General features: G+C 60.1%; 219 protein-coding genes, 1 tRNA gene, 1 other RNA gene, 3 pseudogenes and 4 other annotated features (2 of these 228 running past the window's edge). Of the genes and pseudogenes, 123 read left to right on the plus strand and 101 right to left on the minus strand.

Translation table 11 applies throughout. The features are described 5' to 3' along the window. The 3 genes in view from ACZ5RT_RS01120 to dbpA are tightly spaced (at most 33 nt apart) and all read left to right on the plus strand, a layout consistent with a single transcriptional unit that may run on beyond the window. Nucleotides 1–884, plus strand: partial view of a cation diffusion facilitator family transporter gene (locus ACZ5RT_RS01120; protein ID WP_422171194.1) — the 3' portion only. 43 nt of this gene lie to the left of the window's left edge; 884 of the gene's 927 nt are visible here — the last part of the coding sequence; its start codon lies beyond the left edge, outside the window; the stop codon is at nt 882–884. After that, the gene (gene dtd, locus ACZ5RT_RS01125; RefSeq protein ID WP_422171196.1) at nt 881–1,324 is read left to right on the plus strand and encodes a D-aminoacyl-tRNA deacylase; all 444 of its coding nucleotides are present in this window, start codon (nt 881–883) and stop codon (nt 1,322–1,324) included. The genes ACZ5RT_RS01120 and dtd overlap by 4 nt, the downstream gene beginning before the upstream one ends. Before the next feature lie 33 nt (nt 1,325–1,357). Then, nucleotides 1,358–2,767 carry an ATP-dependent RNA helicase DbpA gene (dbpA, locus tag ACZ5RT_RS01130; RefSeq protein WP_464453250.1) on the plus strand — a complete coding sequence of 470 codons (1,410 nt, stop codon included), beginning with the start codon at nt 1,358–1,360 and terminating at the stop codon, nt 2,765–2,767. 221 nt (nt 2,768–2,988) lie between these two features. Here the strand turns inward: dbpA and ybeY are convergent, their stop codons facing one another. Together ybeY and ACZ5RT_RS01140 are read right to left on the minus strand one after the other, a co-directional pair. After that, nucleotides 2,989–3,444 (minus strand): rRNA maturation RNase YbeY, encoded by a 456-nt coding sequence (gene ybeY / locus ACZ5RT_RS01135; RefSeq protein WP_464453251.1) that lies wholly within the window; start codon nt 3,442–3,444, stop codon nt 2,989–2,991. Nucleotides 3,445–3,463: 19 nt separating this feature from the next. Then, nucleotides 3,464–4,444, minus strand: coding sequence for a PhoH family protein (locus ACZ5RT_RS01140; RefSeq protein WP_291928152.1), 981 nt, complete (start codon nt 4,442–4,444; stop codon nt 3,464–3,466). Between the two features lie 85 nt (nt 4,445–4,529). Between ACZ5RT_RS01140 and ruvA the strand changes: the two genes are divergently transcribed. Together ruvA and ruvB are read left to right on the plus strand one after the other, a co-directional pair. Then, nucleotides 4,530–5,105, plus strand: a complete 576-nt coding sequence (gene ruvA / locus ACZ5RT_RS01145; protein ID WP_291928149.1) for a Holliday junction branch migration protein RuvA — start codon at nt 4,530–4,532, stop codon at nt 5,103–5,105. Nucleotides 5,106–5,119: 14 nt separating this feature from the next. Next, nucleotides 5,120–6,172 carry a Holliday junction branch migration DNA helicase RuvB gene (gene ruvB, locus ACZ5RT_RS01150; RefSeq protein WP_291928146.1) on the plus strand — a complete coding sequence of 351 codons (1,053 nt, stop codon included), beginning with the start codon at nt 5,120–5,122 and terminating at the stop codon, nt 6,170–6,172. A gap of 140 nt (nt 6,173–6,312) precedes the next feature. On the opposite strand, the gene ACZ5RT_RS01155 is transcribed toward ruvB, so the two are convergent. The 6 genes from ACZ5RT_RS01155 to ACZ5RT_RS01180 are packed head-to-tail and all read right to left on the minus strand — an operon-like array spanning nt 6,313 to nt 10,088. After that, the gene (locus tag ACZ5RT_RS01155) at nt 6,313–6,957 is read right to left on the minus strand and encodes a histidine phosphatase family protein (protein WP_464453252.1); all 645 of its coding nucleotides are present in this window, start codon (nt 6,955–6,957) and stop codon (nt 6,313–6,315) included. Nucleotides 6,958–6,971: 14 nt separating this feature from the next. Continuing rightward, entirely contained in the window at nt 6,972–7,601 is a 630-nt protein-coding gene (locus ACZ5RT_RS01160; RefSeq protein WP_464453253.1) for a DUF4136 domain-containing protein, read from the minus strand. Nucleotides 7,602–7,619: 18 nt separating this feature from the next. Beyond that, entirely contained in the window at nt 7,620–8,549 is a 930-nt protein-coding gene (ttcA, locus tag ACZ5RT_RS01165; protein ID WP_291928136.1) for a tRNA 2-thiocytidine(32) synthetase TtcA, read from the minus strand. Nucleotides 8,550–8,554: 5 nt separating this feature from the next. Continuing rightward, a complete protein-coding gene (locus ACZ5RT_RS01170) occupies nt 8,555–8,926 on the minus strand; it encodes a dihydroneopterin aldolase (RefSeq protein WP_191818099.1) in 372 nt (123 codons plus the stop codon). Next, nucleotides 8,923–9,318, minus strand: coding sequence for a dihydroneopterin aldolase (locus tag ACZ5RT_RS01175; RefSeq protein ID WP_464453254.1), 396 nt, complete (start codon nt 9,316–9,318; stop codon nt 8,923–8,925). Before ACZ5RT_RS01175 ends, ACZ5RT_RS01170 begins: the two co-directional genes overlap by 4 nt. Beyond that, nucleotides 9,315–10,088 carry an SDR family oxidoreductase gene (locus tag ACZ5RT_RS01180; protein WP_464453255.1) on the minus strand — a complete coding sequence of 258 codons (774 nt, stop codon included), beginning with the start codon at nt 10,086–10,088 and terminating at the stop codon, nt 9,315–9,317. The genes ACZ5RT_RS01175 and ACZ5RT_RS01180 overlap by 4 nt, the downstream gene beginning before the upstream one ends. Nucleotides 10,089–10,314: 226 nt before the next feature. Here ACZ5RT_RS01180 and ACZ5RT_RS01185 point away from each other — a divergent pair, with 226 nt between their 5' ends. The 5 genes from ACZ5RT_RS01185 to trxC all read left to right on the plus strand — a co-directional run bounded on the left by ACZ5RT_RS01185 (nt 10,315) and on the right by trxC (nt 13,045). Beyond that, on the plus strand, nt 10,315–11,418 hold the full coding sequence (locus ACZ5RT_RS01185; RefSeq protein ID WP_464453256.1) for a class I SAM-dependent methyltransferase: 1,104 nt from the start codon (nt 10,315–10,317) through the stop codon (nt 11,416–11,418). An 18-nt stretch (nt 11,419–11,436) separates the two neighbouring features. Beyond that, nucleotides 11,437–11,631 carry a DUF2905 domain-containing protein gene (locus ACZ5RT_RS01190; protein WP_416559560.1) on the plus strand — a complete coding sequence of 65 codons (195 nt, stop codon included), beginning with the start codon at nt 11,437–11,439 and terminating at the stop codon, nt 11,629–11,631. A 382-nt stretch (nt 11,632–12,013) separates the two neighbouring features. After that, nucleotides 12,014–12,229, plus strand: coding sequence for a hypothetical protein (locus ACZ5RT_RS01195; RefSeq protein WP_233249603.1), 216 nt, complete (start codon nt 12,014–12,016; stop codon nt 12,227–12,229). A 14-nt stretch (nt 12,230–12,243) separates the two neighbouring features. After that, nucleotides 12,244–12,504 carry a translation initiation factor IF-1 gene (gene infA / locus ACZ5RT_RS01200; RefSeq protein ID WP_108428547.1) on the plus strand — a complete coding sequence of 87 codons (261 nt, stop codon included), beginning with the start codon at nt 12,244–12,246 and terminating at the stop codon, nt 12,502–12,504. 94 nt (nt 12,505–12,598) lie between these two features. Beyond that, on the plus strand, nt 12,599–13,045 hold the full coding sequence (trxC, locus tag ACZ5RT_RS01205) for a thioredoxin TrxC (RefSeq protein ID WP_108428548.1): 447 nt from the start codon (nt 12,599–12,601) through the stop codon (nt 13,043–13,045). A 130-nt stretch (nt 13,046–13,175) separates the two neighbouring features. On the opposite strand, the gene ACZ5RT_RS01210 is transcribed toward trxC, so the two are convergent. From ACZ5RT_RS01210 to ACZ5RT_RS01230, 5 genes are all read right to left on the minus strand, one after another. After that, nucleotides 13,176–14,429 (minus strand): multifunctional CCA addition/repair protein, encoded by a 1,254-nt coding sequence (locus tag ACZ5RT_RS01210; RefSeq protein ID WP_464453257.1) that lies wholly within the window; start codon nt 14,427–14,429, stop codon nt 13,176–13,178. An 8-nt stretch (nt 14,430–14,437) separates the two neighbouring features. Then, nucleotides 14,438–15,121, minus strand: coding sequence for a glutathione S-transferase family protein (locus ACZ5RT_RS01215; protein WP_464453258.1), 684 nt, complete (start codon nt 15,119–15,121; stop codon nt 14,438–14,440). A gap of 215 nt (nt 15,122–15,336) precedes the next feature. After that, nucleotides 15,337–16,296: a complex I NDUFA9 subunit family protein gene (locus ACZ5RT_RS01220; protein WP_464453259.1), complete on the minus strand. Its 960-nt coding sequence runs from the start codon at nt 16,294–16,296 to the stop codon at nt 15,337–15,339. Then, nucleotides 16,293–17,381, minus strand: a complete 1,089-nt coding sequence (locus tag ACZ5RT_RS01225) for a M14 family metallopeptidase (RefSeq protein WP_464453260.1) — start codon at nt 17,379–17,381, stop codon at nt 16,293–16,295. Before ACZ5RT_RS01225 ends, ACZ5RT_RS01220 begins: the two co-directional genes overlap by 4 nt. Before the next feature lie 11 nt (nt 17,382–17,392). Further along, nucleotides 17,393–18,604, minus strand: a complete 1,212-nt coding sequence (locus tag ACZ5RT_RS01230) for a M20 aminoacylase family protein (RefSeq protein ID WP_464453261.1) — start codon at nt 18,602–18,604, stop codon at nt 17,393–17,395. A gap of 139 nt (nt 18,605–18,743) precedes the next feature. Between ACZ5RT_RS01230 and ACZ5RT_RS01235 the strand changes: the two genes are divergently transcribed. Continuing rightward, on the plus strand, nt 18,744–20,846 hold the full coding sequence (locus ACZ5RT_RS01235; RefSeq protein WP_464453262.1) for a molybdopterin-containing oxidoreductase family protein: 2,103 nt from the start codon (nt 18,744–18,746) through the stop codon (nt 20,844–20,846). Then, nucleotides 20,839–21,135, plus strand: coding sequence for a polyhydroxyalkanoic acid system family protein (locus tag ACZ5RT_RS01240; RefSeq protein WP_108428555.1), 297 nt, complete (start codon nt 20,839–20,841; stop codon nt 21,133–21,135). The genes ACZ5RT_RS01235 and ACZ5RT_RS01240 overlap by 8 nt, the downstream gene beginning before the upstream one ends. Before the next feature lie 292 nt (nt 21,136–21,427). Here the strand turns inward: ACZ5RT_RS01240 and ACZ5RT_RS01245 are convergent, their stop codons facing one another. Next, the gene (locus tag ACZ5RT_RS01245) at nt 21,428–23,416 is read right to left on the minus strand and encodes a lytic transglycosylase domain-containing protein (RefSeq protein WP_291928097.1); all 1,989 of its coding nucleotides are present in this window, start codon (nt 23,414–23,416) and stop codon (nt 21,428–21,430) included. A gap of 9 nt (nt 23,417–23,425) precedes the next feature. On the opposite strand from ACZ5RT_RS01245, the gene ACZ5RT_RS01250 reads away from it, so the two are divergent. The 3 genes from ACZ5RT_RS01250 to ACZ5RT_RS01260 all read left to right on the plus strand — a co-directional run bounded on the left by ACZ5RT_RS01250 (nt 23,426) and on the right by ACZ5RT_RS01260 (nt 25,865). Then, nucleotides 23,426–24,010 carry a 5-formyltetrahydrofolate cyclo-ligase gene (locus ACZ5RT_RS01250; RefSeq protein ID WP_090044859.1) on the plus strand — a complete coding sequence of 195 codons (585 nt, stop codon included), beginning with the start codon at nt 23,426–23,428 and terminating at the stop codon, nt 24,008–24,010. An 18-nt stretch (nt 24,011–24,028) separates the two neighbouring features. Further along, nucleotides 24,029–24,658 (plus strand): TetR/AcrR family transcriptional regulator, encoded by a 630-nt coding sequence (locus ACZ5RT_RS01255; protein WP_464453263.1) that lies wholly within the window; start codon nt 24,029–24,031, stop codon nt 24,656–24,658. Nucleotides 24,659–24,863: 205 nt separating this feature from the next. After that, a complete protein-coding gene (locus ACZ5RT_RS01260; protein WP_464453264.1) occupies nt 24,864–25,865 on the plus strand; it encodes an MBL fold metallo-hydrolase in 1,002 nt (333 codons plus the stop codon). Nucleotides 25,866–25,902: 37 nt separating this feature from the next. On the opposite strand, the gene ACZ5RT_RS01265 is transcribed toward ACZ5RT_RS01260, so the two are convergent. Together ACZ5RT_RS01265 and ACZ5RT_RS01270 are read right to left on the minus strand one after the other, a co-directional pair. Next, entirely contained in the window at nt 25,903–26,754 is an 852-nt protein-coding gene (locus ACZ5RT_RS01265; RefSeq protein WP_464453265.1) for a DUF6279 family lipoprotein, read from the minus strand. Beyond that, nucleotides 26,751–27,317 (minus strand): proprotein convertase P-domain-containing protein, encoded by a 567-nt coding sequence (locus tag ACZ5RT_RS01270; RefSeq protein WP_464453266.1) that lies wholly within the window; start codon nt 27,315–27,317, stop codon nt 26,751–26,753. Before ACZ5RT_RS01270 ends, ACZ5RT_RS01265 begins: the two co-directional genes overlap by 4 nt. A 135-nt stretch (nt 27,318–27,452) precedes the next feature. Here ACZ5RT_RS01270 and glmU point away from each other — a divergent pair, with 135 nt between their 5' ends. Further along, complete coding sequence (glmU, locus tag ACZ5RT_RS01275; RefSeq protein ID WP_424380600.1) at nt 27,453–28,862, plus strand: bifunctional UDP-N-acetylglucosamine diphosphorylase/glucosamine-1-phosphate N-acetyltransferase GlmU; 1,410 nt, start codon at nt 27,453–27,455, stop codon at nt 28,860–28,862. Between the two features lie 164 nt (nt 28,863–29,026). Here glmU and ACZ5RT_RS01280 read toward each other — a convergent pair whose 3' ends face one another. Further along, on the minus strand, nt 29,027–29,524 hold the full coding sequence (locus tag ACZ5RT_RS01280) for an Lrp/AsnC family transcriptional regulator (protein WP_291928079.1): 498 nt from the start codon (nt 29,522–29,524) through the stop codon (nt 29,027–29,029). A gap of 137 nt (nt 29,525–29,661) precedes the next feature. Between ACZ5RT_RS01280 and glmS the strand changes: the two genes are divergently transcribed. Then, nucleotides 29,662–31,524, plus strand: a complete 1,863-nt coding sequence (glmS, locus tag ACZ5RT_RS01285; protein ID WP_464453267.1) for a glutamine--fructose-6-phosphate transaminase (isomerizing) — start codon at nt 29,662–29,664, stop codon at nt 31,522–31,524. An 88-nt stretch (nt 31,525–31,612) separates the two neighbouring features. Here glmS and ACZ5RT_RS01290 read toward each other — a convergent pair. From ACZ5RT_RS01290 to ACZ5RT_RS01315, 6 genes are all read right to left on the minus strand, one after another. After that, nucleotides 31,613–32,850, minus strand: a protein-coding gene (locus ACZ5RT_RS01290; RefSeq protein ID WP_464453268.1) for an IS3 family transposase whose coding sequence is annotated in 2 segments (ribosomal slippage) — nt 31,613–32,559 and nt 32,559–32,850 — 1,239 coding nt in all. Because the reading frame shifts where the segments join, the coding sequence is not laid out codon by codon here. Further along, nucleotides 32,453–32,569 (minus strand) — a sequence feature (AL1L pseudoknot). Its footprint overlaps the gene before it by 117 nt. 57 nt (nt 32,851–32,907) lie before the next feature. Next, nucleotides 32,908–33,912 (minus strand): helix-turn-helix transcriptional regulator, encoded by a 1,005-nt coding sequence (locus tag ACZ5RT_RS01295; protein ID WP_464453269.1) that lies wholly within the window; start codon nt 33,910–33,912, stop codon nt 32,908–32,910. A gap of 105 nt (nt 33,913–34,017) precedes the next feature. Further along, nucleotides 34,018–34,314 (minus strand): WCX domain-containing protein, encoded by a 297-nt coding sequence (locus ACZ5RT_RS01300; RefSeq protein ID WP_464454168.1) that lies wholly within the window; start codon nt 34,312–34,314, stop codon nt 34,018–34,020. Beyond that, on the minus strand, nt 34,314–34,973 hold the full coding sequence (locus tag ACZ5RT_RS01305) for a hypothetical protein (protein ID WP_464453270.1): 660 nt from the start codon (nt 34,971–34,973) through the stop codon (nt 34,314–34,316). Before ACZ5RT_RS01305 ends, ACZ5RT_RS01300 begins: the two co-directional genes overlap by 1 nt. Before the next feature lie 109 nt (nt 34,974–35,082). Beyond that, nucleotides 35,083–36,555 carry an IS5 family transposase gene (locus ACZ5RT_RS01310; protein ID WP_464453271.1) on the minus strand — a complete coding sequence of 491 codons (1,473 nt, stop codon included), beginning with the start codon at nt 36,553–36,555 and terminating at the stop codon, nt 35,083–35,085. 158 nt (nt 36,556–36,713) lie between these two features. Further along, nucleotides 36,714–37,763: a hypothetical protein gene (locus ACZ5RT_RS01315; RefSeq protein WP_464453272.1), complete on the minus strand. Its 1,050-nt coding sequence runs from the start codon at nt 37,761–37,763 to the stop codon at nt 36,714–36,716. 102 nt (nt 37,764–37,865) lie between these two features. Here ACZ5RT_RS01315 and ACZ5RT_RS01320 point away from each other — a divergent pair, with 102 nt between their 5' ends. The 5 genes from ACZ5RT_RS01320 (at nt 37,866) to ACZ5RT_RS01340 (ending at nt 44,502) form a co-directional block, all read left to right on the plus strand. Continuing rightward, nucleotides 37,866–38,651, plus strand: a complete 786-nt coding sequence (locus tag ACZ5RT_RS01320; RefSeq protein ID WP_464453273.1) for a tetratricopeptide repeat protein — start codon at nt 37,866–37,868, stop codon at nt 38,649–38,651. 136 nt (nt 38,652–38,787) lie between these two features. Then, nucleotides 38,788–41,061 (plus strand): AAA family ATPase, encoded by a 2,274-nt coding sequence (locus ACZ5RT_RS01325; RefSeq protein ID WP_464453274.1) that lies wholly within the window; start codon nt 38,788–38,790, stop codon nt 41,059–41,061. A gap of 40 nt (nt 41,062–41,101) precedes the next feature. After that, entirely contained in the window at nt 41,102–43,240 is a 2,139-nt protein-coding gene (locus ACZ5RT_RS01330) for a DUF2779 domain-containing protein (protein WP_464453275.1), read from the plus strand. Nucleotides 43,241–43,258: 18 nt separating this feature from the next. Beyond that, the gene (locus ACZ5RT_RS01335; RefSeq protein ID WP_464453276.1) at nt 43,259–43,660 is read left to right on the plus strand and encodes a hypothetical protein; all 402 of its coding nucleotides are present in this window, start codon (nt 43,259–43,261) and stop codon (nt 43,658–43,660) included. After that, nucleotides 43,657–44,502, plus strand: coding sequence for a hypothetical protein (locus ACZ5RT_RS01340; RefSeq protein ID WP_464453277.1), 846 nt, complete (start codon nt 43,657–43,659; stop codon nt 44,500–44,502). Before ACZ5RT_RS01335 ends, ACZ5RT_RS01340 begins: the two co-directional genes overlap by 4 nt. On the opposite strand, the gene ACZ5RT_RS01345 is transcribed toward ACZ5RT_RS01340, so the two are convergent. The 4 genes from ACZ5RT_RS01345 to ACZ5RT_RS01360 all read right to left on the minus strand — a co-directional run bounded on the left by ACZ5RT_RS01345 (nt 44,481) and on the right by ACZ5RT_RS01360 (nt 48,673). Next, the gene (locus ACZ5RT_RS01345) at nt 44,481–45,893 is read right to left on the minus strand and encodes a DUF2130 domain-containing protein (protein ID WP_464453278.1); all 1,413 of its coding nucleotides are present in this window, start codon (nt 45,891–45,893) and stop codon (nt 44,481–44,483) included. The genes ACZ5RT_RS01340 and ACZ5RT_RS01345 overlap by 22 nt on opposite strands. Before the next feature lie 38 nt (nt 45,894–45,931). Further along, a complete protein-coding gene (locus tag ACZ5RT_RS01350; RefSeq protein ID WP_464453279.1) occupies nt 45,932–46,705 on the minus strand; it encodes a hypothetical protein in 774 nt (257 codons plus the stop codon). 64 nt (nt 46,706–46,769) lie between these two features. Beyond that, nucleotides 46,770–48,007, minus strand: a protein-coding gene (locus ACZ5RT_RS01355) for an IS3 family transposase (protein ID WP_464453268.1) whose coding sequence is annotated in 2 segments (ribosomal slippage) — nt 46,770–47,716 and nt 47,716–48,007 — 1,239 coding nt in all. Because the reading frame shifts where the segments join, the coding sequence is not laid out codon by codon here. After that, nucleotides 47,610–47,726 (minus strand) — a sequence feature (AL1L pseudoknot). (Overlaps the previous gene by 117 nt.) Before the next feature lie 147 nt (nt 48,008–48,154). Continuing rightward, nucleotides 48,155–48,673, minus strand: coding sequence for a transposase (locus ACZ5RT_RS01360; protein WP_464453280.1), 519 nt, complete (start codon nt 48,671–48,673; stop codon nt 48,155–48,157). Between the two features lie 253 nt (nt 48,674–48,926). On the opposite strand from ACZ5RT_RS01360, the gene ACZ5RT_RS01365 reads away from it, so the two are divergent. After that, nucleotides 48,927–49,382 (plus strand): SET domain-containing protein, encoded by a 456-nt coding sequence (locus ACZ5RT_RS01365; protein ID WP_422172389.1) that lies wholly within the window; start codon nt 48,927–48,929, stop codon nt 49,380–49,382. A 66-nt stretch (nt 49,383–49,448) separates the two neighbouring features. On the opposite strand, the gene ACZ5RT_RS01370 is transcribed toward ACZ5RT_RS01365, so the two are convergent. Both ACZ5RT_RS01370 and ACZ5RT_RS01375 read right to left on the minus strand, forming a co-directional pair. Beyond that, nucleotides 49,449–49,775 carry a hypothetical protein gene (locus ACZ5RT_RS01370; RefSeq protein WP_464453281.1) on the minus strand — a complete coding sequence of 109 codons (327 nt, stop codon included), beginning with the start codon at nt 49,773–49,775 and terminating at the stop codon, nt 49,449–49,451. A 94-nt stretch (nt 49,776–49,869) separates the two neighbouring features. After that, a complete protein-coding gene (locus ACZ5RT_RS01375; protein ID WP_291925097.1) occupies nt 49,870–50,124 on the minus strand; it encodes a VF530 family protein in 255 nt (84 codons plus the stop codon). 124 nt (nt 50,125–50,248) lie between these two features. Between ACZ5RT_RS01375 and ACZ5RT_RS01380 the strand changes: the two genes are divergently transcribed. Beyond that, the gene (locus ACZ5RT_RS01380; RefSeq protein ID WP_464453282.1) at nt 50,249–51,790 is read left to right on the plus strand and encodes an AAA family ATPase; all 1,542 of its coding nucleotides are present in this window, start codon (nt 50,249–50,251) and stop codon (nt 51,788–51,790) included. Nucleotides 51,791–51,862: 72 nt separating this feature from the next. On the opposite strand, the gene cadR is transcribed toward ACZ5RT_RS01380, so the two are convergent. Next, on the minus strand, nt 51,863–52,327 hold the full coding sequence (gene cadR, locus ACZ5RT_RS01385; RefSeq protein WP_464454169.1) for a Cd(II)/Pb(II)-responsive transcriptional regulator: 465 nt from the start codon (nt 52,325–52,327) through the stop codon (nt 51,863–51,865). 6 nt (nt 52,328–52,333) lie between these two features. Here cadR and ACZ5RT_RS01390 point away from each other — a divergent pair. From ACZ5RT_RS01390 to ACZ5RT_RS01425, 8 genes and pseudogenes are all read left to right on the plus strand, one after another. Beyond that, nucleotides 52,334–53,571 (plus strand): IS3 family transposase gene (locus ACZ5RT_RS01390; protein ID WP_464452786.1). Its coding sequence is split into 2 segments (ribosomal slippage): nt 52,334–52,625 and nt 52,625–53,571, totalling 1,239 coding nucleotides; the frame shifts between segments, so codons are not numbered across the junction. Then, nucleotides 52,615–52,731: a sequence feature (AL1L pseudoknot), on the plus strand. Its footprint overlaps the gene before it by 117 nt. Nucleotides 53,572–53,600: 29 nt before the next feature. Next, the gene (locus tag ACZ5RT_RS01395) at nt 53,601–54,188 is read left to right on the plus strand and encodes a Mu transposase domain-containing protein (RefSeq protein ID WP_464454170.1); all 588 of its coding nucleotides are present in this window, start codon (nt 53,601–53,603) and stop codon (nt 54,186–54,188) included. Further along, complete coding sequence (gene istB / locus ACZ5RT_RS01400) at nt 54,185–54,937, plus strand: IS21-like element helper ATPase IstB (RefSeq protein ID WP_464453003.1); 753 nt, start codon at nt 54,185–54,187, stop codon at nt 54,935–54,937. The genes ACZ5RT_RS01395 and istB overlap by 4 nt, the downstream gene beginning before the upstream one ends. Nucleotides 54,938–55,103: 166 nt before the next feature. Next, nucleotides 55,104–55,217 (plus strand): annotated as a pseudogene (locus ACZ5RT_RS01405) (Lon-insertion domain-containing protein); the annotation flags it as partial. A gap of 87 nt (nt 55,218–55,304) precedes the next feature. Then, nucleotides 55,305–56,045: a S16 family serine protease gene (locus tag ACZ5RT_RS01410; RefSeq protein ID WP_464454171.1), complete on the plus strand. Its 741-nt coding sequence runs from the start codon at nt 55,305–55,307 to the stop codon at nt 56,043–56,045. Between the two features lie 225 nt (nt 56,046–56,270). Next, nucleotides 56,271–56,906 carry a response regulator transcription factor gene (locus ACZ5RT_RS01415; RefSeq protein WP_291925101.1) on the plus strand — a complete coding sequence of 212 codons (636 nt, stop codon included), beginning with the start codon at nt 56,271–56,273 and terminating at the stop codon, nt 56,904–56,906. Nucleotides 56,907–57,026: 120 nt separating this feature from the next. Further along, on the plus strand, nt 57,027–57,233 hold the full coding sequence (locus ACZ5RT_RS01420) for a hypothetical protein (RefSeq protein ID WP_464453283.1): 207 nt from the start codon (nt 57,027–57,029) through the stop codon (nt 57,231–57,233). 189 nt (nt 57,234–57,422) lie between these two features. Beyond that, nucleotides 57,423–58,067, plus strand: a complete 645-nt coding sequence (locus ACZ5RT_RS01425) for a LuxR C-terminal-related transcriptional regulator (RefSeq protein ID WP_464453284.1) — start codon at nt 57,423–57,425, stop codon at nt 58,065–58,067. Nucleotides 58,068–58,093: 26 nt separating this feature from the next. Here the strand turns inward: ACZ5RT_RS01425 and ACZ5RT_RS01430 are convergent, their stop codons facing one another. Continuing rightward, on the minus strand, nt 58,094–58,690 hold the full coding sequence (locus tag ACZ5RT_RS01430; RefSeq protein WP_464453285.1) for a Crp/Fnr family transcriptional regulator: 597 nt from the start codon (nt 58,688–58,690) through the stop codon (nt 58,094–58,096). A gap of 224 nt (nt 58,691–58,914) precedes the next feature. Next, a complete protein-coding gene (locus ACZ5RT_RS01435; protein ID WP_464453286.1) occupies nt 58,915–59,595 on the minus strand; it encodes a Crp/Fnr family transcriptional regulator in 681 nt (226 codons plus the stop codon). 197 nt (nt 59,596–59,792) lie between these two features. Here ACZ5RT_RS01435 and ACZ5RT_RS01440 point away from each other — a divergent pair, with 197 nt between their 5' ends. Then, a complete protein-coding gene (locus tag ACZ5RT_RS01440; protein WP_464453287.1) occupies nt 59,793–60,473 on the plus strand; it encodes a cyclic nucleotide-binding domain-containing protein in 681 nt (226 codons plus the stop codon). A 2-nt stretch (nt 60,474–60,475) separates the two neighbouring features. Here the strand turns inward: ACZ5RT_RS01440 and ACZ5RT_RS01445 are convergent, their stop codons facing one another. Together ACZ5RT_RS01445 and cysK are read right to left on the minus strand one after the other, a co-directional pair. After that, the gene (locus ACZ5RT_RS01445) at nt 60,476–62,311 is read right to left on the minus strand and encodes an NAD(P)/FAD-dependent oxidoreductase (RefSeq protein WP_464453288.1); all 1,836 of its coding nucleotides are present in this window, start codon (nt 62,309–62,311) and stop codon (nt 60,476–60,478) included. Nucleotides 62,312–62,367: 56 nt separating this feature from the next. Next, a complete protein-coding gene (gene cysK / locus ACZ5RT_RS01450; protein ID WP_464453289.1) occupies nt 62,368–63,285 on the minus strand; it encodes a cysteine synthase A in 918 nt (305 codons plus the stop codon). A 155-nt stretch (nt 63,286–63,440) separates the two neighbouring features. Here cysK and rnpB point away from each other — a divergent pair. Continuing rightward, nucleotides 63,441–63,760: RNase P RNA component class A (gene rnpB / locus ACZ5RT_RS01455), an RNA gene on the plus strand. 57 nt (nt 63,761–63,817) lie between these two features. On the opposite strand, the gene ACZ5RT_RS01460 is transcribed toward rnpB, so the two are convergent. The 3 genes from ACZ5RT_RS01460 to ACZ5RT_RS01470 all read right to left on the minus strand — a co-directional run bounded on the left by ACZ5RT_RS01460 (nt 63,818) and on the right by ACZ5RT_RS01470 (nt 66,856). Further along, nucleotides 63,818–64,339, minus strand: coding sequence for an Rrf2 family transcriptional regulator (locus ACZ5RT_RS01460; RefSeq protein ID WP_108427122.1), 522 nt, complete (start codon nt 64,337–64,339; stop codon nt 63,818–63,820). Between the two features lie 166 nt (nt 64,340–64,505). Then, nucleotides 64,506–65,201, minus strand: coding sequence for a S4 domain-containing protein (locus tag ACZ5RT_RS01465; protein ID WP_464453290.1), 696 nt, complete (start codon nt 65,199–65,201; stop codon nt 64,506–64,508). A gap of 8 nt (nt 65,202–65,209) precedes the next feature. Then, nucleotides 65,210–66,856 (minus strand): MBL fold metallo-hydrolase, encoded by a 1,647-nt coding sequence (locus ACZ5RT_RS01470; RefSeq protein ID WP_464453291.1) that lies wholly within the window; start codon nt 66,854–66,856, stop codon nt 65,210–65,212. Between the two features lie 61 nt (nt 66,857–66,917). Between ACZ5RT_RS01470 and dapF the strand changes: the two genes are divergently transcribed. From dapF to rodA, 27 genes are all read left to right on the plus strand, one after another. Further along, nucleotides 66,918–67,787, plus strand: coding sequence for a diaminopimelate epimerase (dapF, locus tag ACZ5RT_RS01475; RefSeq protein WP_464453292.1), 870 nt, complete (start codon nt 66,918–66,920; stop codon nt 67,785–67,787). Between the two features lie 24 nt (nt 67,788–67,811). Then, on the plus strand, nt 67,812–68,498 hold the full coding sequence (locus tag ACZ5RT_RS01480) for a DUF484 family protein (RefSeq protein ID WP_464453293.1): 687 nt from the start codon (nt 67,812–67,814) through the stop codon (nt 68,496–68,498). Between the two features lie 3 nt (nt 68,499–68,501). Continuing rightward, entirely contained in the window at nt 68,502–69,473 is a 972-nt protein-coding gene (locus ACZ5RT_RS01485; RefSeq protein ID WP_464453294.1) for a tyrosine recombinase XerC, read from the plus strand. Between the two features lie 119 nt (nt 69,474–69,592). Continuing rightward, nucleotides 69,593–70,702, plus strand: a complete 1,110-nt coding sequence (locus tag ACZ5RT_RS01490; RefSeq protein WP_464453295.1) for a CobW family GTP-binding protein — start codon at nt 69,593–69,595, stop codon at nt 70,700–70,702. A gap of 545 nt (nt 70,703–71,247) precedes the next feature. After that, nucleotides 71,248–72,078, plus strand: a complete 831-nt coding sequence (gene dksA, locus ACZ5RT_RS01495) for an RNA polymerase-binding protein DksA (protein ID WP_422172404.1) — start codon at nt 71,248–71,250, stop codon at nt 72,076–72,078. 352 nt (nt 72,079–72,430) lie between these two features. Continuing rightward, on the plus strand, nt 72,431–72,859 hold the full coding sequence (gene mraZ, locus ACZ5RT_RS01500) for a division/cell wall cluster transcriptional repressor MraZ (RefSeq protein ID WP_108351518.1): 429 nt from the start codon (nt 72,431–72,433) through the stop codon (nt 72,857–72,859). Nucleotides 72,860–72,864: 5 nt separating this feature from the next. Further along, nucleotides 72,865–73,794 carry a 16S rRNA (cytosine(1402)-N(4))-methyltransferase RsmH gene (rsmH, locus tag ACZ5RT_RS01505; protein WP_291929790.1) on the plus strand — a complete coding sequence of 310 codons (930 nt, stop codon included), beginning with the start codon at nt 72,865–72,867 and terminating at the stop codon, nt 73,792–73,794. Beyond that, on the plus strand, nt 73,791–74,081 hold the full coding sequence (ftsL, locus tag ACZ5RT_RS01510; protein ID WP_291929792.1) for a cell division protein FtsL: 291 nt from the start codon (nt 73,791–73,793) through the stop codon (nt 74,079–74,081). Before rsmH ends, ftsL begins: the two co-directional genes overlap by 4 nt. Further along, nucleotides 74,078–75,811 (plus strand): peptidoglycan D,D-transpeptidase FtsI family protein, encoded by a 1,734-nt coding sequence (locus tag ACZ5RT_RS01515; protein WP_108427112.1) that lies wholly within the window; start codon nt 74,078–74,080, stop codon nt 75,809–75,811. Before ftsL ends, ACZ5RT_RS01515 begins: the two co-directional genes overlap by 4 nt. Next, the gene (locus ACZ5RT_RS01520) at nt 75,811–77,343 is read left to right on the plus strand and encodes a UDP-N-acetylmuramoyl-L-alanyl-D-glutamate--2,6-diaminopimelate ligase (RefSeq protein ID WP_464453296.1); all 1,533 of its coding nucleotides are present in this window, start codon (nt 75,811–75,813) and stop codon (nt 77,341–77,343) included. The genes ACZ5RT_RS01515 and ACZ5RT_RS01520 overlap by 1 nt, the downstream gene beginning before the upstream one ends. Beyond that, on the plus strand, nt 77,340–78,794 hold the full coding sequence (locus tag ACZ5RT_RS01525) for a UDP-N-acetylmuramoyl-tripeptide--D-alanyl-D-alanine ligase (protein ID WP_464453297.1): 1,455 nt from the start codon (nt 77,340–77,342) through the stop codon (nt 78,792–78,794). The genes ACZ5RT_RS01520 and ACZ5RT_RS01525 overlap by 4 nt, the downstream gene beginning before the upstream one ends. Next, nucleotides 78,784–79,962: a phospho-N-acetylmuramoyl-pentapeptide-transferase gene (gene mraY, locus ACZ5RT_RS01530; protein ID WP_464453298.1), complete on the plus strand. Its 1,179-nt coding sequence runs from the start codon at nt 78,784–78,786 to the stop codon at nt 79,960–79,962. The genes ACZ5RT_RS01525 and mraY overlap by 11 nt, the downstream gene beginning before the upstream one ends. A 3-nt stretch (nt 79,963–79,965) precedes the next feature. Next, the gene (murD, locus tag ACZ5RT_RS01535; RefSeq protein WP_464453299.1) at nt 79,966–81,720 is read left to right on the plus strand and encodes a UDP-N-acetylmuramoyl-L-alanine--D-glutamate ligase; all 1,755 of its coding nucleotides are present in this window, start codon (nt 79,966–79,968) and stop codon (nt 81,718–81,720) included. A gap of 56 nt (nt 81,721–81,776) precedes the next feature. Further along, nucleotides 81,777–83,018: a putative lipid II flippase FtsW gene (gene ftsW / locus ACZ5RT_RS01540; RefSeq protein ID WP_291929821.1), complete on the plus strand. Its 1,242-nt coding sequence runs from the start codon at nt 81,777–81,779 to the stop codon at nt 83,016–83,018. Beyond that, on the plus strand, nt 83,015–84,079 hold the full coding sequence (murG, locus tag ACZ5RT_RS01545) for an undecaprenyldiphospho-muramoylpentapeptide beta-N-acetylglucosaminyltransferase (RefSeq protein ID WP_464453300.1): 1,065 nt from the start codon (nt 83,015–83,017) through the stop codon (nt 84,077–84,079). Before ftsW ends, murG begins: the two co-directional genes overlap by 4 nt. Then, the gene (gene murC, locus ACZ5RT_RS01550) at nt 84,076–85,485 is read left to right on the plus strand and encodes a UDP-N-acetylmuramate--L-alanine ligase (RefSeq protein ID WP_108427106.1); all 1,410 of its coding nucleotides are present in this window, start codon (nt 84,076–84,078) and stop codon (nt 85,483–85,485) included. Before murG ends, murC begins: the two co-directional genes overlap by 4 nt. Continuing rightward, the gene (locus tag ACZ5RT_RS01555) at nt 85,482–86,495 is read left to right on the plus strand and encodes a D-alanine--D-alanine ligase (protein ID WP_464453301.1); all 1,014 of its coding nucleotides are present in this window, start codon (nt 85,482–85,484) and stop codon (nt 86,493–86,495) included. The genes murC and ACZ5RT_RS01555 overlap by 4 nt, the downstream gene beginning before the upstream one ends. Next, the gene (locus ACZ5RT_RS01560; protein ID WP_291929805.1) at nt 86,492–87,280 is read left to right on the plus strand and encodes a cell division protein FtsQ/DivIB; all 789 of its coding nucleotides are present in this window, start codon (nt 86,492–86,494) and stop codon (nt 87,278–87,280) included. Before ACZ5RT_RS01555 ends, ACZ5RT_RS01560 begins: the two co-directional genes overlap by 4 nt. A gap of 40 nt (nt 87,281–87,320) precedes the next feature. After that, the gene (ftsA, locus tag ACZ5RT_RS01565) at nt 87,321–88,550 is read left to right on the plus strand and encodes a cell division protein FtsA (protein ID WP_090044934.1); all 1,230 of its coding nucleotides are present in this window, start codon (nt 87,321–87,323) and stop codon (nt 88,548–88,550) included. A 133-nt stretch (nt 88,551–88,683) separates the two neighbouring features. After that, complete coding sequence (gene ftsZ / locus ACZ5RT_RS01570) at nt 88,684–89,898, plus strand: cell division protein FtsZ (protein ID WP_291929809.1); 1,215 nt, start codon at nt 88,684–88,686, stop codon at nt 89,896–89,898. Nucleotides 89,899–90,147: 249 nt separating this feature from the next. Next, entirely contained in the window at nt 90,148–91,071 is a 924-nt protein-coding gene (lpxC, locus tag ACZ5RT_RS01575) for a UDP-3-O-acyl-N-acetylglucosamine deacetylase (protein WP_464453302.1), read from the plus strand. Then, nucleotides 91,071–91,658: a YqiA/YcfP family alpha/beta fold hydrolase gene (locus ACZ5RT_RS01580; RefSeq protein ID WP_422170552.1), complete on the plus strand. Its 588-nt coding sequence runs from the start codon at nt 91,071–91,073 to the stop codon at nt 91,656–91,658. The genes lpxC and ACZ5RT_RS01580 overlap by 1 nt, the downstream gene beginning before the upstream one ends. Nucleotides 91,659–91,702: 44 nt before the next feature. Further along, entirely contained in the window at nt 91,703–93,757 is a 2,055-nt protein-coding gene (locus ACZ5RT_RS01585) for a ribonuclease catalytic domain-containing protein (RefSeq protein WP_291929815.1), read from the plus strand. A gap of 28 nt (nt 93,758–93,785) precedes the next feature. Next, nucleotides 93,786–94,670 (plus strand): energy transducer TonB, encoded by an 885-nt coding sequence (locus tag ACZ5RT_RS01590; protein ID WP_464453303.1) that lies wholly within the window; start codon nt 93,786–93,788, stop codon nt 94,668–94,670. Between the two features lie 42 nt (nt 94,671–94,712). Next, nucleotides 94,713–95,447, plus strand: a complete 735-nt coding sequence (gene mtgA, locus ACZ5RT_RS01595) for a monofunctional biosynthetic peptidoglycan transglycosylase (protein ID WP_108427099.1) — start codon at nt 94,713–94,715, stop codon at nt 95,445–95,447. Nucleotides 95,448–95,476: 29 nt separating this feature from the next. Then, the gene (gene ruvC, locus ACZ5RT_RS01600) at nt 95,477–96,025 is read left to right on the plus strand and encodes a crossover junction endodeoxyribonuclease RuvC (protein WP_108427171.1); all 549 of its coding nucleotides are present in this window, start codon (nt 95,477–95,479) and stop codon (nt 96,023–96,025) included. A gap of 59 nt (nt 96,026–96,084) precedes the next feature. Further along, entirely contained in the window at nt 96,085–97,239 is a 1,155-nt protein-coding gene (rodA, locus tag ACZ5RT_RS01605; protein ID WP_108427098.1) for a rod shape-determining protein RodA, read from the plus strand. A 43-nt stretch (nt 97,240–97,282) separates the two neighbouring features. Here rodA and ACZ5RT_RS01610 read toward each other — a convergent pair whose 3' ends face one another. Continuing rightward, a complete protein-coding gene (locus ACZ5RT_RS01610) occupies nt 97,283–97,612 on the minus strand; it encodes a c-type cytochrome (protein ID WP_464453304.1) in 330 nt (109 codons plus the stop codon). Between the two features lie 166 nt (nt 97,613–97,778). On the opposite strand from ACZ5RT_RS01610, the gene tldD reads away from it, so the two are divergent. After that, nucleotides 97,779–99,239 carry a metalloprotease TldD gene (gene tldD / locus ACZ5RT_RS01615; protein WP_464453305.1) on the plus strand — a complete coding sequence of 487 codons (1,461 nt, stop codon included), beginning with the start codon at nt 97,779–97,781 and terminating at the stop codon, nt 99,237–99,239. 239 nt (nt 99,240–99,478) lie between these two features. After that, nucleotides 99,479–100,600 carry a 3-deoxy-7-phosphoheptulonate synthase gene (locus ACZ5RT_RS01620; protein WP_422170561.1) on the plus strand — a complete coding sequence of 374 codons (1,122 nt, stop codon included), beginning with the start codon at nt 99,479–99,481 and terminating at the stop codon, nt 100,598–100,600. 211 nt (nt 100,601–100,811) lie between these two features. Here the strand turns inward: ACZ5RT_RS01620 and mpl are convergent, their stop codons facing one another. After that, nucleotides 100,812–102,182: a UDP-N-acetylmuramate:L-alanyl-gamma-D-glutamyl-meso-diaminopimelate ligase gene (gene mpl, locus ACZ5RT_RS01625; RefSeq protein ID WP_464453306.1), complete on the minus strand. Its 1,371-nt coding sequence runs from the start codon at nt 102,180–102,182 to the stop codon at nt 100,812–100,814. Nucleotides 102,183–102,253: 71 nt separating this feature from the next. Between mpl and ACZ5RT_RS01630 the strand changes: the two genes are divergently transcribed. The 6 genes from ACZ5RT_RS01630 (at nt 102,254) to ACZ5RT_RS01655 (ending at nt 107,150) form a co-directional block, all read left to right on the plus strand. Next, nucleotides 102,254–102,838 (plus strand): hypothetical protein, encoded by a 585-nt coding sequence (locus ACZ5RT_RS01630; protein WP_422170565.1) that lies wholly within the window; start codon nt 102,254–102,256, stop codon nt 102,836–102,838. Further along, on the plus strand, nt 102,835–103,395 hold the full coding sequence (locus ACZ5RT_RS01635) for a TlpA family protein disulfide reductase (protein ID WP_291924236.1): 561 nt from the start codon (nt 102,835–102,837) through the stop codon (nt 103,393–103,395). Before ACZ5RT_RS01630 ends, ACZ5RT_RS01635 begins: the two co-directional genes overlap by 4 nt. A gap of 161 nt (nt 103,396–103,556) precedes the next feature. Next, nucleotides 103,557–104,006: an acetyl-CoA carboxylase biotin carboxyl carrier protein gene (gene accB, locus ACZ5RT_RS01640; RefSeq protein WP_108427091.1), complete on the plus strand. Its 450-nt coding sequence runs from the start codon at nt 103,557–103,559 to the stop codon at nt 104,004–104,006. Between the two features lie 14 nt (nt 104,007–104,020). Continuing rightward, nucleotides 104,021–105,370 carry an acetyl-CoA carboxylase biotin carboxylase subunit gene (gene accC, locus ACZ5RT_RS01645; protein ID WP_108427090.1) on the plus strand — a complete coding sequence of 450 codons (1,350 nt, stop codon included), beginning with the start codon at nt 104,021–104,023 and terminating at the stop codon, nt 105,368–105,370. Nucleotides 105,371–105,376: 6 nt separating this feature from the next. Next, nucleotides 105,377–106,273 carry a 50S ribosomal protein L11 methyltransferase gene (gene prmA / locus ACZ5RT_RS01650; protein ID WP_291924231.1) on the plus strand — a complete coding sequence of 299 codons (897 nt, stop codon included), beginning with the start codon at nt 105,377–105,379 and terminating at the stop codon, nt 106,271–106,273. A 40-nt stretch (nt 106,274–106,313) separates the two neighbouring features. Further along, entirely contained in the window at nt 106,314–107,150 is an 837-nt protein-coding gene (locus tag ACZ5RT_RS01655; protein WP_464453307.1) for a DUF3426 domain-containing protein, read from the plus strand. Nucleotides 107,151–107,260: 110 nt separating this feature from the next. Here ACZ5RT_RS01655 and ACZ5RT_RS01660 read toward each other — a convergent pair whose 3' ends face one another. The 3 genes from ACZ5RT_RS01660 to ACZ5RT_RS01670 all read right to left on the minus strand — a co-directional run bounded on the left by ACZ5RT_RS01660 (nt 107,261) and on the right by ACZ5RT_RS01670 (nt 112,114). Beyond that, nucleotides 107,261–107,773, minus strand: a complete 513-nt coding sequence (locus tag ACZ5RT_RS01660) for a histone H1-like DNA-binding protein (RefSeq protein ID WP_291924243.1) — start codon at nt 107,771–107,773, stop codon at nt 107,261–107,263. Between the two features lie 192 nt (nt 107,774–107,965). Then, nucleotides 107,966–109,093: a ribonucleotide-diphosphate reductase subunit beta gene (locus ACZ5RT_RS01665; RefSeq protein WP_464453308.1), complete on the minus strand. Its 1,128-nt coding sequence runs from the start codon at nt 109,091–109,093 to the stop codon at nt 107,966–107,968. A 141-nt stretch (nt 109,094–109,234) separates the two neighbouring features. Next, the gene (locus tag ACZ5RT_RS01670; RefSeq protein WP_464454172.1) at nt 109,235–112,114 is read right to left on the minus strand and encodes a ribonucleoside-diphosphate reductase subunit alpha; all 2,880 of its coding nucleotides are present in this window, start codon (nt 112,112–112,114) and stop codon (nt 109,235–109,237) included. A gap of 40 nt (nt 112,115–112,154) precedes the next feature. On the opposite strand from ACZ5RT_RS01670, the gene ACZ5RT_RS01675 reads away from it, so the two are divergent. Then, nucleotides 112,155–112,460, plus strand: coding sequence for a hypothetical protein (locus ACZ5RT_RS01675; protein ID WP_291927138.1), 306 nt, complete (start codon nt 112,155–112,157; stop codon nt 112,458–112,460). A 120-nt stretch (nt 112,461–112,580) separates the two neighbouring features. On the opposite strand, the gene ampD is transcribed toward ACZ5RT_RS01675, so the two are convergent. From ampD to ACZ5RT_RS01690, 3 genes are read right to left on the minus strand one after another with little or no spacing between them, the layout of a single operon-like run. Then, nucleotides 112,581–113,168 (minus strand): 1,6-anhydro-N-acetylmuramyl-L-alanine amidase AmpD, encoded by a 588-nt coding sequence (gene ampD / locus ACZ5RT_RS01680; RefSeq protein WP_108427168.1) that lies wholly within the window; start codon nt 113,166–113,168, stop codon nt 112,581–112,583. Nucleotides 113,169–113,181: 13 nt separating this feature from the next. Next, nucleotides 113,182–113,418 (minus strand): PP0621 family protein, encoded by a 237-nt coding sequence (locus ACZ5RT_RS01685; RefSeq protein WP_108427086.1) that lies wholly within the window; start codon nt 113,416–113,418, stop codon nt 113,182–113,184. Next, nucleotides 113,415–114,191, minus strand: a complete 777-nt coding sequence (locus tag ACZ5RT_RS01690) for a cytochrome C assembly family protein (RefSeq protein WP_369907580.1) — start codon at nt 114,189–114,191, stop codon at nt 113,415–113,417. The genes ACZ5RT_RS01685 and ACZ5RT_RS01690 overlap by 4 nt, the downstream gene beginning before the upstream one ends. A gap of 104 nt (nt 114,192–114,295) precedes the next feature. Here ACZ5RT_RS01690 and ffh point away from each other — a divergent pair, with 104 nt between their 5' ends. Together ffh and ACZ5RT_RS01700 are read left to right on the plus strand one after the other, a co-directional pair. Then, entirely contained in the window at nt 114,296–115,681 is a 1,386-nt protein-coding gene (gene ffh, locus ACZ5RT_RS01695; protein ID WP_291927148.1) for a signal recognition particle protein, read from the plus strand. Between the two features lie 20 nt (nt 115,682–115,701). Beyond that, nucleotides 115,702–116,106 carry a gamma-glutamylcyclotransferase family protein gene (locus tag ACZ5RT_RS01700; RefSeq protein ID WP_464453309.1) on the plus strand — a complete coding sequence of 135 codons (405 nt, stop codon included), beginning with the start codon at nt 115,702–115,704 and terminating at the stop codon, nt 116,104–116,106. 93 nt (nt 116,107–116,199) lie between these two features. Here ACZ5RT_RS01700 and miaB read toward each other — a convergent pair whose 3' ends face one another. The 7 genes from miaB to ACZ5RT_RS01735 all read right to left on the minus strand — a co-directional run bounded on the left by miaB (nt 116,200) and on the right by ACZ5RT_RS01735 (nt 124,322). Further along, complete coding sequence (gene miaB / locus ACZ5RT_RS01705) at nt 116,200–117,537, minus strand: tRNA (N6-isopentenyl adenosine(37)-C2)-methylthiotransferase MiaB (protein WP_464453310.1); 1,338 nt, start codon at nt 117,535–117,537, stop codon at nt 116,200–116,202. 138 nt (nt 117,538–117,675) lie between these two features. Beyond that, nucleotides 117,676–118,320, minus strand: a complete 645-nt coding sequence (locus ACZ5RT_RS01710) for a hypothetical protein (protein ID WP_464453311.1) — start codon at nt 118,318–118,320, stop codon at nt 117,676–117,678. Between the two features lie 8 nt (nt 118,321–118,328). After that, entirely contained in the window at nt 118,329–119,057 is a 729-nt protein-coding gene (locus tag ACZ5RT_RS01715; RefSeq protein WP_464453312.1) for an RNA polymerase sigma factor, read from the minus strand. An 82-nt stretch (nt 119,058–119,139) separates the two neighbouring features. Continuing rightward, a complete protein-coding gene (locus ACZ5RT_RS01720; protein WP_464453313.1) occupies nt 119,140–119,580 on the minus strand; it encodes a hypothetical protein in 441 nt (146 codons plus the stop codon). A 7-nt stretch (nt 119,581–119,587) separates the two neighbouring features. Next, nucleotides 119,588–122,884: a CHAT domain-containing protein gene (locus tag ACZ5RT_RS01725; protein WP_464453314.1), complete on the minus strand. Its 3,297-nt coding sequence runs from the start codon at nt 122,882–122,884 to the stop codon at nt 119,588–119,590. Between the two features lie 72 nt (nt 122,885–122,956). Further along, a complete protein-coding gene (locus tag ACZ5RT_RS01730) occupies nt 122,957–123,679 on the minus strand; it encodes a hypothetical protein (protein ID WP_464453315.1) in 723 nt (240 codons plus the stop codon). Nucleotides 123,680–123,746: 67 nt separating this feature from the next. Beyond that, on the minus strand, nt 123,747–124,322 hold the full coding sequence (locus ACZ5RT_RS01735; protein ID WP_464453316.1) for a thermonuclease family protein: 576 nt from the start codon (nt 124,320–124,322) through the stop codon (nt 123,747–123,749). 368 nt (nt 124,323–124,690) lie between these two features. Between ACZ5RT_RS01735 and ACZ5RT_RS01740 the strand changes: the two genes are divergently transcribed. The 5 genes from ACZ5RT_RS01740 to ACZ5RT_RS01760 are packed head-to-tail and all read left to right on the plus strand — an operon-like array spanning nt 124,691 to nt 127,408. After that, nucleotides 124,691–125,089: a hypothetical protein gene (locus ACZ5RT_RS01740; protein WP_464453317.1), complete on the plus strand. Its 399-nt coding sequence runs from the start codon at nt 124,691–124,693 to the stop codon at nt 125,087–125,089. A 23-nt stretch (nt 125,090–125,112) separates the two neighbouring features. Next, nucleotides 125,113–126,039 (plus strand): DUF4407 domain-containing protein, encoded by a 927-nt coding sequence (locus ACZ5RT_RS01745; RefSeq protein WP_464453318.1) that lies wholly within the window; start codon nt 125,113–125,115, stop codon nt 126,037–126,039. A gap of 13 nt (nt 126,040–126,052) precedes the next feature. Continuing rightward, on the plus strand, nt 126,053–126,544 hold the full coding sequence (locus ACZ5RT_RS01750) for a hypothetical protein (RefSeq protein ID WP_464453319.1): 492 nt from the start codon (nt 126,053–126,055) through the stop codon (nt 126,542–126,544). After that, nucleotides 126,541–127,113, plus strand: a complete 573-nt coding sequence (locus ACZ5RT_RS01755; protein ID WP_464453320.1) for a hypothetical protein — start codon at nt 126,541–126,543, stop codon at nt 127,111–127,113. Before ACZ5RT_RS01750 ends, ACZ5RT_RS01755 begins: the two co-directional genes overlap by 4 nt. After that, nucleotides 127,103–127,408, plus strand: a complete 306-nt coding sequence (locus ACZ5RT_RS01760; RefSeq protein ID WP_464453321.1) for a hypothetical protein — start codon at nt 127,103–127,105, stop codon at nt 127,406–127,408. Before ACZ5RT_RS01755 ends, ACZ5RT_RS01760 begins: the two co-directional genes overlap by 11 nt. 189 nt (nt 127,409–127,597) lie before the next feature. Here ACZ5RT_RS01760 and ACZ5RT_RS01765 read toward each other — a convergent pair whose 3' ends face one another. After that, complete coding sequence (locus tag ACZ5RT_RS01765) at nt 127,598–128,128, minus strand: DUF2889 domain-containing protein (protein ID WP_464453322.1); 531 nt, start codon at nt 128,126–128,128, stop codon at nt 127,598–127,600. Nucleotides 128,129–128,236: 108 nt separating this feature from the next. On the opposite strand from ACZ5RT_RS01765, the gene ACZ5RT_RS01770 reads away from it, so the two are divergent. Continuing rightward, nucleotides 128,237–129,808 carry an acyl-CoA synthetase gene (locus ACZ5RT_RS01770; protein WP_464453323.1) on the plus strand — a complete coding sequence of 524 codons (1,572 nt, stop codon included), beginning with the start codon at nt 128,237–128,239 and terminating at the stop codon, nt 129,806–129,808. Between the two features lie 35 nt (nt 129,809–129,843). Next, the gene (locus ACZ5RT_RS01775) at nt 129,844–130,374 is read left to right on the plus strand and encodes a GNAT family N-acetyltransferase (protein ID WP_422170579.1); all 531 of its coding nucleotides are present in this window, start codon (nt 129,844–129,846) and stop codon (nt 130,372–130,374) included. Here the strand turns inward: ACZ5RT_RS01775 and ACZ5RT_RS01780 are convergent. Further along, complete coding sequence (locus tag ACZ5RT_RS01780; RefSeq protein WP_291927163.1) at nt 130,326–131,036, minus strand: hypothetical protein; 711 nt, start codon at nt 131,034–131,036, stop codon at nt 130,326–130,328. The genes ACZ5RT_RS01775 and ACZ5RT_RS01780 overlap by 49 nt on opposite strands. Continuing rightward, nucleotides 131,033–131,875 carry a 2-keto-4-pentenoate hydratase gene (locus ACZ5RT_RS01785; protein WP_464453324.1) on the minus strand — a complete coding sequence of 281 codons (843 nt, stop codon included), beginning with the start codon at nt 131,873–131,875 and terminating at the stop codon, nt 131,033–131,035. Before ACZ5RT_RS01785 ends, ACZ5RT_RS01780 begins: the two co-directional genes overlap by 4 nt. Nucleotides 131,876–131,990: 115 nt before the next feature. Here ACZ5RT_RS01785 and ACZ5RT_RS01790 point away from each other — a divergent pair. Continuing rightward, a tRNA-Met gene (locus ACZ5RT_RS01790) sits at nt 131,991–132,067 on the plus strand. 48 nt (nt 132,068–132,115) lie between these two features. On the opposite strand, the gene ACZ5RT_RS01795 is transcribed toward ACZ5RT_RS01790, so the two are convergent. Then, nucleotides 132,116–132,343: a hypothetical protein gene (locus tag ACZ5RT_RS01795; RefSeq protein ID WP_464453325.1), complete on the minus strand. Its 228-nt coding sequence runs from the start codon at nt 132,341–132,343 to the stop codon at nt 132,116–132,118. 152 nt (nt 132,344–132,495) lie between these two features. Beyond that, nucleotides 132,496–133,275, minus strand: coding sequence for an enoyl-CoA hydratase (locus ACZ5RT_RS01800; protein ID WP_108427078.1), 780 nt, complete (start codon nt 133,273–133,275; stop codon nt 132,496–132,498). A gap of 147 nt (nt 133,276–133,422) precedes the next feature. On the opposite strand from ACZ5RT_RS01800, the gene ACZ5RT_RS01805 reads away from it, so the two are divergent. The 3 genes from ACZ5RT_RS01805 to paaK all read left to right on the plus strand — a co-directional run bounded on the left by ACZ5RT_RS01805 (nt 133,423) and on the right by paaK (nt 136,070). Continuing rightward, nucleotides 133,423–134,223, plus strand: coding sequence for an enoyl-CoA hydratase-related protein (locus ACZ5RT_RS01805; RefSeq protein ID WP_464453326.1), 801 nt, complete (start codon nt 133,423–133,425; stop codon nt 134,221–134,223). Then, nucleotides 134,223–134,654 (plus strand): hydroxyphenylacetyl-CoA thioesterase PaaI, encoded by a 432-nt coding sequence (paaI, locus tag ACZ5RT_RS01810; RefSeq protein WP_291927176.1) that lies wholly within the window; start codon nt 134,223–134,225, stop codon nt 134,652–134,654. The genes ACZ5RT_RS01805 and paaI overlap by 1 nt, the downstream gene beginning before the upstream one ends. Nucleotides 134,655–134,765: 111 nt before the next feature. Further along, nucleotides 134,766–136,070, plus strand: coding sequence for a phenylacetate--CoA ligase PaaK (gene paaK / locus ACZ5RT_RS01815; RefSeq protein ID WP_291927180.1), 1,305 nt, complete (start codon nt 134,766–134,768; stop codon nt 136,068–136,070). Here the strand turns inward: paaK and ACZ5RT_RS01820 are convergent, their stop codons facing one another. From ACZ5RT_RS01820 to ACZ5RT_RS01835, 4 genes are read right to left on the minus strand one after another with little or no spacing between them, the layout of a single operon-like run. Further along, the gene (locus ACZ5RT_RS01820) at nt 136,071–137,828 is read right to left on the minus strand and encodes a M61 family metallopeptidase (protein ID WP_464453327.1); all 1,758 of its coding nucleotides are present in this window, start codon (nt 137,826–137,828) and stop codon (nt 136,071–136,073) included. Nucleotides 137,829–137,840: 12 nt separating this feature from the next. Continuing rightward, nucleotides 137,841–138,296 (minus strand): DUF3429 domain-containing protein, encoded by a 456-nt coding sequence (locus ACZ5RT_RS01825; protein WP_464453328.1) that lies wholly within the window; start codon nt 138,294–138,296, stop codon nt 137,841–137,843. Beyond that, nucleotides 138,293–139,009 carry a DsbC family protein gene (locus tag ACZ5RT_RS01830; protein ID WP_464453329.1) on the minus strand — a complete coding sequence of 239 codons (717 nt, stop codon included), beginning with the start codon at nt 139,007–139,009 and terminating at the stop codon, nt 138,293–138,295. The genes ACZ5RT_RS01825 and ACZ5RT_RS01830 overlap by 4 nt, the downstream gene beginning before the upstream one ends. A gap of 40 nt (nt 139,010–139,049) precedes the next feature. Then, nucleotides 139,050–140,225 carry an FAD-dependent monooxygenase gene (locus ACZ5RT_RS01835; protein ID WP_464453330.1) on the minus strand — a complete coding sequence of 392 codons (1,176 nt, stop codon included), beginning with the start codon at nt 140,223–140,225 and terminating at the stop codon, nt 139,050–139,052. 196 nt (nt 140,226–140,421) lie between these two features. Here ACZ5RT_RS01835 and ychF point away from each other — a divergent pair, with 196 nt between their 5' ends. Then, entirely contained in the window at nt 140,422–141,513 is a 1,092-nt protein-coding gene (gene ychF / locus ACZ5RT_RS01840) for a redox-regulated ATPase YchF (protein ID WP_291927193.1), read from the plus strand. A 66-nt stretch (nt 141,514–141,579) separates the two neighbouring features. On the opposite strand, the gene ACZ5RT_RS01845 is transcribed toward ychF, so the two are convergent. Beyond that, a complete protein-coding gene (locus ACZ5RT_RS01845; protein ID WP_424375237.1) occupies nt 141,580–142,527 on the minus strand; it encodes an alpha/beta fold hydrolase in 948 nt (315 codons plus the stop codon). A gap of 2 nt (nt 142,528–142,529) precedes the next feature. Next, nucleotides 142,530–143,003, minus strand: a complete 474-nt coding sequence (locus ACZ5RT_RS01850; RefSeq protein WP_108427069.1) for a YqaA family protein — start codon at nt 143,001–143,003, stop codon at nt 142,530–142,532. 169 nt (nt 143,004–143,172) lie between these two features. Here ACZ5RT_RS01850 and dusB point away from each other — a divergent pair, with 169 nt between their 5' ends. From dusB to ACZ5RT_RS01870, 4 genes are all read left to right on the plus strand, one after another. Then, entirely contained in the window at nt 143,173–144,219 is a 1,047-nt protein-coding gene (gene dusB / locus ACZ5RT_RS01855; RefSeq protein WP_464453331.1) for a tRNA dihydrouridine synthase DusB, read from the plus strand. Further along, nucleotides 144,216–144,455 (plus strand): Fis family transcriptional regulator, encoded by a 240-nt coding sequence (locus ACZ5RT_RS01860; RefSeq protein ID WP_108427067.1) that lies wholly within the window; start codon nt 144,216–144,218, stop codon nt 144,453–144,455. The genes dusB and ACZ5RT_RS01860 overlap by 4 nt, the downstream gene beginning before the upstream one ends. Nucleotides 144,456–144,554: 99 nt before the next feature. Next, complete coding sequence (gene purH / locus ACZ5RT_RS01865) at nt 144,555–146,141, plus strand: bifunctional phosphoribosylaminoimidazolecarboxamide formyltransferase/IMP cyclohydrolase (protein WP_464453332.1); 1,587 nt, start codon at nt 144,555–144,557, stop codon at nt 146,139–146,141. Nucleotides 146,142–146,313: 172 nt separating this feature from the next. Next, nucleotides 146,314–147,567 carry a DEAD/DEAH box helicase gene (locus ACZ5RT_RS01870; protein ID WP_464453333.1) on the plus strand — a complete coding sequence of 418 codons (1,254 nt, stop codon included), beginning with the start codon at nt 146,314–146,316 and terminating at the stop codon, nt 147,565–147,567. A 159-nt stretch (nt 147,568–147,726) separates the two neighbouring features. Here ACZ5RT_RS01870 and ACZ5RT_RS01875 read toward each other — a convergent pair whose 3' ends face one another. Beyond that, nucleotides 147,727–148,062, minus strand: a complete 336-nt coding sequence (locus tag ACZ5RT_RS01875; protein WP_464453334.1) for a DUF6172 family protein — start codon at nt 148,060–148,062, stop codon at nt 147,727–147,729. A 138-nt stretch (nt 148,063–148,200) separates the two neighbouring features. Here ACZ5RT_RS01875 and ACZ5RT_RS01880 point away from each other — a divergent pair, with 138 nt between their 5' ends. Beyond that, nucleotides 148,201–148,485: a hypothetical protein gene (locus ACZ5RT_RS01880; protein ID WP_464453335.1), complete on the plus strand. Its 285-nt coding sequence runs from the start codon at nt 148,201–148,203 to the stop codon at nt 148,483–148,485. Continuing rightward, the gene (locus ACZ5RT_RS01885; RefSeq protein WP_464453336.1) at nt 148,451–148,954 is read left to right on the plus strand and encodes a TA system VapC family ribonuclease toxin; all 504 of its coding nucleotides are present in this window, start codon (nt 148,451–148,453) and stop codon (nt 148,952–148,954) included. Before ACZ5RT_RS01880 ends, ACZ5RT_RS01885 begins: the two co-directional genes overlap by 35 nt. Before the next feature lie 6 nt (nt 148,955–148,960). Here ACZ5RT_RS01885 and hemL read toward each other — a convergent pair whose 3' ends face one another. Next, a complete protein-coding gene (gene hemL, locus ACZ5RT_RS01890; protein WP_464453337.1) occupies nt 148,961–150,256 on the minus strand; it encodes a glutamate-1-semialdehyde 2,1-aminomutase in 1,296 nt (431 codons plus the stop codon). Nucleotides 150,257–150,273: 17 nt separating this feature from the next. Beyond that, nucleotides 150,274–151,218 (minus strand): bifunctional hydroxymethylpyrimidine kinase/phosphomethylpyrimidine kinase, encoded by a 945-nt coding sequence (gene thiD, locus ACZ5RT_RS01895; RefSeq protein ID WP_464453338.1) that lies wholly within the window; start codon nt 151,216–151,218, stop codon nt 150,274–150,276. 102 nt (nt 151,219–151,320) lie between these two features. On the opposite strand from thiD, the gene ACZ5RT_RS01900 reads away from it, so the two are divergent. Continuing rightward, nucleotides 151,321–151,491, plus strand: a complete 171-nt coding sequence (locus ACZ5RT_RS01900; RefSeq protein WP_090045047.1) for a rubredoxin — start codon at nt 151,321–151,323, stop codon at nt 151,489–151,491. On the opposite strand, the gene ACZ5RT_RS01905 is transcribed toward ACZ5RT_RS01900, so the two are convergent. Next, on the minus strand, nt 151,492–152,967 hold the full coding sequence (locus ACZ5RT_RS01905; protein ID WP_464453339.1) for a cryptochrome/photolyase family protein: 1,476 nt from the start codon (nt 152,965–152,967) through the stop codon (nt 151,492–151,494). 74 nt (nt 152,968–153,041) lie between these two features. Here ACZ5RT_RS01905 and ACZ5RT_RS01910 point away from each other — a divergent pair, with 74 nt between their 5' ends. From ACZ5RT_RS01910 to ACZ5RT_RS01940, 7 genes are all read left to right on the plus strand, one after another. Continuing rightward, a complete protein-coding gene (locus tag ACZ5RT_RS01910; RefSeq protein WP_108427058.1) occupies nt 153,042–153,644 on the plus strand; it encodes a YqgE/AlgH family protein in 603 nt (200 codons plus the stop codon). Beyond that, entirely contained in the window at nt 153,641–154,057 is a 417-nt protein-coding gene (gene ruvX, locus ACZ5RT_RS01915; RefSeq protein ID WP_291929709.1) for a Holliday junction resolvase RuvX, read from the plus strand. The genes ACZ5RT_RS01910 and ruvX overlap by 4 nt, the downstream gene beginning before the upstream one ends. Then, nucleotides 154,054–154,554, plus strand: a complete 501-nt coding sequence (pyrR, locus tag ACZ5RT_RS01920; protein WP_291929707.1) for a bifunctional pyr operon transcriptional regulator/uracil phosphoribosyltransferase PyrR — start codon at nt 154,054–154,056, stop codon at nt 154,552–154,554. Before ruvX ends, pyrR begins: the two co-directional genes overlap by 4 nt. Nucleotides 154,555–154,570: 16 nt before the next feature. Continuing rightward, nucleotides 154,571–155,536 carry an aspartate carbamoyltransferase catalytic subunit gene (locus tag ACZ5RT_RS01925; protein WP_108427055.1) on the plus strand — a complete coding sequence of 322 codons (966 nt, stop codon included), beginning with the start codon at nt 154,571–154,573 and terminating at the stop codon, nt 155,534–155,536. Nucleotides 155,537–155,547: 11 nt separating this feature from the next. Then, nucleotides 155,548–156,840 (plus strand): dihydroorotase, encoded by a 1,293-nt coding sequence (locus ACZ5RT_RS01930; RefSeq protein WP_464453340.1) that lies wholly within the window; start codon nt 155,548–155,550, stop codon nt 156,838–156,840. A 108-nt stretch (nt 156,841–156,948) separates the two neighbouring features. Continuing rightward, complete coding sequence (locus ACZ5RT_RS01935) at nt 156,949–157,692, plus strand: lysophospholipid acyltransferase family protein (RefSeq protein ID WP_291929703.1); 744 nt, start codon at nt 156,949–156,951, stop codon at nt 157,690–157,692. 43 nt (nt 157,693–157,735) lie between these two features. Further along, nucleotides 157,736–158,071 (plus strand): hypothetical protein, encoded by a 336-nt coding sequence (locus ACZ5RT_RS01940; RefSeq protein ID WP_146179620.1) that lies wholly within the window; start codon nt 157,736–157,738, stop codon nt 158,069–158,071. Between the two features lie 64 nt (nt 158,072–158,135). On the opposite strand, the gene ACZ5RT_RS01945 is transcribed toward ACZ5RT_RS01940, so the two are convergent. Together ACZ5RT_RS01945 and ACZ5RT_RS01950 are read right to left on the minus strand one after the other, a co-directional pair. Continuing rightward, complete coding sequence (locus tag ACZ5RT_RS01945; RefSeq protein ID WP_422172033.1) at nt 158,136–158,537, minus strand: surface-adhesin E family protein; 402 nt, start codon at nt 158,535–158,537, stop codon at nt 158,136–158,138. Nucleotides 158,538–158,552: 15 nt separating this feature from the next. Next, entirely contained in the window at nt 158,553–159,536 is a 984-nt protein-coding gene (locus ACZ5RT_RS01950) for a polyprenyl synthetase family protein (protein ID WP_291929696.1), read from the minus strand. A gap of 218 nt (nt 159,537–159,754) precedes the next feature. On the opposite strand from ACZ5RT_RS01950, the gene rplU reads away from it, so the two are divergent. The 4 genes from rplU to proB all read left to right on the plus strand — a co-directional run bounded on the left by rplU (nt 159,755) and on the right by proB (nt 162,758). Beyond that, nucleotides 159,755–160,066: a 50S ribosomal protein L21 gene (gene rplU / locus ACZ5RT_RS01955; RefSeq protein ID WP_090141645.1), complete on the plus strand. Its 312-nt coding sequence runs from the start codon at nt 159,755–159,757 to the stop codon at nt 160,064–160,066. Between the two features lie 12 nt (nt 160,067–160,078). Beyond that, on the plus strand, nt 160,079–160,339 hold the full coding sequence (rpmA, locus tag ACZ5RT_RS01960; protein WP_019430604.1) for a 50S ribosomal protein L27: 261 nt from the start codon (nt 160,079–160,081) through the stop codon (nt 160,337–160,339). 103 nt (nt 160,340–160,442) lie between these two features. Beyond that, a complete protein-coding gene (gene cgtA, locus ACZ5RT_RS01965; protein ID WP_291926202.1) occupies nt 160,443–161,567 on the plus strand; it encodes an Obg family GTPase CgtA in 1,125 nt (374 codons plus the stop codon). 54 nt (nt 161,568–161,621) lie between these two features. After that, nucleotides 161,622–162,758: a glutamate 5-kinase gene (gene proB / locus ACZ5RT_RS01970; protein ID WP_291926205.1), complete on the plus strand. Its 1,137-nt coding sequence runs from the start codon at nt 161,622–161,624 to the stop codon at nt 162,756–162,758. Nucleotides 162,759–162,794: 36 nt separating this feature from the next. On the opposite strand, the gene ACZ5RT_RS01975 is transcribed toward proB, so the two are convergent. Beyond that, a complete protein-coding gene (locus tag ACZ5RT_RS01975; protein WP_108427047.1) occupies nt 162,795–163,412 on the minus strand; it encodes an RNA pyrophosphohydrolase in 618 nt (205 codons plus the stop codon). A 100-nt stretch (nt 163,413–163,512) separates the two neighbouring features. Between ACZ5RT_RS01975 and ACZ5RT_RS01980 the strand changes: the two genes are divergently transcribed. After that, nucleotides 163,513–165,258: a proline--tRNA ligase gene (locus tag ACZ5RT_RS01980; protein WP_464453341.1), complete on the plus strand. Its 1,746-nt coding sequence runs from the start codon at nt 163,513–163,515 to the stop codon at nt 165,256–165,258. A gap of 90 nt (nt 165,259–165,348) precedes the next feature. After that, entirely contained in the window at nt 165,349–165,936 is a 588-nt protein-coding gene (locus ACZ5RT_RS01985) for a lytic transglycosylase domain-containing protein (protein WP_464453342.1), read from the plus strand. Here the strand turns inward: ACZ5RT_RS01985 and ACZ5RT_RS01990 are convergent, their stop codons facing one another. Beyond that, a complete protein-coding gene (locus tag ACZ5RT_RS01990) occupies nt 165,937–166,371 on the minus strand; it encodes a DUF1841 family protein (protein ID WP_291926430.1) in 435 nt (144 codons plus the stop codon). 138 nt (nt 166,372–166,509) lie between these two features. Here ACZ5RT_RS01990 and pcaF point away from each other — a divergent pair, with 138 nt between their 5' ends. After that, nucleotides 166,510–167,712 (plus strand): 3-oxoadipyl-CoA thiolase, encoded by a 1,203-nt coding sequence (gene pcaF / locus ACZ5RT_RS01995; RefSeq protein ID WP_464453343.1) that lies wholly within the window; start codon nt 166,510–166,512, stop codon nt 167,710–167,712. Nucleotides 167,713–167,727: 15 nt separating this feature from the next. Here the strand turns inward: pcaF and ACZ5RT_RS02000 are convergent, their stop codons facing one another. Next, complete coding sequence (locus ACZ5RT_RS02000) at nt 167,728–168,129, minus strand: AtuA-related protein (RefSeq protein ID WP_291926217.1); 402 nt, start codon at nt 168,127–168,129, stop codon at nt 167,728–167,730. Further along, complete coding sequence (locus ACZ5RT_RS02005) at nt 168,126–169,517, minus strand: acyclic terpene utilization AtuA family protein (RefSeq protein WP_464453344.1); 1,392 nt, start codon at nt 169,515–169,517, stop codon at nt 168,126–168,128. Before ACZ5RT_RS02005 ends, ACZ5RT_RS02000 begins: the two co-directional genes overlap by 4 nt. A 178-nt stretch (nt 169,518–169,695) precedes the next feature. Here ACZ5RT_RS02005 and ACZ5RT_RS02010 point away from each other — a divergent pair, with 178 nt between their 5' ends. Genes ACZ5RT_RS02010 through ACZ5RT_RS02035 form a run of 6 tightly spaced genes read left to right on the plus strand, consistent with a single transcriptional unit; the run spans nt 169,696 to nt 176,368 of the window. Next, complete coding sequence (locus ACZ5RT_RS02010; RefSeq protein ID WP_108427041.1) at nt 169,696–170,571, plus strand: branched-chain amino acid ABC transporter permease; 876 nt, start codon at nt 169,696–169,698, stop codon at nt 170,569–170,571. A gap of 9 nt (nt 170,572–170,580) precedes the next feature. Further along, nucleotides 170,581–171,657 (plus strand): branched-chain amino acid ABC transporter permease, encoded by a 1,077-nt coding sequence (locus ACZ5RT_RS02015; RefSeq protein WP_464453345.1) that lies wholly within the window; start codon nt 170,581–170,583, stop codon nt 171,655–171,657. After that, on the plus strand, nt 171,654–172,487 hold the full coding sequence (locus ACZ5RT_RS02020) for an ABC transporter ATP-binding protein (RefSeq protein WP_422169707.1): 834 nt from the start codon (nt 171,654–171,656) through the stop codon (nt 172,485–172,487). Before ACZ5RT_RS02015 ends, ACZ5RT_RS02020 begins: the two co-directional genes overlap by 4 nt. Continuing rightward, the gene (locus ACZ5RT_RS02025; RefSeq protein ID WP_464453346.1) at nt 172,484–173,302 is read left to right on the plus strand and encodes an ABC transporter ATP-binding protein; all 819 of its coding nucleotides are present in this window, start codon (nt 172,484–172,486) and stop codon (nt 173,300–173,302) included. Before ACZ5RT_RS02020 ends, ACZ5RT_RS02025 begins: the two co-directional genes overlap by 4 nt. A 3-nt stretch (nt 173,303–173,305) precedes the next feature. Next, entirely contained in the window at nt 173,306–175,162 is a 1,857-nt protein-coding gene (locus ACZ5RT_RS02030) for an AMP-dependent synthetase/ligase (protein ID WP_464453347.1), read from the plus strand. A 36-nt stretch (nt 175,163–175,198) separates the two neighbouring features. Continuing rightward, complete coding sequence (locus ACZ5RT_RS02035; RefSeq protein ID WP_464453348.1) at nt 175,199–176,368, plus strand: ABC transporter substrate-binding protein; 1,170 nt, start codon at nt 175,199–175,201, stop codon at nt 176,366–176,368. Between the two features lie 89 nt (nt 176,369–176,457). Here the strand turns inward: ACZ5RT_RS02035 and ACZ5RT_RS02040 are convergent, their stop codons facing one another. Then, nucleotides 176,458–176,979, minus strand: a complete 522-nt coding sequence (locus ACZ5RT_RS02040) for a DUF2062 domain-containing protein (RefSeq protein WP_464453349.1) — start codon at nt 176,977–176,979, stop codon at nt 176,458–176,460. Nucleotides 176,980–177,205: 226 nt separating this feature from the next. Here ACZ5RT_RS02040 and ACZ5RT_RS02045 point away from each other — a divergent pair, with 226 nt between their 5' ends. Continuing rightward, entirely contained in the window at nt 177,206–178,153 is a 948-nt protein-coding gene (locus tag ACZ5RT_RS02045; RefSeq protein WP_422169704.1) for a TerC family protein, read from the plus strand. A gap of 71 nt (nt 178,154–178,224) precedes the next feature. On the opposite strand, the gene ACZ5RT_RS02050 is transcribed toward ACZ5RT_RS02045, so the two are convergent. Next, nucleotides 178,225–179,118 (minus strand): LysR family transcriptional regulator, encoded by an 894-nt coding sequence (locus ACZ5RT_RS02050; protein ID WP_464453350.1) that lies wholly within the window; start codon nt 179,116–179,118, stop codon nt 178,225–178,227. Nucleotides 179,119–179,329: 211 nt separating this feature from the next. Between ACZ5RT_RS02050 and ACZ5RT_RS02055 the strand changes: the two genes are divergently transcribed. Beyond that, complete coding sequence (locus ACZ5RT_RS02055; protein WP_422169702.1) at nt 179,330–179,617, plus strand: TFIIB-type zinc ribbon-containing protein; 288 nt, start codon at nt 179,330–179,332, stop codon at nt 179,615–179,617. A 75-nt stretch (nt 179,618–179,692) separates the two neighbouring features. Here the strand turns inward: ACZ5RT_RS02055 and ACZ5RT_RS02060 are convergent, their stop codons facing one another. From ACZ5RT_RS02060 to ACZ5RT_RS02095, 8 genes are all read right to left on the minus strand, one after another. Continuing rightward, complete coding sequence (locus ACZ5RT_RS02060; protein ID WP_464453351.1) at nt 179,693–180,862, minus strand: acyl-CoA dehydrogenase family protein; 1,170 nt, start codon at nt 180,860–180,862, stop codon at nt 179,693–179,695. After that, nucleotides 180,859–182,829 (minus strand): ATP-binding protein, encoded by a 1,971-nt coding sequence (locus ACZ5RT_RS02065; protein WP_464453352.1) that lies wholly within the window; start codon nt 182,827–182,829, stop codon nt 180,859–180,861. Before ACZ5RT_RS02065 ends, ACZ5RT_RS02060 begins: the two co-directional genes overlap by 4 nt. Further along, complete coding sequence (locus ACZ5RT_RS02070) at nt 182,826–183,632, minus strand: enoyl-CoA hydratase/isomerase family protein (protein ID WP_464453353.1); 807 nt, start codon at nt 183,630–183,632, stop codon at nt 182,826–182,828. Before ACZ5RT_RS02070 ends, ACZ5RT_RS02065 begins: the two co-directional genes overlap by 4 nt. Further along, nucleotides 183,629–184,801 carry an acyl-CoA dehydrogenase family protein gene (locus ACZ5RT_RS02075; protein WP_422169699.1) on the minus strand — a complete coding sequence of 391 codons (1,173 nt, stop codon included), beginning with the start codon at nt 184,799–184,801 and terminating at the stop codon, nt 183,629–183,631. Before ACZ5RT_RS02075 ends, ACZ5RT_RS02070 begins: the two co-directional genes overlap by 4 nt. Before the next feature lie 239 nt (nt 184,802–185,040). Then, nucleotides 185,041–186,651 carry an acyl-CoA carboxylase subunit beta gene (locus tag ACZ5RT_RS02080; protein WP_464453354.1) on the minus strand — a complete coding sequence of 537 codons (1,611 nt, stop codon included), beginning with the start codon at nt 186,649–186,651 and terminating at the stop codon, nt 185,041–185,043. Further along, nucleotides 186,648–187,541, minus strand: coding sequence for an SDR family oxidoreductase (locus ACZ5RT_RS02085; protein WP_464453355.1), 894 nt, complete (start codon nt 187,539–187,541; stop codon nt 186,648–186,650). The genes ACZ5RT_RS02080 and ACZ5RT_RS02085 overlap by 4 nt, the downstream gene beginning before the upstream one ends. Next, nucleotides 187,538–188,212 (minus strand): TetR/AcrR family transcriptional regulator, encoded by a 675-nt coding sequence (locus ACZ5RT_RS02090; protein WP_464453356.1) that lies wholly within the window; start codon nt 188,210–188,212, stop codon nt 187,538–187,540. Before ACZ5RT_RS02090 ends, ACZ5RT_RS02085 begins: the two co-directional genes overlap by 4 nt. Before the next feature lie 194 nt (nt 188,213–188,406). Then, nucleotides 188,407–189,570, minus strand: coding sequence for an acyl-CoA dehydrogenase family protein (locus tag ACZ5RT_RS02095; protein WP_464453357.1), 1,164 nt, complete (start codon nt 189,568–189,570; stop codon nt 188,407–188,409). Nucleotides 189,571–189,691: 121 nt separating this feature from the next. Here ACZ5RT_RS02095 and ACZ5RT_RS02100 point away from each other — a divergent pair, with 121 nt between their 5' ends. Together ACZ5RT_RS02100 and ACZ5RT_RS02105 are read left to right on the plus strand one after the other, a co-directional pair. Continuing rightward, a complete protein-coding gene (locus ACZ5RT_RS02100; protein ID WP_464453358.1) occupies nt 189,692–190,897 on the plus strand; it encodes an acetyl-CoA C-acetyltransferase in 1,206 nt (401 codons plus the stop codon). Between the two features lie 22 nt (nt 190,898–190,919). Next, the gene (locus tag ACZ5RT_RS02105; protein WP_464454174.1) at nt 190,920–193,085 is read left to right on the plus strand and encodes a 3-hydroxyacyl-CoA dehydrogenase NAD-binding domain-containing protein; all 2,166 of its coding nucleotides are present in this window, start codon (nt 190,920–190,922) and stop codon (nt 193,083–193,085) included. A gap of 66 nt (nt 193,086–193,151) precedes the next feature. On the opposite strand, the pseudogene hsdR reads toward ACZ5RT_RS02105, so the two are convergent. Then, nucleotides 193,152–194,984, minus strand: a pseudogene (gene hsdR, locus ACZ5RT_RS02110) (EcoAI/FtnUII family type I restriction enzme subunit R); the annotation flags it as partial. Between the two features lie 126 nt (nt 194,985–195,110). On the opposite strand from hsdR, the gene ACZ5RT_RS02115 reads away from it, so the two are divergent. Next, nucleotides 195,111–196,583 carry an IS5 family transposase gene (locus ACZ5RT_RS02115; RefSeq protein ID WP_464453271.1) on the plus strand — a complete coding sequence of 491 codons (1,473 nt, stop codon included), beginning with the start codon at nt 195,111–195,113 and terminating at the stop codon, nt 196,581–196,583. A gap of 17 nt (nt 196,584–196,600) precedes the next feature. On the opposite strand, the pseudogene ACZ5RT_RS02120 reads toward ACZ5RT_RS02115, so the two are convergent. The 17 genes and pseudogenes from ACZ5RT_RS02120 to ACZ5RT_RS02200 all read right to left on the minus strand — a co-directional run. Next, nucleotides 196,601–197,110, minus strand: a pseudogene (locus ACZ5RT_RS02120) (type I restriction endonuclease subunit R); the annotation flags it as partial. Beyond that, a complete protein-coding gene (locus tag ACZ5RT_RS02125; RefSeq protein ID WP_464453359.1) occupies nt 197,107–197,574 on the minus strand; it encodes a hypothetical protein in 468 nt (155 codons plus the stop codon). The pseudogene ACZ5RT_RS02120 and the gene ACZ5RT_RS02125, both read right to left, overlap by 4 nt. After that, nucleotides 197,543–198,142 (minus strand): nucleotidyltransferase domain-containing protein, encoded by a 600-nt coding sequence (locus tag ACZ5RT_RS02130; protein WP_464453360.1) that lies wholly within the window; start codon nt 198,140–198,142, stop codon nt 197,543–197,545. Before ACZ5RT_RS02130 ends, ACZ5RT_RS02125 begins: the two co-directional genes overlap by 32 nt. A 132-nt stretch (nt 198,143–198,274) precedes the next feature. Beyond that, nucleotides 198,275–200,071, minus strand: coding sequence for a GmrSD restriction endonuclease domain-containing protein (locus tag ACZ5RT_RS02135; RefSeq protein ID WP_464453361.1), 1,797 nt, complete (start codon nt 200,069–200,071; stop codon nt 198,275–198,277). 76 nt (nt 200,072–200,147) lie between these two features. Then, entirely contained in the window at nt 200,148–201,791 is a 1,644-nt protein-coding gene (locus ACZ5RT_RS02140; RefSeq protein ID WP_464453362.1) for an RNA-directed DNA polymerase, read from the minus strand. Between the two features lie 9 nt (nt 201,792–201,800). Beyond that, a complete protein-coding gene (locus tag ACZ5RT_RS02145) occupies nt 201,801–202,355 on the minus strand; it encodes a restriction endonuclease subunit S (RefSeq protein ID WP_464453363.1) in 555 nt (184 codons plus the stop codon). Nucleotides 202,356–202,611: 256 nt separating this feature from the next. Then, nucleotides 202,612–203,849 (minus strand): IS3 family transposase gene (locus ACZ5RT_RS02150; RefSeq protein ID WP_464452786.1). Its coding sequence is split into 2 segments (ribosomal slippage): nt 202,612–203,558 and nt 203,558–203,849, totalling 1,239 coding nucleotides; the frame shifts between segments, so codons are not numbered across the junction. Next, nucleotides 203,452–203,568 (minus strand) — a sequence feature (AL1L pseudoknot). Its footprint overlaps the gene before it by 117 nt. Nucleotides 203,850–203,879: 30 nt before the next feature. After that, nucleotides 203,880–204,323: a restriction endonuclease subunit S gene (locus ACZ5RT_RS02155; protein WP_464453364.1), complete on the minus strand. Its 444-nt coding sequence runs from the start codon at nt 204,321–204,323 to the stop codon at nt 203,880–203,882. Next, on the minus strand, nt 204,320–205,774 hold the full coding sequence (locus ACZ5RT_RS02160; RefSeq protein ID WP_464453365.1) for a class I SAM-dependent DNA methyltransferase: 1,455 nt from the start codon (nt 205,772–205,774) through the stop codon (nt 204,320–204,322). The genes ACZ5RT_RS02155 and ACZ5RT_RS02160 overlap by 4 nt, the downstream gene beginning before the upstream one ends. Before the next feature lie 83 nt (nt 205,775–205,857). Continuing rightward, on the minus strand, nt 205,858–207,186 hold the full coding sequence (locus ACZ5RT_RS02165) for a type II toxin-antitoxin system HipA family toxin (protein ID WP_464453366.1): 1,329 nt from the start codon (nt 207,184–207,186) through the stop codon (nt 205,858–205,860). Between the two features lies 1 nt (nt 207,187). Further along, a complete protein-coding gene (locus ACZ5RT_RS02170; RefSeq protein WP_416559416.1) occupies nt 207,188–207,457 on the minus strand; it encodes a helix-turn-helix domain-containing protein in 270 nt (89 codons plus the stop codon). A gap of 74 nt (nt 207,458–207,531) precedes the next feature. After that, a complete protein-coding gene (locus ACZ5RT_RS02175; protein ID WP_464453367.1) occupies nt 207,532–208,494 on the minus strand; it encodes a DMT family transporter in 963 nt (320 codons plus the stop codon). Nucleotides 208,495–208,534: 40 nt separating this feature from the next. Beyond that, entirely contained in the window at nt 208,535–209,173 is a 639-nt protein-coding gene (locus ACZ5RT_RS02180) for a trimeric intracellular cation channel family protein (RefSeq protein ID WP_464453368.1), read from the minus strand. 11 nt (nt 209,174–209,184) lie between these two features. Beyond that, a complete protein-coding gene (locus ACZ5RT_RS02185) occupies nt 209,185–210,504 on the minus strand; it encodes a DASH family cryptochrome (RefSeq protein ID WP_464453369.1) in 1,320 nt (439 codons plus the stop codon). Nucleotides 210,505–210,507: 3 nt separating this feature from the next. Next, nucleotides 210,508–212,112 carry a cryptochrome/deoxyribodipyrimidine photo-lyase family protein gene (locus ACZ5RT_RS02190; RefSeq protein ID WP_464453370.1) on the minus strand — a complete coding sequence of 535 codons (1,605 nt, stop codon included), beginning with the start codon at nt 212,110–212,112 and terminating at the stop codon, nt 210,508–210,510. Next, nucleotides 212,109–212,648, minus strand: coding sequence for a hypothetical protein (locus ACZ5RT_RS02195; RefSeq protein WP_422172494.1), 540 nt, complete (start codon nt 212,646–212,648; stop codon nt 212,109–212,111). Before ACZ5RT_RS02195 ends, ACZ5RT_RS02190 begins: the two co-directional genes overlap by 4 nt. A 24-nt stretch (nt 212,649–212,672) precedes the next feature. Further along, the gene (locus ACZ5RT_RS02200; protein WP_464453371.1) at nt 212,673–213,671 is read right to left on the minus strand and encodes a MerR family transcriptional regulator; all 999 of its coding nucleotides are present in this window, start codon (nt 213,669–213,671) and stop codon (nt 212,673–212,675) included. Nucleotides 213,672–213,795: 124 nt separating this feature from the next. On the opposite strand from ACZ5RT_RS02200, the gene ACZ5RT_RS02205 reads away from it, so the two are divergent. The 7 genes from ACZ5RT_RS02205 to ppk1 form a co-directional block, all read left to right on the plus strand. Further along, complete coding sequence (locus ACZ5RT_RS02205) at nt 213,796–214,290, plus strand: RrF2 family transcriptional regulator (protein ID WP_108427014.1); 495 nt, start codon at nt 213,796–213,798, stop codon at nt 214,288–214,290. Nucleotides 214,291–214,407: 117 nt separating this feature from the next. Further along, nucleotides 214,408–216,132, plus strand: a complete 1,725-nt coding sequence (locus ACZ5RT_RS02210) for a PHA/PHB synthase family protein (protein ID WP_464453372.1) — start codon at nt 214,408–214,410, stop codon at nt 216,130–216,132. 13 nt (nt 216,133–216,145) lie between these two features. Continuing rightward, on the plus strand, nt 216,146–216,382 hold the full coding sequence (locus tag ACZ5RT_RS02215) for a DUF2789 family protein (protein WP_291926308.1): 237 nt from the start codon (nt 216,146–216,148) through the stop codon (nt 216,380–216,382). 117 nt (nt 216,383–216,499) lie between these two features. Further along, nucleotides 216,500–217,345, plus strand: a complete 846-nt coding sequence (locus ACZ5RT_RS02220) for a GNAT family N-acetyltransferase (protein WP_464453373.1) — start codon at nt 216,500–216,502, stop codon at nt 217,343–217,345. A gap of 29 nt (nt 217,346–217,374) precedes the next feature. Beyond that, nucleotides 217,375–218,262 carry a UDP-2,3-diacylglucosamine diphosphatase gene (locus ACZ5RT_RS02225; RefSeq protein WP_464454176.1) on the plus strand — a complete coding sequence of 296 codons (888 nt, stop codon included), beginning with the start codon at nt 217,375–217,377 and terminating at the stop codon, nt 218,260–218,262. Next, entirely contained in the window at nt 218,259–219,305 is a 1,047-nt protein-coding gene (locus tag ACZ5RT_RS02230) for a glycosyltransferase family 4 protein (RefSeq protein WP_464453374.1), read from the plus strand. The genes ACZ5RT_RS02225 and ACZ5RT_RS02230 overlap by 4 nt, the downstream gene beginning before the upstream one ends. Before the next feature lie 70 nt (nt 219,306–219,375). After that, a protein-coding gene (gene ppk1, locus ACZ5RT_RS02235) for a polyphosphate kinase 1 (protein WP_464453375.1) crosses the window boundary here: on the plus strand, nt 219,376–220,709 show its 5' portion. It continues 751 nt past the right edge of the window; only the first 1,334 of its 2,085 coding nucleotides appear in the window; the start codon lies at nt 219,376–219,378; the stop codon falls past the right edge of the window.

Genomic DNA, 220,709 nt, shown 5'->3' on the forward strand with positions numbered 1-220,709 from the left:
GGGCTTCGGTGATGGTGGCGCTGGTCACCATCGCGCTCAAAACCGGGGCCTGGTGGCTGACCGATTCGGTGGGCTTGCTGTCGGACGCCATGGAGTCGCTGGTCAACCTGGCCAGCGCGGTATTCGGCCTGATGATGGTCACCATTGCCGCACGGCCCGCCGACGATGACCACCCTTATGGCCACCACAAGGCCGAGTATTTTTCCTCCGGCTTTGAAGGCATCCTGATTCTGGTGGCGGCCTTGGGCATCATCTGGGTGGCCCTTGGGCGCTTGTTCGATCCTCAACCCATCGAACAGGTTGGCTGGGGCCTGGCCTTGTCGGTGGGCAGCTCGGCCCTGAACGGTTTTCTGGCCTGGCTGATGTTTCGCGCCGCCCGGCAGCACCGCTCGCTGGCGCTGGAAGCCGATGCCCGGCACCTGGTGACCGATGTGTGGACATCGGCCGGGGTGGTGGTGGGCATTGCCTTGGTCAGCGCCACGGGCTGGCTGTGGCTGGATGCCGTGGTCGCCATCGGGGTGGCGCTCAACATTTTGAAAGAAGGCTGGAGCCTGGTCTGGCGGTCTTCGCAGGGGCTGATGGACGAGGCGCTGGAGCCTGAAGTGTTGGCCGATGTACAGAAGGTGCTGGCCGGGTTCGCGCACCAGCGCGGCGAGACCGAGATCATCCGTTTTGACCACCTGAACACCCGCAAGGCCGGGCAACGCCGTTTTGTGGATGTGCACATGCACATGCCCGCCAGCTGGACGCTGGGCCGGGCTGCCGCCTTGCGCGCCAGTGTGGAGCAGGCGCTGATGAGCGAGGTGCCCGGTTTGAGGGCCACCATCCAGCTCTTGCCCAGCGATGTGGAAGCGCACTTTGATGATGCCCGGGATTTGAAATGATCTCGCTGCTGCAACGGGTGAGTGAGGCCAGTGTCCGGGTCGATGGGGCGGTGATCGGCCAGATCAATGCAGGCTTGCTGGTGCTGCTGTGCGCCGAAAAAGGCGACACCGAAGCCTTGGCCGACAAGATGCTGGCGAAAATTTTGAAGCTGCGCATCTTCAGCGACGAGGCGGGCAAGATGAATCGGAGCGTGCAGGACGTGGGCGGTGGTTTGCTGGTGGTCAGCCAGTTCACCCTGGCCGCCGATGTCGCAGGGGGCAACCGCCCGAGCTTCACCCAGGCGGCTGCGCCCGAAGACGGTCGACGTTTGTATGAGCACTTTGTGGCGCAGGCCAGAGCTGCGCACCCGGTCGTGCAAACGGGCCAGTTTGCGGCCGACATGAAGGTGTCCTTGGTGAACGACGGCCCCATCACCATCCCGATGCGCATGAGCGCTTGAGTGCCGACAGGGATCGCCGCCGATAATCGGCGCATGACTGCAAAACCCCAAGACGCGACATCCGCGCGCTTCGACCAGCTTCAGCTGGCACCCGCCACCCTTCAAAACCTTGAACAACTGGGCTACACCCAGATGACGCCCATCCAGGCGGCCAGCTTGCCGCTGACCCTGGCCGGGCAAGACCTGATCGCCCAGGCCAGCACAGGCAGCGGCAAAACCGCCGCCTTTGGTCTGCCCTTGATCGAGCGTTTGCAAACGGCGGGCTCGCCCAGCGCGGCCATTCAGGCCGTGGTGCTGTGCCCTACCCGCGAGTTGGCCGACCAGGTCACGCAGGAAATCAGGCGTCTGGCCCGCGCCCGCCAGAACGTGAAAGTTGTCACTTTGTGCGGCGGCGTGGCTTTGAGAGGCCAGACGCTGAGTCTGGAGCACGGCGCCGATGTGGTGGTGGGCACGCCCGGCCGCATCCTGGACCACCTGGAGCGCGGTTCTTTGAGCTTGGCGGGTGTGAACACGCTGGTGCTGGACGAGGCCGACCGCATGCTGGACATGGGCTTTTTCGACGACATTGCCAAGGTGGTGCGCCAGTGCGCCAAAGACCGCCAGACCCTGCTGTTTTCGGCCACTTACCCCGAAGGCATTGCCAAGCTGGCGGCGCAATTCATGCGTTCGCCGCAGACCGTGAAAGTGGAGGCGCAACACAGCGCACACAAAATTCGCCAGGTGTTTTATGAAGTGAGCGAGACCCAGCGGCTGGACGCCGTGTCCCGCTTGCTGGCACATTTCCGCCCCGAGCGCACGCTCGCGTTTTGCAACACCAAGCAGCAGTGTCGCGATTTGGTGGCGGTGCTGCAGGCCCAGGGCTACAGCGCGTTGGCGCTGTTTGGCGAACTGGAGCAGCGCGAACGCGACCAGGTGCTGGTGCAGTTTGCCAACCGCAGCTGCTCGGTGCTGGTGGCCACCGACGTGGCTTCACGCGGGCTGGATGTGGAGGGCCTGGAAGCCGTGATCAACGTGGACGTGACGCCCGACCCGGAAATCCACATCCACCGCATTGGCCGCACGGGCCGTGGCGACGCCGAAGGCCTGGCGCTCACGCTCGCCAGCATGGACGAGATGGGCGCTATCGGCAAGATCGAGGTGATGCAAGGCCGCGAGTCCAAATGGGAGCCGCTGTCAGGTCTGACGCCTGCCGCAGGCGGACCGCTGCAGCCCCCCATGCGCACGCTGCAGATCGTCGGTGGCCGCAAGGAAAAAATCCGCGCGGGTGACGTGATGGGTGCGCTGGCGGGAGAGTGCGGCTTGACCCGCGAGCAGGTCGGCAAGATCAACGTCAACGAGTTTTCGACCTATGTGGCGGTGCAGGCCGACTTGGCCAAAAAGGTCGAGGCGCAGTTGTCACGCGGCAAGATCAAGGGCAAGAGCGTGAAGGTTCGCTTGCTTTGATTGTTTTTTTGAGAGCGGTGAATGGGGCGATGCGGCGGTCACCTCATGACGGGGTACCGAAAATCGGTGCCCGCCGCATCGTCCCATTCACCTTGGTGGGCATTCAAAAAATCAAGAGTGGTTCACGCGCACAACGGTGTCGGTTTGGGTAGGGCCGGGTGACGATTTTCGGTACCCCGTCATGAGGAACCCGGCCCTGCCCAAACCGACACCTCACCCAGTCACCGATAAGGATTCTTGATCCCCAACTCGGCCAGGATGTCAATTTCGTAGGCCTCCATCTCTTCGGCATCGGCCTCGCTGGTCTCATGGTCCCAGCCCTGGGCATGCAAAGTGCCGTGCACCAGCAAATGCGCGTAATGCGCCGCCAGCGTCTTGCCTTGCTCCTTGGCCTCGCGCGCGACCACTGGGGCGCACAGCACCAAGTCGGCCATCACCACCGGTTCTTGCGCATAGTCGAACGTCAGCACATTGGTGGCGTAGTCCTTCTTGCGGTAACTCTTGTTCAGCTCGCGGCCTTCTTCTTCACCCACGATGCGCACCGTGATTTCGGCGTCATCGGTCAGAGCATGGCGAATGGCGCGGGCCACCGCGTGGCGGGGCAGGGCGGCGCGGTGGCGGGCTTTGTGAGGGAACTCGCCAAATTGCAGGGACAGTTGGAGTTGTTGGAGGGCCATGGGATGAGATTTGGTGGTGTCAATCGTCGGTGGGCAAAGGCTTGCGGCGGGTGGTGACACCGGCACGCATGGCGGCGCTGCCTTGTGCGTCGTACGCGTCCACAATGCGGGCCACCAGGGGGTGGCGCACCACGTCGGCACTCGAAAACCGCGTGAAGGCGATGCCCTTGACGCGCTTCAAAACCCGCTCGGCGTCGATCAGACCGCTCAACTGGCCCTTGGGCAAGTCGATCTGGCTCACATCGCCCGTGACCACGGCTTTGGCGCCAAAGCCGATGCGGGTCAGGAACATCTTCATTTGCTCGGTGCTGGTGTTCTGCGCTTCGTCCAGGATCACGAAGGCGTTGTTCAGCGTGCGCCCGCGCATGAAGGCCAGCGGCGCGATTTCGATCGCGTTGCGCTCAAAGGCTTTTTGCACTTTGTCGTAGCCCATCAGGTCGTACAGCGCGTCGTAAAGCGGGCGCAAATACGGATCGACTTTTTGTGACAGGTCGCCCGGCAAAAAGCCCAGTCGCTCGCCCGCTTCCACCGCCGGGCGCGTGAGCACAATGCGCTGCACGCTGGCGCGCTCCAGCGCGTCCACCGCGCAGGCCACGGCCAGGTAGGTCTTGCCCGTGCCTGCAGGGCCGATGCCGAAGGTGATGTCGTGTGTGGCGATGCTTTCCAGATACGCCGCCTGCACCGGGGTGCGGGCCTTCAGGTCGGCGCGGCGGGTTTGCAAGGCGGGCAGGTCGGCTTCCTCGCCCCCGCTGTCGCCCACCAGCATGAGCTGCACCATGTCGGGCGCAATCGGGCGGTCGGCGCGTTCGTAGATCGCTTGCAAAATCTCCATCGCCCGCAGGGCCACGGCCTTGGGGCCGTCCACCTTGAACTGTTCATGGCGGTGCGCGATGCTCACCTGCAGGCCTGCTTCGATGGTGCGCAGGTGCGCGTCCATGGGGCCGCACAGGTGCGACAGGCGGGTGTTGTTGTGCGGCGTGAAGGTGTGTCTGACGATCAAGTTGATAATCCTGAATGGGCGCGGTGACGAGTGGTCAAAAACCGTGCATTTTCCCCCATGATAGGCATTTGAAGGCACCCTCTCCATGATTGGCAAACTCACTGGCATCCTGAGCGACAAGAACCCCCCCGAGGTGGTGGTGGACTGCCACGGCGTGGGCTATGAGGTCAATGTGCCGATGAGCACTTTCTACAATTTGCCCGCCACGGGCGAAAAAGTCAGTCTGGTCACGCACTTTGTGGTCCGCGAAGACGCGCAAATCCTGTACGGCTTTGCCACCTTGAGCGAGCGCGAGGCCTTTCGCCAGCTCATCAAAATCTCCGGCGTCGGCCCTCGCACCGCTTTGAGTGTGCTGTCGGGCATGAGCGTGACCGACTTGGCGCAGGCCATCACCACGCAAGAGGTCGGGCGCTTGGTCAAGGTGCCCGGCATCGGCAAGAAAACCGCAGAGCGTCTTTTGCTGGAGCTCAAAGGCAAACTCGGTGGCGACATCGGGGGCCTGTTTGCGGTGAATACCCCCGACGCGCAAAGCGATATCCAGCAGGCCTTGCTGGCGCTGGGCTACAGCGACAAGGAGGCCGCCGCGGCCCTCAAGAGCTTGCCCGTGGACGTGGGTGTGAGCGAAGGCATCAAGCTGGCGCTCAAAGCCCTGAACAAATGAAAATGAACTGAGCCATGAGCATCCGCACCGACGATTTCGCCCCCCAACCCGAGCCTCGGGTCATTTCGGCGGCCCCCGTGTCGCACCAGGAAGAAGCGATCGAGCGGGCCTTGCGCCCCAAGCTGCTTGACGAATATGTCGGGCAGGTCAAGGTGCGTGAGCAGCTGGAGATTTTCATCAGCGCGGCCAAGATGCGCGAAGAGCCGCTGGACCATGTGCTGCTGTTTGGCCCGCCTGGCTTGGGCAAGACCACGCTGAGCCACATCATCGCAGCCGAGCTGGGCGTGAACCTGCGCCAGACCAGCGGCCCGGTGCTCGAAAAACCCAAAGATTTGGCGGCGTTGCTGACCAATCTGGAGCGCAACGATGTGCTCTTCATCGACGAGATCCACCGCCTCTCGCCTGTGGTCGAAGAAATTTTGTACCCCGCGCTGGAGGACTACCAGATCGACATCATGATCGGCGAGGGCCCGGCGGCCCGCAGCATCAAGCTCGACCTGCAGCCCTTCACGCTGGTGGGCGCGACCACCCGGGCGGGCATGCTCACCAACCCTTTGCGCGACCGCTTTGGCATCGTGTCGCGCTTGGAGTTCTACACGCCCGAAGAGCTGACCCGCATCGTGACCCGGAGTGCCGGTTTGCTCAAGGCGCCGATTGAACCGGAAGGTTCGTTCGAGATTGCCCGCCGCTCACGCGGCACGCCGCGCATTGCCAACCGCCTGCTGCGCCGGGTACGTGACTATGCCGATGTGAAGGGCGACGGCACCATCCACAAAGGCATCGCGCAAAAAGCCCTGGTCATGCTGGACGTGGACCCGGAAGGCTTCGACCTGATGGACCGCAAGTTGCTTGAAGCGGTAATTCACCGCTTCGACGGCGGTCCGGTGGGTCTGGACAACATTGCGGCCAGCATTGGCGAGGAGCGCGACACGATCGAAGACGTGATCGAGCCGTATTTGATTCAGCAAGGCTATTTGCAGCGCACCCCGCGCGGGCGCATGGCCACGCTGGCGGCTTTCAGGCATTTGGGTGTGACGCCGCCCAAGTCGTTTGGCGAACGGATTTAAAGACCGAAGCTGTTGTGTCTTTGTGGGAGCGAGCCCCGGCTCGCGAATCGCCGTTGAGCGAGAGCCCTCATTCGGCCGCAGGGGCGGCCTCCCACAGCGTCAAGAGGTTTGCATGTTGGTGGGTGTGAGCCCTCGCCAATTCAGGCGGTCGTCTCGTCCTTGCCCAGCGCTTCCAGGTGCGAGGTGTCCCCCCAGCCCACCAGCGACAGGCCTTGCGGTGTCCACAGCAGCCGGTTTACAGCCGTGTTGGTCAGTTGCCAGGTGCGCGGCGCTTGCAGGTCCAGCCGGGTAGCAGCGCGGTACAGGATGTCCAGCACGCCGCCGTGCGCGACCATCACGATTTGCTGGCCGGGGTGCTGGGCTGCCAGCTCATCCACGGTGGTCACAATCCGTTCGCGCAAGGCGATCAAGGACTCACCGCCGTCTGGTGGCGTCCAGTCGGGCGTGCGCTTGCGCCAGTGCCAGGCGTGTTCGGGCAGTTCGACTTCGATCTCGGCAAAGGTGCGGCCTTGAAACGCGCCGAAATGGCGTTCGCGCAGGCCGGTGTGCGTTTTCACGGTTTGGCCAAGCCGCTGCGCAATCGCCAAGGCGGTGGTGTGGGCGCGCGAGAGGTCACTCGCGTAAATCGCATCGATGGCATCCCTTTGCACCAGGGCCTGCGCCAAATGCTGGGCCTGGCGCAGGCCTTCGTCATTCAGCGGGATGTCCAGATGGCCTTGCAGGCGGGTGTCGACGTTCCAGGCGGTCTCTCCATGGCGAATGGCCAGAATGCGGGTCGGTTCCATGCGGTCCTTGGGTCTCAGCGCGGCAGCTCGATGTTGACCCGACGCGGGCCAAGCGGTGGATGGGGGAAATTGGCCAGCGCGGCCTGGAACAGGGTGGCAAAAATCGGCACGCTGTCGCTCCAAGGTCCGGTGTGGCTGGCGCGGGTTTCATAGACCACCTGACCTGATTTCAGGTCACGCATGATGAGGCTGACCTCGCGGCGGTAATGCGTGGGTGGCGGAAAGCGCATGCCCACACCCAGGCCGATGTGCGAGCCAAAGCCCGATCCGATGGCCACGCTGCCGTAAGGCGACCAGCCCGGCCCGATCGGGCGGCCCCAGGGGTCGGCCAGGTACTGCGTGCCGCTGAAGCCCACCATCACGCTCAGGCTGGCTGCAGCGTCGTCGCGCACCAGGCCCACGGCGGTCATGGCGGCCTGAGCTTGTTGTTCAGCCAGTCCGGCCTCGGGGTTGTTGACTTGGGAGGGCAGGCGTTCAAAACGGTATTTGGCGCCTTGCAAACTCATGCCCGGCGGCACCGCCGCCACGGACACCACATCGCTGTCGATCAGGCGCATGGAGGCGCAGCCCGTCAACCCGGTCAAAGCCAAGGCGGCCAAGGCCATCGAAAACCACCGTGTGAGCTGACGAGTTGCTGTGCGCATGCGCTGTCCCCTTGAGGTTCACATCGAGATGACCTGAATGCCCGGCAAAGACGGCTCTTTGAACTCTTCCTCGTCAAATGCCTTGTCGCCTTCATCCGATTCGATGCCAGTGATCTTCAGGTCCTTGAAGCCGTGCAGTTTGGGGTCCATCAAATGCGAAGGCACCACATTTTGCAAAGCTGCAAACATGTTTTCAATCCGGCCAGGGTACTTTTTTTGCCACTCGCGCAGCATGTTGCCCACCTGCAGGCGTTGCAGGTTTTCCTGGCTGCCACACAGGGTGCACGGGATGATGGGGAACTGTCGGTGCTCTGCCCAACGGATCAAGTCGGACTCGGCCACATAGGCCAGTGGGCGGATCACCATGAACTCGCCGTTGTCGCTGACCAGCTTCGGGGGCATGCCCTTGAGCTTGCCGCCAAAGAACATGTTCAAAAAGAAGGTCTGCAGCATGTCGTCGCGGTGGTGACCCAGCGCCAGCTTGTTGCATTTGAGCTCACGCGCCACGCGGTACAAAATGCCCCGGCGCAGCCGCGAGCACAGGCTGCACATGGTCTTGCCTTCGGGGATCTTGTCCTTCACGATCGAGTAGGTGTCTTGTGTCTCGATGTGGAACTCCACCCCCAGTTCTTTCAGGTAAGCGGGCAGGATGTGGTCCGGGAAACCCGGCTGCTTTTGGTCCAGGTTGACCGCCACCAGCTCAAAATCGACCGGGGCGCGGGCCTTCATCTTGAGCAGGATGTCCAGCATGCCGTAGCTGTCTTTGCCGCCCGACATGCAGACCATGATGCGGTCGCCCGCCTCGATCAGGTTGAAGTCGGAAATCGCCTGGCCCATCTGGCGGCACAGGCGTTTTTCAAGCTTGTGGGTTTCGCGTTCGATCTTGGCGGCTTTGGCGGCGTCGGCCGCTTCGGCATCGACCCAGGTGTTTTCAGTTGCTGTGTTCATGGGGTTCACCACTGTCCGGTTTCCATGCGAATGGCCACTTCGCAGTCTTCAAAAATTTCAAGTTTGGCAATCTTGACGCGCACACCCAACACGCCCGGCAGTTGCATCAGGCGGTTCGAGAGCTTGCCGATCAGGGTTTCGAGCAGGTTGATGTGCTCGGCGGTGCATTCGTCGATGATGATCTTGCGCACCTTGCGGTAGTCCAGCACGGCGTTGATGTCATCGTCGCTGGGCAGCAGGGGTTGCGTGCCCAGGTTGAGCTCGGCATCGACCTGGATCGGCTGGGGGTCGGTTTTTTCATGTTCGAGGATGCCCAGGTTGGCGTCAAAGCGCAAACCGGTCAGCTCCAGGGTTTGGTGTCCTGCGGGTGTTTTCATGGCGCGGGTTTGATCTGGAAAATTTCAACCCCAACCGCTTCGCAGTCCGGGTACACATCGGGTTTGCAGCTCGACAGGCGCACCGCCTGCACCTGAGGGTGATCGATCAGCTCGCGCATCAGGTCGTCGCACAAAGTCTCTTGCAGCACGATGTGGCCCTGGGCCACACGTCGGGCAATCACCTCGCGGATGAAGTCGTAGTCCACCACCTCGGCCAGATCGTCTTGCTTGGGGGTGGACGCGCTGTAAGGCACGAACAGCTCCACATTAAAAACAATGCGCTGGGGGCCGAGCTTTTCGAAGTCGTGTGCGCCGATGCGCACGTCCACCGTGTGGTTGCGCAAAAACAGGCGGCGGCAGTTCAGCGCCAAATCGGTCATCAGGTCGCTCATGCAGCACCTTTCGGCTCGGCGAGGAACATCACATCGCGCTCCAGCGGCACCAGATGCTGCCCGTTGTCCACGCACACCGTGGTGCCGGTGATGCAGGGGTTTTGTGCCAAGAAAAGGCAGGTCGCCGCCACCTGCGCCGGGTCGATGGGCTCGCGCAGCAGATTTACCCGGCTGGCGCGGTCAAAGTTCTCTTGCGTTTGCGGGCCGCTCAAAAACATCAGGCCCGGGGCCACGCCGCACACCCGCAAAGGGGCCAGCGCTTGGGCCTGCAAGGCCACGGCACGCTCCAGCGCCAGTTTGGAGACGGTGTACGAAAAATAATCCGGGTTCAGGTTGAACACCTTCTGGTCCAGGATGTGGACCACGCTGCGCTGGCCGGGCAGGGCGTTTGGCGCGGCTTGCCGGGCCATCAGCGAAGCCAGCAGCATGGGCGCGATCAAATTCACTTCGAGTTGCTGGCGCGCACCGGGCAGGTCCATTTGGGTGCCTTCGTCCGGCTCGAAGAGCGAGGCGTTGTTCACCAGGCAATCCAGCGGCCCATGGCTTTGCGTGATGTGCGCCACCATGCGTTCGACGTCGGTGCTTTGTGCCAGGTCGGCCTGCACCAGTTCAACGTGCGCCCCTTGTGAGCGCAGCGCGGCCTGCAAGGCCTGCGCCGCCGTTGCTGAGCGTTGGTAATGGCACCACACGCGCCAACCCGCCGCCGCAAATTGGCGGACGATCTCGGCGCCCAGGCGGTGAGCGCCTCCGGTGACCAGAACTTCTTTCATGAATGTGAGCTGCTTGTGGTTCGAGCGATGATGGTCTGTCAGGAAGGGGTGGTTATGGAAGTTTGTCACCCCGGATTTGATCTGGGGTCCATGCTGGCCAACCACGGATGCCGGATCAAGTCCGGCATGACAGCCTTACAAGGAAACCATCAATTATCGGCCAAGCCATGAATTCGTCTCTCTGTGCTCTGGCAAACCCCTGCACGCCTTCGGCGACAATCGCCGCGTGACCTCGCCCAATCTCCAGTCCCCCGCCGAGCTGACCCAGCGCATCCACCACGCCCTCGCCCAAGCGGGCGGCTGGCTGGGTTTTGACCGTTTCATGGCCATGGCCCTGTACGAGCCAGGCCTGGGCTACTACACCAACGCCCTGCAAAAGTTTGGCGCCATGCCGTCTTCGGGCAGCGATTTCGTGACCGCGCCGGGCATGTCGCCCCTGTTTGGGCAGACTCTGGCGGTGCAGGTGGGTCAGGCATTGAGCGCCACGGGCACGGATGAAGTCTGGGAATTCGGCGCAGGCACCGGAGCCCTGGCCTTGCAGTTGCTGGACAGTCTGGGTGACGCCGTGAAGCGTTACACCATCATCGATTTGTCAGGCACGTTGCGCGCCCGCCAGGCCGACACCTTGCTGCAACACGCGGGCAAAGTGCGCTGGTTAGACGCCTGGCCCGAGGCCATCGAGGGCGTGGTGGTGGGTAACGAGGTGCTGGACGCCATGCCGGTGCAGCTGCTGCAGCGCACGCAGGGCGTGTGGCACGAGCGCGGGGTGGTCAGTTCTGGCGAAGATTTCGCTTGGCAAGACCGCATCACCGACTTGCGCCCGCCCATCGAGATCGAAGGCGAGCACGATTACCTGACCGAAATCCACCCTCAGGCCGAGGCCTTTGTGGCCAGCCTGGCCGAGCGGCTGCTGGCCGGGCGGGGCGGGGCGGCGTTTTTCCTCGACTATGGCTTTCCCGAGGGCGAGTACTTCCATCCCCAGCGCCACATGGGCACCGTCATGTGCCACCAGCTGCACCAGGCCGACGACAACCCCCTGGTGGCGGTGGGCCAAAAAGACATCACGGCCCATGTCAACTTCACCGGGGTGGCGCTGGCGGGGCAAAACGCCGGGTTGGAGGTTCTGGGTTACACCAGCCAAGCCTGGTTTTTGCTGAACCTGGGATTGGCTGAGCGCATGGCCGCCGCCAGCTTGGCCGAGCGCAGCCAGGCCCAGCGCCTGGTCAACGAGCACGAAATGGGCGAGTTGTTCAAGGTGATCGGGTTTTCCACCGTCACCGACTGGTCGGCCCAGGGCTTTGCCCGGGGCGACCGCTCGCACCGCCTGTAACCGGCACCGAGGCAAACGATGCTGCGCTGGCTCATTGTGGTGTTTCTGGCCCTGATCATTTTCAGCGGCCTGCAAAAATGGCTGCAAAAACTCGGCTTTGGCCGCCTGCCCGGAGACTTCCGCTTTCGCCTGTTCGGGCGCGAGTTTTTCATCCCCATCACCAGCACCTTGCTGCTGAGCATGGTGGCGGCCGGGATCGCGCGCTGGTTGTGAGCGGCAAGACCTGCCCAAGCAGGTCAGGCCCGGACGTGTTACAGTCCAGCACGCCATTGGCGACTTATGCCCATCTCGCTCTAGCCGAGCCGATAGCGCATCCCGGCAGAGGGATGCCAGTCTTGTCCTCCACTGTGCACATCGCCCGCCATGCTTTTCCAAGCTGGGCCCAGACGATTTTTTTGCTTCCTTTTTGACGCACCTCTGCACGGTGCTGTTGTTGGGCAGGCCTTCCGGGCTGTTCATGGGGGCGCTTTTTTGGCAGCAGGACATGCCAAGACCCGTGCCGCCGCACAGCCCCCCAAGAGGGCCGAAAAAAGCGGTTCGACCCCCTTCGTTAAAATACATGACCATTTCATATTGTTCACACCAACCCATCTCCATGGGAAAATTCCGAATTCAGCCGTGCGCCAGGGCTTTGCCCAATGGCGCATTTGGCGCACAAGTGTCCGTGGCCAGTGGCCGCGGCAGCGCCAGCACCGACCGCGTGATGCGGTTTGTGCCCGAATTCGCTACACCGGCCGCCGCCAGCCAATACGCCCTCGATGAAGGCAAGTTGTGGGTGGAGCGCCAGACGACGAAACCGATCCTGCTTTGAGAAAGACGTTTTAAATGGCTAAAGAAGAACTGATTGAACTGATGGGCGTGGTCAACGAGGTGTTGCCCGACACCCGTTTTCGCGTGACCCTGGACAACGGCCACCAACTGATTGCTTATTCGGCCGGCAAGATGCGCAAAAACCACATCCGCATTTTGGCGGGTGACCGTGTGACGCTCGAACTCTCGCCTTATGACCTGAGCAAAGGCCGTATCAGCTTCCGTCACCTGGCTGGCCGTGCCCCTATGGCACCTCGTCGCCCCCCAACACGCTGACCCGCGTTGGTTCTTTGCGTTGACCTGAGTCAACGCGCAAGGCTCTTGAATCGCCGAGCATGATCCCCACGTGAATTGCAACACAGGGGAATCCATGACCGCTTCTGCAGACGCCTTGCACATTGTTTGTCCGCACTGCCACACCACCAACCGAGTGCGTGTGGCCGATCTGCACAACGCCCCCGATTGCGGACAATGCCACCAAGCCCTTTTTGACGGTCACCCACTGGCGCTGGAAGGTGCCAGTTTTGACAAGCACATTGGCCGCAGCCATGTGCCGGTGCTGGTCGATTTTTGGGCCCCCTGGTGCGGTCCGTGCCGCATGATGGCCCCGGCTTACGAACAGGCCGCTGGCCTGTTGGAGCCCCAGGTGCGGGTGGCCAAACTCAACACCGAAGAAGCGCAGGCCATCGCCGCCCGCTTCAACATCCGCAGCATCCCCACACTGGCCTTGTTTGTCGGCGGCAAAGAAGTCGCCCGTCAGGCGGGTGCGTTTCGCACCGCGCAAGACATTGCCGACTGGACGCGTTCGCACCTTTGAGTGCAGACGGGTGGTTCAGCGATTCCTCCAGCTGAGGTGTTGACTTTGTGGGAGGCTGCCCCTGCAGCCGAATGCCTGCACAGCCATCACACGCATTCGCGAGCAGGGGCTCGCTCCTACAAAGACAGCCTTACAGCGATGCCAGCGCGATGGCTTGGATTCGGGCTTTGGCAATTTGCTCACCAATCTTGGGGCCTTTGAGGCCTTGGGCTGCCGCTGCCTGGGCAATGGGCGCGGTTTCGACGGAGAGCGCGGCCTGTTGGGCTTTCAACAAGCGGTCGGCTTGGGGGTAAGCCGCATCGTCAAACCCCAGCCGTCCTCGTGCATCGCATTCGCATGCCTGCAGCACCCGCGCAAAGCGCTCGGGCTGGCGAATGGCGTCACAACGCTCCAGCAAGCGCATCAGGGCCTCCGGCCCCAGCTCGGCGCTGCGGTGGATGTTGCCGTGCTCACGTGCCACCACCTCGGCCAGTTCTTTGCAATCGGTGGGCACGCGCAGGCGCTCGCACACCTTTTGCAAGAGTTTGACGCTGCGCCCTTCGTGACCAATGTGGCGGGGCAGCACGTCGGCGGGTGTCGTGCCTTTGCCCAGGTCGTGCATCAGGCAGGCCACGCGTACGGGCAGCGGCATGTTCAGGCGGGCGCTCATGTCCATCACCAACATCATGTGCACGCCCGTGTCGATTTCGGGGTGGTATTCCGGGCGCTGGGGCACACCCCACAGGCGGTCCAGTTCAGGCAGCAAGACTTTCAGTGCGCCACATTCGCGCAACACCGCGAACATGCGCGAGGGCTTGGGGGCCATCAGGCCTTTGGCCAGTTCCTGCCAGACACGCTCGGGCACCAGGTGGTCGACTTCGCCGTCTTCGACCATCTGGCGCATCAAGGCCAGGGTGTCGCCCGCCACAGAAAAGTCAGCAAAGCGCGCCGCAAAACGTGCCAGCCGCAGGATGCGCACCGGGTCTTCGGCAAAGGCCTCGGTGACATGCCGCAGCACCTTGGATTGCAGGTCGCGCTGACCGCCGTAGGGGTCGACGATCTGACCTGTCCAGGTGGAGGGGGCTTGGTGGGCCATCGCCTCGGGCACGGCCATGGCGTTCACCGTGAGGTCGCGCCGGGCCAGGTCTTCTTCGAGTGTGACGTCGGGCGCGGCCTGCACCGCAAAGCCTTTGTAGCCCCGCGCTGTCTTGCGCTCGGTGCGGGCCAGGGCGTATTCCTCGCGGGTCTGTGGGTGCAAAAACACCGGGAAGTCCTTGCCCACAGGCACAAAGCCTTGTGCAGTCATGGCTTCGGGCGTGCTGCCCACCACCACCCAGTCGCGGTCGTTGACGCGCTGGCCCATCAAGGCATCGCGCACCGCACCGCCGACGACAAAAACACCCATGGCGGCTTTCAGCGGTGGAGCCGGAAAGGCTCTTCAAAGTCGATGAAGTCCTGCTCGGCCAGTGCCTCGTCGATCCAGGCCTTCACGCCGGGCAGGGCGCACACGCGGTCCATGTAGGCCTGCACATCGGCAGGCACGGGCAGGGCATAGGTTTTCAGGCGCATGACCACCGGGGCAAAGTAGGCGTCGGCCACGGTGAAGGGGCCAAACAGCATGGGGCCACCGTGTTCCTGCAGCAGGCCGCTCCACAGGCTGCAGATGCGGTTCAGGTCGGCGCGCACGGCGGGTTTGTCGCGCAGGGCCAAAGCGCCGATCTCGGGCAGGTGTGCTTCGATGTTCATGGGACAGGCGCTGCGCAGGCCGACAAAGCCGCTGTGCATCTCTGCGCAGATGCTGCGCGCGCGTGCCCGGGCGGCACGGTCTGTCGGCCACAGCTGCTTTTCAGGGAACTGCTCGGCCACGTATTCGGCAATCGCCAGGGTGTCCCACACGGCCAGGCCATCGTGCACCAGCACGGGCACCTTGCCCACCGGGTTCACGTCTTTGAGCATGGCCTTGAATTGGGAATCGGGCGCGAAGCTGTCAAAGCGGACATAGACCTCTTCAAAGTCAATGCCCGCTTGGCGCAGCAACACCCAGGGGCGCATGGACCAGGACGAGTAGTTCTTGTTGGCGATGTAGAGCTGGATCATGTTTTATCTCCCGTGGCAGAAAGGAGATGTTAACGGGACTGGGTTGGGGGTCTCAAAGGCATGGCTCACCGCACTTAAACGCTTTGCAAACCTTCGAGCGGTTTTGATATTCGGCCGCAGGGGCGACCTCCCACAGAGACCACAAGCGGGAGCCTCCTATAAGGACCACAAGCGGCCCTCTTCGTGGGAGCGAGCCCCTGCTCGCGAATGCTGGTTCAGCGTCCGGCGCGTTCCCGCCAAGTATTCAAGCGACTGCGTGGCCCGCGGTGGCCCAGATAGCTGGGCGCTACACCTGCTGCAGATGCTGCGCTGATACCCAAGTCGGAAAGACCCGGCAGCTGGCCCGTGGCCACGTTGTCTACCTTCATCGAAGCCAGGTTGTCCCGGCTCATCAGCGGCTCGCCGGGTGCCATTTCCATGGCCGCAGCTTGCAGCCAGCCCACCCACATCGGCAAACCGACAACCGGCCGACCCCGGCCATGGTTCACGCCCGCCCACTGGCCAGCCTTTTTGACCAGCTCGCCCAGCGTCAACACATCCGGGCCGCACAGCTCGTAAGTCTGGCCAATGGTGTCCGGTTTTTGCAGACAGACCGCCACGGCCCGCGCCACATCAGCCACCCACACGGGCTGAAAACGTGTGCCGCTGCCTGCCAAGGGCATGAAGGGGGCCACGGCCTGCAGATCGGCAAACAGGTTGAGGAATTTGTCTTCGGCACCAAAAATCACACTGGGGCGCAAGATCGTCAGCTGCAGCCCCGCGTTGTGCAAGACCGTCTCGCCCCGCGCCTTGCTGCGCTGGTACATCGAAGGGCCTTGCGGGTCGGCGCCCAGGGCGCTGACATGCACCAGCCGTTGCACGCCCGCTTTTTTCATGGCGCTGGCGATTTTGCCGGGCAACTGAACATGCACCTGTTCGAAGCGCTTTTCGTTGCCATGCAGCACGGCCACCAGGTTCACCACCGCGTCGTGACCGGGCATCAGCCGGGCCAGATCGGCGTCCTGGTGAACAGAGGCTTCGATCACCGTAAGACCGGGCAGGCTTTGCACGCTGGCCGCATTCACGGCGCGGCGGGTCGGCACCGTGATCTGCCAGCCCAGGCGGTTCAGTTGCTCACACACATGGCGACCGACAAAGCCGCTGCCACCCAGCACCAGAACGCGCGGGGTGCTCATGGCGTGTCCAAACCCGTGACAGCCTGGTGCATCGCTTCCATCGCTTGATCAACGATCTGGGTGCGCCATTCGTCGGTGTCGACGTAAAACGCGTCCATCAGGTCTTGTTTGATCTGCTTTTTCAAGGCCTCGGGGGCTTCGGGGTGCCCTTGCAACCAGTGGTCACCGCGCAAGGCGTACAGCACCTTGTCCGGTGGCTGTGTGCCGTATTCCAGGGCGATGCCGGTGTATTGGGCTTGCCTGCATTCCTGGTAGGCCGCCATCCACATCAGTCCCGTCAGCATGGGTGAGCTGGAGGAGCCGTCATAAATCGAGGTGATGCCTTGGCCCCACCACGCTTTGGCACGCTGGTAGGCCGCTGCATCGTCGGCGCAGGCAAAAATGCGCTCGCCAACGCCACTGGGGCCCAGGCCTGTGTGCAGATCGATCCAGGCCAGTTTTTGGCAAGACTGACCGTATTTTTGCAGCACCGAGCGCAAAGTGAGGTTGCTCCAGGTCGGTGCTTTCCCGCCAAAGAACAGACCTTCAGGAAACTCATGCTGCCCTTTGGAGATGGCAGCCTGATAGGCCTTCATGCCGCGTTCGGCAATGTACTGGGCGGTGGCTGCCGCGTTGGCCGCGTCGGGTGGCCAGACTTCGGGCAGGAGCAAGGGCTGGATTTCCCGGTAGGCCGGGTTGTCGGGCAGAGGCTTGGAGAAGTCCTGGAAGTTGCGGTTGATGTCCACGTTTTCGTGGGTCACGCGCCGCACATGCGAGAAGCCATGGGGGTTGAGCGCATGGATGTAGAGCACAGCAACACCCCGTGCACGGGCCGCTTCACGCCAAGCGCGGTTTTTCAGGGCATGGATCTGCACGCCGGAGCCGCAGTAGCCTTCCACGCCGTGGCAGGCACTGCCGATGACCAGCAGCGCTTTGGCATCGGGCGCACCGTCGAGCACCACGTCCATGGCCAGGGTTTCGCCATCGCGCCCAGGCAAAGGGTGAATGTTGGAATCCACCTGCAGGCCAGCGCTTTGGGCGGCGCTCAGGAACTTCTCACGCGCTTGGGCGTAGCTTTTGGAAAAGCCGCTTTGGAGGTCGTTCATGAGGGATTCGCTCAAGCAGTTTGTGTGGGTTGAGCCAGCCACTGCGTGGCCAATTCCACCCAATACGTACCGCCCAGCGGGATCAGGTCGTCGTTGAAGTCGTAGCTCGGGTTGTGCAGCGTGCAGGGTCCGCCGCCGTGGCCCATTTCGCGGTGCGCGCCATCGCCGTTGCTGATGAACACATAAGCGCCCGGCTTGGCCTGCAGCATGTACGAGAAGTCTTCCGCGCCCATGGTGGGCTCCTGGTGCAGCACTTGATCGGCCCCCACGATGCCGGTCATGACCTGGCGGGCAAAGTCGGCCTCGGCGGCGCTGTTGATGGTGGGCGGGTAGTTGCGCTCAAACTCGAACTCGCATTGCGCGTCAAAAGCGGCGCAGATCGACTCGGCCACCTGCTTCATGCGGGACTCGATCAGGTCGAGCACCTCGATGCTGAAGGTGCGCACGGTGCCCTGCAGTTCGCAAAAATCGGGCACCACGTTGGTGGCTTCGCCCGCGTGGATCATGGTGACCGAAATCACGCCCGCGTCCACGGGCTTTTTGTTGCGGGTGATGATGGTCTGGAAACCCTGCACCATTTGGCAGGCCACAGGCACCGGGTCGATGCCGTTGTGCGGCAGCGCGGCGTGGCTGCCCTTGCCGCGGATGGTGATCTTGAACTCGTTGCTCGACGCCATCACCGGGCCTGCGCTGACAGCAAAGGTGCCCACCGGGGCGCCGGGCCAGTTGTGCATGCCGAACACGGCCTGCATGGGGAACTTGTCGAACAGGCCGTCCTTGATCATCTCGCGGGCACCGCCGCCGCCTTCTTCGGCGGGTTGGAAAATCAAATACACCGTGCCGTCAAAGTCGCGGTGTTTGGAGAAATGCTTGGCGGCTGCCAACAGCATGGCCGTGTGTCCGTCGTGGCCGCAGGCGTGCATCTTGCCCTGATGTTTGCTGGCGTGGGCGAAGGTGTTGAACTCCTGCATCGGCAAGGCATCGATGTCGGCGCGCAGACCAATGCCGCGACCGCAAGCGCCGCCGTCACGCCCGTGCACGATGCCGACCACGCCGGTGGTGCCCATGCCGCGATGAATGGGGATGCCCCAGTCGGTCAGCTGCTTGGCCACCACGTCGGCGGTGCGCACTTCCTGAAAGCACAGCTCGGGGTGGGCGTGGATGTCTTTGCGAATGGCCGCGATGCTGGCCGCGTCGGTGAGGATGGAGTCGATGATTTTCATAGGTACAGTCTAGCCACACTTGAGGGGGATTGCCAACACCCCTGTGCACATGGGGGACAAGCTTGTCCCCCGGCACCTTGCGGGTTTGGGCCACAATCAGACCGAATCTTCGCCCCTAGCCCCACCGCAGATCCAGCCCATGACCGACACCCTTTTGGCCCCCCGGACCGTGCGCGGCGCTTGCCCGCACGACTGCCCCGACACCTGCGCCCTGCTGACCACCGTGGAGAATGGCCGTGCCGTCAAGGTGCAGGGCAACCCGGCGCACGCGCCCACCGACGGCGTGCTGTGCACCAAGGTTTCCAGGTACACCGAGCGCACTTACCACCCCGAGCGTTTGCTGCAGCCCCTGCGCCGGGTCGGCCCCAAGGGCTCGGGCCAGTTTGAGCCCGTGGGCTGGGACGAGGCTTTGGACGCGATCGCCGCCCGCCTGAAAACCATCGCCGCTCGCGACCCGCAGGCCATCTTGCCTTACAGCTACGCGGGCACCATGGGCCTGGTGCAAAGCGAGTCGATCGCGGCGCGGTTTTTCCACCAGCTGGGTGCATCGCTGCTGGACCGCACGATTTGCGCCTCGGCCGGGGCCGAAGCGCTGACCCAGACCCTGGGCAACAAAGTGGGCATGAAGAACGAGTTTTTTGCCGAATCCAAGCTCATCGTCATTTGGGGCAGCAACTCGATTGGCAGCAACCTGCATTTTTGGCGCATCGCCCAGGCGGCCAAGCGCAATGGGGCCAAGCTGGTGTGCATCGACCCCCGGCGCAGCGAAACGGCCGAAAAATGCCACGAACACATCGCCTTGCGCCCCGGCACCGACGCCGCGCTGGCGTTATCCCTCATGCATGAGCTGATCGTGCATGGCTGGCTCGATCAGGACTACATCGACCGCTACACCCTGGGCTGGGACGCTTTGAAGGCCCGGGCCCTGCAATGGTCACCCGAGCGGGCGGCCGAGGTGTGTGGTGTGCCGGTGGAGCAAATTCGCCAACTGGCCCGCGACTGGGGCACGACCCAACCCGCGGCCATTCGTTTGAACTACGGCATGCAGCGGGTGCGCGGGGGCGGCAATGCGGTGCGGGCGATTGCGTGTTTGCCTGCGCTCACCGGGGCCTGGCGGCACCGCGCGGGCGGGGTCTTGCTCAGCAGCTCGGGGCATTTCCCGGTGCGGCGGGCGGCTTTGCAGCGGCCCGATTTGTTGGGCGACAGACGCCCGCGCACCATCAACATGGCCACCATTGGCGACGATTTGCTTCGCCCGGCATCGCCCGAATTTGGCCCGAAAATTGAAGCCTTGATCGTCTACAACAGCAACCCGGTGGCTGTGGCCCCCGAGTCGGGCAAGGTGGTGCAGGGCTTTGGCCGCGAAGACCTGTTCACCGTGGTGCTGGAGCATTTCCAGACCGACACCGCCGACTACGCCGACTTCATCTTGCCCGCCACCACGCAGCTGGAGCATTGGGACATTCACACCAGCTACGGCCACACCGACGTGCTGCTCAACCGCCCGGCGATTGCCCCTGTGGGCGGTGCACGCACCAACACCGACATCTTCCGGGCGCTGGCTGCGCGCATGGGTTTTGACGACCCGTGTTTTGCCGAGAGCGACGAAAGCCTCTGCCGCAGCGCCATCGGTGATGCGCAGGATTTTGAGCAACTGCTGGCACACGGCTTTGCCTCTTTGCCCGTGCCCGATGCGCCGTTTGCGCAGGGTGGTTTTCCCACGCCCTCGGGCCGCTGCGAATTTTTCAGCCAACGCCTGGCCGACCAGGGCCTGGATGGCCTGCCCGATCACCTGCCCAACTACGAGCTGGCCGCACCGGGCGGCCGCTACCCGCTGGCCATGATTTCACCGCCTGCGCGCAACTTTTTGAACTCGACCTTTGTCAACGTACAAAGCCTGCGCGACATCGAAGCCGAGCCGGTGCTGGAGATGCATCCGCAAGACGCCGCGGCGCGAGGCATTGTGGACGGGGTCGTGGTGCGTGTCTTCAATGACCGGGGCACTTACCACTGCAAGGCGCGGGTGAACCAGCGTGCACGGCCGGGTGTGGTCAACGGCTTGGGCATCTGGTGGCGCAAGCTGGGCCTGAACGGCACCAACGTCAACGAGCTGACCAGTCAGCACCTGACCGATCTGGGCCGAGCACCCGTGTTTTACGACTGCTTGGTGGAGGTGGCTTTGGACACCGCATTCGCCGCCCAAGGCGCGAACCCCCAAGCCCAGGAAACGCACCATGCCTGAACTGAAGATCGAACGCGAACACACCCTGGGCCTGGCGGGTGCACGCGCCGTGGCCGACCGCTGGCGCGAGCAGGCCGAGCAAGACTGGGGCATGGCCTGCGTGTCTGAGCCTGGTGAGGCACAAGACCGCATGCGCTTTGAGCGCAGTGGGGTGAGTGGCGAGTTGAGGGTGAGCGACACCCGTTTTGACCTGCAGCTGAAACTGGGTTTTTTGTTGGGCGCCTACAGCGGCAAGATCGAAGCAAAAATCCGGGCCAATCTGGATGAGTTGTTAGGGCCCGAGGCCTGAGTTCGGATTCCACCTTTTTGGGTCGTGCCCAGCTTGATTGGATTCTCATGGCGATCGGAGGCTGGACTCTCGATCGAGGACGACAAACTCCCCTTGTCATACCCGTGCAGGCGGGTGTCCATGTCAGCCGAAGGCATGGACCCCCGATCAAGTCGGGGGTGACGAGAGAGGAGTGATGAGACAGGAGCTTGTGCCTCCATTTGTCATGCCCGGCTTGACCGGGTATCCATCGCCATCGCAGGCATGGACCCTCGATCGATTCGAGGGCGACACATCAAGTGCCGGCGCTCTTTCAGGGCAAATCCTTGTTCACCTCGGCCATGGGGGAGTTGCGCGGTCCCACTTGGCCCAGGCGCGCCTTGAGCGACTGCGGTTGGCGCGTCAGGATGGCGGCGTAGTTGGTGGTGTTGGACAGCACTTTCTTCACGTAATCGCGCGTTTCCTGGAACGGGATGTTTTCGGCCCAGATGGCGGCTTCGAGCACCGGGCCGTTGCGCCAATTGCGTGGGCGGCTGGGGCCTGCGTTGTAGGCGGCCGTGGCCATGGGCATGGAGCCCTCAAAGTCGTCCAGCACCAGTTTCAGGTAACCCGTGCCAATGGCCACGTTCACCTCCCGGTCGGTGATCTGGTCCGGGGTGAAATTGTTCAAGCCTATTTTCTTGGCGGTCCATTTGGCGGTGGCGGGCATGACCTGCATCAGGCCAGACGCGCCCACATGCGAGCGGGCGTCCATGATGAAACGGCTTTCCTGTCGTATCAGGCCGTACACATAGGCCGGGTCGAGTTGGATCTCGCCCGCGCGGCGCACCACGATCTCGCGCAGCGGCATGGGAAAGCGTTGGTCAAAGTCGATCACGTCCTTGGTCCGGTCGCTGGTGTTGATGCAGCGGTCCCAGACCTGGCGTTGGCAAGCCAGGTCGGCAGCGGCCAGCAGTTCGCGGTCGTTCATGCCGCCGGGCGTGTGCAAGTTGGTGCTGTAGTTCCACTCGCGGTTGCCTTCGGGGCGCAGACCGATCTGGATGGCGTACAGGGCGCGTTGCAGACCGGGGTTGGTGAGGGCGGCGGCTTTTTCCTGGGGCGTCAGCGCCATGGGGCGTTCAGGCGCGGTGATGGGCTGGCCCAGGTCTTCCAGTGCCAGTTGTTCGTAAAAGCCCTTCACACTGGCGATGCTGCGCAGCAGGCCTTGCGCCTCTTGCCGTTGGGCCGTGTCCTGCGCGGTGGCCATCAGGGCGCGGGCTCGCCAGTAAACCCAGGCGGGGTCTTTTTGCGATTCCGGGCTCATGGCCTGGGTGGCCGAGAGCACCTGACGCCACTGGCCCTGGCGCAAGGCGGCGCGCACTTTCCAACTCAGCAAATCGTCGTTCAGATCACTGTCTTTTTGCACTTTGGCAAAGTGGCTGGCGGCGTTGTCCTGCAGTTTTTGGGCGGCTTGTTTGCCGATCACGCCCCAGGTCCAGTTGCGCTCCTCTTGGCTCAGCTGGAGAGCCCAGCGCCTGTTCAGCAGATCGGCTGCTTCGTCCGGGTCTTTGGCAGCCAGCCGGATCAGGGCCAGCACCGCCAGCTCTTTGCGATTGCGGGTGATGGCGATGATGCGTTTGTCCAGGTATTTTGCCGGATCGGCGTGAATCAGGGCCACTTGTTCCGACAGGCGGGGGGCTTCGATGTCCACGGCCGCTTGTGCTGCGCGGGGGCGGTTCGCGTCCATGGCGATGCGCGCCTTGCGCCACAGATCCAGACCGTTGATTTGTTTGCCCGAGTGCAAGTGGTCGGCCACGTAGGTGCAGCCGTCGTCGGCCTCGCGCAGGCTGTACCACAGGCGCTTGGCTTCCTCGGCCACATCGGCTTTGCTGTTCATGGCTTCGGTGGCCAGAGCGTAGCAGCGCAATTCACGGTCATCGCGCATGCGGTAGCGCGGGTATTCGGCGGTGAAGGTGGCCCAGTCGCGGCGTTTGCCCAGCTGCAGCAACCAGTCGTTGCGCAGGCGGTCTTCGTAGTAGCTGCCCGCGTAGGTGTTCAAAAAACTGCGGATTTCAGACTCGGGCGCGGTGTCCAGGCGCACGCGCATGTCCCAATACGCCGCCAGGGGCTCCAGCACATGGCCACGGGCCTGAGGCAGCAGCGCGGCCAAGCGGTTTTTGTCGCCTTTTCTGAAGGCCTGGTGCATCTCCAGGATGACTTCGTCACCCTTGTTGGGGGCCTGGACTTGGGCCTGGGCGTGGGGGCTCCAAAGGCCTGTCGCGGCCAGTGCACAAACCAGTGTCAGAATCTGAGTGAATTTCATGGGTCGATTATGGACAAAGCCGAAGCAAAACGCGCCTTGAGAAAAGCCTTGATTGAAGAAAGGTTGAATCTGCCGGACCGCCTGGCCCGGGCCGAAGCCTTGCAGCGCGTCATGCGCATCTGGCTGTTTGACCGCCCGGACACCGTGATCGGCGCTTATTGGCCCATCAAGGGCGAGTTCGACCCTTTACCGGTGCTGCATCGCTGGAAGGAAGACGGTGAGTTGAACGGCGAGCCCCAGCGCCGCCGCATCGGCCTGCCTGTGGTCAACAAGTTGCACAAAACCCTGACTTTCCACACCTGGTACCCCGGCTGTGCGATGGAAGAAGACGCCTACGGCATCCCCAAACCCAAAGACACCGAAGTCATCGTCCCTACTTTGCTGTTTGTGCCGTGCGTGGGCTATGGCACGGGCGGTTACCGCTTGGGTTACGGCGGCGGCTTTTACGACCGAACCCTGGCCACCCTGCAGCCCAAGCCCTTTACCGTCGGTTTGGGTTTCACCCACGGCTTTGTGGACGACCTGGAACCCGAAGACCACGACCAGCCGCTGGATGCCATCCTGAACGACAACGGCGTGGTCTGGCCGGTTTGAGCGAGCAGCAGTAAAACCATGGCCCGACCCAAATCAGCAACCCACGACATCAAGCGCGACGCGATCCTCGACATCGCCGCGCAATGCTTTGCGCAGCGCAGCTACCCTGCGGCCAGCATGAACGAGATCGCCACCGCCTGCGGCACCTCCAAGGCGCGGCTGTACCACTATTACGAGAGCAAGGAAGCAATCCTGTTTGACTTGCTGGATCGGCACACCCAGCGTTTGCTGGCGCTGATTGCGCAGACCGAGGCGATTGCACAGCGAAAAAATCTGGACGAGCGCGCCACGCTGCATGAGCTGGTGCGGGCGTTTTTGCAGGAATACGAAACCTCGGCAACCCGGCACGCGGCCTTGCTCAATGACACGCAGTTTTTGAGCGATGTCCCCGACGCGGCCTTGCCCTCCGGCACCGTCTCGCCGCGCGAGTTGATTCTGAACCGCCAGCGTGACATCGTCGCGGCCATGACCCGTTTCATGAAACGGGCCTACCCCGGTCGGCTCACCCCGACCAACCAGACGGCGTTGACCATGATGCTGCTGGGCATGATCAACTGGACCTTCACCTGGCTGCGCCCGGGCGGACCGATCAGCTATGCGGCTTTTGCCGAAGAGGTCATTGCCATGCTGGAAAAGGGTCTGGGCTGAGTTTCATGCCATCTTTTGGGGGGACTTCCATGTGGGAGCGAGCCCCTGCTCGCTAATATTGGCCGGAGCCCGTTCACGCATTCGGCCGCAGGGGTGGCCTCCCACAAGACAGCTCTTTGCAAAGACATTGATGATTGAAATTTACCAATGCGTAACGCATTTCGTTTAGGTAAAATCAGTCCATTCATTGACCGGAGAAATTTCCATGTCCAACGCCCCTACAAAAGCCTTCGCCAGCCAAGCCGATCTGGAGGAGAAGAAGATCACTTTCGAGCAACTCAGCCAGCACTGCTGGGCCTATACCGCCGAGGGTGACCCCAATTCGGGCGTGATCATTGGTGACCGCTTCATCATGGTCAGCGACGCCACCGCCACCCCGGCCATGGCGCAAGACCTGATCAAAAAAATCCGTACTGTCAGCGACCTGCCCATCAAATATGTGCTGCTGACCCATTACCACGCGGTGCGCGTGCTGGGCGCCTACGCCTACGCCGCCGAAGGCGCGACCGAGATCATCGCCAGCGAAGGCACGCTGGACCTGATCAAGGAGCGCGGTGCGCAGGACATGAAGAGCGAGATGGAGCGCTTTCCGCGCCTGTTCCGTGGGGCCGACAGCGTGCCCGGCCTGACCTGGCCCACCATGGTGGTCGGCGGTGGCAATCCCACAAAAGGCGAAGTCCCCGGCAAGCTCAGCATCAACCTGGGCGGCGTGGTGGTGCAGATCTGGCATCCAGGTCCTGGCCACACCCGCGGCGACACGATCGCCTGGGTGGAAGAAGAAAAAGTGCTGTTCAGTGGTGACCTGGTCGAGTACGAAGCCGGGGTCTACACGGGCGACGCCCAGCTCGAAGAGTGGCCCGCCACGCTGGAAGCCTTGCGCGCCCTGAAGGCCGAGTTCATTGTGCCCGGCCGCGGCGAAGCGATGAAGGGCAACGCCAACGTCAACAAGGCGCTGGACTACACCAAGCGCTGGGTCGAAACGCTTTACAAGGCGGGCAAGGAAGCCGTGGCCGCCAAGATGGACCTGAAAGCCGCCATGGCCCATACCCGCAAGGCCATGGACCCCGTCTTCGGTCATGTGTTCATTTACGAGCACTGCCTGCCGTTCGACGTGACCCGGGCTTATGACGAAGCCAGCGGCATCAAGAATCCCCGTATCTGGACGGCTGAGCGCGACATGGAGATGTGGAAGGCGCTGCAAAGCTGACGGAGCGCAGGCAGTCGCGGCAAATTGGGGCAGCGCCTCAAGGCAGGATCAGGTCGCGCAAGTCGCGTTCGTAGGCACGGACGCGGCGTACCGCACGCTGGCGCTGTTCAGCACTGGTGGTGTTGTGCAGCTGGGTCAAGTTGTTGCAGGCCTGCTGAGACATGGCCTGCATCAAGGCCGCACCTGCAGCGTCTGGAGGCTTGAGCCAGCGCTGCCACACGCTCCACAACTCGGCTTCGACCTGGGCCACGGGCATCTGGCCTTGTGACACCCGCTGCAGCGTGGCCAGCAGATCCTTTTGGCGTCGCTGGCGGTCCTGGCGACCCCATTCGGCGGTCCACGGTGACTGTGCCAGATGGGCCTTGATCAAGGCGGTTTGCTCAGCCTGGAGTCCGCCATAAAAATCCTTGTAACGGTTCACCACCCGTTCCACCCGACGCTCCATGCGTGCCTGTTCATCGCCGCGCAGCCAGTCTTTTTCCCATTCTTCGTTCTTGCTGTCCCACTGTCGCGCCAGGTGGCTGAGTTGGCGTGGACCCAGCATCATGGCCACCGGGGCAGCTTGACGCACCGCCTCGCGCATCAGACGGTCAAGCCGGGTTTGCACTTCGGCAAAGGCGCTGCACACCTGGGTGCTCTCCACGGTCCCTTGGCTCCACTGGGCCGATCGATTCAAGAAGTCGGCATAACTGGTCAACTCTTCGCGGCGGTGCCATTGGTGCAGTTGCTCCAGCGCCTCTTTGGCGCGCAAGGACTGTTCGCTGTTGAATGAGATCGCGCTGTCCAGCCACCAATACGACAGCGTGGGAAGCTGTTGGTAGCCCAGCTTGATGGCGCTGCAGCCTTGTAAGGCGAGAAAGGCCAGCAGTGCAAGGAGGTAGCGGGTCATTCCAGGCCTTCAACTTTCATGGACCAGCCGACCAAGTAGCCTGCTTGGTTGGATATTGAATTGGTATCTGTCACGCCGACAGTCCAATTGCGGTCCGCGCTGTTGGGCAGTGGTAAGTCCGTGATGGGCAAAGGAATGCTGAACGTCTTGCCTGAAATGAGGCATGTTTCACCCGGCTGGGCTTTTTGCAAGTCGAGCGCTACGGTGGTGCTGTTGGGCATGCGCAGCTGCGCGGTGAGTTCTGAAATTTGAGGGTGGTCAATGCACAAACTGACGCTGGCAGACTGGATGGTTTGTACCGCGCAGGTGTTGAATTGCCGGGGCACCGATTCGGTCAGCGAGTTGTTGATGGTGTACCCGCCACCGCTGCCATTGGCGTATTGGAGCGGCAGCTCGCAAACGGCAGTTTTCGACGTGGGGGGGGACGTTTCTGGTCCACCGCCGCTGCCTCCACCCCCGCAAGCTGCCAGAAAACAGGTCGTCGCGAAGAGGGGCGCCAGCCAGAAAGGTGATCGCATGCAAGACTCCGAAATGTATGAGCTTGTATCGGCTTTGGCGGCCAATACCCTCAGACATTGTCCACCCAAGGCCAAACCCGTGACTTGACCGGGCTCAAGTGGCAGGGAGTGGGTTTCAGTCTGGCGATAATCTTGGAGTGCGCCGCGCCCCGAACCCGGCCCCGCTTTTGAAAGATTTCCATGAGTTTGAATACCCCGTTTCCCATCGATGTCGTCGTGATGGCCGCTGGCAAAGGCACCCGCATGAAAAGCCGCTTGCCCAAAGTGCTCCAGCGGCTGGCGGGTGTGCCGCTGGTGCAGCATGTGCTGAACACGGCTGCGCTCTTGGATGCCCGTTCGGCCGTGGTCATCACCGGGCACGGCGCTGACCAGGTGGAGCCCGTGTTGCTGGCCCCGGGCCAAGCCCTGGCGGTGCAGTGCGTGCGCCAAGAGCCGCAGCTGGGCACAGGCCACGCTGTGCAGCAGGCCGTGCCCGTGCTGGCCGACGATGGTGTGGTGGTGATCTTGTCGGGCGATGTGCCTTTGACCCAGGCGGGCACCCTGCAGGCGTTGATTGCCCAATGTGGTGGCGACCAGCTGGCGCTGCTCACCATCGATTTTGCTGACCCCACAGGTTACGGCCGCATTGTCCGAAAGGGTGAAGCCGTGCAAGCCATCGTCGAGCACAAAGACGCGACCGATGCGCAGCGCCAGATCCAGGAGGTCTACAGCGGCATCATGGCCGTGCCCGCCAAGCTGCTCAAAGGCTGGCTGGGCCGCATTGACAACCAGAACGCCCAGGGTGAGTACTACCTGACCGACGTGGTCAAGCTGGCCGTGGCCGATGGCGTGCCTGTGGTGGCGCACAAGATCGCCGACCCGCTGCAGGTGGCCGGCATCAACAGCCCGGTGCAACTGGCCGAGCTGGAGCGTGCCCACCAGCTGCGCCAGGCGCATCGCCTGATGGAACAAGGCGTGCGCCTGAAAGACCCCGCCCGCTTTGATCTGCGCGGTCAGCTCGATTGCGCGCAAGACGTCGAGATCGATGTGAATTGCGTTTTTGAAGGCCGTGTGTCCTTGGGCGAAGGCGTGAAGATCGGCGCGAACTGCGTGATTGCCAACTGCACCATCGCAGCGGGCGCGGTGATTCACCCTTTCACCCACATCGACGGCGAAAAATTGGGCGTGAGCGTGGGCGAGGGCGCCTTGATCGGCCCGTTTGCCCGCTTGCGCCCCGGCGCGCAGCTGGGGGCTGAAGTGCACATCGGCAACTTTGTCGAGGTGAAAAATTCCACCCTGGCCCAGGGTGCCAAAGCCAACCACCTGGCCTATTTGGGTGACGCCACCGTGGGCGAGCGGGTGAACTACGGCGCGGGCAGCATCACGGCCAACTACGACGGTGCCAACAAGCACCGCACGGTGATCGAGGCCGATGTCCACATTGGCAGCAACTGCGTGCTGGTGGCCCCGGTGACGATTGGGGCAGGCGGCACGGTGGGCGGCGGCTCCACCATCACCAAGAGCACCGAACCCGGTTCGCTGAGCGTGGCGCGCGGCAAGCAGATCAGCATTGCCAACTGGGCGCGCCCCACCAAAAAGCCCAAAGCCTGAAGCTGTTCAAGGGGGTGGGGTCGCAGCTTGACCGGTTTTTTGTGGGAGGCTGCCCCTGCGGCCGAAGGGTTGTTTGGCTTGAACGCCTGAAGCGTCCCGCAAACATTCGCGAGCAGGGGCTCGCTCCCACGAAGCCCGACTCGTGGATGGCTGTGAACGGATTTTTAAACAACAGGCGGTTTCGTCAGCGGCCAGGTCGTCGTGAACTTGGCCCGTTTGGTCGCAAAAAACGCCTTCACATTGCGCACATTCGCATCCTGCGTGAAGAGCACCTGGCTGATGGCGAGGTAATGCGGCATGTCGCGCGCCTGCACCACCAGCATGAAGTCCGGCCCGGGGGACACGCGCCAGCACTGCTGCACCGCATCGTGCGCCACGGCCCGGACTTCAAAGGCGTCCAGGTGTTCGCTGCCCTGCTGGTCCAAAGACACTTCGACCAAGGCTGTCAGCCCGTGGCCGAGCGTGGCGGCGAGCCGGTCGGTGCTGAGCACGGCCACTTGCCGCTCGACCCAGCCGCCCTCGACCAAGCGTTTGACGCGGCGCAGGCAGGTGGGCGGCGAGACATTGACTTTTTCGGCCAGCGCCACATTGCTCAGGCTGGCGTCGCGCTGCAGGCTGTCGAGCAGTTGCAAGTCGATGGCGTCGAGTTCGTTAGATTCCATTTATTAAATTTTAATGAAATTAAATTCCACTTCAATAGTTTTGTGAAATAAAAAACCGTAAATAAAGAAATATTGATCTGATATTTTTGTTGGCCGTGCCTACCATCGCTGCCATTCCCCCAATTGAGGAGTCTTTCATGTGTGGCATCGTCGGCGCCGTTTCTTCCCGCAACATCGTTCCTGTACTCGTTCAGGGCCTGCAACGTCTCGAATACCGGGGCTATGACTCCTGCGGCGTGGCCGTGCACGCGGCCAGCCTGTGCGGCGGCACGGGCGGGCTGCAGCGCGCCCGCAGCACCTCGCGTGTGGCCGAGCTGATGGACCAGGTGAGCGCCGACCACATCGAAGGCGGCACCGGCATCGCCCACACCCGTTGGGCCACGCACGGCGCGCCCGCCGTGCACAACGCACACCCGCATTTCAGCCATGGCACAGGCGCGGCCGACGCCAAACCCGGCAAGGTTGCGCTGGTGCACAACGGCATCATCGAGAACCACGAAGAACTGCGCGCCGCTCTGCAGGCCAAGGGCTATGTCTTTGCCAGCCAGACCGACACAGAGGTCATCGCCCATTTGGTCGACAGCGTGTACGACGGTGACTTGTTTGAAGCCGTCAAAACCGCCATTCGCCAACTGCACGGTGCGTATGCGATTGCGGTCTTCCACAAAGACGAACCGCAGCGCGTGATCGGTGCGCGTGCCGGTTCGCCTTTGATTTTGGGCGTGGGCCAAGGCGAGACTTTCCTCGCCAGCGACGCGATGGCGCTGGCGGGCGTGACCGACCAGATCGTTTACCTGGAAGAGGGCGATGTGGTCGACATCCAGCTGGGCAAATACTGGGTGGTGGACCGCGACCACAAGGCCGTGACCCGCACCGTGAAAACCGTGCACGCCCACAGCGGCGCGGCCGAGCTGGGCCCCTACCGCCACTACATGCAAAAGGAAATCTTCGAGCAGCCGCGCGCCATTGCCGACACCCTCGAAGGCGTCGAAGGCATCACGCCCGAGCTGTTCGGCGACGGCGCGTACAGCACCTTCAAGGCCATCGACAATGTGTTGATCTTGGCCTGCGGCACCAGCTACTACAGCGGCTGTGTGGCCAAGTACTGGATCGAGGCCATCGCCAAAGTGCCTTGCCAGGTCGAGATCGCCAGCGAATACCGCTACCGCGAATCGGTGCCTAACCCCAACACGTTGATCGTCACCATCACCCAAAGCGGCGAGACCGCCGACACCCTGGCCGCGCTGCGCCACGCGCAAAGCTTGGGCATGACGCACACGCTCACCATCTGCAACGTGTCCACCAGCGCCATGGTGCGCGAGTGCAAACACGCTTATGTGACCCGCGCCGGGGCGGAGATCGGTGTGGCCTCCACCAAGGCCTTCACCACGCAGTTGGCCGGTTTGTTTTTGCTCACGCTGGCTTTGGCCCAGACCAAAGGCCGCTTGTCAGAGGCCGAGGAAGCCGAGCACATCAAAGCCATGCGCCACCTGCCCGCCGCGCTGCAAGCCGTGCTGGCGCTGGAGCCCCAAATCATCGCCTGGGCCGAAGAGTTCGCCAGCAAAGAAAACGCGCTGTTTTTGGGCCGAGGCACGCACTACCCCATCGCGCTGGAAGGTGCTCTCAAACTCAAAGAGATCACCTACATCCACGCCGAAGCCTATGCGGCGGGTGAACTCAAACACGGCCCGCTGGCCTTGGTCACCAGCGCCATGCCCGTGGTCACCGTGGCCCCCAACGACCAGCTGCTGGAAAAGCTGAAAAGCAACATGCAAGAGGTGCGCGCCCGCGGCGGTGTGCTGTATGTGCTGGCCGACGGCGACACGAAGATCGAAAGCAGCGAAGGCGTCAATGTGATCCGCATGCCTGAGCACTATGGCGTGTTGTCACCGATCTTGCATGTGGTGCCGCTGCAGTTGCTCAGCTATCACACGGCGTGTGCGCGGGGGACGGATGTGGACAAGCCGAGGAATCTGGCGAAGTCGGTCACGGTGGAGTAATTCCGTTCGGGGGTATTTCTGAAGGTGGTTTTCTCGTCCGCTTTCAGATGGTGCTGAATCGCCCCGGGTTTCGTGGAGGCCAGTTGGTTTAAGTCGAGACCTCTGTCTCGTTCTTGCCGGCTAGCTGCCGGTAGTAGTTCTCCTCAGCTTCAGCCGGTGGAATATATCCAATCGAGCTGAGCAGTCGGTGGTGGTTGAACCAAGCCACCCATTCCAGGGTCGCCAGCTCCAGTGCCTCCTTGGTTTTCCAAGGCGCACAGCGGTGGATCAATTCGGCCTTGTACAGCCCATTGATCGTCTCGGCCAAGGCGTTGTCGTAGCTGTCGCCACGGCTGCCCACCGAGGGCTCTATCCCAGCTTGGGCCAGGCGTTCGGTGTAGAGAATGGAAACGTATTGAGACCCTCTGTCCGAGTGATGTATCAATGCACCTGAGCGCTCAGGCTGCCTGTCGAACAAGGCTTGCTCCAGCGCATCCAAAACAAAGTCAGTGCGCATGGAGCTGCTGACTCGCCAGCCCACGATGCGCCGGGCAAACACGTCAATCACAAAGGCCACGTATTGCCAGCCCTGCCAGGTGCTGACGTAGGTGAAGTCCGACACCCACAGCTGGTTGGGCCGATCGGCCTTGAATTGACGGTTGACCCGGTCCAACGGGCAGGGAGCTGCTTTGTCCGGGACCGTCGTGCGGATGACCTTGCCCCTGCGCACACCCTGCAACCCCATGCGTTTCATGAGCCGCTCGACCGTGCAGAGGGCCACTTCTGTGCCTTCTCTGTTCATTTGATGCCAGACCTTGTCTGCGCCGTAGACCTGCATATTGGCCTGCCACACTGCTTGTATCTGGGGCATCAGCGTTTCATCACGTTTGGCCCGGGCACAGCGCAGTTCGGGCTTGCGTTTAAGGGCGGCATGGCACCTGTAGCCAGACGGGGCAATTTGCAGCACTTTGCAAATCGGCTCGACCCCGTAGGTGGCACGATGTTTATCTACAAAGGCTCTCAGGACTTGAGTCGGCGGTCGAGCTCCGCCTGGGCAAAAAAAGCGCTCGCCAGCTTGAGGATCTCGTTGGCTTTGCGCAGCTCTTTGACTTCACGCTCAAGGTCTTTGATGCGGGCTCGCTCGTCAGAGCTGAGGCCATCGCGCATGCCTGCATCAACTTCGTGCTGGCGAACCCAGTCGTTGAGGGTTTGCGGCACACACCCGATCTTGGGGGCAATTGATTCAATGGTGGCCCAAAGAGATGGGTACTCGCCGCGGTGTTCGAGCACCATGCGGACAGCGCGTTCGCGCATTTCGGGTGAAAAACGGTTTGATTTCTTGCTCATGGCTCCATCTTCTCAAAGTGTGGAGCCTCCTCAAAATCCGGGGCGATTCACAGACGATTATTTGTACATGGCAGCAGACTTTGCCAAATCTGATTTCAATCGAGCAACCAGGAATTCGGGTTTGAGGGCCTGAACATGAAAAGCCATGCTGAGAAGCCAACGCACCAGTTCTTCGGTGATGTGCATGTCCACTGTTAGAACGTAACTCCCGTCGGCCGCGTCCTCGTGCTTCTGTCCTGGGGCCAATGGGGTTTCCTTGATCCACTGTGATTGAGCGTCAATTTTGAGCACAACCTTTTCGAGTCTCCCATAAGCGTCAGCCGGGAAAACCGGATGACCTATCCCCTTGGCCAAGAACATCTTCAAGTCCCAGCCGTCGGGTTTTTCTAGGTAACCTGTGACTGCTACTGCAGCACGAATGCGCGCTAACAAGAAGCGATCCGCATTTTTTTGGCCCTGTTTCTTGGCTACCAAATATGTGCGAACACCTTGCTGTACCAGTGCCAAGGGGCTGACAACGCATTCCTCTTCTCTTTGTGTGGCAGCATGGATGTAGCGTATGCGCAGCATCTCTTCATGCAACAAGGCGCTTTGGACCGTTTGTTTAATCGACTCGTCCACCTCGGGCTGGCAAAAGGGGAGTACTGCCGGAAGCACTTCAATTTTGGCCAACCATTTATGACCTTCATCTGCAGACACATGCACTCCGCCTCTGGAGGCTATGACGGCATCCACCGCTGTCTGTTGAGCTGCCTCAAAAAATGGTGACAGAGCGCGATGCGCTTGCTTTGGGAGCAAATCAGTTCCGAATTTGCTCAACAAGCCAAAGGCCATCATTTGCTCTTGGCTCATGGGCATGAGCATCATGGGAGCTTCTGCTTTGAGTCGGTAGTAATGCTCTTTTTGTTTCCCGTTCTGATTCTCTTTTTGTTTTTGGATGTCGAGGCTGTTGGGATAAATCTTGGCAATCGAGTCCAGATTGTTTTTGATTTTTTTGCGCATGCTCTCGATGGTGCTGGCTTTGCCCCAATGACCACGTAAAGCATTGGCCAGATCAGACATGGTGACGGGTTTTTGTGGCTCCCTAGGCAGCTTCTTCAGAAGCTCCAGCTGAAATTTACTCATTCCCATTCGAAATCCCTAGGATTACAGATCGACGCAACGATCTTACACAAGTCTGTACTTACTCAGAGCTTTGAGTAAATCATGACGAACTTTTTCCCGAAGGTTTGGAGGGTGAAGTACTTCGACCCTTGAGCCCAGGCTCTGTATCCAGTGCAAAAGATCGGGCGAGACGACTATGGACACATCTAACCATATTTCCTCATTGACTATGGTTATTCGCTGATCGACCCCAAGAGGTGAAGTTTGCAATTCATTTGCAAGTTCTGAATCGACGCTTAACCGAAGAAGAGTTGTCAAATGCTCTTCAGTCATCATGACGGGATTTGTCTGAGCTGGCATCAAGGGGCAACTTTCAAAAATTTCAGGGAGCGGACGATGGCTTGTCGTTCCTTTTCCTGATCTGGTGTCAGAGCGGCAGTGTCAACCATGATGTATCTTTGGCTGTTGCTGATCAGCCCCCAGAAGCAGACTCCACCAGCTGCATGAAACCCGGTTTGTTCATCTTCGACGCTACACAAGATGTTCGAGGCGAAACCCGTCCATTGGTTTGTAACAATTCGTTCAGCCGGTGGGTTGTTGAAACGACCGAAGGTGACGCGGTATCCCTGAGAGTCTTTTTCAAATATGGCGTGTTTCTGGTTTGCCGATGTGAAGTCTCCTTGACCAACAGTGATGTGAATCAGATACCCGTCATCTCGTGAAAGAGTTCGGCCATTGAGTGCGCGGTAGGCTTGTAGATTCAATGGCCGCTTGTGGACATGATCTCGTAAGGCAGCGATATCCGTCAAAAATAATTCCCTGCCTTGTTGCGAAACTTTGTAGTGCGCAGGGTGCTCGAACTGGATACCCAACTCTGGTGATTGGTACAACACCCATCGTGTTTGCGAAGCCTTTTTTTTGATCGCGGTATCCCCAGCACTCACCTTCAAATAGTTGTTGTAGGCGTATGAATACTGCGCGAACAGCATTGCAGCGATAGCGATTAAATGTTTTATCACGATCTTCTCAGATTAAATTTGAATGCATTTACAGGGCATCGTGGTGTTAACTTCATACACGTCAGATGCCCATGATTTAATTTCATTAGTCGTCCCTGCAAAATTCATTTCAAGCCAGCGCCCAGCGTTGATCTGAGTTTTGCAGTCGGTTGAGGCCGAAGATTTCTGCCAATTTCTCAAACAAACCCGCTAAACCGCTCACCTGCAACAGACACAACAAAAGGCCCAGGCCTTTCTTGACGATCATCCGCAGCAGCCAGCGGATGTTGTAGCCCGCCGCGCACAGCACCGCGTGCAGCGCATCACCCTCTGAGCCCTTGAGGTGGCAGCGATCCATGCGGTGGTCGGCCTTGAGGTGCCCGATGATCGGCTCGATGGCTTGGCGTCTTTTGAGCAGCCTGCGCTCTTCATCTGTGAGCCGCTTGTCCTTGCCACGGTGTTTGATCTCGATGTCCGGGTTGTCCTTGTCCACCCCCCGGTAGCCCAAGTCTGCGTACACCACCTCGGGCTTGACGCCCAAGCCCTGCATCAAGATGGCGCTTTGCTCGATCTGCTCATGCATGGTGTGCCCGTCATACGGGTTACCGGGAAAGCTCCTGGCACCCACGATCAGATTGCCCTTGAGCGTCATGGCCAGGCCCACCTTCACACCAAATTCGTACGGGTTGCGGCTCTTTCCCTTGCTGATGCACTCCACCTCGGGTGCATGCCAGCTGTAGAGCTTGGCGCGGTTGTCCACTGCCTTGCGGCTGCCGGTCTGCGTGACCAAGCGTTTGGCCTTGCCCAAGGTCTGGCCCAAGGTGTCTTGTATGGCTTGGCTGAGCGTGGTCATCTTGCGAGCCACCTCGCGCTGCAGCCTGCCAACGATGGTGCGTTGGCGTTTGATGACTTTGCGCATGCGTTTGAATTGACGCGCATGGGCGTAGCGCCCAGCCTTGTAGCCCAGCAGTTGCCCTTCTTTGGCGTAGGTTTGCTTGAGCTCGATGCCATTGGCTTTGGCCGCCTCCACCACCTTGGACCTGGCGGTCTCCAGCAGCTTGCTGTCTGTGGGGTGAGCCACGGCTTTTTCTTGCACCGTGGAGTCCACGATCACGCGCGTCAACTCTTTCTTGGCGATCAGCTTGAGCGTGACGGCCACCTCCATGGTGCGGGCCAGCAGCTCTTCCACACCTTCTTCGCCAAGGGCTTTACGGAAGCGCCCCAGTTGTGTCGGGTCGCACGGCCATTGGTGCTCGAAATACTCATTGCCAGAAAAGTATTGCCAAGTGGGGGTCTCGCCCCAACGCTGAATCACGTCTTCATCGCTCTCGTTGAACGCATGCTTGAGGTACAGCAGCGCCACCATCAGACGGGTGGGCAAACGAGGACGGCCAGCATTGGAGACGCCGCCACCGGCAACGGCCGAGACCGGGCCAAACAAATCCAAATCTTCGATCTTCTTGCCAGCCTTGACCTGGCGTGCCCAACGATGGGCGAGGGAAGCTTCGATTTCTTGCCAAGGCATGCGGTTGGCCAGTACCGCAAGCGGGTGACGCAAATCGATCATCTGGTCCAGGCGGTTGCGGAAAAAGTCATCGGTCATGGCGCTGATTTCAAAAACTCCCAGAAAACAGCCTCCATTGGATATCTATTTGAGAGTTCTGACCATCCGGATTCACCCCAGATCACAAGCATTCATGCGGGTTGCAGGGGTTTTGCAGGGACGACTCATTAGGTAGTCGGGGTGATGTTCAGCATGGGTCATTCAAAGAGTTCCTTCAATGCCTGAAAGCTGATGAACTCAAAATCCAGAATGCCTGCTTCATTTTTCCCGATGACGTAAGCATTGCTGGGAGCGTCAAAAGCCTGCTCGATCCTGTCTGCTGATTTGAGACGTTTGAGAGGAAGTTGTTTGAACTCACCAAGTTCGACTTGTTCCCTATGAATGGCTTGTTCGTCCGGAACTTGACCGATATGCAGACCTTTGCTTCCGCATGCCAACAACAAGAAGCTCCCACAGTACTTCATGCTGCTAATGGTGTTAAAAAATGGTTCCCTTGAAGTTTCGGAGGCATCCAAATCGTCATCAAAGAGCAATGAGTCTCCTGTGATGGACAAATCGCCATTGATCTTGCTCCATGACCAGTTGGCAATTTCCATGAGTGTTTTTTTACTTAACAAGCTTACGCAATAGTGACCATTGCCGTGGTTAATGCCTGTTGAATACAAAGCGTAAGTGTGATCACCCCCGGCGCAGACATGGACCTTTTCATAGGTCGTGTGCGATTTGAGAGGTATGACAATTGGCCGAGCCGTATTAAAGGGCTGAGTCAGGTCATAAACAAGAATCCATTTGGGAATTCTCATGTTGTCAACCGCGACAAGCTTGCTGCCGTTAACAAACAGCGCATCGACTGATTTCCCCCTTGCACGCACTTCCTGCGGAAGTTGGATGGCAATCCAACTCCTATCATCTCGAGGACTTCGAATCCACAGTGCTTCACCATCCTGGGAATGTCCTCCTACTACCAATTCACCTTGCTGGATCAAGATGTCATTGGCAAGAGCCCTTTTAGGCAAAGTCAAAGGTGGTTTGAGTGTTTGTATCCAAGGCGCTTGGTCAAGTATCTTGTAGTGGCCAATCCTTTTCTGGCCTTGGTCTATGTTGCCAAATTCAGTTCCGTCCTCTGATAACCGCCAGATTGCATCGGCAGTGCCTGGTGCAATCGCCAATGGTGTCACCACTTCCCCATTGGCAGTGCATAACCACATCCCTCCGGCATACGGTAAAAAAACATAATGGTTCGTCATGTCATCTCCTCGGTAGAACGGTAATTTTTCACATCTTCGCGACATTTTTCGTCGTGATCCTGTGCGACATTTAAAACTCCGATCAACACTGAAAGGATTGATATGCCTGCACAGCAAAGCGCATTGACTTTCACACAAGAGCTGTTGGCGCTCCTAGAGTGGAACTCATTTGAAATTGAAGTCAGTCTTCTCGATGACGATTTGCCGCAACCAAATCGGATTCTTTCGAAGGATGCGCGTCATGCGCTGCAAGTTGAGATGGGCAAGGTCAAAGAGTGTTGCGAGCAAAAACAATATCCTTGGGCAGTAGAAGCACAAACGAACGCTCTCAAAATTCTTGAAGAGCATCTTGGCGTGCTGAACATTCAAACTCTGGAATGCTTGCGAGACATCGGTAATCTGTATTTTTTGGACCGAAAATTTGAAGAGGCCCAGAGCTTCTTTAGGAGAGCATGGCGTATCGCCGCCAGTGTGTTGCCCCGTAAGCATGAATTTTTGCTGTCAGTGGAGAAGATGCACGGAAATTGCGTGACTGAAATTGAAAAATCTCAGCACGTGGTCAACCTCAGCCAGTGCATGGCAAAAATCATATCGACCTCCCATGAGCCAGAAAAAGGCTTGCGGGCAATCCCCAGTGTCCAAAAGCAATCGGATCTGCAGGTAGCGCTTAAGAAGGCACAAAAACATCTAGATTTGGCGCAATATGGCAAAGCAGAGTGTCTTCTGCGTATGAGTGCCCGATACTTGGCAGGAGCGAAGAAGTCATCGGATCTCACTCAGCTCAAGTTTGTTTATGAGCTATGGGCCAGCGCACTCGCAGGTCTCGGTCTATCGGACTCAGCTCACAAAACGCGGTCTCTCGCACAAGCAATCGAAGCCCGAAGTTAACAGTGTTTCATACGTCAGCTTCCGATTCGAAGGCATGGGGTTGACACAGCCCATCCGCGTCTGACCATAAAAGCTGAAGCGACAAATTTTTTCGCGATACACACGTAAAGTTGTATCCCACAACGAAGGAGTGTCTATGAGTTTGGATGATGTAAACGACGCTGTCAGCACCAAGGAGCCTATGTCAGATTTGGACCACTTGATTGACGAAGCATTCATGGATTCACCCAAACCACGACGTGCACGCAAAAGTAAATCAGGCGGGGTCAAGATCGATCTAGCCCTCAGCGAAGAGCTTAAAAGCGAAGTCATGGCTGAACTGGCCGAATCGAGTACGGAATACGCCATGTGGTTGCGTGTATTGATGCTGCGGGTGCTCATCCGGACACCAGCCTTGGGACGATTGAAGGGGCGTGTGAGCTACAACTTGACCCGAACCTGTGAATTCCTCGGTTTTAAAAACTTTGAAAAATTTACGGAAGACCGCAGTTTGGCCGAAATTCGCGACGAATTGGCGCTGGTATTGAACCGCTGGGAAAAGCAAGTTGGCACAGCATGTCGTTTTCCTTCGCTACTTCAGGAAAACCTCACGGCCCTGGCCGCCATCATCGACCTCAATGACTTGGAAAAAGACATTTTGGGCTTGGCTGTGCTCGTCCATGCCGAAAGCACATTCGAGGGCTGCTGTGAAATTCTCGGTTCAGAGCTTGCGGGGTTCAGTATCGAGCGAATTCTGGCTCCGATGCTGGCACAAAAGCCAGAAGCTGTGGCCCGATGCCTTCAGCGTTCAGAAAAGCTGGCAAGCTCGGGCTTGCTCACAATTGACCTTGGTGGGCGCTATCAACTGCGTCAGTTGATGGACCTGATGACGGTCACCTTTGCAGCCCGCATGCTGGTGCCACAGACCGACATCCGCAAAATCGTGGAGGGATTCGTTCGCCCGATGTCGCCATCTGACTTGTCGGTGCAGGACTATGGCCATGTTCAAACCAACCTCGACATTTGTAAGACGCTTCTGCAAAAGGCCGCCGAACAGCGCATGGTTGGTGTCAACATCCTGATTTACGGCAAGCCTGGCTCCGGCAAAACGGAGTTGTCGCGCCTGATTGCCAGCGAATTGAAGTTGCAATTGATGGAAATCAGCCCAAGCAACTTGGCGGGTGCTCCCGTGGTGCCTATCCGTCGTGTGCGTAACTACCGCATCGCTCAAGCTTTCTTCAAGAATAACCCTGCCATCGTGCTTTTTGACGAGTGCGAGGAGGTTCTCAATCACGTTCAGAGTGTCGATCGTGGAGATGATGAGGCTACTGTGCCGCGCAAATCGTTCATCAACAAGATTTTGGAGACCAATGAGGTTCCGACCATCTGGATCGCCAATTCGATTCAGCGTTTCGATGAGGCTTATCTGCGACGCTTTAGCGTGTGCTTTGAAATGCCCATTCCCACGCAATCGCAGCGGGAAAAAATGCTGGCCAAAGCAGTCGCAGGGGTAGTGAGTGCAAAGGCACAAGTCGCCATTGCGCGCCACAAAGATGCCACGCCAGCCATGTTGATGCAGACAGCCAAGGTGATCCAGGCCATCGCTTCTGACCGCACGGCAGGTGAACGTGATGAATTGGCGATCCATTTGATGAACAACACGTTAAAAGCTCAGAGTAAATCGCAAATTACAACTCGCAGTGACCTGGGTCTTGCTGGCGATGGCTTTGAGCCTGGATGGGTCAATAGCGAAGTCGATCTTCTGGCATTGCGTGAATCGCTTGTCGACTCACGTACTGGCCGCATTTGCCTGTACGGCCCTCCTGGAACAGGAAAAACCGCATTTGGAAAATGGTTGGCGCAAGAAATGGACGTACCCCATCTGGTTTTGAAGGCGTCTGAAATTCTGAGCGCCTATTTGGGTGAGACAGAACAAAACATGGCCCGAGCGTTTGACATGGCGACCCAACAAAAAGCGGTGCTTCAGTTCGACGAGGTGGACTCCTTCTTGCAAGATCGCCAAAAAGCGTCCAAGCAATGGGAAGTCACTCAGGTCAATGAAATGCTCACGCAGATGGAGAACTTTCAAGGGGTGTTCATTGCATCGACTAATTTGTTTCAGAACCTCGATGAGGCGAGCCTGCGTCGATTCGACATGGCCATCAAGTTCGATTTCATGAAAACCGAGGCTGCATGGCATATGTTTATAAAAACTTGCAGTATTCTAGGGATTGACGGTGTTGAGCCTCAACTAAAAATCCGTCTGGCGCGTCTTGCCCAGTTGACACCCGGTGATTTTGAGCAAGTGGTCCGCCGAGCTCGATTGTTGCGGCCTCAATGCGCCAGTGAGGTATTGCGGCACCTGGAAAGTGTATTGGCACTTAAAAAGAACAGCGTAACTCGCGCCATGGGATTTCTCGCTGCAGCCTGAACAGCATCAATATTGAACGAATGAGTGAAGAAAGGTTTCCATGAATACGACAGCCAAAAAACGCTACCTGACGAAATCCCGCTTCAAGATGGCGCTCGAGTGCCCCACCAAGCTGTACTACTCCGTAGAGTCGAACGGCTATTTTGACAAAAACAAGGACAACGATTTCCTGCAAGCCTTGGCCGATGGTGGCAATCAGGTGGGGGAATTAGCCAAGTTCAAGTACCACCCCAACCCAGTGGGGGATGCCATCACGGTGGAAACTCTTGAGTACGAAGCAGCAGTGACGCAAACGAATGCCAAGTTGAGTCTGCCTGGGCGTGTGGTTATCGCTGAGGCAGCGCTGCTTCATGCTCCGTATTTCGTGCGCGTGGACATCTTGATTCGCGACCAAGAAGCAAAAACCATCGACATCATCGAGGTCAAGTCCAAAAGTGTTTCGGACAATCTTGTGGCTGCACGATTCAAGAACAGCACGAACGAGTACGCATCCAGCTGGTTGCCTTACCTGTACGACGTGACCTTTCAAGCTGAAGTGGCGCGCTTGTGTTTCCCGGACTACCAAATCCGGTCGAAACTTTTGCTGCTCGATGCTGCAAAGCCTTGCGACAAGGACGGGTTGCACCAGCTTTTCCAGATTGTTCAAGAGCGAGATCTACAAACTGGCCGCTCGCGTGTTCAGATCAGAACACCGCCGCACCTGACAGAAAAGGACATTGGCAGCCTTGATTTTTTACGTGAGGTGAATGTCACTGACATCGTGGCGGACTTGCGCCGTTCGCCCATCAACAATGCGGCTCATGTGCCCGAGGTACATCGACAAAATCTGAGCACTTTCATGAAATGGGCTGGTGATCTTCAAATGCAGGGGATACGAGCCTTTCATGGCATTTCCAAGACCTGCCGGAGTTGCCAATTTCGTGCACCTGCCGGCGATGCTTTGCGCAGCGGAGTGCATGAATGCTGGAAATCCGCATTGGGCCAAGGTTTGGTTCAAGGCGGACGCGATCTCACGGATCGCACCATACCGTTGTCTATGGATCTATGGGGTGGTGCGTCGGGTTCCAAAAGCTTTGCGGATGAGGTTCTCAAAAAAGGTAGGGCATTCTTGGCTGATATTCAAGAAGATGACATTCGCCCCAATAAGGCATATGAAGGTCGTGGGATGTCTCCACTTGAACGTCGCATGGCACAAATAAGAGCAGCAGGCGGGCAAGGACCAAATTACTTGATTGATGAAGACAGATTGAGTGAGATGGACCGTTGGGAGTGGCCTTTGCACATGATTGACTTCGAGACTTCTGCGCCCGCATTGCCATTTTTCAAGGGCATGCGTCCGTACCAAACTTTGGCATTTCAATTCAGTCACCACATCATGGAGAAGATGGAGGACGGAAAAATCCGAATCCGCCATGCCAACCAGTGGATTTCGACGCAGGCTGAATACTTCCCAAGCATCGAGTTTGTCCGTCAACTGCGCAAGGCTTTGATGCCCTCGGGCCAACTGCAAGGCACTGTTTTTAGGTATCACAACCATGAAAATACTGTGCTGCGTAGTCTGATCAAAACGATCAAGGAGGCGAATGAAGATATGGCCCCCGATGCGGAAGACTTAGTCGCATTCATAAACCTCATCACCAAATCAACGCGTGAGGAAACGAAAATTTACGGCTCTTTTGAAGGTGAAAAGGCGATGGTCGATTTGCACCGTCTGATTCAAGAAGGCTACTATTCAGCAAAAGCTGGAGGCAGCATATCGCTCAAGTTTATGTTGCCAGCCATCTTGCATGATGCCCCAGGTATTGCGGACCTCTACCGTAAACCTGGTGTCTATGGAGTGGGCTTACCTATACAAAGTTTGAATTTTCAGGGTGCTCAAGGGCATGTTTGGCTTCAAGCAGAAAAGAGTAACGATCCTTATAAGACGCTTCCAGGCATTTTTGGTCCAGAACACAACGACTTGAATGAGATGCTGTTGCGCTTGGCTGGAGATGATGAAGATGAAGGTTCAATCAATCAAGGTGGTTTGGCGATGACCGCCTACAACTACACCCAATTCAACTGCTTGAGTGCGGCAGAGCGTCTAAGTATTGAACAGGCGCTGTTGCGTTACTGCGAACTCGACACACTGGCGATGGTGATGCTGGTTCAAGGATTGATGTATCTGCGTGCCGACTAATTGACAAAGGAGATGACTGTGACACATGAAGAATTTGTTGCCCTTTTGCCCGACAACCAAAGGCAGTTCTCATCAGAACTGATTCACGAGTTGTCCAAAATCCCGGAAATTTCGGTCTATCACACGGATACCAATGCAGGTGATTTGCGCGTGAGAGTTGGCAATGATGGACGTGTTCTTTTCACCATGTACTGGCAGTCTCGTAACGAGGCTTACTTTTGCCGCTGTTTTGTCGAAACGCAGTACCTTGCAGCTCAAGATGGCCTTTTTGACATCAGTCTTGAGCCTGAATACCAACAACAAATTTCATCCTTCAAATTTAAACCCAACTATGTCAACACCATTTCGGTCTTGACAGGCCTGATACAGGAAACAGTCAAGAGATACCATTTTCTGAACCAACACAAAGCAACTCAATGACTTCCAAAGTTTTGGTGCGAAATGTAGCCAAGGCGTTTGTCCTCACTTGTTACTTACACGATCTGCGCAAAGCGATTGGCGAGCAAGCCTACATGACAAGTTTTGTCAGAAGTGAGCATGGACCGGGAACGGGGTTCTTTGGCGTTGGCAACACCGGTAGCAACGATTGCCTGAAAGAGACGCTTCGCGGCATCACCGATGGGCTGGATCTCCGATTCAACACTTTCAAACGGATCCCTTACGTCAGTGCCAGTTGTCTGAACCTCGCAGTTCGCAGCAAAGAAGTTCACCGCATAGAACACACTCTTGAAATTAGCGCGCAATATCATGATCTCGAGCGTCGGTTTATTCTTGAAGGGCAGGCATTCACGCCCAATTCGCTTGGACGTTGGTTCATTGAAAATCAGATTGTTTGTCTTATTGAAAAAGCTGAGCAGACAGGTAAATATTCGCCAGAGATGCCATTCGCCAAATACTCATCAGCCATTTTTTATCGTGGAAAGGACGTCAGTTCCCTGTCCCATAGTGCAATCCGGGAGATCAATCTAGAGGAATTTTCCGAAGAACTTGCGCTGGTTGAAAAATATGATTTCGATCAGGCTGTATCTGAAACCAAAGCCAAATTGATTCAACCCAGAGTAAAACACCGGCTACCACCGCTTGAACTTGCAATAGCGCTAGCAAATGATGAAATGAACTTGTTGCAGCAGCATTACGTTGCAAAAATTTCCTACGTAACTAACCCAGGCAATAGGTACTACAACAAAGACCACGCCGATCGTTGGATTGCGTGGTCAACTTCACGTGCAAGTCAATCGATTCAGGAATCGCCAGAATTCTGATCTGGCTTATCTAGGTTTGCGAATTTCGCTGCCATCGTGGGATTGCCCCTGGTCAGCTTCTTGATCGTCAGATCCTCTGCTTTATCGTTGGCCAAGCGAAGATTGTTGGCTGACTTGTAGAGGGCATCTTTGGTTTTTTCGAGATCCTTGATTGCATCGTCGATGCGCTTAATGGCTTCTTCAAAACCTTCTGATGCCAATCGCCAGTTGCGTCCAAACGCAGTTTTGAATTCATCGAGTTGCGATTCAAAGCGGGTGATGTCAACGTTTTGTGCCTTGACCAAAGCCAACTCGGATTTGTAGGCTAGAGACTTCATTGAGGCATTTCGCAGCAGGGTGATGATGGGGATGAAAAACTGAGGTCGAACCACGTACATCTTGGGGTAGCGATGGAACACATCCACGATGCCCGCGTTGTACAGATCGTTTTCTGGCTCCAACAATGAGACCAGGACAGCGTATTCACAATTTTTCTCGGTGCGGTCCTTGTCCAGTTCCTTCAGAAAGTCCTCGTTTTTCTTCTTGCTGCTTGTCTCGTCACTTTCGTTTTTCATCTCGAACATGATGGAGACAATTTCTAAGCCCGATGGATCAAAGTCGCGAAAGATGAAATCGCCCTTGCTGCCGTTGCGGGCATCGTTGTCTTTCTCGAAGTAAGCGTTCGGAAACCCTGTTGCTCGAATGCGATTGAACTCAATCTCGCAGTGCTGCTCAAGTGATTCCCCGACCATCTTGGTCGATAGTCGGGCTTTCATGTCTCGCAACCGTTCTATAGTTTCTTCCCGGTCCTTGATCTGGGTTTCGTATTTTTCTGTCAGCGATTTTTCGACCAAATGCTTTTCAAGCTCGATTCGCTGCAACCCGCTTCGGAGTTCATCGCGCTCTTTTTCAACAAGCCCGACTGCTTCTGAGATGGCCAAGCGCTGCTCAATGCCTATGGTGGACAGTTGAGCTTTGAGTGCCTGGATTTCCGCCTCTTTGTTCGCTGATACCTTTTGCAACTCGGTAGCCATCTTGGCCTCAGCCAGGCTGATCGCGGCCTGTTGATCGTGCTTGATTTGCTGGATTTCATTGGCCAAGGCGTCACGCTCGCGTTCCAACGTGCTCAGGGCTTGTGTCACGGCCAATTGTCGTTCAAGCCCCATGGCTTCAAGTTTTGACTGCAATTCATGGATTTGATTGTCTTTGGCAGTGGCTGCTTTTTGGAGATCGGCGGCCGCCTTGGCTTCGGCAAGCGCCAAAGCTGATCGTTTTTCTTTCTCGGCCAATTCCAATCGCTCATGCAATTGCTTTTCAAAATCACCGTCTCTGACTTGCTTGAGGATGTCTGCATACCCCGCTTCGTCAATTTTGAAAGCTTTATTGCAGTGCGGGCAGATGATTTCATGCATGCATATTTCCTTGTAAATTAACTATGCTGATTTGGGAGTCACGCAGACCTATGTGCTTTTGCATCATTTCCAATCCCAAACAAGGTCACTGCGAATCTCTTTTCTTCGTCGCGTTTCAAGGGACCTTGGATCTTGAGGCTGTAATGACGTGACCACGGCTCATGAAGGGATGGTTCTTGATCGGCAGCATGCTCCCACAGCAATTGCTGAGGTAAGCCTCTCGGTGATCGCTCCATGACCTCCATGAGTGCCAGTTCAAATGCGCTATAGTTTCCGCCAAAGGCGAGCCCAGGGCGAACAAAAGCCAAGATTTGGGGAAGGCAGGCGTTTGATAGGTACAGCGCTGCATAGCTAGCAACGCCTTCGGCTCGCACATGCAGCAAGCTGAACCGCTCGGGGCCGAATGAATCAGTTCGATCCGAATCACGCTCAAAGACAGACCAAATCGCAAAAGCGTTTTCAGGACCCGCTTTGTTGATTTTCATGGCCATTGCGTATTCTTGTTGAGACAAGCTCTTGGGCAGTTCAATGTTGTACCCGTTGGGCGTTAACTCTTGCTGTTTCACGTGTCTTTGAGCGACGATATGGTATCCATACACCGGTTGCTCAGACAAAGCCCTCAGGTAGCTCTCTTGTGTCCATGACAAGTCAACATAGACAAATGAGTTGACGCCGAGTGACCAGTTGCGAATGGGTGTGCCATCGATGCCTGAACCTGGATAATAAAGTGAGCCTTCGAGAATTTCGCTAAGCGGAAAAGGTTGTTGCTCGATATTGCTTGCGTTGATTTCGCTCAGTAATTGAACTTGCATACGTGCTTCCAATCGTTGTTTTGATTTGAATGAATCGCCCCGGGTTTCGTGGAGGCCAGTTGGTTTAAGTCGAGACCTCTGTCTCGTTCTTGCCGGCTAGCTGCCGGTAGTAGTTCTCCTCAGCTTCAGCCGGTGGAATATATCCAATCGAGCTGAGCAGTCGGTGGTGGTTGAACCAAGCCACCCATTCCAGGGTCGCCAGCTCCAGTGCCTCCTTGGTTTTCCAAGGCGCACAGCGGTGGATCAATTCGGCCTTGTACAGCCCATTGATCGTCTCGGCCAAGGCGTTGTCGTAGCTGTCGCCACGGCTGCCCACCGAGGGCTCTATCCCAGCTTGGGCCAGGCGTTCGGTGTAGAGAATGGAAACGTATTGAGACCCTCTGTCCGAGTGATGTATCAATGCACCTGAGCGCTCAGGCTGCCTGTCGAACAAGGCTTGCTCCAGCGCATCCAAAACAAAGTCAGTGCGCATGGAGCTGCTGACTCGCCAGCCCACGATGCGCCGGGCAAACACGTCAATCACAAAGGCCACGTATTGCCAGCCCTGCCAGGTGCTGACGTAGGTGAAGTCCGACACCCACAGCTGGTTGGGCCGATCGGCCTTGAATTGACGGTTGACCCGGTCCAACGGGCAGGGAGCTGCTTTGTCCGGGACCGTCGTGCGGATGACCTTGCCCCTGCGCACACCCTGCAACCCCATGCGTTTCATGAGCCGCTCGACCGTGCAGAGGGCCACTTCTGTGCCTTCTCTGTTCATTTGATGCCAGACCTTGTCTGCGCCGTAGACCTGCATATTGGCCTGCCACACTGCTTGTATCTGGGGCATCAGCGTTTCATCACGTTTGGCCCGGGCACAGCGCAGTTCGGGCTTGCGTTTAAGGGCGGCATGGCACCTGTAGCCAGACGGGGCAATTTGCAGCACTTTGCAAATCGGCTCGACCCCGTAGGTGGCACGATGTTTATCTACAAAGGCTCTCAGGACTTGAGTCGGCGGTCGAGCTCCGCCTGGGCAAAAAAAGCGCTCGCCAGCTTGAGGATCTCGTTGGCTTTGCGCAGCTCTTTGACTTCACGCTCAAGGTCTTTGATGCGGGCTCGCTCGTCAGAGCTGAGGCCATCGCGCATGCCTGCATCAACTTCGTGCTGGCGAACCCAGTCGTTGAGGGTTTGCGGCACACACCCGATCTTGGGGGCAATTGATTCAATGGTGGCCCAAAGAGATGGGTACTCGCCGCGGTGTTCGAGCACCATGCGGACAGCGCGTTCGCGCATTTCGGGTGAAAAACGGTTTGATTTCTTGCTCATGGCTCCATCTTCTCAAAGTGTGGAGCCTCCTCAAAATCCGGGGCGATTCAAGCTTGGCAGCGTGGCACTGGTAATAGAACGTACTACGTGCCAAGCCTGCTATCCGCAGTAGGTCCGCCAATTTATATTGTTGCCTCAATCCGGCAATCAGACGCGCTTTGTCGGCGCAGCTGATCTCTTGGACCGGATCAAGGCTTGCAATTTTTTTAAGTACGCCACCTCCGCGCGTAGTCGTTCGTTCTCTTCGCGCAAGACCTGCGCCGAATCGGTGATGACCGTGCTTGGCGGCACTAGGCTGCGTCGCTCATTCTTCATACTGGAGTGCTCTTGCTCCCAGATCCCGAAGGCCTGCACGCCGCCTTCATCAAGTTTGCGTCGCCAGGTCACGACTTGGTTGGGATTACGGATGTCATAGATCGCCGCGACCTGCCGGCTCGAAAGCTGCTCACGGTCCTGATGGGACAGCACTTGCAGCTTGAACTGCGCACTGTACTTGCTGCGCTTGGGTCGTAGCCCGTCAATGCCGTGCAGGCGGAAGTGGCTCACCCAGGTGCGGATCTTCTCCTCAGGCACCGACCACTGCCGCGCCAGCAGCTTCGCTCCGCCGTCCCCGTTCAAAAAGCTCTTGACCACCTTGAGCTTGAACTCGGTTTGGTACTTCCTCATGAAACCCCTTTAAGTTTGTCCAACTTCTGGGGGTCAGTTCAAATCCGGGGCGATTCACCTTGAGTCCACATACATGTGTTTGTGTCAATAAAACGTTGTTCTTTTGTGTTGCCTGCTAAACAACTCGTTCGGTTCAGACGCCTTTACGAAAAGTTTCACCATAGTGTTGTTAGTTGGTTCAAACTTTTTATAACTGATGTAATTCACGCCCGTCGATAAAATTTACTCCTATATCTATGGCCAATTTTTACCCATGACCTCCAGCCTCGACAGCCCGATTTGGGTGCATTCTTCTGCCGTACACGGCCAAGGCGTGTTCGCCACGCGCCATATCGCTGCAGGCGAGACGGTCATCGAGTACGTGGGCGAGGTCATCACCATGGCCGAGGCGATCGCTCGCCACCCGCACGACGTGGCCAACCCCGACCACACGTTTTATTTCCATCTGGACGATGGCAGGGTGATCGATGCACTCGCGCACGGCAACGCGTCCAAGTGGATCAACCATTCGTGCCGACCCAACTGTGTGCCCGATGAGGTACAGGGGCGCATCTTCATCCAGACGCGCAGGCCCGTGTTCAAGGGGGAAGAGTTGACCTTTGACTATGGGCTGTTCAGCGACGAGCCCATGAGCGAAGCCCTGAAGGCCCGCTATGCCTGCCGCTGTGGGGCCAAGAAGTGCCGGGGCACGATGCTGGCCTCGCGCTGACAGACGCCGGGCGTCAGGCGGCTTGTCGCTTGGCGGGGTGTTCAGGCCCCGCGTGATGGTCAGATCTCAATGGTCGCGCGGGCGCATCAGCCAGCTCACCAGCGTGGCCGCCAACGCGCCCACCCCGACGGCAATGAACACGGATTTGAAGGGTGCCTGCTGGATGCAGTGTTCGGCCGTGGAGGTGGCTTGCTGCGTTTTTTGCGCCAACAAATGACGGGTTTGAATCGCCGTGTCACGGCTGTGCTGTGCCATGTCGCTGATGCTGTCCGAGAGCCGTTCGACCAAACGCTCGAAGGCAGGTTTGGCTTCGTGTGCGGCCTCTTGCACAGAGGCCGAAACGCCTGCAGCGGCGGTGGCCATTTTGTCGATGGGGCTTTGAGGGTCGGTCATGTGCGCTCGCTTTCTGGGTGAGTGAAGAACAGGGCTTCACCATAAAAGCGGCCAACGCGTTTGTCTGTGGTCTGCCGCACCCGTCTCAGGGCGCTCACATTTCCTGGCGTTTGATCTCGCGCAGCATGAAGAGGTAAAGGCTCTCAACCTTGTCCCGAGCCCAGGGCGTCTTGCGCAGAAATTTCAGGCTGGAGCCCACACTGGGCTCATGGGTGAAGCAGCGGATCGGGATGCGCACCCCCAGATCGGCCCAGCCGTAATGGTCGGCCAATCGGGTGACGATGGTCTCCAGGGTCAGACCATGCAGCGGGTTACGTGGTTGGGGGTTGTCGTGGGCAGAGCTGGGCATGACCCGATTGTCTCCTGATTTGGGCAGGGTGCTGCAGCGCACAGAAGGCGGTGCATCGGCCGCCTAGATTGGGCAAGGCTCAGCGCAGCCGTTTTGGCTGCGGGTCGCTCACGGAGAACTTTTCATGCACCCTGCTACGTCGGGGCCGACAGGTCCCTGGGCCGAGTTGACCACTGATCAGCTGCGCAAAACGGTCGATGCGGCCACGCTCGGTTTTGCGGACACTTCCGAGTTGCTGCACAAGCCCTTGCCATGGATAGGGCAGGAGCGTGCCCAACAAGCGGCCGAATTCGGCATGGCCATGACCGAGGCCGATTACAACCTGTTTGTCTTGGGTGAGGTGGGCAGTGGCCGTACCACACTGCTGTGCCAGTTGATGCATGCACAGGCTGAGCACCGTCCCGTCCCGCCGGACCTGTGTTACCTGCACAACTTTGACGAGCCGGGCCGGCCCAGGGCCTTGCGCCTGAAGGCGGGGCAGGGGCGTGTGTTGCGCCAGAGCATGCTGGAGCTGGCCAAGCGGCTGCAAAGCGAAGTGCCCAAGCGTTTGGCCCAAGACGATTACAAGGCCGAGAGCAAACGGATCGAGGCCACCTACAAAAGCGAAGAAGACCGAGGCTACCTGGCCCTGAGCGCCTATGCCGAGGCCCACCACTTTGCCTTGATGCGCGATCAGGGGCACATGGTGTTCACTTTGAAAGACGCGCAAGGAGAACCCGTGACGGCGGGCAAGGCCCTGACCTTGAGCCGGGAGCAACGTGCCCAGATCGATGAAAGCGAAGAGGCGCTGCGCGCAGAGATCAGCCGCTATCTGGAGAAAACGCGGGCGTTGGAGCGCGTGATGAACGAGGGCCTGTCGGCTTTGCGCAGACAGACCCTCAAACCCATGCTGGTGCACGAGATGCAGTCGATCTCCCATGCGTTGGGGCAGCCCGTGACCGACAAGGTCAAGCTGGCTGCGTTTCTCGAACAGGTCCAGCAATGTGTGCTGGACAACGTGGAATTGTTCGAACCCAGTGAAGAGGAGGATGTGCGGCTGGAGGCTCTGGCGTCTGTTTTGAGCCTGTTTCGTGTGAATGTGGTGGTGGACAACCATGGGTTGCAGGGCGCGCCCGTTTTGGTGGAGGACAACCCCTTGTTCAGGATGTTGTTTGGCAGCATCGAATACGCCGCAGACGAAGGCGAGCTGGTCACGGATTTTTCGCGTATCCGCGCAGGCAGCTTGCTCAAGGCGCATGGCGGGTTTTTGATGCTGCACCTGCGGGATTTGCTGGCCGACCCCCACGTCTGGGAAAAGCTGCGCCGGTTCATGCGCAATGGCCGCCTGCAGATCGAGGAGCCCGGCATGATGTACGCGCCCATGGCTGCCGAGTCCCTGGATCCCGAGGCGGTGGCGGTGGATGTGAAGCTGGTGCTGGTGGCTTCGGTGGACGAGTACTACGCGGTGCAGGAAGCGGACCCTGAGTTTGCAAGGCGTTTTCGCTGCAAGGTGGACTTTGCCGAAAGCTTTGCAGCGACCGCCGCATCGGCCGAGGCCACGGCCATTTTTGTGGGGCACACCTGCCACAAACGGCAGTTGCCGCATTTTTCAGCGCAAGCCGTGGCGGCTTTGATCGAAGAGACACACCGCGAAGCCGATGACCAGCATCGGTGCGTATTCCAGTGATGTTGACCAATCAGTCCAGCAACGTGACCAGCGCGTCCAGTTGTATTGACCAATTAATGTCCATCTCAGACATTACAAGCTTTTTGAGTGCAATCCACCAATGTGCCCTGAAACGCTTTTTGATTTCAAAGTTGCTTGGCGTGGATGTGCAGATAACTCAGCAAGAATGCCGCATTGGTTTGTTGCCCGCGCTTCCATACAAGTTTCGCGTAATTCTTTGAGTTGGCGCTCAAGTGTTCGCAACTCTTTTATCCTTGACGCAACGTGCGCCATGTGTGTATCGATCAGTTCATTCACACCATCGCAGTCACCTTGCTGTGCGTCCTTGAAAGCCAGTAAGGTTCGAATTTCGTTCAGTGTCATATCCAGACTTCTGCAGTTCCGGATAAAAGACAGACGAGCCGCATGTTCGGGGCCATAAATTCGATAGTTGCCTTCAGATCGCAGCGGTGAAGGTAGCAACCCTTCTCGCTCGTAATACCGAATCGTTTCCTGAATCGCCCCGGATTTTGAGGAGGCTCCACACTTTGAGAAGATGGAGCCATGAGCAAGAAATCAAACCGTTTTTCACCCGAAATGCGCGAACGCGCTGTCCGCATGGTGCTCGAACACCGCGGCGAGTACCCATCTCTTTGGGCCACCATTGAATCAATTGCCCCCAAGATCGGGTGTGTGCCGCAAACCCTCAACGACTGGGTTCGCCAGCACGAAGTTGATGCAGGCATGCGCGATGGCCTCAGCTCTGACGAGCGAGCCCGCATCAAAGACCTTGAGCGTGAAGTCAAAGAGCTGCGCAAAGCCAACGAGATCCTCAAGCTGGCGAGCGCTTTTTTTGCCCAGGCGGAGCTCGACCGCCGACTCAAGTCCTGAGAGCCTTTGTAGATAAACATCGTGCCACCTACGGGGTCGAGCCGATTTGCAAAGTGCTGCAAATTGCCCCCTCTGGTTACAGATGCCATGCTGCCCGCCAACGCAAACCCGAACTGCTTTGCGCCCGAGCCAAACGCGATGAAGCCCTGATGCCAAAGATCCAAGCCGTCTGGCAGGCCAATATGCAGGTCTATGGGGCCGACAAGGTCTGGCACCAGATGAATCGTGAAGGAACTGAGGTGGCGCGTTGTACGGTCGAGCGGCTCATGAAACGCATGGGATTGCAGGGTGTGCGCAGGGGCAAGGTCATCCGCACGACGGTCCCGGACAAAGCAGCACCTTGCCCCCTAGACAGAGTCAATCGCCAGTTCAAAGCCGATCGGCCCAACCAGCTGTGGGTGTCAGACTTCACCTACGTCAGCACCTGGCAGGGCTGGCAATATGTGGCCTTTGTGATTGACGTGTTTGCCCGGCGCATCGTGGGCTGGCGGGTGAGCAGCTCCATGCGCACGGACTTTGTGCTCGATGCGCTGGAGCAAGCGCTGTTTGACAGGCAACCCGAGCGCTCGGATGCCTTGATACATCACTCGGACAGGGGGTCTCAATACGTTTCCATTCTCTACACCGAACGCCTGGCCCAAGCTGGGATAGAGCCCTCGGTGGGCAGCCGTGGCGACAGCTACGACAACGCCCTGGCCGAGACGATCAATGGGCTGTACAAGGCCGAATTGATCCACCGCCGTGCACCCTGGAAAACCAAGGAGGCACTGGAACTGGCGACCCTGGAATGGGTGGCTTGGTTCAACCACCACCGACTGCTCAGCTCGATTGGGTATATTCCACCGGCTGAAGCTGAGGAGAACTACTACCGGCAGCTAGCCGGCAAGAACGAGACCGAGGTCTCAACTTAAACCAACTGGCCTCCACGAAAACCGGGGCGATTCAGCCTGGTACGGCATTCGAATTGAGTGATTGGCGCTATGGCGTCAGAGTGCAGGACGACTATCACATCGAACACCAACGGCGGTTCTATTCAGTCCCGCATACGCTGGCACGGGAAAGCGTTGACCTCAGGTTCACCGCTACTGTCATTGAGGTATTCCATCGAGGTCGAAGGATTGCGCTTCATCCATTGATTTCGCTTGAAGGTGACGCCAGCACGATGCCCGAGCATCGCCCTGTCATACATAGTCGCGTACTGGATGCCGAGCCTCGGGCTTTGTTGGCGTGGGCCATGAGTGTTGGCGACAACGTGGAGTTGATGATTCGGCATCAACTTGAAAACCGAAGCGACATCACGAACGGCGTCAAAGCCGCACGGCGAATGCGCGACCTTGCAAGGGACTACGGAGATGCTCGATTTGAAGAGGTCTGTGCCTACGCCATGCCTTTGAACATCACCTCACTCCGCAGCATCACATCCATCCTCAAAGAGGATGCAGACAAACGTTTTTATGTCGCGCAAACACCAAAAGTCAAAGTCATCGGTGAATTGCGCGGTCCTAGTTATTTTGGAGAATCAGTATGAGCAGCACACAGCAAACCATTACCCGCCTTCGTGAACTCAAGCTCGTTCCAATGGCCGATGCTTATGACATGCAGCTTCAGCAACCTAAATTGCATGATGTCAGTTTTGATGATCGCTTTGCCATGCTTGTTGACTATGAGGCGTCCGAGCGTGAGGCCCGAAAGTTGAAACGCCTAATTAGGGGTGCAGGTATGCCCGAAGCAGCGTCTTTTGAGGATGTTGAGTACAAAGTCAACCGTGGCCTAGACAAGGCACAGTTGGCTTCTCTAGCAAGCTGTGACTGGATACGCCGTCAACAGAACTTGATCATTCAAGGGGCAACAGGTGTTGGCAAGACTTGGCTTGCGTGTGCCTTTGGCCAACAGGCATGCAGGTTGAAAATGCCAGTTCTGTTTTACCGAGCCAGCGATCTGTACGGAACCATCAACCAATCACTGTTAGATGGTTCATTGCCTGCACTGAAGTTGTCATTGAGCAAACCAAGTTTGCTGATACTTGATGATCTGGGTTTGGGAGAAATGAACCAACATGCGTCGCAGTTCTTGTTAGATGTGATTGATCGCCGAATGCGAACTGGATCATTGCTCATCACAACGCAGTACCCAACCGACCAATGGCACGGATTCTTCCCTGACCCTACTGTGGCTGATGCCATCTTGGACCGCGTGGTGCATCAATCCCATCGGCTGTCTCCAAAGGGCGAGTCCATGCGCAAAACAATGGCTCGCAAAAAAATGCAATCTAGTTAATTGAAGGATAGACAGACTGGCTTTGTCAGTCTGTCTATCTGGTCAAGACCGCAACACTTTTAAACTTTGGTCACGTGGCTGGACTGAGTGGTCAGTTCCGACTGGAAATGGTGGTCACTAAGAATTGGCGCGGGTGGTCAATTAGGAGTGGAATACGCAGCATCGGCAAAGCGCCATCTTTGCGCGGCTGGAGGCCTTGGTGATCGAGAGTGCGGCGCGGGCCAGGCAGAAGGGCAAAGCCACGGTGGCGCTGGCCGATGTGCAGGGCGCCAAACAGGCCCGGCTTCACCGACACAACTACCCCGAGCAACGCTTGCAGGAAACCCTGCTCGATGGCGAACGCTTGCTGCGGGTCAGCGGTGAGCAGGTGGCGCAGGTCAATGGCCTCACGGTGGTGGACCTGGGGGACTACCGCTTCGGGTTTCCGGTGCGGGTGACGGCTTGCACCTATGCCGGAGAAGAAGGCTTGCTCAACATCGAACGTGAGGTGGAGCTGTCAGGCCCGATCCACGACAAAGGCGTGCTGATTTTGCACAGCTATTTGTCAGCGCTGTTTGCCCACCTGGCGCCTTTGGCCATGAATGCGGCGGTGGTGTTTGAGCAGGAATACAGCGGTGTCGAAGGCGATTCGGCCTCGTGTGCCGAGTTCTACGCTTTGCTGTCGAGCTTGTCGGGTATGCCGCTCAAGCAAGGCATCGCCGTGACGGGCGCAGTCAATCAGCACGGTGAGCTGCTGCCCGTGGGCGGCATCAACGAAAAGATTGAAGGCTTCTTTCGCAGCTGTGAAAACCTGGGCCTGGATGGTCATCAAGGTGTGTTGATGCCCCGGCGGAACTGCCGGCATTTGATGCTGGACGCACGTGTGGTCGAGGCGGTGGCTGCCGGGCGTTTCCACATCCATGTGGCCGATACGGCCGCCGAGGGCATGGTGCTTTTGACGGGTGTGAAGTTTGGCACCTTGGGGGTGGGGGGCTACGAGGCCGACAGCGTGTTGGGGCGTGCGCAAAAAACATTGCAACGCTTTCGCCATGCGTGCGAACACCTGGGCAACAAGCCGACGCTCAAGCCGAACCACTTGCGACACCTCAAGCACAGCGTTTTGCGCTGAGCTTGCAGGGATGGGGTGCGGGCGCATGTGCGGGTATGCCTTTGAAATATGCCGATGGTGTTACCGGTTTTCGTGGGCTTACTGGTTTGGATGTAGCGCGGCTCACCAATTCTGAGGATCGCACGGCAAGCCGCTGTTGCCTATTCTGATGGCAGCGATCAGGTCATGATTTTGGGAGGTCGACACGGACCTTGGGCCTGAGAAAAATTGAAAAGGACCTCATTCATGTGCATCGATCTTGTGCTGGCCGATCCGTATCCTGTGATGCTGGAGGGGCTCACCCATGTCTTCCAGGATTCCTCCGACTTTTCAGTCAAGTCCTGCGTCCGCAACGGGGATGAGGCCTTGCAGGCCTTGCAACAGTTTCAGCCCCACATTCTGGTGATGGACTTGTCCTTGTCGCAAAGAAATGGCCTGGCTTTGCTCGAAGAAATCAAGGCGCAGAACTTGCGCACACGCCCAGTGGTGTTCACGGGCGCACCGATTGGCGAGGTCATGCGGGCGCTGGATCTGGACGTGCCGGGCTTGGTGTCGAAAGAAAAATCACGCCACATTTTGACCCGTTGCATCAAGTCGGTGCACGAGGGGGGCAAGTGGCTGGACCGTGACCTGTCGGTCAAGACCATGTCGCTTTTGCTGGAGCAGCAAAAGAAAAAAGCGAATGCCTCACAGCTGTTGACGCCACGTGAATTGACGGTGGCGCGCATGGTCACCGAGGGCTGGCCCAATAAAAAAATCGCCAGCAAGCTGTTCATCAGCGAAGGCACGGCCAAGCTGCACTTGCACCACATTTACCAAAAGCTCAACTGTCCAGGTCGCATGTCTTTGCAGCGCCATATGCAAGAGCATGGCTTGCTTTGAGCGTCTGTACTTTTTGAAATGGATGGAGAAGGAAATCACATGGGCCAGGAAAATTAAATCCTCGAAAAAGCATATGCAGAGCACATCGGGGAGCATTACAAGCGCGCTTCGGAAGAGCTGTTGCACGCCTACCAGCGCAACAAGGAGGCGGGTCGGCACCACGAGGCTGGGGCTTTCAAGGCCGCGCTGCACCATGCCAAGCTGTCCAAGCACCACGCCTTCAATGCCCACGAGCAGCTCAAGGAGGTGCTGGTGATTCACGAAAAAATGAGAGCCACGGATGCGTCGGCATTGCCAACGTCATTGCGTGGTGATTTGCTTCAGTGATGATGCAGTCCACAAAATTTATTGAATTTATTCTTGATATGTGCAGCACCGCACAGTCACGGCGTTGCGCCATGCCTAGACTGTCTCAACAGCCGCCAACGATGCGGCTGTGAAGCAGAGGGGAGCCAAAAATTAAAAAAATGTTTTGGTCATTGACGGGCTTAGCCGCCCCCATCTGGAGTTGTTGATATGTCAATTCGAGTCCTGCTTTCTTCCAAGCACAAGGTGGTGTCTGAAGGTATCGCCGCTGTGTTGCGCACACACCATGACATGGATGTTGTGGGGGTGTCGGACAATGGAGAGCACACCCACGCCCTGTGTGATGAGGTGGACCCCGATGTGGTGTTGATTGGCATGCAAGCCAATGACGCACGGGACCTGAAGTTGATGCACCAGATTGCTCACCACCAACCTTCCAAGAACATGGTGGCGTTTTCAAGCGATACCGATCGCCATTCGATCATCGAAATTCTGGATGCGGGTGCCAAAGCCTATGTGTCCACCACCAGCAGCATGGACGAGTTGATGTCTGCGATCCGTGCGGCAGCGGTTGGGCGGGTCTATCTGTGTCAGGCTGCAGCCTCAGAGATGATGGAGAGCGTGCGCAAGGCCCGTTCTGGCGACATCACCGTCAAAGGCCATTTGGGTGGGCGTGAAGAACAGGTGCTGCGTTTGATCGCCGACGGTTTTTCTTCCAAGGAAATCGCCCGCAATTTGCAAATTGCCCCCAGCACGGTCGAGGTGCACCGACGCAACATCATGCGCAAGATCGGTTTGCACAAGGTGGCCGATCTCACGCGCTACGCCATCCGCAATCAGATGGTGTCGGTCTAGCCTTCAGGCCGATGGCTCACCGCCTTTTAGGGGGTGAGCAATCGGCGCTCTTCGTCGCGGATGACGCTGTGGCATTCGCAGGCCCGTTCTGCCAGTGCCGCCCGGTTCAGCACCATGATGCGGCCGCGGCTGTAGCTGAGGATGCCGTCGTTCATCAGGCGCTTGGCCGCCTGGGTCACACCTTCACGCCGCACCCCCAACAGATTGGCCATCGATTCATGCGTGAGTCCGATGCTGTCGTCGTCTTGCCGGTCCAGCATGAGCAGCAGCATGCTGCACAGTTGTCGCTCCAGGGTATGGTGCCGGTGGCACACAGCGCCTTGCGACATTTGCGCGATCAAGGTTTGCGTGTAACGCAAGAAAAGCTGTTGTACCGGGTTGCCTTGGTTGAAGCTGCCCAGCACCACGCTGAGCCTCAGGCGCAGAGCGGTGCCTGCTTTTTGGACCACCGCACGGTTGCGTGTGTGCGCCGCGCCCATCAGCAGGTAAACGCCGATGACCCCTTCCTTGCCCGTCATGGCGACTTGCGTGGCATCGCCGTTTTCCAGAAGGCGAATCCAGGAGACGATGGCGGTGAGCGGAAAGTGCAAATGACTCACGATGCGGCCAGGTTCGTGGAGCACCTGCCCCTGCTTCAAATCAACCCACTCCAAATGCGGTGACCACTCCTTGAAAATATCCGACGGTAATAAATCGATAATTTTATTTAATTTGTAAATAATTTGCATAAATTTCATTTTTTACAATCGATGCCCATGAAATTTAGCAAATATCCGGAGAATTTCTGTACGGCACCGAACACAACTATCCCTAATCAGGGATTTAATTTCTGTAACCTTGATCCACGTCAGACGTGCGTTGAAAGCATGGCCTGTTGGGGGGGGGCACATTCGCGCAAACCGGCCATGTCCAGGATGTTGACCACGCCTCTTTGGTAATCGATCAAACCCTTGGTTTTGAGATCACCGGCAGCCAAAGTGATGCTGACGCGTCGAACACCGAGCATCTGCGCCAGGTGCTCGTGGGTCAGAGGCAAGCGGTCGTTTTGTGCGCGTTCGGCAGACAACACCAGCCAATGGGCCAATCGGGTGCCGATGTCATCGAACTGGACAGAGGCCGACATCGTTGCCACATGCTCGGCCAGTTGCCACAGGTATTGAGAAATCACCCACAGCATGCCGGGCCGCTGGTGCAGCAGCATGGCCAGATCATGGCTGTTGGCCGCCCAGGCGCTGCCACCGGTTTGGACCCGGCAGCGCAAATGGCCGGGTGCCGGGCTCAGCACCGAGCCCAGGCCAATGGCCCCCTCTGATCCGACCAAGCCCACAGCCAGTGTGTGGTGCGCAGGGCTTTCGACCAGCAGTGCGACCGAGGCACCGGTTAAAAAATAGATTTTTGAATGGCCGTCTGCACAGGGCAGGCCCAGTGACTGACCTGCTTTGAGTGCCACCGGTTGGCAAATGCTTTGCACCCGGTTCTGATCTTCCCTGGCCAGTTGAAAGATGAGTCCGTTGGTCGAGAGCGTCACTGAAAATTACCCGGTTGCACGGTGGTCAAAAGACGTTGCAGTTTGGAAAAAAAGCCAGCGAAAGGTGGGAATTTTTGAAGGATCGCAAAGTATATGCGGCGCTTTCGTCGAGTGGATCACAGTGCAGATGGCTTGTGTGTTCGACAAAGAACATAAAATCAAAGTTGTGCCCAACAGGGCGTTTGGAGCGCATCCATTTGTCCACAGAAAACATTGAAAACTCCACCCTGGCCCTGATGCTGGCCAGTGGCGCCAGGGTCGGCAATGTGAACAGTGCGCTCGTGCATTTGCAGGCCGGCCCCCTGGTTCGGGAGGCCGGAGATGCTGGTGTCTGGGCTTATTTCCCGGTGGATGCGCTCATTGGCCTGGTGCCGGTGCATTCAGCAGCGGCTGCCGTGGCCTTGGTGGGGCGGCATGGTTGTATCGTCTTGCCCGATGCGGCGGCGGCGTCTGTGCAGGCGCATGTCGTATCGCCGGGGCGGGCGTACCGCCTCGACTGGGTGGTGGTGAACGAAGACCCGGACCGTTTTGCGCCTTGGCTGTGGCATGCCGCCGCCGCCGCACAAAGCCTGATCGGCCAAATGGCCCAGTGGTCATTTTGTGCGCAACACCACAGCCCATCGCAGCACCTGGCCAGTTGGCTGCTGTATGGCTTGGCCCAATCGCCCAAGGCCGAGTTGACCATCCGTTTGCAGGGCTTGCCGCCGGGCATTCGGCAGCTGCTGGCCGAATCGGTCCTGGCTGTGCCAGAGGCCGTGGCTTCACCCGCTTATGTTTTGGATGGCGACGTTTTGCGGATCACCGACCCAGAGCAGCTGGCGGCAGGGGCATGCTCGTGTCACGCACGCATGGCCCATTCGAAGCTTGCCCAGCCCTGAGTTCAGGCTTGTGCGCTGGGGCTCCATCCGGCGGTGATGTCCCGCGCCAATGACTCGGCCACCTTGATGCCGTCTACACCTGCCGACAAAATGCCGCCCGCATAACTCGCGCCTTCGCCTGCCGGGTAAAGGCCGCGGGTGTTGGTGCTCTGGTGGTCGTCACCTCGCGGAATGCGCAGGGGCGACGAGGTGCGCGTTTCCACCCCGGTCATCACCGCGTCCGCCATGTCGTAGCCCTTGATTTTTCGGCCGAACACCGGCAGCGCTTCGCGCATGGCGGCCACCGCATAGTCGGGCAGCACGGTGGCCAGGTCGGTCAGCTTCACGCCGGGTTTGTAAGACGGCAACACGCTGCCCCAGGTGCTGGAGGGGCGCTTTGCCAGAAAGTCGCCGACCAGCTGGCCGGGGGCTTCGTAGTTGCTGCCGCCCACTTCAAAGGCGCGGGTTTCGAGTTGGCGCTGCAACACGATGCCGGACAGGGGGTGCGCTTGGGGAGGTTGTTGCGCCGCCAAAGCTTGCGCTTCCTGTGCGAGCTGGGTGCCGTCTTGCTCGCCAAAGGCGGCCTGCCAGGCGGCAGTGTCCAGCGGGTAATCGGGCGGGTCGATGGCCACCACCATGCCCGCATTGGCATTGCGTTCGTTGCGCGAGTACTGGCTCATGCCGTTGGTCACCACGCGGCCCGGCTCGCTGGTGGCGGCCACCACGGTGCCGCCGGGGCACATGCAAAAGCTGTAGACGGCACGCCCGTTTTGCGCGTGGTGCACCAGTTTGTAATCGGCCGCGCCCAGCAAGGGGTGGCCTGCATGGCGGCCCCAGCGGGCCTGGTCGATCACGCTTTGCGGGTGCTCGATGCGCACACCAATGGAAAACGCCTTGGCCTGCATGGCCACGCCACGGCGGTGCAGCATGACAAAGGTGTCGCGCGAACTGTGGCCCAGCGCCATGACGGCGTGGCGCGTGTGCAGGGTGTGGCTCTGGCCCGTACGCAGGTCTTCTACCTGCAGCCCGGTGAGCTGCTGGCCCCCGGCGACGGGCGAAAGCAGCACATCGCTCACGCGCTGCTCAAAGCGGATCTCGCCGCCCAACGCGATGATCTGCTCGCGGATGTGTTCCACCACCTTGACCAGCTTGAAGGTGCCGATGTGCGGGTGTGCGGCGTACAGGATGTCGGCAGGTGCGCCTGCATGGACGAATTCATCAATGACCTTGCGGCCCAGGTGGCGCGGGTCCTTGATCTGGCTGTAGAGCTTGCCGTCAGAGAAGGTGCCCGCACCGCCTTCGCCAAACTGCACATTGCTCTCAGGGTTGAGGACCTTTTTGCGCCACAGGCCCCAGGTGTCCTTGGTGCGTTCACGCACGGGCTTGCCACGTTCCAGCACGATGGGCTTGAAACCCATTTGCGCCAGCGCCAGGGCAGCGAACATGCCGCACGGCCCAAAGCCCACCACCACCGGGCGCTCGCCGGGCGTTGCACCAAAATTGGCGGAGGCCTGGCAGGGCGGGTGCCAGGTCATGTCGGGGGTGGGCTGGATGTGGGGATGCTTGTCAAACTGGTGCAGCAGCGCTGTCTCGGTCTGTGCATCGTTGAGCGCCAGGTCCACGATGTAGACCGCGCGCAGATCGGCCTTGCGGGCATCGAAGCTGCGTTTGAAAACGTTCAGTGTGGCGATGTCGGCAGTGCGGATGCCCAGCGCTTGCGCAGCCATTTGGCGCAGGGCGGCTATGGGGTGCGGCGTGGGCAGGCGGTCTTCGTCGGTTTCGGACGGCGCGTCGGCCGCGCGGCGCGTCTCGACCGGCAGGGCCGAGAGGGGGAGTTTGAGTTCTGAAATCCGGATCATGGCAACCTCTGTGGCTTGTGGTTATCAAGCAAGAAGCGGTGATTATCGCCGTGCGATCAGGTGGGCAAGAACCCTTCGACCGACAAATAGCGCTCGCCCGTGTCGTAGTTGAAGCCCAATACGGTGGCCCCGGCGGGCAGTTCGGGCAGTTTTTGGGCAATGGCGGCCAAAGTGGCACCCGAGGAAATGCCGACCAGCATGCCTTCCTCGCGGGCCGAGCGGCGGGCGTATTCGCGGGCGACTTCGGCATCGACCTGGATCACGTCGTCCAGCAATGAGGTGTCGAGGTTTTGGGGGATGAAGCCCGCGCCAATGCCTTGAATCGGGTGGGGCGATGGGGTGCCACCTGAGATGACGGGTGAAGCCGCAGGCTCGACCGCGAACACCTTGAGATGGGGAAACTTGGCCTTGAGCACGCGGGCCACGCCCGTCAGGTGCCCGCCTGTGCCCACGCCGGTGATGAGGGCGTCGATGCCATCGGGGAAGTCGGCCAGAATTTCCTGCGCGGTGGTGCGCACGTGCACGTCGATGTTGGCCGGGTTTTCAAATTGCTGCGGCATCCAGGCACCGGGCGTGCTGGCCACCAGTTCCTGGGCGCGGGCAATCGCCCCCTTCATGCCTTTTTCGCGCGGTGTCAGGTCAAAGCTGGCCCCATAGGCCAGCATCAGCCGACGGCGCTCAACGCTCATGCTGTCGGGCATGACCAGCACCAGCTTGTAGCCTTTGACGGCGGCCACCATGGCCAGGCCAATGCCGGTGTTGCCCGAGGTGGGCTCGACGATGGTGCCGCCGGGCTTCAAGGCCCCCGACTTTTCGGCGGCTTCGACCATGGCCAGCGCGATGCGGTCCTTGACCGAGCCGCCCGGGTTGCTGCGTTCGGATTTGATCCAGACATTTGCGCCCGTGCCAAACAGGCGCTGGATGCGCACATGGGGCGTGTGGCCGATCGTGTCGAGGATGGTGTGGGCTTTCATGAGGGATTCCTGTCTCGGTGGTGTGTGGGCGCCGCGCCCTCGCGGCGAATGTGGGCAAACTGAAAAGGCATTATCGCGAGGAGGGCGTCGCGCCCACAAAAATTCAGTGTCCCATTTCGCCATGTGCGCAAGCCCACAGGCGATAATCGCTCGGTGAAGCTCGCCAGACCGTCGCTGGTGCAATCTCCGAAAGGAGGCACTGGAGGAACGTCCGGACTGCACAGGACAGCGTAGGAGGCAACGCCTCTCCACCGTGAGGTGAGGATCAGAGCAACAGAGACGAGCCGATTGAGTTCGGGTGAAACGGGCAATCTCTACGCGCAGCAATACCAAGTAGGCCAGCGTTGATGTGGTTCCGCAGAGCTGGCGGGTAGGTAGCATCGAGCCGGGTGGGCGACCCTCGGCCCAGAGTAATGGCGGTCACGCAGCGGGCAACCGTTGCGCACAGAATCCGGCTTATCGGCGAGCTTCACACTTTTTCAACCCATGAAAAAACCCGCCGAAGCGGGTTTTTGTTGTTGCATGTTCAGGTTTAGCCGCGTGAAGGCATCAAGGTGCCCGCCAGCGCAAACACCGAGTTGGGGGCGGTGATCTTCAAGGTGCTTTTGGGCTTGGCAAACACACCGCGCTTGACGGCGGGCGCAGGCGCTGGCTCGACGGTGACGCCTTTGGTGCGCTGCTCGGCCACCAGCTGTCGCAGGCTGATCGACTGCAGATGCGTCAACATTTTTTCGTTCAGGCTGGCCCACAGCTCGCTGTTCATCCAGCTGCCGTCGGCTGCGGTTTCGTCATCGGAAGGGGCGTCCACGGCACCCACGATGTCGGCCATGGTGATCTTTTCGGCGCTGCGCGACAGCGAATAACCGCCGCCCGGGCCACGCGTGCTCTCCACCAGGCCTTGCTGGCGCAGCTTGCTGAACAGCTGTTCCAGATAGGACAGCGAAATTTGGTGGCGCACGCTGATGGCGGCCAGCGACACAGGGCCGCGGTCTTCGCGCAGGGCGACATCGATCATGGCGGTGACGGCAAATCGGCTCTTGGTGCTCAAACGCATGGTGTGCTCCTTTCTGCGTTGGACAAACCCTCATGGGCATTGCCCGGGTCATGACTGCATGGTTTGCAGTGGTGACTGAACGGTCATTTTCTCAGACTCATGACACAGTTGGGCATTACCCGTTCCATTTCAAGGGTAAATCCTGTGTATTTTTGTCGGAAATCAACTAGAAGCGCTCGTGGCCAGCCAGTTGCCGCCATTGGCCGGGCTCCAGCGGGGCCAGGCTCAAACGGCCCACCCGCTGGCGGCGCAGGTCTTGCAGCGGGCATTGTTCGTCCAGCCAGCGGCCCAAGGCCAGAGCGTCGATGTCTTTGCCCGCGATGCGCAGCACCGTGAGTTGCTCGGTCTGGCGGTTGATGCTGGCGCGGATGCCCGGGCCGTTCAGGGCTTTGATCAGGCCGTCTGGCACTTCGCCGCCCACGGTGGCCATCCATTCCTGCTCCATCGGGCTGCGGCGGTCTTCCAGGTGGCGCAGCACGCCCAGATCGTCCGAAAAAATGCACAGCCCGCTGGCGGGTTTGGCCAAGGGCAGGGGCATCTGCATTTTGGCCAGGCGCTCGGGCCCCCACAGGCCGGGCTGGGGGGCTTTCAGGCCCACGGTGTCCTGCAGCCAGGCCAGGTTGGCCACCCGGTGCGCGGGCTTGAACAGCACCAGGGTCAACGGGGCCAGTGCGGCCATGGACACCAGGCGGTTGACTTGAACGATTTGCTCCTCGCGCACACGCCGGGCCGGGTCGGTCACGACTTTGCCCGCCACCTGCACACCACCGGCCACGATCAGGGCTTCGGCTTCGCGGCGCGAGCAGTTTTGCTCGGCGGCCACGCGTTTGGCCAGGCGGATGCCTTCTTCAGAGGGGATCATCAAATCTTTCAGGACAGGGTTTGTTCGCGGATGTGGTCCACATGCGCTTGCAGCGAGCGGGCGGCCACGGGCCAGAGGCGGGGCGGCACGTCGTCGTAGGCTTTTTCCACCCACTCTTGCAGGCTGCCTTGGGGCAGGGCCTGCATGGCGGCGGCGATTTTGGCCTCGCGCTTCAAGCGATGCGCCTTCAGATGCGTGATGGCCTGGTGGGCAAAGCCCAGCACATGGCCGTGCGCGGGCAGGATGAATTCGATGCCCCCGGCCTCGCAAGCGGCGGCCAGTTTGTCCAGCGAGTCGAGGTAGTCGCCCATGTGGCCATCGGGCGGGTCGATCACGGTGGTGCTGCCGTTGAGCACATGGTCGCCCGAGAACAGCAGGCCGTCTTCTTCGAGCACCAGGCACAGGTGGTTGGCCGCGTGGCCGGGGGTGTGCACCACGCGCAGGGTGTGGGTGATCTCGCCTTGGACGCCGATGCTTTGCAGCACCAGTTTTTCGCCATCGACCAGTTCGCGCTCGGGGGTGAAGCGGCTGTTGGCGCGGGCGGTGGGCTTGGAGGCCAGGCCCAGGATGGGCGGTTTGTTCGTGCACAGAGCTTGCAGCGGGGCTGCGCCGGGCGAATGGTCCGGGTGCGAGTGGGTGCACACAATGGCTTTGATTTGCCCGCCTGCGGCACGCCACAGGCGCTGCAGGTGCTCGTCGTCGGCCGGGCCCGGGTCAATCGCGATGTAGCCGGTGTCCGGGTCACCTACCAAATAACTGTTGGTGCCGGGGCCAGTCATCACGCCGGGGTTGGGGGCGGTGAGGCGCTGCACGTTCTTCAGCAACGGGACAGGCTGGTCGGTTTGCCAGTCCAGGTGGTGGTGGATTTGCCCGTCGGGTGTGACCAGGGCCAGCTCGCCAAAGGGGGCTTCGTGCTCCATGTAACGCGCTTCGTTGCCCGCCAGCCAGCCGGCACGGGGGCAGCTGGTCCACAGCGGTTCGTCATTGACGGCGCAGGCTTGCAGCACCTCGTCCACGTTGGCAAAGGCTTTGAGGCGCTCCAGCGTGCGGATGGTCGGGTAGACCATGAAGAAATCGCCCGCTTCGTGGCGGCTCAGCGCGTCAGCCGGGCGCACCCAGACCGGCTCGAACTGCTCGGACTCGTCGGCCACCGGGGTTTGGCCTTCGGGCATGCGGGCCACCAAAAAAGGCACGTCAAAGCGCCGCGGCAGGTCGCGGTCGGTGATCCAGTGGGCCAGCACAAAGACCTGCTCAGCGGCCAGCGTCAGGCCTCGGGCCTGGCATTGGGCGGCAAAAGGGCCTTGTCGGTCGATGGCGGCGATGTCGTCGTGGTTGGCCCAGCGCCCGTCGGCATGGCGGGCGAACAAGACGCCCAGCTCTTCAAAGCTCTCGCGGATGGCCGCAATCGCTTGCGTCAGGTGCAGGTCGCTTTGCTTGGGGCGGCGTTGCGCCAGGCTGTGCGCCTGGGCATCGGCGGCGTCGATGCCGCCACCCGGGAACACATAGGCGCCGGGTGCAAAACTGGCCGTCATCGAGCGGCGGGTCATCAGCACTTCGATGCCTTGCGGCCCGTCGCGCAGCAGCAGCACGGTGGCGGCGGGGCGCAGGGGGGCGGGTTCACGTTGGGGGTAGAGGAGTTGGGAGGTGCGTGCCATGCCCCATTATCGGGGGACTGGAGGCCTGTTCCGGTGTGGGCCAAAGGTGATAATCGCGGCCATGCACATCCGCTTTACCAAGATGCAAGGGGCCGGCAACGACTTTGTCGTGCTCGACGAGACGCAAGGCCGCCTGGGCCTGAGCGCGGCCCAGTACCGTTTTTTGGCCGACCGCCACTTTGGCGTGGGGGCCGACCAGATCCTGACGGTGCGGCCCTCGCCCGCGCCCGGGCTGGACTTTGAATACCTGATCCACAACGCCGATGGCGGTGAGGTGGAGCATTGCGGCAACGGGGCCCGCTGCTTTGTGCGCTATGTGCGCGACAAGGGCCTGACCGACAAAAGCACCGTGCGTGTCAAGGTGCAGCAGGGCGAGATCGAGCTGCGCATGAACCCCGATGGCCGTGTCACGGTGGACATGGGGGCGCCTATCTTTGATTGGGAACGTGTGCCCTTCAACCCCATCGGGCTCATCAGTGACCAGGTCAATGGTTGGCCGGTGTTCGATTTGGCGCTGGGCGAGCTGGGCATTGCCCGGGTGGGCGTGGTGTCCATGGGCAACCCGCACGCGGTGCAGCGTGTGGACGATGTGGACACCTTTCCGGTGCTGGCCCAGGGGCCGCTGATTGAAAAGCACCCGGCTTTCCCTAAACGCGTGAACGCGGGTTTCATGCAGGTCGTCTCGCGCAGCCAGATCAAGCTGCGCGTGTACGAGCGCGGCGCGGGCGAGACCCTGGCCTGCGGCACGGGCGCTTGTGCGGCGGTGGTCGCGGGTATTCGCCAGGGTTGGCTGGACGCGCGTGTGGATGTGCAGACCCATGGCGGCATGCTGACCATTGAATGGGCTGGTCAGGCCGACAGCCCGGTGCTGATGACCGGCCCGGCCACCTCTGTTTTTGAGGGCAGCATCGATGTGCCTGACTCGCTTTGACCTTTTGAATTTCTGGAGCCCCGCATGACCACGCCTGAACCCATGAGCCCGATCACCGAAGACGACATCGCCGATTATTTGGTGAACACGCCGGACTTTTTCGAGCGCCACGCCTCGCTCCTGGCCACGGTGCAGCTGACGCACCCCCAAAGCCACCGCACGGTGGGCCTGCAAGAGCGCCAGGCGCAAATGCTGCGCGACAAGATCAAGGGCCTGGAGCACCGCATCATGGACATGATCCGGCACGGCAACGAAAACATGATCCTCACCGACAAGCTGCACCGCTGGTCGTGTGAGTTGTTGGTGACGCCGCAGGACCAGCTGGCCGCGTCGGCGGTGGACAACATCCGTGAACTGTTTCAGGTGCCGCAAGTGGCTTTGCGCTTGTGGTCGCTGCAGGGCGCGCATGCGCAGGCGGCTTATGCCCAGGGCGTGACCGAGGCGGTGCAGACGCTGGCCAGCTCGCTCGACCGGCCTTATGTCGGGCCGAACTCGGGTTACGAGGCCGTGCAGTGGCTGGACGAGCCCACCCAGGCCGCTTCTTTGGCGCTGCTCGCCTTGCGTGCGGCACCGGGGCAGTCTGCTTTTGGCTTGCTGGTGCTGGCCTCGCCCGACGCCCAGCGCTTCAACAGCCAGATGGGCACCGACCTGCTCGAGCGCCTGGCCGAGCTGGCAGGGGCGGCTTTGTCGGTCTTGCGCCAGCAGGATTGAGCTGTGTCGGACGCGGCCACCGACCCGCTGGTGTCCCGTTACCTGGACCATGTGCGCTTTGAAAAGCGCCTGGCCGAGCGCACCTGTACGCTGTACCAATTGGATTTGACACGCCTGGCCCAGATGGCGGCGGCCTCCCAGGTGCCCTTGCTGCAGGTGCAAAGCGGCCATGTGCGCCGCTGGGTGGCGCAGATGCACAGCGCCGGGCGCAGCGGGCGCGGCATTGCGCTCATCTTGTCGGGCTGGCGCGGCTTTTACACCTGGTTGGGGCGTGAGGGCCTGGTGGCGCACAACCCGGTGGCCGATGTGCGGGCCCCGCGTGTGGCCAAGCCCTTGCCCAAAGCGTTGGGGGTGGACGAAGCGGTGCAGCTGGCCGAGCACGAAGAGGACAACGACGACCCCTGGCTGGAAGCGCGAGACGCGGCCATGGTGGAGCTGCTGTACGGCTGCGGCCTGAGGATTGCCGAGCTGACCGGCTTGGACGTGGTGGCCAGCGCCGAAGCCGCCCGTGCCGGGCGCGGCTGGATCGACTTGCCCAATGCCGAGGTGCAGGTGCAGGGCAAAGGCAGCAAGCGCCGCACCGTGCCCTTGGGGCGTGCGGCCATCGAGGCGCTGACCCACTGGCTGGCTGTGCGGCCGCAGTTGCCGGGCATGCTGACACAAGCCACCAAAGGGGCGTCCGCTTTGGCGCTGGCGCTGTTTCCCGGACGGCACGGCACGCGCCTGACACCACGCGGCGTGGCCCAGCGCCTCAAGCGCCGCAGCCTGCTGGCGGGCCTGGCCACCCCGGTGCACCCGCACATGCTGCGCCATTCTTTTGCCAGCCATGTGCTGCAGTCCAGCGGCGACTTGCGGGCGGTGCAAGAATTGTTGGGCCACGCCAACATCAGCACCACCCAGGTCTACACGCGGCTGGATTTTCAGCACCTGGCCAAAACCTACGACGCCGCCCACCCCCGCGCCAAGCGCAAATGAAGTCTCACCCGGGCCGCTCAGCTGCGGTGTAAGGCCATGCCCGGTGCGCAGGCGCGGCGCTTGAATTCGTCGCTACACTCCCCAACTCCTGTTTTCTTGACTTGAAGTGGAACCGCGCCATGTCCCTGATCCCCACCACCATCCTGACCGGCTTTTTGGGCTCGGGCAAAACCACCCTGCTCAAGCGCGTGCTGACCGAGGCCCACGGCCAAAAGATTGCCGTGATCGAGAACGAGTTTGGCGAAGAGAACATCGACAACGACATCCTGGTCTCGAACACCGATGAGCAGATCATCCAGATGAGCAACGGCTGTATTTGCTGCACCATCCGCGAAGACCTGCGCGTGACCCTGCAGCTGCTGGCCGCCAAGCGCCGCAAAGGCTTGCTCAGCTTTGACCGCATCGTCATCGAGACCACGGGCCTGGCCGACCCCGGCCCGGTGGCGCAGACTTTTTTCATGGACGACGAGATCGCCGAGACGTTTTTGCTCGACTCCATCTTGACCCTGGTGGACGCCAAACACGCGGCCCAGCAGCTCAACGACCGCCAGGAGGCTCGCCGTCAGGTGGGCTTTGCGGACCAGATCTTCATCAGCAAGGCCGATCTGGTCTCGCCCCAGGAGCTGGACGCCCTGCAGCACCGCCTGAAACACATGAACCCCCGCGCCCCACAAAAAGTGGTGCATTTTGGTGAGGTGGCTTTGTCCGAGGTGTTCGACCTCAAGGGCTTCAACCTGAACGCCAAACTGGACATCGACCCGGATTTCCTGAAAGACGATGCCCATGACCATGTGCATGGTGAGCATTGCGACCACCCGTCCCACCAACATGATCACGACCATGAACATGACCATGAACACGGTGAACACTGCGACCACCCATCGCACCAGCATGACCATGCGCACGGCCACGGGCACCACCATCACCACGACGATGACGTCAAAAGCTTTGTGTTCCGCTCGGACAAAGCCTTTGATCCGGCCAAGCTGGAGGATTTTCTGGGGGCCATTGTCAACATTTATGGCCCGCGCATGCTGCGCTACAAAGGCGTGTTGAACATGCGCGGCACCGAGCGCAAGGTGATTTTCCAGGGCGTGCACCAGCTCATGGGCAGCGATTTGGGCCCGATGTGGGCCGATGGCGAAGCCAAAACGAGCAAGATGGTATTCATTGGCATCGATTTGCCCAAGGACATCTTGCTGCAGGGCCTGGAGCAGTGTTTGGTCTGAGCCAGCTCGTGGCCACCGGTCGGTCTGATGGACCACAGACTTGAACTTGTCTTTAATCGGCTGCGCTGCATTTTTTGATCGTTCTTATCGCTACAATCGCCCGCCTGAAGCCCCCCCTTTCCGGGCGGGTTGGTGAACCCCATAAGGTCTATAACAAGGGTTTGGAATGCAAATGAACAGGTTTTTCAATCGGTTGCTGCAGTGTGGCAAGAGGTTTGGGCCTGCCCTTTCACACGGCTAGGAGACAAGACGTGAAGACCGCGAATAAAAAAGTGGCCACCCGAGTGACCGCCAGCGCCGCCAAGGCGGCACCGGCCAAAAAATCAGTGCCCGCCAAGAAGACCACGCCCGCCAAAAAAGCAGCACCGACCAAAAAGGCCGCACCCGCCAAAAAACCAGTGCCGGTGAAAAAATCGGCCCCCGCCAAATCGGCCAGCCCTGTGAAATCCAAACCCAAAGCTGCAGCGCCTCTGGCCCAGAAGGGCAAAACGGTGGCGGCACCTGCCAAGACTGTGAAGGCGGCCAAACCCGCTGCGACGGCCAAAGTGGCTGCAGCCAAGACCCCTGCCAAAGCGGCTCCCCCCACACGCGCCGCAGCTTCCAAGCCAAGTCCGGCCCCCAAGGCCCCAGTGGCTGCGAAGCCGGCTCCCTCCAAGATGATTTCTGTACCTGAAGCGAAACCTATGACTGTTAAAAAAGTGGCGACACCGACTCCTGAGGTCGCCCAAGCTGCCGCACCGTCTGCTGTGCCTGCAGCGGCTGCTGCCCCCGATCAATTGGTGCGTGCCACCCGGCCTTCTGCCCGTTTGGCGCAGATCACGGTGCCGTCCTTGCCACAGGCGGTGGCCTCCACGGCCGCCAAAGCCAGTTTCATGCCCAGCGCCCCTGTGGCAGCGGTCGCTGCGCCTTTTGCCCCCATCAAGAAAGACCCCAAGCTGGCCAACAACTGGCAGAGCAAACCGGTGGAAGCCTTGAGCGATGCCGAAATTCTGGCCATGCCCGACGACGAGTACATGAACAGCGTGCAGATGGCGTATTTCCGTCGCAAGCTGACCCTCCTGAAGCAGGACATCCTGAACAGCGCCGGGGCCACGACCGAGCATTTGCGCGAAGACACCGTGGTGGTGCCCGATCCGGCCGACCGTGCCACGATCGAAGAAGAGCACGCCTTGGAGCTGCGCACCCGGGACCGCGAGCGCAAGCTGCTCAAGAAAATCGAACAGTCGATTGGCTTGATCGATGCGGGCGAATACGGCTACTGCGATGAGACGGGTGAACCCATCGGTGTGGGCCGTCTGTTGGCCCGTCCGACCGCCACCCTGTCGCTGGAAGCCCAGCAGCGGCGCGAATTGAAGCAAAAGATGTTTGGTGACTGAAGCGACAGGTTCTCTGTCCATGGCACGAAAAAGCCCCTGACCAGGGGCTTTTTCATGTCTGCAGCGGCGCAGGCCGTGCTGGAAACCGTTCATCGGGTTTTCATGCATTTGTTATTTTTGATTTTTTAAAATCCTTCACAGGTTACTTTCATTGCCACTTGTAAGTGCCTAATCTACAAAGAAATTCTGCTTCCGTCTGGCTTCAAATTCAGCGCTAAGCCATTGATTTCATTGAAAAAAATCGATCTACACCTGTTGAGTTGCACCGAATTCCTGATACAGTGCAAAAAAGTGCAATTAAGTGGGGAAAAGTGTCTCCGCTGGCGCGTTTCAACTGGAAAAGGTCGTTGCCGTGTTTCAAGGGGCTTCATCGCTGAGTCTGGATGCCAAAGGGCGGTTGTCTGTACCGACCCGGCACCGTGACGTCCTGAGCGCGACAGCCCAAGGCCAGCTGACCATCACCAAGCACCCGCACGGCTGCCTGATGGTGTTTCCCCGTCCCGAGTGGGAAAAGTTCCGCGAGCGCATTGCCCAGCTCCCCATGTCCGCCCAGTGGTGGAAACGCATCTTTTTGGGCAACGCCATGGATGTGGAGATGGACGGCACCGGGCGCGTGCTGATCTCGCCCGAGCTGCGTCAAGCTGCGGGCATTTCCAAGGACACCATGCTGCTGGGCATGGGCAACCACTTCGAGCTGTGGGACAAAACCACTTACGACGCGCAGGAAGCGCAGGCCATGCAGGGCGAGATGCCCGATGTGTTCAAGGATTTTTCGTTCTGAACGCGATGACCGAAGCTGCACTGACCCACACCACCGTGCTCCTGAACGAGGCCGTGGACGAATTGCTCCAGGCCTCTGCAGGTGCTGACGGCAATTATGTGGACGCCACCTTTGGCCGCGGTGGGCACTCGCGCTTGATTCTTTCCCGTCTCTCGGCCCAAGGCCGTTTGCAGGCCTTTGACAAAGACCCGGAGGCCATTGCCGAAGCTGGGCGCATGGCAGACAGCCGGTTTTCGATCCGGCACGAAGGCTTTTCGCACCTGGGTGAGCTGCCGCCCGGCAGCGTCGATGGTGTGCTGATGGACCTGGGCATCAGCTCCCCCCAGATTGACAGCCCCGAGAGGGGTTTTTCTTTTCGTTTTGAGGGCCCGCTCGACATGCGCATGGACACCACGCGCGGCGAGAGCGTGGCCGATTGGCTGGCAACGGCCACGGTGGATCAAATCACGGAGGTGATACGTGACTATGGCGAAGAACGGTTTGCTTTTCAGATTGCAAAGGCGCTTGTGGCTCGCCGACAAGAGCGGGGCCCAATTTCAACCACCACCGATCTGGCCCAGCTCGTGGCTGACACGGTCAAAACCCGCGAGCCGGGTCAGAACCCTGCAACGCGGACATTTCAGGCTTTTCGGATTTTCATCAACGCCGAGCTTGAAGAGCTCGAACAGGCGCTAGAAGCCAGCTTGAAGGTGTTGTCGCCCGGTGGGCGTTTGGTGGTCATCAGTTTCCATTCGCTGGAAGACCGCATCGTCAAGCAATTCATCGCCAAGCACTCCAAAGAAGTGGTGGACCGCCGGGTGCCATTTGCCGCCCCCGTGAAAATGCGCCTGAAGGCCTGTGGCCGTGTGCGGCCCAGCGAGGCCGAGGTGCGCGGCAACCCACGCTCGCGCAGCGCCATCATGCGCATGGCCGAACGCACCGAGGTGCCCGCATGACCCGCCTGAGCATCTTGCTGCTGATGGCTGTGCTGGCCAGCGCGCTGGTGTTGGTGCACAGCCAGTACGAGACACGCCGATTGTTCATGGCGCTGGAGTCGGCCAAAAAAGAGGCCAAGCGTCTGGAAGTGGACCACGACCGCCTGCAGGTGGAGCGCCGCGCACAGGCCACGCCTTTGCGGGTAGAGCAAATTGCGCGTCAGCAATTGCAAATGCGCGCGGCTTCACCGGCCATCACCCAATACGTCTCCACCCAGGGTGCCGCAGCACAGGAGGCTCGCCCATGAGCCGCAGCGTCCAGCTGTCGTCGAGCCCCTTGCTCGCCAGCAAGACCCCGGTCTGGCGCAGCAAATTGATTGTGGCGGCCATTGCGCTGGGCTTCACGGGCTTGATCGCGCGTGCGGCCTATGTGCAGGTGTTTGCCAACGACTTTTTCTTGCGCCAAGGCGAAGTTCGTTTTGCCCGGACGCTGACCTTGCCCGCCAACCGGGGGCGCGTGCTCGACCGCAACGGCATGCTGCTGGCGTCGAGCGTGCCCGCGCCCAGCATTTGGGCCAACCCGGAAGACATCGAGCGCGATCCAGCCAAGTTGCGCGAGCTGGCACGCTTGCTGGACATGAGCCCCGCCGAGCTGGACAAGAAACTCAAGGACGACGAAAAGACCTTTGTCTGGTTGCGCAGGCAGCTCGACGAGCCGGTTGTCAAGCAGATCCTGGCGCTGGGCATCAAGGGTGTGTACGACATCAAGGAGTACAAGCGTTTGTACCCCGAGGGTGAAGCGGCGGCCCACATCGTGGGCTTCACCAATGTGGAAGACCAGGGCCAGGAAGGCGTGGAGCTGGTGTTCCAGAAGCAGCTGTCCGGCAAGCCCGGTTCGCGCCGTGTCATCAAGGACCGTCTGGGCCGGGTGGTCGAAGACGTGGGCGAGACGGTGCCCCCTGTCGATGGCGAGGACCTGCAGCTGAGCATTGACAGCAAAGTCCAGTTTTTCGCTTACCAGAAGCTGCGCGAAGCGGTGCTGGAGCACAAAGCCAAAGCCGGCAGTGTGGTGGTGCTCGACGCCCAGTCGGGCGAGGTCCTGGCCTTGGCCAATTACCCCAGTTATTCGCCCGACAAGCGCGTCAACCTGAGCGGTGAGCAGTTGCGCAACCGCGCCTTGACCGACACCTTCGAGCCCGGCTCGACCATGAAGCCGTTTGCGGTGGCCTTGGCGCTGGAAAAAGGGCTGGTCAAGCCGGAGACCCCGATCCAGACCGCGCCCGGTCGCATCACCATCACCGGCTCGACCATCACCGATGCCCACCCGCATGGCGTGCTCAGCGTCAATGAGGTGATCCAGAAGTCGAGCAACGTGGGCACCGTGAAGTTGGCCATGCAGATGCAGCCCCGCGAGATGTGGGAGATGTTTGCCCAGGTCGGTTTTGGACAAAAACCGCAGCTGCCGTTTCCGGGGGTGGTCAGCGGGCGTTTGCGCCCTTACAAAACCTGGCGGCCGATCGAGCAGGCCACCATGAGTTACGGCTACGGCATTTCAGGCAGCCTGTTCCAGGTGGCCAGGGCCTACACCGTGTTCGCCCGCGACGGTGAGGTGGTGCCTGCCACCTTGATGAAGGCCGAGCAACAGGTCACGGGCGTGCGCGTCATCAGCGCAGACAACGCCAAAGCGATGCGCAAGATGCTGCAGATGGCCGCAGGCCCCGGCGGTACGGCGCAAAAAGCCCAGACCATGGGTTACTCCGTTGGCGGCAAGACCGGTACGGCGCACAAACAAGAGGGCAAGGGTTACGCGGGCAAAAAATACCGCGGCTTCTTTGTCGGCATGGCCCCCATTGAGGCGCCCCGCATCGTGGTGGCGGTGATGATCGATGAGCCCAGCAACGGCCGCTACTACGGTGGCGATGTGGCTGCGCCTGTGTTCAGCCAGACGGTGCAGCAAACGCTGCGCCTGATGGGGGTGCAGCCCGACATGGCGGTCAAACCCCAAATTGTGGCCAAGTCGGTCGAGGAGTCGTTCTGATGCAGATGCTGCACAACGCCCCCGAAGCGGCCCGCTGGTTGCGCACGCATGTGACGGGCGAGCTGCGCACCGACAGCCGCTTGGTGCAGGCGGGCGACGGCTTCATCGCTTGGCCGGGCGCCGCCACCGATGGACGGCGTTACCTCGCTGCAGCGCTGGCACAAGGGGCCACAGCCTGCCTGATGGAGGCGCAGGACCATGCGCCTTGGCTACAGGGCCTGCAGACCGAGGCTGTGCCCAAGCTGGCCAGCATGACAGGGCTCAAGGCGCAAACGGGGCTGGTGGCGGACGCCTATTACGAACACCCCAGCCAGGCCTTGAAGGTGCTGGCGGTCACGGGCACCAACGGCAAAACATCCACAGCCTGGTGGCTGGCGCAGGCGCTGTCTTCGCCTGTGCTGCAGCAAGCCTGCGGGCTGGTGGGCACTCTGGGCGTGGGCCGCTTGCCGCACCTGGTGTCCACGGGCATGACCACGCCCGACCCGGTGCTGCTGCAGCGGCAATTCAGGCAGTTTGTGGATGAGGGCGTCACGCATTGCGCCATCGAAGCCTCCTCCATTGGCCTGGCCGAGCACCGCCTGGATGGCACATGCATCCGCGTGGCCGTGTTCACCAATTTCACACAGGACCACCTGGACTACCACGGTGACATGGCCCGCTATTGGTCGGCCAAGGCCGCTTTGTTTGACTGGCCTGGCCTGCAGTCGGCCGTCGTCAACATCGATGACGCGCAAGGCGCTGTGCTGGCCCAGCAGTTGCAAGGTGGCCCGCTCGATGTCTGGACCTGTTCGCGCCGTGGCCCGGCACGTCTGCAAGCGCGGGCCTTGCCCAGCGGCCAAGGCTTGGCTTTTGAGGTGATCGAGGGCCATGCCGTGCACACCCTGCGCACGGGTTTGATCGGCGACTACAACATGGACAACCTGCTGGGCGTGATCGCCAGTTTGCGGGCCCTGGGTTTCGATTTGGCGCAAGCGGTGCAAGCCTGTGCGCAGCTGACGGCAGTGCCCGGTCGCATGGAGCGCGTGCGGGGTGATGCGCCTGGCGCAGCGGATGAACGGTCGTGGCCACTGGTGGTGGTGGACTATGCCCACACGCCCGATGCCATCACCCAGGCGCTGAGCGCACTGCGTTCGCAAGCCCAGGCCCGTGGAGGGCGCCTGTGGTGTTTGCTGGGCTGCGGCGGTGACCGCGATGCCCTCAAGCGCCCCTTGATGGCCGCGGCGGCCGAAGCGGCGGCCGACCATGTGGTGCTGACCAGCGACAACCCCCGCAGTGAATCGCCCGAGGCGATTGTGGCCGCCATGGTCAAAGGGTTGAAGCGCCCGCAGTCGGCCCGGATTGAATTGGACCGCGCTCTGGCCATTGCCCAGGCGGTGGCGCAAGCGCAGGCGCAAGACGTGGTGCTGGTGGCAGGCAAAGGCCACGAAAGCGAACAAGAGATCATGGGCGTGCGCCACCCGTTTTCGGATGTGGCCCAGGCCCGCATGGCTTTGCAGCAACGCGCTGCACAGCCGCAAGGGGCGGCCGCATGAACGCCGTGAACAGCGCCATGCATCTGAAGCTGACGCAGGCCCTTGGTTGGCTGAGCCACGCACGCGGCGTGGGTGTGCAGGACGTGGTGGTCGACCGGGTGCACACCGACAGCCGCAGCCTGCAAGCGGGCGATTTGTTTGTGGCCTTGCGCGGCGAGCGTTTTGATGGCAACCAGTTCATCGCCCAGGCCAAGGCACAGGGTGCCGTGGCGGTGGTGTGCGAGGCCTCTGGCGAAGCCCAGGCGCTGGCGCACGGCTTGCCAGCGCTGGTGGTGCCCGATGCGCGCATCGCTTTGGGCGAGTTGGCGGCGGGCTGGCGAGCACAGTTCAGCTTGCCGTTGATCGCCGTGACCGGCAGCAACGGCAAAACCACCGTGACGCAAATGATCGCGTCCATCTTGCGTGCCCATGCCGGGGACGACGCTTTGTCCACCCAGGGCAACCTGAACAACGACATTGGCGTGCCCTTGACCCTGTTCAATTTGCGTGCCCACCACCGCATCGCCGTGGTCGAGTTGGGCATGAACCACCCCGGCGAGATCGCCTACCTGTCTCAATTGGCCCGGCCCACTGTGGCTTTGGTGAACAACGCGCAGCGCGAGCACCAGGAGTTCATGGGCACGGTCGAAGCCGTGGCCCATGAAAACGGTGCGGTGCTGCAGGCCCTGCCGCCCGAAGGCGTGGCCGTGTTCCCAGCCGATGATGCCTACACCCCGATCTGGCAGGGCTTGTCGGATGGGCGCTTGCAGCGCGGTTTTGCCATGGCGTCTACCTCAGACACCGATGTGCGGGCCGCTGTGGTGGTCTGGCAGTCGGGCGCCTGGCAGTTCACCCTCAAGACCCCCGAGGGCACCGCGCCCGTGCGTTTGCACATTGCCGGTCGTCACAACGTCAAAAACGCTTTGGCGGCGAGCGCCTGCGCCTTGGCTGCAGGCGTGCCTTTGGCCGCCGTGGTCCAGGGCCTGGTGGCTTTTGAGCCGGTCAAGGGGCGCTCGCGTGCGCTGCTGCTGCACAGCGGGGGTGCGGACATCACCGTGATCGACGACAGCTACAACGCCAACCCCGATTCGGTGCGTGCTGCGATTGACGTGTTGGCCGAGCTGCCTGCGCCGCGTTTGCTGGTGCTGGGCGACATGGGTGAAGTGGGCAACCAAGGCCCCGAGTTCCATGCCGAGGTGGGCGCCTATGCGGCCGAGCGCGGCATCGAGGCGCTCTACACCCTGGGTGACTTGTGCGTGCACAGCGCGCAGGCTTTTGGTGCGGCCCGGCACTTCGCAGACATCGACAGTTTGCTGGGTGTGGTGACAGGGCAGCTGGGTGAATTCCACAGCGTGGTGGTCAAAGGTTCGCGCTTCATGAAGATGGAGCGCGTGGTCCAGGCGCTGCTGTCGCGCAGCGAAGACCAGCACACCCACAACAACGATAAAAAAGAGGAGCCCCATGCTGCTTAGCCTGGCCCAATGGTTGCAAACCTTGTCCCCGGAGTGGGGCTTTTTGCGTGTGTTCCAGTACATCACCTTCCGCGCGGTGATGGCCGCCATGACGGCGCTCTTGATCGGCCTGGCCGCAGGCCCCTGGGTCATCCGCCGCCTGACCTCGCTCAAGATCGGCCAGCCGATCCGTGGCTACGGCATGGAATCGCACCTGTCCAAAAGCGGCACACCCACCATGGGCGGCGTGCTGATTTTGTTGTCGATTGCCGTGTCGACGGTGCTCTGGTTTGACTTGTCCAACCGCTTCGTGTGGATCGTGCTGATCGTGACCTTGGGCTTTGGCGCGATTGGTTGGGTCGACGATTGGCGCAAGGTGGTCAACAAAGACCCCGAAGGCATGCGTTCGCGCGAAAAGTATTTCTGGCAATCGGTCATCGGCTTGGTGGCTGCCTTGTACCTGGTGTTCAGCATTTCCGAAGTCTCCAACCTGCGCGTGCTGGACCTGGTCGGGAAATGGGTGATGTCGGGTTTTGACGTGAACCTCCCCCCCAAGGCCGGCTTGCAGGTGCCGTTTTTCAAGGAAATCAATTACCCGCTGGGCGTGCTGGGCTTTGTGGTCCTGACCTATCTGGTCATCGTCGGGGCCAGCAATGCGGTCAATCTGACCGACGGTTTGGACGGTCTGGCCATCATGCCGGTGGTCATGGTGGGCTCGGCACTGGGCGTGTTCGCCTATGTGACGGGCAGCTCGGTGTACTCCAAGTACCTGTTCTTCCCGCACATCCCGGGTTCGGGCGAGTTGTTGATTTTCTGCGCAGCCATGGCGGGGGCTGGCTTGGCCTTTTTGTGGTTCAACACGCATCCAGCCCAGGTGTTCATGGGTGACGTGGGGGCGCTGGCGCTGGGCGCGGCGCTGGGCACCATTGCCGTGATCGTGCGCCAGGAGATCGTGCTGGCCATCATGGGCGGCATCTTCGTGGTCGAGGCCTTGTCGGTCATGGCGCAGGTCACGTACTTCAAGTACACCAAGAAAAAATACGGCGAGGGTCGGCGCATCCTGAAGATGGCGCCCTTGCACCACCATTTTGAAAAGAGCGGCTGGAAGGAAACGCAAGTCGTGGTGCGTTTCTGGATCATCACCATGCTGCTGTGTCTGGTCGGCTTGTCGACCCTGAAGCTGAGGTAAGCCATGCAGCTCCAAGGCCAACACGTTCTGATTCTCGGTTTGGGTGCTTCGGGCCTGGCGATGGCCCGCTGGTGCGCGCATGCCGGGGCGGACGTCACCGTGGCCGACACCCGTGACACGCCGCCCCAGTTGGCCGCTTTGCAGGCCGAGTGGCCTGCGGTGCGCTTTGTGTCCGGGCCATTTGTGGCCAGTCTGGTCGAAGGCACTTCGGTGCGTGCGGTGTTCCGCAGCCCGGGTCTCGCGCCTGAAGTGGTGGCCCCGGTGGTGGACGCGGCCCGTGCCATGGGCTTGTGGCAAGGTGGTGAGCTGAGCTTGTTTGCCGCTGGCTTGCAGGATTTGAAAGCGCGCTTTGGCTACGCCCCGCAGGTGCTGGCCATCACGGGCACCAATGGCAAGACCACGGTCACATCGCTCACCGGGCAGTTGGTGGCGCGTGCGGGCAAAACCGTGAAAGTGGCGGGCAACATCGGCCCCACGCTGCTGGACACCTTGACCGAAGCCATGGCCCAAGCGCAAGCGCAGGTTGAGCAAGAAGCAGCCGAGCGCGCCGCCGCCGAGCTTGAGAAGGCAGATGCGGTCGGTGAGCCGCCAACGGTGACAGCAGCCCAGGAGGCGGTCATCCCCGCACCACAGCAGGATGAGTCGACCAGCGAGCTGGCCGATACAGACGAAACGCTGGACCCCCTGGAGGGCGAGCGCGAAGCGGAATTGCCGCTGCCCGTTCCTCCTGCCGTGCAGGACCCCATGGCCCAGGCGCTGCCTCAGGTGTGGGTGCTGGAGCTGTCGAGCTTCCAGCTCGACAGCAGCGAGGGCTTTGAGCCGACCGCTGCGACGGTGCTGAACGTTTCGCAAGACCACCTGGACTGGCACGGCAGCATGGCCGCCTATGCCGCCGCCAAAGCCCGGATTTTTGGCGCTCAAGGTCTGATGGTGCTCAACCGCGAAGACGCGCAGGTCATGGCCATGCGGCCCGAGCCTGTGCGCGTGAAGTTGCAAAAGCCTGTCGAGCGCGCTTGTGTGCTGTTTGGCGGCGACATGCCTCAGCGCCCAGGCGACTTTGGCATCGAAGTCACGCATGGCATGACGTGGTTGGTGCGCGCCTTGGAAGCCGATGAAACACGACGCCGCCGCAAGGACGCGGCCGAAGAGTTGCACATCCAGCGGCTGATGCCCGCCGACGCCTTGCGCATTCGCGGCCGCCACAACGCGGTCAATGCGCTCGCTGCCCTGGCGCTGGCCAGCAGCGCCGGTTGCGCCTTGGGCCCCATGTTGTATGGCCTGCGCGAATACCGGGGCGAGCCCCATCGGGTGGAGCCGGTCGCCATCGTGGGCGAGGTGGAGTATTTTGACGACAGCAAGGGCACCAATGTGGGGGCCACCGTGGCCGCCTTGCAAGGCTTGGGCGCAGATCGCCGCGTGGTGGTCATTTTGGGGGGCGATGGCAAAGGCCAGGACTTCACGCCCTTGGCCGATCCCGTGTCGCGTTTTGCCCGAGGGGTGGTCTTGATCGGCCGCGATGCGCCTGTCATCCGCGAAGCGCTGCAAGGCACGGACGTGCCGCTGCACGATGCCGCTGACATGCATGCCGCCGTGGCCCAGGCCGCAGCCATCGCCCGCAGTGGCGACGCGGTTTTGATGTCGCCCGCTTGTGCCAGCTTTGACATGTTTGACAACTACGGCCACCGCGCCGAGGTGTTTGTTCAGGCCGTGGCCGGTTTGGCCGAAGCGGCGGGTGTGGCCATGGAGGGCGGGCTGTGAGCGAAGCGCTGTCATTCCCGCAACGCCTGCAGGCAGGCCTGGCCCATTGGGGGCAGGTGCTCACAGGCCGTGCATCGCGTGGACAGGCTGCGGGCACACAGGGTTTGCCTGTCAATCTGGGCAGCTACGATTTCGCCCGCAACAGCGCAGGTTCAGCCCACCGCTTGCAGAGCGTGGACCAGGCGCTCGTCTGGGTGGTGGTCGCCTTGCTCATGTGGGGCATGGTCATGGTGTATTCGGCGTCGATCGCCATGCCGGACAACCCCCGTTTTTCGCGCTACACACAAACCCATTTTTTGACGCGGCATCTGATCTCCATGGTGGTGGGCAGTGTCATGGCCTTGCTGGCCTTCCAGGTGCCCACCGAGACCTGGGAAAAAGTGGCCAGGCCTTTGTTCGTGGTGTCTCTGGTGTTGCTGGCGCTGGTGTTGATCCCTTTCATCGGCAAGGGCGTCAACGGTGCGCGGCGCTGGATTTCCTTTGGCATCATGAATTTCCAGCCCTCCGAATTGGCCAAATTCGCGACCATCATTTATGCGGCCGATTACATGGTGCGCAAGATGGAGGTGAAAGAGCGCTTCTTCCGTGCGGTCTTGCCCATGGGTGCAGCGGTGGCCTTGGCCGGGGTGTTTTTGCTGGCCGAGCCTGACATGGGCGCCTTCATGGTGATCGCCATCATCGCCATGGGCATCCTGTTCCTGGGCGGTGTCAATGCCCGCATGTTCTTCCTGATTTTTGCGGTGCTGGTGGGCGCGTTTGTTGTGATGATTGCCGCATCGCCTTGGCGCCGTGACCGCATCTTTGCTTATCTGGACCCTTTCAGCGCTGAGCACGCTTTGGGCAAGGGCTACCAGCTCTCGCATTCCCTGATCGCCATCGGCCGGGGTGAGGTGTGGGGCGTGGGTTTGGGTGGCAGCGTGGAAAAACTGCACTGGTTGCCCGAAGCCCACACCGACTTTTTGCTGGCCGTGATCGGTGAAGAGTTTGGTTTGGTGGGCGTGTCTTTGGTCATCGTGATGTTTCTGTGGCTCAGCCGCCGCATCATGGTGATTGGCCGTCAGGCCATCGCCCTCGACAAGGTGTTCTCCGGTCTGGTGGCCCAGGGTGTGGGGATCTGGATCGGTTTTCAGGCCTTCATCAACATGGGTGTGAATTTGGGCGCTTTGCCCACCAAGGGCCTGACACTGCCTTTGATGAGCTACGGCGGTTCGGCCATCATGATGAACCTGATCGCCATCGCGGTGGTGCTGCGCATCGACGCCGAAAACAAACAGATGATGCGCGGAGGCCGGGCATGACGCAAAAATGCGCACTGGTCATGGCGGGTGGCACGGGGGGGCACATCTTCCCGGGTCTGGCCGTGGCAGAAGCCCTGCGCGAGGCGGGTTGGCGCGTGCACTGGTTGGGCGCACCGGACAGCATGGAAAGCCAGCTGGTGCCGCCGCGTGGCTTCGCCTTTGAAACGGTGGCCTTTGGCGGTGTGCGCGGCAAAGGTCTCGCAACATTGGCCTTCTTGCCACTCAAGCTGCTGCGCGCTTTTTGGCAAAGCTTGCAGGTGGTGCGCCGGGTCCAGCCCGATGTGGTGCTGGGCCTGGGCGGTTACATCACGTTCCCCGGCGGCATGATGGCCAGCTTGTGGGGCAAGCCTTTGGTGCTGCACGAACAAAATTCGGTAGCGGGCCTGGCCAACAAGGTGCTGGCGCAAGTGGCCGACCGGGTGTTCACCGCCTTCCCCGGCGTTTTCAAAACCGGGCAATGGGTGGGCAACCCCTTGCGCCAAGGCTTCACCCAACAAGCCTCGCCAGCCGAGCGTTTTGCCGGGCGAACAGGCCCTTTGCGTGTGCTGGTGGTGGGTGGCAGCCTGGGGGCCAAGGCCCTGAACGACATCGTGCCGCAGGCCTTGGCTTTGATGCCAGAGGCCTCACGCCCGCAAGTCATCCACCAAAGCGGTGCCAAACAAATCGAAGCCTTGCGGGCCAACTACGCGGCCGCAGGCGTGCAGGCCGAGTTGACGCCTTTCATCGACGACACCGCCACCGCCTTTGCGCAAGCCGATCTGGTGATCTGCCGCGCAGGCGCGAGCACCGTGACCGAATTGGCGGCGGTGGGCGTGGCCGCCTTGTTTGTGCCCTTCCCGTTTGCGGTCGACGACCACCAGACCACCAATGCGCAGTTCTTGGTGGCGCACGGTGGCGGCTGGCTGGTGCCCCAGGCCGAGCTGACCGCGCAGAACCTGGCCGAGCGCCTGACGGCCTTGAGCCGCGACACATTGCAAGACGTGGCACAAAAAGCCCACGCACAGAAAAAAACAAATGCGACCAGGGAGGTTGTGATGGCTTGTGAGGAGTTGGCGGCATGAAACACGCCATCCGAAAAATTCATTTCATCGGCGTGGGCGGCTCGGGCATGAGCGGCATTGCCGAGGTGTTGCTCAATCTGGGCTACCAGATTTCCGGCTCCGATTTGTCCGACAGCGCCACGCTGCGTCGCCTGGCGGCTTTGGGCATTGCCACGCATGTGGGGCATTCGGCCGACAACGTCCAAGACGCCGATGCGGTGGTCACTTCCACCGCCGTCAAAGCCGACAACCCAGAGGTGCTGGCCGCGCGCGAGCGCCACATCCCCATCGTGCCGCGCGCTGTCATGCTGGCCGAGCTGATGCGCATGAAGCAGGGCGTCGCCATTGCCGGCACACACGGCAAAACCACCACCACCAGCCTGGTGGCCAGTGTGTTGGCCGAGGCCGGGCTGGACCCGACCTTTGTGATTGGCGGACGCCTCAACAGCGCAGGGGCGAACGCCAAGCTGGGCACGGGCGACTACATCGTGGTCGAGGCCGACGAGTCCGACGCCTCCTTCCTGAACCTGTTGCCTGTGATGGCGGTGGTCACCAACATTGACGCCGACCACATGGAGACCTACGGTCACGACCTGGCCCGTTTGAAAGCCGCGTTCGTGGAGTTTTTGCACCGCATGCCTTTTTACGGCACGGCGATTGTTTGTGTGGACGATCCGGGTGTGCAGTCCATCGTGCAGGACATTGCCCGGCCTGTCACCAGCTATGGCCTGAGCGAAGGTGCCCAAGTGCGGGCCGTGGATGTGCGGGCGGTGCAGGGGCAGATGCATTTCACAGTGCAGCGGCGCAATGGCGTGACCTTGCCCGATTTGCCCCTGGTGCTGAATTTGCCGGGCTTGCACAACGTGCTCAACGCCTTGGCGGCTGTGGCCGTCGCGGTGGAGTTGGGTGTGGATGATGCGGCTGTGCAGCGGGCGTTGGCCAATTTCAAGGGTGTGGGACGCCGTTTTCAGCGCTATGGCGAGGTGCGCGTGCCCGGAGGCGCTGGGCGCTTCACGGTCATCGACGATTACGGGCACCACCCGGTCGAGATGGCGGCCACGCTGGCGGCCGCCCGTGGGGCGTTCCCGGGTCGCCGGCTGGTGTTGGCGTTCCAGCCCCACCGCTACAGCCGCACGCGTGATTGCTTTGAAGACTTTGTGAAAGTCATTGGCCAAGGCTGCGACAGCGTGCTGCTGTCCGAGGTGTACGCCGCAGGCGAAGCCCCCATCGTGGCCGCCGATGGCCGTTCGCTGGCCCGCGCCTTGCGTGTGGCGGGCAAGGTCGAGCCGGTTTTTGTCGATGCGATTGCCGACATGCCACAAGCCGTGCTCAGCAACGCCCGTGACGGCGATGTGGTGATTTGCATGGGCGCTGGCTCCATCGGGGCCGTGCCTGCCCAAGTGGTCGAGTTGGGAGGTGCCGCATGACTGCATGGCGCAACGTCGAAGGTGCGAAGGCCCCCTTGGGGAGCGTGGGGGCCATGTCTTTGGGCAAGGTGGCCGTGCTCATGGGCGGTCGATCGGCCGAACGCGAAGTGTCCTTGATGTCGGGTCAGGGCGTGCTGAACGCCTTGCGCGCATCGGGCGTGGATGCCCACGCGTTCGATCCGGCCGAGCGGGAATTGAGCGAACTCAAGCGCGAAGGTTTTTCGCGTTGCTTCATTGCCCTGCATGGCCGTTATGGCGAAGACGGCACGGTGCAGGGTGCTTTGGAGTTGCTGGGCATCCCCTACACCGGCTCGGGGGTGATTGCGTCCAGCATCGCCATGGACAAGACCATGACCAAACGCGTCTGGTTGGCCGAAGGCCTGCCCACCCCGGCCTATGTGCTGGTGCGGCGGGATCAGCTGGGCAGTGTGTCAATGGAGACGCTGATCCAGACCTTGGGCTTGCCGATGATCGTCAAGCCTGCCCGAGAAGGCTCTTCGATCGGGGTGACCAAGGTCACGCAGGCCCAGGACCTGCCTGCTGCGCTGGCCGCGGCCGCGCAGTGCGACGCCGACATCCTGTGCGAACAATGCATTGTGGGTGACGAAGTCACTTGCCCGGTGCTGGGCCCTGCCGAGGCCGCCAAGGCACTGCCAGTGATCCGCATCGTGGCCCCCGAGGGCAATTACGACTACCAGAACAAGTATTTCACCGACGACACCCAGTACCTGGTGCCCAGTGGCCTGCCTGCTGCAGAAGAGGCCGCCATCGAGGCCCTGGTGGTCAAGGCCTACCAGGTCCTGGGTTGCCGGGGCTGGGGACGCCTGGATGTGATGATCGATGCGACCACGCGCCAGCCCTACCTGCTGGAAATCAACACCTCGCCCGGCATGACCGGTCACTCGCTGGTGCCCATGTCGGCCAAAGCCGCAGGCATTCCTTACGAGGCGCTGTGCTGCCAGTTGTTGGCCGCTGCCACGCTGGACCACGTGCAGGAGGTGCGCGGGTGAAAACGACGATGGCCTTGCCGCTGGACATCCGCCTCATGAACATGGCTGCAGCCTTGCTGACAGCGGTGTTCGTGCTGCTGGTGCTGGGCGGTGGGGCCTGGTGGCTGCTGCGGCATCCGGCGTTTGCGATCCAGGCGATCACGGTGCAAGGCGAGGTCACGCGCAACAACGCGGTGACCTTGCGGGCCAATGTCGTGCCGCAGCTCAGTGGCAATTTTTTCACCATGGATCTGAAGCGCACACGCGACGCCTTCGAGGCCGTGCCCTGGGTTCGGGAGGCCGTGGTGCACCGTGATTTCCCCAATCGCCTGAAAGCGGTGTTGAAGGAGCACGAACCCATGGCGCTGTGGGGCGATGACAGCGCCAACAAGATGGTGAACCAGCAAAGCCGCGTGTTCGAGGCCAACATCGAAGAGGTGGATGTGGAAAACCTGCCACGCCTCAAAGGCCCGGATGCGCAGTCGCAGACCGTGGTGCAGATGTACCGCCTTTTGTTGCCGATGTTCGAGGCGATGGACATGGGCATTGAGCAGTTGGAGTTGACCCCCCGGGGCAGCTGGCGTGTGGTGACCGACAGCGGTGCGCTGCTGGAGCTGGGGCGGGGCACAGAGGCGGAGATCACCGCCCAGCTGAAAGTGTTTTTCAGGACGCTGTCGCAAGTGACGGCCCGCTATGGCCGCACGCCGACCGCATTGGCCGGGGCGGATTTGCGTCACAAGGATGGCTATGCCTTGCGCCTGCGGGGTGTGACCACGCTGGAAGCAGACGGCAAGAAAAAGCTTTGACGGGTCAAGACACAAGAATGAAACGGAAACGGTGATTCAAATGGCAAAAGAGTACAAAGATCTGGTGGTGGGCTTGGATATCGGCACTTCCAAAGTGATGGCGGTGGTGGCCGAGGTGATGCCCGATGGCGAACTCAAGATCGCGGGTTTGGGCATTGCGCCGGGCAATGGCCTCAAGCGCGGCGTGGTGGTCAACATCGACGCCACGGTGCAAAGCATCCAGCAGGCCCTCAAAGAGGCCGAGTTGATGGCCGATTGCAAGATCACCCGCGTCAATGTGGGCATCACGGGCAGCCACATCCGTGGCATCAACTCCAGCGGCATGGTGGCGATCAAGGACAAGGAAGTCACGCAAGCCGATGTCGCCCGCGTGATGGAAACCGCCCGCGCGATCAACATTTCGACCGACCAGCGCTTGTTGCTGGTGGCGCCACAGGAGTTTGTGATCGACGGCCAGGAAGTCAAAGAGCCGATTGGCATGAGCGGCATGCGCCTGGAAGCCAAGGTGCACATCGTGACCGGGGCGCAAAGTGCCGCCGAGAACATCATCAAGTGCGTGCGCCGCTGCGGCCTGGAGGTGGATCAGCTGTTGCTCAACCCCCAGTCGTCCAGCCTGGCTGTGCTGTCCGAAGACGAGCGTGAGCTGGGTGTGGTGTGCGTGGACATTGGTGCAGGCACCACCGATGTGGCGATTTTTGCGAACGGCTCGATCCGCCACACCGCCGTGATCCCGATTGCCGGTGACCTGATCACCAGCGACATTGCCATGGCTTTGCGCACGCCAACCAAGGACGCCGAGGACATCAAGGTTGAAAGTGGTTACGCCAAGCAACTGCTGGCCGACCCCGATGCACAAGTCGAGGTGCCGGGTCTGGGCGACCGGGGGCCGCGCATGCTCAGCCGCCAGGCTTTGGCGGGTGTGATCGAGCCGCGCATCGAAGAAATTTTCTCGCTGGTGCACCAAGTCATCCGCGAGTCGGGCTACGAAGAGGTGTTGTCGTCGGGCATTGTGCTGACGGGCGGCAGCGCCGTCATGCCCGGCATGGTCGAGCTGGGCGAGGACATCTTCCTCAAGCCCGTCCGTCGTGGCCTGCCCAAATATGCAGGTGGCCTGGCCGACATGGTCAGCCAGCCCCGCGCCGCCACCGTGATGGGCCTCTTGGAAGAAGCCCGCCTGGCTCGCCTGCGGGGCTACAAGGTCACCCAAAAGAAGAGTTCGGTGAACAACGCTTTTGGCCGCTTCAAGGACTTCATTGTGGGGAACTTCTGATGAACTGGAAAAAGAGATTTCTGGCCAGAAGCAGCCCGCCGGTTTCGCGACCGTGTCGATGTTGACACCTTGACCCACCCCAGCATTCACAAAAAAATTTTCGGCAACTGCAAACAAATTTAGGAGTAGCACCATGACCATTGAAATGATCCAAACCGAAGAGTTCAACCAAGGCACCCAGATCAAAGTGATCGGGGTTGGCGGTGGCGGCGGCAACGCTGTGGAGCACATGATCGAGCGCCAGGTCCAGGGCGTTGAATTCGTGTGCGCCAACACCGATGCGCAGGCCTTGGCCCGCAGCGCGGCCCACCGTTTCATTCAGCTCGGTCAGACTGGTCTGGGCGCGGGCAGCAAGCCTGAAAAAGGCCGCGAAGCCGCTGAAAGCGCCGAAGCCGATATCCGCGCCGCCATCGAGGGCGCGCACATGTTGTTCATCACCGCCGGCATGGGCGGTGGCACAGGCACAGGCGCTGCGCCTGTGATTGCCCGCATCGCCAAAGAGATGGGCATCCTGACGGTGGGTGTGGTGACCAAGCCGTTTGAATTTGAAGGCGGTCGCCGCATGGCGAATGCCGACGTGGGCATGCAGGAACTCGAAGCCAATGTGGATTCGCTGATCGTGGTGCTGAACGAAAAGCTGCTGGAATTGCCTGGCGGTGAAGACATGACGCAAGACGAGGCTTTTGCCCACGCCAACGATGTGTTGAAAAACGCTGTGGGCGGCATTGCCGAGATCATCAATGTGCCCGGCCATGTGAACGTCGACTTTGAAGACGTGCGCACCGTGATGGGTGAGCCCGGCAAGGCCATGATGGGCACCGCCGCCGCCAGCGGCCCTGACCGCGCCCGCATCGCGGCCGAGCAGGCCGTGGCCTGCCCGCTGCTCGAAGGTGTGGACCTGTCGGGTGCCAAGGGTGTGCTGGTGCTGATCAGCGCCGCCAAGGGCTCGCTCAAGCTGTCCGAGTCCAAGCAGGCGATGAACACCATCCGTGCTTACGCCTCCGAAAACGCCCATGTGATCTACGGCACGGCCTATGACGAAAGCCTGGGCGACGAGATCCGCGTGACCGTGGTGGCCACCGGTTTGTCCAAGGCCGGTGCCCGCCGCACAGCCCCACCTCTGCAAGTGCTGCGCACCGGCACCGACAACGTGCCTTTCACCGTGGGTGGGCAAGACTCGGTGGCCGCCTCGGGCAATGCCGCTGCGCCTTTGGCCAACAGTGGTTTGAATGTGCCCGCCTACTGGCGCAGCAACCGTACCCATGCAGCGGCCCGTGTGGACGGCATGGCCAATGCGGGCATGGACGACATCGAAATCCCCGCGTTCCTGCGCAAGCAAGCAGACTGATCGCTTGATCTGAGTTTCATTTTTGGTGCTTTGGGGCCAGACGGGCGCTTGCCTGTCTGGCCCCTTTTTGCGTGCACGTTCAGCGATAACGCCCTGTGGCACAGCCCGGGGCTGTCGGGCTCGTCGTCGCTTCGCGCCTCAATTTCGCCCGCCAGCCCCGGACCGTGCCACAGGGCTAGTGGTTCATCAAGCCTTCAATGCCTATTCCCGGCCTGCACCCCCGCATCTCTCGCCAACTAAAATAGGGCCATGCTCTCTCAACGCACCCTCAAAACCTTGACCAAAGCCGTCGGCGTGGGTTTGCACAGCGGTCAGCGTGTCGAGCTGACCTTGCGCCCCGCAGCGCCGGACACCGGCATCGTGTTCCGCCGGATCGATTTGCCCGAGCCGGTGGACATCCCGGTGAACGCCGAGGCGGTGACCGACACCCGGCTGGCCTCCACCATTTCGGTTGGACAAGCCAAGGTCCTGACTGTCGAGCACCTGATGTCGGCGTGCGCAGGCTTGGGCATTGACAACCTGTATGTGGACATCACGGCCGAAGAGGTCCCGATCCTCGATGGTTCGGCGTCTTCGTTTGTCTTTTTGTTGCAAAGCGCCGGTGTCGTGGAGCAGCCTGACCCGAAACGGTTTGTGCGTGTGCTCGAAACCGTGGAAGTGTCGGAAGGCGAGGGCGAGAACATCAAGTGGGCGCGTCTGGAGCCCTACCACGGCTACAAACTGACCTTTGAGATCGATTTCAGGCACCCTGCCGTGGATTCGACCGGGCAGCAGGTGGTGTTTGACATGTCGGACGGCGTTTATGCCCGTGACATTGCCCGCGCCCGCACCTTTGGCTTCACCAAGGATGTGGAAATGCTGCGTGCCAACGGTTTGGCGCTGGGCGGCGGCTTGGACAATGCCATCGTGATGGACGACTACAAGGTGCTCAACTCGGATGGCTTGCGCTATGACGACGAGTTCGTCAAGCACAAGATCCTCGACGCCATGGGCGATTTGTACATTCTGGGCAAGCCCCTGCTGGCCGCCTACAGCGCGTTTCGGTCGGGGCATGCGATGAACAACCGCCTGCTGCGCGAACTGTTGTCACGCCCGAGCGCTTACGAGGTGGTGACCTTTGACAAAGCGCTTGAAGCGCCCCGGGGCTTTGCGGCCCTGCAGCCTGCCTGGTGATGCCGCGCACCAGCCACCTGCTGTACTTGCACGGTTTTCGGTCTTCACCGCAATCCTTCAAGGCCCGAACCCTGGCGGCCCTGGTGCAAAACCAGCACCCTGGTGTGACCTGGTGGTGCCCACAGTTGCCTGCTTCGCCTCGTCAGGCCATGGACGACATCGGGACCGGGGTGTCGGCTTGGCCCCGGGACAGCATGGCGGTGGTCGGTTCTTCCTTGGGCGGTTTTTATGCCGCCTGCCTGTCGCAACAGCTGGGCTGCCCTGCGGTGCTGCTGAACCCGGCGGTGGAGCCGGCACGGGACCTGGAGGGTTACATCGGCGAGCATCCGGCCTGGCATGACCCCGCGCAAAAGGTTTTTTTCGAAATGGCCCATGTGCAGGAGCTGCGGGCCTTGCAGGCGCAGCCCCCACAGGCCACCCCACGCACATTGGCGGTGATCGCCAAGGGGGACGAGGTGCTGGACTGGCGGGAAATGCTGGCCCGCCATGGGGCAGGCCAGGTGCGCCTGATCGAGGGCAGCGACCACGCCCTGAGCGATTTCGAGCTGTACTTGCCCGAAATCCTCGATTTTCTTCGCCTGGCCTGAGGGCGTGCCCCCAAGCGGGTGGTGCCACGTGGGAAAATCACCCGATGTACGCATTATTTGAAGAAGCCGGCAAATTCATGGCCGGACGCATCCTGTCCGAGGCCGAGGCCTCTGCGCAGGTGGAACTCGACTCCGGCAAGCGGGTCAAAGTCAAGGCGGCGCAAATGCTGCTCAAGTTTGAAAAACCAAGCCCCGCCAGCTTGCTGAGCGAAGCGGCGGCCCTGAGCCAAACCATCGAGCTGGAGCTGGCTTACGAATTCGCCTCCGACGAGGAGTTCGGTTTTGCCGACCTGGCCCGCGACTATTTCAGCGACGGGGCCAGCACCGTGCAGCAGGTGGCGGCATTGCTGCGCCTGCACGAAGCGCCGCACTATTTCCGCCGGGGCGGCAAAGGCCGCTACCGCAAAGCGCCGGCCGAGATCGTGCAGCAAGCCTTGCTCGCCATTGAAAAAAAGAAGCAGGTTCAGGCGCAGATCGAGGCCTGGTCGGCCGAGCTGGTGGCCGGCGTGTGCCCCGCACCGATCCGCGAGCAGCTGTACAAGATCCTGTTCCGCCCGGACAAGAACACGCCCGAGTACAAAGCGGTGGTCGAAGCCAGCAAAGCCAGCCAGACCGCGCCACTGGACTTGTTGCAAAAGGCCGGGGCCATCGCGTCGGCCTGGGACTTTCATTGGCAGCGCTTTTTGTTCGACCTGTTCCCCAAGGGCACCGGTTTCCCGGCGTTGCAAGCGCCGGCCATCACCGACGAGTTGCCCTTGGCGCCGGTCCAGGCCTTTTCGATCGACGACTCGCACACCACCGAGATCGACGACGCCCTGTCCTTGCAAGGCTTGGGCACGGGCACGGTCACTGTGGGCATCCACATCGCGGCACCGGGCCTGGCCTTGACGCCCGGCAGCCCGATCGACCAGTTGGGCCGTCAGCGTCTGTCCACCGTCTACATGCCCGGCTACAAAATCACCATGCTGCCCGACAGCGTGGTGCAGACCTACACCCTGACCGAAGGCCGTGACTGCCCGGCCGTGTCTCTGTATGTGACCTTCAGCGAAGACACGCTGGAGGTGCAAAGCACCGAAACCCGTCTGGAGCGGGTGCCGATCCTGGTCAACCTGCGGCATGACCAGCTGGATGACCGCATCACCCGTGAATGGCTGGAAGGTGAAGACCAGAGCGACCACACCGATGTGCCGGTGAGCCGGGCGACGTTGGGCTTTTTCTGGCGGTTGGCGCAGACCCTCAAGGCGCGGCGCGAAGTGGTGCGTGGCAAACCCGAGAGCTTCAACCGCCCCGATTACAGCTTCAAGCTCGATCGCCCCCACAACGACACGCCGCCCACAGGCGAAGAGACGGTGTTGATCGGCACCCGCAAGCGCGGTGCGCCGCTGGATTTGATGGTGGCCGAGGCCATGATTTTGGCCAACAGTACCTGGGGTCAGTGGCTGGCCCAGCTGGGCGTGCCTGGCATTTACCGCAGCCAGGCCAGCATGGCCCCCGGCGTCAAGGTGCGCATGGGCACCAAGGCGCTGCCCCATGCGGGCATCGGCGTTCCCAGCTATGCCTGGAGCACCTCGCCCCTGCGCCGCTACACCGATCTGGTCAACCAGTGGCAGATCATTGCGTGCGCCAAGCACGGGGCCACGGCTGCATTGGCCGCACCCTTCAAGCCCAAAGACGCCGAGTTGTTTTCCATCATCAGCGGTTTCGATGCGGCCTACAGCGCCTACAACAGCGTGCAGTCCAGCATGGAGCGCTACTGGACGCTGCGCCATGTGCAGCAGCAAGGCATCGATGAACTCGAAGCCAGTCTGGTCAAGGAAATGGGCGGTGGTGCCTGGCTGGTGCGGGCCGACACCTTGCCCTTGATGTTCAGCGTCATGGGTGCCCAAGGCTTGATGCGAGGCGCCCGTGTGCGCGTCAAATTGGGCGCCGTGGATTTGATGGCGCTGGACGTGGGCGGCACGGTGGTGGCGCATCTGGACGCGCCTTTGGCGGCAGAGGGTCAGGAAGTCGACGAAGCAGAAGAGGACGAGGCCATGGCGGCTGGCCCGCTCACCATTGCCGTCGATTTGAACGACAGCACCCAAAGCGATGGGGCCTGAAAGCGCTCAGCTCAGTTTGGCCGGGCCGGTGACCTGGCTCCAACAGGCGTTTCACCGCCACACCCTGTGGTGGACTTTGGGTGTTTCGCTGTTGTTGCATGCGGCCTTGATCGCCTGGCGCTTTGCCGATCCGCACAGCTTCAACCGGGTTTTTGAAGACACCGCCTTGGAGGTGGTGCTCGTGAATGCCCGCAGCGACAAGGCGCCCGAGCGCGCCCAGGCCATGGCCCAGGTGAACTTGGCGGGAGGTGGGCAAGGTGCGGTAGAAGCACGCGCCAGCTCGCCTTTGCCGCCTTCTTTGCTGGACGAATCGGGCACCGACATCGGGGCCATGCAGCGGCAGATTGAAGCCCTCCAGCGTCAGCAAACGCGCTTGCTCACCCAGCTGCAGCAGGCGTTGCTGGCCCAGGCGCCAGACCCCTCCGGTGAAACGGCCCAGGCACCCGAGCGGCAGGCCCAACAAGAGCGACAGCGCCAGCTGACCCGAGAATTGGCCCAAATCGAGCAACAGGTGCAAAGAACGCAAGGCGGCCCTCGCAAGCGTTTCATCAGCCCCGCTACCCGTGAAGCGGTGTACGCCCTCTATTACGACAAGCTGCGGCGCACCATCGAGACGCGCGGCACGCTCAATTTCCCGCAGGTGGGGGGGCAAAAGCTCTATGGCCAGTTGACCATGGTGATCACCGTGGATGCCCGGGGCCGTCTGGTGCAGACCGAGGTGGCGAAGACTTCAGGCCAGCCTTTGCTGGACCAGCGGGCGGTGGCGATTGTGCGCAGTGCCGCCCCTTTTGACGTGTTCAGCGCTAACATGCGGCGGCAGGCCGATCAGATCGTGGTGGTCACGCGTTTTCAGTTTTCCAAAGAGGGCACGCTGGACATGCGCATGTTGACGCCGGATACCCCACCGCGCTGAGTGGCCTGGCGATCTCATGATCCCTGAAGACAAAGGATATTGATGCGTGCTTTTGGTCGTTGGTGTGGGCTGGTCTTGTTGGCGGGCCTGGGTTTGCAGCTTTTTTTTGCGCTGCGCATCGCCAGCATGGGTGTGCTGGCGCCGGAATCCACCAGTTTTGAGCGTTCGCAAATCTGGCAGATCGTGACGCGGCAGGGGCGCTTGCCCTGGCGGCAGGAATGGGTGGATCGCCAACGCATTGCCACCAGCTTGCAACGTGCGGTGATCGCTTCGGAAGACACGGTATTTGCCCAGCATGGCGGGGTCTGGTGGGAGTCTCTGGAGAAGGCCTGGGAGAAAAACGCCAAGGCCAAAGCCCAGGCCGAGCTGCGGGCCCAGCGTCGCCCCGACGCCAAGACGCCCCCGGTCAAAATTGTGGGCGGCTCGACCATCACCCAGCAGCTGGCGAAAAACCTCTTTCTGTCTGGCGAGCGCACCTTGCTGCGCAAAGGCCAGGAAATGCTGATCACCCTCACGCTGGAGGCTTTCTTGTCCAAACAGCGCATTCTGGAGATTTACCTCAACAGCGTGGAGTGGGGCGAGGGTGTCTTTGGTGCCGAGGCTGCGGCGCAGCATTACTTCAGGAAGAGTGCGGCCCGTCTGAACGACTGGGAAGCGGCGCGTCTGGCGGTCATGTTGCCCCGCCCCCGGTATTTCGAGCAAAGGGCGCAATCGGCCTACCTGGCCAGCCGGGCTGAAACCATCATGGCCCGCATGGGTGCCGTGGAGCTGCCATGAGCACTTTGACCACGGCCGCGCCGCAAACCGTGCGCATCCTGGGCATTGACCCGGGTTTGCAAACCACCGGCTTCGGGGTGGTGGACATGACCGGTGCCCGCCTGCAGTACGTGGCCAGCGGGGTGATCGAGACGACGCGGGGTGACATGGGCAATTTGCCTGCCCGGCTGAAGGTGATTTACGACGGCGTGCGTGAAATCCATGCCCGCTACCAGCCGGATGTGGCCTCGGTCGAGATCGTTTTTGTGAACGTCAACCCCCAGGCGACCTTGTTGCTGGGCCAGGCGCGGGGGTGCTGTGTCACGGCTTTGGTGTCGTGCGATTTGCAGGTGGCCGAATACACCGCCTTGCAGATGAAGCAATCGGTCACCGGCCATGGGCGGGCCGCCAAGTCGCAGGTTCAGGAAATGGTCAAACGCTTGCTGCAGTTGCCCGTGGTGCCGCGCCAGGATGCGGCAGATGCTTTGGGCATGGCAATCACGCATGCACACGCCAGCCCGTCCATGAACAAGCTGGCCGCCCAAGGGGTGCTCAACCGCAAAACCCACGGCATGTTCCGCAGCGGACGCAGCCATTGACCGGGGGCTTGGCCCGCCCGGACCTCTCTGGGTCGCGTTGGCCTGAGATAATCGCGCCCATGGGTTCAGTGATTCAAAAACCGACGCTGTGGCAGCGCCTGAAGTATTTGCTCAAGGGCTTTGACGGCCCTTTGGCTTTTGCGGTGTTCATGCTTGCCTGCGCCGGATTGCTGATCATGTTTTCATCGGGCTATGACCACGGCACCCGTTTTGTGGACCATGGCCGCAACATGCTGCTGGCGGGCTTCATCATGTTCGTGGTGGCCCAGATGCCTCCCCAAAAACTCATGGCCTGGGCAGTGCCCATCTACACCGTGGGCGTGATTTTGCTGGTGGCGGTGGCCATTTTTGGCATCACCAAAAAAGGTGCCCGGCGCTGGATCAATCTGGGCGTGGTGATCCAGCCCAGCGAGATTTTGAAGATTGCTTTGCCTTTGATGCTGGCGGCCTGGTTTCAAAAGCGCGAAGGCCAACTCCGGCCCTTTGACTTTGCGGTGGCTTTGCTGATTTTGGGCGTCCCGGTCGGCTTGATCATGAAGCAGCCTGATCTGGGCACTTCTTTGCTGGTTTTGGCTGCAGGTCTGGCGGTGATCTTCTTTGCCGGACTCAAGTGGCGCTGGATTTTGCCGCCGATGGTGCTGGGCCTCGTGGGCATGGTGGTCCTGGTGATCATGGAGCCCACCTTGTGTGCCGACGGCGTGGACTGGCGAGTGCTGCACGAATACCAGCGCCAGCGCGTGTGCACCTTGCTCGATCCGGCACGGGACCCGTTGGGCAAGGGTTTTCACATCATCCAGGGCATGATCGCCATCGGCTCCGGCGGCTTCTGGGGCAAAGGCTTCATGCAGGGCACCCAAACCCACCTGGAATTCATCCCCGAGCGCACCACCGATTTCATTTTTGCCGCCTATGGCGAAGAGTTCGGCTTTGTGGGGGGCTTGTTCCTGATTTTCTGGTTCTTCTTTCTGGTTTACCGGGCGCTGGTCATCGCGGCCGAGGCCCCCACACTGTTCAGCCGTTTGCTGGCCGGCAGCATGGCCATGATCTTCTTCACTTATGCCTTTGTGAACATGGGCATGGTCAGCGGCATCTTGCCGGTGGTGGGGGTGCCGCTGCCCTTCATCAGTTATGGCGGCACCGCCATGGTCACCTTGGGCCTGGCGCTGGGCATCCTCATGTCGATTGCCAAAGCCAAACAGCTGGTGCAAACCTGACGCAGTCCCCGCCTCGCCTGTGCTGGGTTGTGGAGCCCGCTGGCTATTGGCGCATGATCCAGACGAAGATTTGTTGGGCTTCTGCCTCGCTGACCATGGGGCGTTCCCAGGCGTCGGGCATGTGGGTGCTGTCGCTCCAATGCTGACCTCCGCCTTCCCGGGTGCCGTTGCGGATGGTAGCGATCAGCATTTTTTCGGCCACCGGGTTGCCATTCCAGCGGTAAGCAATGCGTTTGAATGAGGGGCCGATGAGGTTTTTGTCGACCGCATGGCATTGCAGACATTGCTTTTCCTGCACCAATGCATCGTTGGCCATAGCAGGGACGCTGGCGCACAGTGCAAGCGTGAGGGCGAAAACGGGGCTGGGGGTCATGAGGATCTCCTGGGGTGGTGAAAGGCAGGCCAAACTTAGCAAGTGCGCTCCGGACTCGTCTGTGTGCTGCTTCTCAATTTCAAAGCCGATGCTGTCCGATGCGGAGGGGTTGCCCGGCGAAGGAGCATGCCGGCAAGGGGTTTGATCAGTCCCTACAATGGCTCCCATGATTTCACGCGAACCCACCATCGAACGTCTGGCCACCGCCCGCTCCCTCTTGCTGGAGCCTTTTGGCCTGGACGAAACCCATTTGAGCCGCGCTTTGGCCGCCATCCAGGCGCACCAGGTGGACGACGCCGACTTGTATTTCCAGTACACCCGCTCCGAAGGCTGGAGCCTGGAAGAGGGCATTGTCAAAACCGGCAGCTTCAGCATCGACCAGGGGGTGGGCGTGCGGGCCGTGTCGGGCGAGAAAACCGCCTTTGCCTACTCGGACGACATCTCCGAAGCCTCCTTGATGGACGCGGCCATGACGGTGCGCACCATCGCGCAGGCCACGCAAAACAAACGCATCAAGGTGCCGACGCGCAAGGTCTCGGCCAGCCGCTCGCTCTACCCCTCGCTCGACCCCATGTCCACGCTGGACAGCACCGCCAAGGTGAACCTGCTCGGCCGCGTGGAAAAAATCGCCCGAGCCAAGGACCCGCGCGTGGTGCAGGTCATGGCCGGTTTGGCCACCGAATACGACGTGGTCATGGTGGCCCGCGCCGACGGCACGCTGGCTGCCGATGTGCGCCCTTTGATTCGCCTGTCGGTCACGGTGATCGCCGAGCAAAACGGCCGCCGCGAAGTGGGCAGCAGTGGCGGCGGTGGCCGCTTCGGACTGGCTTATTTTGACGATGGCATGGTGGAAAGCTATGTGCAGGAAGCGGTGTCGGCCGCGCTCATCAACCTCGAAGCGCGCCCCGCGCCTGCGGGCGAGATGACGGTGGTGCTGGGCAATGGCTGGCCTGGTGTGCTGCTGCACGAGGCCGTGGGCCATGGCCTGGAGGGTGACTTCAACCGCAAGGGCTCGAGCGCCTTCAGCGGCCGAATCGGCCAGCGCGTGGCGGCCAAAGGCGTGACGGTGCTGGACGACGGCACCATCTCTGACCGCCGCGGCTCTTTGAACGTGGACGACGAAGGCCACGCCACCCAGAAGAACGTGCTGATCGAAGACGGCATCCTGCGCGGCTATATCCAGGATTCGATGAACGCCCGCCTGATGGGTGTCAAGCCCACGGGCAATGGTCGGCGCGAAAGCTACGCCCATGTGCCCATGCCGCGCATGACCAACACCTACATGTTGGGCGGCGACAAGAGCCCCGAAGAAATCGTGTCCAGCATCAAAAAGGGCTTGTACGCCACCAACTTCGCGGGCGGCCAGGTGGACATCACCAGCGGCAAGTTCGTGTTCTCGGCCAGCCAGGCTTACTGGGTGGAAAACGGCAAGATCCAATACCCTGTCAAGGGCGCGACCCTGATCGGCAGCGGTCCCGAGTCGCTCAAGAAGATCAGCATGATCGGCAACGACATGAAGCTCGACTCGGGCGTGGGCACCTGCGGCAAGGAAGGCCAAAGCGTGCCGGTGGGTGTGGGGCAGCCGACCTTGCGCATCGACGGCCTGACGGTGGGGGGCACGGCCTGAACTTGAAAAAACAGGCCTTCGGGTTTGTCCCCGGGCCGGCCTGTCAGGAACTGTCATCCAACTGTGCTACATTGAATCCCATGTCTTCGCGCATCGCTTTTTACTTTTTTTACTTTTGGTTCTCAGTCCCCGGCGGACGAGAGGCGAGCGCATAAGCACCCGAACATCTCGACACACACCGCCGGAGCCCCAAAGCCCGGCGGTTTTTTTTTCACCATTTTTCAATTCAGGAGTCCACGATGAACGCCAAAACCGCAGCCCCCGAGAGCTGGTATCCCAATGCCGCAGACCGCACCGGCCAGACCGACGACGAACGCATCAAGGACATCACCGTGCTCCCGCCTCCAGAACATTTGATCCGCTTCTTCCCGATCGCCGGCACGGCGACCGAAGCCCTGATCGCCAAAACCCGCAAAGCCATCCAGAACATCGTGCACGGCCAGGACGACCGCCTGCTGGTCATCATCGGCCCCTGCTCCATCCACGATCCGGCCGCAGCCCTGGACTACGCCCGCCGCTTGAAGCCCCTGCGCGAGAAGTACGCCGACACACTGGAAATCGTGATGCGCGTGTACTTCGAAAAGCCCCGCACCACTGTGGGCTGGAAGGGCCTGATCAACGATCCCTACCTGGACGAAAGCTACCGCATCGACGAAGGCCTGCGCATCGCACGCCAGCTGCTGATCGAGATCAACCGCCAGGGCCTGCCCGCAGGCAGCGAGTTTTTGGATGTGATCTCGCCACAGTACATCGGCGACCTGATCAGCTGGGGGGCCATCGGTGCTCGCACCACCGAGAGCCAGGTGCACCGCGAGCTGGCTTCGGGCCTGTCGGCGCCCATCGGCTTCAAGAACGGGACGGACGGCAACATCAAGATCGCGACCGACGCGATCCAGGCCGCAGCCCGTGGTCACCACTTCCTGTCGGTGCACAAAAACGGCCAGGTCGCCATCGTGCAGACCCAGGGCAACCAGGACTGCCATGTGATTTTGCGCGGCGGTAAAGCGCCGAACTATGACGCCGACAGCGTGGCCGCCGCATGCAAGGAACTGGAAGCCGCCAAGTTGCCCGCCACCTTGATGGTGGACTGCAGCCACGCCAACAGCAGCAAAAAGCACGAACGTCAGATCGATGTGGCCAAAGACATCGCCGCCCAGATCAGCGGTGGTTCACGCCAGGTTTTTGGCGTCATGGTCGAGAGCCATCTGAAAGACGGCGCCCAGAAGTTCACCCCCGGTAAGGACGACGTGACGAAGCTGGCTTATGGCCAGAGCATCACCGACGCCTGCATCGGGTGGGACGACAGCGAAGGCGTGTTGCAGGTGCTCTCAGACGCGGTGAAGGCGCGTCGGGCTGTTTGATATTCAGGCGCGGCATTTGAACACCTTGTGGGAGGCCGCCCCTGCGGCCGAATGCGGGCATCGCCTTGGCGCATGGATTCGCGAGCAGGGGCTCGCTCCCACGAAACTCCGGAAGCTGCATCTCTGTGGGAGGTCGCCCCTGCGGCCGAATGCGTGATCTGGCTCTGGCCCATATTCGCGAGCAGGGGCTCGCTCTCACACAAAGACAGTGTCAGCGCCTTGCCAGCGCTTCCAGCAATTTGGCATGAATCCCGCCAAAGCCGCCATTGCTCATGCACAGCAGGTGGTCGCCGGGCTGCACTTGCGCCAGCACTTGCGCAATCACCTCGTCTATGTTGGCGCCCACTTGTGCTTTGGTGCCCATGGGTTCCAGCGCGGCTGCGGCGTCCCAGCCCAGTCCGCCCGAGTGGCAAAAGGCCAGATCGGCTTCTTCGAGGCTCCAGGGCAGCTGGGCTTTCATGGTGCCGAGCTTCATGGTGTTGCTGCGGGGCTCGAAGATGGCGAGGATGCGGGCATCACCCACCTGTCGGCGCAGGCCGTTGACGGTGGTGCGGATCGCGGTGGGGTGGTGGGCGAAGTCGTCGTAGACGGTGACACCGTTCACTGTGCCGCGCACTTCCATGCGGCGTTTGACATTCTCAAAAGTGGCCAGTGCTTGCGCCGCCACCGCCGGGCTCACGCCCACATGCTCGGCAGCCGCTATGGATGCCAGCGCGTTGAGCTGGTTGTGCACACCGCCAATGGCCCACTGCACCTCGGCCACAGGCTGGCCGGCCTGCAGCACCTTGAACTGCGAAGGCTCGCCTTCGGCCACAAAGTCGCTGACGGCCGAGCCGAAGGTCCGCACTTCGCTCCAGCAGCCTTGACCCAGCACCCGGGTCAGACTTTCTTCCAGGCCATTGACCACCACGCGTCCAGTGCCGGGCACGGTGCGCACCAGGTGGTGGAACTGGCGCTCAATCGCGGCCAGATCGTCAAAGATGTCGGCGTGGTCGAATTCCAGGTTGTTCAGGATGGCGGTGCGCGGGCGGTAGTGCACGAACTTGCTGCGCTTGTCGAAGAAGGCGGTGTCGTATTCGTCCGCTTCGATCACGAAGTACTTGCCTCCTCCGAGCCGGGCCGAGACGCCGAAGTTGAGCGGCACGCCACCCACCAAAAAGCCAGGCTGCAGACCAGCCTGCTCCAGCACCCAGGCCAGCATCGATGTGGTGGTGGTCTTGCCGTGGGTGCCCGCGACAGCCAGCACATGCTTGCCCTGCAGCACATGCTCGGACAGCCACTGGGGGCCGCTGGTGTAGGGCGTCCCGGCTTCCAGAATCGCTTCCATCAACGGGAATTTGGGGCTGCCGTCGGCCAGGCGGGCGCGGCTGACCACGTTGCCCACCACGTACATGTCGGGCTGCAAGGCCATTTGGTCGGCGTCAAAGCCTTCGATCAGCTCGATGCCCAGGGCGCGCAGCTGGTCGCTCATGGGGGGGTAAACACCGGCATCGCAGCCGGTGACCCGGTGTCCTGCCTCGCGGGCCAGCGCGGCCAAGCCGCCCATGAAGGTGCCACAAATGCCCAATATATGTATATGCATGCCCGGATTTTAGGGGGCCATCGGGCGCAGTCCGGGCTGCGAGCCGTTCGGGCCGGTCACAATCGGTGCCCATGAACGATGTTGCCCTTGAAATTGCCGCCACCGCCGCCCGTTTGGTGGTGGAAGAGGGCCTGGCCTTTGGTCCGGCCAAGCACCGCGCCCTGAAAGAGCTGGGCCTGCCCGCCCGCACCGCCTTGCCGACCAACGATGTGGTCGAGGCCGAGGTGCGCGACTACATCGCCCTGTTCTGCGCCGACACCCAGCCCGGCGAGTTGCTGGCTTTGCGCGAATTGGCGCGGGTCTGGATGCGGCGGCTGGCCGAATTTCGCCCGCATTTGGGCGGTGCGGTTTGGCAAGGTTGGGCCACACGCCTGTGCGATGTGGATCTGGCCTTGTTTTGTGACGACCCGAAATCGGCCGAAATCGCCTTGATCAACCAGAACCAGCGCTACGAGACGCAAACGGTGCGCGGTCTGCACGGCGACGATGTGGAGGTGCTGAGCTTGCACAGTTTTTGTGAAGCCTTGAACGAAGATGTGGGCGTGCACCTGCGCATTTACGACCTGAACGATTTGCGCGGGGCCTTGTTGCCCGATGCGCAAGGCCGCTCGCCCCGGGGGGATTTGGCGGCTTTGGAGCGCTTGCTGGCGGCATGAAAGACAATCTGGCCATGGACCAACAAAGCGCAGGCGCTTCGCGCCGAAATCTGATTCTGGGTGCCGGGGCGGCGGCTGCCGTGGCCGGTGTAGGTGTGGCTTTGTGGCGTTTTCAGCCGCAAGCCGTCACGGCCGCGGCCAGTCACCCGGTCTGGACGCAGCAGTTCGACACCCCGTCGGGAGAGGGTTTGGCCATGGCCGCCTTCCAGGGCAAGCCCTTGTTGCTGAACTTCTGGGCCACCTGGTGCCCCCCTTGTGTCGATGAACTGCCCATGATCGATGCCTTCTGGCGTGAAAATGCGGCGAAAAATCACCAAGTGGTGGCTTTGGCCATCGACCAGCCGAGTGCGGTGCGGCGTTTTCTGGCGCGTCAGCCTTTGGGATTCCCGGTCGGTTTGGCCGGTTTGGCGGGGACGGAGCTGGCCAAGTCGCTGGGCAATGCAGCGGGCGGCTTGCCTTTTACGGTTTTTTTCAAGGCAGATGGCAGCATTTGGCGGCAAAAAATGGGGCAATTGACGGCAGATGACCTTGTGCAATGGCGTGGTGTTGGCGCCTGAAATCCCCCGATCCTGGGCGGGTTGAGGTTTGGCCGTCTGTTTCGCCAGGTCATGGCTTTTAATTCGTTCCAATTCTGACCAGAAAAGACGATTTCGAGGGTTTTTACTGAAATTTGGTGTAAATTCGATCCATTACGTGTGCTTACAGCAATGGAGGATCTATGGATTTGCGCAAACTGAAAACACTGATTGACCTGGTGTCCGACTCGAACGTGTCGGAGCTGGAAATCACCGAAGCCGAGGGCAAGGTGCGCATCGTCAAGAGCATGGGCGTGGCCGCGCCGGTCGTGATGCAAGCTGCGCCGGTCGCTGCCGCTCCCGTTGTGGCTGCACCCGTCGCAGCCGTGGAGGCTCCCGCGCCTGCAGCGGCACCTGCCGGTCATGCAGTCAAGTCACCCATGGTGGGCACGTTCTACCGCGCGTCCAGCCCGGGCGCAGCGCCCTTCATCCAGATTGGTTCGGTGGTCAAAGAGGGCGACACCCTGTGCATCATCGAAGCCATGAAGATCCTCAACGAGATCGAATCCGACAAGTCCGGCACCGTCACGCAGATCCTGTGTGAAAACGGCCAGGCCGTGGAATACGGTCAGCCTTTGTTCATCATCGAATAAGCCACGGGGATTTCATGTTCAAGAAAATCCTGGTCGCCAACCGAGGCGAAATCGCCTTGCGCATCCAGCGCGCTTGTCGCGAATTGGGCGTCAAGGCGGTGATGGTCTATTCCGAGGCCGACAAAGAAGCCAAATACGTGAAGTTGGCCGAAGAAGCGGTCTGCATTGGCCCAGCGGCCTCGCCGCTGAGTTACCTCAACATGCCCGCCATCATTTCGGCCGCCGAAGTGACGGACGCCGAGGCGATCCACCCCGGTTACGGCTTTTTGAGCGAGAACGCCGACTTCGCCGAGCGCGTCGAGAAAAGCGGTTTCCAGTTCATTGGCCCCACCCCCGAATCGATCCGCATCATGGGCGACAAGGTGTCGGCCAAGCAAGCCATGATCCGTGCCGGTGTGCCTTGCGTGCCCGGCTCGGAAGGTGAATTGCCCGACGATCCGGTCCAGATCCGCCGCATTGCCAAATCGGTGGGTTACCCGGTGATCATCAAGGCCGCAGGCGGTGGTGGTGGTCGCGGCATGCGTGTGGTGCACACCGAAGCAGCGCTGATCAACGCGGTGCAGATGACCAAGGCCGAGGCTGGGGCTGCTTTTGGCAATCCGGCGGTCTATATGGAGAAGTTCCTGCAGAACCCGCGCCACATCGAAATCCAGATCCTGGCCGACAAACACAAGAACGCGGTTTATTTGGGTGAGCGCGATTGCTCCATGCAGCGCCGTCACCAGAAGGTGATCGAAGAAGCGCCAGCGCCAGGCATTCCGCGCAAGCTGATCGAGAAGATCGGCGAGCGTTGTGTGGCGGCCTGCAAGAAGATCAACTACCGCGGTGCGGGCACTTTCGAATTTTTGTACGAAAACGGCGAGTTCTATTTCATCGAGATGAACACCCGGGTGCAGGTCGAGCACCCGGTGACCGAGTGGATCACGGGTGTGGACATCGTCAAAACCCAAATCATGGTCGCTGCGGGCGAAAAGCTACCGTTTACCCAGCGTCAGATCGAGATTCGGGGCCATGCCATCGAGTGCCGCATCAATGCCGAAGACCCGTTCAAGTTCACGCCTTCGCCGGGTCGTGTGACGTCCTGGCACATGCCCGGTGGGCCGGGCGTGCGGGTGGACTCGCACGTCTACAACAACTACTTTGTGCCCCCGAACTACGATTCGATGATCGGCAAATTGATCGTTCACGGCGACACGCGCGAGCAGGCTTTGGCCCGCATGCAGACCGCCTTGAATGAGACGGTGATCGAAGGCATCAGCACCAACATCCCGCTGCACCGCGAGCTGATGGTGGACGCCAAGTTCATGCAAGGCGGCACCAACATCCATTACCTCGAACACTGGCTGAGCCAGCACAAGCGCTGAAACCGTATGTTTGAACTGAGCCTCTTGTGCCCGGAAGACCGGGTCGATGTCCTGAGCGATGCACTCGATGCGCTCGATGCCTTGAGTGTGTCGGTGGAGGATGCTGATGCCCAGACGCCTGCAGAGCAGGCCCTGTTTGGCGAACCCGGCATGCCACCACCCAAAGACGGCTGGCAGCGTTCGCGCATGGTGGCTTTGTTTGCGCAAGAGGCCCAAGCGCAAGAGGCGGTTCATCTGCTGTCTGCGCAAGACTTTTTTGAAGGCTGCCGCATTCTGGGCGTGCAGGCGGTGGCCGATCAGGACTGGGTCCGATTGACCCAATCGCAGTTTGCACCGGTGGAAGTCACCCCTGATTTCTGGATCGTGCCGACGTGGCACGAGCCGCCTGCACAGGCCAGGCAGATCATTCGGCTCGACCCCGGTTTGGCTTTCGGCACAGGCACCCACCCGACCACCCGCATGTGTTTGCGCTGGATCGCGCAGCACGGCGTGCAGGGTCAGCGCGTGCTCGATTACGGCTGCGGCTCCGGCATTTTGGCGATCGGTGCGGCCAAATACGGTGCATCCGAGATCGATGCGGTGGACATTGACGAAGCGGCCGTGACGTCCACGGTCCTGAACGCCGAAGCCAACGGCGTGAGCCTGGTGGCCGGTTTGCCTGACAAGGCCCAGGGCCGGTACCAGACGGTTTTGGCCAATATCCTGGCCACACCGCTCAAGGTATTGGCGCCGCTGTTGTGCTCTTATGTGGCGCCATCGGGTGCTTTGGTGCTGGCGGGCATTCTGGAGCGTCAGGCCGACGAGTTGAAGGCCGCTTACGCACCCTGGATTCAGCTGGAGGTGGCCGACAGCGAAGATGGCTGGATCCTCATGACGGCGACATCGCCTGCCATGGCGTCTTGATCTGAGCCGTGCCGATGCGGGCCATGATGACGGGCATTGCATGAGCTGGATCACCCGTTGCCCGGCCTGCAGCACGACCTACAAGGTGGTGCCCGATCAACTCAAAATCGCCCAAGGTTGGCTGCGCTGTGGCCAATGCCAGCAGGCGTTTGACAGCACAGGCCTGGTCGTCAACTGGCCTGATGCCCATCCTGATGCGCTGGATCTGGCTTTGCAGCCAGCCGGGCAGCGGGTGCGCATTGACGACTTCCTCAAACAGGAAGACCGATCGCCTTCGACGCCGGTCGTGACCGCGGTGGCCGCTTTTGAAGAGGCGCTCTCGACCTTCAAGCCGCAAGCGCTCTCGCCTCCGCAGGACAAGGCCCGACCTGACGCTGCGCAGGCGCTTGTTCAGTCCGATGCGCAAGTTGGTAAGCGCCCACCACGGTCCTGGCTGACGGGTGTGGCGGGTGTTCTTTTGTTGCTCGCGCTGGGACTGCAGTGGCTCTGGATCGAGCGGCATGTGCTGGTCAGCATGGATCCTGCGCTTGGACAGGGGCTGACTGCGGTGTGTCAAAGGGTGGGGTGCGAAATTTTGCCCTTGCAAATTCGCGATGGGGTGCTCATCGAGAGTTCCAGCCTGACACCACATGACGGTGGTTTTCAGCTCCGTTGGTCGGTGCGCAACGTCACGGCGCAGGCCTTGCAGATGCCCGCACTGGAGCTGACCTTGCTGGATGCGCAGGACAAAGCCCTGGTGCGACGGGTGTTGCAGGTCACTCAACAGGGGGCGCCCAGTTTTCTGACGCCTGGCCAAACCTGGGATGGGCAGTTGCATCTGGTGCCCGAAGCCGACCTCGTGCCAGCGGGGTACAGGTTGTTCAGTTTTTACCCCTGAGTCCGGCAGTCTGAGCGCGTTGGCTTGAATGGCTGCTGCGGCTCGGCCGTAAAAAAGCCCAACACTGTTGCCAGTATTGGGCTTTGCGCTACGAGCGTCTAACGTTCGAATCAGGGCTTGGCGGCCGAAGGAAACGGCCATGCAGCTTGAGGATTCAGCGTTGTCTGTGCAGCGGGGGCAGCGGGTGCTTTAGATGCCTTCTTTGCAGCAGGCTTTTTAGCAGCTTTCTTCACAGCAGGCTTTTTGGCCGCTGGCTTTTTGGCAGCAGTTTTCTTGGCGGCTGCTTTTTTAGCTGGAGCGGCTTTTTTGGCTGCTGGCTTTTTAGCGGCTGCTTTCTTAGGAGCGGCTTTTTTAGCTGGAGCGGCTTTTTTGGCTGCTGGCTTTTTGGCGGCTACTTTCTTAGGCGCTGCTTTTTTAGCTGGAGCGGCTTTTTTGGCTGCTGGCTTTTTAGCGGCTACTTTTTTAGCAGCTGGCTTTTTGGCTGCAACAGCTTTTTTGGCTGGAGCGGCTTTTTTAGCTGCTGGCTTTTTAGCGGCTACTTTTTTAGCTGCTGGTTTCTTGGCCGCGACGGCCTTCTTTGCGGGAGCAGCTTTTTTTGCTGCTGCTTTTTTTGCAGTTGCCATGATTTTCTCCTTGATCAAGTTGAGAACTCAACGGAAAGGGAACGCTTGGTGCTTGTTGGATTGCACAAAGCGATCCATGGCGCTGAGGAAACCCCCAACACCATGAACGCGGGAAAGCCACAGCACCCAACACCCGAAGGCGTTGCGAACTGTGGCTTGAAGAGGGGGGACATGGAGGGGGTGTTCAGAAGATCAGTCCCAGGACAAGGCCCCGCCGGATTGGTATTCAATGACCCGGGTTTCAAAGAAGTTGCGTTCTTTTTTCAGGTCGATCATCTCGCTCATCCAGGGGAAGGGGTTCTCTTCGTTGGGGAAGAGGGCCTCCAGACCGATCTGGGTGGCGCGGCGGTTGGCGATGTAACGCAAATAGCCTTTGAACATGGACGCGTTCATGCCCAGCACGCCGCGTGGCATGGTGTCTTCGGCGTAACGGTATTCCAGCTCGACCGCTTTGAGGAAGAGTTCCTTGATCTCGGCCTTGAATTCGGCTGTCCACAGCTGTGGGTTTTCAAGTTTAACGGTGTTGATCAGGTCAATGCCGAAGTTGCAGTGCATCGACTCGTCGCGCAGGATGTACTGGTACTGCTCGGCGGCACCGGTCATCTTGTTTTGACGACCCAAGGCCAGGATTTGCGTGAAGCCCACGTAGAAGAACAGGCCTTCCATCAGGCAGGCGAACACGATCAAGGACTTGAGCAGGGTCTGGTCGGTTTCGAGGGTGCCGGTCTTGAAGTGGGGATCCATGATCACGTTGATGAACGGGATCAGGAACTCGTCCTTGTCACGGATGGATTTGACTTCGTTGTAGGCGTTGAAGATTTCCGATTCGTCCAGGCCCAGCGACTCCACGATGTACTGGTAAGCGTGGGTGTGGATGGCCTCTTCAAAAGCCTGACGCAGCAGGAACTGGCGGCATTCGGGGGCTGTGATGTGGCGGTAAGTGCCCAGCGTGATGTTGTTGGCGGCCAGCGAATCGGCGGTCACGAAGAAGCCGAGGTTGCGCTTGACGATGCGGCGCTCGTCTTCGGTCAGACCGTTGGGGTCCTTCCACAAGGCGATGTCGCGGTTCATGTTCACTTCCTGCGGCATCCAGTGGTTGGCGCAGGTGGCCAGGTATTTTTCCCAAGCCCATTTGTATTTGAAAGGCACCAGCTGGTTGACGTCGGTCTGACCGTTGATGACGCGTTTGTCGGCCGCAGTCATGCGGCGAAGGCTGGGGGCTGGGGATGCAGCGGCAGACGCTGTGCCTGCATCAGCGCCGGGAAAAGAGGGCATCGCAGTTGGCGATGCAGGTTTGACTTGTTCGTCCCAGGACAACATAAAAAATTCCAGTTCTCAAATTATGAAAGCAAGCGCACGAAATTCAAAGAAGCGATTCACTTTTTCGATGTGCGTCACCGTGAAGTGTTGTTCAATTGCATCGCACTTGGCTTGTCACAGCAAAGTGCAATGCTTTTCAAATCACTGGCAAGCTTCGCAACCGGGATCGTCGATGGCGCAAAATTTGACATCGGTGGCAGGTGACGTGTTCATTTGCACTTGCGCGGCAGCTGCAGCGGCATCCACGGCGCTCATGCCCGAGCTGGGCGCACCCGAAGACACGGCGTTGTGCGAACCGGCTTTCACGGTGGATTTCTCGACCTGTGTGGCGCTCGATGTGCGCAGGTAGTAAGTGGTCTTCAGGCCACGCAACCAAGCCAGTTTGTAGGTGTCGTCCAGCTTCTTGCCCGATGCGCCCGCCATGTAGATGTTGAGTGATTGGGCTTGGTCGATCCATTTCTGGCGGCGTGCAGCAGCCTCGACCAGCCAGGTGGTTTCGACTTCAAAGGCGGTGGCGTACAGCGCCTTGATGTCTTGTGGCACGCGGTCGATCGGACGCAGTGAACCGTCGAAGTGCTTCAGGTCCATGACCATCACGTCATCCCACAGGCCCAGGCGCTTGAGGTCACGCACCAGATAGCCGTTGATCACGGTGAATTCACCCGAGAGGTTGGACTTGACCGACAGGTTGCCAAAGCAAGGCTCGATCGAGGCATCCACGCCAATGATGTTGGAGATCGTGGCGGTGGGGGCGATGGCGACGCAGTTGGAGTTGCGCATGCCGTCTTGTGCAATCTTCTGGCGCAGCGAGTCCCAATCCAGCGTGGACGAGCGGTCCACTTCGACATAACCACCACGCTCGCGCTCCAGCAGTTTCAGCGTGTCCAGAGGCAAGATGCCCTGGTCCCACAAGGAGCCCTTGTAAGTGGCGTACTGGCCACGCTCTTTGGCCAGCTCGGTCGAGGCCCAGTAAGCGTAATAGCAGATGGCCTCCATGGACTGGTCAGCGAACTCGACAGCGGCTTGAGATGCGTAGGGAATGCGCATTTCATACAGCGAGTCCTGGAAACCCATCAGACCCAGGCCGACAGGGCGGTGGCGCATGTTGGAATCACGGGCTTTCTTGACGGCGTAGTAGTTGATGTCGATCACGTTGTCCAGCATGCGCATGGCGATCGTGATGGTTTTCTTCAGTTTCTCGTGGTCAATGACTTTGCCGTTGGCGCTGTCCTTGAGGTGGCGCGACAGATTGACCGAGCCCAGGTTGCACACAGCGGTTTCGGTGTCGCTGGTGTTGAGGGTGATCTCTGTGCACAGGTTGGACGAATGCACCACGCCAACGTGTTGCTGGGGCGAGCGCACGTTGCAGGGGTCCTTGAAAGTGATCCAGGGGTGGCCGGTTTCGAACAGCATGGAGAGCATCTTGCGCCACAAGTCGGTCGCGGGGACGGTCTTGCTGGGCTTGATTTCGCCACGAGCGGCTTTTTGTTCGTAGGCCACGTAGGCTTTTTCGAAGGCCAGACCGAAGAGGTCGTGCAGATCAGGCACATCGGAAGGCGAGAACAGGGTCCAGTTGCCTTTTTCCATCACGCGGCGCATGAACAGGTCGGGGATCCAGTTGGCCGTGTTCATGTCGTGCGTACGGCGGCGGTCGTCGCCGGTGTTCTTGCGCAGTTCCAGGAACTCTTCAATGTCCAGGTGCCAGGTTTCCAGGTAGGTGCAGACCGCGCCCTTGCGCTTGCCGCCCTGGTTCACGGCCACAGCCGTGTCGTTGACCACTTTCAGGAAAGGCACCACGCCTTGCGATTCGCCGTTGGTGCCCTTGATGTGCGAGCCCATGGCCCGCACGCGGGTCCAGTCGTTGCCCAGACCGCCCGCAAACTTGGACAGCAAAGCGTTCTCTTTGATCGATTCGTAAATGCCGTCCAGGTCGTCGGGCACGGTGGTCAGGTAGCAGCTCGACAGCTGCGAGCGCAAAGTACCGCTGTTGAACAGGGTGGGCGTGGACGACATGAAGTCGAACGACGACAGGATTTCGTAGAACTCGATGGCGCGTGCTTCGCGGTTGATTTCGTTGAGCGACAGGCCCATCGCCACCCGCATGAAGAACGCCTGGGGCATTTCAATGCGGGTCTTGCGCACGTGCAGGAAGTAGCGGTCGTACAGGGTTTGCAAGCCCAGGTAATCGAACTGCAGGTCGCGCTCGGGTTTGAGGGCGGCGGCCAGTTGTTTCAGGTCGAACTGCAGCAGTTTTTCATCCAACAGGTCGTTGTCCACGCCTTTTTTGATGAATTGGGGGAAGTAGTTGATGTACTCCTCGGCCATTTGGTCCTGGGTCACTTCCTTGCCCAGGATTTCCTTGGCGATGGTGTGCATGAGCAAGCGGGCCGTGACGTAGGTGTAGTCCGGGTCTTTCTCAATCAGGGTGCGCGATGCGAGGATGGACGCCTTGTAAACCTCTTCCATGGGCACGCCGTCGTAGAGGTTGCGCATGGTCTCGGCCACGATGGGGTCGGGGCTCACGTCCTTGCCCAAACCTGCGCAGGCGTTGACCATCAGGGATTTGAGGTAATCCAGATCCAGGGCGACGCGTTGGCCGCCATCGATCACGTGCAGACGGGGTTCGGCAGGCGTGGGGGCCACTTGCTGGTGCTGTTGTGCACGCTCTTGGGTGCGACGCTCGCGGTACAACACGTAAGCGCGTGCCACTTCGTGGTTGCTGCTGCGCATCAGGCCCAACTCCACCTGGTCTTGCACATCTTCAATGTGGAAGGTGCCGCCGCCGGGGCGTGAGCGGACCAAAGCGCGAACCACGTTCTGGGTCAATTCTTCGACCACTTCGCGCACGCTGGCGGACGCTGCGCCCTGGGTGCCGTGAACGGCCAAAAACGCTTTCATCAGCGCCACAGCGATCTTGTTGGGCTCGAAGGGCACCACGGCACCATTGCGGCGAATGATCTGGTAATGGGCCAGTGCCTGCAAGCTCGGGACGCTGCTTTGCCCAGCTTCGGGCTGGCGCATCAGGGTGGGCGATGGGGAGGCGATGTTCAGGTCTGTTTGCATGGTCATTTCTTTGAATTTTGTGGGTCTTGGGGTACTGGGCAAGGCGTTTGAACAGGCGTCTTGTTTAATTGTGAGAATTTGTAAGGGACACTATATCTGGTGTCTGGCATCTGCACAAGCCACTACAGGTAGTGTACCGGTCTGTTTTGCCGGTCTGCTCGACAGGGGGCAAATAAATCCAGGTTTCAGCCTTGGAATCGTGGCCTTTCACTTGCTGAAAAAAGGCCCGGGAAGGCTTGGTTTTTGGGGTTTTCGGATGGCCGATTCAGGCCCGATGCGGCCTGCCGAGCATTTTTTGTTTTGAAGGCCTTGATTGGTGAGGCACGCATGATCGCGTTGGCCCTGCGATCTCGAAACATCGGTCACCTTGCTGCGCAAGCAAGGGCAGTGAAAATATTTTTGGCCCGTCAGGGATCGAGTCAGATCAGGGAAAAACCTGAGGCGGAAAATCCAACAGTTGTTTCAACCGTGGCCATTCAAAACCCGGTCCCGGGTCCAGTTTTCGGCCTGGTGCGATGTGTTCATGACCAGCCACATGCGCGATGGGGTAGTGATGCCGGATCTCCCGGCACAGATCGGCCAGTTGCTGGTACTGCGCGTCTTCGAAGGTGTCGCCTTCCAGGCCTTCCAGCTCAATGCCGATGGAGTCGTCGTTGCAGTTGGGCCGCCCCCTGTATTGGGACTGTCCGGCATGCCATGCGCGCTCATCGCAGCTCACAAACTGCCACAGTGAGCCATCACGGCGTATGTAAAAGTGCGATGAGACTTCCAGCCCTCGGATGCTTTGAAAGTAGGGGTGTGCGTCCCAATCGAGTTGGTTGGTGAACAAGCGCTGCACGGCATCGCCACCATATTGTCCGGGGGGCAGGCTGATGGAGTGGAGCACGATCAGGTCAATGCAGGCCCCTGCAGGGCGTGGTCCGAAGTTGGGCGAGACCAGCCGTTGCGCTTGTGGGTGCCAGCCTTGTTGCCAATGGGCAGGCGAGGTGTGGTCTGAAGCAGGCACCCGCATCAACGCCGTGACTTCAGCTGGGGTTGCGGTCTTGCGCTGCAGTCCGGTGCTCGGTGCTGCAGTAAAGCCCTTTTTGGCCGGAGACTGCTTCTTCCTGGGGCAAGTGGATGCCGCAATGGGCGCAGCTGACCATTTCAGAGGGGCTTTTCGCTTCAGACGCAGGGGGTGCTTGGGTTCGGCCTGCCGCCTTGGTGCGCTTGATCGCCCAGATGACCAACAAAACCACCAGCAACAAAAAGAGGTATTTCATCCCATGCGCCCCAGCAGGACTTCCATGACAAACCGTGAGCCCGCATACGACAGGAGCAACAAACCCGCGCCGATGTAAAGCACCCGCACAGCCCGGCGGCCTCGCCAGCCCCATTGGCTGCGGCCTGTCAGCAAGACGGCAAAGGTCAGCCAGGACAGCAAGGCGAAAATGGTTTTGTGGTCCCAGCGCCAGTGGCCTTGTCCTTGGCCATAAAGCGCATCACCAAACAACACGCCAGCGACCAAGGTGGCGGTCAACAAAACGAAGCCGGCCAGCACAAATCGGAAGGTGAGGCGTTCGAGCGTCAGCAGTGGCACACCACTGCTGGCGTCGTGGGCTTGCCGAATGTCGCGTTCGGCGCGGGTCATCATCCAGGCATGCACTACGGCGGCGCCAAACATGCCGTAAGCAGACAAACCCAAAGCCCAATGCAAGGGCAGCCAGGCCGAAGCTTGCGCTGACAGCGGAGTGCCCGGGAAAAACCAGGCCAGCACGACGGCGATGGTCCCCAGAATGCCCATGGCCCAGCGGGCCTTGAATTTGGGGAAAAACTGGCTCTCTAATATATAAGCGCTCACCACGAGCCAGGCGGTCACCGAAATCGCTGGTGCAAAGCCGAAGTGGACAGGGCCGACCAGCAAGCTCAACAGCGCCACGGCATGCGCGGCCCAGGCGAGCCAAAGCAAGCGACGCGCATGCGTGGGAGACAGGCGCTCACCCGCCAAGGCTGGCAGGCCATAGGCCAGCGCCGCCAGCACGGTGGCAGGCAGCATCCAAAATGGGGGACTCGCTAAAATCATGACACCGAGTTTAGCCTTTCAGGCGCTGCCACTGGGGTGGAGCCAACAGGCTGGACCGGAAATTTCTGGATATCCCCATGGCCTCCGCCCTGACCGACAAACTCTCACGCCTCGTCAAGACCCTCAGCGGGCAGGCCCGCATCACCGAATCGAACGTGGCCGACATGCTGCGCGAGGTGCGCATGGCCCTGCTCGAAGCCGATGTGGCTTTGCCGGTGGTGCGCGACTTCATCGCCCGTGTGAAGGAAAAAGCCCTGGGCCAGGAGGTCATGGGCTCACTCAAGCCTGGCCAGGCCTTGGTGGGTGTGGTCAACCGCGAGCTGGCCGCCACCATGGGCGAGGGTGTGTCGGACATCAATCTGGCGGCGCAGCCCCCTGCGGTGATTTTGATGGCCGGTTTGCAAGGTGCCGGTAAAACCACCACCACCGCCAAGCTGGCCAAGCACCTGATTGAAAAGCGCAAAAAGAAAGTGCTGACTGTCTCGGGCGACGTTTACCGGCCTGCGGCCATCGAACAGCTCAAGACCGTGACGGCGCAGGCCGGGGCCGAGTGGTTCCCCAGCACGCCCGACCAAAAGCCGATCGACATCGCCCGCGCCGCCATCGACTACGCCCGCAAGCACTTCTTTGACGTGCTGCTGGTCGACACCGCCGGTCGCCTGGCGATTGACGAAGCCCTGATGGCCGAGATCAAGGCGCTGCACGCTGAACTCAAGCCTGTGGAAACTCTGTTCGTGGTCGACGCCATGCAGGGTCAGGATGCGGCCAACACCGCCAAAGCGTTCAGTGACGCCCTGCCGCTCACGGGCATTGTGCTCACCAAACTGGATGGTGATTCACGCGGCGGTGCTGCTTTGTCGGTGCGCCAGATCACGGGTGTGCCGATCAAGTTTGCCGGTACGAGCGAGAAAATCGATGGCCTGGAAGTGTTTGACGCTGAGCGCCATGCAGGCCGGGTGCTGGGCATGGGCGACATTGTGGCGCTGGTCGAGCAGGTCACTGCCGGTGTGGACATGGAAGCCGCGCAAAAGCTGGCCGCCAAGGTCAAGAGCGGCGGTGGTTTTGACCTGAACGACTTTTTGGCCCAGATCCAGCAGATGAAACAAATGGGTGGTTTGTCGAGCCTGATGGACAAGTTGCCCAGCCAATTGACGGCCAAGGCCGGGTCCATGGACATGGACAAGGTCGAGAAAGACATCGGCCGCAAGCAGGGCATCATCCACAGCATGACGCCGCTGGAGCGGAAAAAGCCCGAGCTGATCAAGGCGACCCGCAAGCGCCGCATTGCAGCCGGTGCCGGTGTTCAGGTGCAGGACGTCAACCGCATGCTCAAGGAGTTTGAGCAGATGCAGGACATGATGAAAAAAATGTCCGGCGGCGGCATGATGAAGATGATGAAACGCATGGGCGCCATGAAAGGCATGATGGGCGGCGGCGGGGGCTTTCCCGGCATGCCGCGTTGACCCGCGTGAATGGCCAACCGATGCACCGACTTTTCATTTACGGCACGCTCATGCCCGGTCTTCGGCTTGAAGCTGAAATGCACGGGGCCCGTTTTGTGGGCCCTGCCCAAGTGCCTGGCCGCTTGGTCGATGTGGGGCGTTTTCCTGGCTTGCTGCTGGACTTGTCCACGGGTGATGGCCAGGTCACAGGTGAAATTTATGAAGTGGATGACGCTCACCTGGCCCGGCTGGATGTGGTGGAGGGCATGGTCCGCGGTGACCGCAGTGCATCTCAATACTGGCGCGAAACTGTGACCGTGCTCAGCGGCCCGCTGCAAGGCCAGCCTGTGCAGACCTATGTGTACAACCGCCCGGTGGATGCTTGCGCCCCCATCCCGCACGGCGACTACCGACGCTACATCCGCCAGGTCGGCCGCGAGTCTTGAGTCTCAGGGATTTTTGTAGGAGTGAGCCCCTGCTCGCGAATGTCTGCAGAGGCTCAACACACATTCGGCCGCAGGGGCAGCCTCCCACCAACTTCAGTCCTTGATCACCAACTCGCCGCGCAGCGAGTGCGACAGGCCTTGGGTGATGCGCACATTCGCCATCTGACCGATCAGGCGGTCCATGTTCGGGCCGCCGGGGAAGTTGACCACCCGGTTGCACTCGGTGCGGCCAGCCATCTCGGTCGCGTCCTTGCGTGAAGGGCGCTCGACCAGAATGCGCTGCACCGTGCCCACGCGGCTTTCGCCAATGCGCTGCACGTTCTCCTCGATGGTCGCTTGCAGGTGGTGCAGTCGGCGCAGCTTGACTTCGTGCGGGGTGTCGTCGTGCAGGTTGGCTGCAGGCGTGCCGGGGCGGGGGCTGAAGATGAAGCTGAAACTCGTGTCAAAACCCACATCGGTGATCAGCTTCATCATCTTGTTGAAGTCGTCCTCGGTCTCACCAGGGAAGCCCACGATGAAATCGCTGCTGAGCGACATGTCGGGCCGGATCGCCCGCAGCTTGCGGATCGTGCTCTTGTATTCCATGGCGGTGTAACCGCGCTTCATCGCCATCAAGATGCGGTCCGAACCGTGCTGCACCGGCAAGTGCAGGTGGCTCACCAGTTTGGGAATCTTCTCGTAAGCGTCGATCAGGCGCTGCGTGAACTCATTCGGGTGGCTGGTCACGTAGCGGATGCGCTCGATGCCTGGCATGTCGGCCACGTATTCGAGCAGCAGCGCAAAGTCAGCAATGTCTGAGGTGCCGCCCATCTTGCCCCGGTAAGCGTTCACGTTTTGGCCCAGCAGCGTGATCTCTTTCACGCCCTGCGCGGCCAAGCCCGCCACCTCGACCAACACATCGTCAAACGGCCGTGACACCTCTTCCCCCCGGGTGTAGGGCACCACGCAGTAGCTGCAGTATTTGCTGCAACCTTCCATGATCGACACAAAGGCGGTGGCGCCTTCCACCTTGGCGGGCGGCAGGTGGTCGAACTTTTCAATCTCGGGGAAGCTGATGTCGACTTGCGGGCGCTGCTTGCGCTCGCGCTCGGCCAGCATCTCGGGCAGGCGGTGCAGGGTCTGCGGGCCAAACACCACATCCACATAAGGCGCACGCTTGATGATCTCGGCACCTTCCTGGCTGGCCACGCAGCCACCCACGCCGATCAGCACGCCCTTGGCTTTGAGGTGCTGCACCCGGCCCAGATCGCTGAACACTTTCTCTTGTGCCTTCTCGCGCACCGAGCAGGTGTTGAACAAAATCAGATCGGCCTCGTCCACGTCCTGCGTGGGCTCATAGCCCTGGGCCGCGCCCAGCACATCGGCCATCTTGTCCGAGTCGTACTCGTTCATCTGGCAACCAAATGTTTTGATGAAGACCTTCTTGCTCATGCGGCCTCCAGGGAATCAACGGAGGTGATGAAGTCAAGGCAAAGCAAAGCATGCCCGCGAAGGGCCAGAGTGCAGCGGTTCATGGTGTAGATCCAGAGGCTGTTGAGGGGAAGCGCTGGGCGCGCTGGGGAGGAAGGATTATGGCTTCTTCTGCGGCGCTGTGATCGTCAAAGTCACGAATCCTTCGACCTCGGCGGGCTCAATTCTTTGAGTGTTGAGATATTCCAAGGCAACAGCGCTTGATTTGAACCTCAACTGAAATTGACCATCCGGACCGTTAATGACCTTTGTCTCTGCACCTACAGACCTCAATCCGGCCTGTAACTCTTCAGCGCGAGCCTTTGGATTTGAAACGATCAAGACAGTGCCTCCGCTACGGAACACATCATGCATGCGAGAGGCATCTTGTCCCTGTTGCAGGGTATTCATTTGCAGAGCAACGCCGATCACCAAGACCGCTGTAGCTGCTACACCCCATGCAAGGGTGTTGTGAGTGCTCATGACTCTTGCGGCCAATTGCCCCTTGGCGCGCCCCCATTGCATGACACCGCTCCAGGAACTCTGCTTTCCGGTCAAACCTTCTTGCCGCAAACGAAATAGCAATTGTTGATATTGAATCTCATCAACATGAGGCACCATTGCATCCAGCCTAGCTTTCCTCTTTTGCAAAGCATGCCGCAATGCACTGGCTTGAGTATTCGTAATCGGATCGGCTGACGCGTCTGGTCTGCCGGCCAATGAGTCTAGCCATTGCGCATCTTCTCTATCGATTTCTGATGTCATAACGGCCTTTAAGTAGGGAGAAGTTCATTGCAATGAGCAATGAATGGTTGGATCTTCTTTTTGCATTGCGACAAATATTCTTTCGTGGCTGCAACAGTCCGACCTATCAGCTGCCCGATTTCTTCTATGCTGCTTCCGTCCATCTGCATCATCAGGACATAAGAGCGCTCTGGCTCTTGTTTGCTGAAAGCATCAAGCCCTTCGGAGACGCACTGTTCAGCTGACCTCTCATCAACAAAAGCCTCAAAGCCGGGAGATGCTTCAGTTTTTTCGATATGCTGCCATTCGGCATCGCTCACGGAAGTCGTCAGCCGGCGTCGCTCATTGGTGACAGGTTTGCCTGCATATTGGAAAGTTGTGACCTGCAAACCATTACGCTCTTCTGTGCTGCCATTCATACGTATCTCGGCGACAGAGGATGCCTTGCTTTCGACCAGTTCATTTTCATAAGCTGACGGCTGCAAATTTGCCCCTTTTCGTTGGTGGTCAATCAGACAATTTCGAGCAACCTGCCACATCCAGGCTTTGGCAGTCCCACTGCCACCAAAGGATTCAGAATTACGGACAATTTTGACAAGCGTTTCCTGAAGCACATCCTTTGCATCCTCACCCGACACCCCTTGATGCACAAAAAAACGCAGCATGGGTTGAGCCATGGTTTGGTAGAGGGCTTTAACACCAGCGTCCAGGGCCTTTCCGCCTGCACGAATCAACGTGATGATTTCTTCTTCAGTCATTTTGATGCCAGAGCTTATTTCGTCCTGAATTATTCACCACAGCCCCTTTCATCACTTCATAGACGTGAGTTTAAGGAAAAGGTCAGGAGATCCTGACTTTTTTCAGGTTGGTACGTCTATGCCATTGAAGGTGATTAACTGAACAACGGCTGGCACTCGCCACCTTCCTATGCCAGCGAAGGAAAAGATCATGCATATCTCTTATACCCAGCACGCGGCGACTCGTTCCCAGCAAAGAGGCATCCCCCCGCTTGTCAGCACTTGGTTGCTGGACTACGGTGAAGAAATCTACGACGGTCATGGCGGTATTGTCCGCTGCTTCACGCCTTATAGCATTCGAGTGATGGAGCGAGAAATTGGCCGAGCTCCCCTCAAAAGAATGTCTGAATTCTTGCGGTGCTACTTGGTACAAAGCTCCAGCGATGGCGCTGTTATCACGGTTGGCAAGCGGCACCAGAAAAAGCACATCTGGCGTCATTGAAAACAGAGTTGTAAATTGAGGTTGGAATGTCGTGAACAGCATTTCGACCTCATTTCCAGTTGCCCATCAAGATGAACGGCGCCCAATAAAACGGGTGAGCGTATTTGGGTTGAGAAAGCAGTGAAATCTGCGCTTGCCGAAGAGCCTCAATTTTGGTCAGGCTTTTATCCTGACGCTGTTTGTACATGTCTGCCATCAGCGTAGCCGTACTTTGATCGGCTACTGGCCAAAGGGTGGCCAACACTGCCTTTGCGCCTTGTTGTTGAGCAATGACCCCAAAGCCCTCAATCTCACGGCCTTGTGCATCGCGCCCTCCACCCAGTCCCGTGTCACATGCGGACAAGGTCAGTAGGTCTACATTGTCGAATCTATAGTTCTGGGTCCGGATTTCCCCCAAGGTGAGTTGCTGCCCATCACCTAGCAGTAGAAATGAATTGATTTCAGTGCCAGGGCTGAACTGAAAATGACTGGCCACATGCAGTAGCTGGAATTTGCGTTGACTCACTTCCTTGAAGCGTGCTGCATTAAAGGCTTCATCCAGATAGACTTCACCCGGCAGCACACCTGTAGCACCTGTTTTGACAATGCTGCTCATTTCAGACTTGACCGCTGGCAGTGCAGAAAACGAGCCCACTGCTCGGGTCAAACCTAAGCCAGCAGCTTGCCATTGGGGTGTGACAGCGTCGCGCAGCTTGTTTTTAGTCACACTGGTGTACATGGGCATATTCCAGCGTTGCAACAGATGTTGCTTGCCGTCATGGAGAGCCGCAAACGGTAAGTAGCGCAAGGGGCCATCCAAAGACAGCATGATGTTTTTCGCGCCCGCTTGCTCGAAATCTTTTTCTACGGGAGCCAGCAGCAGTTGGTAGAGCGCTTGCGCAGCAGGCAGAGTGTTGACCTTAGGGTCGCGCAACATGCGGCGAAATTCATTTATTTGGCGGTTCAACTCTTTGGCCTTGATCGGAGTGGTTCGCGCCAGTTGGACGCCAGAGGTTGTGAGCAGCATCCCAACCTTCTCCTCGGTCACGTAGTATTGCAGCAGCACGGTGTCGTTGCCCAAACCCTTGAGCAGTGCTTGTGTCTCACGCAATGCTTGCTGACTGGTCTCAAGCACCTCTACCGCGCGGGCAGGCCCTTGTTTGGCAAATGAATCATGCAACTCGCTCAAGAAGGACTCAAACGCCTTGCGTGCCACGACCAAATCATTTTTCAGATTCTGTTGCCGTTGTTTTTGCTCACTCGTCAGCCCAAGCTTGGATTGTTTTTGCAGGGCCTGTTCTTCCGCACCGAGTGCGGCAAGCTGGTCTGCAATCTGCCGGTATCGGTTGACCCAAGCCTGTTCGGTCGTGTTGTACCCAATTCGGCTGTTGCGTGGATCTGCACTACTGCTGCGACCAACGAAATCAAACTGTTCGCTCTCTTTGAGCATGTCCAGAATCAATTGGGCTTCTGCCAGACGTCCTAGGTCCGTCAATACAGATGCAAGTTCCTTGTATACGGAGGAGACCAATTGACTGTAGCTGTCCAACTCTGTTGCCCCGATCTTTGAAACGAGCTTGCGCTGGTTTTGAAAAATATTTACAGCAATTTTAAAAAATGTGACGCCAATCTCTGGTTCTGAATTTTTTAAGTGAATGTAAGCTAGGTTGCTCAACGTTTTTCCAGTTATCTCATGGTTCTGACCATAAACTTTTACATAAATTTCGAGCGCATTATTTTGATATTCAATTGCACTTTCATATTGAGATAATTGAATATAAGTTTGAGCCAGATTGTTAAGTGCGGTTGCTGTGCTTGGATGCTCAGTGCCCAATGTCGTCTTACGAATATTTAACACACGCTTATGGAGCTCAAGTGCCTTTTCGTAATCTCCTAATGATGTATAGATCGTAGCTAGCGAGCTAAGACTTATCGATGTGTCCGGATTTTCTGGTCCAAGCAATTTTTGATCAATAGCCAAAGCACGTTCCGCTAGTGTCAACGCTAAGTCACTGCGATCAAGTTCAAGTAGTGTGCCAGCCAAGTTTCGTAAGCTAGTCGCCGTCTGAGGATGCATCTCTCCAAGCAATTTCTCGTTGACAGCCAAGGCACGCTCCTCCAATGGCAATGCTTTTTCAAATTGACCAAGCTTGGAGTATGTGGCAGCCAAATTACTCAAACTTCTGGCAGTGCTGGGATGTTGCTGGCCAAAATTTTTTTCGTTAATAGTGTGAGCGCGGAGCTGTAATGCTATTGCTTTGTCATATTGTCCTAGCGCAGAGTATGTTTCTGCTAGATTGCCTAAGCTAATAGCGGTATTTGGATGCTCCCGACCATATTTTTTTTCATCAGTAGCCAGTATGCGATGTTGTAGTGTTAGAGCGTGCTCGTATTGAGCAAGACTGCTATAGGTGCCAGCGAGATGCCCTAAAACTGTAATTGTATAGGGATGCTCTGGCCCGAAATTTTTCTCATAAATATCTGCGGCACGCTGTTGTAATTGCAGTGCCTTGGTATATTGAGAGAGGTTGGCGTATGTTGAAGCGAGTTGGCTCAGACTGTTTGCTATCCTTGGGTGCTCAAGGCCAAAGTTTTTCTCATAGATAGTCAGAACTTTTTCTTGTAAAAAAAGTGCCTCTGAATATTTTGCAAAACTGTTATAGATGGATGCCAGTCTACCCATGTTCATTGCAGTGCTTGGATGGTCGGAGCCGAGTTGCTTCTCGAGAATTACCAAGGAACGTATATATAACTGCAGTGCTTTTTCAGGCTGATCGATTTTATCATGCGTATCTGCGAGATTGATCAAACTTAATGCTGTGTAAAGTTCTATTGCGTTAGAGCGCTCGGAGTCTTGGATTTTTTCCAAAATCTCAAGTGCATGCTGCTGCAAAGGTAAGGCTTTTTCGTGCTGATTTAGATCACGGTGAACCTCTGCTAAATTATTCAAACTTTGCGCTGTATCTGGATGTGAGCCAATAAGTCGCACGAAACCCTTGGATGCTCTTTCCAGTAAGGGAAGTGCTTGTTCTAAATCAGAGTTCTGGCGGTATGTATCTCCCAAGTAAAAGGCAGCGGTTTCAGTGATGATGTGATCATTGCCAAATTGGCTACGGGCTTTTTCAAACAAAATTTTCCATGCTTTTTTGGACTCATTTAAGTTGCCACTTTTCCATGAATATTGTCCAGCAAGAAATGCTTTCTCGAATTTTGGATGCCTGTTAAGAGCGTCACGCAAAATCTTTGGATCTTCATTTTCAGCAGCATAGATACTTTGTGTGTAAAAGAGAAGGACCAAAACAGGCGCAAGCATCATCAACGCCAGCCATGCGTAGGTTCTGTGCTTTAAGGTTTTTGAATTAATCATAAAATAAATAATTTTTATTTAATGCTATTTTTACTTTTATCATAATATTTTATTTTATTTAATAAATAGAGATCAAAGATCATCAATTGATATTGATGTTCGTGTTCTGAATTCATAGTATTCGAAATTTGCGAAATATCTGGGAATATTGAAAAAATCAAATGTTTTTTTGGTTAACTGTTCTTTTGATTCTCTTGCTATGACGGCATCATTCAAGTAATTATTTGCGAAATTTAGGAGCCCCAAATTTTCCAAATGCAGTTTTACCTCGGCACAAGTTCTTGGCTCCGCCAGTACCAGTTTGAGCAACATCCAATATATGGCAGCAGCTTGCCTTTGGGCCGCCTTATCCTGACAGAGCTGGAGATCTTGTAGCAATAGATGTCTTAGCTGTTCATGCCAGTATTCCCGACGTTCGGGTCTTTTATTGAGTTCTTCCGGAATGATGAAAAGGTGCTCTAGCGCATTGTCCAAGTTCGTCATGGCTGCACGTGTAACCGAGTCCCAAGGGTGGTTTTCTGGTTCAGCCAATCGCGGTACCTTATTGATTAACAGTCTTCGTGCATGTAGCACCTCGTGAACAACTCCACCATCGGGGAAATAGCCTGTTGTTGGTGCGCAAATAGTGATGCTGTTTGGAGTCACGTCGCAGCATAGCGTTCCTTTGCGGTCATGACCACGCTCGTTTCGTTTTGGGTCCTCAATCACGGCAATTTTGATCTTTGTTGTGCATTCAGTGGATAAAACGAAATCACGTACGTCTGGGCTGAGTTTTTCAAGATACTTCTGGTCCATGTAGCTGGCTCCTGTCCTTACTGAAATGAGAATGCATCAATAATTTCTAAGTTCAAGCCTTTGAAATTCATCCTCGCTGAGAAGTGCAATTCCAAGAATGGTTTTTCTCGTGCTTATCCGGAAACATTCGATATTTTCTCCAAAGCCAAGGTGGTATGGGTTTTTCCTGTTGCCACAGCCCAAGGCCTTCTGTTCGGGCAACCAGTTCAGACTGGGCATAGTTCGCAGCCTGATTTCGGGGCTGTTCGTGCGCATAGCGTTTGTAGTGCCAAGCCATCCCAACTTGCACCATGGTCAGGTTGATGTCTTGAGTGCCGAGCAATAGCGTTGCAACTGTGCGTCCATAGCGATCCTGCTTTTGCGTTACGGCGACCACTTCGTTGTTCAACACCAGGCCAGCGAGGTAGGCCTGTGCCGTATGGCCGTATGGCATGCGGGATTCGGGCGCGTCTATCCCTGCCAGCCGTATTTTGATGCGGGTGTTGTCTGTACCCTCTAGGGTGACGGTGTCGCCATCCGTCACTCTTACGATCCGGCCGTGCAATTCTTTAGGTGGTACTTGGGCTGCTGATGTGACGCATGCCAGCAGCATGGTCATGACCAAGGTCATTGCTGCAGCAAGCAGCCGACGGTAAATCTTCATGGGGGGCTCCGTACAGCGGCAAAAGTGCAACCTGAGCCATAGACGAACCTGATTTCAAAAGGTCAGGACGATGGTAATCCTGACCTTTTCCAGGCCGGTGCGTCTATAGGGTGTAGACACCTTTTCAACCCACAGGACGCTTCATGAACTTGCGAAAAATGCTTTTTTGGAACACATCACCCGCTGCCATAGCAGATGATCCGGTGACAACGCCTGCTTTGGCTCCAGCCCAAGTAGCTGATGCCTTGAGTAATGTGATTCAGTTGCCGCCGCGCAGCCCACTGGATCAGCCTGTGGGTCTGGAGCCTGCAGAAACAAAGACGGCTTCATCGGAACCAGTTTCCAATGCGTCCCAACCTGCGGGGCTGATGGATACCCCTGAATTGAAAGCCTTCTTTGCTGAGAATTTTTTCGGACTGGGGCGTCACAACGGTTCCACTTACCGCACGCAAGAGGCGCTGGCACAAGGCAAACAGGGCATGGTGTCCCGTTTTCAGAACACCGTGACCGCCTTGATCGAGCAGCGGCAAGCCAAGATTGACCGACTTCGGAACATGCAGCTGCAGACAGAGGGCGTGTGCGCAACCACCACGGCACAACTGGATCTGGCCCGAAGCCGCCTTGAGCGAGATATGGCTGTCCTGCGTGACCAGATCGCTCAAGCTGAAATTGGCAAGGGTTGGGTACTGGAAGCGCTGAACCGTTACCAGATCGGTTTTGGCAAAGGTCTGCGCGAAGCCATTGACTTTGAACTGCTTGGCAACTGAACAACTGTTAACGAGAGACCAACATGACCATTTCCAACTACCTTTGCCATGTCGTGGGTGAACAACCGGCGCGTGCAGCACGTTTCCATCCATCAACTTTACGTCGAACCAAGGCTTTTGCCATCGCCATCCACATTCCTGTGGTGATGTGGGCCGTGACCGGTTTTGTCATCGCATCGCAGATTTTTAAACTGGATGATTTCAAATCCGGCGCTATAGCCTGCTTCTGTGCTGGGCTCATCTATTTGGTAGAGCGGCTGGTCTTGGCGACGCCCAAAGTTTGGTTTGTTAACTTGGCGCGTGTATTGATCGGATTTGTGATTGCTGTACTGGGTGCTTCTACCGTAGACCTCGTTATTTTTGACAGAGAGGTGACGCAGCAACTTTTGAAGACCGGAGAGGATCGTCTGCGAGCAGAGCACGACAGTCTGATCAATGTTCAGAGGCAATTACTTGAACAAAAAAAGGCAGACTGGGCTAAGGCTCAGGATGCGGCCAATTGCGAGGCTAACGGCACATGCGGCAGCATGCTGAGAAGCGTGGGCCCTGTTTACAGAGAACTCGCACGTCAAGCTCGGCAATCACGCGCAGATTACCTGGCCGCGCAGACGCAGCTAGGGTTTTTGAACGAGAAAAAAGAAGTGGCTATCGAGCAGTATCGAACTGCCCCCCAGGTCGTTGACAAGGCTGGTTTGCTGGCCAGGGTTGAGGCCTTACATGAATACACGCAGAACAACACCGCAGCATTTGTGGCGTGGATCCTGTTCTTTGCTCTGGTTCTTTTCTTTGAGTTGATGGTGGTTTTTTCCAAACTTGTTTTTGGAGAAACTGTGGATGACGAACTTGATCGAATCCGCGAAAACATCAGTCAGCAAAAAGCTCGGGACTATATGCAGGCCATGACATCGCCCGTGATGGAAGCCCGCAAGTTGATTGACGCCAGCTATTGATACGAAAGCAAATATGACAGCACAATTCTCTGAGCGTTTGATTTTTGAGGGGCAGCAGGTAGCCTTGTTGTCCAACCCTTTGAATGACTACTTTGCATTGGGTGGCAGTGATCCCGGGTTTGAGTCCACTTCTACCGCGCTTTGGCGTGGGTACATAGGGACGTGGGAAATTCTGAACGACCGGCTGTACCTGGTCGGGTTGAGAGGCACCTTGAAGTCTGGAGATGAGGCCAGCATGGAGAGTGTTTTTCCGGGGTTCACCGATAGGGTGTTTGCACATTGGTTTTCGGGGCGTCTGCGAATACCGCAGGGAAAACGCCTTGAATATGTTCACATGGGTTACGCAAGCACCTACGAGCGTGATGTGTTGCTGACCTTACAAAACGGCGTGGTTGTAGCCAAAGAAGTTCGGGTCAATGGGAAAGCTGAAGACGATGCTCCAGAGGGTTACAGCATAGGCGCTATGACAACCTGGCCAGCACGCAAGGCTGGGGGTAAAGAATGATTTGGCTGTGGATTTATTTGGCCGCGGGAGTGGTGTTTTTGGCTGTGATGTACGGCACCAACTTTCGTGAGAGCCAAGAAAACAAGACCAGTCAGTTACTGGAAAGTATGCGCGGACCATTGAGTACCAAAGACTTGTTGCTGGAAAAGGTGATTGCTCCCGCTTTGGCCATCATGTTGGTTGTGCTAGCTTGGCCTGCTGTTTTAGTCTATGCCATCAAAGCCAGGCGCGATGAAAAGCTGGAGAAAAAGCGCAGGGAAGATGCTGTGTTCCGCGTCAGATCCAAGGATCTTTTGAGACAGACCAGCGTGCCTGAGGTCGAAGCCGTTGCTCACATTCTTGACCCTATGGGGGCTGTACCCAACCTGCCATTCGGGCACTTGCACGGTGTGTGGCAAGCGTTTTTGCATCAACGCCCGCCAGGAGCGGCGTTGTGGAATTTTTCTTGTGACCATACCAGTGCGTGGGGCAATGTCACTGTCAAAGAAGGGTATGTCTGGGTGCTTGGTGATGAGCGAGCCCCATGGATGCTGACCCGAGAAATTTCAAAGTATCGAGATGATGATTGATGCCAAAAAAGATGCTACAGCTGAAGAATTATTTTGGGCCTCGTTGAAAGCTGAACTGGAAAATTTTCCCCCTGGGAAAAGAGAACATTTTTTATATGCAATTCGCTCGTTGTTCGATTGTTATAGGTCGGAAAAAGATCAGGCTATCGTTTTAATCTCAGAAGGCATGGCAGACACACAACGAACCAGTTTGATTGCCATCAATGCCAATGAGTTTGAAGTCGAAAATCTTATCGAAACGCTTTGTGTTTTTCGTCAAATAGGCGCGAAGGGAAATAACAGTTTTGTAAATTAAAACCAGTTCAGCGTGCTATTGGAATTTCAATACCTAAAGAATGTGATCCAGGTGGTCGTGTAGTTGCAGCGGATCGCGGCTCATAAAGGATGGGCCTCTGCGACCACGCCTTATCGGAGCATCTTTGGCCGGGCGCTCGGCATCAGCACATCTACGGGTACACCGAGCAAGTGATGTCATCCTTTTTAATCAATAACCCTCAACCCCCTTCGGCTTGAAAAACATCGGATACGCCCTTTGCACCGTCGGGCTGTCATAGGCCCAGCTGTGGCATTGGCCCAGGAAATAGGGCGCTTGGGTCATTTCGGGGTGGGGCTGGCCTGCCAGTTCGCGGCGCTGCCATTGGCCTGAAGGCAAGGTCTGATAGGCGGCCGTGGCCATGTTGAACAGCATTTCGCGCAGGTGGGTGCAGCCTTCGGTGCCGCCCACATGTTGGTTGATGACCTTGCGCCAGCCCGGGCCCATGGCGCAGCCGATGAGCTTGTGCATGTTGTGTGGCGCGCCGGTGCATTCGGCGTGCGGGATGTCGTCCATGGAGGTGGCGATGTCCTGGATCGCCATTTTGTTGTCGAGGGTGACGCGGATTTTCAGGTTGTGGATCGGCTCATCGCCGGGGAAAAGCCGTTCGTTGGGCACCTGGAAGCCGAAGGTCTTGACGTCGGTCAGTTGGGCTTCGATGTCCCACAGGCCATCTTCACGGTCAAAGCCTTGGTACACCACGGTGCGCGTATGTGACAGTTTTCGGGGGGAGGGTGGTGGAAGTGCCAATGGAATTCTCGCAAGTCTGATGTTCAATCTTCCGATCATATCGATGCAGGAGCCCTGAACATGTCGCACGCAGTCCAAACCGCCATCCACCCCGCCGTTCGCCGTCAGACCATTGCCGATGCCTTGCGCCGCACCGCGATCCGCTTGCCCGCCAAAACCGGCATCGTGTGCGGCACCACCACCTGGACCTATGCCGAGTTCGACGCGCTGGTCACGCGCTTGGCCGCAGGCCTGGCCCGCATCGGCGTGGCCGAGGGCGACAAGGTGGCGGTGCTGGCGCGCAATTCGCACGGTTTTGCGGCGCTGCGCTTTGCGTTGGCCCGTCGTGGCGCGGTCATGGTGCCGATCAACTTCATGCTCAAGGCCGAAGAGGTGGCTTACATCTTGCGTCACGCAGGTGCCAAGACGCTGGCGACCGACAGTGGCCTGGCCGAGCTCGCGCAGGCCGCTTCCAAGCTCGACACACAGGTGGAGCAGTTCATCTGGCTGCCGTCCGAAGACCCGAGCCAGCCCGTGGCGGGCATGCACAGCTTTGATGTGCTGGCCGCTTGCACCGACCCCTTGCCCGATTTGCGCCTGGGCAGCTACGACGTGGCGCAGATCGTCTACACCAGCGGCACCGAGTCTTCGCCCAAAGGTGCGCAGCTCACGCACGACGCGGTGATGTGGCAATACGTCAGCTGCGTGATCGACGCCGAAATCGCCGAGGCCGACGTGGCCCTGCATGCGCTGCCGCTGTACCACTGCGCGCAACTCGATGTGTTCTTTGGCCCGGCCATTTACATGGGCAGCACCAACGTCATCACGTCCAAACCCACGCCCGACAACCTGCTGCCGATGCTCGAAAAGTTTGGCATCACCAGCTTCTTTGCGCCGCCCACGGTGTGGATCGCGCTGCTGCGCTCGCCGCTGATGGATGCGGGCAAGCTCGTTAAATTGGCCAAGGGCTACTACGGCGCGTCGATCATGCCGGTCGAGGTGCTGAAAGAGCTGGCCTCGCGCCTGCCCAATGTCCGGCTGTGGAACCTGTACGGCCAGACCGAAATCGCGCCCCTGGCGACCATGCTCGGCCCAGACGACCAGCTGCGCAAACCGGGTTCGTGTGGCAAAGCCGTGCGCAACGTCGAAACGCGTGTAGTCAACGACGACATGCAGGACGTGGCCGTGGGCGAAGTGGGCGAGATCGTGCACCGCTCACCGCATTTGATGCTCGGCTATTTTCACGACGACGAGCGCACCCAAGCTTCGTTCGAGGGCGACTGGTTCCACAGCGGCGATCTGGGCGTCATCGACGAGGAGGGTTACATCACGGTGGTGGATCGCAAGAAGGACATGATCAAGTCCGGTGGCGAAAACGTGGCCAGCCGCGAGGTGGAGGAGATGATTTACCGCCTGCCGCAAGTGAGCGAAGTCGCGGTGATTGGTCTGCCCGATCCCAAGTGGGTGGAAGCGGTGACGGCGGTGATCGTGGTCAAGGCTGGGCAGGCGCTGGACGAAGCCGCAGTGATCGCGCACTGTGCCCAGCACATGGCCGGTTTCAAGTGTCCCAAGCGCGTGGTTTTTACCGACGCCTTGCCCAAAAATCCGAGCGGCAAACTGCTCAAGCGCGACTTGCGGGTGCACTACGCGTGATGCAGCGCCTACAGCATCTTTGCCACGAAACCAATATGAATGCCCCCATTGTCTTGCGCAACTTGCAAGTCGGTGACATCGGCTGGCTGGCGCATCGGCAGGGCATTTTGTATGCGCAGGAATACGGCTGGGATGGCACGTTCGAGGCCTTGGTGGCCGAGATTGGGGCGCAGTTCGTCAAGAACTTTGACTCCGCATGGGAGAACGCCTGGATCGCCGAATGCGAAGGCCGCGTGGTGGGTTCGGTGTTTTTGGTCAAGGTGTCCGAGCAGGAAGCCAAGCTGCGTTTGCTCTACGTGGAGCCGGTGGCACGCGGCGCAGGGCTGGGGCGGCGCTTGACCCATGAGTGCATCGCGTTTGCCAAAGCCAAGGGGTACTCCAAGCTCACCTTGTGGACCAACGACATCCTGCATGCGGCGTGCCGCATATACCAGGAGGCGGGCTTTGTGTTGGTGTCTGAAGAGCGCCACCACTCTTTTGGTGCCGATCTGGTGGGGCAGTACTGGTCTCTTGACCTTCAGGGTGGAGTTGCCGGGCACCAGCCCATTTCAAGCCAATGTGCATAGCCTGGCTTGAATGGCCATGCGGTGTACTGCACCGGTGTGCCTTGCGGTAATACTTGCTCGGTCAGGTGGTCCAGCCAAGGACTGATGGCACCGATTTGCTGCAACCAAGCTTGTCCTTCTGGCGTCTCCATGGCCAAGCCGGCCGTACTCTGGTGTGCCACGGGCAAAGCGATGCCCTGCACAGCTGGCCCGGACATGCGGTCGTGCACGCTGCCCCAAGCCACGGGTTTCAGGGTGTGCCGCAGTTTGCGTAAGCGGCGATCCACGGCATCCAGCGTTTCGTGGGTGAAGCGCAATTGCCCCAGCACGTTGTCAAACCAGAAGAATGCTTCGGGCATGGCATGAACGGCATCATGCAGCTGAGCCAAGCCATCGCCGGTGTGCAGGTGCAAGGCCGTGCCTTGGCGCTTCAGTTCTCGTTCATGCCGCCAGCGGAACAAAGGTGCGGCCAAAGGATCAATGTCCCAAGCGTATATCGCGTCAAATTGCGCCAACCAGGACGTCGGCAACATCCAGCCTGCACTGGCACCGATCAGCACCAACTGTTTGCGCGGCATGGTTTGCGCCAAGAGCCACGCTTCGATTTGTGCTGACGTGGATGCCCAGCGCTTTTGTGATCGCCATGCGCGCCAATGCCAGTGCCATCCGCCTGTCAGGTTCATGTTGGCACTTCAGTTGGTGCTTCCGAGGCGAATGTCATCTGCACATGGCCGAGCAGGCCGTAATCAGCGCTCACCCTGTCGCCCGGCTCCAAGGCCAGGGGCACCATGCAGGTTCCGGTGGTGACCACCTGGCCCTTTTGCAAGGTGAGGCCCAAAGCCGACAGTTGGTTGACCAGCCAGGTCAAGGCGATCCGAGGATCGCCCAGCACATTGGCCCCGGTGCCTTCACGGGTGTAACGAAGGCGTTCGCCATGGTCAACGCGCGCTTGCACGGTGTGATGGCTCAAATCGAGTTCGCGCCAAGCATCGGGGGCTGCCGGGCCCAATACAAAATGCCGTGCGCAGGCGTTGTCGGCCAACAATTGGGCTTCGCCCGCTTCGGTGAACGGGGCCAATCGGGAGTCGGGTATTTCAATGGCCGGGTGCAGCGAGGCCACGGCGGCCATGACTTGCTTCATGCCGTAGGGGGTGTTTTGCGGTGGCAAGTCTTGCGCCATTGAAAATGCAAATTCAGGTTCCGCCACCCGCATCCGGTTGCCCGCGGAGGGCACCGTGGCACCGTTGTCAAACACTTGGCCCGAGAGCAAGCGCCCGGCCAGCGGACCGCTCACATGGATATGGCTTTGTCCGTTGGCACTGGTGGCCGCGATCTTCCATCCCACGACGGTGCGGCCGGATACGGCGGGCAGTTGTGCCTGCACTGCATAGCCTTGCGCCATGGTCAAGGGCCTGCATTCTTCGGGCAGGGCTTTCAGAACCTGACCCGACTGCCAGTGCGACCAAACTGTTTGCGCGGCTTGGGTGATGGCTGGGGCGTTGAAGTTTTTGGGGATGATCATGTGTCGATTGTTACGCCGACTTGTGCGGGCGGGATGAATTTTTGTGTATAATTTTTGGCTTGATGGCGTCAGTCATCTGCTTTCAAGCAGTTTGTTTCAAAGCAACCCGTTACCCGGAGATATAGCTCAGTTGGTTAGAGCGCAGCATTCATAATGCTGATGTCGGTGGTTCAAGTCCACCTATCTCCACCAAATTCAAAGCCCACAGTCTTGCGACTGTGGGCTTTTTGGTTTGGGCGTTCAAGCGAAAACGTCCACCGCTTCTCCCAGACCATCCCAACTCATTGTTTTGCGTTGGCGGCCCACACGGCTGTTTTTGCCGGCTTTCCCGCCTTTGTCTGACGAAGACACCCGGCTGCGTCCAGTCACGGCTTCAGGCGCTGCGCGTTTTTCCACGCGGTCGATCGGGTTGATGACAGGGGCCATGGGGCGCAGGGTCTGACCGATAGAGATAGGGCTGATTCGCATGGGGAACTTTCAGGAATGCTTGAGGGATACATCGGCACGAAAACCTGAAAGTGAAGTGCAAGTTGGCAAGAGCCTGAGGCCGCTGGTGTCGTGGCCATGAAAAAGCCCGCCATGCAGGCATGGCGGGCCAAGTTGTTGAAAGCCAGAGGGTTTCAGCCGTTCACAAAGTGGGGTGCCCGTTTGTTCAAAAAGGCGTCCATGCCTTCTTTTTGGTCGGCGGTGGCAAACAGGCCATGGAACAGGCGGCGCTCAAACATCACGCCGTCGCTCAGACCGCTTTCAAAGGCGCGGTTGACACTTTCCTTGGCGGCCATGGTGGCCAGCTGGCCGTAGCCGCATATCATCAAGGCTGCGCCCAGTGTTTCGTCCATCAATTTGTCCAGCGGCACCACGCGGCTGACCAGGCCACCGCGCTCGGCCTCGGCGGCGTCCATCATGCGGCCTGTGAGCACCAGGTCCATGGCCTTGGATTTGCCCATGGCGCGGGGCAGGCGCTGCGTTCCGCCTGCACCAGGAATGATGCCGATCTTGATTTCGGGCTGACCAAACTTGGCGTTGTCGGCGGCGATGATGAAGTCGCACATCATGGCCAGTTCGCACCCGCCACCGAGTGCAAAACCGGCCACGGCCGCGATCACGGGTTTGCGGATGCTGCGGATGGTTTCCCAGTTGCGCGTGATGAAGTCGTTTTTGTAAACCTCGTGGAAGTTGTATTTGGCCATCGCAGAGATGTCGGCGCCTGCGGCAAAGGCTTTTTCGCTGCCGGTGATGACCATGCAGCCAATGGCTTCATCGGCGTCAAAAGCTTTCAGGGCCGCGCCCAGCTCGTCCATGAGCGGGCCGTTCAGGGCGTTCAGCGCCTTGGGGCGGTTGAGGGTGATGATGCCGACTTTGCCGCCTTCGGTGCGGACTTCGATGTTTTCGTAGCTCAAGAACTTCTCCAAAAAATGTGGATTGACCGGTTCACTATACCCAAGGGGGCTGAGCGCTGGCTGTCAACTCTGGCACTGGTATCCGGGAAAACATTAACCAACCGCACGGTCGGTTAATGGTACATTCAGGGGTTCAGGAGACATCACATGACCGAATCCACCCCATCGGTGTTGTACGAAGTGCGAGGCGCCGTGGCGCTGGTCACCCTCAACCGCCCGCAAGCCCTCAACAGTTTCACCCGCGAAATGCACCAGGCCCTGTGGGCTGCCCTGGACCAGGCCGAGGCCAATCCGGCCGTGCGTGCCCTGGTGCTGACCGGTGCAGGCCGTGGCTTTTGCGCCGGGCTGGATTTGTCAGAGCTCGATTTCACGCCAGGTCCCGGCTTGCTGGAGCGCGCCGATCCCGGTCCAGTGATCAACGATGCCTTCAACCCCACCACGCGCCGCCTGCAGTCGTTGCGCATGCCGGTGATCTGTGCCGTCAACGGCGTGGCTGCCGGTGCAGGGGCTTCGGTGGCCATGGCCTGCGACATCGCGATTGCGGCACCCTCGGCCAGTTTTGTGCAGGCTTTCAGCAAGATCGGCCTGATCCCGGACGCCGGTGGCAGCTGGCTCTTGGTCGAGCGCCTGGGCCTGCCCCGTGCCATGGCGCTGGCCATGACCGGCGACAAGCTGACGGCCGACAAGGCCAAGGAGTGGGGCCTGATCTGGGACGTGGCCGAAGACTGCGTGGCTGCCGCACTGGCGCTGGCCGACAAGCTGGCCGTGATGCCGACCAAGGCTTTGGTGGCCACCCGCCATTTGCTGCGCGATGCGGGTACCCGCTCGCTGGACGCCCACCTGAACGTCGAGCGCGACACGCAATCGGCCTTGGGCAAGACGCACGACTACATGGAAGGCGTGAACGCCTTTTTGCAAAAACGCGCACCGCAATTCAAAGGCGAATGATGAACGACCCCAATGCCTTGGCCCGTTTGGTCGGTGAGACCATGTTCGCGGTGGATGTGGCGTCCAAAGACACCATGGGCATGGAGCTGCTGGCCTGCGAGCCCGGCCGCGCCGTGATGCGCATGGTGGTGAAACCACTGCACCTGAACGGCCACCAGATCTGCCATGGCGGTTTCATCTTCACCTTGGCCGATTCGACCTTTGCCTTCGCCTGCAACAGCTACAACAAGAACGCGGTCGCCGCGGGTTGCAGCATTGAATTTCTGAAGCCCGGCAAGCTGGGCGACGTGCTGACTTGCGAGGGCGTGGAGCAAACGCTGAGCGGCCGTCACGGCATCTACGACATGAAAGTCACCAACCAGCATGGCGAAGTGATCGCCATGTTCCGTGGCAAAAGCGCCCAAATTCCGGGCACTGTGGTGCCAGAGTGAGTCCTTGTCACGCCCGCGTGTTGGTTTGTCATTCCCGCGCAGGCGGGAATCCATGCTTGCCAGCGCCTCGAACATGCAGACCATCCCTTGTTTTTGAATCCGGAGTCACACATGACTGAAAAAGCTTTCCCCCTGGAGCCGATTGAAAAGGCCAGCATCGACGAGCTGCGCAGCCTGCAGCTCAAGCGCCTGCAGCAGACCCTGCAGCACGCCTATGCCAACTCGCCCGTGTACCGCGCCAAGTTCGATGCCGCAGGTGTGCATCCGGACGACTGCAAAACGCTGGCCGACATCGCCAAGTTCCCCTTCACCACCAAGACCGACCTGCGCGACAGCTACCCGTTTGGCATGTTCGCCGTGCCCCGCGAAAACTGCGCCCGCATCCACGCTTCCAGCGGCACCACCGGCAAGCCCACGGTGGTGGGTTACACCCTCAAAGACATCGACACCTGGTCTAACGTGGTGGCCCGCAGCATCCGTGCGGGTGGCGCCAAGCCTGGCGACATGGTGCACGTGAGCTACGGCTATGGCCTGTTCACCGGTGGCATGGGCGCGCATTACGGTGCCGAAAAACTCGGCCTCACGGTCGTGCCCTTTGGCGGCGGCCAGACCGAGCGCCAGGTGCAGCTGATTCAGGATTTCAAGTCCAGCATCATCATGGTCACGCCCAGCTACATGCTGGCGATTGCCGACGAATTCGAGCGCCAAGGCATCGACCCCAAGACCAGCTCGCTGCGCATCGGCATCTTTGGCGCCGAGCCCTGGACCAACGACATGCGTGCCGCGATCGAAAAGCGCATGGCCATCGACGCGGTAGACATTTATGGCCTGTCTGAAGTGATGGGTCCGGGTGTGGCCAGCGAGTGCATCGAGACCAAGGACGGCCCGACCATCTGGGAAGACCATTTCTACCCCGAGATCATCAACCCCGACACAGGTGAGCCTGTGGCCGATGGCGAGATGGGCGAACTGGTCTTCACCAGCCTGACCAAGGAAGCGCTGCCCATCATCCGCTACCGCACGCGTGACCTCACGCGTCTGTTGCCGGGTACGGCCCGCCCGAGCATGCGTCGCATGGAAAAAATCACCGGCCGCAGCGACGACATGATGATCATCCGGGGCGTGAACGTGTTCCCGAGTCAGATCGAAGAGCTGATCTTGAAGCGTCCCGAACTGGCCCCGCATTACCAGTGCGTGTTGACCCGTGAAGGCCCGATGGACGATTTGAAGGTCGTCATCGAGACCAAACCCGGCGTGTCACCCGACAGCATTGAAGCCCGCGCTGCCGCCAAGATGCTGCAGCACGAGATCAAGGTGTTCATCGGCTCCAGTGTGGCGATCGAGCTCAAGGCCGAAGGCGGCGTCGAGCGCAGCCAGGGCAAGGCCAAACGCGTGGTGGATTTGCGAAAGAAGTGATCAGACCGAGGGCCAGCCTAGGGTGCGGTCGGTTGGCGCCGACAGTTTCCAGCCGCTGGCCTGTGCTGGCACTTTCAGGAGCAGGCGCAGCAGGCGTTTGTCGCGTGAGACCAGCGCCATCAGTTTCTGTTCGCGCCCCAGCAGGGCGGGCAGGTCGTCGAGTTTGTGCAGGCGCCAGCTGCCGCCTTGTCCTTTGGCCCCCACCTCCAGCCCCAGCCATTCGTCGCCAGCGGCCAGCCCCGCCGTTTCGGCGGCACTCCCGCGCAGCACGCCCTTGATCTGCACGCTGCCACCGGCTTCGCTCACACGCAGACCGAGGCGTTGGGCCATGGTCGACGTTTCGGCATCCAGGACGACGCCTTGTGCGGTCAGCAGCTCGCGCAGGGGCAAGTCGGTGGTGCTGTGCACCCAGGCCTGAATTTCTGCCTGCCAGCTGCGGCCCGTGTAGGCCTGCAGCTCGTCCAGCAGGTCTTGTTCGCGCATGGGCCCGGCCTTGCAGCGCTTCCAGAGGCCGCGCATCACGGCATCCAGCGTCTGGCCTTCTTTGCGCAGCGCCAGGTCCAAGCACAGGGCCACGAGCGCGCCCTTGGTGTAGTAGCTCACGGTGGCGTTGGGCGTGTTCTCGTCCTGGCGGTAGTACTTGACCCAGGCGTCAAAGCTGGCCTGCGCCACCGTCTGCACGTGGCGGCCCGGGGTTTGTTGCACCTGGGCGATGGTTTTGCCCAGCAGCTTGAGGTAGGTGGTGTCGTCGATGAGGCCTGCGCGGCGCAGCAGGATGTCGTCGTAATAGCTGGTGAAGCCCTCGAAAAACCACAGCAACTGGGTGTAGTTTTCCTGGCTGTAGTCGTAGCGGGCCAAGGCATCGGGGCGCAGCTGTTTCACGTTCCAGGTGTGGAAGTACTCGTGGCTGATCAGGCCCAGCAGCGTGGTGTAGCCCTCGTGGGTGCGGGGTGGGGTCTGGCGCGGGAGGTCGCTGCGGTTGCAGATCAGCGCGGTGCTGTTACGGTGCTCCAGCCCGCCATAACCGTCGTGCACGGCATTGAGCATGAACAGGTAGTTCTTGTGTGGCGCTTTATGGCCTGCGGCCTTGCCCGCTCCATGCCAGAACCGGATGGCCGCTTCGCAGATTTTTTGCGTGTCGGCCAGCAGGCGGTCACCGTCAAAGGAGGGCAGGGCACCGGCCACCACAAAGCGGTGGGGGATGCCACAGGCTGTGAAGCTGCCGCTCCAGAACGTGCCCAGCTCTACAGGGCAGTCCACCAGCTCGTCGTAGTGGGCGGCCTGGTAAAGGCCAAAGCCTTTTTTGTCGGTTTTGACAGGCGCCAAGCCCGTGGCGGCCTGCCAGTCGGGCTGGGTTTTGACGCTTTGTAACTGCAGCTGGTGCGGCGCATGTTCTTGCCCATGCACCCGCAGGCACAAGCAGGTGCCATTGAAAAAACCGCGCTGGCTGTCCAGCCAGGCAGTGCGCACCGAGTGGTCAAAGGCATAGACCTCGTAGCTCAGCACCAGGGGCTGCCCGCTCTTGCAAGCCATGGCCCAGCTGCACTTGTCTTGCTGGGTGATGGGCACGCTGCGGCGGCCCTGTTTGGCGCTCAGGTTTTGCAGGTTTTTGGAAAACTCGCGGACCAGATAGCTGCCCGGAATCCAGACCGGCAGCGACACGGTTTGCTGCGCCGCAGGTTCAGGCACCGTCAAGGTCACCCGAAACAGATGGGCATGCAGGTCGGCGGCTTCAACGGTGTAGTGGATGGCGGTCATGCGTGTGAATGGTCAGGTTGCGCCCGCCGCCAAAAAGCAGCTCAGGCTGGCCACGGTGGTCAGCTGCAGGCGCATGGGCAGCCAGGGGGCCAGTCCCGCGGCAGGCCAGGTGCGGCGGTCCATCAGGTAGCAGCCGATCAGCACAAAGCCCAGCAGGGGCAAACCGGCAAAGGCGGGCATCATCACGCCCACCCAGGCGAGCAGCGAAGGCACGACCCCCCAGGTGAAGTGGATGCGCGGCGCGTTAGGAGTGATCAGGGCATTGCGAAAGCCCACACCCCAATGGATGCCCCCCAAAAACGACACGATCACCGCGCCATAGCCTTGCATGGACAGCGCCACATACGGGTGCAGGTCGGGGCCGACCAGCCACAGGCACAGAGCCAGGAACACAAAGGGGATCAGTCCGGCATAGCCCAGGCGACGGATCAGCCGCCAGGTCGGGTCTTCGATCAGTGGTGGGGTCATTTGAGGTCAGCCAGCATTTTTTCGACTTGGGCCATGGGCACCGCGCCGGGCACGCGGGTGCCATCGGCGAACAGCAGCATGGGCGTGCCCGTGATCCGGTTCTTTTTGCCAAATTCGACAACGGTGTCCACGGCGGATGCATCGCAGTTGGCTGTAGGAGGCGTGGTGCCGTTGATCATCCAGTCGTTCCAGACTTTGGCCTTGTCTTTGGCGCACCAGATGTTGCGCGACTTGGTCTTCGAGTCTTCGCCCAGGATGGGGTAGAGGAAGTGGTGAATGGTCACGTTGTCCAGTTTTTGCAGGTCTTTTTCAAAGCGCTTGCAGTAGCCGCAGTTGGGGTCGGCAAACACGGCGAGCTTGCGTTTGCCGTTGCCGCGCACCTGGGTGAAGGCACTTTTCATCGGCAACTGGTCAAAGGCAATCGCCGACAGTTTCTCCATGCGTTCTTCGGTCAGGTTGCGCTTTTGCTTGACGTCAATCAGGGCGCCCTGGATCAGGAAGCTGCCGTCGGCATCGCTGTACATCACCTCGTTGCCCATGCGGATTTCGAACAGGCCATTCATCGGGGTTTTGCTCACCTCGTCGATCTTGGGCAAATTGGGCAGGCGCTCGCTCAGGTTTTTGCGAATGGCCGCTTCCTGGGCCACCGCGGTGCCCAGCGACAGGACGGTGGTGGCCACGATCAGGGCCCACTTGGAAAAAACAAACTTCATCGCAGAGGCTTTCGGGTTCGGGAAAAGTGAAGGGTTCGGGTCAGCTGACCAGGTGGGCTTTGTCCGCACTTTGGCCCATGGCGCGTTGCGTCATCCAGTGTTTCAGCGGACCGCTGCGGTCAAAGCCGCGCATGCCCCAGTTGCGCAGGTTTTGCCAGACCGGACCAGGCTGGGCAAAGAGGCGCTGCAGGCCATCGGTGACCCAGCCCATGGCCTGCACATCGGCTTGGCGGGCGCGTTCGTAGCGGCGCAGCAGTTTCAGGTCGTGCAAGGGGCGCCAGAATTCCTTGACACGGATGACCTGCACCAGCTCGGCCACATCGGCCAGGCCCACGTTCAGGCCCTGGCCTGCCAGGGGGTGCATCGCGTGGGCCGCATCGCCGGCCAAGGCGAACGATTGCTTGGCAGCGCCCGGCATGGGGCCGATCCAGCGCTCGGCTCGGGCCAGCTGCAGCGGCCACACCGCGCGCTCGGCCGACAGTTGCATGCCGCCCAGTGCGTGGCTGCAGGCCTCGGTCAGCGCGGCGGCAAAGTCTTCGGCGTTCAGGGCCATGAGCTCTTGCGCCCGCAGTGGGTGCACCGACCAGACCAGCGCCACTTCGCGTGCGCCTTCGCCACCCAAAGGCAACAAAGCCAGCACTTCGGCTTGCGGCTGCGACAGGCCGGGGGCGTGGCTCCAGCCAAACCATTGCCGGGCGATGCCTTCGTGCGGGCGTTCGCACTGCAGGCGTGTGGCCACGGCATGTTGTTCGTAGTGCGTGGTGTCAAAGCCCACACCCAGCTCGGCGCGTGTCTGGCTCGCGCGGCCTTCGCACACCACGGTGAGCGGGGCTGCCACCGGGGCATTCACCACTTGAATCAGGGGCTGAAACTGCACGGCCTGGGCCAGTCGCTCTTGCAGCACGGGCACATCGACCATCCAGTTGAGCTCAGCCACGCCTTGTTCCCGAGCACCAAAGTTCAGTTGGCCGCCGTGGTCGCCCCAGACCTGCATCTGGTGCACCGGGGTCACGGCAGGGGGCTCGGGCCAGCAGCGCAGGTCTTGCAGCAAGGCCATGGCCGCGCCATTGAGCGAGTAGGCACGCACGTCGGGCGTGGTGCTGGCCATGGGCGACTCGACCAAGGCCACGTTCAGTCGCTCGCGGGCCAGCAGCAAGGCCAAAGTGCGGCCGACGATGCCAGCGCCACGGATGCAAATATCGGGAGGGTTTGCCATGGTCTGTATTGTAGGTGGGGGCCCTTGTTTGGGCCTTTGCCTCCCCAGACCTAGGCTTTTGCCGCCCCCGACGCGATCGGGGGCATGCCTGCTGCCTTCGGCCACCACGGATACCCGATGGCATCCAGCCAAAGTCAGCAGGGCCGGGGCACTCGTTAAAATCACTGGTTACTTCCCGAATCACCGAAAGCCTTTCATGAGCCTCAAATGCGGCATCGTGGGTTTGCCCAACGTCGGCAAATCCACCCTTTTCAACGCCCTGACCAAAGCCGGCATCGCGGCTGAGAATTACCCTTTTTGCACCATCGAGCCCAACACCGGCGTGGTGGAGGTGCCCGATCCGCGCCTGCAGCAGTTGGCCGACATCATCTCGCCCGAGCGCATCGTGCCGGCCATCGTCGAGTTTGTGGACATCGCGGGCCTGGTGGCCGGGGCCAGCACGGGCGAAGGCTTGGGTAACAAGTTTTTGGCCCACATCCGCGAGACCGACGCCATCGTCAACGTGGTGCGCTGCTTTGAAGACCCCAACGTGATCCACGTCGCCAACAAGGTGGACCCGATCGCCGACATCGAGGTCATCCAGACCGAGCTGTGCCTGGCCGACCTGGCGGCTGTGGAAAAAGCCATCCACCGTGTGAGCAAAATTGCCCGCTCCGGCGACAAAGACGCTGTCAAGCAAATGGCGATTCTGGAAAAGTGCCAGACTGCCCTGAACGACACCCAGCCGGTGCGCACCATCGACTTCAGCAAGGAAGAACGCGCCGAACTCAAGCAGTTCTTTTTCATCACGGCCAAGCCCGCCATGTTTGTGGCCAACGTGTCGGAAGACGGCTTCGAGAACAACCCCTTCCTGGATCGCCTCAAAGCCTTTGCCGCCAAGCAAAACGCGCCTGTGGTGGCCATTTGCGCCAAGATCGAAGCCGAGTTGTCCGAGATGGACGACGCCGACCGCCTGGAATTCCTGAAGGAGCTGGGTCAGGACGAGCCCGGCCTGAACCGCCTGATCCGCTCGGCCTATGACTTGCTGGGCCTGCAAACCTATTTCACCGCTGGCGTGAAGGAAGTGCGCGCCTGGACCATCCACAAAGGCGACACCGGCCCGCAAGCCGCTGGCGTGATCCACACCGACTTTGAAAAAGGCTATATCCGCGCCCAGACCATCGCGTTTGACGACTTCATCACCTTCAAGGGCGAGCAAGGCGCCAAGGACGCGGGCAAGATGCGCGCCGAAGGCAAGGAGTACGTCGTCAAGGATGGCGATGTGATGAACTTCCTGTTCAGCTCCTGACCCTGTCACAGCTGCAACGAAAAAACCGCGCCATGGCGCGGTTTTTTGTTTGGACATGTTGCTGGGTCAGGGCTGGAGCGCCAGAAACTTCAGCACCGGCGCCACGCTGCGCAGCGGGTCTTCTTCCTGGGGCACATGCCCCAGACCCTCGAACACCACATATTGGCTGCCTGCGATGTCCTGGTGAAAGCGTTGGCCAGATGGCTCAGGGATGAGCCTGTCTTGTGCACCCCAAAGGATCAGGGTGGGTTGCCGGATGCCGGGGATCAGCCCGGCAGACAAGGCATCGGTCTCGCGCAGCTTCATGCGCTGGGTCAGGCTCTCACGGTTGCCCGCACGCAGCGTCAATTCGTAATAGCGGTCCACCAGTTCGGGCGTGACCTGGTCCGGGTTGGCATACACATTGCGCACGCTGGCCTCGATCATGCGGCGGGGCAGGAGTTGGCGCATGACCGGTTTGAGCCCCTCAATCTGCGCGAGCCGAAAGCCCAGCGGCACCGAGGTGGATTGCAAGGGGTAGCCCGTGGCATCCACCAGCACCAGGCGGCTGACACGGTCGGGGTGTTGCACGGCGGTGCGCCAGGCAATGCCGCCGCCCAGCGAGTTGCCAGCCAAGATGGCTTGGCGAACCCGCAGTTGGTCCATCAGGGCCACGATGAAGTCTGCATACCGTTCCATCCGGTAGTCGCCATCAGGGGCAGGTCCGGTCAGGCCGAATCCGGGCAGGTCCATGCGGATGACGCGTCGCTGGTGCTTGAGCGCGGCGGTCCAGCCATCCCAGGTGTGCAGACTGGCCGAGGTGCCGTGGATCAGCACGATGGGCTCGGGGTCATCCCGAGGGCCTTCGTCGCGCAGGTGCACCTGCATCCCTTGCAGTTCAATGAACCGTGAGGGCGCAGCGGCCCAACGTGTTTTCAAGGTGTCCACCGACCGATCGGGTGCCCAAGCCAGGCCGATCCCGACCGCCACGGTCATGAGCAACAGCAAGAGGCCCGTCAAAAGGATTTTGGTCATGTTCATGAGGATGGAAACAGCCAGAGCAAAGCGCCTGTCATGAACAGGTAGCGGAAAAACTTGCCAATCGCCATGTAGAGCGTGCAGGGCCACAGTGGCATCTTGAGCCAGCCGGCCACCGCGCACAAAGGATCGCCCACGCCGGGCAACCAGCTGAGCAAGCAGGCCTTGGGCCCCAGTTTTTCCAGCCAGGCCAGGGCGCGGATGTGTGTGCTGGAGTCGCGCCACTTGTTGACCGCGTTGTGCGCTCCCCAACCCATCCACCAGCTGACCATACCGCCCAAGGTGTTGCCTGCGGTGGCCACCACAATCGCCTGCCAAAACAACTCGGGGTTGAGTTTCACCAAGCCAAAGACGGCGGGCTCCGAGCCCATGGGCAGCAAAGTCGCAGACATGAAGGCCACCACAAACACCGTGCTCAGGCCATGTTCCGGCAAGGCCAGCCATTGCAGCAATTGATTGAGCCAAAGTTCCATGCGGGCAGTTTAGCGGCAGGCGGGTGGTGAGTTGGCCACACCTGTCAGTGCCGAGCGTATAAATGCCCATCCCTTTCGCTAGCACATTTCGATGTCAGCTGCTGAAATATTGAGCAACTACAATCGTGCATCCTATTCAGGCTCCCCCAAATTCCAGCACCCACCAGTCATGCAGATTGGCCCTTACCCATTGCCGAACAACTTGTTCGTGGCCCCCATGGCGGGGGTAACGGACCGGCCGTTTCGCCAGCTGTGCAGGCAGTTCGGCGCGGGTTATGCCGTGAGCGAAATGGTGACCTCGCGGCCAGATCTGTGGGCTTCGCTCAAAACCTCGCGCCGCGCCAACCACGACGGTGAGCCCGGCCCGATTGCAGTGCAGATCGCGGGCACCGAGGCGCAGATGATGGCCGACGCCGCACGCTACAACATTGACCGGGGCGCGCAAATCATCGACATCAACATGGGTTGCCCGGCCAAAAAAGTCTGCAACAAATGGGCGGGTTCTGCCCTGATGCAGGACGAGCCGCTGGCGCTGGAAATCATCAGCGCGGTGGTCGAAGCGGCCTTGCCCCACGGCGTGCCCGTGACCCTGAAGATGCGCACCGGCTGGTGCGACGCCGAAAAGAACGCTTTGAGCCTGGCCCGTGCCGCTGAAAGCGCTGGGGTGCAAATGGTCACCGTGCATGGCCGCACCCGCGAGCAAGGCTACAAGGGCCTGGCCGAATACGACACCGTGGCCGCCGTCAAAGCCGCGCTCAAGATTCCGGTGGTCGCCAACGGAGACATCGATTCGCCCGAAAAAGCCCGCGATGTGCTCCGGTTCACTCGGGCTGACGCCGTGATGATTGGCCGCGCCGCGCAGGGCAGCCCCTGGATTTTTCGCGAGATCGGCCACTTTCTGGCCACGGGCGAACACCTGGCCCCGCCTTTGGTCGCCGAGGTGCGCCGCGCCTTGCTGGAGCACCTGCAAGACCACTATGGTCTGTATGGCGAATACACCGGTGTGCGTTCTGCGCGCAAACACATCGGCTGGTATGTGCGTGCCTTGCCCGGTGGCGAGGCCTTCCGTGAACACATGAACACCCTTGAGACTGCAGCCGGGCAACTGACCGCCGTGGCCGCCTATCTGGACGGCCTGGCCGATCAGATGGAGCGTTTGCCTGCGCGCCAGCCCTCACGCCCTGAGGCCTGCACCGATTTAGAGACCACGCCATGAGCGAACCCCAATCGATTGAAAACTGCATCCGCGACAACCTGGAAACCTATTTCCGCGATCTGGACGGTACCGACCCGACCGGTCTGTACGACATGCTGGTCAAGCTGGTCGAGAAGCCGCTGCTGGACGTGGTGATGACCCAGTCTGGCCAGAACCAGTCGCGCGCGGCCGAGTGGCTGGGCCTGAACCGCAACACCCTGCGCAAGAAATTGCTCGAGCACGATTTGTTGAAATGAGCCTATGGAGGCTTGGCGTTGCCAAGCCCCGCTGAATACCTGCCGGAACCCTTTACCCGGCCTCGCTGTGAACACCTTTGAATTTTGAAGAAAGCCCCCATGAGAGCCCTCATCTCCGTCTCTGACAAAACCGGCATCGTCGACCTGGCGAAAGAACTGCACGCTCTGGGCGTGGGCCTGATCTCCACCGGCGGCACCGCCAAGCTGCTGGCCGACCAAGGCTTGCCCGTGACCGAAGTGGCCGAAGTCACCGGCTTTCCCGAAATGCTTGATGGCCGTGTGAAAACGCTGCACCCCAAGGTGCACGGCGGCTTGCTGGCGCGCCGCGACACCCCCGAGCACATGGCGGCCCTCAAGGCGCACAACATCGACACGATTGACTTGCTCATCGTCAACCTCTACCCGTTTGAAGCCACGGTGGCCAAGCCCGGCTGCACACTGGCCGACGCCATCGAGAACATCGACATCGGCGGCCCCGCCATGGTCCGCTCTGCCGCCAAGAACTGGAAAGACGTGGGCATCGTGACCGATGCCAGCCAATACGCGGATGTGATCGCTGAGCTGAAGTCCAACGGCAAGTTGAGCGACAAACTGCGTTTTGCTTTGTCCGTGGCTGCGTTCAACCGCATCAGCCAATACGACGGTGCGATCAGCAACTACCTCTCCAGCGTGAACTTTGAAGCCGAGAAACTGAGCGAAGACTACGTGCCCGAGCGTGCTCAGTTCTCAGGCCAATTCAACGAGCAATACGTCAAGGTGCAAGACCTGCGCTACGGCGAAAACAGCCACCAGCAAGCCGCCTGGTACCGCGACCTGGCCCCTGCCGCAGGCTCGCTGGCCACGGGCGTGCAGCTGCAAGGCAAGGAGCTGAGCTACAACAACATCGCCGACGCCGATGCGGCTTGGGAATGTGTGAAGAGCTTCGACAGCTCCGCTTGCGTCATCGTCAAACACGCCAACCCCTGCGGCGTGGCTGTGGGCGCCAACCCCTTCGAGGCCTACAGCAAAGCCTTCCAGACCGATCCGACCAGCGCGTTCGGCGGCATCATCGCCTTCAACCGCCCGGTGGACAAGGCAGCCGCTGAGGCGGTGAGCAAGCAGTTTGTCGAAGTGCTCATGGCCCCCGACTTCAGCGCCGAAGCGCTCGACGTGTTCAAGAGCAAAGTCAACGTGCGCCTGATGAAAATCGCATTGCCTGCCAACTACGGCCATGTGCGCAACGCTTTGGAAACCAAGCGCGTGGGCTCAGGCCTTTTGCTGCAAAGCGCCGACAACCACGAGCTGGCGCTGGCCGACCTCAAAATAGTCACCGTCAAACAACCCACGCCTGAAGAGCTGAACGACCTGCTGTTCGCCTGGAAAGTGGCCAAGTTCGTCAAGTCCAACGCCATCGTGTTCTGCAAAAATGGCATGACCATGGGCGTGGGCGCAGGCCAAATGAGCCGCCTCGACTCCGCCCGCATTGCCAGCATCAAGGCCGAAGCCGCCAAGCTGAGCCTGCAAAACACCGTGGTCGCCAGCGACGCCTTCTTCCCCTTCCGCGACGGCCTCGATGTGGTGGTGGATGCAGGCGCGACCTGTGTGGCCCAGCCCGGCGGCTCCATGCGCGATCAGGAAGTCATCGACGCGGCCAACGAGCGCGGCGTGGCGATGGTGTTTACGGGTGTGCGGCACTTCCGGCATTGATGCGCACAAACGCTTCTTGCCCTGTGGGAGCGAGCCCCCGCTCGCGAAGGGTTCGTTTTTACGGCATCGACTGACACCCGCACCGAGCCCCCGCACCATTCGGTCGCAGGGGCGACCTCCTACAAGGAAGCGCAATTGAGCTACCTTGGTGGCCACTGACAGAAAGATTGCATTGACATTTGAAACTCTCGGCCTGACCCCCGCGCTCTTGCGCGCTGTGGGTGACATGGGCTTGTACGCCCCCACGCCCATCCAGGCCGAAGCGATTCCTGCTGCCTTGAAGTTGGCCGATGTGTGGGCCACCGCGCCCACCGGCTCGGGTAAAACGCTGGCTTTTGCGTTGCCACTGCTGCAGCACTTGCTGGCTTCGCCGCGCCAGACCAATTTCCGCCGCCCCGTGCGCGTGCTGGTGCTGGTGCCCACGCGCGAACTGGCGGTGCAAGTCGGTGATGTGCTGGCCAACCTGGCCTACAAGCTGCCGCAGTCGCTCAAGGTGAACACCGTGTTTGGTGGTGTTTCGGTCAACCCGCAAATGATGGCGCTGCGCGGTGGGGCCGACATCGTGGTGGCCACACCTGGCCGCTTGCTCGACTTGATCGAGCAGAACGCTGTGCGCCTGGCCGATGTGCAGCACCTGGTGCTGGACGAAGCCGACCGCTTGCTGGATTTGGGCTTTGCCGATGAGCTGCAGCGCGTGCTGGCGCTGCTGCCTGCCCAGCGTCAAACCTTGTTGTTCTCGGCGACGTTTGCCCCCGAGGTGGAAGCCTTGGCGGCCAACATGCTGCACCAGCCTGTGCGCATCACGGTAGAAGCGTTTGAAGGCCACCAACCCGACATCACCCAACGTGCCATCCGCGTGGACGAAAAAAGCCGCACCGCCTTGCTGCGCCACCTGATCACCGAAAACGGCTGGAAGCAGGTGCTGGTGTTTGTGGCCACGCGCTATGCCTGCGAGCATGTGGCGGGCAAGCTCTACAAAGCGGGCATCTACGCCACGCCTTTCCATGGCGAGATGAGCCAAGGCGCACGCCAGGACGTCTTGAGCGAATTCAAGGCGGGCCGCTGGGATGTGGTGGTGACCACCGACCTGGCCTCACGCGGCATCGACATCGCCATGCTGCCGGTGGTGGTGAATTACGACCTGCCGCGCTCGGCCACCGACTACACCCACCGCATTGGCCGCACGGGCCGGGCGGGGGCGCATGGCGACGCTGTGAGCTTTGTCACCGCTGCCGCGCTCGCGCACTGGAAGTTGATCCAGAAGCGTGAAAGCCTGGAACTCGCTTTGGAGGAAATTCCAGGCTTTGAGCCCACCGAAACCCCGCCACCGCCGTCACCCGGCAATGGGGGTGTCAAAGGTTCACGCCCCAGCAAGAAGGACAAGTTGCGGGCCGCCGCAGCTGCCGGTTCCAATAAGCCCGGTTAGAGCGAAAAAACGGCTCCCCCGGTTTTGTCATGCCCGACTTGAACGGAGATCTAGGTTTGCATGCTCATGGATACCCGCATGCGCGGGTATGACAGTTTCTCGTCATGCCTGACTTGATCGGGCATCCATTTCTTCGGGCTTTCTGTGGGTGTCTAAAAATCAGACGTGGCTCTGATCATTCAACAGGTCTTCACCGCCGCTGTGGTCTTGCGGCTTGAGGACCCGCACGCCGTGCTTGCTCAAAATCTCCACATAGACCGACGTTGCGCCTGACTTCGCAGCAGCGTCCACCGCTTCGATCACGCCGCTCACGCGGACCACTTCGGCGGTGTCGGCGGTCAGGCCCACTTTGCAGTCAAAGTCCCAAAAATCTGCACCCTTGGGCAGGTTGCGGTTGCGCTCACGCTTGAAGTATTTGCGGATGTCGTGCTTGACGGCTTCGAGCACGCGGTCGGGGTGCTTGCCTTCGGCTTGCAGGGGAAAGTTCTTTTTCATCGGGAGTCCAAGGGAAGAGGCAAGCGCCCGGTCCGGACGTGAATGCAGGGGCGGATTATCGCCGGTTTGTCTGGCGCTTTGGCGCCCGGCAGGTGGCTGGTGTTGTGCGCATCGATGCTTTTATGCAAAAATGCAAATATGCGCACTTCACTTGACATCCCCGATCCGCTCTTCAAGCACCTCAAAACCCGGGCTGCCCAAGAGGGTCGAACCCTGCGTGACCTGGTCATTGAGTTGGTCGAACGTGGCTTGTCCGCCCGCGAGGTGGTGGACCCGCAAAAGCGGTTCCAAGCCCGGCCCCCGGTCATTCCAAACCAGGGGCCTTTGCTGCTGGATCTGGGCAAATGGACCAACGCCGATTTGTATGAATTGATCAACGAGGAAGACGATGAGCGAACCATCCGGCCCTTGGGGCGTGGCTGAGGCTTCGGCCAACTGGCGTTTGGCACCGGGCGATTTGCCCGATGTGAATGTGTGGGTGGGGCTGTGCAGCGCAGCGCATCCGTTTCACGCACAGGCCATGCGCTACTGGGAATCGGCCTGCGTGGCCGCAACGCCTTTGTGGTTTTGTCGAACGACCATGATGGGTTTGGTGCGCGTACTGTCTCAGCCCCGCGCGATGGGCCCCAATGTGTTGAATCTGACGCAGGCCATGGCCATGTACCGCCAATGGGTTGACACACCTGCCGTGGGTTTGCTGGCCTATCCGCCCGGTTTGGATGACGCCATTGCGCAGCTGCTGGGGCGTCGCGGTGAGCCTCAACCCATTCGCTTGTGGACCGATGTGTGTCTGGCGGCCACAGCCCAAAGCGCTGGCCTGCGCATGGTCACGTTTGATCGCGACTTTGAGCGATTTGGACTGGAGCGCTGCTTGGTTTTGCCCGGTCAGTGACTCAAATCAGAGTGTCTTGAACACGTCTGCCGCCACCCGCACGGTCTCGGCGATGTCGGCATCGGTGTGGGCCGCGCTCACAAAACCGGCTTCGTACAGTGCAGGCGCGATGTAGACGCCACCATCCAGCAAACCGTGGAACAGCTTGTTGAACTTGGGGCTGTCGCTGGTCATCACTTTGGCATAGTTTTGTGGCAACTCGGGCAGCAGGAAAAAGCCGAACATGCCACCTTGGCAATCGCCCACAAAGGGCACACCCGCCGCAGCGGCAGCGCCCGTCAGCCCGTCCACGAGGCTTTTGGTGCGAGCGCCCAGGGCATCAAAAAAGCCGGGTTTGGCAATCTCGCGCAGCGTGGCCAGGCCACAGGCGGTGGCCACCGGGTTGCCGCTCAGGGTGCCGGCCTGGTAGACCGGGCCGGTGGGGGCCAGTTTGGACATGATCTCGCGCGGGCCACCAAAGGCTGCCAGTGGCATGCCGCCGCCGATCACTTTGCCCAGCACCGTCATGTCGGGCTTGAAGCCGGGGATGGCTTGGGCGTAGACGCTTTGCGCACTGCCCAGAGCCACGCGGAAACCCGACATCACTTCGTCAAACACCAGCAGTGCGCCGTGTTGGCTGCACAGCTCGCGGCAGCGTTTCATGAAGGGCACGCTGGCCCGCACAAAATTCATGTTGCCCGCAATCGGCTCGATCATCACGCAGGCCAATTCTTGGCCGTGCAGCTGGAAAGCCTCTTCCAGTTGCTGGATGTTGTTGTACTCGAGCACCAGCGTGTCGCGCACCACTTCGGGCGGCACGCCTGCGCTGGTGGGGTTGCCAAAGGTGGCAAGGCCCGAGCCGGCCTTGACCAGCAGGGCGTCGGCGTGGCCGTGATAACAGCCTTCGAACTTGATGAACTTGCTGCGGCCTGTCGCGCCACGCGCCAGGCGCAGCGCGCTCATGCCCGCTTCGGTGCCCGAGCTGACCAGGCGCACCATCTCCATAGACGGCACGTGTTTCAAAATCTCTTCGGCCAGTTCGATTTCGCGCTCGGTGGGGGCGCCAAACGAAAAGCCGTCAAGCGCGGCTTTTTGCACCGCTTCGAGCACGGCCGGGTGGCCGTGGCCCAGGATCATCGGGCCCCAGGAGCCAATGTAGTCGATGTATTTTTGGCCGTTGGCGTCCCAGAAATAAGCGCCTTGGGCGCGTTGCACAAAGCGGGGTGTGCCGCCCACGGCGCGGAAGGCGCGCACAGGCGAGTTGACCCCACCGGGGATCACTTGGGCGGCGCGGTCAAAAAGGGTTTGGTTGCGGTCGGTCATGGGGCTTGTCTCTGGCTTCAGTGTTTGGTTTCGTTGAATGGCACTTCAAAGTAATCGGCGCCGGGATGAACTTCGGGGCCTTCTTCGCCGTCGGTTTCTTCGCCTTCAGGCAGTGCCCAAAACAGGCGGTCTGGAATGACCTGGCCCATACCGGGCCGAAAGCCCTCGTCCAGGCAGCGGTCGAGGTAATGCAGGGCTTCGCTGGTGGCTTCTGGCAGGTCCATGCCGGTGGCCAGCAAAGCGGCGAGGGCCGCACTGAGCGTGTCACCCGCGCCCGCAAATACGGCCTCGATGCGTTCAAATTTTTCGTGGGCCAAGACGGTTTCGGGCGAGGCCAAGGCGTTGTCAATGTGCTGGTCGGGCAAGGGCAGGCCGGTCACCAGGGTGTAGGGCACGCCCAACTCAGCGGCAGCTTTGGCGATGTCGCGCGGCCCGGGGTTGCGCTCACCCGACCATTCCGGCAGCAGCCAACGGCGCAGGGTGCTGTGGTGGCCCACCAGCACGCTGGTTTGCGGCAGCAGCAATTCGCGAAAAGCGTCCAGGTAAGCGTCGATCTTGTCGTCTTCCCACCAGGACAAATTGGGCATGTAGGCCACCACCGGAACACCGTCGTAGTCGTCCGAGAGTTCAGCAATCACCGCCAGACTCTCCGGTGTGCCCACAAAGCCGACTTTGATGACTTGCACGGGCACGTCTTCGGCCACGGCGCGGGCCTGGTCGTGAACAGCTTCTTCGTCCAGGGGGTAAAAGTCGGTGATGCTGCTGGTGTCGCGCACATAAGCGCCCGTGCACACGGGCATGCAATGTGCGCCGACCGAAGCCATGGCGGTCGCGTCACAGCTCAGGCCTCCCGCGCCGCTGGGGTCGTTGGCATTGAAGGACAGGACGCAGGCCAAGCCCGCAGCGTCCTCGGCATCCAGCACGTCGGTCTCGGTTGGGAATTCGGGCTTGTGATCGGTCATGAAAGGCGAATGGCAGTGTGCTTCAGAAGGTCTTCAGCCGGGCACCGGGCTCGCCCGATACAATCAAATCATTCTATTCGACTCTCTGATTGCGACACTGTGATGGAACACAAAACCTGGATGTGCCTGATTTGCGGCTGGATCTATGACGAAGCTGCAGGCGACCCCGAGCACGGCATTGCCCCCGGCACCAAATGGGAGGATGTGCCCATGAACTGGACCTGCCCCGAATGCGCAGCCCGCAAGGAAGATTTCGAGATGGTCGCCATCTGATCAGTCCGCGCTTTTCTTGACCACTGCATACCGCGCCAGCGTTTTCTCCCGCGCTTCGGCGTGGTCCACGATGGGGGCCGGGTAGGTTTTGCCGATCACCACCCCCGCCGCTTGCAATTCCATGGGTTTGGCCAGCCAGGGCGCGTGCAACGCGGCCGTGGGTAAGGCCGCCAGCTCGGGTACATAGCGGCGAATGAATTTGCCTTCGGGGTCGAACTTTTCGCTTTGGCTGATCGGGTTGAAGATGCGAAAGTAAGGCTGCGCGTCACACCCGCTGGAGCTGGCCCATTGCCAGCCGCCGTTGTTGGCCGACAGATCAAAGTCGTTCAGGTGCGTGGCGAAGTACTTTTCGCCCCAACGCCAGTCGATGCCCAAATCCTTCACCAAAAAGCTCGCCACCACCATGCGCAGGCGGTTGTGCATATAGCCTGTCTGGTTGATCTGGCGCATGGCCGCGTCTACCAACGGGTAGCCGGTGCGCGCTTCGCACCAGGCGTCAAACAGCTTGTGGGCGTGCGGGCCGTGCTCCCAGCGGATGGCGTCGTAGTCGGGTTTGAAGCTTTGGCCTTGGCCCACATGCGCAAAGTTGTGCAGCACCTGCACATAAAAGTCGCGCCAGATCAGCTCCGACAGCCACACACTCGCCCCCGTGCTGCCCGCCTGCATGCGGGCATGCGCCTCGCGGGCCAGCTGGCGGATCGACACGGTGCCAAAGCGCAAATGCACACTCAAATAACTGGGGCCTTTGACGGCCGGAAAGTTGCGCGTGTCTTCGTAATGGTCGATGCGGGTCAAAAAGTCTTGCAGCAAGGCCTGCGCGCCCGACTCACCCGTGGGGATTTTCAGGGCCTGCAGGTTGGTGGGCTCAAAGCCGATGTCGGCCAGGCTGGGCACGGGGTGCGCCAGGTCGTCGGGGCGTGGTGCCAGGCGCTGGGCCAGCGCTGCCACTTCAAAAGCCTGCAGGTCTTCGGGGGTGACTTTCTTCAGCCAGGCGTTTTTGTAGGGCGTGAACACGCTGAAAGGCTTGGCCGACTGGGTCAGCACTTCGTTGCGCTCGAAAATGACATGGTCCTTGAAGGTGTGCAGCACGATGCCGTGGTCGGCCAGGTGGCCACGCACCTGGATGTCGCGGGCCAGCGCTTGGGGCTCGTCGTCGTGGTTGGCAAAGACGGCCTGCGCCTGCAGGTGCTGGGCCAGTTTGACGATTTTGTCCTTGGCCACGCCGTGGCGCACGATCAGGCCAGCTTTGGGGTGGCCCGCCAGTTCGCGCAAGCGGGCATCGACCTCGACCAGCGACTCGCGGATGAATTCGACCCGCCGGTCAGCGCGGGGCAGGGCGTCGAGAATCTCGGTGTCAAAGACGAAGGCCACATGCACCCGTTGGCAGTGCTTCAGGGCCTGGTGCAGGGCCGCATGGTCACTCACGCGCAGGTCGCGCCGCAGCCAGACCAGGCCACAAGAAAAAGGGGTTTCCATCGGGGTATGCCGGGTTGGGTCAAACAATGCACCCTTGACCCCGTCCGCAGAGACAGGGCCGCTAAAATCGGTGCATGACCGCCGATTCTGCCTCGATTGACCTCAAGCATCATTTCCTGATCGCCATGCCCGGGTTGGAGGACGAGACATTTGCCCGCAGTGTCGTTTACATGTGCGAGCACAGCCCCCGTGGGGCCATGGGTCTGATCATCAACAAACCGGCCGACATCAGCATGCGTTTGCTGTTTGACAAGGTGGATTTGCCTCTGCGACGTGAAGACCTGGTGGAAAACCCGGTGGGCCATGGCGGCCCGGTTCAGACCGAGCGCGGTTTTGTGCTGCACGACCCCATGCGCATGGACAAGCCTGAACTGGATGGCGGCTCCATTTACGCCTCCACCCTCACGGTCCCCGGTGGGCTGGAGATGACCACGTCACGCGATGTGCTCGAAGCCCTTTCTTCGGGTGCGGGGCCACGCCGCGTGCTGGTCACTTTGGGTTATGCGGCCTGGGGCGAGGGGCAGCTGGAGTCGGAGTTGAGTGAAAACACCTGGCTCACGGTGCCTGCTTCGGCCGATGTGGTGTTTGAGGTGCCCATGGCCGAGCGCTACGACCGCGCCCTGGACCTGTTGGGGCTAAAAAGCTGGATGCTCTCGCCAGACGCGGGGCACGCATGAGTAGCACCCCCGAGAACACCGTTCCCGCCCATCACCAAAGTTTTTTGGCCTTTGACTACGGGCTCAAGCGCACTGGCGTGGCCGTGGGCAACCGGCTGATGAAGTCGGCCACGCCGCAAGGCACGATTGCCGCCGAGGGTGATGCCCGGTTTGAGCACATCGCCAAACGCATCCAAGAGTGGCAGCCCGACGCGCTGGTGATCGGTGTGCCCACCCACCCCGATGGCGGCGAGCACGAAAACACCTTGCGCGCCCGCAAGTTCGGTCGCCAGCTGCGCGGCCGCTTTGGCCTGGTGGTGTACGAGGTGGATGAGCGCTACACCACCACCGAAGCCCATTCTTATGGCGCCAAAGATGCCGACGCAGCGGCGGCGGCGATCATCCTGGACCAATTTTTAAGGAACATCCCATGAGCGCACTGGCCCTGAACGCCGAGGCCTTGTACCTGGAGCTGCTGCGCGGTGTGCGCAGCCTGTGCACGGCCCACACCCGCCTGGTGGGGATCACCTCGGGCGGCGCCTGGCTGGCCGAGCGCCTGCAGCGTGAACTGGGCTTGCCCGGTGAGTCAGGTCAGGTGTCGTCGGTCATGCACCGCGACGACTTTGCCCAGCGCGGCCTGTCTGCAGGCGGCCAGACCCATTTGCCTTTTGAGGTCGATGGGGCCGACATTCTGGTGCTCGACGATGTGCTCTACACCGGCCGCACCATTCGCGCGGTGCTCAACGAAATTTTTGACTACGGCCGACCCGCCCGGGTGCAGTTGGCCGTGCTGGTGGACCGGGGTGGTCGCCAGCTGCCCATCCAGGCCGACTTTGCCGCCGCTCGAGTGGCCCTGCCGGAGACGCAATCGTTGGCGCTGGCCCGCGATGTGGCTGGCCGTTTCAGTTTTGAAGTGGAGAACAAAGCCTGATTGAGGTGAAAACAACATGCTCTACAAACGCAACAACCCCCAACTCAACAAGAACGGCGAGCTGATCCACCTGCTCTCCACCGAGGGCCTGTCCAAGGACATCCTGACGCACATCCTCGACACGGCGGCCAGCTTCGTCAGCGTGAGTGACCGCGAGGTGAAAAAAGTGCCCCTCTTGCGTGGCAAGAGCGTGTTCAACCTGTTTTTTGAAAACAGCACCCGCACCCGCACCACCTTCGACATCGCGGCCACCCGCCTGTCGGCCGATGTCTACACGCTCGACATCGCTCGCTCTTCGGCCAGCAAGGGCGAATCGCTGCTCGACACCATCGCCAACCTGAGCGCCATGGCGGCCGACATCTTTGTGGTGCGCCACAGCGAATCGGGTGCGCCCTACCTGATTGCCCAGCATGTCGCGCCGCATGTGCACGTGGTCAATGCGGGTGACGGTCGCCACGCCCACCCCACCCAGGGCCTGCTGGACATGTACACCATCCGGCACTACAAGAAGGATTTTTCCAACCTGACCGTGGCCATCGTGGGCGACGTGCTGCATTCGCGCGTGGCGCGCTCCGACATCCACGCGCTCACCACCTTGGGCTGCGCCGAAGTGCGTGTGGTGGGCCCTAAAACCCTGGTGCCCGCCGACATGGCGCAAATGGGCGTGCGCGTGTTCAACAACCTCGAAGAGGGCATCAAGGGCTGTGATGTCGTGATCATGCTGCGCCTGCAAAACGAGCGCATGAGCGGTGCGCTGTTGCCTTCCAGCCAGGAATACTTCGAGAGCTTTGGCCTGACGCCCGAAAAACTCCAACTGGCCAAGCCCGACGCCATCGTCATGCACCCGGGGCCGATCAACCGGGGCGTGGAGATTGATTCCGCCGTGGTCGATGGGCAACAAAGCGTGATCCTGCCGCAGGTGACCTTTGGCATCGCCGTGCGCATGGCGGTGATGAGCATCGTGGCCGGCAATGAGGCGTGAGGACTGACACCATGAAACTACTCATCCAAAACGGCCGCGTGATCGACCCGGCCAGCGGCTTTGACCAAACCGCCGATCTGGCGATCGCTGCCGGTCGCATCGTGGCCATGGGCCAGGCCCCCGCCGACTTCACACCCAACCGCGTGATCGACGCCGAGGGCAGCATCGTGGCCCCAGGCCTGGTGGACCTGGCGGCGCGCTTGCGCGAACCCGGCCAGGAGCACGCAGGCATGCTGGAGAGCGAAATGGCCGCGGCCGTGGCCGGAGGTGTGACCAGCCTGGTCTGCCCGCCCGACACCGATCCCGTGCTGGACGAACCCGGTCTGGTCGAGATGCTGCGTTACCGCGCCGAAAAACTGCACCAGGCCCGTGTGCTGCCGCTGGGTGCACTCACCGTGGGCCTGAAAGGCGATGTGCTGACCGAAATGGGCCAGCTCACGGCCGCGGGTTGTGTGGGTTTTTCTCAGGCCGAGGTGCCGATCCCCAGCACCCAGGTGCTGCAGCGCGCCTTGCAATACGCCAGCACCTTTGGCTTCACGGTCTGGCTGCGTCCACAAGAGCTGCACCTGGGCAAAGGCGTGGCCGCCAGCGGCGCTTTGGCCACACGCATGGGCCTGTCGGGCGTGTCGGTGGCGGCCGAAACCATTGCCCTGCACACGATTTTTGAGCTGGTGCGCAGCACGCGTGCCCGTGTGCACTTGTGCCGCATCAGCAGCGCCCAGGGTGTTGAGCTGATCCGCCAGGCCAAGGCCGAGGGCTTGCCGGTCACGGCCGACGTGAGCATCAACTCACTGCACCTGACCGATGCCGACATGGGCTACTTCGACAGCCGCGCGCGCCTGGTGCCCGTGTTGCGCCAGCAGCGCGACCGCGATGCCCTGCGCGCAGGCCTGGCCGACGGCACGCTGGACGTGCTGGTGTCCGACCACACCCCGGTCGATGCCGACGCCAAGGCGCTGCCGTTTGCCGAGGCCGAGCCCGGTGCCACAGGCATGGAACTGCTGTGGAGTCTGGCGCTCAAGTGGGGACAAGAGTCCGGGCTGTCTTTGTCGCAAGTGTTGTCGCGCATCACGGCCGACCCGGCCCGTGTGCTCGGGTCGACGCTGGGCAGCCTGCGGGACTCGGTGGGTCATCTGGCGGTGGGCGGCGTGGCCGATGTCTGCGTGCTGTCGACCGAGGGCCATTGGCTGGTGACCGAAGCTTCGCTGCGCAGCCAAGGCAAGAGCACGCCGTTTTCCGGCTACGAGCTGCCTGGTCGCGTGTTGGCCACTGTGGTTGGCGGGCATGTGGCGTTCGAGGCTTGAGGGGTGTTGCGCCATGTGGTCACCCGAGCGGGCGCTGTCATGCCCGAGCGGATCGGGCGTTGAGGATGCCTTGTTCCAAGCTGTGGATGACCAGGGCATGAGTGCGTGATGCGGACCTTGCGTGCGATTTGGAAGTTGCTGCGTGGTCTATGGCACGTGTTGGTCGGCATGTGGACGATTTATGTCCGCTTTCCCCAGTTCAACGCCGAGCAGCGTGAAATGCGTGTGCAGGCGTGGGCACTGCAGTTTCTCGCCTTGTGGGACATTCACCTCAAGGTGCTGGGGCAGCCTGTGTCCAACGGCCCGGCCTTGATCGTGGCCAACCACATTTCCTGGTTGGACATTTCGGTCATCCATGCGGCCCGGCATTGCCGTTTTGTGTCCAAATCCGACATCCGCGACTGGCCTTTGGTGGGCATGCTCGCCACGGGGGCGGGCACGCTCTACATCGAACGCACCAGCCGAAAAGATGCCTTGCGCATGGTCAAGGACATGGCCGATGCCATGAAGAACGGCGATGTGGTTGCGGTTTTCCCGGAAGGCACAACCAGTGATGGGCGTGATGTGTTGCCTTTCCATGCCAACCTGATCCAGTCGGCCATTCAGGCCGAAGCCCCGGTTCAACCCATGTCCCTTCAGTTTCTGGATGCGCGCAGTGGCGAGCCGAGTTTTGCGCCTTGTTATATTGGCGATGACACCTTGCTGGGGTCGATCTGGCGTACCCTGACAGCGCCACGGATCACGGCGGTGGTTCGTTTCGGTGACTTGCAATGGGCCCAAGGCCGCGACCGCCGTGCATGGTCCCATGATTTGCGTGAAGAGGTGATCCGGCTGAGGGATGCGCGGCATTGAAGGCCCTGTGAAGGACGGGTTTAGGCCATCGAGGAGGACAACCATGAAAGCCAGAATTTGCGCGATGAATCCGGGTCTGACGGTTTTGCTGTGGGCGTGCGCTGCGCAGCTGATGGCGGCTGAGGTTTACCCCACCGTGCGGGTGCGGGATATCCCGGAAGGCCTGAAGATGGTTTGGCGACAAACCAAGCCGGAGATGACGGCCAACAGCCGCTGTGCGGCTGCTTTTGACAACCACAGCGACATTGAAAAAATGAGCTTGCAGTGTTCTGTGCACATCAAAATGGCGGCGGAGGGTGCTCGCCGGGCCATGCGCTACTGCGAAGAAAAGCGGCAAGAGCTCAAAATCAAGGAGCCTTGCCGTCTGGTTGTCGAGTGAGCTCATCAGCTGACTTGAGACCACCTGTCTGCGCTGCACAGGTGCCTACTTGTCCGCTGAACACTCAACAAACGCGTCGGGCGATTTTCTGAATGGGTGAGGTGGGATCAATGTCCAGCCATTCGTGCAACATGCCCTGGCGGCTGACCACTTGGCCTGTGAGCATCGGACCGGTGTAATACGTCAAATGCAGCACCCGCGCCATCTTCAATTTGCAATTGAGCTGAATTTGTGAGTGGATCGACAAGTAAGGCTTGCCATCGCCTGTGCTTTGCGGTTTTTTGTAATCCAGGGCGCTCCACACTTTTTTCCGGCCGTCTTCTTCGGTGATGGACTTCGGGTCGATGTAGAACAAGCCTTGGTCGTTGAGCATGACCGCTTCCCATTTGGGGCTGGCTTGCGCGCCGAGGCACACGCAGCAGGCCAAGGTGGCGAGGGCACGAGCAAAGTGGCTGGGCAGTTTCATGGCCGATCCGCCCGGTCAGGTTCTGCGGTTCAGCAACTGTGATGCCAACACCACCATGGCTTGGCGATGGGCATTGTCAGGCAGCTGCATGGCCGCATCGATGGCCCGCTGTGCCTCGGAGGCCGCTGCGTTGCGTGTGGCTTCCAGTGCGCCGGTTTCGCGCACGATGGCCACGATGTCGGCCAAGCGCTCTACGCTGCCCGTCTCGATCGCTTCGCGCACGGTTTGTCTTTGGCTGTCGCTACCCAGTTGCATGGCCAAAATCAAAGGCAATGTCGCCTTGCCTTCGCGCAGGTCATCTCCCAGGTTTTTGCCCATTTCGGCGGTGTTGCCGTCGTAATCCAGCACATCGTCGATCACCTGGAATGCCGTGCCCAAAGCCTGGCCGTACTGGGCGCAAGCGGCCTCGGTGGCGGCGGGGCTGCCCGCCAGGATGGCCCCAAGGCGTGCGCTGGCTTCAAACAGTTTGGCCGTTTTGGACCGGATCACGCGCAAATAGCCTTCTTCGTCGAGCGAGGCGTCGTGCATGTTCATCAATTGCAGCACTTCGCCTTCGGCGATCACATTGGTGGCGTCGGCCAGGGTTTGCATCACCCGCATGCTGTCCGCGTCCACCATCATCTGGAAGGCGCGGGAATACAAAAAATCGCCCACCAGCACACTGGCTGGGTTGCCGAAGTTTTCGTTGGCCGTGGGCCTGCCCCGGCGCAGGGTCGATTCGTCCACCACGTCATCGTGCAGCAGGGTGGCGGTGTGGATGAATTCGACGACAGCGGCCAGATTGTGGCGCTGGCTACCGGAGTAACCCAAGGCACCGCAAGTCAAGAGCAAGAGCACCGGACGCAGGCGTTTGCCGCCAGCCGAAATGATGTAGCGCGCCACCTCACCCACCAAAGGCACGCCTGAGTCGAGTCGTTGGGCGATCACCCGATCGACTTCGGCCATGTCGGGGGCCACCAGTTCAAGGACGGCGGCTGTGCTGTGTTCTGAGGCAGACAAATGGAGTTTCCGGCTGGGTGTCCCGGCATGACCGGGGCGGCGAGGGCGGTGAACGGTGAGGTTTTGTAACTGCACGCATTATAGGGACCGCACTGCGCGGTTCGGCCCCTCCGAGGCCTGTGGCTGCCTGAGCATTTGCCTGGCAAGGCGGTATCGTGCTAAAATTGCCGGTTCCTTGGGGATCAGCCCTTGGAAACTTCCATTCAAAGAGGTCAAATATGTACGCGGTCATAAAAACCGGTGGCAAACAGTATCGTGTTGTCGCTGGCGAAAAAATTAAAGTAGAACAGATTGCTGCGGACGTTGGCCAGGAAATCGTGATCGATCAAGTTCTCGCAGTCGGCAACGGCGCAGACTTGAAAATCGGCACGCCCCTGGTGTCCGGCGCCACAGTCAAAGCCACTGTTTTGGCTCATGGCAAGCACGACAAAGTGCACATCTTCAAGATGCGCCGTCGCAAGCACTATCAGAAACGTCAGGGTCACCGTCAGCAGTTCACCGAACTGCAAATCGGTGCAATCGCTGCCTGAGGAGAATAGGTCATGGCACAGAAAAAAGGCGGCGGCTCTACGCGCAACGGTCGTGATTCCAAGCCAAAAATGCTCGGCGTCAAGGCTTTCGGTGGTGAACTGATCAGCGCTGGCTCGATTATCGTTCGTCAACGTGGCACCAAATTCCATGCTGGCAACAACGTCGGCATCGGCAAAGACCACACTTTGTTTGCCCTGGTCGACGGCCACGTGTCGTTCTCCACCAAAGGTGAGCTCAGCAAGCACATGGTCAACGTGACACCGGCTGTTTAAGCCTGTCTCGCCCATGGCAAAGAGGAGCCCCGCAAGCCGGGGCTTTTCGCATTCTGGACCGCTGATCTTTTGACAGTGATCCCCAAGCTACACTGGAAATCTCATGAAGTTCGTTGACGAAGCCTATATTGACATCGCCGCAGGTGACGGCGGGAACGGCTGCGTCTCGTTCCGCCACGAAAAGTACAAAGAGTTTGGTGGCCCCAACGGGGGCGATGGCGGTCGCGGCGGCCATGTGTACGCCTATGCCGACATCAACCTGAACACCCTGGTCGACTACCGTTATTCACGCCGTCACGAGGCCAAACGCGGTCAGCACGGCATGGGTTCCGACATGTTTGGTGCAGCGGGTGACGACGTCATCCTCAAAATGCCCGTGGGCACCATCATCAGCGACGCCGAAACTGGCGAAGTGCTGTATGAACTGCTGGTGCCCGGTGAAACCATCATGATTGCCAAGGGCGGTGACGGTGGTTTTGGCAACATGCGCTTCAAAAGCGCGATCAACCGCGCCCCGCGCCAAAAAACACCCGGCTGGCTCGGTGAAAAGAAAGAGCTCAAGCTGGAGCTGAAGGTGCTGGCCGACGTGGGGCTGCTGGGTATGCCCAACGCAGGCAAATCCACCTTCATTGCGGCCGTGTCGAACGCCCGGCCCAAAATTGCCGATTACCCCTTCACCACCTTGCACCCCAACCTGGGTGTGGTGCGCGTGGGTCCGGAGCAAAGCTTTGTGGTGGCCGATGTGCCGGGCTTGATCGAGGGCGCCTCTGAGGGCGCAGGTCTGGGTCACTTGTTCCTGCGCCATTTGCAGCGCACGCGCTTGCTGCTGCATGTGGTCGACTTTGCCCCGTTCGACGAGAACGTCGACCCGGTGCAACAAGCCAAGGCCATCGTGGCCGAGCTCAAAAAATACGATGCCAAGCTCTATGACAAGCCGCGCTGGCTGGTGCTCAACAAGCTGGACATGGTGCCTGCTGATGAGCGCGAAGCCCGCGTCAAGGACTTCATCAAGCGCATGCGCTACAAAGGCCCGGTTTTCCAGATCTCGGCCCTGACCCGCGAAGGCTGCGAGCCGCTGATCAAAGAGATCTACAAGCACATCCGGGCTCAGCAAATCATCGAACAAGGCGTGGTGGACATCGACCCCCGCTTCAAGGAGCAGGACAAGCCGCAAGAGCCCGATGCCGACGATCCGCGTTTCAAGCCACTGCCCTCTGATAACGATTGATTCGCGTTTTGCGCTGAAGATCCTTTGCCTCTCACGTCCAGCACTCCCCGAAGCATGACCTCTGCCGCCGTTTCCACCCTCTTGCGCGATGCGCGCCGCATTGTCGTCAAAGTGGGCTCCAGCCTGGTGACCAACGAGGGACGCGGTCTGGACGATGGGGCCATCGGTGAGTGGTGCCGTCAAATGGCGCTGCTCAGTGCCCAGGGCAAGGAAGTGGTCATGGTCTCCAGCGGCGCGATCGCCGAAGGCATGAAGCGCCTGGGTTGGACCACCCGCCCGAGCGAAGTGCCGGCCCTGCAGGCGGCCGCTGCCGTGGGCCAGATGGGCCTGGCGCAGATGTACGAAACCAAGCTGCGCGAAAACGGCATGGGCAGCGCCCAGGTGCTGCTGACCCACGCCGACCTGGCCGACCGCGAGCGTTACCTCAATGCCCGCTCCACCTTGCTCACCCTTTTGCAGCACCGCGTGCTCCCGGTCATCAATGAGAACGACACGGTGGTCAACGACGAGATCAAGTTCGGTGACAACGACACCTTGGGCGCTTTGGTGGCCAACCTGATCGAAGCCGACTTGCTGGTCATCCTGACCGACCAAAAAGGCTTGTACACCGCCGATCCGCGCAAAGACCCCGCAGCCACTTTTGTCCATGAAGCCCGTGCCGGTGACCCGGCGCTGGAAGCCATGGCGGGCGGTGCGGGCTCCAGCATCGGCAAGGGCGGCATGATCACCAAAATCCTGGCGGCCAAGCGGGCTGCGGGTTCGGGCGCGTCCACCGTGATCGCCTGGGGGCGCGAGCCCGATGCCCTGCTGCGCCTGGCGCAGGGCGACAACATGGGCACTTTGCTGGTGGCGCAAACGGCCAAGCAGCAGGCCCGCAAACAGTGGATGGCCGACCATCTGCAGCTGCGCGGCTCGGTCACGGTGGATGCGGGCGCGGCCCACAAAGTGCTGACCGAAGGCAAGAGCCTGTTGCCCATTGGCATGACGGGCGTGGCCGGTGATTTTTCACGCGGCGATGTGATCGCGATCCGGGATGAACAAGGGGCCGAAATCGCCCGGGGCCTGGCCAATTACGCCAGTGCCGAGGCCCGTTTGCTGTGCCGAAAGCCTTCGCACGAGTACGAGGCTTTGCTGGGCTACACCGCCGAACCCGAGATGGTGCACCGCGACAACCTGATCCTGAGCCGCTGACAACGCAGGTGCTGCCGGGTGCTCCCGCCTGAGGTGTCAGCCTTGCGGATTGGGGTCGAAGCTGGCCCCAGGCGGTAACTCCATGTGCATGGGGGGCTGCATGTCGGGTCGCTGACCTTCTGGTTCGCTGCCTTCGCGAGGCGAGCGGTGACCACTGCGCAAATAGCGGTTTTGGCGGTCCTGGCGCGGCAGAAAGCGCGCCAACTCGGTCAGCGCCATCTCGTAAACACCGCGCTTGAACTCCACCACCACATCCAGCGGGACCCAGTAATCGTTCCAACGCCAGGCGTCGAACTCAGGGTGGTCAGTGGCGCGCAGGTTCAGATGGTGGTCGTGGGTGACCAACTGCAGCAGGTACCAGATTTGTTTCTGGCCCTTGTAAAAACCGCGTGCATCCCTGCGGATGAAGCGGTCTGGCACCTCATAGCGCAACCAGTCACGGGTCCGGGCCACGATGCGCACATGCTCCGGGTGGAGCCCCACTTCTTCATGGAGTTCGCGGAACATGGCCTGTTCAGGGCTTTCGCCCCGGTCAATGCCACCCTGCGGAAACTGCCAGCTGTGGGTGCGGATGCGCTTGCCCCAGAAAACCTGGTTTTTCTGGTTGAGCAGAATGATGCCGACGTTCGGCCTAAAGCCTTCACGGTCAAGCATAATCAACCTCAAATTTTTAAATTGTGTCCATTATGCACGGCGCACCGCCGCTGGCTGTTGGATGTTTCCCTGATGCCCTTGTCTGAGTTAGCCTGTTGCGATGAAAGCCTCCCAGTTCCTCATTTCCACCCTCAAAGAAGCCCCCGCCGATGCCGAGGTGGTCAGCCACAAGCTGATGACCCGGGCGGGTCTGATCAAGAAACTGGGTGCAGGCATCTACAACTACATGCCCATGGGCCTGCGCGTGATCCGCAAGGTGGAGGCCATCGTGCGCGAAGAGATGAACCGCGCAGGGGCCATCGAGATGACCATGCCCGTGGTGCAGCCCGCCGAGCTGTGGCAGGAAACGGGTCGTTTTGACAAGATGGGCCCAGAGCTTTTGCGCATCAAGGACCGCCACGGCCGTGATTTCGTCATCCAGCCCACCAGCGAAGAGGTGGTGACCGACGTGGTGCGCCAGGAAGTGCGCAGCTACAAGCAGCTGCCCAAAAACTTTTACCAGATCCAGACCAAATTCCGCGACGAGCGCCGTCCCCGTTTTGGCCTGATGCGCGGGCGCGAATTCACCATGAAAGACGCCTACAGCTTTGACCGCGACATGGCCAGCGCCAAGGCCAGCTACCAGGTCATGGCCGGGGCCTACCGCAAGATTTTCGACCGTTTTGGTTTGACCTACCGCGCCGTCGCCGCAGACAGCGGCGCCATCGGGGGCGATTTGAGCGAAGAGTTCCAGGTGATTGCCGCCACGGGGGAAGACGCCATCGTGTATTGCCCCACCAGCAGCTACGCCGCCAACATGGAAAAAGCCGAGGCCCTGGCCCCGAGCCAGCCCCGCGCTGCAGCCACACAGGCCCTGACCAAAACCCCCACGCCAGGCAAGAGCACCTGCGAAGACGTCGCCGCCTTGCTGAACGTGTCCCTGTCCACCACCGTCAAGTCGCTGGTGCTGGCCACCGACACGCTCAATGAGCAGGGTGAGATCGTCAAATCGCAAGTTTGGCTGCTGTTGCTGCGCGGCGACCACGATATGAACGAAGTCAAAGTCGGCAAGCTGCCCGGCATGGAAGGCGGCTTCCGCTTTGCCACCTTGAGCGAGATCGAAGACCACTTTGGCTGCAAGCCGGGTTACCTGGGCCCGTTGAACCTGAAAAAGCCGGTTCACCTGGTGGCCGACCGTGAGGTGGCGGTGATGGCCGACTGGATTTGCGGTGCCAACGAAGAAGACTTCCACATCACCGGCGTCAACTGGGTCCGTGACCTGCCCGAGCCTGCCCTGGTGGCCGACATCCGCAACGTGGTGGCGGGCGACAAGTCGCCCGACGGCCAAGGCGAGCTGGCCATTGAGCGTGGCATCGAAGTGGGCCATGTGTTCTATTTGGGCACCAAATACTCCAAGGCCATGAACGCCACCTTCCTGGACGAAACCGGCAAACCGCAATTTTTGGAAATGGGCTGCTACGGCATTGGCATCACACGCTTGCCCGCCGCCGCCATCGAGCAAAACCACGACGAGCGGGGCATCATCTGGCCCGACGCCATTGCCCCCTTCACCGTGGTGGTTTGCCCCATCGGCATGGACCGCAGCGAAGCCGTCAAGCTTGAAGCCGAGCGCATCTACGCCGCCTTGTTGGCCGAGGGTGTGGACGTGATCCTGGACGACCGGGGCGAGCGCCCCGGTGCCATGTTCGCCGACTGGGAATTGATCGGTGTGCCGCACCGCGTCACCATCGGCGACAAAGGCCTCAAGGATGGCCTGGTCGAATACCAGCACCGCCGCGATGCCGAAGCCAGCAAGGTGGCGGTATCGGACATCCTGGCGCATATCCGCTCTCGCATGACAGTCTGATGCGTTCGGGCCATGCCGTCCGCCATCCCCCTGCCGCTTGAATGGTGTTCTCGGCGTCAAGCTCTGAGGCGCTTGGCGAAGGTGGCCGTCATGGGCAGTGGTCTTGGACTTTTGACCGAGCAGCCAGCGCTTGCGGGGGCACAGGTGGAGGAGCGTTTGTCGCATGCCGTGCGCACGGCCCTGAGCGCTGCCGTGGCCCATGCCGCGCCGCCCGATCCAGTGCTGGCCACGACGGCTGACCAGCAAGCTTACGCCGACTGGCTGGCCGCCACGAGCCGTCTCCTCGCTCGTTTCCAAAGCCACCCCACAGAGCGGCAAGAGTTTTTGCAAACGCTGTGGTACGAAGCCCGCCGAGCCGGTTTGTCACTGTCATTGGTACTGGGTCTGATCCAGGTGGAGAGCGCTTTTCGCAAGCACGCGGTTTCCCCTGCGGGTGCTCGGGGTTACATGCAGGTCATGCCTTTTTGGACCCGCTCGATCGGCGTTGGCGATGCGAGCCGCTTGTTCCACATGCAAACCAACTTGAGATTTGGCTGCGTGATCTTGCGGCATTACCTCGACCGCGAGGGCGGTGATCTGTTCATGGGTTTGGGACGTTACAACGGCTCCCGAGGGCAAGCGGCCTATCCCGATGCGGTGCAGACGGCCCAGCGGCGCTGGTTGCAGGCGGTGGACTGATCAGTCTTGCGTGGCGTGGCGTTGCACGCAGGCGATGTAGGACTCGCCATCGGGCATGCGGCCTGAGCGCTGGCTTTCATGAACCATGCGACCCAGGCATTCCATGGCCTGGTGGTGGGCATCGTGCAGGGAGTTGAGTCTGTGGGTCAGCAACTCCACCGCCTGGCGGATGCCACGGGGTTGGTCAATGCTGCATTGCTCGCTGATCGACAGGTGCATTGACAAGTGCAAAAAAGGGTTTTCCCGGTTCGGGTCGGCCGTGTGCATGTTGGCCAGTGCCGCGTCCACATCGGCCAGTTCGGCGTGGTATTCGGGGTGTTCCTCAATCCATTGGCTCACCAGCATTTCCATGGGTTCGAGGGGAGCTGAGGTTTTGGCCTTGGCGTAAACGCCGCAAAAAAAGCGCCGGACATCGGCTTGTGAAGGTTGGATCAGCATGGCAGCAATTGTCCTTCATGTCTGCATGGGGTAGCCTGCGATGGGGCCATGGCGGATTCAACGCCTAGAATCAATTCAGCAATACATTAAAACATGCAATAAAATGCATAAAACTTTCATCTGGAGCCCTAAAACATGAACCAAGCCTACATTTGCGACGCGATCCGTACCCCTTTTGGCCGTTACGGCGGTGCTTTGAGCAGCGTACGCACTGACGACTTGGGTGCGGTGCCCCTGCGTGCCCTGATGGCCCGCAACCCCCAAGTGGACTGGGCGGCAGTGACCGACGTGCTGTACGGCTGCGCCAACCAGGCCGGTGAAGACAACCGCAACGTGGCCCACATGAGCAGCTTGCTGGCTGGTCTGCCGATCGACGTGCCCGGCGCCACCATCAACCGCCTGTGCGGCTCGGGTCTGGACGCCATTGGCACCGCCGCCCGCGCCATCAAGGCGGGCGAAGCCGGCTTGATGATTGCCGGTGGTGTGGAAAGCATGAGCCGCGCCCCGTTTGTGATGCCCAAAGCCGAGAGCGCCTTCAGCCGCGCCAACGCGGTGTACGACACCACCATCGGCTGGCGCTTTGTCAACAAGCTGATGAAAGCCCAATACGGCGTGGACTCCATGCCCGAGACCGCCGAAAACGTGGCCACCGACTACAAGATCGAGCGCGAAGCGCAAGACCTGATGGCCTACAACAGCCAGCTGCGTGCGGTCGCTGCCATCAAGGCCGGGCACCTGGCCCGCGAAATTGTGGGCGTGAGCATCCCCCAGAAAAAGGGCGATGCGATCATCGTCGACACCGACGAGCACCCACGTGAAACCAGCCTCGAAGCGTTGGCCAAGCTCAAAGGCGTGGTGCGCCCGGACGGCACCGTGACCGCAGGCAATGCCTCGGGCGTGAACGACGGCGCTTGCGCTTTGCTCTTGGCCGACGAAGCCACTGCCGCCAAAAACGGCCTGACCCCCAAGGCCCGCATCGTGGGCATGGCGACTGCGGGCGTGGCACCGCGCATCATGGGCATTGGCCCCGCGCCCGCCACGCTCAAGGTGCTGGCCCAAACCGGCTTGACCCTCGACCACATGGACGTGATCGAGTTGAACGAAGCCTTTGCTGCACAAGGCCTGGCCGTGCTGCGCATGTTGGGTTTGAAAGACGACGACGCCCGCGTGAACGCCTGGGGCGGCGCGATCGCGCTGGGTCACCCGCTGGGTGCATCCGGTGCCCGCTTGGCCACCACGGCCATCAACCGTCTGCAGCAAACCGCTGGCCGTTACGCGCTGTGCACCATGTGCATCGGCGTGGGCCAGGGCATTGCGTTGATCATCGAACGCGTGTGAGGTCTGGACCCCGGATCAAGTCCGGGGTGACATCTCCGGCCACCAGCCCCTTCGGGGGCTTTTTTGCGCCTGCTCGAGTTCTTCGGCGCTGACTTCGATGTCCAGCCGCAACAGCGCTGCGCCCATGGCTTTGCCCAGGTTGTCGAGGCGCAGGTTGCGTGCGCCGCCGCCTTGTAGGGCGCCGTGCAGCACGAACTTCAGGGCCAAAATGTTCGGCAAAGGCCAGGCGTCCACTTGGCCTGGTAGCCAAGGCGCAAAGTGCGCCTGCACCTTGGCGGCAGTGACCTCGCGCTCCAGCAGGCGATAGCCTGCTTCGTTCCAGGCGAACAGGCCAAAGTCCACCCAGTCGGCCTTGTCGCCGCTGCGGGCGTGGGCGATGCGGGCCAAGGGAATCTTCACAAGAGCGGTGTGGTTCATGCGTTGGGCTCCAGCATCTCCAGGCGGGCCCGGACCTGGTGGCGTGGGATCAGGGTCGGCCAGATGCCCAGCAACTCGCTGGCGCTGTTCATGCCCTGAAAGCCGCAGGTGTAGGCCGGGCCACTCAAAGCCATCCAGGGGAACAACCTGCCAAAGCCATCGGCCACGGCTTTGGAGGACGTGCGCAGCACCATGCGCACCCAGATCTCGGCGCGTTCGTTCAACTCGGCCGCAGGCGGCAGGGGCGCCAGTGGGCCGTGTGCCGAGTTCAGCCCGGGGTATTCCACAAACAGCTCGTCAAAAGGCATTTGGCGTTCTTTCAATTGGCTGCGGATCATGCTTTCTGCCGCCTGCACCTTGTCCCACGCATCGGGCCAGGAAAAGCCCCAGCTGACCTCGGCCTTGAAGCCATCCTTGAAGCCTGCAACCACCTTGAGCTGATCGGTGGGCGCGCGGCCTTGGGCGCCGGTCAAACGCACGCGGTGCTGTCCTTCGTCGTGCAACTGGATCTGGCCCATGTCGAGCACCACATCGGGCGAAAAATAGGCGTGCGGGTTGTGCACTTCGTACAGCAGCTGCTGCCGCACGGTGTCGAAGTTGACCAGGCCGCCTGTGTCCGGAGCTTTGGTGATGTAGGCCGTGCCGTCGGGCCAGACCTCGGCAATCGGGTAGCCGATGTGCGCCAAGTCAGGGATGTTTTGCCAGCTGCCCTGGCTGCCAAAATTGCCGCCGCTGCCCTGGCCTGAGCATTCAAGCAAATGCCCCACCATCAGGCCTTGTGCCAGGCGGTGGAAGTCTTCGGGTGTGCTCGCATCGGCGAGCTTCCAGCCCAGCGCGTGCACCAGCGGCCCCAGAAACAGCGCCGCATCGGCCACGCGCCCGGTGATCACGATGTCGGCCCCCTGGTCCAGTGCATCCACGATGGGCTGTGCGCCCAGGTAGGCGTTGCCAAACACCAGCCGTTCGCGCACGCTGGCCACGTCGTCACCGTTCATCATGTGGTCATAACGACCTGCAGGGTCTTGCAGCAGGGGCAGCACGTCATCGCCACTCACCACCGCGATGCGTGGGTGCCAGCCTGCAGCGGCCAAGGCCTTGCGCACCGCCTGTGCTGCACCCATGGGGTTGAGGCCACCCGCGTTGCACACGAATCTGACGCCACGTGGTTGCATCAAAGGCCACAGGCGCAGCAGCATGGGCACCACATCACGGGCATAGCCCAAAGCGGGATCGCGCTGGCGGTCTTTTTGCAGGATGGCCAGTGTCAACTCGGCCAGGTGGTCACTGGCGATGAATTGCACCTGGCCGCGCTCGATGCTGGCAGCGACAGGCTCCCAGTTGTCCCCGTAAAACCCGAGCCCGGAACCGATGCGAATGGCATGTGTCATGAAGGGATATTGAAGCCTTGCGTGTGAGTTCGAATGGGGGACAACCCCTAGGGAAAGTCTCGTGTAAGACATGCACAATCGCACGGTCGTTCGCAAATGCTTTTGCTCGGTGTCGTCACCGACAAAGCTGACCTGAAGGCGAACAGAGGACAGACAGAAAAAACAAAAGGAGACAGGCGTGCAATTGCTGCAACTGCTGATCAGCGGTGTGGCCCAGGGTTGTATTTACGGACTCATCGCCCTGGGTTTCGTGCTGATTTACAAAGCCACCGAAACGGTGAGCTTTGCCCAGGGTGACCTGATGATGGTGGGGGCTTTTTCGGGCCTGGCCGCCATGACCTTGCTGGGCTTTCCGTTCTGGATTGCGGTGCCTTCTGCCATTGTGGCCATGGGTGTGTTCGGCGCTTTTCTGGAGCGTCTGGTCATTCGCCCCATCCTCGGACAACCCGCTTTTTCCATCGTCATGCTGACCATCGGTGTGGGCTATGTGCTGCGCGGCCTGATCACCATGATCCCGGATGTCGGCACCGACACCCACACCATGCCCGTGCCCTATGCGGGCGAGGTTTTGCGACTGGGTGGTTTGGTGATCGCCGCCGAGCAAATGGTGGTGATCGGTGCCACGGCCATCCTGTGTCTGGGCCTGTTTGCCATGTTCAAGTACAGCAAGCTGGGCATCGCCATGCAGGCGGCTTCGCAAAACCAGCTGGCCGCGTACTACATGGGCATTCCGGTCAAGCAGATCAACGGCCTGGTCTGGGGCCTGGCGGCATCGGTGGCGGCGGTGGCGGGCTTGCTGCTGGCACCCATCACCTTTGTGCACGCCAACATGGGCTTCATTGGCCTGAAGGCTTTTCCTGCTGCGGTGGTGGGGGGCTTTGGCAGTTTGCCCGGCGCGATTGTGGGCGGTCTGGTGATCGGCATCGTCGAATCGTTCTCGGGTTTTTATCTGCCCGAAGGCTTCAAGGACATCGCGCCCTACATCGTGGTCTTGCTCATGCTGGTGCTCAAGCCCAATGGTTTGTTTGGCGAGCAATTGCGCAAGAAAGTCTGAGGCCCCGGCATGCGTTTCATTTTCAAAACCGACTACAACCAGGACGTCAAGCTGGCCAAGCACGGCGGCCATGTGTTCTGGTACAGCCTGCTGGGCTTGTTTCTCGTGACCGCGCCCTGGGTGGTGCCTGAATACTGGCTGGCCCAGCTGACCTTTGTCTTGATCTACGCCGTGGTGGGCCTGGGCCTGATGCTGCTGGCGGGCTTCACGGGTTTGTTCTCGCTGGGGCATGCTGCCTTCCTGGGCGTGGGGGCCTACACCCAGGCCGTCATGGTCAATGCCGGGGTGCCGTTTCCGCTGGCGCTGGTGTGCGCGGGTTTGTTCTCGGCCATCGCAGGCGTCATCGTGGGCTTGCCTGCGCTGCGCGTCAAAGGCATTTACCTGGGCATGGCCACACTGGCCTTTGGCTTCATTGTGGAGGAAGGCATGGCCCGCTGGGAAAGCGTCACGGGCGGCAATGCGGGCCTGATGGTGGGTTATCCCGCCATTGGCAGCTGGACGCTGGACAGCACCGAGTCGTTTTATTTCCTGTGCCTGGTCGTGGCAGTCGGCGCCACGCTGGCCATCGTGAACCTGCTGCGCTCGTCCACGGGCCGCGCTTTTGTGGCCATCCGCGACTCCGAGATTTCGGCGCAAAGCATGGGCATCCACCTGGCGCGTTACAAGACCTTGTCTTTTGCCTTGTCGGCCGCTCTGGCCGGCATTGGCGGTGCTTTGTATGCGCACAAGATCCAGTTCCTCTCGCCCGAGCAGTTCAGCATCATCCAGTCGATTGACCTCTTGCTCATGGTGGTGATCGGCGGCCTGGGCTCGATCCACGGCGCATTCCTGGGCGCGATTTTCCTGATCGTCATGCCGCAGTTGATTGCGCTGGGCAAGGACTTTTTGCCTGCGGCCATTGGCGGTGCGGCAGGTTTGCAGGGCACGGTCTACGGCATGGTGCTGATCGCTTTTGTCCTGTTCGAGCCCATGGGCCTGTATGGCCGCTGGCTCAAGGTGCGCACCTGGTTCCAGCTCTTTCCGTTTTACCGCCGTGGCCTGTTCAAGCGCCAGAAATCGTTCCAGAAATCGGACCGCCTGAAATGAACGCAGACACCCTTTTATCCGCCCAGGACCTGAGCGTGCGCTTTGGCGGCGTGCTGGCCGTGAACAAGGTCAGCTTCGACGTCAAGCGCGGCGAGGTCTTCACCCTGATCGGCCCCAACGGCGCTGGCAAGACCACCGTGTTCAACCTGATCAGCCGCATCTACACGCCCACCACGGGCGTGATCGACTACGCCGGGCCACAAGGCACCTTGCGCCTGACCGAGCAGCCGCCGCACCAGATCGCGGGGCTGGGCATTGCCCGCACCTTTCAGAACATCGAGTTGTTCGAGCACGCCACCGTGCTGCAAAACCTGTTGATCGGCCGCCACACGCACCGCAAGACGGGGTTGTGGAGCGAGATGTTTTTCTCGTCCAAAACCCGTGCGGCCGAGATCGAAGCGCGTGAGAAAGTGGAAGAGGTCATCGATTTTCTGGACCTGCAGCACCACCGCGACTCGATGGTCGCAGGCCTGCCCTATGGGGTGCGCAAGGTGGTCGAGCTGGCGCGCGCCCTGTGCACCGAGCCGAAACTGCTGCTGCTCGACGAGCCTTCGTCCGGCCTGAACGTCGAGGAAACCGAAGACATGGCCTTCTGGATCTCGGACATCAAGAATGAATTGGGCATCACCGTGCTCATGGTCGAGCACGACATGAGCCTGGTGTCCAAAGTGTCGGACCGCGTGTTGGCCATGAGCCAGGGCGAGGAACTCGCCACCGGCACGCCCAGCCAGGTGCAAAGCGACCCGGCCGTCATCGAGGCCTATCTGGGCACGGTGGACGATGTGTCCAGCCTGCGCCGCGAAAACTACAGACCAGGAGGTGCCGCATGAGCGCAGCGACCCCAAGCCTGAACACGGTGGCTGAGCCTGTGGCCGACAACGTGATGCTCAAGCTGCTCAACGTGGAGAGCGCCTACGGCCCGATCAAGGCGATCCGTGGCGTGAGCCTGCAGGTGCGCCGTGGCGAGATCGCCACCGTGCTCGGCTCCAACGGTGCGGGCAAGACCACCATCCTCAAAACCATCAGCGGCATCATCGACCCGCGCAAGGGCTCGATCGAGTTCAAGGGCCAGAGCATCACCGCGCAAGACCCGGCCATCATCGTGCAGCGTGGCTTGATGCATGTGCCCGAAGGCCGCGAGGTGTTCCCGCTGTTGTCGATTCGCGACAACCTGCTCATGGGCGCCTTCACCCGCAAGGACCGCGACGGCGTGGCCCGTGACATGGAGGCGGTGTTCAACTACTTCCCCATTCTGCGCGAGCGGGCTGCGCAAGACGCGGGCTTGCTCTCGGGCGGACAGCAGCAGATGCTGGCCATCAGCCGCGCCCTCATGGCCAACCCCGATCTGATCTTGCTGGACGAACCCAGCCTGGGCTTGTCCCCAAAGTTGACCAAGGAGATTTTTGAAATCGTGGTGCGCATCAACCGCGAGCGCGGCACCACCATCTTGCTGGTCGAGCAAAACGCCAACATGGCGCTGAACGCCTCGGACTACGGTTATGTGCTGGAAAACGGCCGCATCGTCATGGAAGACAGCTGCGCCCGTTTGCGTGAAAAGGACGACATCAAGGAGTTCTATTTGGGCATGAAGGAAGAGGGCGTGCGTGCCGACCGCCGCTGGAAAAAGAAGAAAACCTGGAGATAAGACATGAGCCAACTCTGGGACACCTCCGGCATCACGCCGCAAAAAAATGTCGTCATGGCGGGCGAGACCATCCCCGCCATTTTCTGGAACGCGGTGGCCGCGCGCGGCCCGAATGTCTGGATGCGCCAGAAGGACCTGGGCATCTGGCGCAGCTGGACCTGGAACGAGACCGCGCAGGCCGTGCGCGAGATCGGCCATGGCCTGATGGCGCTGGGCTTTGAAGCGCGGCATACCGCATCCATCCTGTCCAACACCAACATCGAATGGGTGCTGTGCGACCTGGCTGTGCTCAGCGCAGGTGGCGTGTCCAATGGCATTTACCCGACCGATGCGGCCGAGCAGGTCCACTACCTGTGTGAAGACTCGGGCACCCGCGTGCTCTTTGTCGAAGACGACGAGCAGCTCGACAAGGCCTTGGCCGTGCGCGAGACCTTGCCCTTGCTGCAAAAAATCGTGGTGTTCGACATGGAGGGTTTGCGCGACTTCCACGACCCGATGGTCATCAGCCTGAAACAGCTGCAGGCCTTGGGCCGCGAACACGCTCAGCAGCACCCGGATGCGTTGATGCAGCGCAGCGCGGCGTGCCAACCGGAGGACCTGGCCATTTTGGTCTACACCTCGGGTACCACCGGCAAGCCCAAGGGTGGCATGCACAGCCATCGTGGGCTGGTCTACACGGTGCGCGGCTACAACACCCTGATCGCCCGCGATGAGCGCGACGAATGCATGTGCTTCTTGCCGTTGTGCCACATTGCCGAACGCATGGGCGGTGAGTATTTTTCGCTCTACACCGGGGCCAAACTCAACTTTGTCGAGAACCCCGAGACGGTGCCCGAAAACGTGCGCGAAATCGCGCCCACCGTGTTCACGGCCGTGCCCCGCGTGTGGGAAAAGTTTTACTCGGGCGTGATGATCGCGCTCAAGGAAGCAGGCAGCTTTCAACAAGCCGTTTACGGCTGGGCGATTGGCGTGGGCCAGCAGGTGGCCGATTTGGTGCTGGCGCAAAAGCCGGTGCCTGCCAGCCTGAAACTGCGCTTTCATCTGGCGCGTCTGTTGGCACTCAACAACGTGCGCAAACTGATCGGCATCCACCGAGCGCGTTTTTTGGTCACGGGTGCTGCACCCATTTCACCCGAATTGGTGCGTTGGTACCTGGCGCTGGGGGTGCCCATGCTGGAAGTCTGGGGCATGACCGAGACCTGCGGTGCGGCCACGGGCGTGCCTGCTGACCGCATCAAGCCTGGCTCGATTGGCCCGGCCGCCGAGTACAACGAAATGCGTCTGGACCCGGTGACCAGCGAGATTCTGGTGCGTGGCCCCAATGTGTTCATGGGTTACCTGAACCTGCCCGAGAAAACCGCCGAGACCATCGACGCCGACGGCTGGCTGCACACGGGCGATGTGGGCGTGGTGGATGAGGAAGGGTTTTTCCGCATCACCGATCGCATGAAAGACATCATCATCACAGCCGGGGGCAAGAACATCACCCCGAGCGAGCTGGAAAACGAACTGAAATTCTCGCCCTACGTCACCGATGCGGTGGTGATTGGCGACAAGCGGCCCTACTTGACTGTGATCATCATGATCGACCAGGAAAACGTGGAGAAATACGCGCAGGACAACGACGTGCCTTTCTCCAACTACGCCAGCCTGACGCACAGCGCCGAGGTGCAGGCATTGATCCAGGCCGAAGTGGACCGCGTCAACAAGAAGTTTGCCCGCGTCGAGCAGATCAAGAAATTCTGGCTGCTCGACACGCAACTGAGTGCCGAAGACGAAGAACTGACCCCGACCATGAAGCTCAAGCGCAAATTGGTCGAGAACAAATACGCGCCCCAGATCGAGGCGATGTACCGCTGATTTCATCACCCATCATCACCACAGGAGACCTGCACCATGAAACTCAAACTCAGTCTTGTCGCTGCTGCGATGGCCCTGACCGCTGGCGCGGCCATGGCCCAAACGCAGGGCGTGTCCAAAAACGAAATCGTGCTCGGCTCCATCCAGGATTTGTCGGGCCCGCTGGCCGGCTTTGGCAAGCAGGTGCGCCTGGGTATGATGCTGCGCGTGGACGAAGCCAATGAGCAAGGCGGCATCAATGGCCGCAAGTTCAAGCTGCTGGTCGAAGACTCGGCCTATGACCCGCGCCGCGCCGTGCTGGCCGCCCAAAAGCTGGTCAACCAGGACAAGATTTTTGCCATGATCGGCCACATCGGCACCGCGCAGAACATGGCGGCGATGCCTGTTCAGTTTCAGAAGAACGTGATCAACTTCTTCCCGGTCACGGCTGCGCGTGAAATGTACGAGCCCTTCCACAAGCTAAAGTACTCCTTTGCCGCCACCTATTACGACCAGATGCGTTTGGGTGTGCCGATCCTGGTGAAGGAAAAGAACGCCAAACAAATCTGCGCCATGCACCAGGACGACGAGTTCGGTCTGGAGGTGTTCCGTGGTGCGGAGGCGGGCCTGAAAACCATCGGCATGCAGTTTGCCGAAGTCACCACCTACAAGCGCGGCGCGACCGACTTTGCATCGCAGATGCAAAAACTGGCTTCGTCCAAGTGCGATTTCGTGGTCATGGGCACCATCATCCGTGAAACCATTGGCGGCATCGCCACCGCACGCCGCCTGGGCTTCAACCCGACCTTCCTGGGATCGAGTGCGGCCTACACCGACCTGATCCACAAGCTCGGTGGCCCCGCCATGAACGGCTTTTACACCACCATGTCGACCCAGCACCCCTATCTGGACGAGGCCTCACAGCCCATCCGTTTCTGGGCCAACAAGTACAAGACCAAGTTCAACGAAGACCCCACCGTGTTCTCGGTGTATGGCTACAACGCCATCGATTCCTTCTTGCGCGCGGTTGAAAAGTCCGGTGCCAATGTGACAACCGAAAGCATCATCAAGGCCATGGACACCATGGTGATCCCACCCGATATCTTTGGCACGTCCGAGATGACCTTCAGCCCGACCAAGCGTTTGGGCAGCAACGCGTCGCGCATGTCGCAGATCACCGACGGCCGCTGGAAAGTGACCTCGGGCTATTTCAGCGACAAGAAGTAAAACCTGCAGCGCCCGCTGCACAAAAAAACCGCCAGTGCCCGAGAGGGCCTGGCGGTTTTTTCTTGAGCGTTCCAAGTGCCCAGAGGCTGTCATCCCCCAGCGTTGGAACGGCGGCGTCGCAGCGCCACACGCAAACGCCAGCCGAGTTTGACCAGCCCATAAGCCAGCGCGGCACCGCCTACGCCAAAAATGCCCATGCCCAGCAGGACCGGGCCGCCGACTTCTTGCAAGCCACTTGCCCAGCCCGTGTCAGGCCCATTGTCTGCGGGCATGGGCGTGCCCAGGAACAGGTTGCCGACGGGATAGGCCAACCACAGCCAGAAACCGAAAGTCAGTGGGTTGGTCAGCATGGTCATGACGGCCGCTGCCGGAATGTTGCCGCGCCACCAGGTGCAGTGGGCTGCAGCGACAAAGGTTTGACCCAAGGGAATCACGAAGGCCCAGAAGGTGCCAATGGCCACGCCCCGTGCCACCGACTCGTGTTGCAGCCGCCACAGCTGGGGATGCAGCAGCTGGTGTGCCACCGGGCGCAGCCAGGCGTGTTGCGCCAGGGATTCGCGGGTGGGCAGCGCTTTTTGTAGGGAGGCTCTTAAGGTGTGGAAAACAGGCATGACGCGTCCAGTGTGTCGATGGGCGCATGTTGCCTGCCGGGTCCTGATGGAAACAGCAAGAAATTTCAGTGTGACATTCTTGTTTTTTAGGAAAGAAATATCGTTTTATTCAGTAAAAATAAAGACCTTCAAACGGCCCTGCAGGCCAAGTGTCCGGATTCATGCGCTGGGCAGTTGGCAGGTCGGTCCGGCTGATCGGTGTTTTCGATAACAAAAGAGGAATTTCATGGAAACCATTGCCCCCCTGTGGCTCTGGGCCACATTTGTGGCCATTGTGCTGGTGTCGCTGTTCGTGGACTTTGTGGTGCTCAAAAAGCAGGGCGCCCATGACATCGGCGTCAAGGAAGCGCTCAACTGGTCCCTGATCTGGATCGCGCTGAGTTTTCTGTTCAACGGCTTGTTCTGGTGGGCCATCAAGGACACGACCGGATCGTTGGAGCTGGCCAACACCAAGTCGCTGGAGTTCCTGACCGGCTACTTGATCGAAAAATCATTGGCGGTGGACAACATCTTTGTCTTCCTGATGATCTTCACTTACTTTGCGGTGCCCACGAATTTCCAGAAGCGTGTGCTCATGATCGGCATCATCGGCGCGATCGTGCTGCGCACCGTGATGATCCTGGTCGGTGGCTGGCTGCTGGCCGAATTCCACTGGGTGCTCTATGTGTTTGGTGCTTTCCTGATCCTCACGGGTGTGAAGATGTGGTGGGCGGCGGGCAAAGAGCCTGACCTGGAAGACAACCCGGCCCTCAAGTTGCTCCGCAAGGTGCTGCCTGTGAGCAAGAACTACGACGGTGAAAACTTCTGGACGGTGGAGAACGGCAAGAAAATCGCGACCCCGCTGTTCATGGTGATCTGCCTGATCGCGCTGACCGATGTGATCTTTGCGGTGGACTCGATCCCGGCGATTTTCGCGATCACCTCGGACCCCTTCATCGTGCTGACCAGCAACGTGTTCGCGATCCTGGGCTTGCGTGCCATGTACTTCCTGCTGGCGGCGGTGGCCAACAAGTTCCACCTGCTCAACTACGGCCTGGCCGTGATCCTGGTGTTCATCGGCACCAAGATGTGCCTGATCGATGTGTTCAAGATCCCGGTGGGCATCTCGCTGGCCGTGGTGGTGGGCATCCTGGCCACGACCATGCTGCTCAGTGTGCGATCAGCCAAAACCTGATACGCGGCGTTCGTGATCAAGCCTCCAGGGCCACAAGCCCTGGGGGCTTTTTCACATCTGGAGCGCACGTCTCAATGGGCCGAGTCGCTCGCCTGCAAGAGCCGCTGCACGAGCGGGTGCTGCACTTTCTTTTCGGTGCCGATGGCAAAAAAGTTTTCCTTCACCCCTTCGCAAGGTCCGAGACGTTGCACATCGTAGTGCGCCAGCAACTCTTCGTGCACCCATTCGGCGGCTGGGAACACGCCCATGCCGCTTTCGCCAAAGGTCTTGAGCAAGGCGCTGTCTTCGAATTCGCCCACGATGCGCGGCTGGATGGCGTGGTGTTCAAACCAATGGTCCAGCCGGGTGCGCACGGCGGTGTGACCGGTGGGCAGCAGCACCGGCACCTCGGCCAGGCTGGCCGGAAATTTCTTCTTGGCCGATTTGACCAGCGCCGCGCTGCCGTACCAGGACACGGCGGACGAGCCCAGTGCGTGGTTGTAGAGCTTGATGTTGGCATTGCCCGGTGCAGGCCGGTCCGACAGCACCACGTCCAGGCGGTGCAGGGCCAGGTCGCCCAGCAGGTCGTCGAACTCCCCCTCGTGGCAGAGCAAGCGCAAATGTGGCTCGCCCATCACGGGCTGCATGAGGCGGCGCACCACCAGTTTGGGCAGACCGTCCGAGATGCCTGCGGCCAGCCGCACGGTGGGTGAGCTCACCGCGTCGCGCACCTTGGCAGGCAGGTTTTCGCCCAACTGAAAAATCTGATCGGCTTGCTGCATGGCCGCCAGTCCTGCATCGGTCAAGGCCAGGCCGCGTCCGGCGGGTTTGAGCAGGGCATAGCCCAGCGAGCGCTCCAGCTCCCGCACTTGGGCGCTCACGGTTTGTACCGCCATGTCGAGCTTGTCGGCCGCCCGGGTGATGCCGCCTTCCTTGGCCACAACCCAGAAGTAGTACAGGTGCTTGTAGTTGAACGTGGTGCGCATGGACAGAATTTTTGAGAGGGTTGATCAGCGATTATCTGCTTTTACCAGATTCATGGCAGCCGTAAAGTCAGCCCACATTTCACCTGCATTCCGTGGGCTGCAGCGTCTGCCTGCCCTCTGTGGCCGAAGGGCGTGCGTTGCCAGACGGTGCGGTGGAATGGATGAAGGTTTGATTCACATGTTGCGCTTGTCCAAATTCAAAGGAATCACCATGAAATGTCCCACTTGTGCCGATACCCCCCTCGTCATGGCCGAGCGCCAAGGCGTCGAAATCGATTACTGCCCATCCTGCCGGGGCATCTGGCTGGACCGGGGCGAGCTGGACAAACTGCTGGACCGCGCTGCAGCGGCCGCCCCTGTGCCCGCAGCACCGCAGCAGCCCGCTCAGCCAGCACCAGGCATGCAGCGCCCCCAAGCTTACGGTGACGGGCGTTATGGCTACGGCGACCGAGACGGCTACAAACGCAAAAAGTCCTGGTTGCACGAAATTTTCGACTGAGCTTGCACGCCCCACCCACCCGTTGTTGCACAGGCGTCTGCTGTCGGCTCTGCGATGGCGCGGTGGGCTGGGCGCTCAAATGCCCAGTTGTTTGGCAGCCAGCTCTTTCATGATCTCTTCGGCACCGCCGCCGATCATCATGACTTTGACCTCGCGGTAAATCCGCTCACTCACGGTGCCGCGCATATAGCCCATGCCGCCCAGCATTTGCACTGCGGCATCGGCGCAAAACTGCATGGTTTGGGTGGCATGGTTTTTCAGCAGGCACACCTGCGCCACCCACTCGGCACCGGTTTGTCCTGCATCGGCTTGCTGCGTCACGGCATCCACCCAGGCCTGGGTCGATGAGATGTGCATTTGCATGTCCATCAATTTGTGGCGGATCACCTGGCGCTCGATCAGGGCCGCACCAAAGGTCTGGCGTTGGCGTGCCCAGGCCAGTGCTTCGTCATAACAAGCCTCAGCAAAACCCAGTGCCATGGCCGACATGGCCAGGCGCTCGCCGTTGAAGTTGCCCATGATCATCTTGAAGCCCGCGCCTTCGTCACCCAGCCGGTAACGTTGGGGCACGCGCACGCCGTCAAAACGCAGTTGTGCGGTGTCCGAACTGTGCCAGCCCATTTTGTGCAGCCGTGTGCGCGAAATACCGGGTGTGTCGCCGGGCACCGCGACCATCGAGATGCCGCTGGTACCCTTGCTGGCCGGGTCGGTGCGCACGGCCAGCGTGATCCAGTCGGCGCGCAGGCCCGAGGTGATGAAGACTTTTTCGCCGTCGATCACATAGTCCGCGCCGTCGGCACGTGCCGTGGTGCGCAGGCTGGCCACGTCCGAGCCACCGCCAGGCTCGGTGATCGCCAGGGCCGCGATGCGCTCGCCGCGCAGCACAGGCGGCACGACTTCGGCTTGCAGATCGGCACTGCCGTGCGCCATGACCGGGGGCAGGCCGATGTTGAGCGAGAACAGGCTGGCCATCACGCCGCCGCTGCCGCCGTAACGCGCCAGGGTTTGCGACAGCAGGTTGCGCGCACGCCAAGGGGCTGGTGTGCCGCCCAAATGCTCGGGGTAGCCCAGGCCCAGCAGGCCCAACTCGGCGGCTTGGGTATAAAGCGATCGGTCAAATTGACCGGCTTCTTCCCAAGCGGGCACATGTGGGGCGATGGCCTGTTTGGCAAAACGCTCCACCGTGGTCTGCAGGCCTTGCAGTTCTTCGGCGGTGAATGTGGGTGTGATGTCGGTGGTGTTCATACAGCGTCCTTCCATTGCACCAGCACCTGGCCGGGACCCACTTGTTGGCCCACGCTGGTCAATACGCTGTGCACCACCGCATCGCGTGGGGCGCACAAGATGTGTTCCAGCTTCATCGACTCGATCACCAGCACGGCATCGCCTTGTTGGACCGATTGGCCTTCTTGCACATGCAGCGCGATCAGCTTGCCATTAAAAGGCGCGCGCAAAGACTGCGCGGCTTGCGCATTGGCGCCTGTGTTCGGCGCGCTGTGGCTTTGGTCGCTCAGCCACAGCTCAAAGGTCTCTGGGCCATGCAGCTGCACATGCCACTGCAGAGCGTTGGCGGTGCCTCGGCATGCCACGGCACGGGCGTGCCAGCGGCTGCCGTCCAAGTCGATGTGCAGCAACTCAGCGCTGCGCCCCACGCGGGCCTCGTGCGTGGCCTCGCCTGTTTGGATGCGCACTCGGCCTTGCCCCATTTCCTGCAGGTTGAGCGAGAGGGTGTCTGTGCCCAGCCCCATGCGCACTGGCCGCGTGAAGGGGCTGGGCATGGTGGTTGCAGGCGCTTGGTTGGCATACAACACAGCCAGAGCGGACACGGTACGGGCATCGCTCGTCGCCTGCAGGCTTTGGCGCACCGCATCAGCCTGTTCGGCCAGGAAAGGGATCAAGGCCTCACCCGCACGGAACACCGGGTGCTGCAAACACGCGGCCAGAAACGCGCGGTTGGTGGGCAGGCCCAGCACGGCCGTCTGGTCCAGGCCTGTGCGCAGGCGGTCGATGGCCTCTGCGCGGGTGGGTGCGTGGGCGATCAGCTTGCCCAGCATCGCGTCGTAGTGCGGCGTGACCACCGCACCCGCGTGCAGCGCATGGTCAAAGCGCAAACCCCCAGGCGCTGCAAAGGCCAACACCGTGCCGGTTTGCGGCGTGAAGTGTTCGTCCTCGGCGCACAGGCGCACCTCGATGGCGTGGCCTTGCAGGCGCACATCGGCTTGCGCCAGCGGCAGCGGCTCGCCGCGTGCGATGCGCAATTGCCACTCGACCAAGTCAAGCCCCGTGAGCAGCTCGGTCACCGGGTGCTCCACCTGCAGCCGGGTGTTCATCTCCATCAGATAAAACGGCTTGTCGGCTTGGGCCTCGTCCAGCAAAAACTCCACCGTGCCCGCACCCACATAGCCCGCCGATTGAGCCAGTGCAATGGCCGCTTGCCCGAGTTGCTCGCGCAGCGCAGCGTTCACGGCCGGGCTGGGTGATTCTTCGATGATCTTCTGGTGGCGACGCTGCACCGAGCAGTCGCGCTCACCCAGGTGGATGCAATGGCCCTGCGTGTCGGCCATGACCTGCACCTCGATGTGGCGCGGCCGCAGCAAGGCGCGTTCCAGCAGCAAGTCACCGTTGCCAAAACCAGCCAGCGCTTCGGAGCGGGCGCTGTGCAAGGCGGGCAGCAGCTGGGCCATGTCGGTCACCAGGCGCATGCCGCGTCCGCCGCCCCCGGCCACGGCTTTGACCATCAGCGGCAAGCCCAACTGCTCAGCTTGTGCAGTGAAGGTGGCATCGCTTTGGTCCGCGCCAAAGTAGCCCGGCAGACAAGGCACGCCGTGCTGCAGTGCCAAAGCCTTGGCGGCCGACTTGCTGCCCAGGGCGCGGATGGCTTCGGGCGGCGGCCCGACCCAGGTCAGACCTGCATCGATGACCGCTTGGGCGAACTCGGCGTTTTCGCTCAGGAAGCCATAGCCCGGGTGCACCGCGTCAGCTCCGCTGTCTCTTGCGGCTTGCAGCAACTTGTCGATGCGCAAATACGAGTCGGCCGACAACGTGCCGCCCAAGGCGCAGGCCGTGTCGGCTTCCTGCACATGCAGGGCGTCGCGGTCGGCATCTGAATAAACAGCCACGGTCGTTATGCCCATGCGCTGGGCGGTGCGGATCACACGGCGGGCGATCTCGCCGCGGTTGGCGATCAGCAGGCGGGTGACGGTTCGGCTCATGGCGGGCCTCCGGTAGCTTGGGCCCAAGGTGCTGGCTGTTTGCGTGCAAACGCAGCCAGGCCTTGTGCGGCTTCGGCACTGCGCAAGCCACTGGCAAATGCCTGCGCTGCGGCATCACGCAAGTCGGGCACCGGGCCGCGCAAGCTGCGCAGAAATTGTTTGGTGCTGGCCACCGCGCCGGGCGCGGCGCGCAAGAGGCGCTGCAAAGTCGCTTGCCAAGCCGCATCGCTGCCCTCTTCGATGACTTCGTGCACCAGACCCACTTGCAGCGCTTGCGCTGCGCTGTAGCTCAGCCCTTGCAGCAGGCATTGGCGTGCGGCGCTCTCGCCCAAGCGTTGCCACACAAATGGTGCGATCTGCGCAGGCGGCAAGCCCAGCGTGACTTCGGGCGTGCCCAGCACCGAACGCGCTGTGGCCACCACATGGTCGGCGCAGCAGACCAGGCCAAAGCCGCCGCCCATGGCCGCGCCATCCACCCGGCACACCAGCAGCTGGGGCAGGGCGCTCAAGGCATGCAGCAGGTCACCAAATCTTTTGTTCATGGCCAGCAGCGGGTCGGTTTGTCTGTCCTGCAGGGGCTGACCGATCAGGCTGGCAAAGCCGCCCAAACTGCCGCCCGCACAAAATGCACCGCCTGCGCCAGTCAGCACCACGATGCGCAGCGTGGGGTCCGCTGCAGCCCGCGTGCAGGCTGGCAGCAAGCCGTCCACCACCGCATCGCTCAAGGCGTTGCGCGTGGCCGGGTCGTTCATCGTCCAGGTTTCCACCGCACCCTGGCGTTCGATCAACAAAGTGCTGCTCATTTTTGCGGCCGCTTGGCAATGCCCATCATCTTGGCCAGAATGCCCAGCATGACTTCGTCGGCACCGCCACCGATCGAGGCCAGACGGCCATCACGGTACATGCGCGAGACCTTGTTCTCCCAGGTGAAGCCCATGCCGCCCCAGAACTGCAGGCAGGTGTCGGGCACGGTGCGGTTCAGGCGTCCGGCTTTGAGCTTGGCCATGGTGGCCCATTCGGTCACGTCTTCGCCCGCGATGTAATGTTCGCAGGCCTGGTAGGTCAGGGCGCGCAGGCTTTCCACCTCGGCCTTGAGTTCGGCCAGCTTGAACTGCACCCACTGCTGGTCGGCCAGCGTGCTGCCAAACAGCTTGCGCTCTTGCGCCCACTCCACCGTCCATTGGATGCAGTTGGTCAGTGACTGCAGGGTGCTGGCCGCGCACCACAGGCGCTCCTCCTGAAACTGTTGCATTTGGTAGATGAAGCCTTGACCTTCAGCCCCGATGCGGTAGCGCTGCGGCACCCGCACCTCGTCAAAATAAATCAGGCCCGTGTCGCTGCTGTTCATGCCGATCTTCTTGATCTTCTTGCCCACTTCGATGCCGGGCCTCAACTTGCCGTTTTCGCGCATGGGCACCATGACCAGGCTTTTGTTTTTGTGGATCGGACCTTCACCGGTGTTGACCAACATGCACATCCAGTCGGCCTGCAGGCTGTTGGTGATCCACATTTTTTGGCCGCTGATCACGTAGTCGTCACCGTCCTTGCGGGCCACGGTTTTGATGCCCGCTACATCGCTGCCCGCACCCGGCTCGCTCACGCCAATGCAGCCCACCATGTCGCCCGCAATCGCCGGGGCCAGAAACTGCGCGCGCAGTTCATCGCTGCCAAAGCGTGCCAGCGCAGGGGTGGCCATGTCGGTCTGCACACCAATGGCCATGGGAATGCCGCCGCAGTCAATGTGCCCCAGCGCTTCGGCCATGGCCAGGCTGTAGGAATAGTCGAGGCCTGCACCGCCAAAGGCCTCGGGCTTGGTCAGGCCCAAGAGGCCCAGGTTGCCCATCTTCTTGAAGACCTCATGCGCGGGGAAAATTTCTGCGGCTTCCCATTCGTCCACATGGGGGTTAATTTCGGATTCGATGAAACGCTTGAGCGTGTTCTGGATCTCGCGGTGCTCGTGGGTGTATTGCATGGCTTGTCTCCTGGTACTTTGTTGGGTTATCTGTTATGCCGTCTGACGCCAAGGTCTGTCATGCCGGGGATGATGTAAGCGCCTGTCATGCCGGACTTGATCCGGCATCCATGTGTGAACAGGCATGGACCCCGGGTCAAGCCCGGGGTGACAGAGAAGAGGGTCATCCATAGGGTGGCAGAGAAAAGGCTCAAGCCCGGAGTGATAAAGCGGAATGTGCCTATGCATGGTCATGGCACTCACATCCGGGCCACGCCAAAGGTGCTGGCGCGGGGTTGGTGGGTTGCCGCTTCACAGCAGGTGTCGAGGCAAAACGACAACACGCTGCGGGTTTCTCGCGGGTCGATCACACCGTCGTCCAGCACCAGGCCGCTGGTGTAGAAGGCATCGGCCTGCGCCTCGAACAAGGCCACGATCTTGTCGAACTGGGCCTGCATCTTCTCGGGGTCGGGTGTGATGCCTTTGCGGGCCATGCCCGCCTCGGCCACGATCTGCATGGTGCGGGCCGCTTGCTCGCCGCCCATCACCGCCGTCTTGGCTCCAGGCCAGCTGAACAAAAAGCGCGGCGCATAACCCCGCCCGCACATGCCGTAGTTGCCCGCACCAAACGAGGCCCCACACTGGATGGTGAGCTGCGGCACGGTGGCGTTGGTCACGGCCTGGATCATCTTGGAGCCGTGCTTGATCATGCCGCCTTGCTCGCTGTCTTTGCCCACCATGTAGCCGGTGGTGTTTTGCAAGTAAATGAGGGGGTGGCCCAGCTGGCACATCCACTGGATGAAATGCGTGGCCTTGTTGGCCCCAGCCACATCGATGGGCCCGTTGTTGCTGATGATGCCGACCGCATGGCCACCGATGCGGGCTTGTGCGCACACGGTGGCTGCACCGAACAATGGCTTGAATTCCAGAAAATCCGAGTCGTCCACCAGCCGCAGGATGACCTCGCGCATGTCGATCGGTTCGCGGTGGTGGGCGGGCATCAGGCCCAGCAGTTCCTCGGCGGCAAAGCGCGGGGGTTTGGCTTCTCGCTGTGTCTTGTGTGCTGGCCAGTCCCAGCGCGCCACCACATCGCGGGCCGTGCCCAGCGCATGCCGGTCGTCTTCGCACAGGTACTCGCCTAGGCCCGAGACGCTGGTGTGCATCTCGGCGCCGCCCAATTCTTCTTCGGTGGCGACTTCGCCGGTAGCGGCTTTGAGCAAAGGCGGCCCGGCCAGAAAAGCACGCGACCTGCCGCGCACCATGATGACGGTGTCACTCAAACCCGGCATGTAGGCCCCGCCTGCGGTGCCCGAGCCGTGTTGCACGGTGAGCACCGGCAAGCCCGCTGCCGACAGCCGGGCCAGGTTGCGAAACAGGCTGCCGCCCAGCACAAAGCCCTCGACCTTGTACTGCATCAGGTTGGCCCCGGCGCTTTCGACCAGGTGCACAAAGGGGAGTTTGTTTTCGAGGGCCAACTCCTGCACACGCAAAATCTTTTCCAGGCCCCGCGCCTGAATGGCCCCGGCCTCGATGCCCGAGTCGCTGGCCACCACCATGCAGCGCACGCCATTGATAAAACCGATGCCCGCGATCATGCCGCCGCCGGGCACCGACTTGGCAGGGTCGGGCGTGTCTTGCATGAAGCCCGCCAAGGCGCACAGCGGCAAGAAGGGTGCACCGGGGTCCAGCAACAAGGCCACGCGTTCACGCGGCAGCAACTGCCCGCGTTTGTCGAACACAGGTTTGGACTGGGCCGAGGCAAGAGCTGCCCGTTCTTGCAAGGCTTGCCACTGCGCCAGGCGGGCCAGGGCGGCCTCGCGCCGTTGCTGCGCCACAGGGCTGTGCGGGTTCCAGGTGGATTCGAATGTCATTGGAATACCTTGGGGGTGACGGCACGGTGAAAGCCGTTGAACGGTTTGACCGCATCGCGGTCTTGCACATCGGGTTGGGCCACGGTTTGTTGCCAGCCCATGCGCATCTGCGGGCGGGCGCCGTCCACACGCAGCACGCTGCCGCTGATGAAGCTGGCGGCGGGCGACAGCAAAAACACAATCGCTGCGGAAGTTTCGGCTTCGGTGCCAAAGCGGCCTTGCGGTACGGTGTTGCGCATATCGCGCAGCATCGGGCCCGCCTCGGGTGGGTAATGGTCCATGCCGCTGCTGGCGATGTAGCCCGGGGCCACGGCGTTCACACGCACACCCTGTGCGGCCCATTCGAGCGCGGCCGTTTCTGTGAAGCTGACCATGCCTGCACGCGCTGCGCCGCTGTGGCCCATGCCGGGCATGGAGCCCCACATGTCGGCCACGATGTTGACCACCGCGCCGCCGTGCTGTTGCATGCTTTGATTGAAGCACTCGCGTGCCACTAAAAAACCGCCCGTCAAGTTGGTGTCGATGACCGCCTGCCAGCCCTTGGCGCTGGTGCTGGCCAGGGGCGAGATGTATTGCCCACCCGCGTTGTTCACCAAGCCATGGATACGCCCGTGCTGTTGTGTCACTTGCGCCACCATGGTTTGTACATCTGCCTCGCGCCGGATGTCGCAACTGTGCCAGCTCACCTGGCCGCCATCACCCGCGATCTCTTGTGCGGTGTTGGCGAGTTTTTCGGGGTTGCGGCCCACCAGCACCACGTGTGCGCCCAGGCTCGCCAGTTCGTGTGCGGTGCAGCGGCCAATGCCCGAGCCGCCGCCGGTGACCAGGATGACCTGCCCGCGCAGCAGGCCGGGTGCAAAGACGGATTGGTAAGGTGTGGTGGGCTTCATGCGGGGTCTCTCAAAAACAAGGCCAGGGCGGCCTCGGTCAATTCGTCCAGCGAGGCGCGTGGTGGACTTTTCTTTGCTGTCTTTTTGGGAGGTGGCTGGTACCACTGCACTGCCCAATTCAAAGCGCCAAAAATCATCAGCCGTGCCAGTGCCACCGGGGCCTGCAGCTGGCCACTGTGGTGCAAGGCTTGCAGCACGGGTATCCAGGCTGCTTCGTACTCGTCCTTGATCTGCGTGATGGTCTGGCGTTGTTCGGCGCTCAGCGAGCGCCATTCGTAGAGCATCACCGGTATGAAGTCACTGTCGGGTCCCAGCAGCACATCGAACTGGTTGCGGATCAGCACGCGCAGCTGGTCGCGAGCGCTTTCATCACCACCCAAACGGGCACAGGCTGCGCGTTGGCGCTCTCTGGCCTGCTTCATGCCTTCGACCATCACGGCCAGCAAAAGGTCTTGCTTGTTGCCAAAGTGGTAGAAGGGCGAGCCTGGCTGCATGCCCACCTGCGCGGCGATCTCGCGGGTGCTGGTGGCGTCATAGCCTTGCCGGTGAAACAGCTGCGCCGCCGCCGCAATCAGCGCTTGCCGCCGATTGCCATCGTCACGCTCGCCCTCGGTCTTGCGAGGACGGCCGCGTGTGCGTTTGGGCTCAACGAGGGTGGGAGCGCTGGTCATTTTTTTGATGTCATGCCGGGCTTGATCCGGCATCCATGCGTGATCAACCACGGACCCCGGATCGAGTCCGGGGTGACAGAGCGGGGTGTCATGCCGGACTTGATCCGGCATCCATGTGTGAAGGGGCATAGATCCCGGGTCGAGCCCGGGGTGACAGGGGGGTACTTGGATTGTTCGCCCACGGTGTTAATGCTTCAACGTCCCGCCAAACCCATACTGCGCGAGATCACTTCTTTCATGATCTCGTTGGTGCCGCCGTAAATGCGTTGCACGCGGGCGTCGGCATAGGCGCGGGTGATGGGGTATTCCCACATGTAACCGTAGCCGCCGTGCAGCTGCACGCATTCGTCCATCACCTTGCACTGCAAATCCGAGCACCAGTATTTGGCCATGCTGGCCGTCGCCGTGTCGAGTTTGTCTTGCAGTAGCAGTTCAGAGCATTTGTCCACAAACACACGCGCCACCTGCACCTCGGTCTGCAGCTCGGCCAGGGTGTAGCGGGTGTTTTGGTAGTTGCCCACGGCCTGGCCAAACACCTTGCGGTCTTTCACGTACTGCACCGTCCAGTCGATGGCCGCTTGCGCTGCGGCAATGCCGCCAATCGCAATTTGCAGACGCTCCCAAGGCAGCTGTTCCATCAGGCAAATGAAGCCCTTGCCCTGCATGGCCGCGCCACCCAGCAGCTGGTCGGCGCTGACCTTGACGTTGTCAAAAAACAATTCGGACGTGTCTTGCGCTTTCAGGCCCAGCTTCTTCAAGCGCTTACCTTTCTCAAAGCCAGGCGTGCCGCGCTCGATCAAAAACAAACTGGTGCCCTTGGCACCCGCAGCCGGGTCGGTCTTGGCCACCAGAATCACCAGGTCGGCATGCCAGCCGTTGGTGATGAAGGTCTTGCTGCCGTTGATCAGATAGGTGCCGTCTGCTTGCAGCAGCGCCGTGGTTTTCACGCCCTGCAGGTCCGAACCTGCAGCTGGTTCGCTCATGGCGATCGCGCCCACCATCTCACCGCTGGCCAGCTTGGGCAGGTATTTTTGCTTTTGGGCTTCGGTGCCGTAATGCAGGATGTAAGGGGCGACGATCTCGCTGTGCAGGCCGTAGCCAATGCCGCTGAACCCTGCGCGTGCCAGTTCTTCCATTTGCACCACCGAATACAGCTTGTCTGCATCCGAGCCGCCATAGGCCTCGGGCAGGGTCATGCACAAAAAGCCGTTCTCCCCGGCCTTGTCCCACACGGCGCGGTCCACGTAGCCTTGCTCTTCCCAGGCTTCGTGGTGGGGGGCGATTTCCTTGTCCATGAAGCGGCGAAAGCTGTCGCGGAAAGCCTCGTGGTCGGCGTTGAAAAGGGTGCGTTCGATCATGGTGTCACCTTCAGGACTTGGGGTTGTTTATTTATACAAAGCGTTTGCTTGGTAAAAGTCTATACTGAATGCAAAAATCCACAACACAGGGCAAACCCCTGATGACCCCCAGGAGACATTCATGAGCGAAGCATTTGTTTACGACGCCATACGCACACCGCGTGGCAAAGGCAAAAAAGACGGCAGCCTCCACGAGGTCAAGCCGATCAGTCTTTTGAGCGGCGTGTTGCGCGAGCTGCAAAGCCGCAACCAGTTCGACACTGCTGCGGTAGACGACGTGGTCATGGGCGTGGTCTCGCCCATTGGCGAGCAAGGCTCGGTGATCCCCAAAGTGGCGGCTCTGGCAGCCGGTTGGGACTGGCGCTGCTCGGGCGTGCAGCTCAACCGCTTTTGCGCCTCGGGCCTGGAAGCGGTCAACACCGCCGCCATGAAGGTGCGCAGCGGCTGGGAAGATCTGGTCGTTGCTGGCGGCGTTGAAAGCATGAGCCGCGTGCCGATTGGTGCGGACGGCGGCGCTTGGGCGCAAGACCCCGAAACCAACAGCGCCACGCTGTTTGTGCCGCAAGGCATTGGTGCGGACTTGATCGCCACCCTGAGCGGCTTCACGCGTCACGATGTGGATGCCTATGCGGTCGAGTCGCAAAAGCGCGCCACGGCCGCGCGTGCAGCGGGCTATTTCGACCGCTCGGTCGTGCCGGTCAAAGACAAGCTGGGACAGGTCATCCTGGCGCAAGACGAATTCATCAAGCCCGGCACCACAGTGGAAACATTGGGCGGCCTGAAAGCTTCGTTTGAACAGCTTGGGGCCATGGGCTTTGACGCCGTGGCCTTGCAGCGCTACCCGCAGGTCGAGCGCATCCACCATGTGCACCACGCGGGCAACTCGTCTGGCATCGTGGACGGCGCAGCGGCGGTGTTGATCGGCTCGGAAGCCGCAGGCAAAACCCATGGCCTCACACCACGCGCCCGCATCGTGTCGGTGGCCTTGTCCGGGGCCGACCCGACCATCATGCTCACAGGCCCCATGCCCGCCGCGCGCAAGGCGCTGGCCAAGGCGGGCCTGACGATTGACCAGATCGATTTGTTCGAGGTGAACGAAGCCTTTGCCGCCGTGCCCATGAAGTTCATGCAAGAGATGGGTGTGCCGCACGACAAGGTGAACGTGAACGGCGGTGCCATTGCCATGGGCCACCCGCTGGGGGCCACGGGCGCGATGATTCTGGGCATCCTGATCGACGAACTGCACCGCCGCAAGTTGCGCTACGGCTTGGCCACTTTGTGTGTGGGCGGCGGCATGGGCATTGCCACCATCGTTGAACGCGTTTGACCAGGGAGACAGCATCATGATTTTGAAAACACTGCGCTACGAATTGGCGGACGGCATCGCCACCATCACCTTTGACGAGCAGGGCTCGCCGGTCAACACCATGTGCCTGCAATGGCAGGCCGACCTGGCCCAGGCGGCCGAGCAGGTGGCCAAAGACAAGGCCCAACTCAAGGGCGTCATCCTGGCTTCGGCCAAGACGTCGTTTTTTGCGGGGGCAGACCTCAAGGGCGTGATGCGCTCGCAAGCCTCGGACGGCCCGCGTGTTTTTGCCGAGATCGAAGGCATCAAGAAAAGTTTCCGCACCATCGAGACGCTGGGCGTGCCCGTGGTCAGCTGCCTGAATGGCACTGCGCTGGGCGGTGGCTGGGAAGTGGCGTTGATCGGCCACCACCGCATCGCCACCCGCAACCCCAAAACCCAGTTCGGACTGCCCGAAGTCACGCTGGGCTTGATCCCCGGTGGTGGTGGCATCACCAAGATGACCCGCGTGCTGGGTTTGCTGGCCGCGCAGCCCTATGTGCTGGAAAGCCAACTCTTTGGCCCCGACGAAGCCGTCAAGCTGGGCCTGGTGCATGAGCTGGTGGACAGTGACGATCAGTTGCGCCCCCGCGCATTGGCTTTCATCGCTGCATCGCAAGGCCAGCCCGAAGCCGCCCAGCATGTGTGGGACCGCAAGGACTACAAAATGCCCGGCGGCACGCCCAGCAACCCCAAGATCGCGGGCATGCTGAGTGTGGCACCTGCCGTGCTCAAGCAAAAAACACGCGGTCTGTACCCCGCGCCCGAAGCGGCGTTGGCCGCCATGGTCGAAGGCGCGATGGTGGACTTTGACACCGCCATGCGCATCGAAAGCCGTTACCTCGCCGGTCTCATGACCAGCCAGGTGGCGCGCAACATGATCAACACCTTCTTCTTCAACATGAACAGCATCAAGGGCGGCCAAAGCCGACCCAAGGCTGCACCGCGCTACAAGCCGCAAAAAGTGGGCATCCTGGGCGCAGGCATGATGGGCTCGGGCATCGCCTATGCGCAAGCGAGCCGGGGCATCGCCACCGTGCTGAAAGACGTGAGCATGGAAGCCGCTGAAAAAGGCAAGGCCTACAGCCACAAGCTCACGCAAAAGCGCGTGGACAAAGGCCGCATGGCTGCAGACAAGCAAGCGGCTTTGTTGTCACTCATCCAACCCACGGCCAGCGCCGCTGACCTCCAAGGCTGCGACCTGATCATTGAGGCTGTGTTTGAAAACCGCGAACTCAAGGCCAAGGTCACGCAAGAGGCCGAGCCCATGCTCGCCCAAACACCCGAGTTCAGCGGCTTCTTTGCCAGCAACACCTCCACCTTGCCCATCAGCGGCTTGGCCAAAGCCAGCGCTAAGCCCGAGAAATTCGTGGGCATCCACTTCTTCAGCCCCGTCGACAAGATGCAGCTGGTGGAGATCATTCGCGGTGCACAGACCGACGACGAGACGATTGCCCGTGCGTATGACTACGTGCAGGCACTGGGCAAGCTGCCGATCGTGGTGAACGACTCGCGCGGCTTTTACACCAGCCGTACCTTTGGCACCTTTGTGATGGAAGGCGCGGCCATGCTGGGCGAGGGCATCCCCGCCCCCGTGATCGAGAACCTGGCCATGCAAGTGGGCATGCCCGTCGGCCCGCTGGCCGTGCTGGACGAAACCGCGCTGTCGCTGTCGGTGCATGTGCTGGACCAAACCCGCGAAGACTTCGCCAAAGAGGGCAAGACTTACCAGGCCTCCCCCGGCGAGCTGCTGGTCGAGCGCATGGTCAAGGAACTCCAACGCCCCGGCCGCGCCGCAGGTGGTGGTTTTTACGACTACCCCGCTGGCCAGAAAAAAGTGCTGTGGCCCGAACTCAAAACCCGCTTTGAAAAAGCAGATGTGGCCTACAACCAGCAAGACATCAAAGATCGCCTGCTGTACCGCCAGGCCGTGGAAACCGCCCGCTGCCTGCAAGAAGGCGTGCTCACCTCGGTGCACGATGGCAATATCGGCTCGATCTTCGGCATCGGCTTTCCGGCCTGGACGGGTGGGGCGCTGCAGTTCATCTATGGCCAAGGGGTAGATGCGTTCGCCAAGCGGTGTGGTGAATTGGCAGGGTTGTACGGCGCGGGGTTTGTACTCACCGATGCGGTCATCGCCAGCTTGAAGCAGCATCAGCCGGTGTATTGACGGACAGGCCCGAGAGGGCTTGCAAAATAAAACGCAGCGCTTCGGGTGACCGGGGGGCTGCGTTTTTTATTCGTACAAATACCGCTGCATCCCCACAAACGCCTTCCTCACCAACACCGCATCCCCCAATTCCTCCATCGCGTCATTGAGCGCGTTGTAGCGCAGCTTGAGCAGTGGGGTCAGTTTGTCGGCGTCGAGTTGGTCTACGCCTTGGGTCACGTATTGGTCCAGCACGAAGGCTAAAAACGCTTGTTGCTTTTGGCCGTAGGTCACCTCGTTGTGAGCCTTGGCGCGATCTGCACGGGTGGCGCGTGTTTCGGTGGGCAGTGCAAAGGCCACATAGGCCAGAACATCGAAGAGGTCACTTTTTTCGGCTTCGATGATGCGTTGCATTTCGCGCAGCGGGTCGCGGCCAAAGCCTTTGTCTGCCAAGCCGCCCAGCAGTGCTTTGCGCGTGGTCGGGTCGGCCCAGAGGGTGCGCAGTTCGTCTTCGTTTTTGAAGAACTCGGGCAGGGCGCCAAACAGGCTTTCCAGAAACTGTGCGGGTGACAGCGGCCTGCCGTCTGGCCCCCAGTAGCTGGTGGAGGTGATGTGCTGGATGGTGCGGGTTTTGCCGTCGGCCAGTTTGACCACCAGCTTGGCCGGGCGGTCTTCGCCCGGCATGCTCACTTTGGGTGGTTCGGTCGGGTCTGGCGGCTGCCAGCTTGGGGGCAAAGGCTTTTCGGTCGGTGGCTCGGGCTCCACGGGTTCGCCGTCCCATCCCGGGTCGCTGAACAGGTGGTGCGCCTTCACAAAGTCATAGATCGTGAAGTAGTCCTTGCCGTCATACAAGCGGGTGCCGCGCCCGATGATTTGCTTGAACTCGATCATCGAATTGACGGGCCGCATGAGCACGATGTTGCGCACGTTGCGGGCGTCCACGCCTGTGGAGAGTTTTTGCGACGTGGTCAGGATGGTGGGCAGCGTTTTTTCGTTGTCCTGAAACTGGCTCAGGTGCTGCTCGCCCAGCTTGCCGTCGTTGGCCGTCACGCGCACACAGTAGTCGGGCGCGGGGCTGGTCTTGATCTGGTTGATCAGGTCGCGCACCAGCAGGGCGTGCTGCTGGGTGGCGCAAAACACGATGGTTTTTTCGCGCTGGTCGATGCTGTCCATGAACAGCTTGACGCGGTAGGCCTCGCGCTCTTTGATCTCGATGCTGCGGTTAAAGTCTTTTTCTTCGTAGCGCTTGCCTTGCTGCACTTCGCCATCCAGCACCATGTCGTCGGCGGTGTAGACGTAATCGTCCAGCGTGGTCACGATCTGCTTGACGCGAAACGGCGTCAAAAAGCCATCGTTGATGCCGTCCTTGAGCGAGTAGGTGTAAACCGGATCACCAAAATAGCCATAGGTGTCGGCGTTGATCGTGCGCTTGGGTGTGGCCGTCAGGCCCAGCTGCACGGCGGGGCTGAAGTACTCCAGGATCGCCCGCCAGCTGCCTTCGTCGTTGGCGCCGCCCCGGTGGCACTCGTCGATGATGATGAAGTCAAAAAAGTCCGGCGGGTATTCGCCAAAGTAGGGCGTTTCACCCGGCCCGCTCATGAAGGTCTGGAAGATCGTGAAGAACACGCTGCCGTTCTTGGGCACGCGGCCTTTCTTCTTGATGTCGCTGGGGTCGATGCGCACCACCGCATCTTCGGGGAAGGGCGAGAACGCGGTGAACGCCTGATCGGCCAGGATGTTGCGGTCGGCTAAAAACAAAATGCGTGGGCGGCGGCTGGGTTCCGTGCCGTCTTTCCAATCCTTGAGGTTCCAGCGGCTGTGAAACAGCTTCCACGCCAGCTGAAACGCGATGAAGGTTTTGCCCGTGCCCGTGGCCAGCGTCAGCAGCACACGGTCTTTGCCGTTGGCCACCGCCTCCAGCGTCGTCCCTGCAAAACCCCTGCAACCCGCATGAATGCTTGTGATCTGGGGTGAATCCGGATGGTCAGAACTCTCAAATAGATATCCAATGGAGGCTGTTTTCTGGGAGTTTTTGAAATCAGCGCCATGACCGATGACTTTTTCCGCAACCGCCTGGACCAGATGATCGATTTGCGTCACCCGCTTGCGGTACTGGCCAACCGCATGCCTTGGCAAGAAATCGAAGCTTCCCTCGCCCATCGTTGGGCACGCCAGGTCAAGGCTGGCAAGAAGATCGAAGATTTGGATTTGTTTGGCCCGGTCTCGGCCGTTGCCGGTGGCGGCGTCTCCAATGCTGGCCGTCCTCGTTTGCCCACCCGTCTGATGGTGGCGCTGCTGTACCTCAAGCATGCGTTCAACGAGAGCGATGAAGACGTGATTCAGCGTTGGGGCGAGACCCCCACTTGGCAATACTTTTCTGGCAATGAGTATTTCGAGCACCAATGGCCGTGCGACCCGACACAACTGGGGCGCTTCCGTAAAGCCCTTGGCGAAGAAGGTGTGGAAGAGCTGCTGGCCCGCACCATGGAGGTGGCCGTCACGCTCAAGCTGATCGCCAAGAAAGAGTTGACGCGCGTGATCGTGGACTCCACGGTGCAAGAAAAAGCCGTGGCTCACCCCACAGACAGCAAGCTGCTGGAGACCGCCAGGTCCAAGGTGGTGGAGGCGGCCAAAGCCAATGGCATCGAGCTCAAGCAAACCTACGCCAAAGAAGGGCAACTGCTGGGCTACAAGGCTGGGCGCTACGCCCATGCGCGTCAATTCAAACGCATGCGCAAAGTCATCAAACGCCAACGCACCATCGTTGGCAGGCTGCAGCGCGAGGTGGCTCGCAAGATGACCACGCTCAGCCAAGCCATACAAGACACCTTGGGCCAGACCTTGGGCAAGGCCAAACGCTTGGTCACGCAGACCGGCAGCCGCAAGGCAGTGGACAACCGCGCCAAGCTCTACAGCTGGCATGCACCCGAGGTGGAGTGCATCAGCAAGGGAAAGAGCCGCAACCCGTACGAATTTGGTGTGAAGGTGGGCCTGGCCATGACGCTCAAGGGCAATCTGATCGTGGGTGCCAGGAGCTTTCCCGGTAACCCGTATGACGGGCACACCATGCATGAGCAGATCGAGCAAAGCGCCATCTTGATGCAGGGCTTGGGCGTCAAGCCCGAGGTGGTGTACGCAGACTTGGGCTACCGGGGGGTGGACAAGGACAACCCGGACATCGAGATCAAACACCGTGGCAAGGACAAGCGGCTCACAGATGAAGAGCGCAGGCTGCTCAAAAGACGCCAAGCCATCGAGCCGATCATCGGGCACCTCAAGGCCGACCACCGCATGGATCGCTGCCACCTCAAGGGCTCAGAGGGTGATGCGCTGCACGCGGTGCTGTGCGCGGCGGGCTACAACATCCGCTGGCTGCTGCGGATGATCGTCAAGAAAGGCCTGGGCCTTTTGTTGTGTCTGTTGCAGGTGAGCGGTTTAGCGGGTTTGTTTGAGAAATTGGCAGAAATCTTCGGCCTCAACCGACTGCAAAACTCAGATCAACGCTGGGCGCTGGCTTGAAATGAATTTTGCAGGGACGACTCCAGCACGCGGGTGATGGCGCTTTCTTGGTAATAGCGGCCCGTCCAGGTGCCGCCTTTGTCTTCGAGCGGCACGGCGGCAAAGCGTTTGCGCCAGGCGGCGGCTTGCGCCTCGCTCTCGCCAAAGGCCATGTCCCACAGCTCATCGGGCGTGGGGTAGCGGGTCACTTCGCCCTCGGCCCCCGTGTGCATGTCGATGCCGTAAATGCCCTGGCCGTTGGTGGCATAGGTGTGGCGAATGGCCAGCTTGGCCGCGTAGCTCTTGGCCTGACCCACGCCCTCGGTCAGCGGCTTGGCCCAAGCCTTGGCCTCGATCACCGCCAGCTTGGTGTTGCGGTAGACCAGCACATAGTCGGCAATGTCGGCCCGCGCCCGCTTGCCCGCGCCTTGCAGGCGGCCCGCCGTGATGTTGTGCTCCCGCAAGATGCGGCTGCCATCCACCTGGCCCCAGCCAGCGGCGGCCAGGGCTGGGTCGATGTGTTCGGCGCGGGTTTCGGCTTCGTTCATGGCTGCAGGCCTCGGGTGAGCAGTTTGGCGTGGTGTTCGGCAAACCAGTTGGCCACGGTTTTCAGGAAGGACGCCACCAGTTCAAGCGCCTCTGCCAGTTCATCAGAATCGACTTGAAAGCCAGCCCGGTATTTGCGGTTGCGCCAATCCCGCAGGGTGTCGAGTTCGTCGAAGGCCATGACACTCAGCGATACCGCCTGTGCGGCCCCCTCAAGGGCTGCGGCATGGTGGCCCTTGTCACTGGTGATGCGCCAGCCCTGCGCAGCACCCACAGCCAGGCAGGCCATCAGCACGGCGTCCCAGGCCGCGTCCATGCGGGTGCCGGATGACACGGCGGTTTGTTGAGCATCCGTCAACTTGACCTGCGCACTCTGCAGCCAAGCCACTGCGTCCTTGGCGTTGGTCGCTTGCTGTTTGACGGGGGCATCTGGCTCACTGGCCAGGCGCTGAAAAGATCGCAGCATCAAAATGTCCAATCAGCGGAATGCGAGGGCTTTGGGCGACCTCTTGGGCAAAGCTTTCACGGTCTAACACCTGTTTTTTGAATGCTTCTATCGTACACGCAGTGGCGTGCACCTTTCGGCCCAACTGGCGACCTGCAGGCCTGAGTGCGGCGTTGGCCTTGAGTTCAGAAGCCGTGCCCAGAATCAGCACGTCGACATCGCTGTTGGCGGTGGCCTGGCCCCGGGCCACCGAGCCAAACACCACGGCCACTTCGATTCCATCCAGTTTCTCAAGCGTCTCACGCAGCGTACGCACCAGCGCGCTGTCTTGCTGCATGAGTGTCACCAACGGTGCCAGCTGCGGGTCTGTACTGGCGTAATAACGGGGCAGGCCATCTTGCTGACGGCGCTGCACCAGGCCCGCCTCTGTCCAGCGCTTGAGCAAGCGTGCCGTGTTGCCGGGATCGATGCCCGAGGCTGCAGCCAGCTCACGCGGGCCAAATCCCCGACCCGGTTCGGCAAACAGTGCTTGCAACACTTTGAATCGGGCCTGACCGCCAAAAACCTCGATGAGCTGGGCTTCGTTCATGGTTTGATGTTGAATTGACAACGATGTTGTCGAATATACATCATCGTAGTCAAATTAACAACAAGGGGAGATCTTGTTTTTAGCTATATCGCACCCGACGATGTGATGTTGACGCTTTACATCCACCAATGCTCAAAGCTGACCGAACCAAGTCTTGATCTTTTGCGCCATCAATTGCCTGCGCAATTGCAAAAAGTCGTCGTAGCTGGGTGCATTGCCTCCAAGCAAACTCACTGGCAGACAGTTTGCTTCTAAGTTGGCTTGCATGTCATCCACAGACTGAATCCCGCCGTATTTTTGACTGGCGTTTTGGGCTTGATCAAGCAGCTCTGCAAAGTATTTTTCGGGCGCTTTGGCCCCGATGGCAATGTTGATCTCGCTCTGTGCGATCACGTAATTTGCAATCTGGTTGTAGCTCGAAGGGGTCAAGCCTTTGTCTTTGAGGTGCTGGCGTGGGTAAACATGGTGAACATCGGCCCTGTTCAATAAGAGGTCGCGAACTGTGATGTCGCGTGACAAAAACCCTCTGTCACCCAGTTTGACTTGTGCGGCTTTGTAGCAAATGAAGAAAGGGCTCTTGATTGAGGATGTGTCCATGAACTGCGGCAACATGCCCGTCCAGAAGCTGTCTGGCAGTTCGTTTGGAATAACCGTGTTGGCGTATTGAACGACCCCGTGTGCGTCGATCTGGCGAATGTCAAAGTCAAACTGGGATTCTGGGGAGCCGCTGTATCGGCCCCGCAGCACCGACATGGCATACCAGCGACGAACCAGTTGCTCCAACTCTGCCGCAGGCACTTGCTCTTTGCGCCCACGCAGGTAAACGATGTAGGCAAAGTTGACCGCGTTTTGGCTGGTGATCATGTCGCTGGTGATGAAACCAGCCGAACGCAAAATCATCGTGATGCGGTCAAAGTGCGTCTCGTTGATGAAAGCCAGAATGCCGTTTTTGAGCTTTTTGAACGAGTCTTCTGCAATGGCGTCTTCGTAAGCCTTGGTCAAAAAGTTTCGGCCCGACAGCAGTGCCACCAGATCTTGCAGCTTGCCCCGGCCAAACTCGGATGTAAAAGCCACGCGCAACATGTCGGTGTAATTCGGATCGTAGATGTCATCGTTGACATCGCAGATCCATTTCATCTTGCCGTAAAACTCCGAGCCCGTGAAAGCCTTGTCGCCTTTTTCGATCTTGGCTTTGAACTCGGGGGATATGGCTAAATGACAGAAGTAGTCGATGGCTTTGCGCAAGACGTTACCGCCGTAGCTTTCATTGACAGCGATTTTGGACATCGCAAAGTCGGCTTGTGACAAAGCTTTGCCTGCCGAGTTCACGCGGATGAAGATTTCGGTGACGGTTTCAATGTCAAGGTCTTCGGCCAGTTCAATCACGCCCACGTGGTTGTGAACAATGCCCTTCAAGCGCGTGACCACCTTGAACAAATCGTTCTGTTGGCAGCCCTCATTGGCTGCGCAGTAGTCGGACACAAGCTGGAATAAATCCGTCGAAGGATCAAAGATGCTGGCCACGTTGGGCCACCAAGCGGCGTTTTTTTGGATAGCAGGGTTCGCGACCTCAAACTTTTCTTCTTGCGGATTGAAGGCGATCTTGATGTTGACCGTCTCGTAATCTTCAGTCAGAACCTCAATGCCCAACAAAGCCGCCATCAAAGCGGTCACGCGCTGCTGGCCATCAATGAGGATGCGCTTGCCTGCAGAGTTTGAGCCGTCTTTGAGCTTGACGGTGGGGTTGCGCCAAGCAATCAAATACCCCACTGGAAAGCCTTGGTAGAGCGAGTCCAGCAAGTTGCGGACCTTGGTGGCTTCCCAAACGAAAGGGCGCTGAATTTCGGGGATGGCGATTTCGCCCGACTTCACCCAAGTCAACAAGGTTTCTATGGGGTGAGGGGTGACGGAGTAGCGTTGTGTAGACATGGATTTAGAGCTGCCCGCTGAAGGCTTGGTGCAACAGGGATTTTTTGAGGTCGTCGAGGGCGGTGAGTTTTTCAGTTTAGGTCGGTTTTTTTGCAGATGGGATTTTTAGAAACTGGAAATTTTGCGACTTCAATTCAGCTAAAAATCGCTGGGCGTTGTCCCGGAGTTCTTTTTCCGTCCAAAGTTGATAAATCAAGAGCCAATGCTTGTCACGCTCACGTTTATCCCAGGACTTGAGTTCTTTAGCTCGGTTCTTAATTGCCGTAACCACCTTTCCACGTTGGTTTCGGGTCGCATACTCAAATAGCAAGACATTGACGATGCAGTCATCAAGAGCCACGATTTCTTTGAATTCGTCGTCATTCAAGTTGAGTTGGATCTCGTGCTTCAGCGTGTAGAAAAGCGCATGAGCAATCGAGTCTGGGTACAACTTGCGCAGTCCCATTTTTGCCAATGAGCTTGAGAACTCTGAAACTTGTATCGCTAGATCATCATGTCCGTACCTGTCAAAAACATGTTTGTCCAATTGCGGTGCTAGGTATGGATATGCCAATGAAAGGTTTGTAGCTTCAAGTATGTAAAGTCTTCTTGCCCTTGAGTTCAATTTATGTGCTGGGTTGGCGAGCACTTTGATCGCGTAATTCAATGGCGTTGACTTGCAAGCGTTCTGCGAGCATTCCAAGGCCAGATCAAGAAATGAGCGGACTGTCGAAAACCGAATTTCCTCCTCCTTGGGAAAGGAAAAGCGATTCAATCTTTGAATCCAGTTTTCTGTGCTCGGTCGTGGAAGCGGCAAGATACGGGTCTTCTTGTCGTTGAGCGACATCTCGAAGCCACGCAAGCACAAACCTAAATGTTTTACGAAACACTCAGCTTGCGCATAGTCGTCTGCGTAAAAGGTGTAGTCATCAATGTGACGAGAAATTCGCTTAAACCCCTTAGCCAGCAATTCGGCATCAATTTTTGTGAGGATGATTTCCGAAATGATGTTGGATGAGTGTGGGCCGATCAGCAATCCATTGGTTTGCTGATCACGGGTGATTTGCGTGCACTTGTCTAGCAAGTTACCTGCCAGCACCGTTATGCTTTTCAATTTCTTGGAGGTCGCCTTTCCATGCAGAGCCCAAGGAATGGAATGGGTATAAATACTCGGAAAGCATGATGCCACATCGGCATGAACGACGTATTGCGTACCCGACATCCATCGAATTTCATCCTCTTCCAATTGGTAGCGTTCTTCTCCCTTGTAATTCATTTCGAAAATACTGCCGCTACCATTTGGCCTTACGTGGATTCGACTGATTGCCGGCTTAGGCTGATTGCAGTGTGTTGAAACTTCTTTCCAGTGCCGAGCGATCGCTAGCGATTGCACCGCATACGCTTCTGGGTGGGGAATACCAAGATGTCTCGGGATATTGATGTCGCGTAGCGCTTCGTACCTAATGTAGTCATGGGCTTTTGAATCAATGCTGTCTTTCAGCATTTTCTCGTCTGCTTCTACAAGAACGTCGCGCATGGCCAATGAAGCGATAACTGCCAATCCCTCGGATGTAAAGCAGGGCGGCACTTTGTCTGCAAACAGACCGAAATCTAGCAGGCCAGTTAAAACTGCAGCTTCGCTTAATTTTTCTTTGGTGGAGTCAAACCATTCTGGCGCGATAACCATATCCAGGAGAGCATCCACAGTGAATGGTGTGACTGGGGTTGTCGGTACGGTCATCGTGTGTACTTAGAGTTGTCCGTTGAAGGCTTGGTGGAGCAGGGATTTTTTGAGGTCGTCGAGGGTAGTGAGTTTTTGGCGGTAGATGGATTCGAGGCGAGTAGTCTCGGTTGCGATTTCATCCAAATTTTCTGAAATGCGCGTTTGCTCTTGCACAGAAGGTAATGCGACCTGATAGGCGAACAAGTGCTCTCGATTGACTTTAGGCATTCCCGCACGGGCCGAACCCTTGATTGCATACTCGGTAAAGGCTGGAGCCAGTAGCAGGTAGTAAAGATAGTCGCGGGTGATGACGCCCGTCTTAGGGGTCAATGGATAAATGTCTGCACTGCAAAGACCATTGAAATCTGGACGAACCACTTTCATCAAGTAGGGTCGTATCTTGCTGTACAGAACCATTGATTCGTCGAACAAGAACTTACCAGAAATCAGGTTTTCTTCACGAGCAGTTTTGACATCAACCAGTGCACCGGTTTTGGTTTCGATGTTTCCAGCGCCTACGTGGGGCAGATCCAAATATTGATTTTCTCTTGGATCAACCAGTTTAGAGGTGATGTCGCACACATCCGTCATTGAGTGTTTGGTTCTACCGCTTAATGTGCAGTCAACCAGTGATTGCAACGTGTTGTCAAAAAGCTCGCGGGCGTTTTGAAGGTTTTTTTCGGCGTTGGCTTTGGCGGTGGCGATGTCGGCAAAGGCTTCGTCGAGGAGGGTGACGATGCGGCGCTGTTCAGCAATTAATGGAAGTGCAACCTGAAAATTCCGTAAATCACTGAACTTCAGGTTTGAATCGCCCCGGTTTTCGTGGAGGCCAGTTGGTTTAAGTTGAGACCTCGGTCTCGTTCTTGCCGGCTAGCTGCCGGTAGTAGTTCTCCTCAGCTTCAGCCGGTGGAATATACCCAATCGAGCTGAGCAGTCGGTGGTGGTTGAACCAAGCCACCCATTCCAGGGTCGCCAGTTCCAGTGCCTCCTTGGTTTTCCAGGGTGCACGGCGGTGGATCAATTCGGCCTTGTACAGCCCATTGATCGTCTCGGCCAGGGCGTTGTCGTAGCTGTCGCCACGGCTGCCCACCGAGGGCTCTATCCCAGCTTGGGCCAGGCGTTCGGTGTAGAGAATGGAAACGTATTGAGACCCCCTGTCCGAGTGATGTATCAAGGCATCCGAGCGCTCGGGTTGCCTGTCAAACAGCGCTTGCTCCAGCGCATCGAGCACAAAGTCCGTGCGCATGGAGCTGCTCACCCGCCAGCCCACGATGCGCCGGGCAAACACGTCAATCACAAAGGCCACATATTGCCAGCCCTGCCAGGTGCTGACGTAGGTGAAGTCTGACACCCACAGCTGGTTGGGCCGATCGGCTTTGAACTGGCGATTGACTCTGTCTAGGGGGCAAGGTGCTGCTTTGTCCGGGACCGTCGTGCGGATGACCTTGCCCCTGCGCACACCCTGCAATCCCATGCGTTTCATGAGCCGCTCGACCGTACAACGCGCCACCTCAGTTCCTTCACGATTCATCTGGTGCCAGACCTTGTCGGCCCCATAGACCTGCATATTGGCCTGCCAGACGGCTTGGATCTTTGGCATCAGGGCTTCATCGCGTTTGGCTCGGGCGCAAAGCAGTTCGGGTTTGCGTTGGCGGGCAGCATGGCATCTGTAACCAGAGGGGGCAATTTGCAGCACTTTGCAAATCGGCTCGACCCCGTAGGTGGCACGATGTTTATCTACAAAGGCTCTCAGGACTTGAGTCGGCGGTCGAGCTCCGCCTGGGCAAAAAAAGCGCTCGCCAGCTTGAGGATCTCGTTGGCTTTGCGCAGCTCTTTGACTTCACGCTCAAGGTCTTTGATGCGGGCTCGCTCGTCAGAGCTGAGGCCATCGCGCATGCCTGCATCAACTTCGTGCTGGCGAACCCAGTCGTTGAGGGTTTGCGGCACACACCCGATCTTGGGGGCAATTGATTCAATGGTGGCCCAAAGAGATGGGTACTCGCCGCGGTGTTCGAGCACCATGCGGACAGCGCGTTCGCGCATTTCGGGTGAAAAACGGTTTGATTTCTTGCTCATGGCTCCATCTTCTCAAAGTGTGGAGCCTCCTCAAAATCCGGGGCGATTCAGGTTGTTGATATTGGCACCATCTGAGAGAGCAGCGATGAAATCCTTGTAAGCAGGGGAGGTCATCACATGGAAGAGGTAGCGCCCGTCCATTTCTGGCTTGGGTGTGATTTGGCCCATGAAGCCGCCGAAGGCGTAGTCGTATTCGTTGTCTATGAATGCGACTTTTCCAAGGTGTGACTTGCTACCGCTTGCGGTACAGATCAGTAGAGAGCCTTTCTTGATTCTTTTCTCGTTTGGCACATCAATGGTGTTTGCGATGTAGCGCAGATCTGTGAAGTCAAGGGTATTCGTTTCAAGGTCTACGTTATTGGCTCGTAGCACGACCACATTTGACTCTGCGACTTCATCGCTTTTGGCGTACGTCAGGCCTCGCTGAAACTCACACAATTCACCGAGCGGCTTTATTTCCCACCCCGACTTCATGTCAATAACCCCCGAATATTCTCCAGCACCTCCGCTGCCTCGGCATCCAGCGCCGCGATCTCATCCAGGATCTCTGCCGGGCTGCGGTGCACCACGGCTTCGCTTCCGTTCGGGTTTTTCACCGACAGGTCAAAGGTGTCGAGGTTGATGCTGTCGGCGGCTACGGTCCAGCTTTTGGGCGAGTCGGCAAAGGTCTTTTGCAGCTGCACAAACTCCACCAGGTCCGCGTCGTTCAGCGGGTTGGTTTTGCCCAAGGACCGGCCGGGGTCCAGTTGGTAGAACCAGGTCTGGCGGGTGGACTCGCCTTTGGTGAAGAACAGCACCACGGTTTTGACGCCCGCCCCCTGAAAGGTGCCGCCGGGGCAGTCCAGCACGGTGTGCAGGTTGCAATCCGTCAGCAGCTGTTTGCGCAGAGCCACGCTGGCGTTGTCGGTGTTGCTCAGAAACGTGTTTTTGATGACCACCGCCGCACGTCCCCCGGCACGCAGGCTTTTGATGAAGTGCTGCATGAACAAGAAGGCGGTTTCCCCGGTTTTGATGGGGAAGTTTTGCTGCACCTCTTTGCGCTCTTTGCCGCCAAAGGGCGGGTTGGCCAAGATCACGTCGTAGCGGTCGCGCTCCTGGATATCGTTGATGTTTTCGCCCAGCGTGTTGGTGTGCACGATGTTGGGCGCCTCGATGCCGTGCAGGATCATGTTCATGATGCCGATCACGTAGGCGAGGCTCTTTTTCTCTTTGCCGAAGAAGGTGCGCTTTTGCAGCGTCTCCAAGTCGTCGGCCTTGGTGGCCTTGGGGCTCAGATATGCAAAAGCTTCGCACAAAAAGCCCGCCGAGCCGCAGGCGGCGTCGTAAATGCGCTCGCCAATTTGCGGTTGCACCACCTCGATCATGGCGCGGATCAATGGGCGCGGTGTGTAGTACTCGCCGCCGTTGCGCCCGGCGTTGCCCATGTTTTTGATCTTGGCTTCGTACAGGTGCGACAGCTCGTGCTTTTGGGCCTGGCTGCCAAAGCGCAGCTCGTCGATGCGGTCGATCACATCGCGCAGGTTGTAGCCGCTTTGGATTTTGTTGGTGATCTCGCCAAAGACTTCACCAATTTTGTATTCGATGGTCTGCGGCCCGCTGGCGCGTTGCTTGAAGCCCGCCAGATACGGGAACAGTTGGCCGTTGACAAAGCCTTTGAGGTCGTCGCCCGTCATGGCGGCGTTGTGGTCGATCTTGCCGTCTGCGCCCTTGGGCGCGGCCCAGGCGGCCCAGCGGTAAGGCTCGCTCAAGATGAACTGGTAGTCACGCCCCTCCAGCACCGCCTCGGTGGCTTTGTCGGCTTCGAGGGCGTCGAGGTACTTTAAAAACAGCAGCCAGGAGGATTGCTCGGTGTAGTCCAGCTCGCTGGTGCACCCCGCGTCTTTGTGCAGGATGTCATCGATATTTTTAAAGGTTTGCTCAAACATAGGTTTGCATTTTAGGTGTGGTGTGGGGTCTCAAGCGGACGCAGGTCTTATTTGCTTTCGACCACTAGCGGCGATGTGGTCCTTCACCCGAGTCTTTCCAACGTGGCTTGCAAGCCCGCCAGGGTTTTGTCGAGTACGGCTGCCTTGAACCCATGTGGCAGTTGGGCTTGGGTGTTGGCGATGGCTTGCGGTGCTTGGGTCACGATTTCTTCGATCATGGATGCCACATCGGCTTTGAGGCCGCAGATTTTTGCGGTGCTGACCAGATGCCGTTGCAGCACTTCTTTGTGCTGGTAATGCTTGTTCTTGCCCCAAAAAGCCATGGCCAATTTGAGCTTGTGAATGGACCATTGGTTGGGGCCAGGTCCTTCAATCGGCCAGATCGACATGACGTCGTACAGCGGGGCGAGCTTGAATTGGCCTTGCGGCAAGATCTGAATGCTGAAATTTTTGGCGTGGCCATCGGGTGCGGCCAGCAGCCAGAACAAAATCTGGCTTTTCATGAAGTGACGCAGATCGGTCTGTGCCTGGGTTGAGCGCATCAACACTTGGGCAATGTCGCGCACGCCGGGGCCACCATCGGCTTCGTACTTCAGGTGCGATGGCAGGCCCAGGACCTGACAAAAATCTTCCTGCGGCAGCCGCATCCACCATTGGCCGGATGAATGCAGTTGGCGGTCAAAGCGCTCCACAGCCAACACGCGTTGAGTGCCAAAGGTGAGCACAGCGCACCGCGCTACCGGCAGACCGAATTCACGCAGCAGCGTCAGGCACAGCCATTCGTTGTCGACTGAGCTGCTCAGGTCCACTTTCTGGTTGCCCACCAGGCCCAGCGGCATTTTGAGGATGTGGGTGGTGGGCGTGGTGCCTTGGGGTCGCATCCATTGCCCTTGATGCCAGAGCAGCGCTGTTTTTTCCTGTGCGCCTGCCAAAGAGATGCGCAGATCGTCATCGGTGTTGGGGCTGCCCAAGGCGCTGGTGGGGTTGACCACACGCAGCAGGTGTTGTTCGACATCGGACTCGCTCATGCGGGTGCCTTCGATTTGGGTCACGTTGTGCGGCGCTTCGTCTTCGCCCAGCAATTGCACAGCCCCGACACAGTCCCGGCCGATGGCGCGCAACAAATCGAATGCATCGGTTGAGCCGGTTTTGAAACGTGTCGCCAGCCGACGGCGGATGGCCTCGTTGTCGGGCAGCAGGTTGTCAAAAAAATGTGCGACCGCTGGACCCTTGAGCGGGCTGTCGTCCAGGCCAAAGGGCAGTGACAGTGAAAGTGGTCTGCCTGCAGGGGCGCGCATCCAGGTGGGGTCGTATTGCAGCGACATGCCGCTGCGGCCACCCATGCGCCAGGTGCCTACGCGCTCACCGTTCGTCCAGATGGACAGTGCTTGGGTGTGTGCAGGGCGCCCCATGTCACCACTCCGGCGCGTCGCTGTCCCGCGCCAGCAGGGCTTGCGGCGCGGTGGTCTGACGTGGTTGAACGGTGAGTTCCAGACCCAGCGCATTGAGCACGGACAGCAACTGGCCCAGACCGATGTTCTCGGGTTGTTGTTCAAAAGCCGAGATGCGGCTTTGGCTGAGACCCACCCGGGACGCCAGTTCGGTTTGGCTGAGCTGGTTGTTTTTGCGGGCTGTTTTGAGAATTTGCCCCATTTGTGTGGGGGTGACGAGCGTGTGCGGCATGGCGTTTTATCCGTAAAACGAATAAATGCAATATACCCGCAAATCGAATAAATGCCAAATATTCGGATAACGAATCAAACTGCCTTGACCCGCACCCCGCCAATCACCCCCGCCACCAGCAGTGCAATGCCCGCCAGCGTGAGCGGTTCGGGCCACTGGCCGCGCAGCCAGAAGGCGTAGGCCAGCGCTGCCAGCGTTTCAAACACGATGAGCTGACCGGCCAAGGCGGTGGGCAGGCGTTGGCTCGCGGCGTTCCAGCACAGGGTGCCCAGCCAAGAGGCAAACAGGCCAATGGCCATCATGAGGCCGATGAATTCGAGCGGACGAGGGCCCAGCGGCATGGGCATCGGGTCGTGCGTGGCGATGGCCCATAGCCAATAGGCGGCATAGCCCAGCAGGGCCAGCGGCAAGGTGGCGATGCCTTGTGCCGTGGCCCAGACGCGGGGGTTGCGGTCAGGGTGGCCGCGCAGCCAGTCGGCGTTTTTCAGCGGGTACCAGGTCCAGCACACCACGGCGCCCACGGCCAGCACGGCACCCGTGATGTAGCGCGTGGTGTCGGCCGCCGGGTTTTGTACCAGGGCGGTCCACTCCACATGGTTGACGCAGGCGATGCCCAGCAGGATCAGCACCAGAGGCGGTGCGAGTTTGAGCCACGGAAAACGCCCGTCGCGCTGGTGGTTGAGCAGGTTGGCCGAGATGGCGATGACCACCGGCAGCGTGCCGATGATCATGGTGGGCAGCGCCCCGCCTGCGCGCTGGATGGCGCTGGCCAGAAACAGGTAATACAGCACATTGCCGATGGCCGCCAGCTTGAGCGCGGCCAGCCAATCGGCCCGGGAGAGCCGTCGCATCTCGGCGCGGTCCACAAAGGCCAGGGGCAGCGCGATGAGACCGAAGGCCAGATAGCGGCCAAAGGTGTGCAGCGCGGCGGGGTAGTCGGGCAGCATCAGCGGGCCCACAAACACCAGGCCCCACATCATGCCGGCGGCCAAAGAAAAGAAGATACCGCCCCAGAAGGCGGTAGGGTTTTGAGACATGGTTTGTGAAAATTGAGACATGGTTTGCAAAAAAGTCTTGTCAGGCCCGCCACGCGGGCAGCTGCCAGTTGCGCCACAGGGCCAGGCCACGCAGCCCGACCGTGACCACCACGCAACCCAGCAGCGCCACCCAGCCGGGGGCATCGGTGGACCAGAGGCCCACATAGGTCCAGCCGCCCACAAAGGCGCAGACCGCGTAAGGACGGTGGTCCTTGAAGGCGGTGGGGATTTCGTTGCACACCATGTCGCGCAGCACGCCGCCAAACACGCCTGTGATCAGGCCCATGAGCACGGCCACCACCGGGGGCATGGTGGACAGCAGCGCGTGGTGCACACCGGTGGCGGTGAACAGACCCAGCCCCAGAGCATCGGGCCAGAGGATGGCTTTTTCGGTGACTTCAAAATGGCGCTGGCGCATGAACAGCATGGCCACCACGCACAGGACCAGCACGCCCCAGAGCATTTCGGTGTGTTGCACCCAGAAAAAAGGCCGGTAGTCCAGCAGCAAGTCGCGCAGCGTGCCGCCGCCAAAGGCCGCCAGAAACGCCACCACGCACACGCCCACCGCGTCGAGCCGCTTGCGCGCCGCTTCCATCAGGCCCGACAGCGCAAAGGCGGCGGTGGCCGACAACTCGACCAGCAGGCGCAGGGTGTCACCCCAGGATTGAATGGCATACATGCACCCGATTATCAGGCCAGCCAGACCTGTCGGTAGCGGCCCTGCGGGTCGTGGTCTTGCGTTTGTTTGGCGGGGTTGAAGCGTCGGCCCACACGCGGGTCGGTGCCGCGGCCGCTCACGTACAGCCAGTTGCCCTGGTTGCTTTGGACATCAAAGTCCACCAGCTGCGACTCGAACCAGGCGGCACCCGCGCGCCAGTCGCAAGACAGGTCGTGCACCAGAAAGCTGGCCACGATCTGGCGCATGCGGTTGGAGGTGAAGCCGGTGGCGGCCAGCTCGCGCATGCCCGCGTCCACGATGGGCTCGCCCGTTTGGCCGCTGCACCAGCGTGCAAAGTCTTTCGGAAAGTGCGAGGGCTTGGGCAGGTTCGACAAACCTCGCGCCGCATAGAGCTGCGGGCCGTGCTGGAGGTGCAGCATGCGGAAGTTGTCGCGCCACAGCAATTCAAACCACAGCCAATACGTGCCGTCGTTGCTGCCGTGCTGTTGTTCATAGGCCTGCAGCTGGGCCCAGATGCGGCGGGCCGACACCGCACCCGTGGCCAGCCAGGGCGACCAGTGGCTGCTGGTGTGCTGGCCTTGCAGGGCGTTGCGGGTTTGTTTGTAGCGGTCGGGCCAGGGCGGCGTGAGGTAGCTGTGCAGGTGGGCCAAGGCGCTGGTTTCGCCGCCCCGGCAGGCGGCTTGGGTGTACGGAAAGTTCGAGCGCGGGTGTGCATCTTCCTCGGTGTGGGCTTGCAGCAACGCGAAGGGCTTTTCCGTCCAGCCGGGCAGGGTGGCCAGGGGGTCGTGGGGCGGCGCAGGCAGCTTGCTGGGCGCGGGCAGCGGGGCCAGGGGTTGGAGCCGCGCCGATTCGATGCGTTGGCGAAACACCGTGAACACCTGCGGCATGTCTTCGGCCGCAAAGGGCAGGGCGTCGGGTTCGATCAGGCTGGACTGCCACAGGGTTTTGACCGTGAGGCCTGCGTCGGTCAGGGCCTGCACCTGCGCTTGTTCTTCGGGCGCGGCGATGTCTTCGCAAAACACGGTGTCTGCGCCCACATGGCGTGCGCAAGCGGGCAGCACCTCGGCCACGGGGCCGTGCAGCAACACCAGGCGCTGGCCCAAAGCCTCAAGCGACTTTTGAAGGTCTGCCAACGTGTCGGCCAGAAAGCGCCTGCGGTGCGTGCCCATGCGGCGAAAACCCCAGGCCGTGGGCGCGTCTTGCACCGGTTCGTGCACATAGACCAGCAGCAGGGCTTGGCCATGGGTTTGGGCGTGCTCAACAGCTTGTTTCAAGGTGCGTTGGTCGTGCAGGCGCAAGTCGTTTCGGAACCAGAAGAGGGTGGTGCGCATGGGTTAAAAATCAAAGCCCAGCTGGGCGCTGGGTGGGGTGTTGGCATCGGAAGACGGACGCGTTTTTCGGCGGGCGGTCTTGGGGCTATCGCTGTCACGGTCGCGGGTGAACACGTCACGTTGCTGGCCGCTGCCGTGTTTGCGCGAGGCGTGTTTTTCAACAATGGCTTTTTTCCCGGCCTTCACACCCGGCTCGGCCCGCCGGGCGTGCAGCGCGGCTTTGGCGGTGCGCGTGGCCTCGGACAAGTCCACCACGGGCAGGGGAATGTCGGCGTCGGGCCCGCTGCCCACCGTCAAGCCACAGTGGCGCTGCACCTCGGGCGGCATGAGCCAGGGCTCGAACAGCCAGGTGTCGGGTACGCGGCGCATGTGGGGCAGCCAACGGCGCACAAAGATGCCTTTGGGGTCGTGGTCTTGCGCTTGCTTGATCGGGTTGTAGACCCGCGTGGTGTTGATGCCGGTGGTGCCCGACTGCATTTGCAGCTGACTCCAGTGGATGCCGGGCTCGTAATCCAGAAACTGCGTGGCCAGCCATTGGCCCACGGGCCGCCAATCGAGCCAGAGCGGGTAAGCCGCCACCGACACCAGCATGGCCCGCATGCGAAAGTTCAGCCAGCCTGTCTCGTGCAGCATGACCACGCAAGCGTCCACCATGGGCCAGCCGGTGCGGGCCGATGTCAGGGCCGCAAAGTGGGTGTCGTTCCAGCCTTCTTCGCGCAAGCCGTCGTAGCCCTGGTGCATGTTGCGCCACTCGATTTCGGGCTCACTCTCGAGCTTCTGGATGAAATGGCAGTGCCAATACAAGCGGCTCATGAAACCGATGAGTCCGGCTTTGTGCCTGCCCGCCTGCGGCGGCAAAGCGTCGAGCGCAGCGCGGGTGGCCTGCACCACCTCGCGCAAGCTGATGCAGCCATAGGCCAGGTACGCCGACAAACGTGAGCAGGCGGTGGGCGAGGACAGCGGTGACGAGATGCCGCCTCGGTAACCCAGCGCACGCGCATCCAGAAAGCTGTGCAAGGTCTCGAGCGCCAGGCGCCGCCCACCGCGCTGGCGCTGGGCCGGGTTGTGTTGCAGGCCGGGGGGCGCACGCATGCATTCGGGGCCGCGTGATTCAGCCATCGGAAAAAATGTCAAAGCAGGCCAGACGGCCTGCGGCGCGGCCATGTGCGCCTCCCAGCGGGCTTGCCAGGTGTTGCGGCTTTTGAGGCGTCGCACCACGCCAAACTGAGGCAGCTCGGTCCAGGCCACCCCCGCGCTGCGGCACCACGCGCCCACTTGCAGGTCACGCTCGTAGGTGAAGGCGTTGCCGGTTTCTTCGTGCGAGACCAGTTCGGCAAAAGGCGCTTGGGCATGCAGCGCGGCCAGCACCTGCACCGCAGGTCCTTCGCGCACCTGCAAGCTGCCGCCCAGCGCCTGCAGTTCGTCGTGCAGTTCATTCAGCGATTCGCGCACGAACTCGAAGTGCTGCAAGGCGGCATCGGGCTGCGCCCACAAACCGGGCTCGACGATGTAGAGGCACAGCACCGGGCCAAGGGCTGCCGCGTGCGTCAGTGCGGCATGGTCATGCAGCCGCAGGTCGCGTTTGAACCAGACGACGCGGTAAGTCAAAACCATGCTCCATAAGAGAGCGCTGCATAGCGGCTGGCTTCAATAGGCACGCAGTCGATCAGGGCCTGAGGCATCTCCGGGGCTTGTTGTTGCAAATACCGGCGTACAAAATTGGCCGTTTGCCAAGGTGCTGTGGAGCCGCTCCACACAGCGCTGTCCTGGATGAGCCAAGCATCACCTTGCAGGCGCAACACCACGATGCTGGGGTTGAGAGTTTTGAATGCGACTTCGGCAATGGCCCAGTCTGCTTGCAGGTGCAGTTGCAAGAGTTGGGCTTCCAATGAGTCCGGCAGGCTGTGTTGCTGAATGGTTTGCAGCACCGCCTGGGCCGTGGCCGTGTCGGGGGCTTCGGCGCGAACGCGCTGACAGTCTTGTCGCCACGGCCGCCAGTGCTCGGCCATCCAGCCTTGAGGATCGAACTTTTGGCCGTTGATCTCCAGCAGGATGCCGTGGTCCTGGCGAACCCAGTCGATGTGGCTGTCCATGACCAAAAAGCCGGTCACGCCGAGCAAGGTGGCGGCCACGTGTCGTTTCATGTGCAGTTCAGCCGCGCGTGCTGTTCAGGTCGGGTCCTGCAGGGAGATGCCTTCGTGATCGGCCACCATCTGCAGGGCCTTTTCAAGCAAGGCACGGGCTGTGCCAGCCATCTTGTGGAGCTGCGTGTGCAACTCGCTGTCTTTGGGGCTTTGTTGCAAGCAGTCCAGGCTGTAGTCTTCGAAACGGCCCAACTGGCCAATCAGCTCGGCCACATGGCGAGGGCATTCGCACAGCACCTGGCTGGGAATATTGGCCACCCGCTGCAGCACCGCATCTGAAAACTGGCGTGGCGGCACGGGGTCGTTCAGGTGCGGCAGGCCCCAGGAGGCGTCAGTCAGCGCTGGGCGTGTGCTGCGCACGATGTTGGCCAAAGCCGCATCGTTCAGGGGTTCACGGTGCAGCAGGCAGCCCGCGCGGGCCAGGCTGTCGATGGCTTTCATTTGGCCAAAGCCATACAACACCACGGTCTGGCGTGCGCTCAATTGCGCGGACAAATCGAGAATTTGCTGGGCACTGCTGTCGCTCAGGTTGTTCACCGCGACCATGAGCACATCGGTGTCGGCGGCCTCGGGGTTCTGGCGGGCTTCGTTCAAATCGGCCCACACCGCTTGAATGTGCACAGCGGGTCCTGGGTAGGTGGATCTGAAGTGTTCGGATTGCAAACGCTCGGCCAAGTGGTGACCGACCAGCACCCAGCGATGGCGCTGGCTGTCAGGGGATCGCGGCGCTGGCGCTGACCCGCGTGCCATCTGGGAGCCAGTTTGCAACAACTGCTGCAACTGTGCGGTGCTCAGCCCGGCAATCAAGCTGATGCCGTGTCCTTGGCTGGTCAGTGACTTGAGCAATGTGGCTTTGCGCAGGTCTTCCTCGTCGTAGAGCCTGTGCTGCCCTTGGGTGGTGGCGGGCGAGAAGGCGCTGTAGCGCGTTTGCCAGATCCGCAAGGTGGGCACAGGCACGCCGCTGAGCTTGGAAACGGCACCGATGCGGTAAAGCGCTGGACGGGGATCGAGGGTGTTGGGCATTGTCTTGTTTATGTATTGAGTAGATATTTTAAGGTAAAAATAGATTTATTGAGAAATAAAACAGGATATGAGTGGATTTTACGTGTTTAAACCATACAATACCGATTCAAATGAGGAGCGCATCATGATCCTGAAGAAAACAGCCAAAGCCGTTGACATCGCGGTTTTCATCACTTCTCGTTCAGCCGTGGAGCCCGTGACGACCGAAGAGATCGCTTCGGGCCTGGGGTTGTCGTCCTCTTACACGGAGTCGATACTCAAGGAGCTGCGTGAGGCCGGATTGATCCGGGCACACCGTGGCCCGGGCGGCGGCTACCAGATCCGCGGCAACCCCGAAGACATCAGCTTGTGGGATGTGGTCAAGCACTTTGAAGTGGTGCACAGCTTTGACGAGCTGTACCCCGACGATGGCCATCCGATGAAGTCATTGGAAGCCGACATCCAACGCCACCTGCAAGAAACACTGGCCTCGCAGACCCTGGACGATGTCGCCGTGCCCTTCATGCCACGCGACGCCCGCGTGACTTCCATGCTGGGCCAATTCCGCCTCAAGCCCTTGCCTGCGCCGGTCATGCCGCGAGCGCCCAATTCGGTGTTTCAGCTCAGCATGATGCTCTGAAGCTGAGCTGCGGGCCTGTGCCACAGGCCTGGCTTGGACTACACCGAAAGGTGAATGTTCAAGCGGTGCGCTACCGTCTAGCATGGCAGCGTGCACATTTTTGGTCATCCCCTTTCTGTGAGCGCTCCGCGTCCCGGTCCGATTCTGGACCGTTGGGCGCACACGCAGCTGTCACCTTTCACGCAAGGTATTTCGACCGTCTCGCTTCGCATGGCTTTCGACGACTGGGCGAGCCACTTGGCCATGAACCCGGCCGAGCAACTCAAACTGCTGCAGCTGGGGGTGTTGAGCGCGCAGGAGTGGGCGCACTATGCAGCGCAGGCACACGACCAACACTGCAAACCCTGCATCGAGCCCATGGTGCATGACACCCGTTTTTCGCACCCTGGCTGGCAGGCCTGGCCCTTCAATGCCATCAGCCAGGCCTTCTTGCTCACACAGCAATGGTGGCAAGAGGCCACGACCGGTGTGCGTGGCGTGTCACCCCACCATGAATCGGTGGTCAATTTCGCGGCTCGTCAGTGCCTGGACATGGTGTCACCCGCCAACTTCGTGCTGACCAATCCCGAGGTGTGGCAACGCACCCAGGAAACCATGGGGGCGAATTTGCGTCAGGGTTTTCAGAATTGGCTGGAAGACGCCCAGCGTTGGCAGCGAGGCCAGCCACCCGCAGGCACCGAGGCTTACCAGGTGGGGCAGCAGGTGGCCATCACGCCGGGTCAGGTCATTTACCGCAACCACCTGATCGAGTTGATCCAGTACGCCCCCAGCACCGATCGGGTGCGACCCGAACCTGTGTTGATCGTGCCGTCCTGGATCATGAAGTACTACATCCTCGATTTGTCTCCGCACAACTCCTTGATCCGCTTCATGGTGGATCAAGGTCACACGGTGTTCGCCATGTCCTGGGTCAACCCGGACTCGGATGACCGGGATCTGGACATGGACGATTATTTGCGCATGGGCGTGATGGACGCGCTGGAGGTGGTGTGCGCTGTGGTGCCCAGACAAAAAGTGCATGCGCTGGGCTATTGCCTGGGCGGCACACTGCTGGCCATCGCAGCGGCCGCCATGGCCAGGGACGCCGATGACCGCTTGGCCAGCTTGACGCTGCTGGCGGCACAAACCGACTTCACCGAGCCTGGCGAGTTGGAGCTGTTCATCGACGACAGCCAGGTGGCGCACCTGGAAGACATCATGTGGGACAGGGGCTATCTGGACAGCAGCCAGATGGCCAGTGCCTTTCAGTGGATGAATTCGAACGATCTGATCTGGTCGCGCCTGCTCAAGCACTATTTGCTCGGTGAACGCGCACCCATGAGCGATCTGATGGCCTGGAACGCAGACGGCACGCGCTTGCCATACCGCATGCATGCCGAGTATTTGCGGCGCATGTTCCTGAACAACGACCTGGCCAGTGGCCGTTATCCCGTGCACGGCAAACCCGTGGCCTTGACCGCCATCCAGTGTCCGATTTATGCCTTGGGCACCGTTCATGACCACGTGGCCCCATGGCGATCGGTGCACAAGCTGCACCTGCTGACCAATGTGGACACCACCTTTGTGCTGACATCAGGGGGGCACAATGTGGGCATCGTCAATCCGCCGGGTGTACCGGGGCGCAGCTTCCAGGCGCTGACACGTCGGCACGATGGGGCCTATCTGGACCCGGACGCCTGGTTGCGTGCAGCCAGCCGACACGAAGGCTCGTGGTGGACGCACTGGTTGAGCTGGTTGCAGGACCATTCCGGTGAGCCGGGTCCACTGCCCAACATGGGTGCGCCCGACATGGGTTTGTCCCCGCTGGCTGACGCGCCCGGACACTACGTTTTGAAGAAATGAGGAGGTACTGCCCATGGACCCCGTTCACCACCCGTTTCACGAGTTGTTTGCGCAGCTGGGTTTGCCTTGTGATTCGCGCAGCATTGCGCAGTTCATTCGGGCGCACAGCCCCTTGCCGGGCGATATCGCCTTGGCCGACGCTGCTTTCTGGACAGTGGCTCAAGCCAACTTCTTGCGGGAAACCTGGCAACAGGACTCCGACTGGACGCACCAGGTGGATCAGCTCAACAAGGCCTTGCGAGCCCACTGACCCCCGGTTTTGACCGGGACTCTACACGTTCCGCGTCACGAAGAATTCACGCCATTGACTTTTTCATGTCATGTCGCTTTTGGATCATGGCTGCATTGATCCAAAGGAGAACTGGTCATGAAAGAGTTGCCGAACCCCACGTTCGCGTTGTCCCCGGTGAGTTTGCCCAGGGGGTTACTTCATCCGGCGCAGGTCCAAACCCCTGTGGATTTCCTGCCTCGACGTGCCCAAAATGCTATTCACGTCACTTGGGCAAAACATCAAGACGAAGTGCGCGAAGCACAAAAACTGAGGTTTGATGTTTTCGGCACAGAAATGGGCGCACGCTTGTCGACCCAGGTGCCCGGCCATGACATCGATCTGTTCGACGATTACTGCGAGCATTTGCTGGTCCGGCACGGCGCGTCGGGCTTGGTGATTGGCACCTACCGTGTGCTCACGCCAGCCCAGGCCAAACGCGTGGGCAGCACCTACAGCGACACCGAGTTTGACCTGACCCGTCTGCGCGACATGCGTCAGCGCATGGTGGAGTTGGGCCGCAGTTGCGTGCACGCCGAGCACCGCCAGGGTGGCGTCATCATGGCCCTGTGGGGGGCTTTGTTTGAATTCATGGACCGCAACCGCCTGGACACCATGATCGGTTGCGCCAGTATTCCCATGCTCCACAACGGTGTGGTGACGGGTGATGCCGCAGCCAGCATCTGGAACCAGTTGCGTCAGAGCCATCTGGCCGATATCCAATACCATGTCCGGCCGCGTTTGCCATTGCCCATCGATGAGCTGGACAGCAACTTGCCGATCGAGCCGCCCGCGCTGATCAAGGGCTATCTGCGCTTGGGTGCCAAGGTGCTGGGTGCGCCCGCCTGGGACCCGGATTTCAACACGGCCGATTTGCCGATGATGATGCGCACCGCAGACTTGCCAGCGCGTTACCGCAAGCATTTTTCAGCGGCTGTCAGATGACTGTGTCGTCAACCTCCTTGCAGCACGCGCTGCTGCTGAAAACCTTTGACGCCAGTCTGGCGCAGGATGGAGTGCATGGCTCACCCGCCCATGTGTCGTCCCCGTCCGCACAGGACGAGGATGACGACGCTGCAGACCGCCCTCGTTTGAGGGCGATTTTCATTTCAGACCTGCACATCGGCACACCGGGATTTCAGGCCGAGGCCTTGCTCGACTTTTTGAAGCACCACCCGAGTGATGTGCTGTATTTGGTGGGTGACATTGTCGACGGATGGCAGCTGCGCAGGCGCTGGTTCTGGCCGCAAAGTCACAACGATGTGGTGCAGAAACTGTTGCGCAGGGCGCGCAAAGGTTGCCGCGTGGTCTATGTGCCTGGTAACCACGACGAGTTTGCCCGGCATTTTGTGGGCCATGCTTTTGGCGGCGTGGAGGTGGTGCATGAAACGACCCACACCACCGCTCAGGGGCTCAAGTTGTGGGTGATGCATGGCGATCATTTTGATGGCGTGATCCAGTGCGCCAAGTGGCTCGCGTATGTGGGTGACTGGTTGTACGAGTTGACCCTCCGAATCAACCGGCACCTGAACAGCTTCAGGGCCCGTGTGGGGCTGCCCTACTGGTCTTTGTCCGCGTACCTCAAGCTCAAGGTCAAGAAGGCGGTGAACTTCATCAGCGATTTCGAAGTGGCCGTAGCGCACGAAGCCAAGCGCCGAGGCTTTGATGGCGTGGTGTGCGGGCACATCCACCATGCAGAAATACGGGATGTGAATGGTACCTTGTACTGCAACGATGGCGATTGGGTAGAAAGCCGGACCGCCTTGGTCGAGCATGCCGATGGTCATCTCGAAATCGTCCATTGGGGCTCGCATGCGGTGGTGCGCCAACGGGTGGCTGCAGCTCAGGTGGTGCACGCATGAAGCTCGCCCTCATCACCGATGCCTGGCACCCTCAGGTCAATGGCGTGGTGACCACGCTGCATGAGCTGGTGCAAGCCCTGAGCATGGGGGACGTCGAGGTGACGGTGATCCACCCCGGACAGTTCCGCAACCGCCCCTGTCCGGGTTATGCGGGCATTGATCTGGCGGTTCGCCCTTACAAAGCGCTGGCCAAAGTGCTGGACACATTGCAGCCCGATGCGGTTCACATCGCCACAGAAGGCCCTTTGGGCTGGGCGGCGCGCAAGCATTGCCAGAAAAAAGGTTGGCAATTCACCACCGCCTTCCACACCAAGTTTCCAGAAATCCTGAAAGCAGCGCTGCGTGTGCCCTTGTTTCTGGGCTACGGCCTGTTTCGTCATTTTCACCGCCCGTCTTCGGGGGTGATGGTGCCGACCCAAGGCGTGCTGAACATGCTGCATAGCCGTGGTTTTCAATCACTCAAGCCGTGGACCCACGGGGTGGACCTGAAATTGTTTGACCACCACGCCGAGCCGCTGGATATGCCGGAATTGGAAGGGTTTCCGCGCCCTTACGCCTTGTTTGTGGGGCGAGTTTCTTACGAGAAAAACATCGATGCGTTTCTGGACTTGAAGCTGGATGGAACCCGCATCGTGTGTGGTGTGGGGCCTTTGGAAGCGCAGCTCAAGGCGCGTTACCCGAATGTGGTCTGGATGGGGGTGTTGCCGCGCCAGCAGTTGGCCAAGGTCTATGCCGCAGCCGACGTGTTTGTCTTTCCCTCGCGCAACGAAACCTTTGGTTTGGTCATGCTCGAAGCCATGGCTTGCGGCACCCCTGTGGCCGCATACCCGGTCGATGGCCCTTTGCAAGTGCTCGGCCATGCTGAAGGTCAGACGATGGGGGGTGTGCTGTCGGAAGACCTGGCCGAGGCGGTTCGCCAATGCCTGACCCTTCCAAGGGCCGAGTGCCGACAGCGGGCAGAGGCATTTGCCTGGCCGAAGACGGTCGAGTTGTTCGTGTCCCATCTGGTGCCGGTATCGGGCGCTGCACCCATGGGAGGCTGATTCACAGTCTTGTCATCAAATTGACACAGCGAATTCCTAGAATGATTTTTCAATCCATTCAGACACGGTCATGGTTCATTCAAAAGTCGAGACTTCCTTTGCAAACGAGCGGCAAGCCTTGCTCGACCGCGATCAGAGCATCTTGTCCTTCAACGAGCGGGTGCTGGATTGGGCGCACCGCCCGGAAGTGCCAGTGCTCGAGCGTTTGCGCTATTTGTGTATCGTGTCTTCCAACCTGGACGAGTTTTTTGAGGTGCGGGCAGAGCCCCATGTGATGGGCAGCCTGCAAGGCCTGAAGTCGGGGGAATACACCGAAGCCAGTCTTGCCGCCTTGGCTGAAAAAACCAGCGCCATGGTGGCGCGTCAATACGCCCTGTACAACGACGACTTGTTGCCCACTTTGCAGCGCAAGGGTTACCGGATCTTGTCGCACGGCGAGCGCAATGCGGCTCAGCGCCAATGGGTGCGCAGTTATTTTCAACGCGAAGTTCAGCCTTTGCTGGTGCCAGTGGGGTTGGACCCGGCGCACCCGTTCCCGCAGGTGGCCAACAAGTCCTTGAATTTCATCGTTCAGCTGTCGGGCAAGGACGCCTTTGGTCGCTCCAATGAGATCGCGATTGTCAAAGTTCCCCGCGTCTTGCCGCGCCTCATTCCACTGCCCGAGCGGGTGTGTGACGGCACCACCGCCTTTGTGATGCTGTCCAGTGTGATCCGTGCGCATTTGGCTGAATTGTTTCCGGGCCGTGAAGTGGGGCAGTTCTCACAGTTTCGGGTGACGCGTAACTCCGAGCTGGCGGTTGACGAAGACGAGATAGCCAATTTGCGCATGGCTTTGCGGCAGGGTTTGCAGCACCGCCACTATGGTCAGGCGGTCCGGCTGGAGGTTTCGGCCAGCTGCTCGCCGCGTTTGGCAGAATTTTTGCGCAAGGAATTCCAACTCCCCGAATCCTCGGTGTTTCGGGTCAACGGTCCGGTCAATCTGGTGCGTCTGATGCAGTTGATCGATCTGATCGATGCGCCGGAGTTGCTGTTTCCGCCCTACAAGGCAAGTTTCCCTGCGCAAGTGCCGCAGCACGGCTCGATCTTTGCGCGCCTCAAAACGGGTGATGTGATGATTCACCAGCCCTTTGAGAGTTTCGACGGCGTTCTGGCTTTTCTGCGCGAAGCCGTGATGGACCCGAACGTGCTGGCCATCAAGCAAACGATTTACCGAGCAGGCAGCGATCCCACGATGATGGATTTGCTGCGCGAGGCGGTGCGTCGGGGCAAGGAAGTCACAGCTGTGGTGGAGCTCAAAGCCCGATTTGACGAAGAAGCCAACATCAACTGGGCAGAGCAGCTCGAATCGATTGGGGTGCAGGTGGTGTACGGCATCGTCGGCCTCAAGACACATGCCAAGATGCT

Source organism: Limnohabitans sp. TEGF003, from assembly GCF_055395455.1.

What these genes read in the sequence shown, in the direction of transcription:
- dtd (WP_422171196.1), top strand. Translation starts at nt 881, where the DNA reads ATGATCTCGCTGCTGCAACGGGTGAGTGAGGCCAGTGTCCGGGTCGAT.
- dbpA (WP_464453250.1), top strand. Translation starts at nt 1,358, where the DNA reads ATGACTGCAAAACCCCAAGACGCGACATCCGCGCGCTTCGACCAGCTT.
- ybeY (WP_464453251.1), bottom strand. Translation starts at nt 3,444, where the DNA reads ATGGCCCTCCAACAACTCCAACTGTCCCTGCAATTTGGCGAGTTCCCT.
- ruvA (WP_291928149.1), top strand. Translation starts at nt 4,530, where the DNA reads ATGATTGGCAAACTCACTGGCATCCTGAGCGACAAGAACCCCCCCGAG.
- ruvB (WP_291928146.1), top strand. Translation starts at nt 5,120, where the DNA reads ATGAGCATCCGCACCGACGATTTCGCCCCCCAACCCGAGCCTCGGGTC.
- ACZ5RT_RS01155 (WP_464453252.1), bottom strand. Translation starts at nt 6,957, where the DNA reads ATGGAACCGACCCGCATTCTGGCCATTCGCCATGGAGAGACCGCCTGG.
- ACZ5RT_RS01160 (WP_464453253.1), bottom strand. Translation starts at nt 7,601, where the DNA reads ATGCGCACAGCAACTCGTCAGCTCACACGGTGGTTTTCGATGGCCTTG.
- ttcA (WP_291928136.1), bottom strand. Translation starts at nt 8,549, where the DNA reads ATGAACACAGCAACTGAAAACACCTGGGTCGATGCCGAAGCGGCCGAC.
- ACZ5RT_RS01170 (WP_191818099.1), bottom strand. Translation starts at nt 8,926, where the DNA reads ATGAAAACACCCGCAGGACACCAAACCCTGGAGCTGACCGGTTTGCGC.
- ACZ5RT_RS01175 (WP_464453254.1), bottom strand. Translation starts at nt 9,318, where the DNA reads ATGAGCGACCTGATGACCGATTTGGCGCTGAACTGCCGCCGCCTGTTT.
- ACZ5RT_RS01180 (WP_464453255.1), bottom strand. Translation starts at nt 10,088, where the DNA reads ATGAAAGAAGTTCTGGTCACCGGAGGCGCTCACCGCCTGGGCGCCGAG.
- ACZ5RT_RS01190 (WP_416559560.1), top strand. Translation starts at nt 11,437, where the DNA reads ATGCTGCGCTGGCTCATTGTGGTGTTTCTGGCCCTGATCATTTTCAGC.
- ACZ5RT_RS01195 (WP_233249603.1), top strand. Translation starts at nt 12,014, where the DNA reads ATGGGAAAATTCCGAATTCAGCCGTGCGCCAGGGCTTTGCCCAATGGC.
- infA (WP_108428547.1), top strand. Translation starts at nt 12,244, where the DNA reads ATGGCTAAAGAAGAACTGATTGAACTGATGGGCGTGGTCAACGAGGTG.
- trxC (WP_108428548.1), top strand. Translation starts at nt 12,599, where the DNA reads ATGACCGCTTCTGCAGACGCCTTGCACATTGTTTGTCCGCACTGCCAC.
- ACZ5RT_RS01210 (WP_464453257.1), bottom strand. Translation starts at nt 14,429, where the DNA reads ATGGGTGTTTTTGTCGTCGGCGGTGCGGTGCGCGATGCCTTGATGGGC.
- ACZ5RT_RS01215 (WP_464453258.1), bottom strand. Translation starts at nt 15,121, where the DNA reads ATGATCCAGCTCTACATCGCCAACAAGAACTACTCGTCCTGGTCCATG.
- ACZ5RT_RS01220 (WP_464453259.1), bottom strand. Translation starts at nt 16,296, where the DNA reads ATGAGCACCCCGCGCGTTCTGGTGCTGGGTGGCAGCGGCTTTGTCGGT.
- ACZ5RT_RS01225 (WP_464453260.1), bottom strand. Translation starts at nt 17,381, where the DNA reads ATGAACGACCTCCAAAGCGGCTTTTCCAAAAGCTACGCCCAAGCGCGT.
- ACZ5RT_RS01230 (WP_464453261.1), bottom strand. Translation starts at nt 18,604, where the DNA reads ATGAAAATCATCGACTCCATCCTCACCGACGCGGCCAGCATCGCGGCC.
- ACZ5RT_RS01235 (WP_464453262.1), top strand. Translation starts at nt 18,744, where the DNA reads ATGACCGACACCCTTTTGGCCCCCCGGACCGTGCGCGGCGCTTGCCCG.
- ACZ5RT_RS01240 (WP_108428555.1), top strand. Translation starts at nt 20,839, where the DNA reads ATGCCTGAACTGAAGATCGAACGCGAACACACCCTGGGCCTGGCGGGT.
- ACZ5RT_RS01245 (WP_291928097.1), bottom strand. Translation starts at nt 23,416, where the DNA reads ATGAAATTCACTCAGATTCTGACACTGGTTTGTGCACTGGCCGCGACA.
- ACZ5RT_RS01250 (WP_090044859.1), top strand. Translation starts at nt 23,426, where the DNA reads ATGGACAAAGCCGAAGCAAAACGCGCCTTGAGAAAAGCCTTGATTGAA.
- ACZ5RT_RS01255 (WP_464453263.1), top strand. Translation starts at nt 24,029, where the DNA reads ATGGCCCGACCCAAATCAGCAACCCACGACATCAAGCGCGACGCGATC.
- ACZ5RT_RS01260 (WP_464453264.1), top strand. Translation starts at nt 24,864, where the DNA reads ATGTCCAACGCCCCTACAAAAGCCTTCGCCAGCCAAGCCGATCTGGAG.
- ACZ5RT_RS01265 (WP_464453265.1), bottom strand. Translation starts at nt 26,754, where the DNA reads ATGACCCGCTACCTCCTTGCACTGCTGGCCTTTCTCGCCTTACAAGGC.
- glmU (WP_424380600.1), top strand. Translation starts at nt 27,453, where the DNA reads ATGAGTTTGAATACCCCGTTTCCCATCGATGTCGTCGTGATGGCCGCT.
- ACZ5RT_RS01280 (WP_291928079.1), bottom strand. Translation starts at nt 29,524, where the DNA reads ATGGAATCTAACGAACTCGACGCCATCGACTTGCAACTGCTCGACAGC.
- glmS (WP_464453267.1), top strand. Translation starts at nt 29,662, where the DNA reads ATGTGTGGCATCGTCGGCGCCGTTTCTTCCCGCAACATCGTTCCTGTA.
- ACZ5RT_RS01295 (WP_464453269.1), bottom strand. Translation starts at nt 33,912, where the DNA reads ATGTCTGATCTGGCCAATGCTTTACGTGGTCATTGGGGCAAAGCCAGC.
- ACZ5RT_RS01300 (WP_464454168.1), bottom strand. Translation starts at nt 34,314, where the DNA reads ATGCCAGCTCAGACAAATCCCGTCATGATGACTGAAGAGCATTTGACA.
- ACZ5RT_RS01310 (WP_464453271.1), bottom strand. Translation starts at nt 36,555, where the DNA reads ATGACCGATGACTTTTTCCGCAACCGCCTGGACCAGATGATCGATTTG.
- ACZ5RT_RS01315 (WP_464453272.1), bottom strand. Translation starts at nt 37,763, where the DNA reads ATGACGAACCATTATGTTTTTTTACCGTATGCCGGAGGGATGTGGTTA.
- ACZ5RT_RS01320 (WP_464453273.1), top strand. Translation starts at nt 37,866, where the DNA reads ATGCCTGCACAGCAAAGCGCATTGACTTTCACACAAGAGCTGTTGGCG.
- ACZ5RT_RS01325 (WP_464453274.1), top strand. Translation starts at nt 38,788, where the DNA reads ATGAGTTTGGATGATGTAAACGACGCTGTCAGCACCAAGGAGCCTATG.
- ACZ5RT_RS01330 (WP_464453275.1), top strand. Translation starts at nt 41,102, where the DNA reads ATGAATACGACAGCCAAAAAACGCTACCTGACGAAATCCCGCTTCAAG.
- ACZ5RT_RS01340 (WP_464453277.1), top strand. Translation starts at nt 43,657, where the DNA reads ATGACTTCCAAAGTTTTGGTGCGAAATGTAGCCAAGGCGTTTGTCCTC.
- ACZ5RT_RS01345 (WP_464453278.1), bottom strand. Translation starts at nt 45,893, where the DNA reads ATGCATGAAATCATCTGCCCGCACTGCAATAAAGCTTTCAAAATTGAC.
- ACZ5RT_RS01350 (WP_464453279.1), bottom strand. Translation starts at nt 46,705, where the DNA reads ATGCAAGTTCAATTACTGAGCGAAATCAACGCAAGCAATATCGAGCAA.
- ACZ5RT_RS01360 (WP_464453280.1), bottom strand. Translation starts at nt 48,673, where the DNA reads ATGAGGAAGTACCAAACCGAGTTCAAGCTCAAGGTGGTCAAGAGCTTT.
- ACZ5RT_RS01365 (WP_422172389.1), top strand. Translation starts at nt 48,927, where the DNA reads ATGACCTCCAGCCTCGACAGCCCGATTTGGGTGCATTCTTCTGCCGTA.
- ACZ5RT_RS01370 (WP_464453281.1), bottom strand. Translation starts at nt 49,775, where the DNA reads ATGACCGACCCTCAAAGCCCCATCGACAAAATGGCCACCGCCGCTGCA.
- ACZ5RT_RS01375 (WP_291925097.1), bottom strand. Translation starts at nt 50,124, where the DNA reads ATGCCCAGCTCTGCCCACGACAACCCCCAACCACGTAACCCGCTGCAT.
- ACZ5RT_RS01380 (WP_464453282.1), top strand. Translation starts at nt 50,249, where the DNA reads ATGCACCCTGCTACGTCGGGGCCGACAGGTCCCTGGGCCGAGTTGACC.
- istB (WP_464453003.1), top strand. Translation starts at nt 54,185, where the DNA reads ATGAGCAGCACACAGCAAACCATTACCCGCCTTCGTGAACTCAAGCTC.
- ACZ5RT_RS01415 (WP_291925101.1), top strand. Translation starts at nt 56,271, where the DNA reads ATGTGCATCGATCTTGTGCTGGCCGATCCGTATCCTGTGATGCTGGAG.
- ACZ5RT_RS01425 (WP_464453284.1), top strand. Translation starts at nt 57,423, where the DNA reads ATGTCAATTCGAGTCCTGCTTTCTTCCAAGCACAAGGTGGTGTCTGAA.
- ACZ5RT_RS01445 (WP_464453288.1), bottom strand. Translation starts at nt 62,311, where the DNA reads ATGATCCGGATTTCAGAACTCAAACTCCCCCTCTCGGCCCTGCCGGTC.
- cysK (WP_464453289.1), bottom strand. Translation starts at nt 63,285, where the DNA reads ATGAAAGCCCACACCATCCTCGACACGATCGGCCACACGCCCCATGTG.
- ACZ5RT_RS01460 (WP_108427122.1), bottom strand. Translation starts at nt 64,339, where the DNA reads ATGCGTTTGAGCACCAAGAGCCGATTTGCCGTCACCGCCATGATCGAT.
- ACZ5RT_RS01465 (WP_464453290.1), bottom strand. Translation starts at nt 65,201, where the DNA reads ATGATCCCCTCTGAAGAAGGCATCCGCCTGGCCAAACGCGTGGCCGCC.
- ACZ5RT_RS01470 (WP_464453291.1), bottom strand. Translation starts at nt 66,856, where the DNA reads ATGGCACGCACCTCCCAACTCCTCTACCCCCAACGTGAACCCGCCCCC.
- dapF (WP_464453292.1), top strand. Translation starts at nt 66,918, where the DNA reads ATGCACATCCGCTTTACCAAGATGCAAGGGGCCGGCAACGACTTTGTC.
- ACZ5RT_RS01480 (WP_464453293.1), top strand. Translation starts at nt 67,812, where the DNA reads ATGACCACGCCTGAACCCATGAGCCCGATCACCGAAGACGACATCGCC.
- ACZ5RT_RS01490 (WP_464453295.1), top strand. Translation starts at nt 69,593, where the DNA reads ATGTCCCTGATCCCCACCACCATCCTGACCGGCTTTTTGGGCTCGGGC.
- rsmH (WP_291929790.1), top strand. Translation starts at nt 72,865, where the DNA reads ATGACCGAAGCTGCACTGACCCACACCACCGTGCTCCTGAACGAGGCC.
- ftsL (WP_291929792.1), top strand. Translation starts at nt 73,791, where the DNA reads ATGACCCGCCTGAGCATCTTGCTGCTGATGGCTGTGCTGGCCAGCGCG.
- ACZ5RT_RS01515 (WP_108427112.1), top strand. Translation starts at nt 74,078, where the DNA reads ATGAGCCGCAGCGTCCAGCTGTCGTCGAGCCCCTTGCTCGCCAGCAAG.
- ACZ5RT_RS01520 (WP_464453296.1), top strand. Translation starts at nt 75,811, where the DNA reads ATGCAGATGCTGCACAACGCCCCCGAAGCGGCCCGCTGGTTGCGCACG.
- ACZ5RT_RS01525 (WP_464453297.1), top strand. Translation starts at nt 77,340, where the DNA reads ATGAACGCCGTGAACAGCGCCATGCATCTGAAGCTGACGCAGGCCCTT.
- mraY (WP_464453298.1), top strand. Translation starts at nt 78,784, where the DNA reads ATGCTGCTTAGCCTGGCCCAATGGTTGCAAACCTTGTCCCCGGAGTGG.
- murD (WP_464453299.1), top strand. Translation starts at nt 79,966, where the DNA reads ATGCAGCTCCAAGGCCAACACGTTCTGATTCTCGGTTTGGGTGCTTCG.
- murG (WP_464453300.1), top strand. Translation starts at nt 83,015, where the DNA reads ATGACGCAAAAATGCGCACTGGTCATGGCGGGTGGCACGGGGGGGCAC.
- murC (WP_108427106.1), top strand. Translation starts at nt 84,076, where the DNA reads ATGAAACACGCCATCCGAAAAATTCATTTCATCGGCGTGGGCGGCTCG.
- ACZ5RT_RS01555 (WP_464453301.1), top strand. Translation starts at nt 85,482, where the DNA reads ATGACTGCATGGCGCAACGTCGAAGGTGCGAAGGCCCCCTTGGGGAGC.
- ftsA (WP_090044934.1), top strand. Translation starts at nt 87,321, where the DNA reads ATGGCAAAAGAGTACAAAGATCTGGTGGTGGGCTTGGATATCGGCACT.
- ftsZ (WP_291929809.1), top strand. Translation starts at nt 88,684, where the DNA reads ATGACCATTGAAATGATCCAAACCGAAGAGTTCAACCAAGGCACCCAG.
- lpxC (WP_464453302.1), top strand. Translation starts at nt 90,148, where the DNA reads ATGCTCTCTCAACGCACCCTCAAAACCTTGACCAAAGCCGTCGGCGTG.
- ACZ5RT_RS01580 (WP_422170552.1), top strand. Translation starts at nt 91,071, where the DNA reads ATGCCGCGCACCAGCCACCTGCTGTACTTGCACGGTTTTCGGTCTTCA.
- ACZ5RT_RS01585 (WP_291929815.1), top strand. Translation starts at nt 91,703, where the DNA reads ATGTACGCATTATTTGAAGAAGCCGGCAAATTCATGGCCGGACGCATC.
- mtgA (WP_108427099.1), top strand. Translation starts at nt 94,713, where the DNA reads ATGCGTGCTTTTGGTCGTTGGTGTGGGCTGGTCTTGTTGGCGGGCCTG.
- rodA (WP_108427098.1), top strand. Translation starts at nt 96,085, where the DNA reads ATGGGTTCAGTGATTCAAAAACCGACGCTGTGGCAGCGCCTGAAGTAT.
- ACZ5RT_RS01610 (WP_464453304.1), bottom strand. Translation starts at nt 97,612, where the DNA reads ATGACCCCCAGCCCCGTTTTCGCCCTCACGCTTGCACTGTGCGCCAGC.
- tldD (WP_464453305.1), top strand. Translation starts at nt 97,779, where the DNA reads ATGATTTCACGCGAACCCACCATCGAACGTCTGGCCACCGCCCGCTCC.
- ACZ5RT_RS01620 (WP_422170561.1), top strand. Translation starts at nt 99,479, where the DNA reads ATGAACGCCAAAACCGCAGCCCCCGAGAGCTGGTATCCCAATGCCGCA.
- mpl (WP_464453306.1), bottom strand. Translation starts at nt 102,182, where the DNA reads ATGCATATACATATATTGGGCATTTGTGGCACCTTCATGGGCGGCTTG.
- ACZ5RT_RS01630 (WP_422170565.1), top strand. Translation starts at nt 102,254, where the DNA reads ATGAACGATGTTGCCCTTGAAATTGCCGCCACCGCCGCCCGTTTGGTG.
- ACZ5RT_RS01635 (WP_291924236.1), top strand. Translation starts at nt 102,835, where the DNA reads ATGAAAGACAATCTGGCCATGGACCAACAAAGCGCAGGCGCTTCGCGC.
- accB (WP_108427091.1), top strand. Translation starts at nt 103,557, where the DNA reads ATGGATTTGCGCAAACTGAAAACACTGATTGACCTGGTGTCCGACTCG.
- accC (WP_108427090.1), top strand. Translation starts at nt 104,021, where the DNA reads ATGTTCAAGAAAATCCTGGTCGCCAACCGAGGCGAAATCGCCTTGCGC.
- prmA (WP_291924231.1), top strand. Translation starts at nt 105,377, where the DNA reads ATGTTTGAACTGAGCCTCTTGTGCCCGGAAGACCGGGTCGATGTCCTG.
- ACZ5RT_RS01655 (WP_464453307.1), top strand. Translation starts at nt 106,314, where the DNA reads ATGAGCTGGATCACCCGTTGCCCGGCCTGCAGCACGACCTACAAGGTG.
- ACZ5RT_RS01660 (WP_291924243.1), bottom strand. Translation starts at nt 107,773, where the DNA reads ATGGCAACTGCAAAAAAAGCAGCAGCAAAAAAAGCTGCTCCCGCAAAG.
- ACZ5RT_RS01665 (WP_464453308.1), bottom strand. Translation starts at nt 109,093, where the DNA reads ATGTTGTCCTGGGACGAACAAGTCAAACCTGCATCGCCAACTGCGATG.
- ACZ5RT_RS01670 (WP_464454172.1), bottom strand. Translation starts at nt 112,114, where the DNA reads ATGCGCCAGCCCGAAGCTGGGCAAAGCAGCGTCCCGAGCTTGCAGGCA.
- ACZ5RT_RS01675 (WP_291927138.1), top strand. Translation starts at nt 112,155, where the DNA reads ATGGTCATTTCTTTGAATTTTGTGGGTCTTGGGGTACTGGGCAAGGCG.
- ampD (WP_108427168.1), bottom strand. Translation starts at nt 113,168, where the DNA reads ATGCGGGTGCCTGCTTCAGACCACACCTCGCCTGCCCATTGGCAACAA.
- ACZ5RT_RS01685 (WP_108427086.1), bottom strand. Translation starts at nt 113,418, where the DNA reads ATGAAATACCTCTTTTTGTTGCTGGTGGTTTTGTTGGTCATCTGGGCG.
- ACZ5RT_RS01690 (WP_369907580.1), bottom strand. Translation starts at nt 114,191, where the DNA reads ATGCTGCCTGCCACCGTGCTGGCGGCGCTGGCCTATGGCCTGCCAGCC.
- ffh (WP_291927148.1), top strand. Translation starts at nt 114,296, where the DNA reads ATGGCCTCCGCCCTGACCGACAAACTCTCACGCCTCGTCAAGACCCTC.
- ACZ5RT_RS01700 (WP_464453309.1), top strand. Translation starts at nt 115,702, where the DNA reads ATGCACCGACTTTTCATTTACGGCACGCTCATGCCCGGTCTTCGGCTT.
- miaB (WP_464453310.1), bottom strand. Translation starts at nt 117,537, where the DNA reads ATGAGCAAGAAGGTCTTCATCAAAACATTTGGTTGCCAGATGAACGAG.
- ACZ5RT_RS01710 (WP_464453311.1), bottom strand. Translation starts at nt 118,320, where the DNA reads ATGACATCAGAAATCGATAGAGAAGATGCGCAATGGCTAGACTCATTG.
- ACZ5RT_RS01715 (WP_464453312.1), bottom strand. Translation starts at nt 119,057, where the DNA reads ATGACTGAAGAAGAAATCATCACGTTGATTCGTGCAGGCGGAAAGGCC.
- ACZ5RT_RS01720 (WP_464453313.1), bottom strand. Translation starts at nt 119,580, where the DNA reads ATGCTGTTCACGACATTCCAACCTCAATTTACAACTCTGTTTTCAATG.
- ACZ5RT_RS01725 (WP_464453314.1), bottom strand. Translation starts at nt 122,884, where the DNA reads ATGATTAATTCAAAAACCTTAAAGCACAGAACCTACGCATGGCTGGCG.
- ACZ5RT_RS01730 (WP_464453315.1), bottom strand. Translation starts at nt 123,679, where the DNA reads ATGGACCAGAAGTATCTTGAAAAACTCAGCCCAGACGTACGTGATTTC.
- ACZ5RT_RS01735 (WP_464453316.1), bottom strand. Translation starts at nt 124,322, where the DNA reads ATGAAGATTTACCGTCGGCTGCTTGCTGCAGCAATGACCTTGGTCATG.
- ACZ5RT_RS01740 (WP_464453317.1), top strand. Translation starts at nt 124,691, where the DNA reads ATGGATACCCCTGAATTGAAAGCCTTCTTTGCTGAGAATTTTTTCGGA.
- ACZ5RT_RS01745 (WP_464453318.1), top strand. Translation starts at nt 125,113, where the DNA reads ATGACCATTTCCAACTACCTTTGCCATGTCGTGGGTGAACAACCGGCG.
- ACZ5RT_RS01750 (WP_464453319.1), top strand. Translation starts at nt 126,053, where the DNA reads ATGACAGCACAATTCTCTGAGCGTTTGATTTTTGAGGGGCAGCAGGTA.
- ACZ5RT_RS01755 (WP_464453320.1), top strand. Translation starts at nt 126,541, where the DNA reads ATGATTTGGCTGTGGATTTATTTGGCCGCGGGAGTGGTGTTTTTGGCT.
- ACZ5RT_RS01760 (WP_464453321.1), top strand. Translation starts at nt 127,103, where the DNA reads ATGATGATTGATGCCAAAAAAGATGCTACAGCTGAAGAATTATTTTGG.
- ACZ5RT_RS01770 (WP_464453323.1), top strand. Translation starts at nt 128,237, where the DNA reads ATGTCGCACGCAGTCCAAACCGCCATCCACCCCGCCGTTCGCCGTCAG.
- ACZ5RT_RS01775 (WP_422170579.1), top strand. Translation starts at nt 129,844, where the DNA reads ATGAATGCCCCCATTGTCTTGCGCAACTTGCAAGTCGGTGACATCGGC.
- ACZ5RT_RS01780 (WP_291927163.1), bottom strand. Translation starts at nt 131,036, where the DNA reads ATGAACCTGACAGGCGGATGGCACTGGCATTGGCGCGCATGGCGATCA.
- ACZ5RT_RS01785 (WP_464453324.1), bottom strand. Translation starts at nt 131,875, where the DNA reads ATGATCATCCCCAAAAACTTCAACGCCCCAGCCATCACCCAAGCCGCG.
- ACZ5RT_RS01795 (WP_464453325.1), bottom strand. Translation starts at nt 132,343, where the DNA reads ATGCGAATCAGCCCTATCTCTATCGGTCAGACCCTGCGCCCCATGGCC.
- ACZ5RT_RS01805 (WP_464453326.1), top strand. Translation starts at nt 133,423, where the DNA reads ATGACCGAATCCACCCCATCGGTGTTGTACGAAGTGCGAGGCGCCGTG.
- paaI (WP_291927176.1), top strand. Translation starts at nt 134,223, where the DNA reads ATGAACGACCCCAATGCCTTGGCCCGTTTGGTCGGTGAGACCATGTTC.
- paaK (WP_291927180.1), top strand. Translation starts at nt 134,766, where the DNA reads ATGACTGAAAAAGCTTTCCCCCTGGAGCCGATTGAAAAGGCCAGCATC.
- ACZ5RT_RS01820 (WP_464453327.1), bottom strand. Translation starts at nt 137,828, where the DNA reads ATGACCGCCATCCACTACACCGTTGAAGCCGCCGACCTGCATGCCCAT.
- ACZ5RT_RS01825 (WP_464453328.1), bottom strand. Translation starts at nt 138,296, where the DNA reads ATGACCCCACCACTGATCGAAGACCCGACCTGGCGGCTGATCCGTCGC.
- ACZ5RT_RS01830 (WP_464453329.1), bottom strand. Translation starts at nt 139,009, where the DNA reads ATGAAGTTTGTTTTTTCCAAGTGGGCCCTGATCGTGGCCACCACCGTC.
- ACZ5RT_RS01835 (WP_464453330.1), bottom strand. Translation starts at nt 140,225, where the DNA reads ATGGCAAACCCTCCCGATATTTGCATCCGTGGCGCTGGCATCGTCGGC.
- ychF (WP_291927193.1), top strand. Translation starts at nt 140,422, where the DNA reads ATGAGCCTCAAATGCGGCATCGTGGGTTTGCCCAACGTCGGCAAATCC.
- ACZ5RT_RS01845 (WP_424375237.1), bottom strand. Translation starts at nt 142,527, where the DNA reads ATGACCAAAATCCTTTTGACGGGCCTCTTGCTGTTGCTCATGACCGTG.
- ACZ5RT_RS01850 (WP_108427069.1), bottom strand. Translation starts at nt 143,003, where the DNA reads ATGGAACTTTGGCTCAATCAATTGCTGCAATGGCTGGCCTTGCCGGAA.
- dusB (WP_464453331.1), top strand. Translation starts at nt 143,173, where the DNA reads ATGCAGATTGGCCCTTACCCATTGCCGAACAACTTGTTCGTGGCCCCC.
- ACZ5RT_RS01860 (WP_108427067.1), top strand. Translation starts at nt 144,216, where the DNA reads ATGAGCGAACCCCAATCGATTGAAAACTGCATCCGCGACAACCTGGAA.
- purH (WP_464453332.1), top strand. Translation starts at nt 144,555, where the DNA reads ATGAGAGCCCTCATCTCCGTCTCTGACAAAACCGGCATCGTCGACCTG.
- ACZ5RT_RS01875 (WP_464453334.1), bottom strand. Translation starts at nt 148,062, where the DNA reads ATGAAAAAGAACTTTCCCCTGCAAGCCGAAGGCAAGCACCCCGACCGC.
- ACZ5RT_RS01880 (WP_464453335.1), top strand. Translation starts at nt 148,201, where the DNA reads ATGCGCACTTCACTTGACATCCCCGATCCGCTCTTCAAGCACCTCAAA.
- ACZ5RT_RS01885 (WP_464453336.1), top strand. Translation starts at nt 148,451, where the DNA reads ATGAGCGAACCATCCGGCCCTTGGGGCGTGGCTGAGGCTTCGGCCAAC.
- hemL (WP_464453337.1), bottom strand. Translation starts at nt 150,256, where the DNA reads ATGACCGACCGCAACCAAACCCTTTTTGACCGCGCCGCCCAAGTGATC.
- thiD (WP_464453338.1), bottom strand. Translation starts at nt 151,218, where the DNA reads ATGACCGATCACAAGCCCGAATTCCCAACCGAGACCGACGTGCTGGAT.
- ACZ5RT_RS01900 (WP_090045047.1), top strand. Translation starts at nt 151,321, where the DNA reads ATGGAACACAAAACCTGGATGTGCCTGATTTGCGGCTGGATCTATGAC.
- ACZ5RT_RS01905 (WP_464453339.1), bottom strand. Translation starts at nt 152,967, where the DNA reads ATGGAAACCCCTTTTTCTTGTGGCCTGGTCTGGCTGCGGCGCGACCTG.
- ACZ5RT_RS01910 (WP_108427058.1), top strand. Translation starts at nt 153,042, where the DNA reads ATGACCGCCGATTCTGCCTCGATTGACCTCAAGCATCATTTCCTGATC.
- ruvX (WP_291929709.1), top strand. Translation starts at nt 153,641, where the DNA reads ATGAGTAGCACCCCCGAGAACACCGTTCCCGCCCATCACCAAAGTTTT.
- pyrR (WP_291929707.1), top strand. Translation starts at nt 154,054, where the DNA reads ATGAGCGCACTGGCCCTGAACGCCGAGGCCTTGTACCTGGAGCTGCTG.
- ACZ5RT_RS01925 (WP_108427055.1), top strand. Translation starts at nt 154,571, where the DNA reads ATGCTCTACAAACGCAACAACCCCCAACTCAACAAGAACGGCGAGCTG.
- ACZ5RT_RS01930 (WP_464453340.1), top strand. Translation starts at nt 155,548, where the DNA reads ATGAAACTACTCATCCAAAACGGCCGCGTGATCGACCCGGCCAGCGGC.
- ACZ5RT_RS01935 (WP_291929703.1), top strand. Translation starts at nt 156,949, where the DNA reads ATGCGGACCTTGCGTGCGATTTGGAAGTTGCTGCGTGGTCTATGGCAC.
- ACZ5RT_RS01940 (WP_146179620.1), top strand. Translation starts at nt 157,736, where the DNA reads ATGAAAGCCAGAATTTGCGCGATGAATCCGGGTCTGACGGTTTTGCTG.
- ACZ5RT_RS01945 (WP_422172033.1), bottom strand. Translation starts at nt 158,537, where the DNA reads ATGAAACTGCCCAGCCACTTTGCTCGTGCCCTCGCCACCTTGGCCTGC.
- rplU (WP_090141645.1), top strand. Translation starts at nt 159,755, where the DNA reads ATGTACGCGGTCATAAAAACCGGTGGCAAACAGTATCGTGTTGTCGCT.
- rpmA (WP_019430604.1), top strand. Translation starts at nt 160,079, where the DNA reads ATGGCACAGAAAAAAGGCGGCGGCTCTACGCGCAACGGTCGTGATTCC.
- cgtA (WP_291926202.1), top strand. Translation starts at nt 160,443, where the DNA reads ATGAAGTTCGTTGACGAAGCCTATATTGACATCGCCGCAGGTGACGGC.
- proB (WP_291926205.1), top strand. Translation starts at nt 161,622, where the DNA reads ATGACCTCTGCCGCCGTTTCCACCCTCTTGCGCGATGCGCGCCGCATT.
- ACZ5RT_RS01975 (WP_108427047.1), bottom strand. Translation starts at nt 163,412, where the DNA reads ATGCTTGACCGTGAAGGCTTTAGGCCGAACGTCGGCATCATTCTGCTC.
- ACZ5RT_RS01980 (WP_464453341.1), top strand. Translation starts at nt 163,513, where the DNA reads ATGAAAGCCTCCCAGTTCCTCATTTCCACCCTCAAAGAAGCCCCCGCC.
- ACZ5RT_RS01985 (WP_464453342.1), top strand. Translation starts at nt 165,349, where the DNA reads ATGGGCAGTGGTCTTGGACTTTTGACCGAGCAGCCAGCGCTTGCGGGG.
- pcaF (WP_464453343.1), top strand. Translation starts at nt 166,510, where the DNA reads ATGAACCAAGCCTACATTTGCGACGCGATCCGTACCCCTTTTGGCCGT.
- ACZ5RT_RS02000 (WP_291926217.1), bottom strand. Translation starts at nt 168,129, where the DNA reads ATGAACCACACCGCTCTTGTGAAGATTCCCTTGGCCCGCATCGCCCAC.
- ACZ5RT_RS02005 (WP_464453344.1), bottom strand. Translation starts at nt 169,517, where the DNA reads ATGACACATGCCATTCGCATCGGTTCCGGGCTCGGGTTTTACGGGGAC.
- ACZ5RT_RS02015 (WP_464453345.1), top strand. Translation starts at nt 170,581, where the DNA reads ATGCGTTTCATTTTCAAAACCGACTACAACCAGGACGTCAAGCTGGCC.
- ACZ5RT_RS02020 (WP_422169707.1), top strand. Translation starts at nt 171,654, where the DNA reads ATGAACGCAGACACCCTTTTATCCGCCCAGGACCTGAGCGTGCGCTTT.
- ACZ5RT_RS02025 (WP_464453346.1), top strand. Translation starts at nt 172,484, where the DNA reads ATGAGCGCAGCGACCCCAAGCCTGAACACGGTGGCTGAGCCTGTGGCC.
- ACZ5RT_RS02030 (WP_464453347.1), top strand. Translation starts at nt 173,306, where the DNA reads ATGAGCCAACTCTGGGACACCTCCGGCATCACGCCGCAAAAAAATGTC.
- ACZ5RT_RS02035 (WP_464453348.1), top strand. Translation starts at nt 175,199, where the DNA reads ATGAAACTCAAACTCAGTCTTGTCGCTGCTGCGATGGCCCTGACCGCT.
- ACZ5RT_RS02040 (WP_464453349.1), bottom strand. Translation starts at nt 176,979, where the DNA reads ATGCCTGTTTTCCACACCTTAAGAGCCTCCCTACAAAAAGCGCTGCCC.
- ACZ5RT_RS02045 (WP_422169704.1), top strand. Translation starts at nt 177,206, where the DNA reads ATGGAAACCATTGCCCCCCTGTGGCTCTGGGCCACATTTGTGGCCATT.
- ACZ5RT_RS02050 (WP_464453350.1), bottom strand. Translation starts at nt 179,118, where the DNA reads ATGCGCACCACGTTCAACTACAAGCACCTGTACTACTTCTGGGTTGTG.
- ACZ5RT_RS02055 (WP_422169702.1), top strand. Translation starts at nt 179,330, where the DNA reads ATGAAATGTCCCACTTGTGCCGATACCCCCCTCGTCATGGCCGAGCGC.
- ACZ5RT_RS02060 (WP_464453351.1), bottom strand. Translation starts at nt 180,862, where the DNA reads ATGAACACCACCGACATCACACCCACATTCACCGCCGAAGAACTGCAA.
- ACZ5RT_RS02065 (WP_464453352.1), bottom strand. Translation starts at nt 182,829, where the DNA reads ATGAGCCGAACCGTCACCCGCCTGCTGATCGCCAACCGCGGCGAGATC.
- ACZ5RT_RS02070 (WP_464453353.1), bottom strand. Translation starts at nt 183,632, where the DNA reads ATGAGCAGCACTTTGTTGATCGAACGCCAGGGTGCGGTGGAAACCTGG.
- ACZ5RT_RS02075 (WP_422169699.1), bottom strand. Translation starts at nt 184,801, where the DNA reads ATGCAATACACCCACGAGCACCGCGAGATCCAGAACACGCTCAAGCGT.
- ACZ5RT_RS02080 (WP_464453354.1), bottom strand. Translation starts at nt 186,651, where the DNA reads ATGACATTCGAATCCACCTGGAACCCGCACAGCCCTGTGGCGCAGCAA.
- ACZ5RT_RS02085 (WP_464453355.1), bottom strand. Translation starts at nt 187,541, where the DNA reads ATGAAGCCCACCACACCTTACCAATCCGTCTTTGCACCCGGCCTGCTG.
- ACZ5RT_RS02090 (WP_464453356.1), bottom strand. Translation starts at nt 188,212, where the DNA reads ATGACCAGCGCTCCCACCCTCGTTGAGCCCAAACGCACACGCGGCCGT.
- ACZ5RT_RS02095 (WP_464453357.1), bottom strand. Translation starts at nt 189,570, where the DNA reads ATGATCGAACGCACCCTTTTCAACGCCGACCACGAGGCTTTCCGCGAC.
- ACZ5RT_RS02100 (WP_464453358.1), top strand. Translation starts at nt 189,692, where the DNA reads ATGAGCGAAGCATTTGTTTACGACGCCATACGCACACCGCGTGGCAAA.
- ACZ5RT_RS02115 (WP_464453271.1), top strand. Translation starts at nt 195,111, where the DNA reads ATGACCGATGACTTTTTCCGCAACCGCCTGGACCAGATGATCGATTTG.
- ACZ5RT_RS02125 (WP_464453359.1), bottom strand. Translation starts at nt 197,574, where the DNA reads ATGCTGCGATCTTTTCAGCGCCTGGCCAGTGAGCCAGATGCCCCCGTC.
- ACZ5RT_RS02130 (WP_464453360.1), bottom strand. Translation starts at nt 198,142, where the DNA reads ATGAACGAAGCCCAGCTCATCGAGGTTTTTGGCGGTCAGGCCCGATTC.
- ACZ5RT_RS02135 (WP_464453361.1), bottom strand. Translation starts at nt 200,071, where the DNA reads ATGTCTACACAACGCTACTCCGTCACCCCTCACCCCATAGAAACCTTG.
- ACZ5RT_RS02140 (WP_464453362.1), bottom strand. Translation starts at nt 201,791, where the DNA reads ATGACCGTACCGACAACCCCAGTCACACCATTCACTGTGGATGCTCTC.
- ACZ5RT_RS02155 (WP_464453364.1), bottom strand. Translation starts at nt 204,323, where the DNA reads ATGAAGTCGGGGTGGGAAATAAAGCCGCTCGGTGAATTGTGTGAGTTT.
- ACZ5RT_RS02160 (WP_464453365.1), bottom strand. Translation starts at nt 205,774, where the DNA reads ATGTTTGAGCAAACCTTTAAAAATATCGATGACATCCTGCACAAAGAC.
- ACZ5RT_RS02165 (WP_464453366.1), bottom strand. Translation starts at nt 207,186, where the DNA reads ATGGGGCGCCCTGCACACACCCAAGCACTGTCCATCTGGACGAACGGT.
- ACZ5RT_RS02170 (WP_416559416.1), bottom strand. Translation starts at nt 207,457, where the DNA reads ATGCCGCACACGCTCGTCACCCCCACACAAATGGGGCAAATTCTCAAA.
- ACZ5RT_RS02175 (WP_464453367.1), bottom strand. Translation starts at nt 208,494, where the DNA reads ATGTCTCAAAACCCTACCGCCTTCTGGGGCGGTATCTTCTTTTCTTTG.
- ACZ5RT_RS02180 (WP_464453368.1), bottom strand. Translation starts at nt 209,173, where the DNA reads ATGTATGCCATTCAATCCTGGGGTGACACCCTGCGCCTGCTGGTCGAG.
- ACZ5RT_RS02185 (WP_464453369.1), bottom strand. Translation starts at nt 210,504, where the DNA reads ATGCGCACCACCCTCTTCTGGTTCCGAAACGACTTGCGCCTGCACGAC.
- ACZ5RT_RS02195 (WP_422172494.1), bottom strand. Translation starts at nt 212,648, where the DNA reads ATGAAACGACACGTGGCCGCCACCTTGCTCGGCGTGACCGGCTTTTTG.
- ACZ5RT_RS02200 (WP_464453371.1), bottom strand. Translation starts at nt 213,671, where the DNA reads ATGCCCAACACCCTCGATCCCCGTCCAGCGCTTTACCGCATCGGTGCC.
- ACZ5RT_RS02205 (WP_108427014.1), top strand. Translation starts at nt 213,796, where the DNA reads ATGATCCTGAAGAAAACAGCCAAAGCCGTTGACATCGCGGTTTTCATC.
- ACZ5RT_RS02215 (WP_291926308.1), top strand. Translation starts at nt 216,146, where the DNA reads ATGGACCCCGTTCACCACCCGTTTCACGAGTTGTTTGCGCAGCTGGGT.
- ACZ5RT_RS02220 (WP_464453373.1), top strand. Translation starts at nt 216,500, where the DNA reads ATGAAAGAGTTGCCGAACCCCACGTTCGCGTTGTCCCCGGTGAGTTTG.
- ACZ5RT_RS02230 (WP_464453374.1), top strand. Translation starts at nt 218,259, where the DNA reads ATGAAGCTCGCCCTCATCACCGATGCCTGGCACCCTCAGGTCAATGGC.